General features: G+C 69.4%; 225 protein-coding genes, 1 tRNA gene and 2 pseudogenes (2 of these 228 running past the window's edge). 138 read left to right on the top strand and 90 right to left on the bottom strand.

Annotated elements, in window-relative coordinates; genetic code table 11:
* From ACWPQI_RS23295 to ACWPQI_RS23280, 4 genes are all read left to right on the top strand, one after another.
* Nucleotides 1–816 carry the end of an acyl-CoA dehydrogenase gene (locus ACWPQI_RS23295; RefSeq protein ID WP_474738518.1) on the top strand. It extends 1,386 nt beyond the left edge of the window, so the window shows 816 of its 2,202 coding nt (coding positions 1,387–2,202); its start codon lies beyond the left edge, outside the window; its stop codon occupies nt 814–816.
* 32 nt (nt 817–848) lie between these two features.
* Nucleotides 849–2,057 carry an acyl-CoA dehydrogenase family protein gene (locus ACWPQI_RS23290; RefSeq protein ID WP_003938756.1) on the top strand — a complete coding sequence of 403 codons (1,209 nt, stop codon included), beginning with the start codon at nt 849–851 and terminating at the stop codon, nt 2,055–2,057.
* Nucleotide 2,058: 1 nt separating this feature from the next.
* Entirely contained in the window at nt 2,059–3,186 is a 1,128-nt protein-coding gene (locus ACWPQI_RS23285; protein ID WP_010594067.1) for an acyl-CoA dehydrogenase family protein, read from the top strand.
* A gap of 88 nt (nt 3,187–3,274) precedes the next feature.
* A complete protein-coding gene (locus ACWPQI_RS23280) occupies nt 3,275–3,880 on the top strand; it encodes a PaaI family thioesterase (RefSeq protein WP_040269870.1) in 606 nt (201 codons plus the stop codon).
* Between the two features lie 80 nt (nt 3,881–3,960).
* Here the strand turns inward: ACWPQI_RS23280 and ACWPQI_RS23275 are convergent, their stop codons facing one another.
* A complete protein-coding gene (locus ACWPQI_RS23275) occupies nt 3,961–4,785 on the bottom strand; it encodes an IclR family transcriptional regulator (RefSeq protein WP_458603302.1) in 825 nt (274 codons plus the stop codon).
* Nucleotides 4,786–4,882: 97 nt separating this feature from the next.
* On the bottom strand, nt 4,883–5,806 hold the full coding sequence (locus ACWPQI_RS23270) for an SDR family NAD(P)-dependent oxidoreductase (protein WP_458602958.1): 924 nt from the start codon (nt 5,804–5,806) through the stop codon (nt 4,883–4,885).
* Nucleotides 5,807–6,353: 547 nt separating this feature from the next.
* Here ACWPQI_RS23270 and ACWPQI_RS23265 point away from each other — a divergent pair.
* Nucleotides 6,354–6,947: a TetR family transcriptional regulator gene (locus ACWPQI_RS23265; RefSeq protein WP_099528088.1), complete on the top strand. Its 594-nt coding sequence runs from the start codon at nt 6,354–6,356 to the stop codon at nt 6,945–6,947.
* 60 nt (nt 6,948–7,007) lie between these two features.
* Here ACWPQI_RS23265 and ACWPQI_RS23260 read toward each other — a convergent pair whose 3' ends face one another.
* Complete coding sequence (locus ACWPQI_RS23260; protein WP_010594061.1) at nt 7,008–8,252, bottom strand: MFS transporter; 1,245 nt, start codon at nt 8,250–8,252, stop codon at nt 7,008–7,010.
* Nucleotides 8,253–8,328: 76 nt separating this feature from the next.
* Here ACWPQI_RS23260 and ACWPQI_RS23255 point away from each other — a divergent pair, with 76 nt between their 5' ends.
* Entirely contained in the window at nt 8,329–9,192 is an 864-nt protein-coding gene (locus ACWPQI_RS23255; RefSeq protein WP_140189014.1) for a LysR family transcriptional regulator, read from the top strand.
* An 80-nt stretch (nt 9,193–9,272) separates the two neighbouring features.
* Here ACWPQI_RS23255 and ACWPQI_RS23250 read toward each other — a convergent pair whose 3' ends face one another.
* Entirely contained in the window at nt 9,273–9,593 is a 321-nt protein-coding gene (locus ACWPQI_RS23250) for a GYD domain-containing protein (protein ID WP_010594059.1), read from the bottom strand.
* 155 nt (nt 9,594–9,748) lie between these two features.
* Here ACWPQI_RS23250 and ACWPQI_RS23245 point away from each other — a divergent pair, with 155 nt between their 5' ends.
* Nucleotides 9,749–10,159, top strand: coding sequence for a TIGR03618 family F420-dependent PPOX class oxidoreductase (locus tag ACWPQI_RS23245; RefSeq protein WP_040271105.1), 411 nt, complete (start codon nt 9,749–9,751; stop codon nt 10,157–10,159).
* A gap of 30 nt (nt 10,160–10,189) precedes the next feature.
* Here ACWPQI_RS23245 and ACWPQI_RS23240 read toward each other — a convergent pair whose 3' ends face one another.
* Entirely contained in the window at nt 10,190–10,783 is a 594-nt protein-coding gene (locus ACWPQI_RS23240) for an HdeD family acid-resistance protein (protein ID WP_010594057.1), read from the bottom strand.
* Between the two features lie 108 nt (nt 10,784–10,891).
* Here ACWPQI_RS23240 and ACWPQI_RS23235 point away from each other — a divergent pair, with 108 nt between their 5' ends.
* Both ACWPQI_RS23235 and ACWPQI_RS23230 read left to right on the top strand, forming a co-directional pair.
* Entirely contained in the window at nt 10,892–11,707 is an 816-nt protein-coding gene (locus ACWPQI_RS23235; RefSeq protein WP_119700151.1) for a DUF72 domain-containing protein, read from the top strand.
* A 75-nt stretch (nt 11,708–11,782) separates the two neighbouring features.
* On the top strand, nt 11,783–12,259 hold the full coding sequence (locus ACWPQI_RS23230) for a hypothetical protein (protein ID WP_119700150.1): 477 nt from the start codon (nt 11,783–11,785) through the stop codon (nt 12,257–12,259).
* Between the two features lie 111 nt (nt 12,260–12,370).
* Here the strand turns inward: ACWPQI_RS23230 and ACWPQI_RS23225 are convergent, their stop codons facing one another.
* The gene (locus ACWPQI_RS23225) at nt 12,371–12,883 is read right to left on the bottom strand and encodes a MarR family winged helix-turn-helix transcriptional regulator (protein ID WP_140189013.1); all 513 of its coding nucleotides are present in this window, start codon (nt 12,881–12,883) and stop codon (nt 12,371–12,373) included.
* 72 nt (nt 12,884–12,955) lie between these two features.
* Here ACWPQI_RS23225 and ACWPQI_RS23220 point away from each other — a divergent pair, with 72 nt between their 5' ends.
* Together ACWPQI_RS23220 and ACWPQI_RS23215 are read left to right on the top strand one after the other, a co-directional pair.
* Nucleotides 12,956–14,371: an FUSC family protein gene (locus tag ACWPQI_RS23220; RefSeq protein WP_119700149.1), complete on the top strand. Its 1,416-nt coding sequence runs from the start codon at nt 12,956–12,958 to the stop codon at nt 14,369–14,371.
* A gap of 98 nt (nt 14,372–14,469) precedes the next feature.
* On the top strand, nt 14,470–15,120 hold the full coding sequence (locus tag ACWPQI_RS23215; protein ID WP_102031712.1) for a cyclase family protein: 651 nt from the start codon (nt 14,470–14,472) through the stop codon (nt 15,118–15,120).
* Here the strand turns inward: ACWPQI_RS23215 and ACWPQI_RS23210 are convergent, their stop codons facing one another.
* Nucleotides 15,121–15,879, bottom strand: a complete 759-nt coding sequence (locus ACWPQI_RS23210) for a M50 family metallopeptidase (RefSeq protein ID WP_010594050.1) — start codon at nt 15,877–15,879, stop codon at nt 15,121–15,123.
* A gap of 113 nt (nt 15,880–15,992) precedes the next feature.
* Between ACWPQI_RS23210 and ACWPQI_RS23205 the strand changes: the two genes are divergently transcribed.
* The 9 genes from ACWPQI_RS23205 (at nt 15,993) to ACWPQI_RS23165 (ending at nt 24,797) form a co-directional block, all read left to right on the top strand.
* The gene (locus ACWPQI_RS23205) at nt 15,993–17,201 is read left to right on the top strand and encodes an MFS transporter (protein ID WP_228287127.1); all 1,209 of its coding nucleotides are present in this window, start codon (nt 15,993–15,995) and stop codon (nt 17,199–17,201) included.
* Between the two features lie 66 nt (nt 17,202–17,267).
* Entirely contained in the window at nt 17,268–17,585 is a 318-nt protein-coding gene (gene fdxA / locus ACWPQI_RS23200; protein ID WP_010594048.1) for a ferredoxin, read from the top strand.
* Nucleotides 17,582–18,832, top strand: a complete 1,251-nt coding sequence (locus tag ACWPQI_RS23195; protein ID WP_017680070.1) for an MFS transporter — start codon at nt 17,582–17,584, stop codon at nt 18,830–18,832. Before fdxA ends, ACWPQI_RS23195 begins: the two co-directional genes overlap by 4 nt.
* 105 nt (nt 18,833–18,937) lie before the next feature.
* Complete coding sequence (locus tag ACWPQI_RS23190) at nt 18,938–20,122, top strand: ABC transporter substrate-binding protein (RefSeq protein WP_010594046.1); 1,185 nt, start codon at nt 18,938–18,940, stop codon at nt 20,120–20,122.
* A 96-nt stretch (nt 20,123–20,218) separates the two neighbouring features.
* Nucleotides 20,219–21,109 (top strand): branched-chain amino acid ABC transporter permease, encoded by an 891-nt coding sequence (locus ACWPQI_RS23185; protein WP_010594045.1) that lies wholly within the window; start codon nt 20,219–20,221, stop codon nt 21,107–21,109.
* Nucleotides 21,106–22,092, top strand: coding sequence for a branched-chain amino acid ABC transporter permease (locus ACWPQI_RS23180; protein ID WP_010594044.1), 987 nt, complete (start codon nt 21,106–21,108; stop codon nt 22,090–22,092). The genes ACWPQI_RS23185 and ACWPQI_RS23180 overlap by 4 nt, the downstream gene beginning before the upstream one ends.
* On the top strand, nt 22,089–22,907 hold the full coding sequence (locus tag ACWPQI_RS23175; RefSeq protein ID WP_010594043.1) for an ABC transporter ATP-binding protein: 819 nt from the start codon (nt 22,089–22,091) through the stop codon (nt 22,905–22,907). The genes ACWPQI_RS23180 and ACWPQI_RS23175 overlap by 4 nt, the downstream gene beginning before the upstream one ends.
* Nucleotides 22,891–23,616, top strand: a complete 726-nt coding sequence (locus ACWPQI_RS23170; protein ID WP_017680068.1) for an ABC transporter ATP-binding protein — start codon at nt 22,891–22,893, stop codon at nt 23,614–23,616. The genes ACWPQI_RS23175 and ACWPQI_RS23170 overlap by 17 nt, the downstream gene beginning before the upstream one ends.
* 17 nt (nt 23,617–23,633) lie before the next feature.
* Nucleotides 23,634–24,797 carry an ABC transporter substrate-binding protein gene (locus tag ACWPQI_RS23165; RefSeq protein ID WP_010594041.1) on the top strand — a complete coding sequence of 388 codons (1,164 nt, stop codon included), beginning with the start codon at nt 23,634–23,636 and terminating at the stop codon, nt 24,795–24,797.
* Nucleotides 24,798–24,924: 127 nt separating this feature from the next.
* On the opposite strand, the gene ACWPQI_RS23160 is transcribed toward ACWPQI_RS23165, so the two are convergent.
* The 4 genes from ACWPQI_RS23160 to ACWPQI_RS23145 form a co-directional block, all read right to left on the bottom strand.
* Nucleotides 24,925–25,689: a crotonase/enoyl-CoA hydratase family protein gene (locus ACWPQI_RS23160; protein ID WP_119700148.1), complete on the bottom strand. Its 765-nt coding sequence runs from the start codon at nt 25,687–25,689 to the stop codon at nt 24,925–24,927.
* A gap of 9 nt (nt 25,690–25,698) precedes the next feature.
* Complete coding sequence (locus ACWPQI_RS23155; protein WP_017680065.1) at nt 25,699–26,463, bottom strand: SDR family NAD(P)-dependent oxidoreductase; 765 nt, start codon at nt 26,461–26,463, stop codon at nt 25,699–25,701.
* 25 nt (nt 26,464–26,488) lie between these two features.
* Complete coding sequence (locus ACWPQI_RS23150) at nt 26,489–27,664, bottom strand: thiolase family protein (protein ID WP_040271094.1); 1,176 nt, start codon at nt 27,662–27,664, stop codon at nt 26,489–26,491.
* Between the two features lie 90 nt (nt 27,665–27,754).
* Nucleotides 27,755–28,309, bottom strand: coding sequence for a nuclear transport factor 2 family protein (locus ACWPQI_RS23145; protein ID WP_040271093.1), 555 nt, complete (start codon nt 28,307–28,309; stop codon nt 27,755–27,757).
* Between the two features lie 224 nt (nt 28,310–28,533).
* Between ACWPQI_RS23145 and ACWPQI_RS23140 the strand changes: the two genes are divergently transcribed.
* From ACWPQI_RS23140 to ACWPQI_RS23045, 20 genes are all read left to right on the top strand, one after another.
* On the top strand, nt 28,534–29,697 hold the full coding sequence (locus tag ACWPQI_RS23140) for an acyl-CoA dehydrogenase family protein (protein ID WP_048771423.1): 1,164 nt from the start codon (nt 28,534–28,536) through the stop codon (nt 29,695–29,697).
* Between the two features lie 43 nt (nt 29,698–29,740).
* Nucleotides 29,741–30,514: an SDR family NAD(P)-dependent oxidoreductase gene (locus ACWPQI_RS23135; protein ID WP_228287231.1), complete on the top strand. Its 774-nt coding sequence runs from the start codon at nt 29,741–29,743 to the stop codon at nt 30,512–30,514.
* 28 nt (nt 30,515–30,542) lie between these two features.
* The gene (locus ACWPQI_RS23130; protein ID WP_003938470.1) at nt 30,543–31,568 is read left to right on the top strand and encodes an LLM class flavin-dependent oxidoreductase; all 1,026 of its coding nucleotides are present in this window, start codon (nt 30,543–30,545) and stop codon (nt 31,566–31,568) included.
* Nucleotides 31,568–33,238 carry an AMP-binding protein gene (locus ACWPQI_RS23125; protein WP_010594034.1) on the top strand — a complete coding sequence of 557 codons (1,671 nt, stop codon included), beginning with the start codon at nt 31,568–31,570 and terminating at the stop codon, nt 33,236–33,238. Before ACWPQI_RS23130 ends, ACWPQI_RS23125 begins: the two co-directional genes overlap by 1 nt.
* Before the next feature lie 20 nt (nt 33,239–33,258).
* The gene (locus tag ACWPQI_RS23120; RefSeq protein ID WP_003938468.1) at nt 33,259–34,425 is read left to right on the top strand and encodes an acyl-CoA dehydrogenase family protein; all 1,167 of its coding nucleotides are present in this window, start codon (nt 33,259–33,261) and stop codon (nt 34,423–34,425) included.
* Between the two features lie 9 nt (nt 34,426–34,434).
* Entirely contained in the window at nt 34,435–35,325 is an 891-nt protein-coding gene (locus ACWPQI_RS23115; RefSeq protein ID WP_010594033.1) for an HpcH/HpaI aldolase/citrate lyase family protein, read from the top strand.
* A complete protein-coding gene (locus ACWPQI_RS23110; RefSeq protein WP_003938466.1) occupies nt 35,325–35,792 on the top strand; it encodes a MaoC family dehydratase in 468 nt (155 codons plus the stop codon). Before ACWPQI_RS23115 ends, ACWPQI_RS23110 begins: the two co-directional genes overlap by 1 nt.
* Nucleotide 35,793: 1 nt before the next feature.
* Nucleotides 35,794–37,275, top strand: coding sequence for an aldehyde dehydrogenase family protein (locus ACWPQI_RS23105; RefSeq protein ID WP_010594032.1), 1,482 nt, complete (start codon nt 35,794–35,796; stop codon nt 37,273–37,275).
* A gap of 73 nt (nt 37,276–37,348) precedes the next feature.
* Nucleotides 37,349–38,560 (top strand): CaiB/BaiF CoA transferase family protein, encoded by a 1,212-nt coding sequence (locus ACWPQI_RS23100; protein WP_010594031.1) that lies wholly within the window; start codon nt 37,349–37,351, stop codon nt 38,558–38,560.
* 129 nt (nt 38,561–38,689) lie between these two features.
* On the top strand, nt 38,690–40,012 hold the full coding sequence (locus ACWPQI_RS23095) for an acyclic terpene utilization AtuA family protein (protein WP_248957382.1): 1,323 nt from the start codon (nt 38,690–38,692) through the stop codon (nt 40,010–40,012).
* Nucleotides 40,009–40,326 carry an AtuA-related protein gene (locus tag ACWPQI_RS23090; RefSeq protein ID WP_010594029.1) on the top strand — a complete coding sequence of 106 codons (318 nt, stop codon included), beginning with the start codon at nt 40,009–40,011 and terminating at the stop codon, nt 40,324–40,326. The genes ACWPQI_RS23095 and ACWPQI_RS23090 overlap by 4 nt, the downstream gene beginning before the upstream one ends.
* Nucleotides 40,326–41,807, top strand: coding sequence for an aldehyde dehydrogenase family protein (locus tag ACWPQI_RS23085; protein WP_474738517.1), 1,482 nt, complete (start codon nt 40,326–40,328; stop codon nt 41,805–41,807). The genes ACWPQI_RS23090 and ACWPQI_RS23085 overlap by 1 nt, the downstream gene beginning before the upstream one ends.
* Nucleotides 41,804–43,474: an AMP-binding protein gene (locus ACWPQI_RS23080; protein WP_140189009.1), complete on the top strand. Its 1,671-nt coding sequence runs from the start codon at nt 41,804–41,806 to the stop codon at nt 43,472–43,474. Before ACWPQI_RS23085 ends, ACWPQI_RS23080 begins: the two co-directional genes overlap by 4 nt.
* Complete coding sequence (locus ACWPQI_RS23075; RefSeq protein ID WP_017679803.1) at nt 43,459–44,535, top strand: LLM class flavin-dependent oxidoreductase; 1,077 nt, start codon at nt 43,459–43,461, stop codon at nt 44,533–44,535. The genes ACWPQI_RS23080 and ACWPQI_RS23075 overlap by 16 nt, the downstream gene beginning before the upstream one ends.
* Nucleotides 44,532–45,806 (top strand): cytochrome P450, encoded by a 1,275-nt coding sequence (locus ACWPQI_RS23070; RefSeq protein ID WP_474738516.1) that lies wholly within the window; start codon nt 44,532–44,534, stop codon nt 45,804–45,806. Before ACWPQI_RS23075 ends, ACWPQI_RS23070 begins: the two co-directional genes overlap by 4 nt.
* A gap of 231 nt (nt 45,807–46,037) precedes the next feature.
* Nucleotides 46,038–46,865, top strand: coding sequence for a mycofactocin-coupled SDR family oxidoreductase (locus ACWPQI_RS23065; protein ID WP_017679801.1), 828 nt, complete (start codon nt 46,038–46,040; stop codon nt 46,863–46,865).
* A 41-nt stretch (nt 46,866–46,906) separates the two neighbouring features.
* Complete coding sequence (locus ACWPQI_RS23060; protein ID WP_048771434.1) at nt 46,907–47,434, top strand: nuclear transport factor 2 family protein; 528 nt, start codon at nt 46,907–46,909, stop codon at nt 47,432–47,434.
* 22 nt (nt 47,435–47,456) lie between these two features.
* Nucleotides 47,457–49,133: an FAD-dependent oxidoreductase gene (locus tag ACWPQI_RS23055; RefSeq protein ID WP_304433641.1), complete on the top strand. Its 1,677-nt coding sequence runs from the start codon at nt 47,457–47,459 to the stop codon at nt 49,131–49,133.
* Nucleotides 49,134–49,360: 227 nt separating this feature from the next.
* A complete protein-coding gene (locus ACWPQI_RS23050; protein ID WP_474738515.1) occupies nt 49,361–50,194 on the top strand; it encodes a mycofactocin-coupled SDR family oxidoreductase in 834 nt (277 codons plus the stop codon).
* A gap of 43 nt (nt 50,195–50,237) precedes the next feature.
* Entirely contained in the window at nt 50,238–51,482 is a 1,245-nt protein-coding gene (locus ACWPQI_RS23045) for a cytochrome P450 (RefSeq protein ID WP_010594019.1), read from the top strand.
* Between the two features lie 107 nt (nt 51,483–51,589).
* Here ACWPQI_RS23045 and ACWPQI_RS23040 read toward each other — a convergent pair whose 3' ends face one another.
* The 3 genes from ACWPQI_RS23040 to ACWPQI_RS23030 form a co-directional block, all read right to left on the bottom strand.
* Nucleotides 51,590–52,858, bottom strand: a complete 1,269-nt coding sequence (locus ACWPQI_RS23040; protein ID WP_474738514.1) for a cytochrome P450 — start codon at nt 52,856–52,858, stop codon at nt 51,590–51,592.
* A gap of 241 nt (nt 52,859–53,099) precedes the next feature.
* Nucleotides 53,100–53,531 (bottom strand): acyl-CoA thioesterase, encoded by a 432-nt coding sequence (locus ACWPQI_RS23035; protein WP_248957373.1) that lies wholly within the window; start codon nt 53,529–53,531, stop codon nt 53,100–53,102.
* A gap of 20 nt (nt 53,532–53,551) precedes the next feature.
* Nucleotides 53,552–54,346: an SDR family NAD(P)-dependent oxidoreductase gene (locus ACWPQI_RS23030; RefSeq protein WP_003938443.1), complete on the bottom strand. Its 795-nt coding sequence runs from the start codon at nt 54,344–54,346 to the stop codon at nt 53,552–53,554.
* Nucleotides 54,347–54,508: 162 nt separating this feature from the next.
* Here ACWPQI_RS23030 and ACWPQI_RS23025 point away from each other — a divergent pair, with 162 nt between their 5' ends.
* From ACWPQI_RS23025 to ACWPQI_RS22980, 10 genes are all read left to right on the top strand, one after another.
* Nucleotides 54,509–55,657, top strand: a complete 1,149-nt coding sequence (locus tag ACWPQI_RS23025) for an acyl-CoA dehydrogenase family protein (RefSeq protein WP_082335501.1) — start codon at nt 54,509–54,511, stop codon at nt 55,655–55,657.
* 30 nt (nt 55,658–55,687) lie between these two features.
* Nucleotides 55,688–57,625, top strand: a complete 1,938-nt coding sequence (locus tag ACWPQI_RS23020) for a 2-oxoacid:acceptor oxidoreductase subunit alpha (protein ID WP_010594014.1) — start codon at nt 55,688–55,690, stop codon at nt 57,623–57,625.
* Complete coding sequence (locus ACWPQI_RS23015) at nt 57,622–58,707, top strand: 2-oxoacid:ferredoxin oxidoreductase subunit beta (protein WP_010594013.1); 1,086 nt, start codon at nt 57,622–57,624, stop codon at nt 58,705–58,707. Before ACWPQI_RS23020 ends, ACWPQI_RS23015 begins: the two co-directional genes overlap by 4 nt.
* Nucleotides 58,708–58,822: 115 nt before the next feature.
* A complete protein-coding gene (locus ACWPQI_RS23010; protein ID WP_003938439.1) occupies nt 58,823–59,230 on the top strand; it encodes a nuclear transport factor 2 family protein in 408 nt (135 codons plus the stop codon).
* Nucleotides 59,231–59,245: 15 nt separating this feature from the next.
* The gene (locus ACWPQI_RS23005; protein ID WP_010594011.1) at nt 59,246–60,802 is read left to right on the top strand and encodes an AMP-binding protein; all 1,557 of its coding nucleotides are present in this window, start codon (nt 59,246–59,248) and stop codon (nt 60,800–60,802) included.
* Nucleotides 60,799–61,266: a hypothetical protein gene (locus ACWPQI_RS23000; RefSeq protein WP_010594010.1), complete on the top strand. Its 468-nt coding sequence runs from the start codon at nt 60,799–60,801 to the stop codon at nt 61,264–61,266. The genes ACWPQI_RS23005 and ACWPQI_RS23000 overlap by 4 nt, the downstream gene beginning before the upstream one ends.
* A complete protein-coding gene (locus ACWPQI_RS22995) occupies nt 61,263–61,679 on the top strand; it encodes a MaoC family dehydratase (protein WP_010594009.1) in 417 nt (138 codons plus the stop codon). Before ACWPQI_RS23000 ends, ACWPQI_RS22995 begins: the two co-directional genes overlap by 4 nt.
* 30 nt (nt 61,680–61,709) lie before the next feature.
* Nucleotides 61,710–62,549 (top strand): mycofactocin-coupled SDR family oxidoreductase, encoded by an 840-nt coding sequence (locus ACWPQI_RS22990; RefSeq protein ID WP_040271042.1) that lies wholly within the window; start codon nt 61,710–61,712, stop codon nt 62,547–62,549.
* 6 nt (nt 62,550–62,555) lie between these two features.
* Nucleotides 62,556–63,071: a pyridoxamine 5'-phosphate oxidase family protein gene (locus ACWPQI_RS22985; protein ID WP_010594007.1), complete on the top strand. Its 516-nt coding sequence runs from the start codon at nt 62,556–62,558 to the stop codon at nt 63,069–63,071.
* Between the two features lie 5 nt (nt 63,072–63,076).
* Nucleotides 63,077–65,059: an oxidoreductase gene (locus ACWPQI_RS22980; RefSeq protein WP_432793496.1), complete on the top strand. Its 1,983-nt coding sequence runs from the start codon at nt 63,077–63,079 to the stop codon at nt 65,057–65,059.
* Between the two features lie 227 nt (nt 65,060–65,286).
* Here the strand turns inward: ACWPQI_RS22980 and ACWPQI_RS22975 are convergent, their stop codons facing one another.
* Nucleotides 65,287–66,912: a flavin-containing monooxygenase gene (locus ACWPQI_RS22975; protein WP_048771443.1), complete on the bottom strand. Its 1,626-nt coding sequence runs from the start codon at nt 66,910–66,912 to the stop codon at nt 65,287–65,289.
* A 290-nt stretch (nt 66,913–67,202) separates the two neighbouring features.
* On the opposite strand from ACWPQI_RS22975, the gene ACWPQI_RS22970 reads away from it, so the two are divergent.
* Nucleotides 67,203–67,511 carry an EthD family reductase gene (locus tag ACWPQI_RS22970; RefSeq protein ID WP_003938431.1) on the top strand — a complete coding sequence of 103 codons (309 nt, stop codon included), beginning with the start codon at nt 67,203–67,205 and terminating at the stop codon, nt 67,509–67,511.
* Between the two features lie 80 nt (nt 67,512–67,591).
* Here the strand turns inward: ACWPQI_RS22970 and ACWPQI_RS22965 are convergent, their stop codons facing one another.
* The 7 genes from ACWPQI_RS22965 to ACWPQI_RS22935 all read right to left on the bottom strand — a co-directional run bounded on the left by ACWPQI_RS22965 (nt 67,592) and on the right by ACWPQI_RS22935 (nt 74,505).
* Entirely contained in the window at nt 67,592–68,014 is a 423-nt protein-coding gene (locus ACWPQI_RS22965) for a nuclear transport factor 2 family protein (RefSeq protein WP_010594004.1), read from the bottom strand.
* Nucleotides 68,015–68,045: 31 nt separating this feature from the next.
* The gene (locus tag ACWPQI_RS22960; RefSeq protein ID WP_017679792.1) at nt 68,046–69,842 is read right to left on the bottom strand and encodes a flavin-containing monooxygenase; all 1,797 of its coding nucleotides are present in this window, start codon (nt 69,840–69,842) and stop codon (nt 68,046–68,048) included.
* Nucleotides 69,843–69,867: 25 nt separating this feature from the next.
* A complete protein-coding gene (locus ACWPQI_RS22955; protein ID WP_474738513.1) occupies nt 69,868–70,710 on the bottom strand; it encodes a mycofactocin-coupled SDR family oxidoreductase in 843 nt (280 codons plus the stop codon).
* Nucleotides 70,711–70,749: 39 nt separating this feature from the next.
* Complete coding sequence (locus ACWPQI_RS22950) at nt 70,750–71,295, bottom strand: SgcJ/EcaC family oxidoreductase (RefSeq protein WP_048771447.1); 546 nt, start codon at nt 71,293–71,295, stop codon at nt 70,750–70,752.
* A 106-nt stretch (nt 71,296–71,401) separates the two neighbouring features.
* Nucleotides 71,402–72,523 carry an NDMA-dependent alcohol dehydrogenase gene (locus tag ACWPQI_RS22945; RefSeq protein ID WP_010594001.1) on the bottom strand — a complete coding sequence of 374 codons (1,122 nt, stop codon included), beginning with the start codon at nt 72,521–72,523 and terminating at the stop codon, nt 71,402–71,404.
* Nucleotides 72,524–72,789: 266 nt separating this feature from the next.
* Complete coding sequence (locus ACWPQI_RS22940; RefSeq protein ID WP_010594000.1) at nt 72,790–73,530, bottom strand: FadR/GntR family transcriptional regulator; 741 nt, start codon at nt 73,528–73,530, stop codon at nt 72,790–72,792.
* A gap of 189 nt (nt 73,531–73,719) precedes the next feature.
* A complete protein-coding gene (locus tag ACWPQI_RS22935; RefSeq protein ID WP_010593999.1) occupies nt 73,720–74,505 on the bottom strand; it encodes an enoyl-CoA hydratase/isomerase family protein in 786 nt (261 codons plus the stop codon).
* A gap of 231 nt (nt 74,506–74,736) precedes the next feature.
* Between ACWPQI_RS22935 and ACWPQI_RS22930 the strand changes: the two genes are divergently transcribed.
* A complete protein-coding gene (locus ACWPQI_RS22930) occupies nt 74,737–75,444 on the top strand; it encodes a FadR/GntR family transcriptional regulator (protein WP_010593998.1) in 708 nt (235 codons plus the stop codon).
* A gap of 133 nt (nt 75,445–75,577) precedes the next feature.
* On the opposite strand, the gene ACWPQI_RS22925 is transcribed toward ACWPQI_RS22930, so the two are convergent.
* A complete protein-coding gene (locus ACWPQI_RS22925) occupies nt 75,578–75,775 on the bottom strand; it encodes a ferredoxin (protein ID WP_003938422.1) in 198 nt (65 codons plus the stop codon).
* 151 nt (nt 75,776–75,926) lie between these two features.
* On the opposite strand from ACWPQI_RS22925, the gene ACWPQI_RS22920 reads away from it, so the two are divergent.
* From ACWPQI_RS22920 to ACWPQI_RS22905, 4 genes are all read left to right on the top strand, one after another.
* Nucleotides 75,927–77,171 (top strand): cytochrome P450, encoded by a 1,245-nt coding sequence (locus ACWPQI_RS22920; protein ID WP_010593997.1) that lies wholly within the window; start codon nt 75,927–75,929, stop codon nt 77,169–77,171.
* Between the two features lie 57 nt (nt 77,172–77,228).
* The gene (locus ACWPQI_RS22915) at nt 77,229–78,419 is read left to right on the top strand and encodes an NAD(P)/FAD-dependent oxidoreductase (RefSeq protein WP_268965697.1); all 1,191 of its coding nucleotides are present in this window, start codon (nt 77,229–77,231) and stop codon (nt 78,417–78,419) included.
* A gap of 63 nt (nt 78,420–78,482) precedes the next feature.
* Complete coding sequence (locus ACWPQI_RS22910; protein WP_017679788.1) at nt 78,483–79,937, top strand: aldehyde dehydrogenase; 1,455 nt, start codon at nt 78,483–78,485, stop codon at nt 79,935–79,937.
* Between the two features lie 77 nt (nt 79,938–80,014).
* A complete protein-coding gene (locus tag ACWPQI_RS22905; RefSeq protein ID WP_248957369.1) occupies nt 80,015–80,452 on the top strand; it encodes a nuclear transport factor 2 family protein in 438 nt (145 codons plus the stop codon).
* A 62-nt stretch (nt 80,453–80,514) separates the two neighbouring features.
* Here the strand turns inward: ACWPQI_RS22905 and ACWPQI_RS22900 are convergent, their stop codons facing one another.
* Nucleotides 80,515–81,435, bottom strand: a complete 921-nt coding sequence (locus ACWPQI_RS22900; protein ID WP_010593993.1) for an SMP-30/gluconolactonase/LRE family protein — start codon at nt 81,433–81,435, stop codon at nt 80,515–80,517.
* 239 nt (nt 81,436–81,674) lie between these two features.
* Here ACWPQI_RS22900 and ACWPQI_RS22895 point away from each other — a divergent pair, with 239 nt between their 5' ends.
* From ACWPQI_RS22895 to ACWPQI_RS22870, 6 genes are all read left to right on the top strand, one after another.
* Entirely contained in the window at nt 81,675–82,622 is a 948-nt protein-coding gene (locus ACWPQI_RS22895; protein WP_010593992.1) for an alpha/beta hydrolase, read from the top strand.
* Between the two features lie 14 nt (nt 82,623–82,636).
* The gene (locus tag ACWPQI_RS22890; RefSeq protein WP_010593991.1) at nt 82,637–84,247 is read left to right on the top strand and encodes a flavin-containing monooxygenase; all 1,611 of its coding nucleotides are present in this window, start codon (nt 82,637–82,639) and stop codon (nt 84,245–84,247) included.
* Between the two features lie 93 nt (nt 84,248–84,340).
* Entirely contained in the window at nt 84,341–85,354 is a 1,014-nt protein-coding gene (fgd, locus tag ACWPQI_RS22885) for a glucose-6-phosphate dehydrogenase (coenzyme-F420) (RefSeq protein WP_026137550.1), read from the top strand.
* A gap of 90 nt (nt 85,355–85,444) precedes the next feature.
* Nucleotides 85,445–85,819 carry a WhiB family transcriptional regulator gene (locus tag ACWPQI_RS22880; RefSeq protein ID WP_017679785.1) on the top strand — a complete coding sequence of 125 codons (375 nt, stop codon included), beginning with the start codon at nt 85,445–85,447 and terminating at the stop codon, nt 85,817–85,819.
* The gene (locus tag ACWPQI_RS22875) at nt 85,750–86,442 is read left to right on the top strand and encodes an AzlC family ABC transporter permease (protein WP_010596940.1); all 693 of its coding nucleotides are present in this window, start codon (nt 85,750–85,752) and stop codon (nt 86,440–86,442) included. Before ACWPQI_RS22880 ends, ACWPQI_RS22875 begins: the two co-directional genes overlap by 70 nt.
* A complete protein-coding gene (locus ACWPQI_RS22870) occupies nt 86,435–86,764 on the top strand; it encodes a branched-chain amino acid transporter permease (protein WP_003934551.1) in 330 nt (109 codons plus the stop codon). Before ACWPQI_RS22875 ends, ACWPQI_RS22870 begins: the two co-directional genes overlap by 8 nt.
* On the opposite strand, the gene ACWPQI_RS22865 is transcribed toward ACWPQI_RS22870, so the two are convergent.
* A complete protein-coding gene (locus ACWPQI_RS22865; RefSeq protein WP_064066595.1) occupies nt 86,734–87,960 on the bottom strand; it encodes a glycosyltransferase 87 family protein in 1,227 nt (408 codons plus the stop codon). The two genes, ACWPQI_RS22870 and ACWPQI_RS22865, sit on opposite strands and share 31 nt — an antisense overlap.
* A gap of 237 nt (nt 87,961–88,197) precedes the next feature.
* Between ACWPQI_RS22865 and ACWPQI_RS22860 the strand changes: the two genes are divergently transcribed.
* The 3 genes from ACWPQI_RS22860 (at nt 88,198) to ACWPQI_RS22850 (ending at nt 90,693) form a co-directional block, all read left to right on the top strand.
* Nucleotides 88,198–88,605: a helix-turn-helix transcriptional regulator gene (locus ACWPQI_RS22860; RefSeq protein WP_040271032.1), complete on the top strand. Its 408-nt coding sequence runs from the start codon at nt 88,198–88,200 to the stop codon at nt 88,603–88,605.
* An 83-nt stretch (nt 88,606–88,688) separates the two neighbouring features.
* On the top strand, nt 88,689–89,117 hold the full coding sequence (locus ACWPQI_RS22855) for a VOC family protein (protein WP_017679783.1): 429 nt from the start codon (nt 88,689–88,691) through the stop codon (nt 89,115–89,117).
* Nucleotides 89,118–89,262: 145 nt separating this feature from the next.
* Nucleotides 89,263–90,693 (top strand): DUF4185 domain-containing protein, encoded by a 1,431-nt coding sequence (locus tag ACWPQI_RS22850; protein WP_119700136.1) that lies wholly within the window; start codon nt 89,263–89,265, stop codon nt 90,691–90,693.
* Nucleotides 90,694–90,770: 77 nt separating this feature from the next.
* Here ACWPQI_RS22850 and ACWPQI_RS22845 read toward each other — a convergent pair whose 3' ends face one another.
* Nucleotides 90,771–91,214, bottom strand: coding sequence for a MarR family winged helix-turn-helix transcriptional regulator (locus ACWPQI_RS22845; protein ID WP_017679781.1), 444 nt, complete (start codon nt 91,212–91,214; stop codon nt 90,771–90,773).
* Nucleotides 91,215–91,368: 154 nt separating this feature from the next.
* On the opposite strand from ACWPQI_RS22845, the gene ACWPQI_RS22840 reads away from it, so the two are divergent.
* The 4 genes from ACWPQI_RS22840 (at nt 91,369) to ACWPQI_RS22825 (ending at nt 95,291) form a co-directional block, all read left to right on the top strand.
* Nucleotides 91,369–92,394, top strand: coding sequence for a substrate-binding domain-containing protein (locus ACWPQI_RS22840; protein ID WP_048771466.1), 1,026 nt, complete (start codon nt 91,369–91,371; stop codon nt 92,392–92,394).
* 80 nt (nt 92,395–92,474) lie between these two features.
* Nucleotides 92,475–93,113: an AmiS/UreI family transporter gene (locus tag ACWPQI_RS22835; RefSeq protein WP_010596947.1), complete on the top strand. Its 639-nt coding sequence runs from the start codon at nt 92,475–92,477 to the stop codon at nt 93,111–93,113.
* A gap of 42 nt (nt 93,114–93,155) precedes the next feature.
* A complete protein-coding gene (locus tag ACWPQI_RS22830) occupies nt 93,156–94,193 on the top strand; it encodes an aliphatic amidase (RefSeq protein ID WP_474738512.1) in 1,038 nt (345 codons plus the stop codon).
* Nucleotides 94,194–94,214: 21 nt separating this feature from the next.
* Nucleotides 94,215–95,291, top strand: a complete 1,077-nt coding sequence (locus ACWPQI_RS22825; RefSeq protein WP_064066730.1) for an AAA family ATPase — start codon at nt 94,215–94,217, stop codon at nt 95,289–95,291.
* A 69-nt stretch (nt 95,292–95,360) separates the two neighbouring features.
* On the opposite strand, the gene aztD is transcribed toward ACWPQI_RS22825, so the two are convergent.
* Nucleotides 95,361–96,599, bottom strand: coding sequence for a zinc metallochaperone AztD (aztD, locus tag ACWPQI_RS22820; RefSeq protein WP_102031705.1), 1,239 nt, complete (start codon nt 96,597–96,599; stop codon nt 95,361–95,363).
* Nucleotides 96,600–96,718: 119 nt separating this feature from the next.
* Between aztD and ACWPQI_RS22815 the strand changes: the two genes are divergently transcribed.
* Nucleotides 96,719–97,906 (top strand): AAA family ATPase, encoded by a 1,188-nt coding sequence (locus tag ACWPQI_RS22815; protein ID WP_119700135.1) that lies wholly within the window; start codon nt 96,719–96,721, stop codon nt 97,904–97,906.
* Here the strand turns inward: ACWPQI_RS22815 and ACWPQI_RS22810 are convergent.
* From ACWPQI_RS22810 to ACWPQI_RS22795, 4 genes are all read right to left on the bottom strand, one after another.
* Nucleotides 97,860–98,444, bottom strand: coding sequence for a sigma-70 family RNA polymerase sigma factor (locus ACWPQI_RS22810; RefSeq protein WP_017679776.1), 585 nt, complete (start codon nt 98,442–98,444; stop codon nt 97,860–97,862). The genes ACWPQI_RS22815 and ACWPQI_RS22810 overlap by 47 nt on opposite strands.
* Before the next feature lie 81 nt (nt 98,445–98,525).
* Complete coding sequence (locus ACWPQI_RS22805) at nt 98,526–99,206, bottom strand: nitroreductase (protein WP_010596883.1); 681 nt, start codon at nt 99,204–99,206, stop codon at nt 98,526–98,528.
* A 37-nt stretch (nt 99,207–99,243) separates the two neighbouring features.
* The gene (locus ACWPQI_RS22800) at nt 99,244–100,671 is read right to left on the bottom strand and encodes a flavin-containing monooxygenase (RefSeq protein ID WP_474738511.1); all 1,428 of its coding nucleotides are present in this window, start codon (nt 100,669–100,671) and stop codon (nt 99,244–99,246) included.
* Between the two features lie 90 nt (nt 100,672–100,761).
* Nucleotides 100,762–101,769 carry an NAD(P)H-dependent glycerol-3-phosphate dehydrogenase gene (locus ACWPQI_RS22795; protein ID WP_010596885.1) on the bottom strand — a complete coding sequence of 336 codons (1,008 nt, stop codon included), beginning with the start codon at nt 101,767–101,769 and terminating at the stop codon, nt 100,762–100,764.
* 196 nt (nt 101,770–101,965) lie between these two features.
* Here ACWPQI_RS22795 and ACWPQI_RS22790 point away from each other — a divergent pair, with 196 nt between their 5' ends.
* Nucleotides 101,966–102,136: a hypothetical protein gene (locus ACWPQI_RS22790; protein WP_010596886.1), complete on the top strand. Its 171-nt coding sequence runs from the start codon at nt 101,966–101,968 to the stop codon at nt 102,134–102,136.
* A 33-nt stretch (nt 102,137–102,169) separates the two neighbouring features.
* Here ACWPQI_RS22790 and ACWPQI_RS22785 read toward each other — a convergent pair whose 3' ends face one another.
* The 9 genes from ACWPQI_RS22785 to ACWPQI_RS22745 form a co-directional block, all read right to left on the bottom strand.
* Entirely contained in the window at nt 102,170–103,426 is a 1,257-nt protein-coding gene (locus tag ACWPQI_RS22785; RefSeq protein ID WP_010596887.1) for a benzoate/H(+) symporter BenE family transporter, read from the bottom strand.
* 8 nt (nt 103,427–103,434) lie between these two features.
* Nucleotides 103,435–106,119 (bottom strand): helix-turn-helix transcriptional regulator, encoded by a 2,685-nt coding sequence (locus ACWPQI_RS22780; RefSeq protein ID WP_474738862.1) that lies wholly within the window; start codon nt 106,117–106,119, stop codon nt 103,435–103,437.
* An 11-nt stretch (nt 106,120–106,130) separates the two neighbouring features.
* Nucleotides 106,131–107,477 (bottom strand): MFS transporter, encoded by a 1,347-nt coding sequence (locus tag ACWPQI_RS22775; protein WP_010596889.1) that lies wholly within the window; start codon nt 107,475–107,477, stop codon nt 106,131–106,133.
* Between the two features lie 109 nt (nt 107,478–107,586).
* On the bottom strand, nt 107,587–108,396 hold the full coding sequence (locus tag ACWPQI_RS22770; RefSeq protein WP_040271018.1) for a 1,6-dihydroxycyclohexa-2,4-diene-1-carboxylate dehydrogenase: 810 nt from the start codon (nt 108,394–108,396) through the stop codon (nt 107,587–107,589).
* Complete coding sequence (benC, locus tag ACWPQI_RS22765; RefSeq protein ID WP_017679773.1) at nt 108,393–110,000, bottom strand: benzoate 1,2-dioxygenase electron transfer component BenC; 1,608 nt, start codon at nt 109,998–110,000, stop codon at nt 108,393–108,395. Before benC ends, ACWPQI_RS22770 begins: the two co-directional genes overlap by 4 nt.
* A gap of 33 nt (nt 110,001–110,033) precedes the next feature.
* Nucleotides 110,034–110,537, bottom strand: a complete 504-nt coding sequence (benB, locus tag ACWPQI_RS22760; protein WP_003934529.1) for a benzoate 1,2-dioxygenase small subunit — start codon at nt 110,535–110,537, stop codon at nt 110,034–110,036.
* Nucleotides 110,538–110,550: 13 nt separating this feature from the next.
* Complete coding sequence (gene benA / locus ACWPQI_RS22755; RefSeq protein ID WP_474738510.1) at nt 110,551–111,927, bottom strand: benzoate 1,2-dioxygenase large subunit; 1,377 nt, start codon at nt 111,925–111,927, stop codon at nt 110,551–110,553.
* Between the two features lie 207 nt (nt 111,928–112,134).
* Entirely contained in the window at nt 112,135–113,133 is a 999-nt protein-coding gene (locus ACWPQI_RS22750) for a 2Fe-2S iron-sulfur cluster-binding protein (RefSeq protein WP_010596894.1), read from the bottom strand.
* A gap of 26 nt (nt 113,134–113,159) precedes the next feature.
* Entirely contained in the window at nt 113,160–114,371 is a 1,212-nt protein-coding gene (locus ACWPQI_RS22745; RefSeq protein ID WP_010596895.1) for a cytochrome P450, read from the bottom strand.
* Nucleotides 114,372–114,542: 171 nt separating this feature from the next.
* Between ACWPQI_RS22745 and ACWPQI_RS22740 the strand changes: the two genes are divergently transcribed.
* Entirely contained in the window at nt 114,543–115,475 is a 933-nt protein-coding gene (locus ACWPQI_RS22740; RefSeq protein ID WP_454297260.1) for an AraC family transcriptional regulator, read from the top strand.
* A 69-nt stretch (nt 115,476–115,544) separates the two neighbouring features.
* On the opposite strand, the gene ACWPQI_RS22735 is transcribed toward ACWPQI_RS22740, so the two are convergent.
* The 3 genes from ACWPQI_RS22735 to ACWPQI_RS22725 all read right to left on the bottom strand — a co-directional run bounded on the left by ACWPQI_RS22735 (nt 115,545) and on the right by ACWPQI_RS22725 (nt 118,337).
* Entirely contained in the window at nt 115,545–116,036 is a 492-nt protein-coding gene (locus tag ACWPQI_RS22735) for a hypothetical protein (protein WP_017679770.1), read from the bottom strand.
* Nucleotides 116,037–116,106: 70 nt separating this feature from the next.
* Nucleotides 116,107–117,726, bottom strand: coding sequence for a 4-hydroxyphenylacetate 3-hydroxylase family protein (locus ACWPQI_RS22730; RefSeq protein ID WP_017679769.1), 1,620 nt, complete (start codon nt 117,724–117,726; stop codon nt 116,107–116,109).
* Nucleotides 117,727–117,773: 47 nt separating this feature from the next.
* Nucleotides 117,774–118,337: a flavin reductase family protein gene (locus ACWPQI_RS22725; RefSeq protein WP_010595767.1), complete on the bottom strand. Its 564-nt coding sequence runs from the start codon at nt 118,335–118,337 to the stop codon at nt 117,774–117,776.
* Nucleotides 118,338–118,654: 317 nt separating this feature from the next.
* Here ACWPQI_RS22725 and ACWPQI_RS22720 point away from each other — a divergent pair, with 317 nt between their 5' ends.
* Nucleotides 118,655–119,605 (top strand): AraC family transcriptional regulator, encoded by a 951-nt coding sequence (locus ACWPQI_RS22720; RefSeq protein WP_017679768.1) that lies wholly within the window; start codon nt 118,655–118,657, stop codon nt 119,603–119,605.
* Nucleotides 119,606–119,611: 6 nt separating this feature from the next.
* Here the strand turns inward: ACWPQI_RS22720 and ACWPQI_RS22715 are convergent, their stop codons facing one another.
* Nucleotides 119,612–120,382, bottom strand: coding sequence for an IclR family transcriptional regulator domain-containing protein (locus ACWPQI_RS22715; protein ID WP_010595764.1), 771 nt, complete (start codon nt 120,380–120,382; stop codon nt 119,612–119,614).
* 197 nt (nt 120,383–120,579) lie between these two features.
* Here ACWPQI_RS22715 and catA point away from each other — a divergent pair, with 197 nt between their 5' ends.
* The 5 genes from catA (at nt 120,580) to ACWPQI_RS22690 (ending at nt 125,245) form a co-directional block, all read left to right on the top strand.
* Nucleotides 120,580–121,431 (top strand): catechol 1,2-dioxygenase, encoded by an 852-nt coding sequence (catA, locus tag ACWPQI_RS22710; protein ID WP_010595763.1) that lies wholly within the window; start codon nt 120,580–120,582, stop codon nt 121,429–121,431.
* A 127-nt stretch (nt 121,432–121,558) separates the two neighbouring features.
* Nucleotides 121,559–122,686, top strand: coding sequence for a muconate/chloromuconate family cycloisomerase (locus ACWPQI_RS22705; protein WP_040271007.1), 1,128 nt, complete (start codon nt 121,559–121,561; stop codon nt 122,684–122,686).
* Nucleotides 122,687–122,756: 70 nt separating this feature from the next.
* Nucleotides 122,757–123,044 (top strand): muconolactone Delta-isomerase, encoded by a 288-nt coding sequence (gene catC, locus ACWPQI_RS22700; RefSeq protein WP_010595761.1) that lies wholly within the window; start codon nt 122,757–122,759, stop codon nt 123,042–123,044.
* Between the two features lie 24 nt (nt 123,045–123,068).
* Nucleotides 123,069–124,202 (top strand): alkaline phosphatase family protein, encoded by a 1,134-nt coding sequence (locus ACWPQI_RS22695; RefSeq protein WP_010595760.1) that lies wholly within the window; start codon nt 123,069–123,071, stop codon nt 124,200–124,202.
* Between the two features lie 65 nt (nt 124,203–124,267).
* Nucleotides 124,268–125,245, top strand: a complete 978-nt coding sequence (locus tag ACWPQI_RS22690; protein WP_064065628.1) for an alpha/beta hydrolase — start codon at nt 124,268–124,270, stop codon at nt 125,243–125,245.
* 154 nt (nt 125,246–125,399) lie between these two features.
* Here ACWPQI_RS22690 and ygiD read toward each other — a convergent pair whose 3' ends face one another.
* From ygiD to ACWPQI_RS22675, 3 genes are all read right to left on the bottom strand, one after another.
* Nucleotides 125,400–126,242 carry a 4,5-DOPA-extradiol-dioxygenase gene (ygiD, locus tag ACWPQI_RS22685; RefSeq protein ID WP_010595757.1) on the bottom strand — a complete coding sequence of 281 codons (843 nt, stop codon included), beginning with the start codon at nt 126,240–126,242 and terminating at the stop codon, nt 125,400–125,402.
* A gap of 25 nt (nt 126,243–126,267) precedes the next feature.
* Nucleotides 126,268–127,104 (bottom strand): alpha/beta hydrolase, encoded by an 837-nt coding sequence (locus ACWPQI_RS22680; protein WP_010595756.1) that lies wholly within the window; start codon nt 127,102–127,104, stop codon nt 126,268–126,270.
* A 97-nt stretch (nt 127,105–127,201) separates the two neighbouring features.
* Nucleotides 127,202–128,104: a LysR family transcriptional regulator gene (locus ACWPQI_RS22675; protein ID WP_010595755.1), complete on the bottom strand. Its 903-nt coding sequence runs from the start codon at nt 128,102–128,104 to the stop codon at nt 127,202–127,204.
* Between the two features lie 142 nt (nt 128,105–128,246).
* Between ACWPQI_RS22675 and ACWPQI_RS22670 the strand changes: the two genes are divergently transcribed.
* The 18 genes from ACWPQI_RS22670 (at nt 128,247) to ACWPQI_RS22585 (ending at nt 143,717) form a co-directional block, all read left to right on the top strand.
* Nucleotides 128,247–129,617, top strand: a complete 1,371-nt coding sequence (locus tag ACWPQI_RS22670; protein ID WP_017679765.1) for an NAD(P)/FAD-dependent oxidoreductase — start codon at nt 128,247–128,249, stop codon at nt 129,615–129,617.
* 123 nt (nt 129,618–129,740) lie between these two features.
* On the top strand, nt 129,741–130,493 hold the full coding sequence (locus tag ACWPQI_RS22665; RefSeq protein WP_017679764.1) for an isocitrate lyase/PEP mutase family protein: 753 nt from the start codon (nt 129,741–129,743) through the stop codon (nt 130,491–130,493).
* A gap of 80 nt (nt 130,494–130,573) precedes the next feature.
* The gene (locus ACWPQI_RS22660) at nt 130,574–131,095 is read left to right on the top strand and encodes a MarR family winged helix-turn-helix transcriptional regulator (protein WP_237211364.1); all 522 of its coding nucleotides are present in this window, start codon (nt 130,574–130,576) and stop codon (nt 131,093–131,095) included.
* 241 nt (nt 131,096–131,336) lie between these two features.
* Nucleotides 131,337–132,896 (top strand): aldehyde dehydrogenase, encoded by a 1,560-nt coding sequence (locus tag ACWPQI_RS22655; RefSeq protein WP_237211265.1) that lies wholly within the window; start codon nt 131,337–131,339, stop codon nt 132,894–132,896.
* Nucleotides 132,893–133,264 (top strand): RidA family protein, encoded by a 372-nt coding sequence (locus tag ACWPQI_RS22650; protein ID WP_040271002.1) that lies wholly within the window; start codon nt 132,893–132,895, stop codon nt 133,262–133,264. Before ACWPQI_RS22655 ends, ACWPQI_RS22650 begins: the two co-directional genes overlap by 4 nt.
* Nucleotides 133,265–133,293: 29 nt before the next feature.
* Entirely contained in the window at nt 133,294–133,806 is a 513-nt protein-coding gene (locus tag ACWPQI_RS22645; RefSeq protein ID WP_010595749.1) for a cupin domain-containing protein, read from the top strand.
* 105 nt (nt 133,807–133,911) lie between these two features.
* On the top strand, nt 133,912–134,799 hold the full coding sequence (locus ACWPQI_RS22640) for a PDR/VanB family oxidoreductase (protein ID WP_040271000.1): 888 nt from the start codon (nt 133,912–133,914) through the stop codon (nt 134,797–134,799).
* A 17-nt stretch (nt 134,800–134,816) separates the two neighbouring features.
* Entirely contained in the window at nt 134,817–135,818 is a 1,002-nt protein-coding gene (locus tag ACWPQI_RS22635) for a VOC family protein (protein WP_010595747.1), read from the top strand.
* On the top strand, nt 135,815–136,585 hold the full coding sequence (locus ACWPQI_RS22630) for an alpha/beta fold hydrolase (RefSeq protein ID WP_017679758.1): 771 nt from the start codon (nt 135,815–135,817) through the stop codon (nt 136,583–136,585). The genes ACWPQI_RS22635 and ACWPQI_RS22630 overlap by 4 nt, the downstream gene beginning before the upstream one ends.
* Nucleotides 136,585–137,322, top strand: a complete 738-nt coding sequence (locus tag ACWPQI_RS22625; protein WP_017679757.1) for an SDR family oxidoreductase — start codon at nt 136,585–136,587, stop codon at nt 137,320–137,322. Before ACWPQI_RS22630 ends, ACWPQI_RS22625 begins: the two co-directional genes overlap by 1 nt.
* 39 nt (nt 137,323–137,361) lie before the next feature.
* Entirely contained in the window at nt 137,362–138,147 is a 786-nt protein-coding gene (locus ACWPQI_RS22620) for an SDR family oxidoreductase (RefSeq protein WP_119700126.1), read from the top strand.
* Nucleotides 138,148–138,178: 31 nt separating this feature from the next.
* Nucleotides 138,179–139,864 (top strand): thiamine pyrophosphate-binding protein, encoded by a 1,686-nt coding sequence (locus ACWPQI_RS22615; protein ID WP_010595742.1) that lies wholly within the window; start codon nt 138,179–138,181, stop codon nt 139,862–139,864.
* Nucleotides 139,861–140,325 carry an alpha/beta fold hydrolase gene (locus ACWPQI_RS22610; protein WP_010595741.1) on the top strand — a complete coding sequence of 155 codons (465 nt, stop codon included), beginning with the start codon at nt 139,861–139,863 and terminating at the stop codon, nt 140,323–140,325. The genes ACWPQI_RS22615 and ACWPQI_RS22610 overlap by 4 nt, the downstream gene beginning before the upstream one ends.
* The gene (locus ACWPQI_RS22605) at nt 140,322–140,564 is read left to right on the top strand and encodes a recombinase-like helix-turn-helix domain-containing protein (protein WP_003934497.1); all 243 of its coding nucleotides are present in this window, start codon (nt 140,322–140,324) and stop codon (nt 140,562–140,564) included. The genes ACWPQI_RS22610 and ACWPQI_RS22605 overlap by 4 nt, the downstream gene beginning before the upstream one ends.
* A gap of 1 nt (nt 140,565) precedes the next feature.
* Nucleotides 140,566–141,660: a Rieske 2Fe-2S domain-containing protein gene (locus ACWPQI_RS22600; protein ID WP_237211266.1), complete on the top strand. Its 1,095-nt coding sequence runs from the start codon at nt 140,566–140,568 to the stop codon at nt 141,658–141,660.
* Nucleotides 141,657–141,980, top strand: coding sequence for a hypothetical protein (locus ACWPQI_RS22595; protein ID WP_017679754.1), 324 nt, complete (start codon nt 141,657–141,659; stop codon nt 141,978–141,980). The genes ACWPQI_RS22600 and ACWPQI_RS22595 overlap by 4 nt, the downstream gene beginning before the upstream one ends.
* Nucleotides 141,977–142,381 (top strand): RidA family protein, encoded by a 405-nt coding sequence (locus ACWPQI_RS22590; RefSeq protein WP_048771485.1) that lies wholly within the window; start codon nt 141,977–141,979, stop codon nt 142,379–142,381. The genes ACWPQI_RS22595 and ACWPQI_RS22590 overlap by 4 nt, the downstream gene beginning before the upstream one ends.
* 52 nt (nt 142,382–142,433) lie before the next feature.
* On the top strand, nt 142,434–143,717 hold the full coding sequence (locus ACWPQI_RS22585; RefSeq protein WP_010595736.1) for an MFS transporter: 1,284 nt from the start codon (nt 142,434–142,436) through the stop codon (nt 143,715–143,717).
* A 54-nt stretch (nt 143,718–143,771) separates the two neighbouring features.
* Here ACWPQI_RS22585 and ACWPQI_RS22580 read toward each other — a convergent pair whose 3' ends face one another.
* Genes ACWPQI_RS22580 through pcaH form a run of 6 tightly spaced genes read right to left on the bottom strand, consistent with a single transcriptional unit; the run spans nt 143,772 to nt 149,629 of the window.
* On the bottom strand, nt 143,772–144,983 hold the full coding sequence (locus ACWPQI_RS22580; protein WP_191902676.1) for an acetyl-CoA C-acetyltransferase: 1,212 nt from the start codon (nt 144,981–144,983) through the stop codon (nt 143,772–143,774).
* A 26-nt stretch (nt 144,984–145,009) separates the two neighbouring features.
* The gene (locus ACWPQI_RS22575) at nt 145,010–145,801 is read right to left on the bottom strand and encodes an IclR family transcriptional regulator (protein WP_371851024.1); all 792 of its coding nucleotides are present in this window, start codon (nt 145,799–145,801) and stop codon (nt 145,010–145,012) included.
* A 2-nt stretch (nt 145,802–145,803) separates the two neighbouring features.
* Nucleotides 145,804–146,970, bottom strand: a complete 1,167-nt coding sequence (gene pcaDC, locus ACWPQI_RS22570) for a bifunctional 3-oxoadipate enol-lactonase/4-carboxymuconolactone decarboxylase PcaDC (RefSeq protein WP_040270985.1) — start codon at nt 146,968–146,970, stop codon at nt 145,804–145,806.
* Nucleotides 146,967–148,307: a lyase family protein gene (locus ACWPQI_RS22565; protein WP_040270983.1), complete on the bottom strand. Its 1,341-nt coding sequence runs from the start codon at nt 148,305–148,307 to the stop codon at nt 146,967–146,969. The genes pcaDC and ACWPQI_RS22565 overlap by 4 nt, the downstream gene beginning before the upstream one ends.
* A gap of 13 nt (nt 148,308–148,320) precedes the next feature.
* Nucleotides 148,321–148,917 (bottom strand): protocatechuate 3,4-dioxygenase subunit alpha, encoded by a 597-nt coding sequence (pcaG, locus tag ACWPQI_RS22560; protein ID WP_010595731.1) that lies wholly within the window; start codon nt 148,915–148,917, stop codon nt 148,321–148,323.
* On the bottom strand, nt 148,910–149,629 hold the full coding sequence (pcaH, locus tag ACWPQI_RS22555; protein ID WP_010595730.1) for a protocatechuate 3,4-dioxygenase subunit beta: 720 nt from the start codon (nt 149,627–149,629) through the stop codon (nt 148,910–148,912). The genes pcaG and pcaH overlap by 8 nt, the downstream gene beginning before the upstream one ends.
* Before the next feature lie 169 nt (nt 149,630–149,798).
* Here pcaH and ACWPQI_RS22550 point away from each other — a divergent pair, with 169 nt between their 5' ends.
* Nucleotides 149,799–150,545, top strand: a complete 747-nt coding sequence (locus ACWPQI_RS22550; protein ID WP_010595729.1) for a CoA transferase subunit A — start codon at nt 149,799–149,801, stop codon at nt 150,543–150,545.
* Nucleotides 150,542–151,195 (top strand): CoA transferase subunit B, encoded by a 654-nt coding sequence (locus ACWPQI_RS22545; protein ID WP_010595728.1) that lies wholly within the window; start codon nt 150,542–150,544, stop codon nt 151,193–151,195. The genes ACWPQI_RS22550 and ACWPQI_RS22545 overlap by 4 nt, the downstream gene beginning before the upstream one ends.
* 49 nt (nt 151,196–151,244) lie before the next feature.
* On the opposite strand, the gene ACWPQI_RS22540 is transcribed toward ACWPQI_RS22545, so the two are convergent.
* The gene (locus tag ACWPQI_RS22540) at nt 151,245–151,856 is read right to left on the bottom strand and encodes a carboxymuconolactone decarboxylase family protein (protein ID WP_026137541.1); all 612 of its coding nucleotides are present in this window, start codon (nt 151,854–151,856) and stop codon (nt 151,245–151,247) included.
* 63 nt (nt 151,857–151,919) lie between these two features.
* Here ACWPQI_RS22540 and ACWPQI_RS22535 point away from each other — a divergent pair, with 63 nt between their 5' ends.
* The gene (locus ACWPQI_RS22535; protein WP_010595726.1) at nt 151,920–152,387 is read left to right on the top strand and encodes a MarR family winged helix-turn-helix transcriptional regulator; all 468 of its coding nucleotides are present in this window, start codon (nt 151,920–151,922) and stop codon (nt 152,385–152,387) included.
* Nucleotides 152,388–152,488: 101 nt separating this feature from the next.
* Nucleotides 152,489–153,040 carry a peroxidase-related enzyme gene (locus ACWPQI_RS22530; protein WP_017679747.1) on the top strand — a complete coding sequence of 184 codons (552 nt, stop codon included), beginning with the start codon at nt 152,489–152,491 and terminating at the stop codon, nt 153,038–153,040.
* Nucleotides 153,041–153,044: 4 nt separating this feature from the next.
* On the opposite strand, the gene ACWPQI_RS22525 is transcribed toward ACWPQI_RS22530, so the two are convergent.
* The 4 genes from ACWPQI_RS22525 to ACWPQI_RS22510 form a co-directional block, all read right to left on the bottom strand.
* The gene (locus ACWPQI_RS22525) at nt 153,045–154,184 is read right to left on the bottom strand and encodes an AI-2E family transporter (RefSeq protein ID WP_302070115.1); all 1,140 of its coding nucleotides are present in this window, start codon (nt 154,182–154,184) and stop codon (nt 153,045–153,047) included.
* 263 nt (nt 154,185–154,447) lie between these two features.
* Nucleotides 154,448–154,524 (bottom strand) — tRNA-Met (locus ACWPQI_RS22520).
* A 12-nt stretch (nt 154,525–154,536) separates the two neighbouring features.
* Nucleotides 154,537–155,289, bottom strand: a complete 753-nt coding sequence (locus ACWPQI_RS22515) for a FadR/GntR family transcriptional regulator (protein WP_048771500.1) — start codon at nt 155,287–155,289, stop codon at nt 154,537–154,539.
* A 107-nt stretch (nt 155,290–155,396) separates the two neighbouring features.
* On the bottom strand, nt 155,397–157,064 hold the full coding sequence (locus tag ACWPQI_RS22510) for an L-lactate permease (protein ID WP_010595722.1): 1,668 nt from the start codon (nt 157,062–157,064) through the stop codon (nt 155,397–155,399).
* Nucleotides 157,065–157,251: 187 nt separating this feature from the next.
* On the opposite strand from ACWPQI_RS22510, the gene ACWPQI_RS22505 reads away from it, so the two are divergent.
* From ACWPQI_RS22505 to ACWPQI_RS22490, 4 genes are read left to right on the top strand one after another with little or no spacing between them, the layout of a single operon-like run.
* A complete protein-coding gene (locus ACWPQI_RS22505; RefSeq protein ID WP_010595721.1) occupies nt 157,252–158,016 on the top strand; it encodes a (Fe-S)-binding protein in 765 nt (254 codons plus the stop codon).
* Nucleotides 158,013–159,515, top strand: a complete 1,503-nt coding sequence (locus ACWPQI_RS22500) for a LutB/LldF family L-lactate oxidation iron-sulfur protein (protein WP_040274606.1) — start codon at nt 158,013–158,015, stop codon at nt 159,513–159,515. Before ACWPQI_RS22505 ends, ACWPQI_RS22500 begins: the two co-directional genes overlap by 4 nt.
* Nucleotides 159,512–160,135: a LutC/YkgG family protein gene (locus tag ACWPQI_RS22495; RefSeq protein WP_010595719.1), complete on the top strand. Its 624-nt coding sequence runs from the start codon at nt 159,512–159,514 to the stop codon at nt 160,133–160,135. Before ACWPQI_RS22500 ends, ACWPQI_RS22495 begins: the two co-directional genes overlap by 4 nt.
* Nucleotides 160,132–160,383, top strand: coding sequence for a WhiB family transcriptional regulator (locus ACWPQI_RS22490; protein ID WP_010595718.1), 252 nt, complete (start codon nt 160,132–160,134; stop codon nt 160,381–160,383). Before ACWPQI_RS22495 ends, ACWPQI_RS22490 begins: the two co-directional genes overlap by 4 nt.
* A gap of 202 nt (nt 160,384–160,585) precedes the next feature.
* On the opposite strand, the gene ACWPQI_RS22485 is transcribed toward ACWPQI_RS22490, so the two are convergent.
* From ACWPQI_RS22485 to ACWPQI_RS22440, 10 genes are all read right to left on the bottom strand, one after another.
* Entirely contained in the window at nt 160,586–160,954 is a 369-nt protein-coding gene (locus ACWPQI_RS22485; RefSeq protein WP_010595717.1) for a hypothetical protein, read from the bottom strand.
* Nucleotides 160,951–162,171, bottom strand: coding sequence for a hypothetical protein (locus ACWPQI_RS22480; protein ID WP_010595716.1), 1,221 nt, complete (start codon nt 162,169–162,171; stop codon nt 160,951–160,953). The genes ACWPQI_RS22485 and ACWPQI_RS22480 overlap by 4 nt, the downstream gene beginning before the upstream one ends.
* Nucleotides 162,171–163,007 carry a DUF8017 domain-containing protein gene (locus ACWPQI_RS22475; RefSeq protein ID WP_225222978.1) on the bottom strand — a complete coding sequence of 279 codons (837 nt, stop codon included), beginning with the start codon at nt 163,005–163,007 and terminating at the stop codon, nt 162,171–162,173. Before ACWPQI_RS22475 ends, ACWPQI_RS22480 begins: the two co-directional genes overlap by 1 nt.
* Before the next feature lie 108 nt (nt 163,008–163,115).
* Nucleotides 163,116–163,736 (bottom strand): LON peptidase substrate-binding domain-containing protein, encoded by a 621-nt coding sequence (locus ACWPQI_RS22470; RefSeq protein WP_010595714.1) that lies wholly within the window; start codon nt 163,734–163,736, stop codon nt 163,116–163,118.
* Nucleotides 163,736–164,209 (bottom strand): DUF309 domain-containing protein, encoded by a 474-nt coding sequence (locus tag ACWPQI_RS22465; protein WP_124259077.1) that lies wholly within the window; start codon nt 164,207–164,209, stop codon nt 163,736–163,738. The genes ACWPQI_RS22470 and ACWPQI_RS22465 overlap by 1 nt, the downstream gene beginning before the upstream one ends.
* A complete protein-coding gene (locus ACWPQI_RS22460; protein ID WP_010595712.1) occupies nt 164,202–164,960 on the bottom strand; it encodes an ESX secretion-associated protein EspG in 759 nt (252 codons plus the stop codon). Before ACWPQI_RS22460 ends, ACWPQI_RS22465 begins: the two co-directional genes overlap by 8 nt.
* Complete coding sequence (locus tag ACWPQI_RS22455; protein ID WP_237211308.1) at nt 164,957–166,252, bottom strand: WXG100 family type VII secretion target; 1,296 nt, start codon at nt 166,250–166,252, stop codon at nt 164,957–164,959. The genes ACWPQI_RS22460 and ACWPQI_RS22455 overlap by 4 nt, the downstream gene beginning before the upstream one ends.
* A 283-nt stretch (nt 166,253–166,535) precedes the next feature.
* Complete coding sequence (locus ACWPQI_RS22450; RefSeq protein WP_119700119.1) at nt 166,536–166,862, bottom strand: hypothetical protein; 327 nt, start codon at nt 166,860–166,862, stop codon at nt 166,536–166,538.
* 14 nt (nt 166,863–166,876) lie between these two features.
* Nucleotides 166,877–167,449 carry a DUF3558 domain-containing protein gene (locus ACWPQI_RS22445; protein WP_029540143.1) on the bottom strand — a complete coding sequence of 191 codons (573 nt, stop codon included), beginning with the start codon at nt 167,447–167,449 and terminating at the stop codon, nt 166,877–166,879.
* A gap of 169 nt (nt 167,450–167,618) precedes the next feature.
* Nucleotides 167,619–168,221 carry a TetR/AcrR family transcriptional regulator gene (locus ACWPQI_RS22440; protein ID WP_010595708.1) on the bottom strand — a complete coding sequence of 201 codons (603 nt, stop codon included), beginning with the start codon at nt 168,219–168,221 and terminating at the stop codon, nt 167,619–167,621.
* A gap of 109 nt (nt 168,222–168,330) precedes the next feature.
* Here ACWPQI_RS22440 and ACWPQI_RS22435 point away from each other — a divergent pair, with 109 nt between their 5' ends.
* The 4 genes from ACWPQI_RS22435 (at nt 168,331) to fabG (ending at nt 172,429) form a co-directional block, all read left to right on the top strand.
* Entirely contained in the window at nt 168,331–169,476 is a 1,146-nt protein-coding gene (locus tag ACWPQI_RS22435; protein ID WP_003934461.1) for an acyl-CoA dehydrogenase family protein, read from the top strand.
* Between the two features lie 36 nt (nt 169,477–169,512).
* Entirely contained in the window at nt 169,513–170,730 is a 1,218-nt protein-coding gene (locus ACWPQI_RS22430; protein ID WP_026137538.1) for an acetyl-CoA C-acetyltransferase, read from the top strand.
* A 148-nt stretch (nt 170,731–170,878) separates the two neighbouring features.
* Nucleotides 170,879–171,640 (top strand): SDR family NAD(P)-dependent oxidoreductase, encoded by a 762-nt coding sequence (locus tag ACWPQI_RS22425; RefSeq protein WP_017679736.1) that lies wholly within the window; start codon nt 170,879–170,881, stop codon nt 171,638–171,640.
* Between the two features lie 27 nt (nt 171,641–171,667).
* Nucleotides 171,668–172,429 carry a 3-oxoacyl-ACP reductase FabG gene (gene fabG, locus ACWPQI_RS22420; protein ID WP_017679735.1) on the top strand — a complete coding sequence of 254 codons (762 nt, stop codon included), beginning with the start codon at nt 171,668–171,670 and terminating at the stop codon, nt 172,427–172,429.
* A gap of 81 nt (nt 172,430–172,510) precedes the next feature.
* Here the strand turns inward: fabG and ACWPQI_RS22415 are convergent, their stop codons facing one another.
* From ACWPQI_RS22415 to ACWPQI_RS22405, 3 genes are all read right to left on the bottom strand, one after another.
* Entirely contained in the window at nt 172,511–173,920 is a 1,410-nt protein-coding gene (locus ACWPQI_RS22415) for an amino acid permease (RefSeq protein WP_010595704.1), read from the bottom strand.
* The gene (locus tag ACWPQI_RS22410; protein WP_191902675.1) at nt 173,913–175,178 is read right to left on the bottom strand and encodes a Glu/Leu/Phe/Val dehydrogenase dimerization domain-containing protein; all 1,266 of its coding nucleotides are present in this window, start codon (nt 175,176–175,178) and stop codon (nt 173,913–173,915) included. Before ACWPQI_RS22410 ends, ACWPQI_RS22415 begins: the two co-directional genes overlap by 8 nt.
* A gap of 209 nt (nt 175,179–175,387) precedes the next feature.
* Nucleotides 175,388–175,897, bottom strand: a complete 510-nt coding sequence (locus ACWPQI_RS22405) for an Lrp/AsnC family transcriptional regulator (protein ID WP_017679733.1) — start codon at nt 175,895–175,897, stop codon at nt 175,388–175,390.
* A 184-nt stretch (nt 175,898–176,081) separates the two neighbouring features.
* On the opposite strand from ACWPQI_RS22405, the gene hppD reads away from it, so the two are divergent.
* On the top strand, nt 176,082–177,287 hold the full coding sequence (gene hppD, locus ACWPQI_RS22400; RefSeq protein WP_010595701.1) for a 4-hydroxyphenylpyruvate dioxygenase: 1,206 nt from the start codon (nt 176,082–176,084) through the stop codon (nt 177,285–177,287).
* 33 nt (nt 177,288–177,320) lie between these two features.
* Here the strand turns inward: hppD and ACWPQI_RS22395 are convergent, their stop codons facing one another.
* The gene (locus ACWPQI_RS22395; RefSeq protein WP_017679732.1) at nt 177,321–177,764 is read right to left on the bottom strand and encodes an SRPBCC family protein; all 444 of its coding nucleotides are present in this window, start codon (nt 177,762–177,764) and stop codon (nt 177,321–177,323) included.
* A 139-nt stretch (nt 177,765–177,903) separates the two neighbouring features.
* A complete protein-coding gene (locus ACWPQI_RS22390) occupies nt 177,904–178,347 on the bottom strand; it encodes an SRPBCC family protein (RefSeq protein ID WP_102031690.1) in 444 nt (147 codons plus the stop codon).
* 142 nt (nt 178,348–178,489) lie between these two features.
* Between ACWPQI_RS22390 and ACWPQI_RS22385 the strand changes: the two genes are divergently transcribed.
* A complete protein-coding gene (locus ACWPQI_RS22385) occupies nt 178,490–179,617 on the top strand; it encodes an NDMA-dependent alcohol dehydrogenase (protein WP_026137536.1) in 1,128 nt (375 codons plus the stop codon).
* 250 nt (nt 179,618–179,867) lie between these two features.
* Here ACWPQI_RS22385 and ACWPQI_RS22380 read toward each other — a convergent pair whose 3' ends face one another.
* Nucleotides 179,868–180,932 carry a cation diffusion facilitator family transporter gene (locus ACWPQI_RS22380; RefSeq protein ID WP_010595697.1) on the bottom strand — a complete coding sequence of 355 codons (1,065 nt, stop codon included), beginning with the start codon at nt 180,930–180,932 and terminating at the stop codon, nt 179,868–179,870.
* Nucleotides 180,929–181,339, bottom strand: coding sequence for an ArsR/SmtB family transcription factor (locus ACWPQI_RS22375; RefSeq protein WP_051009397.1), 411 nt, complete (start codon nt 181,337–181,339; stop codon nt 180,929–180,931). The genes ACWPQI_RS22380 and ACWPQI_RS22375 overlap by 4 nt, the downstream gene beginning before the upstream one ends.
* Nucleotides 181,340–181,458: 119 nt before the next feature.
* On the opposite strand from ACWPQI_RS22375, the gene ACWPQI_RS22370 reads away from it, so the two are divergent.
* The 4 genes from ACWPQI_RS22370 to ACWPQI_RS22355 all read left to right on the top strand — a co-directional run bounded on the left by ACWPQI_RS22370 (nt 181,459) and on the right by ACWPQI_RS22355 (nt 185,238).
* Entirely contained in the window at nt 181,459–182,079 is a 621-nt protein-coding gene (locus tag ACWPQI_RS22370) for a TetR/AcrR family transcriptional regulator (RefSeq protein ID WP_010595695.1), read from the top strand.
* A gap of 164 nt (nt 182,080–182,243) precedes the next feature.
* The gene (locus tag ACWPQI_RS22365; RefSeq protein WP_048771520.1) at nt 182,244–183,461 is read left to right on the top strand and encodes an acyl-CoA dehydrogenase family protein; all 1,218 of its coding nucleotides are present in this window, start codon (nt 182,244–182,246) and stop codon (nt 183,459–183,461) included.
* Nucleotides 183,458–184,489 (top strand): phosphotransferase family protein, encoded by a 1,032-nt coding sequence (locus ACWPQI_RS22360; protein WP_017679728.1) that lies wholly within the window; start codon nt 183,458–183,460, stop codon nt 184,487–184,489. The genes ACWPQI_RS22365 and ACWPQI_RS22360 overlap by 4 nt, the downstream gene beginning before the upstream one ends.
* Complete coding sequence (locus ACWPQI_RS22355; RefSeq protein ID WP_010595691.1) at nt 184,486–185,238, top strand: SDR family NAD(P)-dependent oxidoreductase; 753 nt, start codon at nt 184,486–184,488, stop codon at nt 185,236–185,238. Before ACWPQI_RS22360 ends, ACWPQI_RS22355 begins: the two co-directional genes overlap by 4 nt.
* Before the next feature lie 4 nt (nt 185,239–185,242).
* On the opposite strand, the gene ACWPQI_RS22350 is transcribed toward ACWPQI_RS22355, so the two are convergent.
* Nucleotides 185,243–186,508: a GAF domain-containing protein gene (locus ACWPQI_RS22350; protein WP_040274623.1), complete on the bottom strand. Its 1,266-nt coding sequence runs from the start codon at nt 186,506–186,508 to the stop codon at nt 185,243–185,245.
* Nucleotides 186,509–186,728: 220 nt separating this feature from the next.
* Between ACWPQI_RS22350 and ACWPQI_RS22345 the strand changes: the two genes are divergently transcribed.
* Nucleotides 186,729–187,784 carry a 2,3-butanediol dehydrogenase gene (locus ACWPQI_RS22345; protein ID WP_289377436.1) on the top strand — a complete coding sequence of 352 codons (1,056 nt, stop codon included), beginning with the start codon at nt 186,729–186,731 and terminating at the stop codon, nt 187,782–187,784.
* A 3-nt stretch (nt 187,785–187,787) separates the two neighbouring features.
* Here the strand turns inward: ACWPQI_RS22345 and ACWPQI_RS22340 are convergent, their stop codons facing one another.
* On the bottom strand, nt 187,788–188,420 hold the full coding sequence (locus ACWPQI_RS22340; protein ID WP_450120677.1) for a ribulose 1,5-bisphosphate carboxylase large subunit: 633 nt from the start codon (nt 188,418–188,420) through the stop codon (nt 187,788–187,790).
* Nucleotides 188,421–188,732: 312 nt separating this feature from the next.
* Between ACWPQI_RS22340 and ACWPQI_RS22335 the strand changes: the two genes are divergently transcribed.
* Nucleotides 188,733–189,191 carry a hypothetical protein gene (locus tag ACWPQI_RS22335; RefSeq protein WP_474738509.1) on the top strand — a complete coding sequence of 153 codons (459 nt, stop codon included), beginning with the start codon at nt 188,733–188,735 and terminating at the stop codon, nt 189,189–189,191.
* Between the two features lie 48 nt (nt 189,192–189,239).
* Here ACWPQI_RS22335 and ACWPQI_RS22330 read toward each other — a convergent pair whose 3' ends face one another.
* Together ACWPQI_RS22330 and ACWPQI_RS22325 are read right to left on the bottom strand one after the other, a co-directional pair.
* Nucleotides 189,240–189,548 carry a hypothetical protein gene (locus ACWPQI_RS22330; RefSeq protein ID WP_026137535.1) on the bottom strand — a complete coding sequence of 103 codons (309 nt, stop codon included), beginning with the start codon at nt 189,546–189,548 and terminating at the stop codon, nt 189,240–189,242.
* A gap of 134 nt (nt 189,549–189,682) precedes the next feature.
* Nucleotides 189,683–190,528 (bottom strand): ribonuclease H family protein, encoded by an 846-nt coding sequence (locus tag ACWPQI_RS22325; RefSeq protein WP_289377440.1) that lies wholly within the window; start codon nt 190,526–190,528, stop codon nt 189,683–189,685.
* Nucleotides 190,529–190,711: 183 nt separating this feature from the next.
* Between ACWPQI_RS22325 and ACWPQI_RS22320 the strand changes: the two genes are divergently transcribed.
* From ACWPQI_RS22320 to ACWPQI_RS22285, 8 genes and pseudogenes are all read left to right on the top strand, one after another.
* Nucleotides 190,712–192,784: a hypothetical protein gene (locus tag ACWPQI_RS22320; protein WP_474738508.1), complete on the top strand. Its 2,073-nt coding sequence runs from the start codon at nt 190,712–190,714 to the stop codon at nt 192,782–192,784.
* Between the two features lie 2 nt (nt 192,785–192,786).
* The gene (locus tag ACWPQI_RS22315; protein WP_140188984.1) at nt 192,787–194,400 is read left to right on the top strand and encodes a class I SAM-dependent DNA methyltransferase; all 1,614 of its coding nucleotides are present in this window, start codon (nt 192,787–192,789) and stop codon (nt 194,398–194,400) included.
* Entirely contained in the window at nt 194,397–195,575 is a 1,179-nt protein-coding gene (locus ACWPQI_RS22310) for a restriction endonuclease subunit S domain-containing protein (RefSeq protein ID WP_140188983.1), read from the top strand. The genes ACWPQI_RS22315 and ACWPQI_RS22310 overlap by 4 nt, the downstream gene beginning before the upstream one ends.
* A 112-nt stretch (nt 195,576–195,687) precedes the next feature.
* Nucleotides 195,688–196,491, top strand: a complete 804-nt coding sequence (locus ACWPQI_RS22305) for a PASTA domain-containing protein (RefSeq protein ID WP_474738507.1) — start codon at nt 195,688–195,690, stop codon at nt 196,489–196,491.
* 107 nt (nt 196,492–196,598) lie between these two features.
* A pseudogene (locus tag ACWPQI_RS22300) lies at nt 196,599–196,858 on the top strand (type II toxin-antitoxin system Phd/YefM family antitoxin).
* 194 nt (nt 196,859–197,052) lie between these two features.
* A complete protein-coding gene (locus ACWPQI_RS22295; RefSeq protein WP_474738506.1) occupies nt 197,053–198,672 on the top strand; it encodes an alpha/beta fold hydrolase in 1,620 nt (539 codons plus the stop codon).
* A 358-nt stretch (nt 198,673–199,030) separates the two neighbouring features.
* A complete protein-coding gene (locus ACWPQI_RS22290) occupies nt 199,031–199,981 on the top strand; it encodes an alpha/beta fold hydrolase (protein WP_010595676.1) in 951 nt (316 codons plus the stop codon).
* A gap of 157 nt (nt 199,982–200,138) precedes the next feature.
* Nucleotides 200,139–201,506, top strand: coding sequence for an MFS transporter (locus tag ACWPQI_RS22285; protein ID WP_017679719.1), 1,368 nt, complete (start codon nt 200,139–200,141; stop codon nt 201,504–201,506).
* A gap of 20 nt (nt 201,507–201,526) precedes the next feature.
* Here the strand turns inward: ACWPQI_RS22285 and ACWPQI_RS22280 are convergent, their stop codons facing one another.
* Complete coding sequence (locus tag ACWPQI_RS22280) at nt 201,527–202,726, bottom strand: PucR family transcriptional regulator (RefSeq protein WP_244213192.1); 1,200 nt, start codon at nt 202,724–202,726, stop codon at nt 201,527–201,529.
* A gap of 27 nt (nt 202,727–202,753) precedes the next feature.
* Here ACWPQI_RS22280 and ACWPQI_RS22275 point away from each other — a divergent pair, with 27 nt between their 5' ends.
* From ACWPQI_RS22275 to ACWPQI_RS22240, 8 genes are all read left to right on the top strand, one after another.
* The gene (locus ACWPQI_RS22275) at nt 202,754–206,287 is read left to right on the top strand and encodes an indolepyruvate ferredoxin oxidoreductase family protein (protein WP_474738505.1); all 3,534 of its coding nucleotides are present in this window, start codon (nt 202,754–202,756) and stop codon (nt 206,285–206,287) included.
* Between the two features lie 23 nt (nt 206,288–206,310).
* Nucleotides 206,311–207,267, top strand: a complete 957-nt coding sequence (locus tag ACWPQI_RS22270) for a 2-hydroxyacid dehydrogenase (RefSeq protein WP_010595671.1) — start codon at nt 206,311–206,313, stop codon at nt 207,265–207,267.
* 54 nt (nt 207,268–207,321) lie between these two features.
* Entirely contained in the window at nt 207,322–209,031 is a 1,710-nt protein-coding gene (locus ACWPQI_RS22265) for a dihydroxy-acid dehydratase (protein WP_474738504.1), read from the top strand.
* A 233-nt stretch (nt 209,032–209,264) separates the two neighbouring features.
* The gene (locus ACWPQI_RS22260; RefSeq protein ID WP_234420130.1) at nt 209,265–210,425 is read left to right on the top strand and encodes an alpha-hydroxy acid oxidase; all 1,161 of its coding nucleotides are present in this window, start codon (nt 209,265–209,267) and stop codon (nt 210,423–210,425) included.
* Nucleotides 210,426–210,507: 82 nt separating this feature from the next.
* On the top strand, nt 210,508–211,761 hold the full coding sequence (locus ACWPQI_RS22255; protein ID WP_210063099.1) for a hypothetical protein: 1,254 nt from the start codon (nt 210,508–210,510) through the stop codon (nt 211,759–211,761).
* Nucleotides 211,762–211,799: 38 nt separating this feature from the next.
* A complete protein-coding gene (locus ACWPQI_RS22250) occupies nt 211,800–212,606 on the top strand; it encodes an acyl-CoA thioesterase domain-containing protein (RefSeq protein ID WP_017679716.1) in 807 nt (268 codons plus the stop codon).
* A 155-nt stretch (nt 212,607–212,761) separates the two neighbouring features.
* Nucleotides 212,762–213,220, top strand: a complete 459-nt coding sequence (locus ACWPQI_RS22245; protein WP_010595666.1) for an XRE family transcriptional regulator — start codon at nt 212,762–212,764, stop codon at nt 213,218–213,220.
* Between the two features lie 109 nt (nt 213,221–213,329).
* Nucleotides 213,330–213,590, top strand: a complete 261-nt coding sequence (locus ACWPQI_RS22240) for a HepT-like ribonuclease domain-containing protein (protein WP_225223308.1) — start codon at nt 213,330–213,332, stop codon at nt 213,588–213,590.
* A gap of 151 nt (nt 213,591–213,741) precedes the next feature.
* Here the strand turns inward: ACWPQI_RS22240 and ACWPQI_RS22235 are convergent, their stop codons facing one another.
* The 3 genes from ACWPQI_RS22235 to ACWPQI_RS22225 form a co-directional block, all read right to left on the bottom strand.
* Nucleotides 213,742–214,341, bottom strand: a complete 600-nt coding sequence (locus ACWPQI_RS22235; RefSeq protein WP_040274672.1) for a DUF2510 domain-containing protein — start codon at nt 214,339–214,341, stop codon at nt 213,742–213,744.
* A gap of 181 nt (nt 214,342–214,522) precedes the next feature.
* Complete coding sequence (locus ACWPQI_RS22230) at nt 214,523–215,194, bottom strand: DUF4352 domain-containing protein (protein ID WP_040274673.1); 672 nt, start codon at nt 215,192–215,194, stop codon at nt 214,523–214,525.
* Nucleotides 215,195–215,226: 32 nt separating this feature from the next.
* A complete protein-coding gene (locus ACWPQI_RS22225) occupies nt 215,227–215,709 on the bottom strand; it encodes a hypothetical protein (protein ID WP_191902819.1) in 483 nt (160 codons plus the stop codon).
* 187 nt (nt 215,710–215,896) lie between these two features.
* Here ACWPQI_RS22225 and ACWPQI_RS22220 point away from each other — a divergent pair, with 187 nt between their 5' ends.
* On the top strand, nt 215,897–219,097 hold the full coding sequence (locus ACWPQI_RS22220) for a type I restriction endonuclease subunit R (RefSeq protein ID WP_017679715.1): 3,201 nt from the start codon (nt 215,897–215,899) through the stop codon (nt 219,095–219,097).
* A gap of 36 nt (nt 219,098–219,133) precedes the next feature.
* Here the strand turns inward: ACWPQI_RS22220 and ACWPQI_RS22215 are convergent, their stop codons facing one another.
* The 4 genes from ACWPQI_RS22215 to ACWPQI_RS22200 form a co-directional block, all read right to left on the bottom strand.
* Entirely contained in the window at nt 219,134–220,495 is a 1,362-nt protein-coding gene (locus tag ACWPQI_RS22215; protein WP_048771562.1) for a hypothetical protein, read from the bottom strand.
* Nucleotides 220,496–220,588: 93 nt separating this feature from the next.
* Complete coding sequence (locus ACWPQI_RS22210; protein WP_017679713.1) at nt 220,589–220,756, bottom strand: hypothetical protein; 168 nt, start codon at nt 220,754–220,756, stop codon at nt 220,589–220,591.
* Entirely contained in the window at nt 220,753–220,959 is a 207-nt protein-coding gene (locus ACWPQI_RS22205) for a hypothetical protein (RefSeq protein WP_017679712.1), read from the bottom strand. Before ACWPQI_RS22205 ends, ACWPQI_RS22210 begins: the two co-directional genes overlap by 4 nt.
* Nucleotides 220,960–220,990: 31 nt before the next feature.
* Nucleotides 220,991–221,113, bottom strand: a complete 123-nt coding sequence (locus ACWPQI_RS22200) for a hypothetical protein (RefSeq protein WP_255325546.1) — start codon at nt 221,111–221,113, stop codon at nt 220,991–220,993.
* Between the two features lie 147 nt (nt 221,114–221,260).
* Here ACWPQI_RS22200 and ACWPQI_RS22195 point away from each other — a divergent pair.
* Nucleotides 221,261–221,407: pseudogene (locus ACWPQI_RS22195) on the top strand (dienelactone hydrolase family protein); the annotation flags it as partial.
* A gap of 120 nt (nt 221,408–221,527) precedes the next feature.
* Here the strand turns inward: ACWPQI_RS22195 and ACWPQI_RS22190 are convergent.
* Both ACWPQI_RS22190 and ACWPQI_RS22185 read right to left on the bottom strand, forming a co-directional pair.
* On the bottom strand, nt 221,528–222,139 hold the full coding sequence (locus tag ACWPQI_RS22190; RefSeq protein ID WP_010595659.1) for a TMEM175 family protein: 612 nt from the start codon (nt 222,137–222,139) through the stop codon (nt 221,528–221,530).
* A gap of 48 nt (nt 222,140–222,187) precedes the next feature.
* Nucleotides 222,188–222,475 carry a hypothetical protein gene (locus ACWPQI_RS22185; RefSeq protein ID WP_010595658.1) on the bottom strand — a complete coding sequence of 96 codons (288 nt, stop codon included), beginning with the start codon at nt 222,473–222,475 and terminating at the stop codon, nt 222,188–222,190.
* Nucleotides 222,476–222,767: 292 nt separating this feature from the next.
* Between ACWPQI_RS22185 and ACWPQI_RS22180 the strand changes: the two genes are divergently transcribed.
* From ACWPQI_RS22180 to ACWPQI_RS22165, 4 genes are read left to right on the top strand one after another with little or no spacing between them, the layout of a single operon-like run.
* Complete coding sequence (locus ACWPQI_RS22180) at nt 222,768–223,265, top strand: methylated-DNA--[protein]-cysteine S-methyltransferase (RefSeq protein WP_040274687.1); 498 nt, start codon at nt 222,768–222,770, stop codon at nt 223,263–223,265.
* Nucleotides 223,252–223,743, top strand: coding sequence for an RNA polymerase sigma factor (locus ACWPQI_RS22175; RefSeq protein WP_010595656.1), 492 nt, complete (start codon nt 223,252–223,254; stop codon nt 223,741–223,743). The genes ACWPQI_RS22180 and ACWPQI_RS22175 overlap by 14 nt, the downstream gene beginning before the upstream one ends.
* Complete coding sequence (locus tag ACWPQI_RS22170) at nt 223,740–224,321, top strand: methylated-DNA--[protein]-cysteine S-methyltransferase (RefSeq protein WP_040274689.1); 582 nt, start codon at nt 223,740–223,742, stop codon at nt 224,319–224,321. Before ACWPQI_RS22175 ends, ACWPQI_RS22170 begins: the two co-directional genes overlap by 4 nt.
* On the top strand, nt 224,318–225,175 hold the full coding sequence (locus ACWPQI_RS22165; RefSeq protein ID WP_474738503.1) for a DNA-3-methyladenine glycosylase family protein: 858 nt from the start codon (nt 224,318–224,320) through the stop codon (nt 225,173–225,175). Before ACWPQI_RS22170 ends, ACWPQI_RS22165 begins: the two co-directional genes overlap by 4 nt.
* Here ACWPQI_RS22165 and ACWPQI_RS22160 read toward each other — a convergent pair.
* On the bottom strand, nt 225,154–225,776 hold the 3' end of the coding sequence (locus ACWPQI_RS22160; protein WP_029540140.1) for a bifunctional 3'-5' exonuclease/DNA polymerase. 922 nt of this gene lie beyond the right edge of the window; only the last 623 of its 1,545 coding nucleotides appear in the window; its start codon lies off the right edge, out of view; its stop codon occupies nt 225,154–225,156. The two genes, ACWPQI_RS22165 and ACWPQI_RS22160, sit on opposite strands and share 22 nt — an antisense overlap.

Raw genomic sequence — 225,776 nt, 5'->3', positions numbered from 1 at the left:
GAGGACCAGCAGCGGCGTTTCGTCACTCCCACCCTGCGCGGCGAGATCGTCTGGTGCCAGCTGTTCAGCGAGCCGGGCGCCGGCTCGGACCTCGCCGGGCTGTCCACCCGCGCCCGCAAGGTGGACGGCGGCTGGGTCCTCACCGGACAGAAGGTGTGGAATTCGATGGCCCACGAGGCGGACTGGGGAATCTGCCTGGCGCGCACCGATCCCGAGGCGCCCAAGCACGAGGGCATCTCGTACTTCCTCGTCGACATGCGCAGCGAGGGGCTCGACGTGCGGCCACTGCGACAGGCGACCGGGCGGGCGGAGTTCAACGAGGTGTTCTTCGACGACGTCTTCGTCCCCGACGACTGCCTGGTCTCGGAACCGGGGCAGGGCTGGCGCCTCGCGGTGACCACCCTCGCCAACGAACGGCTCAGCATGGGCGCACAGCTCGCGCACGGTGCGGCCGCGCGGGTGCGCGACGTCGTCGAGTCGGGGCGCTACGCCGCCGCCCGCGACGACGCACTGCGCGTCCTCGGCCGCAACACCGGCCGTGAGATGGCCCTGTCGGCGATGAACCTGCGCAGCGTGCTGCGCCGGTTGTCCGGTCTCGACGCCGGGGCGGAGATCAGCGTGCAGAAGGTCTTCAGCGCCCTCGCCCAACGCGACGGCTCGCGCGGACTGGTCTCGCTGCTCGGTCCGCTCGGCGCCGCCGACGACGACGGCCACATGCTCGACCACCTCGGTCTGCCCGCGGTGCTCTTCGGCGGCGGCACCATCGAGATCCAGCTGAACGTGATCGCCCGTCGCGTGCTGGGACTGCCGCGCTGACACCGACCACACCACATCCACCTGGAGGGGCTATGCACCCGGAACTGTCCGACGATTCCCGTCGGCTCCGCACCGAACTACGCAACTACTTCGCCGAGATCATCGACGACGACGACCGGCGCGCCCTCGTCGACCAGACCGAGGGCGGACCCGTGTTCGACCGCATCCTGCGACGGATGGGCCGCGACGGGTGGCTCGGTCTCGGCTGGCCCACCGAATACGGCGGCCGGGGAGAGGATCCCGAGGCCCTGTACGTGTTCTACGACGAGGTGATCCGCGCCGGCGCACCGCTGTCGCTGGTCACCCTCAACACCGTCGCGCCGGCGCTGATGAAGCACGGGACCCAGGCGCAGAAGGACTTCTTCCTGCCGCCGATCCTGGCCGGTGAACTGATCTTCGCCATCGGCTACACCGAACCGAACGCGGGCACCGACCTCGCCTCGCTGCAGACCCGCGCCCGCATCGAGGGCGACGAACTGGTCATCAACGGCAACAAGATCTTCACCAGCGCCGGCGTCTACGCGGACTGGATCTGGCTGGCCGTCCGCACCGATCCGGACGCGCCGCGGCACCAGGGCATCTCGGTGGTGCTGGTACCGACGTCGGCGCCCGGGTTCTCGGTGACCGAGATCCACACCGTCGGTGGCATCAGCACCTCCGCCACCTACTACGACGACGTCCGCGTGCCGCTGACCAACGTCGTGGGCGAGCTGAACCAGGGTTGGGGCCTGATCACCAACCAGCTCAACCACGAGCGGGTCGCGCTCGCGGCCCGCGGCGGCATCGCGAACGAGCTGTACGACGCCGTGCTCGCCTGGGCGCAGTCCGAGCCCCTGGGCGCCGGGACCGTCTACGACCTGCCCTGGGTGCGTACCAATCTGGCGGAGACGTACGCACTGCTCAGTGCCGCCGACCTCGTCAACCTCCGGCTCGTCGCGGACGTCGCCGCGAACACCCTCGGCGGCGGTGACTCCGCGGCCGCCAAGATCTTCGGCACCGAGGCGGTCGTCACCGCCTACGGCAAGATGCAGGAGATCCTCGGTGTCCGTGGCCTGCTGCGGCCCGGTAGCCCCGGAGCCGTCGTCGAGGGACGCGTCGAAACCTTGGCGCGCAGAGCCCAGAACAACACGTTCGGCGGCGGCACCAACGAGGTGATGCGCGAGATCGTCGCCGCCAAGTGCCTCGGCATGACGCTCGCCGCCCGTCGCCGCACCGACGCCCCCACCAGCACGAGGAGCTGACATGGATTTCGAACTCGACGAGGACCTGACGAGTGTGCAGGATCTGGCGTCCCAGCTCTTCCGGCAGCTCGCGCCGGTGGAGCGGGTCGTCGAGGTGGAGCAGAACGAGGGCGGTTTCGACGCGACGCTGTGGGGTGCCCTCGCCGACGCGGGCCTGCTCGGCATCGCGGTGCCGGAGGAGTCCGGGGGCGCCGGGATGGGTCTGCTCGGCCTGATCACCGTGCTCGAGCAGCAGGGCCGGCACGTGGCGCCGGTACCGCTGTGGTCGGTGACGGCGGCCGCCTCGGCGATCGTCCGGTTCGGCACGGCCGAGCAGGTCGAACGCCTGGTCCCCGGCATCGTCGACGGCTCCCGGCCGATCGTCGCGGCATTCGACGCCCCCTACGGTGAACTCACGTCGCTGTCGGCGGTGAGCAAGGGCGACGACCTGGTCGTCAGCGGAACCGTCGCCGGTGTGCCCGCCGCAGCCGTGGCCGCCGCGGCGACCGTTCCGGTCCGGTGCGACGACGGTTCGCTCGCCGTCGTGGTGATACCGACCGGGGCGGACGGCGTCACGGTGGAACCGGTCGCCGCGACCGACCGGGGCAGCTTCGCCAATGTCCGGTTCGACGACGTCGTCGTGCCCGCAGTCGATCGTCTGCCGGGCGACGGCGCGGAGACGGTCGCCTGGGTGCGCCGCCGGATCCAGCTCGCGCTCGCCGCGGTGCAGCTGGGCGTGTGCGAACAGGCGCTGCAGACGACGGCCGAATACACCTCGCAGCGAATTCAATTCGGCCGGCCACTGTCGACCAACCAGGCGGTGGCGGTGCGCGCGGCCGATGCCTACCTCGACACCGAGGCGATCCGGCTCACCACCCGGCGGGCGGCGTGGCTGCTCGACGCCGGACGGGAGCAGGAGGCCGAATCCGCGGTTCTCGTCGCCAAATGGTGGGCGTCGCGAGGCGGTCTGCGGGTGGTCCACGCGACGCAGCACCTGCACGGCGGTATCGGTGCGGACGTGGACTACCCGATCCACCGCTACTTCCTGTGGGGACGGCAGTTGTGCTTCACCCTCGGCGGCGCGGACGCCACGGCGGCCGCGCTGGGCGACGTCCTCGGGTCTGCGCCCCGGATCGGGGCACCCGCGTGACGACCGCCGGGCGCCCGACGCTCGTCACCGGCGCCGGGCGCGGCATCGGCCGGGCGCTCGCGCGCCGGGGCGCCGGAGGAGGCTCCCGATGACCCGTACCGTCGACGTGCCCGCGGACCTGCGGGAGGCGACCGCGGAGCTCGTCGCCGCGACCCGCGCGCTGATGCTGGCCGCGGCGACCACGACGGCGGACGCCGACACCGTCCGCGCCGCCCGCGCAACGATCGCCGAACTGGCCGAGACCCTCGGCAGCCGGCCGCGTCCGCGGGTGCTGCGTCCCCCGTTCGACGGACCGTCGCGGTCCCGGGACACGGGCGGGCGCGAGCCGTGGGCGCTGTTCACCCACAACCCGATGGGCATTCCGCTCGAGATCCACTTCGGCGCGGACGAGGCGCGGGCCCGGCTGGTCGCGAACGCCCTGCACGAGGGCCCACCCGACAGCGTGCACGGCGGGTTCAGCGCCCACCTGCTGGACTGCATGCTCGGCACCCTCATGCAGGCCCGGGGCAGCCGTTCGCTGACGGCGTCGCTCGACCTGCGCTACCTGCGGCGCACGCCGCTCGACGAGCCGCTGGATCTGTACTCGCGGATCGTCGAGACCGAGGGCCGGAAGACCGTCGCCGAGGGCTGGATCGAGTGCCGCGGTGAGCGCACGGTCGAGGCGCGGGGAGTGTTCGTCCGCGTCGAGACGTGAGCAGTGCCCGCCGGCGGAACAGCCTGCGGAAAGAGTGAATTCGCGGCGCGCCGGACGACCTCCGGCGCGCCGCCCCCGTTCTAGTTCACGACACCCACGCGTGTTCGGTGCGACAGGCGGGTGCGCGCGGTGGAACCGGACCGGCCCGGCGTGAGCACCTGTGAGGTGCGGCGAGCGGCGGCCCAGACCATCGGCGCGATGTGGGCGAGTTCGACCGTTCCGCGGCACGCCACCGAGATCGCGCCCACGACGCCGTCGGGGCCGACGACCGGTGCGGCGACGGCGCTGATGGACATCGGGCACGAGTGGCCGGGCACGAACGCGAGACCCTGCCGCTGGCGCACGCGGTTCAGGCGCTCGTGCAGGGCCGACAGGTCGGCCCGGGACCGCACGTGCGGTCCCGCCGTCATGAGTGCGTCGACCCGCTCCGGCTCGAGGCCGGCGAGCAGCGCCCGTCCGCTGACGGTGCTCTCGGCCGGCAGCCGGGTCGCCACCTGGGAGGGGATGCCCGCGCTGGCCGCGCCCCCGATCCGGTCGAGGAAGTAGACGGACGAGCCTTCGAGCACGGTCAGGTGCGCGACACCGCCCGTGCCGATCTGCAGGTCGTTGAGCAGCCCCGCGGCCGCGGCGCGCAGCTGCGAGTAGTCCCGGGGCCGGGCCATCGTCTGCATCCGCAGGCCGGGGCCGTATCCGCGGGAGTCGTGTTCGACCCAGTGCAGGTCGACGAGCTGGGTGAGGAGACGGAAGACGGTCGAGCGGGGCAACCCGGTGGCGGCCGTGATCTCCTCGAGGAACATCCGGTCGGGACCGGACACGAAGACGTCGAGGATCTGGGTGAACCGCTCTGCGACACTGGGGCGCTGCTCGCGCGGCATGTCCGGCAACGGAATCGGGTCACTATGCATCACAGTCAATGTCTGGCCTCCTTCGCCTCACATTACCTAGCACTTGCTTGGTGCGCTATGCGGAACACCGGCATCCCCCCGCCCCGGCGGGATGCCGTCATGCGAGTTTGGTGCGCACGCCGGTGGTGTCCAGGGCTGCGACGCTGCGGGCGGAGAATGTACGGTCGGCGGGACGATCGGCGAAGTATCCGGAGACCTGCGCGTCGAGTTCGTCGACGGTGAAGACCCCGGAGCCGGCGGTGAATCGGTTCTCCACCACCGGCGGCGCCATCAGTGCCACCATGTCGCCGTAGACGACGAAGACCTGCCCGTTCACGCGGCTCGACGCCAGGCACGCCAGGTAGGCGACGAAGGTTGCCACCCGCTCGGGAGCCAGGATGTCCACGGGCGAACCGGACGGGTCTTCGTCGAAGACGTGCGCGGTCATCTCCGTGCGGGCTCTCGGGGCGATGGCGTTGGCGGTGACCCCGTAGCGGGACAACCCCTGTGCCGCGGCCAGGGTGAGGGCGACGATCCCGGACTTGGCGGCGGCGTAGTTCGATTGCCCCGCCCCACCGAAGAGGAACGCCTCCGACGTGGTGTTGATCAGCCGTCCGTACACCGGGGAGTCCGACGACTTCGACTGCGCACGCCAGTATCTCGCCGCCGCGGTGGTCAGTGCCGCATGCCCCTTCAGGTGCACCCGGATCACGTCGTCCCACATCGCTTCGGTCATGGTGACCAGCATCGCGTCACGGATGATGCCGGCGTTGTTCACGACGACGTCGAGGCTGCCGAACTGGTCGACGGCCGCGTCGACGAGACGGTCGCCGATCGACCAGGTTCCGACGTCACCTTCGACGGCGATCGCCCTGCCGCCTCGCTCCTCGATCTCGGCGGCGACGGTGTGTGCAGCGGCTCCGATGTCGTTCACGACGACAGCCGCGCCCCGTTCGGCGAGTGCCAGTGCCTCGGCCCGGCCCAGGCCGGACCCGGCTCCCGTCACCACGGCGGTGCGGCCGGTCAGGTCGGTGTCACTCACGGCGTCTCCTTGCTTCGGTGGATGCCGGCCCCATGGGCCGGGGACGAGTGGCCCGCACGGGCCCGGGCTGTCCTGCAGGGCGGCTCGCACCTCCGGTGGTCGATCCTGTCGACGGGAAGCGCACGACTTCGGGTGCTCGGTGCCGGGAAGGCTGCCGGGTGTCCGCCTCGCAGCGTAGCCGCCCCGGGGGCGCATTCAATAGAATCACGTTCCTCCCTATCCGGGGCTCGCTGGTCATTCGACCCAGGACGGTGCTCGTTCAAGTACCCCACTTCTGGAATACAGGACCTCTAGAAGTAGAACACAATTCTATTTCACTGACCGGGACTGCCGGTCGCGACCGTGCCGGCCCGGGGTGCGACGCGGCGGCGGCGGCGGTCTCGGCGTCACCAGGCTTCCGTATCCCGGAGGAGAGGCGCCGGCGAGGTCATGAAGACAATCGTCGCGACGAACCTCGGGCTGTGACCCCGGCGTCGCTGCCGCGGGGGCACGCTAGTCTGCGCGGGTGAGTTCCGCAGCCGCCGGCGTGCCCATGAGCCCGGACGACATGACGCCCGCGCAGTTGCGGCGACGTGACCGGATCACCGAGGCCGTCGTCGCGATGCTCGAGGAGACGGGCCCGGACAGCATCCAGATGCGGGACGTGGCCGAGCGTTCCGGAGTGGCGCTCGGCACCCTGTACCGGTACTTCCCGGCCAAGCCGCAACTGCTCGCCGCCGCGATGGTGGCGTGGAACGACCGCCTGTCGCAGCGGCTCGCCACCGAGCGCCGGCGCCGATCCGACCGCGACGCCCGCGCGGAGGATGCGGTGGAGCGTGTCGTCCGGTTGTACGTGCGGCAGATGAAGGCGTTCCAGCGGGGCCCGCACTTCGCCCGTCTGGAGGTCGAGTTGCAGACCTCCCGGGATCCGTATGTGGTGGAGACTCTGGTCGAGCGGTCGGCGGTCAACCGTGCGGCCGTCTTCGAGGCGATGGAGGGGATTCCGGCGGAGCGGGCCCGGCTGGCGTCGTTGGCGATCGGCAGCACCATGCTCACTTCGCTGATGCTGTGGACGACGGATCGCATCAGGTTCGCCGAGGCGCTGCGCAACGTCGAGGACGTGTGCCGGCTGGTCCTGAGCGACCGTCCCGTCACGAGCTGACGAATGCCCACAAGGAAGACGAATCCCGTTTTGATGCAAAGACTCACGCGTCCACGGCGGTCACCTCTGCACACCCGTCGAGTGTCCGTCGTCGCGTGACTCCGCTCCGGAAGCACACCGGTTCCGCCGCAGGAACTCCCGGACGAAGAGGACGAAACCCGCGGTGGGGAAGGCCGCTCCGAGGACGCAGACCGCACGCCATCCGCCGGTGAGGTAGGCAGCCGTGGACAGTGCGCTGCCGAGGGAGCCGGCGAGAAAGTAGGAGGTCATATAGGCGGTGTTCAGGCGGCTGCGGGCGTCGGGCCGCAACGGCTGGATCAGGCTCTGGTTGCTGATGTGCGTTCCCTGGATGCCCAGGTCCAGCAGGGCGACGCCCACCGCGAGTGCGAGCACGTGCTGTTCGCCGAAGGCGAGGAACACGAAGCTGACCGCGGTGGCGGCGACGAACAGACCCGTCTGCCGGCGCGCGTAGCCGCGGTCGGCGAAGATGCCGGCCGTCCGTGCTGCCAGCGCGCCGGCGACCCCGACGAGGGTGAAGATCCCGATGCGGGCCTCGGACCACCCGTACCCCGGTCCGGCGAGCAGGAAGCCGACACTGGTCCAGAACACCCCGAACGAGGCGTAGGTCAGGGCACCGTAGGCGATGCGGCTGCGCAGCACGGGTTCGTCGCGGATCAAGCACACCACCGAGGCGAGCACCGTGCGGTAGCCGGCGGTGGTCGCCGGCGGCAGGACCGGAAGGGACTGCACCAGCAGCACAGTGCAGAGCATCAGGACCGCCGCGAGCACGAATACTGCTCGCCACCCGGCGATCTCCGCCACCAGGCCCGCCACGACGCGGGAGAGGAGAATGCCGAGCAGCAGGCCGGTCATCACGTTTCCGATCACACGTCCGCGTTCGTCGTCCCGGGCCAGGCTCGCAGCGAACGGGACGAGGATCTGGCCCACGACCGATCCGGTACTGACGAGCACGGCCGTAGCGGCGAGGATCTGCCAGCTCGGTGCCCAGGCCATGACCAGCAGGCCGGCGGCCGTGAGCACGAGCATGCGTCGCAGCAGCCGTCGCCGCTCGACCATGTCGCCCAGCGGCACCAGCAGGGCCAGGCCGGCGGCGTACCCGATCTGCCCCGCGGTGACTACCCATCCGACCTGCGTGGTGGAGGCGTCGAGGCTGTCGGCGACGGCGCCGACGAGCGGTTGAGCGTAGTAGCTGTTGGCCACCACCAGACCGGAGGCCAGGGCCATCGCGCCGACGAGCCCGCGGGGCATCCGGGCTGTCGGGGCGCCGGTGGACGTGGACTGCATGGCACCGATCCTGCGGGCCCCGGTATTGATGTGTCCAACGGGATGAATCGATGAATCCGAGCGATAAGGTCGATGAATGGAACTACGGCAGCTGCGGCACTTCGTGGCGGTCGCCGACCTCGGGCACTTCACCCGGGCCGCCGAATCGGTGCATCTGTCGCAGTCGGCGCTCAGCGCGTCCGTGCGGGCGCTCGAGAACGAACTCGGGACGTCGCTGTTCGAGCGCACCACCCGGTCGGTGCTCCCGACCGCGGCGGGCCGAACGCTCTACCCCTACGCGCAGCGGTTGCTGCGCGAGGCCGCGGAGGCCCGCGCAGCCGTGGCGAGACTGGAAAGCGGCGAGGCCGGCACCCTCGCGGTGGGCACCGTGCAGACATTCCGGGCCGCGGATCTGCCGTCGCTGCTCGCACAGTTGCACCGCACTCACCCGGGCATCGAGGTGGCGCTGCGGGAGGCGACCACCACCGAACTGTTCGACGCCCTCGCCACCGCAGAACTGGACCTCGCATTCGTCGCCCTCGACGCGCGTCCGCTCCCGGCCGGCCTCGTCACACTCCGCACCTACACCGAAGAACTCACCGCCGTGGTCGCGCCCCGCCATCCGCTCGCCGCGGTCGGGGCGATCGATCCCGCGGAGCTGCAGCCGTACCCGTTCATCGAATTCGAGGCCGGTACCGGCCTGCAGACCACGGTCGAGGCGCTGTTCGTCCGCGCGGGCGTGCACCGCGACGTGACGTTCCGCGTCGGGGACATGGATCGCCTGCTCGATCTCGTCCGCCACGGTCTCGGGGTCGCCGTCATCCCGGAACCGATCGCGCGACGCAGCGGCCTGCACCGCATCGGGCTGCGGCCCGGGCCACCGCACCGCACCCTGGCGCTGGTGTGCCGTGACCCGGCCCCGTCCTCGACGGCCGCGCAGTTGTTCCTCGACCTGCTCTGACCCGGCGGTCCGCCCGACGGGGAGCGGGACGCTCGGCAGTGTGGGGGAGCGGCCCGCTCAGTAGTGAGGGAGCGTCCCGCTCAGTGCCCCGGCGTCCGGTAGGCGGCGTTGCGATGCACCGCGTCGTCCATCTCCTGGGGGGTGAGCAACCGGATCGGTACGGAACGCGCGATGCCCGACGCCCGGGTGCGGAACTCGAGCGTGGCCGCCGCGAGATCGTCGGGCACCTCCCCGATGACGTAGAGATCGTGCCCGCCGAGCGCGAAGTGCACGGACTCGACGCTGCCACCGACGCTCTCGACCATCTCGGTGATGGCGGAACTACGGACGGAACCACCCTCGGAGAGCAGACCCTGCGCGCCCTCGGGGGTGTAGGTGACCTGCCACAGGTACTTCGGCATGTTCTCGACTCCTCGGCTGTCGGGCCATTCCACGGCCGGGCTCGGTGCCCCCTCCATCGTCGACCCGCTCGCTCCGTCGTGGGGCGGTTTCGCGCCGAACCGGCGTAGGTTCGTCACCGGACCGCCCGACCGTTTCCGACGAGAGGACCACTGCCGTGCCCAGACCTCCGCTGCCGCAGGCCGTCGCCGAGATGCTCGCCCAGCCGAACTACGCCACCATCAGTACGGTGCGAGCCGACGGGCATCCGGTGTCGGTGCCCACCTGGTATCTGTTCGAGAACGGCCGGATCCTGGTGAACATGGATGCCGGGCGCAAGCGGCTCGAGCACCTGCGCCGCGATCCCCGGGTCAGCCTGAGCGCGATGGACCCGGCGGACTGGGTGACCCACGTGAGCATCCAGGGGCGGGTCGTCGAGTTCGTCGACGACCCCGAGCTGACCGACATCGACCGCGTGGCGCGGCACTACACCGGCAAGCCCTACGGGGTGCGCAACCGGCCGCGGGTCAGTGCCTGGATCGAGATCGACCGCTGGCATGCCTGGGGCCGGCTGAAGGATGCGGCCTGACACAGCTCCTCCGCCGGCCCGGGGCCGGGCTCACACGAGCCCGGCCTCCTTCGCCACCTTCCGAACCTGGAAGGCCACGACGATCAGCAGCACGCCGAAGAGGATGGCGTAGATTCCCAGCAGCCAGATCAGGCTGATGATGCCGCTGCCGGGGAAGATCAGCAGCACGACACCCAACAGCACCGCGAGGATGCCGGCGACGAGCGACCACCCCCATCCCGAGTTCGGGACCTTCCGGAAGCTCAGCGCACCGATGATGCCCGTGACGCCGAACAGGATCGCGTAGAACGCGATGATGTACAGCACCACGAGTGCGGTGGCCGCGGGCCAGACGAGGGCGACGATGCCCGCGGCGATGGAGACCAGGCCCATCGCGAGCCACCAGCCCCAGCCGTCGAGGCGGGCGCGGTCGCGAATCGCGTGGTAGACGAGTACGACGCCGTCGACGATGGCGTAGATGCCGAACACCACCACCAGGGCCCAGACGGTGATCCCCGGCCACACCAGGGCGACGACACCGAACAACACGGCGAGGATGCCCCGGATCAGCACCAACCACCACATCTGTTTGAACAGGGGACTGAACTGATCGTTTGCGGTGAAAGCTCTCTCGGACACGGCCACTCCTAGGATGCGGTCTCGTAGTTCGGGCACAGCGTAGGCCCGTGCCGCCCCTGCCGCCTGCCGAATGACGATCCGATTCCCAGTCGTGACGAGCGTTACCGTGGAGCGATGGCTCGGGTGCGGATCGGGATCTCCGGCTGGCGGTACGCCGAATGGCGCGGCGACTTCTACCCGGCGGGGCTGGTGCAGCGCCGCGAACTCGAGTACGCCGCGGAGCGATTCGGATCGATCGAGATCAACGGCACCTTCTATGCGCTGCAGCGGCCGTCGAGCTTTCTGCGGTGGCGGGACGAGACACCGGACGGGTTCGTCTTCGCCGTCAAGGGCGGCCGGTACGTCACCCACATGAAGCGCCTCGTCGACGTCGACGACGCTCTCGCCAACTTCTTCGCGTCCGGTGTGCTCGCCCTCGGCCCCAAGCTGGGGCCCGTGCTGTGGCAGCTGCCGCCCTCGTTGGCATTCGAGCCGGAGCTGATCGCCGGGTTCGTCGAGCGGCTACCCGCCTCGACGACCGAAGCCGCGGCACTCGCCGCGCGCCACACCGAGAAGGTTCCCGGCGAGCGGGCGTGGACGGAGACCGAGGCGGACCGGCCCCTCCGGTACGCGCTCGAGGTGCGTCACCCCAGCTTCACGGACCCGGCTGCGGCGGCTCTGCTGGCCCGGCTCGGCGTCGCCCTCGTCGTCGCGGACACAGCCGGGCGGTTCCCGTTCCTGACCGAGGCCACCGCCGATTTCGTCTACGTGCGACTGCACGGAGACACCGAGTTGTATGCGAGCGGGTACGCCCCCGAGACGCTGGACGAGTGGGCGGCGCGGATCCGTGGCTGGCGTTCCGAGGGGCGGGACGTGTACGTGTACTTCGACAACGACATCAAGGGCTACGCGCCCTGGGACGCGCTCGAACTGCAGCGCCGCGTCGGCTGACCGTGTCGGTGCCGCATGGCAGGCTCGTCGTGACGCGCCGGCGCTCGCCGGGAGCATCGGCGACCCGAGGAGGACATGGTGTGGCCCACGCACTTGCCGCAGCTCGCGCGGGAGATCGCGGAGCACACCAGCGCGGCGCTCGCCGCCGCCCGGTCGCGGTCGGCCGCGGCCTGGGAGGACGCGACGACCGAGCTGGTAGCGCTGCCGTACGAGCAGGTCGCGGGCGTGCACGCGACGATGATGCGCGAGCTGCTCGAGGAGCTGCACCCCGACGGGCTGACCGGCGAGGACGTGCAGGCGGTGTTCGAGCGCAGCGCGCGCACGGGGGCCGCGTGGCTGCCGTCGCTGCACCCGGACACGGTGGTGGCCGTGCTCACCGGAACCCTCGGGGTGTCCGACCCCGACGCACCGAAGGCTCGCCCCGACGAATACCTGCGGGCCGGCCTGATCGTGCTGGCCGACCTGCTGGCGGCTCGCCGGGGGGACCCCGGCACGTACCTGCGTCGCGCGCTCGGGGAGATCGAACGCGCCGAGACCGTCGAGATGCCCTGACGGTCGGGTTGCACTGACGGTCGGGTTGCCCTGACGGTCGGGTTGCACTGACGGCCGGGTTGCACTGACGGCCGGGTTGCACTGACGGCCGGGATGTCCCGACGTCCCGTCTCAGTGACGGGTGTGGTCCTCGACCGCGCGGGTGAGCCGTCGCAGCAGCGCGGTGAGGGTGTCGAGTTCGTCGTCGGTGAAGCCGTCGAGCATGCGGCGCTCACGCTCGACGCGGCGGGGGAACTCGGCGTCGACCACGGCGCGGCCCGCTTCGGTGAGGGAGAGCAGGACGACGCGGCCGTCGCGCTCGAAACGCCGGCGTTCGACCAGCCCGAGCCCGACGAGGCGGTCGGCGTGCTTGGTGGTGGAGGCGCCGCTCAACCCGGTGACCGACGTGACCTCGCTGGCGCGCAGTGGCGTGCTGCTGCGCGCCAGCGCGCACAGCACTTCGAACTCGGGGCGTGTGACGCCGCTCGGCACGAGTTCCCGGTCGAGCTGGGAGAGGGCGAGGGAACTGATCCGGGTGATACGGCCGATGACGTCGATCGGGCGGGTGTCGAAGCCGGGGTGCGTCTCGGCCCAGCCGAGCCGAACGTGATCCACGAAGTCCTCGGGCTGGGCGGTGTCCGACATGGGTCCATCCTAGCGAGGAGTCTCACACTCAATTCACATTTAATTTATCTCTGAAATATCTACACTGGAGCGGTGCACCCCTCCCTCCCGATCCCGGACCACGGCCGCCTCAGGCACTCGAGGACCGCGCTCGCGCATTCGCTGTCGCCCGCAGCGTGGCGCGAGGCGCTCGAATTCCGCAGTGCCGATGCCACCGTGGCCCCGGCACTGCGCGTGGGAACAGCGGTGCTCGTCGCCCTCGTCGGAGGCGGCCTGCTGCACCTGCCGCACCTGGCCGGCTTCGCCGCCCTCGGCGCACTCGCCTCGGCCTTCGGACGCTACGAGCCCTATCCGCGGCTGGCCGGCAAGATCGCGATGGTCGGTCTCGGCGTGGTCGGTTACGTCGCGCTCGGCGCTGGGGTCGGCGCGGGCGCGGTGCCGATGTGGGCCCAGATCGCCGTGCTCTCGGTGGCGGCCGGTTTCGCCTTCTGGGTTCTGGGTGCCTTCCGGCTGTCCGGGCCGGGTCCGGTCATCCTGGTCTTCGCGGCCGCCGGCGCGGCCGGGTTCGCGCGCACCGCCACGGACCTGCGGGACGCGGTTGCTGCGGCGACCGTGGGAGTCGTTGTGGGATGGGTTGTCTCGATGGCCCCCGCCCTGTATCACCCGCACGGGCCCGCACGGATCGCCGTCGCCCGCGCTCTCGCGGCGGTCGCGGCGATCGAGCGCGACGGTCACCGTGCGGTGCCGGGCGCCCGCGCGGCGATCGCCCGGGCTCGCGACGTCGTCGCGCTCGGCTCCCGAACCGGCGTCCACACCCACGAACTCCTCGCGCTGCTCGCCGCGGCCGGTGCCGTCGTCGACGAGGCCGAGTCCGACGCCGTGCCCGATCGAGTGGCCGAGTTCGCCCGATTCGAGGCCGAACTTCGGAAAGTCCGCCGCGACATCGCCATTCCCCGTGTCGACGGGACCGGAGCACCCGTCCCCGCCCGGCCCGTCGGATTCGTGCGTGACGGAGCAGCGCGGCTGCGGGACCGCGCGATCCTCGTCGGGGCCGGCCGGGTGCTCCTCGCCGCGCTCCTGGCGGGCTGGTTCGCCGCCGCGGCGGGTCTGCACCACCCGCTGTGGGCGACGATGGGTGCGATGGCCGCGTTGCAGGGCGTCAACTACCGGCAGACCGTGCAGCGGGCGATCCAGCGTCTGCTCGGCAACGTCGCGGGCGCCGTGCTCGCGGCGGCGTTGATCGCGCTGTCCCTGGATTACTGGCCGTACGCGCTGGCGATCGTGGTGCTGCAGGTCGTCGCCGAGCTGTACGTGATGAAGAACTATGCCGCGACGTCCGTTGCGGTGACCGCGATGGCCCTGCTGCTGACCGGGCTCGGCGAGAGCCTGGGCCCGGAGATCGCGATGAGCCGGATCGCCGACACGCTCGTCGGGGTGGTGCTCGGTGTGCTCGTCGCGGCGGTCACCATCGACCGTGCCGACCGGCACCACCTGCGGCCCGCACGATAGCGCCCCTGGTGTGAGAGCCGCGGACCGACGCCCGGGCTGCGACGCATCGGCGGGGCACGATCGCACGGGGGCGATCGCACCGGGTCTAGCATCGGCGCATGCGCGTGCGCCGGATCGTCGACCTGAGCCGGACCGTCTCCGGCGACACCCAGGTCTATCCCGGAGATCCCGTCCCGGTGCTGAGCCCGCACGCGACGCTCGAGCGCGACGGGTACAACCTGCTGCGGATCGAGATGGGTTCGCAGACCGGAACCCACGTCGACGCGCCGCTGCACATGCGCGCCGGGGCCGCCCCGATCGACGAGGTTCCCCTCGACCGCTTCGTCGGCCGGGGAGTCGTCCTGGACGTGCGGGGCCTGCCGCCGCGTACCGCCGTGACCCCGCGGCACCTCGCCGGCGGGCCGGAGCCGGGGCCCGGCGACATCGTCCTCGTGCATACCGGCTGGGCCGAGCACTACGACACCGATACCTACTTCGAGCATCCCTACCTGGCGGCGGACGCGTGCCGGTGGGTGCTCGAACGCGGCGTGCACGCCATCGGCCTCGACGCCCCGAGCATCGACTCCGCTCTGGGCGCCGACTTTTCCGCGCATCGGCTCGTCGCCGCGGCCGGCGGCATCGTGTGCGAGAACCTGTGCAACCTCGAACTCGTCGACTTTCCCGATCCGCTGATCAGTCTCCTTCCGCTGCGGCTGCAGGGCGCGGACGGTGCGCCGGTGCGGGCCGTGGCGATCGAACTCGAACCGTGATCACGGCACCTGCGCCGCGACGATCCGTGCGGTGCCGTATGCCGCGGTGCCGAGCGTGACGACCGCGAACGCCACGATCCACACGGCCGTCGGTACGCGGGTGAGCCAGCGCAGCTGATCGGCGTCGGAACCCTGCCCGCGGCCGCGCCGATGGGTGCGCGCCAGTTCGAGGACCGGCCGGGTGGCGCCGAACAGCAGCACCCAGGTCGTCAGGTACGCGACGGTGTAGCGCACCAGCTCGTCGCCGTAGTACGCGGCGACTCCGATCACCGCACCGACCGCGAGCACCGAGACGAATCCGAAGAAGTTGCGGATCAACAGGATCAGCAGGGCGAGGGCCGCGAGTACCGACCACAGCACCGCCGCGGGCCGGCCGGTGGTGAGGAGCGTCGCGGCGACGAATCCGAGCACGGCCGGGCCGGTGTACCCGGCGAACGCGGTCGCGATCATGCCCGGACCGCGCGGATTGCCGGAGGACACGGTCACTCCCGAGGTGTCGCTGTGCAGGCGGATGCCCGCCAGCCGCCGGCCGACGAGCCGGGCGACGAGCGCATGCGAGCCTTCGTGGGCCTGGGTGATCACGTGCCGGGTCACCAGCCACAGCGGTCGCACCGACACCAGCACCAGCGCGACGGCCGCGGTGAGGACGACGAGCCCGGCCGGTGCGGGTTCGCTCACCGCGCTGACGGCGTGCCAGCCGGCGCGGACGGCGGAGGCGAAGGACTCGAGCGGTGTGGACGGGTCGGCCTCGGGGTCCACAGGCGGCACCTTTCTGTCGGGAGTCCGCCATCGTACGGTCCGGCAATTCGCTCCACGGGCGCCGGTAATGTGCCACTCTCTAGGCCAATCATTCATATCAATAGGGAGGCCGCGTGTCGGTCGGGATTCTGGAAAGGCGCCGGGTGGCCCGGCCGTCGTGGATCGCACTCTCGGTGTTCCTCGTGTTCGCCGCGAGCAACGCCCCGGCCCCGCTGTACGTGGTGTGGCAGCGCGAGATGGGGTTCCCACCCAGCACGGTCAGCCTCATCTTCGTCAGCTACATCGTCGGATCGGTGGTGGCGCTGGTGTTCGGTGGGCGCGCGTCGGACCGGTTCGGGCGGCGAGCCGTCCTGCTGCCGGCCCTGGGCCTCGCGATCGTGGCCTGCCTCGTGTTCGCGACGGCCCGCACGCCGCTGTGGCTCGAGACGGGGCGGTTCTTCATCGGCCTCGCCTCGGGGGCATTCGGCGCGGCGGGATCGGCGGCGATCGCCGACGCGTTCGGCCCCGGTCGCGGCGGGCGCGCGGCGCTGTATGCGAGCGCAGCACCCGTCGCCGGGTCGGCCGTGGGGCCGCTGCTCTCCGGGGTGCTGGCCGACGTGGCGCCGGCGCCCACCCACCTGGTCTTCCTGGTGCTGATCGTTCCCCTGGCGGCAGCCGCGATACCGCTGACCGCCGTCGGCGGTCGCCCGGCCGGGGTGAGCGGGCGCTGGGTGCAGCTGCCGAGTATCCCGCGCGAGATCGCGGGAACCGTCGTGCTGGCCATGGCCGTGGCCGGCAGCCCCTTCGCGCTGGCGGGGCTGTTCATCTCCCTCGGCCCGGCCCTGATCGCCGACCTGCTCGGCAACGACAGCCGCACCCTCGCCGGCGCGGTGTCGTTCGTCGTCTTCGGTGCCGGTGCCGGGGCTCAGTTCCTCGTCCGGCGGATGGGCATCTACCGGGTCGCGGTGGTGGGACTCTCGGTCTCCGCCCTGGCCGCGGTGCTCATCGCCGTGGCGGTCGGCGCCGCCTCGGTGCCCGTGATCGTCGTGGCGGCGGTCGCGGCGGGTCTGGGCCAGAGCCTGGCGCAGCTCGCCGGGCTCACCCTCGCACGCGGGTACGCCCCGGAGGGGCGGACCGCCGAGGTGGTGTCCATGGTGTGGCTCGCCGGATACGCCACCGTCGGGTCGGGAATCCTCGGTCTGGGGTTTCTGGCGGACGGAATCGGCTTGCGTCCCGCGACTTACGCCTTCTGCGGGTTCTTCCTGGCCTGCGTGTGCGGAGCCGGGGTCGCGGTGATGCGCCGCAGGCCGGTCGTCGAGGCACTCGCAGCCGACACCCATTGACACTCCGCAATCAATGAATATGATTATGACTTAAATCACGCGGTGATCGAATCGGAGGAGTGCGCAGTGACCTACACCATCACCGAGCCCTGTGTCGACGTCCTCGACAAGGCCTGCATCGAAGAGTGTCCGGTGGACTGCATCTACGAGGGCGGCCGGATGATGTACATCAACCCGGAGGAATGCGTCGACTGCGGCGCGTGCGAGCCGGTCTGCCCCGTCGAGGCCATCTTCTTCGAGGACGACGTCCCCGAGGACCGCGCCGGCTACACCCAGATCAATGCCGACTTCTTCGTCGAGATCGGCTCGCCGGGCGGCGCTTCCAAGATCGGAAAGACCGAGTACGACCCGCCGTCGGTGAAGAGTCTGCCCGTACGGGCATGATCGCGGTCCGGGCGGACCGACCCGGCCGGGGTTCGGTGCTCCTCGGAGCCGCGGTGGCGGCCGCCTTCACGTTCGCCGTCGTCGGGTCCAACATTCCGGGGCCGATCCTCCCGTTGTACGAGGATCATCTGGGCCTGTCCCCGTTCGTGCTGGCCGCCCTGTTCGTGACGTACTTCGTCGCCCTGGTGTCGATGTTCCTGCTCGTGAGCCGGACCTCGCTCGGGCGGTTCGCGTGGGCCGTTCTGCCCGGGGCGCTCGTCGTCGGGCTGCTCGGCGACGTCGCCCTGTGGTCCGGGGCGGATACGGCCTGGCTGCTCTTCGTCGGTCGCGCGCTGACCGGAACATGTGTCGGGCTCGCAACGGGATCCGCCGCCACGCTGGCCGTGGCGGCGCGCGGTGACGCGGGCCGCACCCTCGCGGCGACCGGCGCGATCGCCGGCTCGTTCCTCGGTCTGGTCGCCGCGGCCACCGTCGCCCAGTTGCTTCCGGAACCCACCGTGCTCATATACCGGCTGCATGCCGTCTCGCTCGTGCTCTCGGGACTGCTGCTCGCCGCCGCGCTGTGGCGCAGCAGGCGCCGGCTCGCCGCCCTCCGGCACGACGAGCCCTCCCGGCCGCCCGGGCCTCTCCCGTCCCACCCGGACGTCGGGTCGTCCCGGAACGCGTTGCCCGCCTACGGATTGGGGGCGGCCGGGTGGACTGTCGGCGGCATCGCCGTCGGCGTGCTGCCGTCCGCGTTGCGGGACGGGATCGGATCCGAGTTGCTGGTGATCGGCGTCCTCGCGGCCATCATCCTGCTCGTCACCGCCTGGCTGGGTCCCTACGTCGCCCGGGCCGCGGGCCGCGCCCCGGGGCCCGGCCTGTGCCTGCTCCTGCTCGCCGGCGGCGGCGTGCTCGTCGCCGCCGGGCTCCTCGCGCACACGTTGTGGCCGGTGCTGGCCGGCAGCTTCCTGTGGGGCATCGGCCAGGGGTTCGCCTACGCGCAGGGCCTCATCCTGCTCACCGCCGGGATGACGCCGGTGGAGCAGGGGAGGAGCACGTCGCTGTATGCATGCTCGTCGTACGGCTTCGCGGCGGTGATGATCCTGGTGGCCGGCGCGCTGTCGTCCGCGTGGGGCTACTCCTACGGATCCGCCGGTGCGGTAACGATTTTTGTGCTGTTCTGCGTGGCCGTCGCGGCAGCAGGGCGGGGGCGGTGGGCGCCGGCCGTCGCCGTGGCTCCCGTAGCCGTCCCCACCCGCCGATAATTCCTGCGCATGTTCGGATCGAACTCTGGACATTTCCCGCACGTGGCTCTACTGTGACGGGCATCACGACTAATGATGCATATCATTCGACCGGAAGGTGCACACATGTCTCGAGTCGACCGGAAAGTCCGGCGCCGCCTGCTCGGTGCCGCGAGCGCGTTCGGCGTCCTCTTCGCGGCCGCCTGCAGTTCCGGGGGGAACAGCACCGTCGCCGACGGTGATCTACCGGCCGAGATCAAGGTCGTCTCCGTGACCGACCAGACCGGCACCACGGCGTACGTCGGGAACAGTCAGCTCAGGGGCATCGAGCTCGCCATCCAGGAGATCAACGACCAGGAATATCTGGGCGATTCGAAGATCGTTCTGCAGAAGCGTGATTCGGCGAGCGACACGCAGACCGCCGTCAGTCAGGCCACGGAGGCGCTGACCGACAAGAGCGTCAGTGCCCTCCTCGGCCCGGTCCTCAGCGCCCACGCCGTCGCGATCGCCCCGCTCGTGGAGCGAGCCGGGCTGCCGACGATCTTCACCCAGTCCGGCAGCGAGGGCGTCGTCATCGGCGACTACACCTACCGCGCGACGGCGCCGATGGAGACCTACTTCGTCAAGGCGCTCGAGCGGCTGCAGCAGCAGGGCGTCGAGACCGTGAGCGTGCTCTACAACGCGGGCAACGTCACCCTCGCGGGACTCGGGGAGAAGACCATCCCCGAGGGCCAGGACAAGTACGGCTACCGGATCCTGTCGAGCACCTCCGTCCAGGCCACCACCCAGGACTTCGGCACCACCGCAACGAAGATCGCCGGCGAGAATCCCGACGCCGTGATCGTCCTGCTCGTCGGTGCCGGCAACTCCACCGCCATGTCGCAGCTGCGTCAGGCGGGCTACACCGGCCCCGTCGTCGGCAACCCGGCCGCCGGCGCGGGCAACCTCGCCCCCGCGGGAGCCGCGGGAGCCGGAATGTACTGGGCCACCGACTTCAGCTTCCACCAGAAGGACGAGACGTCCCAGCAGTTCGTCGAGGCGTACCGCGCCAAGTACAACGGGGAGAACCCGCTGAACTACGCCGCCGAGGGCTACGACGCGACCTGGATGCTCGCCCACGCCGCCAAGAACTCGGGCGGTGCGTCCCGCGACGACCTGCAGCGCGGTCTCGAGCAGGTCGTGGCCGAGGGCTTCGACGGCGCGCTCGGGCCGGTGCGCTTCGAAGGCAACGACATGCGCGTCGACGGCGTGCTCGTCGAATGGAACGGCACGGAAGAAGTGCTGCTCGACGGCCAGGAATCGACGGAATAGTGCGGACCTCACCGCACCCGTGCACCAAGGAGTTCGACGAATGACCGGAACATCGCACAGTCACCGGGGCAACCCGGCCGGAGGAAGGCAGGGGTCATGTCACAGCTGGTGATCGACGCACTCGTGCTCGGCTCCATCTACCTGCTCTTCTGCCTGGGAATGAGCATCTCCTGGGGAACGATCGACATCCTCAACTTCGCCCACGGCGGGATCTTCATGTTCTCCGCGTTCGTGGCCTCCCAGATCGTCTCCAACGTCGGGCTCGGGCTCGTCACCGTCTGCCTGATCTCCGTCGTGGTCGGCGCCGCGCTCTCCGCGGCCATCGACGTCTTCGCGTTCCAGCCGATCCTGCGCCGGGCCAAGAACCAGCGGACGGCCGAGCTGCAGATCCTCATCGGCGGTATCGGAATCGGCACCATCCCGGTGGCGATCGTGCAGTTCCGCACGCTGAGCGAGCCGTTCGGCTTCCTCGGCAGCTCGTACGAGACGTCGGTCTACACCCTCGGCGGCCTGCGACTGACGAGCACGGGACTCATCGTGCTCGGCTGCGCCCTGATCCTCACGCTGGCGATCTCCTTCTGGCTCAAGAACACCAGCCACGGCCTCGCCCTGCGGGCGATCGGCGTGGACTCGGAGACCGCCGAACTGATGGGCGTCAAGCGGCGCCAGCTGTCCCTGCTCACCATGGCGGTGTCGGGCGGCCTCGCCGGTCTCGCCGGTGCCTTGCTCACCTACAACCTCGGCGCCATCACGGCCGAGAGCGGTGAAACCCTGCTCATCAAGGCATTCGCCATCATCATCCTCGGCGGCGTGGGCAGCACCGGCGGCGCCGCCCTCGGCGCCATGGTGCTCGCGTTCTCCGAGGTCCTGGTGCTCCGCTACACCGGGGGCGGCTGGGTCGACGCCGTCGGCTTCGGCCTCATCCTCGTGGTTCTGCTGCTGCGGCCGCAGGGCATCTTCGGAAGGAAGGAGGTGCGACGGGTATGAGCGACTTCTACTTCTCCAACATCGTCCTCATCCAGAGCACGTTCACGGTCCTGCTGCTCGCGCTGAGCATCCAGATCCAGTTCCGGATGGGAGTGTTCTCCTTCGCCGGCGCCGCGTTCTACGGCATGGGCTCCTACGGCACCGCGATCTTCGTGCTGCACTACGGGTTCGACGCGATCTCCGCGACCGCCGCCATCGTCGCGATCTGCGCGGTCACCGGATACCTGCTCTCGCTGATCCTGCAACGTCTCACCGGCTTGTACCTGGCCATGGCCACCGTCGCGTTCGTCATGATCGTCACCGTCGTCGCCCACAACGGCGGTGAACTCACCGGTGGCTCGGTCGGCCTGTTCGGCGTGCTCACCACCCCGGAGATCTCCGTTCCGCACCTGGCCGTCGTCTGCGCCGTCGTCGTCGCAGCGATGATCTTCAGCGAGCGCGGCAGCATGGGCCGGCGCATCGAGGCGGTCCGCGAAGACCCGGAACTCGCCTCGGCCATGGGCATCAACGTCGCCCGCTACCGCCGGATGTCCTTCGTGATCAGCGGTGTGCTCGGCGCGCTCGGTGGCGCCCTGAACATCCTGATGATGACGGCCATCGCCCCGGAGAACATCGGCTTCCCGCTGATCGTGCTCGCGCTGACGATCATCATCGTCGGTGGCTCCCGGTCCTGGCTCGGCGTGCTCATCGGTGCCCTCATCTTCACCTGGCTGCCGGTGATGCTCGAGCAGGTGGGCACCTACCAGAGCATCGTCTACGGCATCATCGTCGCCATCGCCGCGATCTTCATGCCCGGCGGCATCACCGGCGTCGTCACCGACCTGTACCGTCGCCGCGCTGCCCGCCGCGACAGCGCGGCGCTCGAGGACGAGGCCGAAGCGGAACGTCGCGCCGACGCCGCCGACGACGAGGCCGCCGCCGAACTCGGTGCCGAACTCGCGGGCACCGGCGCCCACTCCGCCCCGACAGGAGAATCGCGATGACCACCGAAGCCGTTCCCCACGAGGGCGTTCCCGGCCGGCGGGTTCCGGACCAGGTGCTGCGGGTCGAGGACCTCGCGGTCCACTTCGGCGGCATCAAGGCCGTCGACGGCATCACCCTCGGTCTCGAGCGCGGTCTGATCTCCGGAATCCTCGGGCCCAACGGTTCGGGCAAGAGCACCCTGCTCGGCGCCGTCACCCGGCTCACGCCCCTGACCCGTGGATCGATGTACTTCGAGGACCGCGACTTCTCCGGCGTCCGGCCCGAGCAGGTGGCCCGGCTCGGCATCGGACGCACCTTCCAGACCGTCCGCCTCCTCGACGATCTCACCGTGCACGAGAACGTCCAACTCGGGCACGACCTGATCGCGGGACCGCGACGGTGGTGGCGACGGGTCGACAGCACCGAGCGCGACGCCGCCGAGGCGGCCGTGCACACCGCGCTCGAACGCACCGGACTCGACGGCAAGGAGAAGCTGCGTCCGGGTCAGCTCTCGTACGGCCTGCAGCGCCGGGTCGAGATCGCCCGCGCGATCGTGATGTCGCCGAAGCTGCTGCTGCTCGACGAACCCACCGCCGGCATGAATCGCTTCGAACGCGAGGAGATCGGCCGGTTGATGTCCGACCTGCGTGCGGAAGGACTCACCCAGCTGATCGTCGAACACGACGTGCAGATGATGGTGGACGTCTGCGATCACCTGTTCGCCATGAACTCCGGACAGCTCATCGCCTCCGGTGCCCCCGCCGACGTGGTGCGCGATCCGGCGGTGCGCGAGGCCTACCTCGGAAAGCAGGACAACGATGATCGAGATTCGTGATCTGCACGTCGATTACGGCAAGGTCAGTGCGGTACGCGGGGTGTCCGTCACCGCGCGGCCGGGACGGGTGACGCTCGTCCTCGGTGCCAACGGCGCCGGCAAGACCACCACGCTGCGCACCGTCGCAGGCCTGACCACGCCCACCTCCGGCGACGTCCTCGTCGACGGGGAGTCGATCAAGGGATGGCCCGCCCACCGGATCCTCAAGCGCGGCATCTCGCTGGTGCCCGAGGGACGCAAGGTGTTCGGTTCGCTCACCGTGTACGAGAACCTCAAGATCGGCGGCCTGGTGGCGTCGAAGAAGGCCCGCGAGGAGTCGATGCGGACCGTGTTCGAGATGTTCCCCATCCTGGAGGAACGGCAGTCCGGCCCCGCCGGCCTGCTCAGCGGCGGCGAGCAGCAGATGCTCGCCTTCGGCCGCAGCCTCATGTCGCAGCCCGACTACATCCTCATGGACGAGCCGTCCATGGGGTTGGCCCCCGCCGTGGTCGACCGCGTCATGGCCAGCGTGCGCACCATCGCGGACCGTGGCATCGGCGTCCTCATGGTCGAGCAGAACGCCGAGGCCGGCATGCGGATCGCGGACGACGTCGTCGTCGTCAACCGCGGTGAATCGGTGTACTCCGGGCCGGTCGACGAGGCGCGCAACCACTCGTCGGTGGTGCTGGCCTTCCTCGGTGAAGCCGCGCTGACCGGAACCGACAACTGAACCGAGAACGGAAGAGAATGAAGAACACACGTATTGCCGTCGCCGCGTTCGCCGGTGTCGCCGGTCTCGCCCTGACCACCGCGTGCGGGTCGGGCGGCGGCGGGACCGTCGGGTCCGGCGAGATGCCCGCCGAGATCAAGGTCGTCTCGGTGACCGACAAGACCGGTCTGACCGCCTTCGGTGGCCTGCCCCAGTTCCGGGGCATCGAACTCGCCGTCGAACAGGTCAACAGCAGTGGTTTCCTCGGTGAGTCGAAGCTCGTGCTCGAGAGCCGGGACGCGGCCAGCGACACGCAGACCGCCGTGAGCCAGGCGACGGAGGCGACGGCGGACCGGTCGGTCAGCGCGCTGCTCGGCGGCATCTCCAGCGCTCAGGCCATCGCGATCTCCCCGATCGTGGACCGGGCGAAGCTGCCGACCGTCTACACGCAGTCCGCCAGCGACGGTGTGCTCGGCGGCGACTACACCTTCCGGGCGACGCCGCCGCAGACCACGCACATCGGCACCTCCCTGGCTCACCTCGAGGACCTCGGGGCCGAGCGGGTCAGCGTGCTGTTCAACGCCGCCAACCCGGCGCTGGCGGAGATGGCGGAGAAGAACCTTCCGGAGGGGCAGTCCGAGCACGGTTACGAGATCGTCTCGACCACGTCCGTGCAGAACACCACCCAGGACTTCGCGTCGTCGGCGACGAAGATCGCCGGGGAGCGGCCCGACGCGGTGGCCATGCTGCTCACCGGCGCCCAGAACGCCACGGCCATGCGGCAGTTGCGTCAGGCCGGGTACACGGGACCGGTGCTGGGCCAGACCGGCGCCGGCGCGAAGAACCTCGTCCCGGCGGGGGCGGACGGGGCGGGCATGTTCTGGACCGCCAACTTCACCCTCGACCAGCCGGCAGCGTCGTCCCAGGAGTTCGTCGCGGCGTACCGGGCGAAGTACAACGAGGACCCGCTGAACTACGCGGCCGAGGGGTACGACGCCGCCTGGCTGCTGGCCCGGGCGATCAAGGCGTCCGGCGGCGCGTCCCGCGAGGACATCCAGCGCGGCCTCGAGCAGGTCACCGCGGAGGGCTTCGACGGTGCGCAGGGCGAGATCACGTTCGAGGGCCACGACATGCGGACCCCGGGTGTGCTCGTCGAATGGGACGGCAGCCGTGAGGTGCTCGTGTCGACGCCGTCGGCCTGACTCTTTTCTTGTGGCCGAATGTCACATCGCGTCGATCGGATCGACGCGATGTGACATTCGGTCCGAATGCGGGGCACGAATACGAGACGGGGCCCGGGGAGAGATCCCCGGGCCCCGTCTCGTTCGGTCAGCGTCCCTGCCAGACCGGTTCGCGCTTCTCCTTGAACGCCAGTGCGCCTTCCTTAGCGTCGGCGGAGGAACGCACCGGTTCGTAGATCTCGCGCATGCGCTCGAACTCCTCGTCGTTGGACCAGTCCCGGGCCTGCGCGATGATCTGCTTGGTGGCGCGCACCGCGAGCGGGCCGTTCTTCGCGATCGCCTTCGCCAGCGCGACGGCCTCGGCCAGCGCCTGCCCCTCGGGGACGAGCCGGTTGAGCAGCTTCGCCTCGTACGCGGTGTGCGCCGTGAAGTACTCGCCGGTGAGGCTCCATTCGACGGCGAGCTGATGGGGAACCTTGCGCGGCAACCGCAGCAGACCGCCACCCCCGGCGAGCAGGCCGCGCTTGACCTCCGGCAGGCCGAAGACGGCGGTCTCCGACGCGACGACGAGGTCGCACGCGAGCACGATCTCGAAACCGCCTGCGACGGCGTGCCCTTCGACCGCCGCAACGATCGGCTTGTCGGAGGATTTCTCGGTGACGCCCGCAAAGCCGCGACCTTCGACCGAAGGGCGTTCGCCGGCGAGGAAGGCCTTCAGGTCCATGCCGGTGCAGAAGGTCTTCCCGGCACCGGTGACGACGCCGGCGACGAGATCGTCGCGGGCGTCGAGTTCCTCGAGGGCGGCAGCGATCGCGACGGCGGTCTCGGTGTTGATCGCATTGCGCACCTCGGGCCGGTTGATCGTGATGATCTGCACGCCGTCGGACTGTTCGACGTGTACGGGGGTGTCCATGTCTGTCTCCTATCGGGGCTGCATGCGGATCGCACCGTCGATGCGGATCGTCTCGCCGTTGATCATCGCGTTGTCCACGATCGACAGGGCGAGCTTCGCGTACTCGTCGGGCTGCCCGAGCCGGGCGGGGTGCGGGGTCTGGGCGGCGAGACCGTCGCGGATCTCCTGCGAGAACCGGGACAGGATCGGCGTGTCGAAGGTTCCGGGGGCGATGCTGTTGACCCGCACCAGCTTCCGCGAGAGGTCACGGGCGGCGACGAGCGTCATGCCGACGACTCCGGCCTTGGCGGAGGCGTAGGGGATCTGGCCGATCTGCCCCTCCCAGGCTGCGACCGACGCGGTGAGGACGACGACGCCGCGTTCGCCGTCGACGGGTTCGTTGTTCACCATCCGGGCCGCCGACAGGCGCAGCACGTTGAACGAGCCGATCAGGTTGATCCGGATCAGGTTCTCGTACATGTCGAGCGAGCCGGGGGTGCCGTCCTTCTCGACGACGCGGACGGTGCCGCCGCGGCCGGCGCAGTGCACGACGGCGCGGAGGGGAGCACGTTCCTCGGCCGCGTCGAGCGCGCGGTTCACCGCGTCGGGATCGGTGACGTCGGCCGGGGCGAACACGGCGAGCTCACCGAGTTCCTTGGCGACGACCTCCCCGTCCGAGGTGGGCAGGTCGAGGATCACCGTCGGCACGCCGAGGCCGACGAAGCGCTTGACGGTGGCCAGGCCGAGGCCGGAGGCCCCGCCGGTGACGACCGCCGATCCGTTGGTCATGTCCATGACTTCTCCTGTCTGCAAAAGGAATTCAGAGTCGTTCCACGATCGTCGCGTTGGCCATGCCGCCGGCCTCGCACATGGTCTGCAGGCCGTAGCGGCCGCCGGTGCGTTCGAGGTGGCTGATCAGCGTGGTCGCCAGCCGGGCCCCGGACGCGCCCAGCGGGTGCCCGAGGGCGACGGCGCCGCCCACCGGGTTCAGGACGTCGTCGGACGCACCGATCTCGCGCTGCCAGGCGAGGGGGACGGACGCGAACGCCTCGTTGACCTCGAAGGCGGCGATGTCTGCGACCGACAGGCCGGCCCGCGCGAGGACCTTCTCGGTGGCGGGAATGGGGCCGGTGAGCATGAGGGTGGGATCGTCACCCACGACGGCGGAGGCCACGATCGCGGCCCGGGGGCGCAGACCGAGGGCGGCGGCTTTCGCCTCGGACATGATCAGCAGGGCGGACGCGCCGTCGGAGATCTGCGAGGAGTTGCCTGCGGTGACCTTCCAATCCAGGTCGGGGAAGCGCTCACGCCAGGTGTCGGTGCCGAAGGCCGCGGGCAGTCCGGCGAGGCGCTCGGCGGTGGTGCCCTCACGGATGGTCTCGTCGGCGGTGACCACCCCGGTGGGGGTCGTGACGGGGACGATCTCGCCGTCGAACCATCCGGCGGCACGGGCGTGTGCGGCGCGCTCGTGCGAGCGGGCCGAGTACTCGTCCAGCTCGGCCCGGCTCAGGGCCCACTTCTGCGCGACGAGTTCCGCCGCGATGCCCTGCGGGACGAGATCGGGGAAGCGCCCGCGGACGGCGGGGCCGTGCGGGTCCTTGCCCATCGCCGCCGATCCCATGGGGACCCGGCTCATCGATTCGACGCCGCCGGCGACGACGATGTCGTACGCCCCGGCGGCGATGCCCTGGACCGCGAAGTCGATCGCCTGCTGCCCCGAGCCGCACTTGCGTTCGACGGTCACCGACGGCACGTGGGTGGGAAATCCGGCCGCGAGCAGGGCCTGCCGGCCCGGCGTGGCGGACTGTTCGCCGGACTGGTTGACGCAGCCGATGACGACGTCGTCGATCAGCCCGGGGTCGAGGTCGTTGCGGGCGACCAGTCCGGCCAGGACCTGGCCGAGCAGATCGCTGGGGTGCACGCCGGCCAGAGCGCCCTGCGCTCTGCCCCGGCCGACGGGGGACCGGACGGCATCGACGATGACGGCGCGGGTCATGGGCTCTCCTCCACTCGCGGGACTAATTCATGATGATGGTTACTATAGACCACGACCCTACGCCCGATATGGCGTGCATCACACCGAGGGTCACCGGTAGGTGGACCAGGTGGGCAGGCTTTCGGGGAAGTCGGCGCGCTGGGGGTGGGTGCCGGGCCACTGGATGCGTTCGGTCGTACACAGTCCTGCGTTCATCTTCTCGAACGGCACGGCGTACATGAACCGCAGGCTCCGTCGCCGGAACAGCCATCGGTCACGGTCGCGGACGTACTCGTCGGAGTACCGGTACGCAGCCATCACGAGCGTGCCGTCGAGTGCGAGTTCGGCTCTGCCCGTGAGCAATCCGCGAGCAGTGTCACCGTCGACGCAGATCTGGTCGCTGAGCGGGGAGTGCAGGGTCAGGCTGTACCTGTCCATGGCGGCGACGTAGAACTCGCGGATCTCCTCGTGCCCGTGGGCGACGGAGCCGGCCCGTTCGAATTCGCCGTCCTCGGTGAACAGCGACAGCAGCGTCTCGATGTCGTGATCGTCCACCGCGATGGCGTAGGCGGCGACGAGGTCCTGGATGCGGGCGCGGTCCTCGAGTCGGGTGAGGCGGCGAGCCAGCTCCTCGAGGGTGCCGGGACGCGGATCGACGGTCGTCATGTGACCTCCCTGAATGATGATAACGATTGTGATGTATTACACATCATGACGTGCAGTCGGGGAAGGGTGACGCTCCTGCGGTGCCGCACGACACGAGAGAAGTGCGGGGCAACCCGTTGCCTCTTAATCATTATCATGGTTAGTATGTGAGTCATCGAACTGAGTGACCTTGACCACACCTGGCGGGCGCTTTAGGTTAATGATGAACACAGAAAGGTGGGGACATGGCGAAAGCGCACGTCGACGACGAGCTCCGGGACATCCGTGCGGCCGCGGCGACCGTAGCCCGGGAGCGCTACGCACCGAAGGCTGCGCAGTGGGATCTCGAACGCACCGCCTTCCCGCACGACGAGCGCCGCTTCCTCGGCGAACTGGGGTACCTCGGCATCTCGTTGCCGGAGGAGTACGGAGGCTCCGGCGCCCCGCTGTCCCACGCCCTGGCGGTGATCGAGGAGTTCGCGAAGGTCTGCCGGCCGGCGGCCTTCCAGATCTTCGAATCCAACACCGGGCCGGCTCAGGCCATCGCCCGACTCGGCACGGAACACCAGAAGAAGACGTTCCTGCCGCAGATCGTCGCGGGGGAGAAGACCATGGCGGTCGCGATCTCCGAGCCCGACGCCGGCTCCGCCGCCACCGACATGACGACCAAGGCCGTGCGCACCGACGAGGGTGTCGTGATCAACGGCATGAAGCGGTGGATTTCCAACGGTAGCGAGGCCGACGTCTACCTCACCTACTGCCGCATGGGCGACGCCCCCGGCGCCAAGGGCATCGGAGCAGTCCTCGTCGAGGCCGACCGGCCCGGCATCAGCTACGGCGCGCGCGAGAAGCTCATGGGCTTCCGGGGCATCCCGTCGGCCGACATCTTCTACGACGACGTGGTCGTCCCGGAGGAGAACATCGTCGCGGAGGCCGGTGGCTTCCGGAAGTTGTTCGGGGCATTCACCATCGAGCGCCTGGGCAACACGACCATGAGCCTGGCCATCGGACAGGAGGCGCTCGACCGCACCCTCACCTACGTGCAGGAGCGCCACCAGTTCGGCAAGCCGCTCGTGGAGTTCCAGTCCGTCCAGATGACCCTCGCCGACATGGTCCTGCAGGTCGAGGCCGCTCGCCTGCTCCGCGACCGCGCCGTCGCCAACATCACCGACGGCCTGCCCGACCCGCTCGAGGTCTCCCTCGCCAAGTGCACCGCCAACGAAATGGCCAAGCGCGTCACCGACCTGGCCATCCAGCTGCACGGCGGCAACGGGTACACCGAGGAGTTCGGAATCGAGCGGCTGCACCGCGATTCGCACGGGTGGGCGCTGGCCGGCGGCACACCGACCATGCAGCGCACCCGGATCGTCTCCGAGCTCCTCGGCCGCACGTTCGATCAGCGCGCCTGACACTGCAATCAACGAAGAACTTATCGAGAACGAGGTGAACGAAATGCTGGGTCGTTACGAGGGACGTATCGCCGCGATCATCGGCGGCGGTTCGGGCATGGGCCGCGCGATCAGTCATCGCATCGCCCAGGAGGGCGGTCACGTGTACGTCGCCGACCTGTCCGAGGACGGGGCGGTCGCCGTCGCCGAGGAGATCCGGGCCGAGGGTGGTCAGGCCACTCCGATGCGGGTGGACGCGACGAACACCGCCGATCTCCGCTCGCTGTTCGGCAAGATCGACGCCGACCACGGCGTCCTGCACGCACTGCACGCCCAGGTCGGCATGCCCGGCCCCGGCGGCCTCGACGTGGACGACGCGCAGTGGGAGAAGAACATCGCGGTCAACGTCAAGAGCGCGTACTACTCCACGACGCTCGGGTTCGAGCTGCTGAAGAAGGCCGAAGGCAAGGGGTCGGTGACGCTCACGTCGTCGACGTCGGCGCTCATCGGTTCGCCCTTCAGCCCGATCTACTCGATGACGAAGGGCTCGCTCGTCCCGTTCGGCCGCTCCCTCGCCCTGCTCGGCGCGAAGGACGGCATCCGCGTCAACGTCATCTGCCCGGGACAGGTCGTCACCCCGATGCTCTCGCAGTTCTTCGGCCGCGAGCCCGGCGCCGACGTCTCGGCTCTGACCAAGGACTTCGTCGCCACCATCCCGCTGGGCCGGGGCGCGCAGCCGGAGGAGATCGCCTCGGTGATCGCCTTCCTCAACAGTGACGATGCCAGCTACATCACCGGCGTGACCATTCCGGTCGACGGCGGACTCACCGCTCAGTAACGACCACTTCGACCGGGAGGACAGGACCATGGTTCAGGTCGGCTTGCTGCTCAGCGACGTTCCGAAGTCGGTGAGCCCCGCACAGCAGTTCAAGGATGTACTGCGCATCGTCGATGCGGCGCAGGAGAACGGCTTCACATACATCGCGATCGGTCAGCACTTCCTCTACGGGGAACTGCGGTGGCTGCAGCCCGTGCCGCTGCTCGCCCGCCTCGCCGCGCACGTCGAGCCGAACGTCAAGCTCGTCACCCAGATCATGATCGCGCCGCTGTACCACCCGGTGATGCTGGCCGAGGAGATCGCCACGCTCGACGTGGTCACCGAGGGCCGGTTGATCTTCGGTGCCGGGCTCGGCTACCGGCCCGAGGAATTCGACTACCTCGGCATCCCGTTCAAGCAGCGCGCCGGGCGGTTCGACGAGTCGCTGCAGATCATGAAGAAGCTGTGGACGGAGGAAGAGGTCACCTTCCACGGCAAGTACTTCCAGCTCGAGGGCGTCAAGCCGCACCTGTTCCCGGTGCAGGATCCGCACCCGCCGATCTGGATCGGTGCGCACGCGATGGGCGGTGTCCGCCGTGCCGGCAAGTACGGTGACGCCTACGCGACACCGCCGGAGACCCCGAAAGAGGAAGTGCTCGAACGCTTCCGGGTCGTCCGTGATCTCTTCGCCGAACGCGGCAAGGAATTCGGTCCCCAGCCGCTGCGCCGCAACGTGCTCGTCGCCGACACCCGCGAGCAGGCGATGCAGGAATACGCCCGGGTGGCGCAGGGCCGTTACCTCACCTACGCGAACAAGGGCCTCGACGTCATGAAGGGCACCGACCTCGAGAACGAGTTCGCGAAGGCGGTGTCGAGCCACGCCGTCGTCGGTGACCCCGAGCAGGTCGTCGCGCAGCTGACCGACCTGGTGACCACCATGCCGGTCGACCCGCTGCTGATGCGTCCGCAGTGGCCGACGATGGACGCGGACGAGACCATCGCGGCCATCGCCCGGCTCGGCAAGGAAATCGTTCCGTCGATCACCGCGATCCCCGCGAACCGGGAGTTGTCCTGATGCAGACCTACACCGACCTGAAACCGACCTTCACCGATCCGGAGGACTGGACGCTGAACCACGTGCTGCGCACGTACGCTGCGTCCCAGCCGGATTCGGAGTTCCTCGTCACACCGGAGGAGAATCGGCGCTTCACGTACGCCGAGATGCTCTCCTCCGCCGAGCGGATCGCGAGCACCTGGTACCGCACCGGTGCGCAGCAGGGCGAGCGCGTCGTCATCATGGCGCAGAACTCGTCCGAGCTCGTGCGCTCCTGGTTCGCCACGGCCGTCGGCGCGCTCGTCGAGGTGCCGATCAACACCAACTACGAGGGCGAGTTCCTCCGTCACCAGGTGGTGACCGTCGAGCCGCGGTGGGCGGTGATCGACGACACCTACGCCGAACGCTTCGTGACGATCGCCGAGCATGCGCGCGGCATCGAGAAGTTCTGGGTGATCGACTCGGGCACCGGAAACCGGGACCGCGCAGTCGACCTGCTGCGCGCCCACGGGTGGGACGCCGAAGCGTGGGAGACGCTGGAATCGGGCGAGGTGCAGGAGCTTCCGCAGGCCCGGCCCCAGGATCTCGGGGCGATCTTCTTCACCTCCGGGACCACCGGCCCGTCCAAGGGCGTGGCCATGCCGAACTCGCAGTTGTACTTCTTCGCGCAGGAGGTGGTGTGCTTCACCCGGCTCACCCGGGAGGACACCTACCTCACCACCACCCCGCTGTTCCACGGCAACGCCCAGTTCATGGCGGTCTATCCCGCACTGGTGGCCGGCGCGCGGGCCGTGGTGCGACCGAAGTTCAGCGCGAGCCGCTGGATCGACCACGTGCGCGACGACGACGTCACCGTCACCAACTTCGTCGGGGTCATGATGGACTTCGCGTGGAAGCAGCCGCCGCGCGAGAACGACCTGGACAACCGCCTGCGCTGCGTGTACGCGGCGCCCACGGCGTCCTCGATCGTCGACGAGTTCAAGAAGCGCTACGGCATCGAGGCGTTCGTCGACGCGTTCGGGCTGACGGAGACCTGCGCACCGATCGTCGCGCCCTACGGGGTGCCCCGCCCGCCCGGCGCGGCGGGACTCGCCGCCTCGGAGTGGTTCGACATCCGCCTGGTCGATCCGGAGACGGACCGCGAGGTCGAGGTCGGGCAGGTCGGCGAGCTGGTCGTGCGTCCGGTGCAGCCGTGGACGTGCAGCATGGGGTACTACAACATGCCGGAGAAGACGCTCGAGGCGTGGCGCAACCTGTGGTTCCACACCGGCGACGCCCTCAAGAAGGACGAGGACGGCTGGTTCTACTTCGTCGACCGCTACAAGGACGCGTTGCGCCGGCGGGGCGAGAACATCAGCTCCTACGAGATCGAGCAGGCGGTCCTCGGTCACCCGGCCGTCGTCGAGTGTGCGGTGATCGGTGTCCCCGCCGACGTCGAGGGCGGTGAGGACGAGGTCCTCGCGACGGTGGTGGGCACCGGTGACGTCGGCCCGGAGGAGATCCTGGCCTGGTGCGACGGCCGGATTCCGGCCTTCGCGATCCCGCGCTACCTTCGATTCGTCGGCGAACTGCCGAAGACGCCGTCGGAGAAGGTCCGCAAGGCGGTCCTGCGCGAGGAGGGCATCACCCCCGACACCTACGACCGCACCGCGGTCTCCGACAGCGACCGCACCGCGGTTCCTGCGGTCTGACGGCAGGAAAGGCAACCGAGATGGACTACAGCAAGAACGAGACGCACGAGGAGATCCGGCGGGGGATCCGCGATCTGTGCAAGCGGTTCCCCGACGAGTACTGGGCCGAGCACGACGAGTCCCACGAGTTCCCGTGGGAGTTCTACAACGCCATGGCCGAGGGCGGCTGGATGGGTCTGACCGTCCCGGAGGAGTACGGCGGCGGCGGTCTCGGCGTCACCGAGGCCGCGATCGTCGAGCGGGAGATCGCCGCGTCCGGCGCCGGCATGGGCGGGTGCAGCGCGGTACACATCGGCATCTTCGGGTTCGAGCCGATCATCCACCACGGTTCCGAGGAGATGAAGCGCAAGTACCTGCCGCGCGTCGTCACCGGTGAGCTGCACACGTCGTTCGCCGTCACCGAGCCGGACGCCGGCACGGACACCACCAACATCCGCACCTTCGCCAAGAAGGTCGACGGCGGCTGGCTGGTGTCCGGCAAGAAGGTGTGGATCACCAAGGCGCAGGAGGCCGAGCGCATGCTCCTGCTGTGCCGCACCAGCCCCCGCGACGAGAACGCCAAGCGCACCGCCGGCATGACGCTGATGTTCGCCGAGATGGACCGCAGCAAGGTGCAGATCCGGCCGATCCCCAAGATGGGCCGCAACGCCGTCGACACCAACGAACTGTTCATCGACGAGCTGTTCGTCGCCGACGAGGACGTCGTCGGCGAGGTCGGGCACGGCTTCCGCACGATCCTCGGCGGCCTCAACGCCGAGCGGGTCATCTCCGCGAACGCCGCGCTCGGCATCGGTGAGGCGGCGCTGCGCCGCGGCGTCGACTACGCCAAGCAGCGCGAGGTCTTCGGCCGTCCCATCGGGCAGAATCAGGGCATCGCGTTCCAGCTCGCCGAGGCGCGCATCCGGCTCGACGCCGCCGAGGCGGTCCTGGACAAGGCGACGTGGATGGTCGATCAGGGACTGCCGTGCGGCCGCGAGGCGAACGCGGCGAAGTTCCTGTGCGCCGAGGCCGGCTTCTACGCCGCGGACGTGGCTCTGCAGACCCACGGCGGCTTCGGGTACGGCAAGGAGTTCCACGTCGAGCGGTACTTCCGCGAGGCCCGCCTCATGCGGATCGCGCCGATCAGCCAGGAGATGGTCCTCAACTACACGGCCGAGCACGTGCTGGGCCTGCCGCGAAGCTACTAGGAGGACGACGTGCAGCCGTATCGTTCGATCCTGTTCGTCCCGGGGCACCGCCCGAAGTGGGTGGACAAGGCGATCGCCGCCGGCGCCGACTGCGTGGTGCTCGACCTCGAGGACTCGGTGCCCGCCGCGGAGAAGGCGGCGGCCCGCGCGACCGTGGCCGAATCCATCGCCCGCGTGCGTGAAACGAACCGGGAAGTCGGGTTGTTCGTGCGGGTCAACCCGCTCGCGACCCGGCTGACCGGCGCCGATCTCGAGGCGGTCGTGGTGCCCGGGCTGACCGGAATCTTCGCCCCGAAGATCGAGCAGGCCACCGACGTCCTGCGCTACGACGCCCTGCTCGACCACTTCGAGATGCGAAACGGCGTCGACGGGCTCGAGTACATCGTCCCGGTCGAGACGGTGCGCGCCATCCACAACTGCCTCGAGGTGGCCACCGCATCGCCGCGCGTCGGTGCGATGATCGGTCCGTCCGCCGAGCACGCCGACATCGCCCGCGAGGTCGGCTACGAGTGGACCCCGGAGGGGCAGGAGACGCTCTACCTGCGCAGCCGGGTGCTGCTCGCCTGCCGGGAGGCCGGCATCCACGCCCTGACCGGTCTGTGGGAGGATCTCGAGAACCTGGACGGGCTTCGCGACTTCGCGGTGCGCGGCCGCCGGCTCGGGTTCCGCGGGATGATTGCGATCCACCCCTCCCACGTGGCCACCGTCAACGACGTGTTCAGCCCGTCGGAGCAGGACCTCGAGTTCTACCGCGGGCTCGCCGAGGCCTACGAGAAGGCGGAGGCGGAGGGCGTCGGTGCGCTGCGGTATCGCGGCCTGCACATCGACAAGGCCCACTACGACAAGGCAATTCAATGGCTCGAGCGAGCCGAGGCGATCCTACGGAGAGGTGAACGGTGATGCGCGGTCTGTACTTCGAGGAGTTCGAGGTCGGGAAGCACTACAAGCACTCGATGACCCGCACCGTCACCGAGATGGACAACGTGATGTTCACCTCGCTGACGATGAACATCCAGCCGCTGCACCTCGACGAGGAATTCTGCAAGACGACGATCCACAAGCAGCGGGTGGTGAACAGCCTGTTCACCGTCGCGCTGATCGGTGCGTTCCACGTTCCCGAGCTGACCATGGGGACCACCCTCGGGAACCTCGGCTACGACAAGGTCAAGTTCCCGAATCCGGTCTTCCACGGCGACACCCTGCGTGCGGAGACCACCATCCTGAAGAAGCGTGAATCCGAGAGCCGCACCGACAGCGGCATCGTGTGGTTCGAACACCGCGGCTTCAACCAGCGCGACGAACTGGTCTGCCTGCTCGAGCGCGTCGGCCTGATGGCCAAGCGCCCCACCACCGAGGAAGGTGCCTGAGATGACTGCAGCGCCCGAAACCGAATTCCCCTTGAAGGACTGGGTTCCCGAGACCCGGACCCTGCTGATCGGCGACCGGGAGGTCGAGCCGGCCGGTGACACGTGGGACGTCTACAACCCGGCCACCGAAGAGGTCATCGCCACCGTCGGCGGCGCCTCCACCGACCAGGTCGACGACGCCGTCGCCGCGGCCCGCGCCGCCTTCCCGGCCTGGTCGGCCCTGAGCGGCGAGGAACGCTCCCGCCACATCCACCGCTTCGCCGACGTGCTCGAGAAGGCCGCCGACCGGCTGCTGCCCTCGATCGTCAACGAGGTCGGTACCCCGGTCTCGCTCGCCGAGTACCTGCAGGTCAAGATGGCCGTCGACGAGCACCTCCGGTGGGCGGCCGAAGCGGCGAAGACCGACCGCACCGTCCACCTCGGCGAGTACGACAAGCCGGTGCCGACGATGAGCGACGTCGTGTACGAGCCGGTGGGTGTCGTCGCGGCGATCACCGGCTACAACTACCCGCTGAACCTGGCCATCTTCAAGTTCGGCGCCGCGCTCGCCGCCGGCTGCACCGTGGTGCTGCTGCCGTCCCCGCGCACCCCGCTGACCACCCTCTTCCTGGGCGATCTGATCCGCGAGGCCGGCCTGCCGCCGGGCGTGATGAACGTCGTCATCGGCGGCGCCGACGTCGGGCAGCGGCTGTCCTCGCATCCCGGCGTGGACCGGGTGTCCTTCACCGGATCCGACGGTGTGGGCGCGAAGATCATGGAGCAGGCCGCCGCGAACCTGGCCGGGGTGACCCTCGAGCTCGGCGGCAAGTCGCCGAACATCGTGCTGCCCGGTGTGGACGTGCAGAAGATCGCCGTCGAGATGCACCTGCGCTGGTCCCGCAACGGCGGGCAGGGCTGCGCGGCCCTCGCCCGGCTGCTGGTGCACGACTCGGTCTACGACGAGTTCCTCGAGGCCGGCGCGTCGGCATTCGACCAGATGGTCGTCGGCGACCCCTGGGACCGTGCGACGAACATCGGCCCGATGATCCGGCCCGACCACCAGAACCGCGTGCAGGGCTTCATCGACAGTGCGGCGGCCGAGGGCGGCAGGAAGCTGCTCGAGGTGACCAAGCCGGTGCCGGAGAAGGGCTGGTTCGTCAATCCGGTTCTGCTCGGCAATCTTCCGCACAATGCGCGTGCGGTGCAGGAGGAGATCTTCGGCCCCGTCGCGGTGATCCTGCCGTTCAAGGACACCGAGGAGGCCATCCGCCTCGCCAACGACACCCCCTTCGGTCTCGCCGCGAACGTCTGGTGCGACGACCCGGTCGAGGCGCGCCGCGTGGCCGAGAAGATCCGGGCCGGAACGGTGTGGATCAACGGCGGTGGCGCCATGCGTCCGGACGCGCCGTTCGGCGGCTACGGGCGCTCGGGCGTCGGCCGTGAACTCGGCGAGTGGGGGATGCGCGAGTACCTCGAGGTCAAGCACATCCAGTGGCGGATCTGATTCGCCGGCAAGGGATTCGGCACCATCGCATTCGGCCGGGCCGAATCGGACGACAAAGCTAGGAGAGACGACGATGAACGCATCCGCTGCGGGCCCGCTCGCGGGCGTCAAGGTGCTCGAACTGGGCACCATGTATGCCGCCCCCACCGCGGGGCGCATGCTCCGCGACTTCGGTGCCGAGGTGGTCAAGGTCGAGGATCCGACGACCGGCGACTTCGCGCGCCAGTGGGTTCCGCAGAAGGAGGGGCTGTCGCTGGGCTTCTCCCGGCTCAACGCCGGGAAGAAGTCCCTCGGCATCGACCTGCGTTCGCCGGAGGGGCGTGACCTGGTGCGCCGGCTCGCGGCCGAGGTCGACGTCGTCGTCGAGTCGTTCCGTCCCGGCCGGCTCGAGGAGTGGGGCCTGGGCTACGACGTGCTGAGCGCGGACAACCCGGGATTGGTGCTGGCCCGGGTGTCCGGGTTCGGGCAGACCGGGCCCAATCGGAGCCTGCCGGGCTTCGGCACCGTCGCCGAGACGGCCAGCGGTTTCGCCCACGTCAACGGCTGGCCGGACTCGCCGCCGACCTCCCCGCCGTTCGGGTTCGCCGATTCCATCGCCGGGCTGTCCGCCGCGATGGGCGTGGCGATGTCGCTGTACAAGCGGGAGCGCACCGGGCAGGGCGACGTCGTGGACGTCGCGCTGTACGAGCCGCTGATGTTCATCATCGGCGACATGTTCCTGCGCTACACCGCGCTCGGGGAGATCCAGCAGCGCATCGGCAACGCCACCGGCGCGGCGTCGCCGCGCGGCATCTACGAGGCCCAGGACGGGCGCTTCCTGTCCATCGCGGCGTCCAATCAGGGCATCGCCAAGCGGCTGTTCGCCGCGATGGGACGGCCCGAGATCATCGAGGATCCCCGCTACGCCACCAATGCCGCGCGTCTCGAGCACAACGACGAGGTGCAGGCGATGGTGAAGCAATGGGTCGGCTCGATGCCGCGGGCGAGCGTGCTCGAGACCCTGGAGAAGTTCGAGGTCGTCAGCGCGCCGGTGAACGATGCCGCGGACGTCGTCGCCGACCCGCACTTCCAGGAACGCACCCTCGTCGAGATCACGGGCAACGAGATCATGAAGGGCGTGCTGATGCCGGGACCGGTGCTGCACCTCGGCAGCTACGACGGCCCCGACTACGACGGGGTGCCCACCATCGGCGAGCACACCGCCGAGGTGCTCTCGGACCGGCTGGGGCTCACCGGGGACCAGCTTACGGCGCTCGCCGAGGCGGGCGTGATCGGCAAGTCCTGACAGTCGCACGGGCCGCAGTCCGAGAATCGATGCGGTGAACCGGAATCCGCCCACGACACGACGTGCGCGGATTCCGGTCGTGCGCACATTTCCGTGGTTCGCCGACGCACGCGACGAGACGAGGTAGCAGTGCATCTGAGTATCGGTTCGGGGTCGGCCTACGCCAACGACCGCCTCGAGACGGCGGCCGCCATGGCCGACAGCGGCCGGGTGCAGTACATGGGTTTCGACTGCCTGGCCGAACGCACGATGGCGCTGGCCCAGATCCGCCGCCTGCGCGATCCGTCGACCGGCCAGGACGAGCGCATCTCGGCCCTGGTGCCGATCCTGCGCCGATTCCTCGCATCGGGAGGCCGCGTCGTCGGCAACTTCGGTGCCGCCAATCCCGACGCCGCCGCAGCCGAATTCGCCGCGAACCTCCGCGCCCTGGGGCTCGGGGGAACCCGGATCGGCATCATCCGCGGCGACGACGTGCGGGCGGCCGTCACGGAAGCCGACGTCGCGCTCCCCGAACTCGGCACCACCACCCGGGCCGTCGCCGACCGGATCGTCTCCGCCAACGCCTACATCGGGGCCGACCCCATCGTCGACTGCCTCCAGCAGGACGCCCAGATCGTGCTCGGCGGCCGGATCGCCGACCCGTCCCTGTTCGTCGGGCCGATCTGCCACGAGCTGGGATGGTCGCTCGACGACTGGGACCGCGTCGGCACCGCGACCCTCGCCGGGCACCTGCTCGAGTGCGGCGTCCACAGCACCGGCGGCAACTTCGAGGACCCGCCCTACCGGGTCGTCCCCGACCCCCACAACCTGAGCTTCCCCCTCGCCGAGATCGACGACGACGAGCTGATCGTCACCAAGCTCGACGGCACCGGCGGCGCCGTCGACCTGCGCACCACCCGCACCCAGCTCTACTACGAGATCCACGATCCCGCTCGCTATCTCACGCCCGACGTGACCGCCGACTTCAGCGACGTCCGGATCGAACAGGCCGGGCCCGACCGGGTGCGCCTGTCCGGCGCCCGCGGCTCCGCCCGCCCCGACACCCTCAAGGTGCTCGTCGGCGTCGACCTCGGCTACAAGGCCGTCGCCGAGATCTCCTACGGCGGTCCGGGCTGCGTCGACCGCGCCCGGCGCGCCGAGGAGATCGTGCGCCGGCGCCTCGAACCGATCCGGGCGCAGATCGACGAACTGCGGATCGAACTGCACGGCGTCGACACCCTGTTCGGTGATCGCATCGCCGGCGGCGAGCCGGCCGAGGTCCGGCTGCGGCTCGCGGCCCGTGCGCTCGACCCCGACGTCGCCAAGGCCGCCGCGTACGAGGTCGAATACCTGTACTTCGGTCCCGCGGGCGGGGGTGGTGTGGTCACCTCGGTCGTCCCCGCCGTCGTCGTGACCCCCGCCCTGCTGCCCCGCAGCGATGTCCCCCTCTCCGTGGAGGTGACTACCGCATGAAACTTCGTGACGTCGCGTACAGCCGCTCCGGCGACAAGGGCGACACCAGCAACATCTGTGTGTTCCCGCACGACGACGCCGACTACGAGTGGCTCCGGTCGGTGCTCACCGAGGACGTCGTCGCGAAAGCCTTCGGCGATCTCGTCCAGGGCGAGGTGATCCGCTACGAGATCCCGGTGAACTGCTGCCTGAACTTCGTCCTCACCCGCGCGCTCGCGGGCGGCGTCTCCAAGTCCCTTCGGGTGGATCCGCACGGAAAGTCCTACCAGTCCCTGATTCTCGACATCGACGTACCCGGACGCGAGGAGAAGTGATGATCGACGATCTGTTCGCGCGGGTGGCCCAGGGTCCGTCCGTGCACGTCGGTGGCGGATGGGAGAGCGGGCGGGGTGAGACGTTCGACTCGATCGATCCCGCCACCGAGGAGGCGCTGGCCCGGTGGACCGGCGCCGACCGGGAACAGACCGAACGCGCGGTCACGGCCGCCCGGCACAGCTTCGACGCCGGGGAATGGCGGGCCGCGTCCCCGGACCAGCGCGCCAAGGTCCTGCGGCGGCTGGCCGAGCTGATCGACGAGCACGCCGATCAGCTCACCGGCCTGGTCGTGCGGGAGGTCGGATCACCCGTCGGTCTGGCCCGCACCCTGCAGGTCGCGCAACCGGCGATCAACTTCCGGTGGTTCGCCGACGCGGCGCTGCGCGGTCCCCGCGGCGGTTACCAGGAGCGGCTGCCCGGCATCCGCGGAGCGGTGTCGTCCGAGAGCCTGCTGCTGCGCGAACCGATCGGGGTGGTGTCGGCGATCGTCCCGTACAACTACCCGCTGAACATGATCTCGTGGAAGGTGGCACCCGCGCTCGCCGCCGGCTGCAGCGTCGTGCTGCTGCCCTCGCCGCGGGGCACGCTGTCCGCGCTGGCCTTCATGCATCTCGCCGCCGAGGCCGGCCTGCCGCCGGGTGTGCTGAATCTGGTGCCGGGCGGGGCGGACGTGGGCGAAGTGCTCACCAGGCACCCCGGCGTCGACATGGTGAGCTTCACCGGATCCTCCGCCGTCGGCGCGACCGTGATGGCACAGGCCGCGGCCACGCACAAGAAGGTCGTCCTCGAGCTCGGCGGCAAGTCCCCCAACATCCTGCTCCCGTCGGCGGACCTGTCCGCCGCCGTGGGGCCGTCGATCCTGCGGTTCTGCCGCAACGCGGGCCAGGGCTGCGGTGCCACCACCCGGATCCTCGTACCACACGACCGGATCGACGAATTCCTGGATCTGGCCGCCGGTTTCATCGAGGAGAACGTGCCGACCGGCGACCCGTGGGACGAGCGCACCGAGGTGGGTCCGCTGATCTCCGCCGAGCATCTCGCCCGCGTGCTCGGCTGCCTCGACCGCACCGTCGCCGCCGGCGGCCGCGTCGCGGTCAGTGGCGAGCGACCGGTGGGCAAGGGCTGGTTCCTGCCGCCCACTCTGGTGACGGGCGTGGACAATTCCGCCGAGATCTCCCGGGAGGAATTGTTCGCCCCCGTCGCGGTGGTCCTGCCGTACCGGGACGTCGACGAGGCCGTGGCCATCGCCAACGACTCACCGTACGGGCTCAACGCGAGCGTCTTCGGTGATCACGCGGAGGCGGTGGCCGTGGCTCAGCGCCTCGACACCGGCACCGTCGCGATCAACGGCGGCGGCCCGATGCGGGCCGACGTGCCGTGGGGCGGATCGAAGCGCAGCGGTACCGGCGTCGAGATGGGTGAGGACGGATTCCTCGAGTTCTTCCGCGTCAAGCACCTGAACTGGCAGGTGCCGGCATGACGTCCGAAGCCCCGACGCCCCCGCGGGCTCCCGCATACCCGATCCTCGACCGCCCGGCGACGGATCGCGCGCTCGGTGCGTACACCGGCGACCGCACGGTGCCGTGGCTGCTCGACCGGTGGCGCACCGACCGGCCGGACAAGACCTTCCTCGTCTGGGAGCCGCATACCGGCGCCGGGGCACAGCGCTGGACCTACGCGGAATTCGGCGCCGCAGTCGATCGGCTCGCGGCTGGACTGCAGGCCCGCGGCATCGCACCCGGCGACCGTGTGGTGCTGCTGATGGACAACTGCCCCGACTTCCTCGTCGGATGGGCAGCGATCGTGTCGGCCGGCGCGGTCGCGGTGTGTCTCAACACCCGCAGCAGCGCCGACGAACTCGCCTACTACGACCGGCACTGTGCGCCTCGCGCCGCGCTGGCCGGAACCGGTCTGGCGGAGATCGCTCGGGACGCCATGCCCGGGCTCGAGTGGATCGCCGCGTCCGGCGGCACCGACAGCCTCGTCGTCCCGCCCGTGGCGTCCCCGGCGCCGACCGGAACGACCTGCGCTCTGGGCGAGCTGAGCGGAACCGGCGTGGCGCCGGCACCGGTGTCCGTCGATCCGCTCGCGCCCGCGAGCATCCAGTACACCTCCGGGACGACGGCGCGACCGAAGGCCGTGGTCTGGACGCACGCCAACTGCCTGTGGGCCGCCCAGGTCAATTCCGCGCACGCCGGTCTGCGTGGGACCGACGTCGGGCTGATCACCCTGCCGCTGTTCCACACCAACGCCCTGGGGTACTCCTTCCTGGGACTGCTGTGGGTCGGCGCCACCGCGGTGCTGACGCCGAAGTTCTCCGCGTCCCGCTTCTGGGACGTCTCGCTCCGGCACCGGTGCACGTGGGCGTCGGTGGTGTCGTTCATGCTCCGCGCCCTGGCCGGCGCGCCGGTCCCGCCCGACCACACCTACCGGCACTGGTCGGGCAGCGCGGCCCAGCGGCCGGTGAGCGGCAGGATCCGCACGACGGGCTGGTTCGGCATGACGGAAACCGTCTCGCACCCCGTCGTCAGCGAACTGGCCCATCCCGACCCCGACGGGACGATGGGACGTGCGGCACCCGAGTACGCCGTCGCCGTCGTCGGCGCCGACGGTCGTCCCGTGGAGCCGGGCACGGTGGGGGAGCTGTGGGTGCGGGGTACGCCGGGGGTGTCCCTGTTCGCCGGCTATCTCCACGACGACGACGCCACGCGCGCGGCCTTCACCGCCGACGGATGGTTCCGCACCGGCGACCGGGTGCGCCAGGACCGGTCCGGTCAGTACTGGTTCGTCGAGCGATCCAAGGACATGCTCAAGGTCGGTGGGGAGAACGTCGCCGCCGCCGAGGTCGAACGCGTGGTCGCCACCGTGCCGGGGGTCCGGGAGGTCGCCGTCGTGGCGAAACCCGACCGCATGCTCGGCGACGTCCCGGTCGCGTTCGTGATCGCGGACGGCGCCGCGCCCGGCGACCTGCCCGCCGAGATCGACCGGGTGTGTGCCGAACTGCTGTCCGACTTCAAACGGCCACGTCAGATCCATCTGGTGCCGGAGTTCCCGCGCGCCACCCTGAACAAGGTCGCCAAGGCGAAGCTGCGGCACTGGCTCCTCGAGCCGCCTGCGGAAGCGAGGAAGACATGGACCTGGGTGTGATCCTCGGCGACGTGCACACCACGCTGTCGCCGCGCGAACACCTCGACGGACTGCTGCGACAGGTCGAGGCGGCGCAACGCAACGGTGTGCGCTACATCGTGATGGGCCACCACTACATCTACGGCAATCTGCGCTGGCTGCAGCCGATCCCCACGCTCGCCCGGATCGCGGCCGAACTGGACCCCGGCGTGAAGATCGGGACGATGGTGGTGCAGGTGCCGCTGTTCCATCCGGTCGCACTCGCCGAGGAACTCGCCACCCTCGACATCCTCACCCGCGGCAATCTCATCGTCGGTGCCGGCGCGGGGTACCGGCGTGAGGAGTTCACCGCCTTCGGTGTCGACTTCGATCAGCGGTTCGCGATGATGGACGAGGCGCTGCAGATCGTGCGGATGATGTGGACGCAGGACGAGGTCGACTTCCACGGCAGGTTCTGGCGTCTCGACGGCGTGAAGACCCACATCCGCCCCTGGCAGGACCCGCATCCGCCGATCTGGATCGGTGCGCTGCGGGATTCGGGTGTCCGGCGGTCCGCACGGCTGGGGGACGCGTGGCCGGTGACACCGGAGACACCGACCGAGGACATGCATCGCATGTTCGGCGTGTACGCGGCGGCCCGGCGCAGGCACGGGCGACCGCCGGTCGCGCGGCATCCGCTGCGCCGCGAGATCGTTCCCGGCGCCACCACCGAAGACGCGTTCCGGCGCTTCGAATTCATGGCACGGGACCGCCTCCTGGCCTACGCCCAGCGCGAACTGGCCACGCGCGATGCCACCGCCCTCACCGACAGGTTCCGGCAGGTCGCCGCGAAGGAGGCGATCATCGGTACCGCCGACGACTGCCTCGACCAGTTGCGCACCCTCGCGGCGCAGGTGCCCGTCGACCCGGTGATCGTCCGGGCCCAGTGGCCCGACATGACGGCCGACGACGTCGTCGCGTACCTCGACGATCTCGGCCGGGACATCGTTCCCGGCATGCGGGAGATCGTGCCGGTCGACGCCCGCGCCGTGGTGGACCACTCGGAGATCCCGCACCCCGGCCCGACAGGAGCGCCCCGATGACGGTCGACGACCGAAGCGCCGAACGACATTGTCCCGTAGTCGACTTCGACCACAATTCGGCGTCGCACGCCGAGGACACGGTCGGCTCCTACCGGCGGTTGCGGGAAGCGGGACCGGTGATCCGGTCCACCCGGCACGGGGGCTTCTGGGTACTCACCGACTACGAGGGCGTCTTCGAGGCCGCCCGCGAGGACCAGGTCTTCTCGTCCGCGCGGTGCCCCTACGGTGGCGAGGGCCTGGCCACCGTCATCCCCAAGACGCCGGTGAACCACCACATCCCCGTCGAACTCGACCCTCCGGAACATCGGAAGTACCGCAAGCTGATCAACCCGCTCACCGCCCCGGCAGCGGTCGAGCACCTGCGGCCGGTGATCGAGAAGTACACGACGCGGTTCCTCGACGACGTGATCGAGGACGGCGAGTGCGACTTCGCGACGGTCATCGGTGTTCCCGCGGTGGTGACGATCGACTGGCTCGGTCTGCCTCCCGAGGACTGGGAACGGTACGCGCACGCGCATCACGCCGCGCTGTCCGACCGACCCGGAACGCCGGAGTTCGAGCACGCGATCGCCGTCGAGTTTCCTTGGATGGAGGAACAATTGCGCGCCGCGATCGCCGAGCGGCGTACGTCTCCGCGGGAGGACGTGCTCAGTCGTCTCGTGGGCTCGGAGGTGGACGGCCGGCCGGTCACGGACGACGAGGTCTTCGCCATCGCCGAACTGCTCGTCTCCGGCGGCGTGGGTACCACCGCCTCCCTCGTCAGCCAGACTCTCATGTACCTCGACCGTCATCACGACCTGCGCCGCACCCTGGCCTCGCATCCGGAGAAGCTGCCGCGCGCGATCGAGGAATTCCTGCGGGTCTTCTCGCCCACACAGGCGCTGGCCCGCACCGTCACCCGGGACGTGGAGTTCCGCGGGCACGACTTCCGCACGGGCGACCGCGTGCTCCTCGGCTGGGCGTCGGCGAATCGCGACCCGAAGGCGTTCGAGGACCCGGACACCGTGGACATCGAGCGGTGGCCGAATCGGCACACGGCGTTCGGGATGGGTGTGCACCGATGCGCGGGCGCACACATCGCCCGTGCCCTGTCGCTCGAGCTGCTCGGTCAGATCCTGAGCCGCATGCCGGACTACGAGATCCTGCACGACGAGGTCGTGCCGTTCCCGCATCAGGCGGTCAATCCGGGGTGGAAGCGCATCCCCGCGCGCTTCACGCCGGGCCGGCGCCGCGGAGCCCGTGCTGCGGGCGATCTGCGAAATCCCCACTGAACGACGGCCGTACGGCGCGTGTCCGTCGGCCGGAACGGTCGCTCCGGCCGGCATGCTTCCCGGGTTCTGCCGTTGACTCACCGGGGTGTGATGTGAGCATAATCATATGCACAGATTTCTTCCGCTGTTGTCTTCGCGCAGTTCCCGGCGCGGTGCGCCACCGGCGATCGACGCCGGTACGTCACGACCACCCCGTCCGGGACGCGAACCGAACACCGAAAGGCTTACACCGTGGGATTCGACGGCATGGTTGCATTCGTCACCGGTGCGGCGAGAGGGCAGGGACGCAACCACGCGGTGCGCCTCGCCCGGGAGGGCGCCGACATCATCGCACTCGACCTGTGCGCGCCGGTGCAGGGTGCCCCGTACGACATGGCCACCCGGGCGGACCTCGACGAGACGGTCCGGCTGGTGCAGGCCGAGGGGAGGCAGATCGTCGCCGCCGAAGCGGACGTGCGGGATTCGGCAGCGGTCGCAAAGGCCGTGGCGGCGGGCGTCGAACGGTTCGGCCGCCTCGACGTCGTCGTCGCCAACGCGGGGATCGCCGGCAGCTATCCGGTCGAGGATCTCACCGACGACATCTGGCGCGACATGATCGACATCAACCTCACCGGCGTGTGGAACACGGTGAAGGCCTCCGTCCCGCACCTGCGGGCGGGCGGCCGCGGCGGCAGCATCGTGCTGATCAGTTCCATCGCGGGACTGAAGGGGCTGCCGAACAACGCCCACTATGCCGCTGCCAAGCACGGTGTGCTGGGCGTGATGCGCAGCCTCGCCAACGAACTCGGACCCGAGGGCATTCGGATCAACGCGGTCCTGCCGACCAACGTCGAGACCCGGATGCTGCTCAACGACGCGATCTACAAACTGTTCCTGCCGGACGAGGTGCAGCCCACCCGCGAGCAGGTCGAACCCCTGCTGCACGGCATGCACGCCCTCGACGTCCCGTTCGTGCAGCCCGACGACGTCAGCAACGCCGTCCTGTTCCTCGCCGGATCCCAGTCCCGCTACGTCACCGGCATCACGATGCCGATCGACGCCGGCGCGTTGGTGAAGTAGTGCCGGGCCCCGACATGCCCTCAGCGACGGGAGGATTCGACATGCGCGATACCCGGGACCGCCACCCGCGACGGACGGCGGACGTCCTCGAGATCCGCGAACTGGCCACACGGTACGCCCTGGCCGTCGACGACCACGACATGGCGACGCTGGCCGCCCTGTACACGCCCGAGGCCGCATTCTGCGGCCTGACCGAGACGCTGCGCGGACGGGACGCGATCGTCGCCTACGTGCGGACCGCGCTCGACGGCTACGACGGCGTCAGCGTGCACACCCCGCACCCCGGCACGGTGGATTTCACCGGCGAGGACACGGCACGCGGCATCGTGCCCTGCCATGTCGAGTTCGCCCGGGCGGGCGTGCAGAGCATCCTCGCACTCCGGTACCACGACCGCTACGTCCGGCAGGACGGCCGCTGGTACTTCGGTGAACGCCGGCTCGAGGTCCGGTACGCGACACCGACCACCGACTACGGGACGGTTCTCACCGCTGCGACAGCACCCGAGCCCTCGCGTCCCACCACGCAGGACGGACAGCGTCGACCGAGTCCGTCCGCCGTCGTCGACTGAACCACCCGAGAGAGGGATTGCGATGCAACACAACGAAGAAACGGCCGAGTACGACGTCGTCGTGCTCGGCAGCGGAGCCGCCGGACTGTGCGCCGCGCTGTCGGCTGCCCGGAGCGGCGCCCGGGTGGGCGTGTTCGAGAAGGGCGAACTGCTCGGCGGCACCACGTGCTTGTCGAGCGCCGTGGCGTGGCTGCCGAACAACCGGTACGCGCGGGAGGCGGGAATTGCCGACTCGCGTGAGGGGGCCCTCGCCTACCTCGAGTCGTTGTCGCACGGGATGATCCTGCCCGAACTCGCCGAGGCGTTCGTCGACACGGTTCCCGAACTGCTGGAGTGGCTCGACACCACCCCGCTGAAGATGCGCCTCGTCGCCGGGTACCCCGACTACCACCCCGAGCGGCCGGGTGGCATGCCGCACGGCGGACGCTCGCTCGAACCGGAGTTGTTCAGCTTCATCGACCTCGGGCGGTGGGAGGACAAGCTCGTCGGGGTCCCGCGGCGTATGACGGTCACGGAGACCCCCATCGGCGGTGGCACCGGCCACCTTCCGGCCGACGTGCAGGAGCAGCGCGAGCGCGACCACGTGGAGGGTCTCGGCCGTGGCATGGTCGCGGCCCTGCTCCAGGGCTGTCTCGACGAGGGCGTGGCGGTGCACACCGGCGAGCGCGGCGTGCGGCTGATCCAGGACGAGGCCGGCCGCGTCACGGGTGTGCGGTTCGAGGGGCGGGGCGGCCCGCACGACGTGCTCGCCGAGCACGGCATCGTCCTTGCCACCGGCGGCTTCGAATGGGACGAGCGTTTGCGGCGCGACTTCCTGCGGGGGCCGCTGGCGCACCCGGCCACGGTCCCCACGAGCACGGGGGACGGTCTGCGCATGGCGATGCGTGTCGGCGCGCAGCTCGGCAACATGCGCGAGGCATGGTGGGCGCCGGTCGCGGTGCTGCCCGGGCAGCGGGCGAACGGCGCGCAGGCGGTCCAGCTCGTACACCGGGAACGGACTGCGCCGCATTCGATCATGGTGAACCGGCACGGACGCCGGTTCACCAACGAGGCAACCAACTACAACGCCCTCGGCGGTGCGTTCCATCATCTCGACGCACACGACTTCGACTACCCGAACCAGCCCTGCTGGCTGATCTTCGACGCCGACCATGTCGAGAAGTACGGAGCGTTCGGGGCTGCGCCGGGTACGGAAGCGCCGGAGTGGGTGCTGCGTGCGGACACCCTCGCCGATCTCGCGCGGCAGATCGAGGTCCCCGCGGCCGCGCTCGAGTCGACGGTGGCCCACTGGAACGAGGACGTGCGACGGGGTCACGACAGCGAATACCACCGCGGCGAGAGCGTGTACGACGGCTTCGTCGGTGACAAGACCAAGTACCCGGGCGTGGAATCCACCCTGGGGCCTGTCGCGCGGGCGCCCTTCCACGCGGTGCAGATCCACAGCAGCACGCTCGGCACGAAGGGCGGCCCGCGCACCGACGCCGACGGCGCGGTCCTCGACGTCGACGATCGCGTCATCCCCGGGCTGTTCGCCGCGGGCAACGTCATGGCGGCCCCCACCGGGATGGTCTACGGCGGAGCCGGTGGAACGCTCGGTCCGGCACTGGTGTTCGGCTACCGAGCGGGCCGGGCCGCGGCGCGGGCGGCCGGATCCCCGTCCGAACCCGGCGGTGTCCTGAGGGAGCCGACGACGGTGTGACATTCGGCGGGCGGACCCCGCCGAACACCCGCGCACTTTCCGGTCAGACGCGACAGCAATTGCTGTTGCGTCTGACTGTTGTGCGCGCGGCTCCGGAACCTGTTCCGGCGCGGGACGTAGGTGTCCGACGATGGGGGACCTTCGGACCTTGTGGGCGCGCTAGCTAATAATGATAATAAGCATTAAGGTGCTCTTCGTCACAGTTCGAGCAGAAGAGGAGATCGGAAATGGGTCGAGTAACCGGGAAGGTCGCGCTGGTCACGGGCGCCGCACGGGGACAGGGACGTTCGAATGCCGTCCGCCTCGCGGAGGAGGGCGCCGACGTCGTGATCCTCGACTCCTGCAAGGACATCGACACGGTCGCGTATCCGCTTGCCACCACCGACGACCTCGCCGAGACCCACCGGCTCGTCGAGGCTGCGGGCCGTCGCTGCCTGTCCCGGGTCGTCGACGTGCGCGACCAGGCGGCCCTCGACCTGCTCGTCTCCGACGCCGTCGACGAGTTCGGGCACATCGACATCGTCTGCGCCAACGCCGGCATCGTGAGCTTCACCCCCACCTGGCACCTCAGTGACGAGGAGTGGCAGAACGTCATCGACGTCAACCTCACCGGGGTCTTCCGCACCGTGCGGGCCGTCGTCCCCCGCATGATCGAACAGGGCACCGGCGGCGCGATCGTGCTCACCAGCTCCGTCGCGGCGATCCGGGCGAGCCGCAATCTGGGGCACTACGCCGCCAGCAAGGGCGGGGTGGTCAGCCTCATGCGCACCCTCTCCAACGAACTGGGCGAACACGGTATCCGGGTCAACACCCTCAATCCGGGCACCGTCCGCACGGAGATGATCGAGAACGACGCCATGTACCGGATCTACCGTCCCGACCTCGAATCGCCCACGCAGGCGGACATCGTCGACCACTGCCGTCGGCGCAACGAGCTCGACGTCCCCTGGGTCGAGCCCGTCGACATCAGCAACGCGCTGGTCTGGCTGGCCTCGGACGAGGCCCGCTACGTGACCGGTGTGGTGCTGCCCATCGACGCCGGACTGCTCGCCAAGACCTAGAACCCCGGCTCGCCGCCGAATCCCGACTCGGAAGGAACGCACGATGGAAAGCCCCGCCCGCTGCCCGGTCGTCCACTTCGACCACAACTCGCCCGAACACTCGGCCGACCCGGCCGAGTCGTACCGGAAGATCCGGGAAACCGTCAAGATCGGCTGGACTCCCGCCCACGGCGGCTACTGGGTGCTCTCCGACTACAGCTCGGTCTTCGACGCCGCACGCGACGACGAGACGTTCTCCTCGGCGCGCAGCGAGTACGGCGGCGAGGGACTGTCCGTGGTGATCCCGAAAACCCCGCACCACGATCACATTCCGATCGAGCTCGATCCGCCGGAGTTCCGCAAGTACCGCAGGATCGTCAACCCGGTCAGCGCGCCGGCCGCCGTCGAGAAGATGAAGCCCACGATCGACCGGCACGTCGCGGGCTTCATCGACAGCGTGATCGAGAGCGGCGAGTGCGACCTGACGTCGGTCATCGGGGTGCCCTCCATCGTCACGGTCGAGTGGCTCGGCCTCGACGTCTCGGAGTGGCGCCGCTATTCCAACGCCCACTTCCAGGTGCTCGCCGGGATCCCCGGTACCCCCGAGCACACCCGCGCGGTCGAGGTCGACTTCCCGTACCTCGCCGGCCGCATCGAGCAGACCATCGCCGAACGGCGCGCGGCCCCGAAGGACGACATCATCAGCTACCTCGTCCAGCAGGAGGTCGACGGCAGCCCGATGAACGATCACGACGTGTTCGCGATCGTCGACCTGCTCATCTCCGGTGGCGTCGGCACCACGGCCTCCCTGGTGAGCAACTCGCTGGTCTGGCTCAGCCGCCACAAGGACGTGCGGCAGCGCCTGGCCGACCATCCCGATCTCCTCGATCATGCCATCGAGGAGTTCCTGCGGTACTTCTCGCCGACTCAGGCCCTTGCCCGCACCGTGACACACGACGTCGAGTTCCACGGCTGCCCCATGCGCAAGGGCGACCGGGTGCTGCTGTCCTGGGCTTCCGCCAATCGGGACACGGAGCTGTTCGACAAGCCCGACGAGATCGACATCGAGCGCTGGCCCAACCGGCACACCGCCTTCGGTATCGGTGTGCACCGCTGTGCCGGTTCGCATCTCGGCCGGTACATGTCGCACGCGCTGATCAGCCAGGTGCTCGAACGGATGCCGGACTACGAGGTCGACTACGACGCGCTGCAGCCCTACCCGCGACAGGGCGTGAACACCGGCTACCAGCGCATCCCGGCCACCTTCACGCCGGGCCGGCGGGTACTGACGGATTACACCCTGCAGTAAGGACTTCCGATCCGCGACGGTCCCGGTCGTCCGCGTAAGTATTCGCTTACGCGGACGACCGGCCGTTTCGCGGATCTCGTCGAGGGCTGTGCTCGGGGTGTCCGGTCTCAGCCGAGGGCGCCCGTCGGTTCGAACTTCACGCGGAGCTCCGGGATGCTGCGCGTGTACAGGCCTTCCTCGTGCGGGACGAAGCCGTCCTGGTACTCGATCGAGTCCATCGTGTCGAGCACGAGGTTCAGCGCGATGGTCATCTCCGTCTTCGCGAGCATCGAACCCACGCAGAAGTGCCGGCCGAGAATGAACTGCACGTGGTTGGCCGCGCCGCTGAAGGCCCGATCGACGTTGAGATCGGTGCGGAAGATGTCGAACTCGTCCGGATTCGAGAAGTGGCGCTCGTCGCGGTTGGCGGCCGCGAGCATCATGATGCACGTCGCCCCCGCGGGAATGGTCGAGTCCTCGATCTGCACCTCGTCCTCGGTCTGGCGCATGATCATGTGGACGGGTCCGGAATAGCGCAGTGTCTCGGCGATGACGCGGTCGGCGAGACTGCGGTCCTCGCGGACGGCCCGCATCTGGTCGGGGTGGTCGATGAGATTGCGGATCATGCTGGCGATGGCCTTGTCCGTCGTCTCACCACCGGCGACGAGGAGCAGGCTGACGAAGGCCTTGATCTCCTCGTCGGACATCTGCTCACCGTCGACTTCCGCGCGGCACAGGCGGGAGAGCAGGTCGTCGCCGTCGCCGGAGCGTCGTTCGCGGATGATCGGCAGCATGTACTCGCGCAGCTCGACGTGGGTGCGTTCGGCGGCGGCGTTGATCTCGGGGTCTCCGGCCAGGTTGTTGAGGTAGGCCATGATCGAGAAGTACCAGGTGCGGAACCGCTCGTGATCGCTCTTGGGCAGGCCGAGCATGTCGACCATCACGTTGATGGGGAACCGGCTGGTGAACTGGGAGACGAGTTCGGCCTCGCCCTGTCCGGCCACCTCGCCGAGCAGCTCGCCGGCGTTGCGGGCGACGATGCCGCCGATCAGGTCGGCCGCGTTGTGCGTGATGGCCGGCATGAACTTCTCGAGTCCGTTGCCGCGGAAGAACGGGTTGAGCAGCGCGCGGTGCGTGGAGTGCTCGCGACCTTCCATCTGCAGAATGGTGCGCCCGTGGATGGGCTCGAGCTGCCATTCGTAGTTGCGGCTGGAGAACTTCGGGCTGCGGAAGGCCTCGGCGCAGTCGGCGTACCGGCTGATGAGGTAGCTCTCCGTGGCTTCGTGGCGCAGGGCGGGGTAGTGGTCGCGCAGTACGCGGTGGAACGGGTAGGGATCGGCGAGGAACTCGGGGGAGAGGATGTCGGGGGCGGTGGGGCGGGGTTCGACTGCGGTCACTCTGGAATCTCCTGATCGTCGAATCGAGGGGTCGAGCAGGATCGGTGCCGGCAGGCACCGGTCGGGGTCGTGCCGCTCCGCCGAGGGTCTGGGGCCGGAGGTGGAAGTGATCCGGATCACTAAGTGCTGATAACTATAAATACGATTTGAATGATGTCAATGGATTTCGGTGAAACGGGTTCTCGACGAGAACGGGCGTCCACCCTGAAGGGTGGACGCCCGTTTCCGGAAGCGACGGTGATCAAGCCGATTTCGGTGGCTCCAGCGTGTGGAGGGCGGCGAGCAGTCGTTCGGGAATCTGCGCCTTCTTCCCGTCCGCGCCTCGCACGGCGAACGTGATCTTGCCGTGCGCGACGAGTTCGTCGCCGCGCTGGAAGTCGAATCCGAGCGCATACGACGTGGTGCCGAGGTGGTCGAGGACGACCGTGCAGGTCAGTTCGTCGAACACCTCGCAGCTGGTGAGGTACTGGCACTCCGACTTCAAGCCCACGGTGTAGACGCCGATGGTGTCGAGCATCGTGTGGCTGTCGAGGCCGAACGAGTGCAGCCAGACGCTGTACGTCCGTTCCATCCACGGGTAGTTGATCGCGAAGTACGAGATGCCTACGGCGTCGCAGTCGCCGTAGGCGAGCTGGAAGCGCTGCTGGGTGACGGCGGTGGTGGCGGTGGTCATGTCTTGTCCTTCCGGGCGGATCAGGGGTGGCCGCCGTCGACGGTGACGATGGAACCGGTGGTGAAACTCGAGGCGTCGCTCGCGAGGTACAGGGCCGCGCCGACGATCTCGTCGGGCTGGCCGCCGCGCTTGGCGGCGAAGCTCTGCGCCCGCCGCGAGAATGCCTCCATGTCCCAGGAGTTGCTCACGTCGGTGAGGAAGGTACCGGCCATGATCGCGTTGCTGCGCACCGTGGGACCGAACGCGTGCGCCATGCCGATGGTAACGGCGTTGAGTCCGGCCTTGGCGGCGGCGTAGGGCAGGATGTCGGGCCTCGGGTGGACGGACCCGGCGCTGGAAATGTTGATAATGGATCCGCCGTCACCCTGCGCCATGCGGGTTCCCACGAGTGCCGCGAGCCGGAACGGGCCCTTGAGGTTCACTCCGACCACCTTGTCGAACAGTGTTTCGCTGACGGTGTCGAGGCTGTCGTACAGCGGGGACATGCCCGCATTGTTGATCAGGACGTCGATCTTCCCGAAGTGGTCGTAGGCCGCGTCCACGAGTTCCTCGATCGACTCCCACCTGCCGACGTGGAACGAGTGCGCGAGGGTCTTGCGGCCCGTCTCCTCGGTGATCTCGTCGGCGGTGGCCTGGCACGAGGCCAGGTCACGGCTGGCGATGACGACGTCGCAGCCGGCCCGGGCCAGCCCGAACGCCATGGCGCGGCCGAGGCCCCGGCTGCCGCCGGTGACGATCGCGGTGCGGTCGGTGAGATCGAACGCGCGCGTGGGGTCGAATCCCGGGCGGGTCCGGCCGGTCGTTGAATCGGTCATCGAATTCCTCCGCTGGTCCTGGTTGACGGTACCCAATTCCTTGCTATTGTGATCATAGATTAGCGGATAGTGATCCAGTTCACGACAATGGCCGAGACCGCACCGAGTCACAGCACCGTGGCGCCCCCGGTGAGCGGACGCATCGCCAGAACGGAGTACAAGGTGAGTGACGACCAGCAGGACCTGTTCGCCCTGCCGCAGCGATACCTCGACCTCCAGCGGGAAGCCCGCGACCTCGCGGCCGAGTGCGCCGACATCGCCGCGCGTGCCGACGAGGCGGACAGTTTCGACCCGGACGTCCGCAAGCGGCTGACCGCGTCCCGTCTCACCGAGGTCGTCGTGCCGGCCGCCTACGGTGGCCGCTTCGAGAAGGTCGACTCCCTCGCGGTGACCATTGTGCGCGAGGCCCTCGCCGCCGAGTCCGCTCACCTCGACTCCATGTTCGGTATGCAGGGCATCGGCAGCTACTGCATCAGCGTCGGCGGGTCCGAGGAACTCAAGGCGGAGTGGCTGCCCAAGGTGGCCCGGCTCGAGGCGGTGGCCGCGCTCGGCCTGACCGAGCCGCACGTCGGATCCGATCTCAAGGCCCTCAGCACCACGGTCGTCGAGCGCGACGGCAAGCTCGTCGTCGACGGCCACAAGTCCTTCATCACCAACGGCGGCGACGCGGACTTCTACAGCATCCTCGCCCGCGAGGGCGACGGATACTCCCTCGTACTGGTCCCGGCCGACGCGCCGGGCCTGCGCATCGAGCACCCGCACCAGATCATCGCGCCGCACGTGCTCAGCGACGTCATCCTCGAGAACGTCGAGGTTCCGGTGGGCAACCGCATCGGGGAGCCGGGCAAGGGCTTCGGGCTCGTCCTCGCCACCCTCGCGACATTCCGCGTGTCCGTGGCCGGCGCCGCGGTCGGCGTGGCCCAGGCCGCGCTGGACGAGGCCGTCGCCCATGCCAAGTCCCGGGAGGGCTTCGGGGTCAGCCTCGCGCGCCTGGGGTCGGTGCCCGAGCACCTCGCCTCCTGCTGGACCGACATCGAGATGGCGCGCTCGCTGACCTACCGCGCGGCCGCCGCCTCGGCCCGCGACGCCCGCGCCAACCTGCACCTGTCGTCGATGGCGAAGGTCGGAGCGACCGAGGCGGCGGCCCGCGTCGTCGACCGGTCGGTGCAGATCATGGGCCGTTTCGGGCTCGTGCGCGGCGGCAAGCTCGAACGTCTCTACCGGGAGGCGCGTCCCATGCGGATCTACGAGGGCTCCACCGAGGTGATCTTCGATTCGCTGGCCAAGCAACTCGTGAAGGAAGCCCCGTAGGGGCAGAATGCGGACCAGAGGCAGGAACCCATGACAACGGACGCGAACACCACCAAGCTGGAGCGAGTCGTCATCCGCTTTGCGGGCGACTCGGGCGACGGCATGCAGCTGACCGGTGACCGCTTCACCTCCGAGGCGGCCGCGTTCGGCAACGACCTCGCGACGCAGCCCAACTTCCCCGCCGAGATCCGGGCGCCCCAGGGCACCCTGCCGGGCGTGTCGTCGTTCCAGATCCAGATCGCGGACCACGACATCCTCACCGCGGGTGATCGACCGGACGTCCTCGTCGCGATGAACCCGGCGGCACTGAAGGCGAACATCGACGACCTGCCGCGCGGCGGCACCGTCATCGTCAACACCGACGAGTTCACCAAGCGCAACCTTTCCAAGGTCGGCTACGCCGCCAACCCGCTCGACGACGGCAGTCTCGACGAGTTCGTGATCCATCAGGTTCCGATGTCGAGCCTGTCGGTGGGGGCGGTGGAACCCGCCGGCCTGAGCCGCAAGGACGGCGAGCGCGCGAAGAACATGTTCGCGCTCGGGTTGCTGTCGTGGATGTACAACCGGCCGGTGGAGCGGATCGAGGAGTTCCTGCGCACCAAGTTCGCCAAGAAACCGCAGGTCGCCCAGGGCAACCTGCTCGCGTTCCAGGCCGGGTGGAACTACGGCGAGACCACCGAGACGTTCGCGACGACGTTCGAGGTGGCCAAGGCGGACCTGCCGGCCGGCACGTACCGGCAGATCACCGGCAACACCGCACTGGCCTACGGTCTGGTGACCGCCGGTGAGCTGTCCGGGCTCGAGGTGTTCCTCGGGACGTACCCGATCACCCCCGCCTCCGACATCCTGCACGAGCTGACCAAGCACCGCGGTCTCGGCGTGACCACCTTCCAGGCGGAGGACGAGATCGCCGCGATCGGCGCCGCGGTCGGCGCCTCTCTAGGTGGCGCACTCGGTGTCACCAGCACCTCCGGCCCGGGTCTGGCCCTCAAGAGCGAGGCCATCGGCCTGGCCGTCATGACCGAAATCCCGCTCGTCGTGATCGACGTGCAGCGCGGCGGACCGTCGACGGGCCTGCCGACCAAGACCGAGCAGTCCGATCTGCTGCAGGCACTGTACGGACGCAACGGCGAGTCGCCCGTCGCCGTGCTCGCGCCGCGCTCACCGGCCGACTGCTTCGCCACGGCCGTCGAGGCGGCCCACATCGCCCTGACGTACCGGACGCCGGTCCTGCTGCTGTCCGACGGCGCCATCGCCAACGGCTCGGAGCCCTGGCAGATCCCGCAGGTCGACGAGCTCGCCCCGATCGATCCGAACTACGAGACCGGCCCGGACGCCGCCGGCACACCCCTGCGTCCCTACGCGCGGGACCGCGAGACCCTCGCCCGTGCCGTGGCGATACCCGGGACTCCCGGCCTCGAGCACCGGCTCGGTGGCCTCGAGAAGGCGAACGGCAGCGGCAACATCTCCTACGATCCCGCCAACCACGATCTGATGGTGCGCCTGCGGCAGGCGAAGATCGACGGGATCGCCGTCCCGGACGCCGAGGTCGACGATCCGTCGGGGCAGGCCGAACTGCTGATCGTGGGCTGGGGCAGTTCCTACGGCCCGATCGGCGAGGCGTGCCGCCGCGCCCGGCGCCGCGGCACCGCGGTCGCCCACCTGCACCTGCGGCACCTGAACCCGTTGCCACGCAACCTCGGTGAGGTGCTCGGCCGGTATCGCACGGTGATCGCGCCGGAGATGAATCTGGGGCAGCTGACGAGTGTGCTGCGGGCGCGCTACCTGGTCGACGTCCAGCCGGTGACGAAGGTCGAGGGTCTGGCCTTTCTCGCCGACGAGATCGTCGACGCGATCGATGCCGCGCTCGCCGGCACCCTACGCGAGTTCGAAGACGCCAAGACCACCGCGGCGCTGGCTGCGGCCGAGTACCGGCCGGCGCCGGACCGCGAGGAGGAATCGGCATGACCGAGTTGATCAGCCGGGTGGGCACCGATCTCGGACTCAGCGCGACCGCGCTCGTCCCGACGACCGACACCCCGCAGAAGGCCAAGGACTTCACGAGCGACCAGGAGGTGCGCTGGTGCCCGGGTTGCGGTGACTACGTCATCCTGGCCGCGATCCGCAACTTCCTGCCCGAACTCGGGCTGCGCCGCGAGAACCTGATGTTCGTCTCGGGCATCGGCTGCTCGAGCCGGTTCCCGTACTACCTCGACACCTACGGGCTGCACTCCATCCACGGCCGCGCGCCGGCGATCGCGACCGGCCTGGCCGTCACGCGGCCCGACCTGTCGGTGTGGGTGGTCACCGGTGACGGCGATGCCCTCTCGATCGGGGGAAACCATCTGATCCACGCGCTGCGCCGCAACGTGAACCTCACGATCCTGTTGTTCAACAACCGGATCTACGGGCTGACGAAGGGGCAGTACTCGCCCACGTCCGAGGTCGGGAAGGTCACCAAGTCCACCCCGATGGGTTCGGTGGACCACCCCTTCAACACGCTCTCCCTCGCACTCGGTGCCGAGGCCACCTTCGCGGCCCGGGCGCTCGACTCCGACCGCAAGGGGCTCACCGACGTGCTGCGCCGCGCGGCCGAGCACCGGGGCACCGCGTTCGTCGAGATCTACCAGGACTGCCCGATCTTCAACGACGGATCGTTCGACGTGCTGCGCAAGGAGGACGCGGAGCAGCGGGTGATCCCGCTGCGCCACGGTGAGCCGATCGTCTTCGGTGCGGAGGGGCAGAAGTGCGTCGTCCGTGACGGATTCGGTCTGCGTGTGGTGGACACGGCGTCGGCCGATCCGGGATCGATCGTCGTGCACGATGCGCACGCCGACGACCCGGAGTACGCGTTCGCGTTGTCGCGACTGTCCGATCAGAACCTCGACCACACGGTGTTCGGCGTGTTCCGCAGCGTCGCCCGCCCGACCTACGACGACCTCGTGCGCGAGCAGAACGAGAGCGCCCGCACCGGCGAGTCCCGTCGACGAGACTCCTTGCAGTCCTTGCTGACCGGGCACGACACCTGGACCGTGTCCGAATCACGCTGAGCGTCGTCTCCCGGCGCGGAAACCGGGGTCTTCGTACCCCTAGACAATGCGCATGATTAGTATAAAGTGACTGTCATCACATCTCCCTCCCCTCCCTTCGGCAGGAGTAGTCGTAATGTCGCTCAGGAACGAAATCGAAAACGCCCTCGCCCGCTACGCTCTCGCCTACGACGACGGCGACATGGACGGTGTCGAGCGGGTCTTCGGTGAAACCGCCGTGTTCACCATGAAGATCGGCGACGGCGACCTCATCGGGCCGCTCAACGGACGCGAGGAGATCATGGGCCTGTTCCGCGGAGCCCACGAGTCCCAGACCGACCAGCGGCGTCACATCACCACCAATCTGCTGATCGACGAGATCGACGAGAAGAACGTCCGCACCGTGTCGTACCTGCTCATCACCTCCGCGGAGAACGGTGCCCTCCGGGCCCTGTCCACCGGCAAGTACGAGGACGAATGGACCAGGAGCGGAGGCGACTGGGTGCTCACCAAGCGGCACATCGCCCTCGACCTCCCGTACTGAGCCTCCGGAGCCACCATGACGATGAACCAGGGCCTCATCCCCGCCAAGTGGGCCGCCCTCACCCCGAACCGCATGGCGTTGTACGACGTCCCCAACGACCGGCGCATCACCTTCGCCGCCCTCGACGAGCGCGTCCGGCGCCTGGCGAACGGACTGCGCGGTCTCGGCCTCGAGAAGGGCGACCGGGTCGCCGTCCTGACCAAGAACAGCATCGAGTTCCAGGAGCTGTTCTTCGCCGTCGGTCGCGCGGGACTGATCCTGCAGCCGCTGAACTGGCGGCTCGCGACCCCGTCCCTGCTCGGGCTCGTCGCCGACGCCACCCCGAAGGTGCTCATCACCGCGTCCGAATTCCGTCCCGTGGGCGAGGAACTGAGCCGATCCGCCTCGGTCGGCCACTGGCTCGAGTTCGGTCCGGGGGGTAACGGGACGTACGAGGAGCTGCTCGCGAGTTCCAGCCCGGCCGAACCGATCTGGACGCCGAGCGTCGGGGGAGACGACCCGTTCTTCATCCTCTACACCGGCGGCACCACGGGAGAATCCAAGGGTGCGCTGCACTCGCACACCAGCGCCGCCGCCGGCATGCTCAACCAGACCGTCGCCGAGCGGGTCGTGCCGACCGACGTCTACATGCTCACCGGCCAGATGTACCACATCCCGGTGGTCCTCTCGATGAACTACATGAAGCACGGATGTCCGGTCGTGCTGGTCAATTTCGAGGCCAAGCAGGCGCTCGAGATCATCGAGTCGGAGCGGGTCTCGGCGTTCCTCGGCATCACCACGATGCTGAACTGGATGATGGCCGTGGAGAACTTCGACTCCTACGACCTGTCGAGCCTGCGCAACATCCAGTACGGCGGCGGCCCGATGCCGTCCGCGATCGTCCGCAGCGCGCTCGAGGCGTTCCCCTGCACCCTCATCCAGGGGTACGGCCAGACCGAGGGCACGACCATGTCGTTCCTGTCCCAGGAGGACCACCTCGACGCGGTCAACGGCATCAACGAGCACCGGCTCAAGTCCTGTGGCCGGGAAGGCTTCGGCACCACCATCCGGGTCGTCGACTTCGACGGCAACGAGGTCCCCAAGGACGGCAAGACCCCCGGCGAGATCGTGGTCCGCTCCGAAGCCAACATGCTCGGCTACTGGAACAAGCCGGAACTGACCGCACAGACCCTGCGGGACGGCTGGATGTGGACCGGCGACGTCGCGGTCTGGGACGAAGACCACTACGTCTACATCGTCGACCGGGCCAAGGACATGATCATCTCCGGCGGCGAGAACATCTACAGCATCCAGGTCGAGGAGGCCATCGGCGCCCACCCCGCCGTCCTCGAATGCGCCGTCATCGGCATCCCCGACGACGAGTGGGGCGAGGTCGTCAAGGCCGTCGTGGTCCTCAAGCCCGGGCAGACCGCCACCGAACAGGAGATCATCGACACCGCCAAGCGGAACCTGGCCTCCTACCAGAAGCCCCGTTCGGTGGACTTCGTCGACGCCCTGCCGAAGGCGCCGACCGGAAAGATCATGAAGCGGGACCTGCGGGCCCCGTACCTCGAGACGACGGCGGCCCGATGACCGTGGACACCGGACGCCGGGTGCCGACCGAAGCCGAGCTCGCCGACCTCGTCGGCACCCGCTTCCCGGGCGGGCAGGCCACGCTCGAGCCGTGGTGGGTGCACCTCGTCCTCGACAGCATGCTCGCCGACCCCGCCGACGGCGGCGCGCACCCGGTGCTGGTGTTCCTCGTCGCCACCGGCGCGATGGGCTGGAGCTGGGACGAGTTGTTCGCCGTGTTCGGGGCCACCGAGGCCGACGGACCGATGGCCGGCGAGACCGAGACGGTCGTGCACCGGCCGCTGCGCGTCGGCGGCACCTACCGCGTCTCGGGCGAGATCGTCTCCGCGACGCGCAAGGTGGGCCGGCGCACCGGCGTCTTCGACATCGTCGGCTACCGCCTCGACCTGCACGGTGAGGACGGGGCGCTGTGCGCCTCCACCACCAACTCGATCGTGTTCCCCCGCCGAGGAGAAATCTCATGAAACCGGCTGTCGGGCAGCAGATTCCCGAACGTACCGTCGATGCGGTGGATCCGGCCCGGATGAAGACCCTCTCGGCGCTCATGCGCGACCCGAACCCGATCCATTTCGATCGGAACGCCGCGGCTGCGCTGGGCCTCGGGGAGCGCACGGTCAATCAGGGGCCGAGCAACATCGCCTACGTCGTGTCCATGCTCGGGTCCTGGGCCGGCGGCGTGGACCGGGTCACCGGATACCGGTTCCGATTCCTCGGCAACGTGTTCGAGGGGGACCGGCTGCGGGCCGCAGGGGTGGTGACCGACGTCGAGGACACCGCCGACGGCCTCCTGGTGCGCTGCGATCTCACGCTCGACGTCCTGGGCGGCGCGCGCGTTCTCGAAGGCACCGGGACCGTCCTGGTCCCCGCCGATCACTAGACATCGTTTTCCACGAGAGGAGCGTCAACCATGGCAGGACGAGTAGAAGGCAAGGTCGCGTTCATCACCGGGGCCGCCCGCGGCCAGGGCCGCAGCCACGCGCTGCGGCTCGCCGAGGAGGGCGCCGACATCATCGCGGTCGACATCTGCGAGAACATCGACACGGTGACCCCGTACTACCCGCTGGCCACCGAGGACGAGCTGAAGGAGACCGTCCGGCTCGTCGAGGCCCTCGACCGCCGGATCGTGGCCCACCGCGCCGACGTCCGGGACCGCGCGGCGCTGCAGCGCGCCTTCGACGACGGGGTGGCGCAGCTCGGCGGCGTCGACATCGTGGTCGCCAACGCCGGCATCGCCACCTACGGCCGTTCGTGGGAGCTCACCGCCGAGCAGTGGCGGGACATGATCGACGTCAACCTCACCGGCGTCTACAACACCGCCGTCGTCGCGATCCCCACGATGATCGAGCAGGGCCGCGGGGGTTCGATCATGTTCACCAGTTCGATCGGCGGACTCAAGGGCATCCAGCAGGTCGCCCACTACGTCTCGGCCAAGCACGGCATCGTCGGACTCATGCGCACCATGGCGAACGAGCTGGGCCCCTACAGCATCCGGGTCAACACCATCCACCCGACGAACGTCGACACCATCATGATCCAGAACCCCGGGACGTACGGGATGTTCTCGCCCGGGGATCCGGAGCCGTCGCAGGAGAAGGCGATGCCGGGGTTCATGTCGCTGAACACGCTGCCGGTGCCGTGGGTCGAATCGATCGACATCAGCAACGCGGTGCTGTTCCTCGGCAGCGACGAGGCGCGGTACGTCACCGGAGTCACCTTCCCGGTCGACGCCGGCGCATACGTGAAGTGATGTGAGATGGCCGTCGGCATCGACGACAACGAGGACCTGCGCACGCTACGGGTCGACGAGGACGGCATCGCCGAACTCGTAGCGGCGCAGACCGAATGCACCTTCGCCTTCACCACCGCGGCCGGGTGGCCGGCCGGGGTGGTGATGAGCTACCTGCACCACGGCGACCGGTTCTGGCTCACCGCCGCGAAGGACCGCGCCCACGTCCGGGCAGCGACGCGCGAACCCCGCGTGACGCTGGTGGTCTCGAATGCCGGCACCGGACTGCCCGGCAGGAGGATGCTCGCGGTCCGCGGCCGTGTCACCGTCCACGCCGACGCGGAGACCAAACGCTGGTTCTACCCGGCGTTCGCGGCGCGCCATGCTCCGAACGATCCCGAAGCCTTCCAGCGCCTGCTGGACAGCCCGAACCGAGTCGTCCTGGAAGTCCGTCCCGTCCGAATCGCGGTCAGTCACGACTCGACCAGGATGCCGGGCGACGGACGCGGCGGCTCGCTCGGGCCCCGACCGAACAAGGGGTGAACGAAATGACCGCGGATCCGGACTCCGCCTACGCCCATCTGCTCTCGCCGTTCCAGATCGGCCCGATGAAGCTGCGCAACCGCGTGGTGCTGCCGCCGCACGCGTCGGCGATCGGCAACATCTTCGGGTCCGAGGCCGACGCCGAACGCAACCTCGCCTACTACGTGTCCCGGGCCCGGGGCGGAGCCGCATGGTTCGACAGCCTCAGCGCCTGGGTGCCGAACACCGGCGTGATCCCGGGGTTCGAACCCACCGGCGTGGGTGCCACGGTCGAAGGCCACTACAGCCTGCCGTTCTTCGTCGAACGGGTGCAGGCCTATTCCGATGCCCTGCACGCCGAGGGTGCGGTGGCGACGGGGCAGATGGTGCACCAGGGCGGTATGCCGCACGGCGCGTCGTCGGTCCTGAGCGCCCCGGTGATCAACAACGTTCCGCACAAGCTGAACCGGGACGAGATCGCCTACTTCGTCGGTCAGTACAAGTTCTGTGCAGAGCAGGCCCAGAAGGCACGTCTCGACGGCGTCGAACTCCACATGAACCACGACGATCTGCTGGAGTACTTCCTGTCGCCGCTGACCAACAAGCGTGACGACGAGTACGGGGGCTCGATCGAGAACCGTTGCCGGTTCCCGGTCGAGGTGCTGCGGGCCATCCGCGACGTGATCGGATCGTCCATGGTCATCGGCATCCGCCTGAACCTGCGCGAGGAGGTGCCGGGCGGATACGACATCCACGGCGCCGTCGAGATCGCGCAGTACCTCGAGAGCACCGGACTCGTCGACTACTTCCACGGCGTGGTGGGCAGCCCGTGGGGCAACCCGTCCTACATCCAGCCGCACTTCTACGAGGCCGGTCAGTGGAGCGATCTCGCCGGGCAGCTCAAGCGGGCGGTGTCGCTGCCCGTCGTGCACACGGGCCGGATCAATCACCCCGATGTCGCCGAACGGATCCTCGCGGCCGGCGACGCCGACGTCGTCGGCATGGCTCGTGCGCACATCGCCGAGCCGTCGATCGTCGAGAAGGTCCGCACCGGCCGCGTCGACGAGATCCGGCCCTGCGTCGGCGGCAACGAGTGCATCAGCCGCCGCTACGTCGAGGGGCTGCCGTTCGGCTGCGCGGTCAACCCCGTCACCAGCAACGAGGTCGACGGGCCGTGGCCCACCGTGACCGACCCCAGGCGCGTGCTCGTCGTCGGCGGTGGTCCGGCCGGCATGGAGTTCGCGGCCCTGGCCCGGGAGAAGGGCCACGACGTGGAGCTGTGGGAGGCGTCCGACGTGCTCGGCGGCCAACTGCGCACCGCGATCAACGCCCCCACGTACGACATGTTCGAAAAGTACATAGACTGGCAGCAGCGCCGGCTCGAGCGGGCGGGCGTGAAGGTCGCCTACCGGCACGCGGCGACGAAGGCGGAGATCGAGTCCGCGGGATTCGACGTGGTGGCGGTCGCCACCGGCTCCACCCGCCGGATCCCGGACATCCCGGGTGTCTACGGCGACAATGTCGCCGACATCCGCGACGTCCTCAACGGCGACGCCGTGGTCGGCAAGCGGGTCCTGATCGTCGCGCAGGACGACCACATGCCGCCGCTGTCGCTCGCCGACTTCCTCACCGATCGCGGGCACGACGTCACCGTCGTCTACGCGACCCAGGTCGCGGGGCAGCTGCTCGGCCGCTACATCGTGGGCGCGATCCTCGGGCGCCTCGACGAGAAGGGCGTGCAGTACCGGTTCATGGAGGACGTCGTCGAGATCACCCCGACCGGGGTCGTCACCCGCAACGTCTATTCGGGGCGCACCTACCAGGTGGACGGCTTCGACTCGGTGGTGCTCGCCTGCGGTGGCATCGGGGACGCCGACCTGTACGAGAGCATCAAGGACGGCCCGGCGGCCGAGGGCGAGCGGGAGGTGCACATTCTCGGTGACGCATACGCGCCGCGGCGGCTGGTGTTCGCCACCCGTCAGGCGTACGCGCTCGCGAAGCTGATCTGACGGACACCGAGACGGGGGTGCGGGCTTCGGGCCTGCACCCCCGTTTCGGTGTCCGTCGGCGATGAGCGGGATGTTGCTGCGTCGAGCGGGAGGTTGTCGTCGTCGCGTCTCGCGTTTCGGCGCGAGATCCTCCCGCTCGGTGCGAGATCCACCCGCGCGATACGAGCGACGCAGCGAAAGGCGCCGGGCGATCGCTGGTCGCGATCGCCCGGCGCGAGGCCCCGACATCAGGCCAGGACGAATCCCTTGAAGTCCGCGTCGCGGACCTCGTTCCACGTCTGCTCGTAGAGCACGATGCCGCCGGCGTAGGGCATGAAGATCTGCGGCTTGCCGGGGATGTTCTGCCCGCGGTACCAGGATCCGGACTCACCCTGCGGCCACAGGGTCATGTTCGCGATCTCCTCCACGGTCTCGACCCACTGGTTCTGCGCCTCCTCGGTGGCCTCGATCGTGGTCAGTCCGTGCTCGCGCATGTGATCCATGGTCTCGACCGTCCACTCGACGTGCTGCTCGATGGCGGTCACCATGTTCGACAGCACCGACGGGCTGCCGACGTTGGCGATGATGAACATGTTGGGGAAGCCCGCGGTGCCCAGGCCCAGGTGTGTCTTCGGGCCCTCCTGCCACGCCTCCCGCAACGGCAGACCGCCGCGGCCGCGGATGTCGATCTGCGTGAACGCGCCGGTGAAGGCGTCGAACCCGGTGGCGAGCACGACGGCGTCGAACTCGTACTCGGTGCCGTCGGCGAGATGCATGCCGTGCTCGGTGAAGCTGTCGAGGGGCTTCTTCCGCAGGTCGACCAGTTCGACGTTGTCGCGGTTGAACGTCTCGTACCAGTCCGTGCCGATGACGGGCCGCTTCGCGCCCATCGGGTAGCCGAACGGCTTGAGGCTGTCCGCGACGTCCGGATCGTCGACGATCTCGTCGACCTTGGCCCGGACGAAGTCGCACACCGAGTCGTTGGCCCGCTGATCCACCATCAGGTCCGCGAACGCGCCGAGGAAGGCGATGCCGCCGCCCTGCCAGCGCTTCTCGTACTCGGCCCACCGCTCGTCGTCGCTGACGTCGTACGCGGCCTTCGGGTTGTCGTCGCGGATGCAGCCGGCGGCGGCGGTCCGGCAGGCCTGGCGCCGCGCGCGGTAGTTCGCCTTGACGTTCGCGACGAACTCCGGGTCGAGCTTGTGGTTGCGGGCGGGAATGACGAAGTTGGCGGTGCGCTGGAGGACGGTCAGCGTGCCGGCCTGCTTGGCGATCTCCGGGATGGCCTGCACCCCGGAGGAACCCGTACCGACCGCGGCGACCCGCAGACCGGTGAAGTCCACCCCCTCCTCCGGCCACGCGCTGGTGCGGTAGATCGGTCCCTGGAACTTGTCGAGGCCGGGGACGTCGACGTCCTTCGGTACCGACAGGCAGCCGACGGCCATGAGGCAGAACCGAGCGACGTACTCGTCGCCCCGGTCGGTGCGGACGTGCCACTTCTGCTCGCCCTCGTCGAATCGGGCTTCGGTGACCGTGGTTTCGAGCCGGATGTCGCGGCGCAGGTCGAACCGGTCGGCGACGTGCGAGAGGTACGCCTGCAGTTCGGGCTGCGACGGGTAACGCTCGCTCCACTCCCACTCCTGCTCGAGATCCTCGTCGAACCCGAAGGAGTAGTCGTGGCTGTCCACGTCGCAGCGGGCGCCGGGGTAGCGGTTCCAGTGCCAGGTGCCGCCGACCTCCTTGCCCTTGTCGAGGGCGACGGCGGTGTAACCGTGGCGGCGCAGCTTCCACAGCAGGTACAGGCCTGCGAAGCCCGCGCCGACGACGACGGCATCGACCTCGGTAGCGGCGGTGGGGGTGGGAGTTGCAGTCATCGGATGGCCTCTCTGACTGGGGATTCGATCGGATGTGCCGATGTTGCCGCCGGACTCGCGGATTCGGTGGGTCCGGCGGGAGCGTGATCCGCCCGGCTGATCGGCCGGCGCGGAAAAAAAGTCTGTGACGGGTATCACTCTATCAATGCGAATGGATATAATCAAAGACGGAAAGCGAATATATGTGGCGGGCTTTCCTGCCTTCTTGCTGCGTGCGGGACCACTCCACCATCCCGCGTGCGGGTCCGCCGCCCGGAGAATGTCCGAACCCATCATCGAAAGAGGTCCACATGTACCGACTCGTCGCCGCCTACAACCACCCCGAGGATCCCGAGAAGTTCCTCGACCACTACCGCAACGTGCACTCCAAGCTCGCACTGAAGCAGCAGGGCATCCGGAACTACGAATGGGGTGTGTGCTCCACTCCCGACGGCAGCACCCCGCCGCACTTCCTGGTCGCGGTCTGCGACTGGGACAGCAAGGAAGCCATGCTCGCGGACATGGCGTCGCCGGAAGGACAGCAGGGCGCAGCCGACCTCGAGAACTTCGCGCAGGCCGGCGTCTCGTTCGACTTCTACGAGATCACCAAGGACATCTGATCGGGGATACCCGACCGGGACACGCGACCGGGGTGGGGACTGCGAAGTCCCCACCCCGGCCGCGTATCTCGCCGTCGTGGTCAGGCGTCGAAGCCGTCCATCTGCGGCGTGGTGAGACCCGTGATGATCCGCTCGGCGATCTTCCAGCCGTCGGCGGTGCGGACGTAGCGGTCCTCGTTGAGTGCGATCGCCTTGATGGCGGCGCCGTTCTTCATCTCCGCTTCGGAGAAGACGTAATTCGTACCGGTGGCGTGGTCGTCGTCCTCGAAGTCGATCACGTGATTGGTGATGATGTGGAACTGCTTGTCCACCGCCTGTGCGTCCCGCTCGAAGAAGTCGAGGATCTGCTCGTGGCCCTCGTACCGGGTCAGGCCCACGGCGCTGGCGTCCCACACCCCGTCGGGTGCGAACGCGGACAGGGCTTCCTTGGGGTCGAACCGGTCGAGACCCCGGGCGTAGAGGTGGGTGACGCGGATGATCTCGTTGATGTCGTCGGCGCGCATGTGTCGGTCTCCGTGTACTCGAGGGGATGGGTCAGGGAACGGACGGCAGGTCGATGCCGTCCAGGTCGGCTCTGATCTGCAGTGCGAGGTACTTGTTGTAGATCCGGGCGAACGTGAGATTGCCGCCGCTGAACCAGAACCGGTCGTGGCCGGAACGTCGCCACACCGACCGGATCTCGCCCTCGTCGTCGAGGCCCCAGACCGGTCCGCACCGGTCGGCGACCGCGTCGCCCAGGACGCGGCGGGCAGTGTCGAGAATGCCCCGGAATCCGGTGGCGAACACGACGGTGTCGGCGGGCAGGACGGTGCCGTCCGACATCATGACACCCTCGGGGACGAATCGTTCGACGGTCTTCCCGGCGACCAGCCCGATCGACCCGTCCGCGACGAGCCGCGAGGCGCCGACGTCGATGTAGTAGCCGCCGTTGCGGGTGAGGAAGAGGTTCATCGCTCCGGTCCCGCCGTCGCCCAGGTGATGGCGGAATCCCCGGGCGCTCAGGGCATCGAGCAGATCACGATCGATGTCGGCCATCGCCGCGACCGCGGTACGCAGACCGTCGACGAATCCCTCGTCCCGTCGCGCGAACGACGCCCCGACGAGGTCGGCGATCTCGGTGGGTGCGGTGTCCTCGCCGTAGGCCGGCTTCAGCATGACGTCGACCACGGTGGTGCCGCCGACGACGTAGGTCGGACCCCGCTGGACGAGGGTCACGTTCGCGCCGGTGTTGTAGAGGTCCTGCGCGATGTCGTGGCCGCTGTTCCCGGTGCCGATGACGACGACGTTCCGGCCGCTCCGTCGGGGGTCCGTCGCGTACCGGCCGGAATGGAGCAGTTCGCCCGCGAATTCTCCGGTCCCGGGGATGTCCGGGACGAGCGGCTCGGTGCCGCTCAGTCCGGTGGCCAGGACCACGTGCTGTGGATGCAGTACGCGCCGTTCGCCGCCGCGGTCGAGGAGCACCTCCCAGCGCCTCGTCGCCGGATCGTACGAGGCACTCACCAGTTCCGTGCGCGTCCACACGTTCAGTTCCAGGGCCCGGGCGTAGATGTCGAGCCAGTCACCCATCTTGTCCTTCGGGGTGAACACGGGCCAGGTGGGTGGGAACGGCATCATCGGCAGATGGTTCGACCACACGGGGTCGTGCAGCACCAGCGAGTCGTACCGGTTGCGCCAGTTGTCGCCCACGCGCTCGTTGCGTTCGACGACGAGCGTGTGCACGTTCATCGCGCCCAGGTAGGCGGCGAGTCCGAGGCCGGAATGCCCGGCACCGATCACGAGGACGTCCGGATCCCGGTCGGCGCACTCGTTCGCGAGACGGCGGCGGTCGCCCCAGTGGGCGGTGACGCGTTCCCCGGGTTCCGGGGCGCCGATCGGACGACGTTCTCCGACAGCCGGTTCGGCCCCGGCGAGACTGTCGAGGGCCGTCAGCACGGCGATCGCTCGCCAGCGGTCCGTCTCGTCCGGGGTCAGGCGCGCGACGCCACGGACCTGTCCGAAGCGGACGGTGAGGCGGAAGAGCAGCTGTATCACCGGCGGACCGTCGCCGGTGGGCAGCAGAACCGGCGGGGCGGCGGAATCGAGTGCCTCGTCGCGGACCTCGAGGTCCGCCGCGCCGGTGAGCAGCGGGCGGATCGCCGATTCGCCGTGCAGGCTGCGCAGATCACCGGTGAAGGCGAGCAGGTCGCGCCACCATGCGTCGGTGGCGAGAGCATCCGGATAGTCGCCGGTACCGCCCGACCGGAGTGCATCCGCGAAATCCGCGAGCCAGCGCTCGGCGACCTCGGCGGGGCGGGCGGGATCGAGACGCGGGGTGTCGAGTCTTGCGGTCATGGGGTCTCCCGTTCGTCCGGCCGGATCAGCGCAGGGTGTAGCCGGCGTCGACCTTGAGTTCGGTGCCGGTGACGTACCGGGCCTCGTCGGAGGCGAGGTAGAGCACCGCGTTGGAGATGTCGATCGGTTCGATCCACGGCACGGGCAGGACGTTGGTGGTGGCGAAGACCGGTGCGGCCTGTTCCTGCGTGGGATGTTCCACGTCCGGGAGGAACAGCCGGAAGCAGGATTCGTTCAGGATCATGTCCGTGGCGACGCCGGTGGGATGCACGGTGTTGACGCGGATGCCGTGCGGCCCCAATTCCAGTGCCAGCGTGCGCATCAGGCCGACCACGGCGTGCTTGCTCGCGGTGTAGGGCGCCACGTTCGGCGTGCCCTTCAGGCCTGCGGTGGAGCTGGTGATGACGATCGAGCCACCGGTGCCCTGCTCGATCAGGTGCGGGGTGACGGCCTTGCAGGTGTGCCACACGCCCTTGAGGTTGATGTCGAGGACGTCGTCCCAGTCGCGTTCGGTGACGAGGTGCGTCTCGTCGCCGAAGAGGAAGATCCCCGCGTTGGCGGCGACGATGTCGATCCGGCCGAGTTCGGCGATGCCCTCGTCGACGACGGCCTTCACGGCGTCGAAGTTGCGGACGTCGGCCTTGCGGGCGATGATCCGGCGGTCGAGGGCCTCGACGGCGCGCACCGTCTCGGCCAGGTCCTCCTCGGTGGCGCCGGGGTAGAAGCGGGTGACGCTCTCGATCTCCTCGGCGACATCGAGAGCGATGATGTCGGCGCCCTCCTCGGCGAGGCGGATCGCGTGACTGCGTCCCTGGCCGCGGGCCGCCCCCGTGATGAACGCGACCTTACCTGCTACCCGTCCTGTCATAGCTGCTCCTTCGGGGCCGCCGACGGGCCCGATCCGCCGTCAGCGGTAGGTGTTCCAGGTGGGAGCCGACTCCGGATAGTCGGCTTCGGTGTATCGGGTCTGGGGCCACCGAATCCGTTTGGTGGTACGGAAACTCGAGCCCATCGACTCGAACGGTACCGCGTACATGAACGATACGGTGCGTCTTTCGAAAAGCCATGTGCTGTCCCGCCGCACGTACCGGTCCCGATAGCGGAAGGCGGTCATCATCAGCGTGTCGTGGACGGCCAGTTCGGCGTGGCCGGTCATGATTCCGCTTGCGTGCGAGTCGTCTTCGATCGTGACGAGGTGGATTTCGGGGGTGTGCAGCATGGTGTGGTAACGGTCCATGCTGGAGACGTAGAAGGGGCGGATCTGCTCACGGCCGCACAGTTCGGTGCCGGCGACCGCGAAGACACCGTCCTCGGTGAACATCGACAGGACGGCGTCGATGTCGTGGTCGTCGACGGCCAGGGCGTAACGCCCTGCGAGATCCCGGATCTCGTCCTTGGCGACGAGGCGGCTCAGGGCGGCGGAATCGAGGTCCGCGAGGTTCGAGGCAGTCATCGGCTCTGTTCCTGTCGGAGGTACACGGACGGGCCGGGACGGAGTGTCGATTCCGTCCCGGCCCGGGTGCCGGGCGCGGATCACCCGCGCAGTCGCGCGTGCCGATCTAGTCGTCGTACATGATGACGCCGCGGATGTTCTTGCCGTCGCGGAGATCCTTGAACGCGGTGTTGATGTCCTCGAGCTTGTAGGTCTTGGTGACCAGCTCGTCCAGCTTGAACTCGCCGCGGCGGTACATGTCGGCGATGAGCGGGATGTCGCGGCGCGCCGTCGTGGTGCCGTACAGGGTGCCCTGCAGGCGCTTGCCCGACATCGCGAAGGTGAACAGGTCGAACGGCACGTCGCGCTGGGTGACCGGCGCCGCCGAGGTGAGCACCAGGGTGCCGCCGCGACGGGTCATCTCCTGGGCGGGGTTCAGCAGGTGCCCGTAGGCGATGTCGACCGTGATGATGACGACGTCGGCGCCCTGGCCGTCGGTGAGCTGATCGACGACCTCGCGGCACTGGTCGAAGTTCTCGGTGGTATGGGTGGCACCGAAGATCTTCGCCTGGTCGCGCTTGAACTCGACCGGGTCGATCGTGACGATGTTCTTGGCGCCCTTGTGCCGGGCGCCCTGGACGGCGTTCATGCCCACACCGCCGGTGCCGATGACGACCACGGTGTCACCGAGCTGGATGTCGGCCGCGTAGACGGACGATCCCCAGCCGGTGGGCACGCCGCAGCCGATGAGTGCGGCCTTGTCGAGCGGGATGTCCTTGCCGATCTTCACGCACGAGTCGATGTTGACCACGACGTACGGCGAGAAGGTGCCGAGGTAGGAGAACGGGCCGACGCCCTGGCCGCGGGCGTGGACGCGGTGCGTGCCGTCGGGTGCGTAGCCCGCGAGCACGCCGGCACCCATCTCGCACATGTTGGAACGGCCGATGGTGCACATCTTGCAGTGGCCGCAGGACGGCAGGAAGGACAGGACGACGTGGTCGCCGACCTCGAAACCGGTGACGTCCGGGCCGAGTTCCTCGATCACACCGGCGCCTTCGTGGCCACCGATGATCGGCGCCCAGTCGAGGGGGATGTCGCCGGTGTCGACGTGGTCGTCACTGTGGCAGATGCCGGAGGCGGCGAGCTTGACCCGCACCTCCCGGCTCTTCGGGGGATCGATCTCGATTTCCTCGACGCTCCAACCGGACCGGGTTCCCGGCTCCCACAGCAGCGCTCCGATGGTCTTCATGGCTTCTCCTCGTGACGGGGTGAAGGCGCGAGCGGCGGCCGGGGCAGGGCTCCGGCGCGGGCTCGACGGATGTGATCGCGATGTGTGCATGTGATCGCTATCACCATAACCATACGCATGGATATAAGCAATAGCGCGAGGGAAGCGGGGCGCGGGAGGCCGGGCGGGCGGCGGGACGGCCCGCAACGACGGCGGGCCCGCGCCGAGCCGGTGCTCGGTGCGGGCCCGCTGGGGTCCGTGTCGCCGGACGTCGCCGGCGGTCGTGGTCAGCCGCCGAGCGCCTGGTTCCAGGGCAGGACCTGGCTCAGGAGTTCGGGGAACTTGCGCTCGGCGTAGCGGACGTACTCGTTGATGTGGTCGCGCATCCGGTCCTCGGACAGGTCCGCGTCGTGCGAATTCAGCGCCTCGTAGATCTGCGTGTGCGCCTTGAGCGTCGTCTCCCGCAGCGGGGCGGGATGGTCGACGCCCATCACCGTGCCGCCGGTGATCCGGAGCAGCGCGTCCGTCAGGTAGCCGAAGAGCGCGTTGCCGGTGGACCAGGCGATGACGTCGTGGAACTGCTTGTTCGTCTCGAGGAACGTGTCGATGTCCGCGGTGTCGAACGACTGCTGCATCCGGTCGACGGACTGCTTCAGCTCCTGCAGGTTCTCGTCGCTGATCCGCTCGGCGGCCAGGCGGCAGATGACGGGCTCGAGGGCGGTGCGCGCCTCCACGATGGTGTTGAGGGAGGCGTTCTGGAGCTGCATCAGCAGGATGATGGTGCTCGCCAGGTGGGACGCGTCGGGGTCGAGGAGGACGGGACCGCCCTTGGGTCCCGGCTTGAGGGCGATCATGCCCTGGAACTCGAGCAGCCGCAGTCCCTCGCGCAGGGTCCCGCGGCCGATCTGGTACTCCTCGAGCATCGCCTTCTCCGGGGGCAGCAGGTCCCCGGGCTGCAGACCTTTTCGCGCCGTATCCCGGACGATCTGCTGGGCTACCACCAGCGACGTCTTCGGGCCTCTCGACATTGCAGCCACGAAAGCCTCCTCAGCCTCTCGGCCTCCTGACTTCCGGGAAGCGGAGGCTCTCACGGCGGAGCGGGTGCTCGCCGTGTCGGCGGATCGGCTGGGCGACGTCCCCGGTCGATCCGAAATGTGCACTGTACTCATTGTGCACGCGATTGTGCACATTGATGTGCACCATTATCGAACGTGTGTCTATTCGGCGGGCGGGAACTGCGGCTTGCGCTTCTCCAGGAATGCCTGCGCGCCCTCGACCATGTCGGCGCTGCCGATCGCCTGGACGAGCATGCCGAGGCCGTTGCTGAAGGAGTCCCGGGCGGAGTTCCACCAGATGTTCGAACTGACCTTCGTGATCTCGAGGTACCGCGGGCTCAGTGCCTCGAACTCGCGGCACAGCGAACGGACGGATTCCTCGAGGAGTTCGTCGTCGACCACCTCGTTCACCAGTCCCATCTCGTACGCGCGCTCGGCCGGGTAGCGCCGGCACAGCAGCGACAGTTCCTTGGCGCGCTTCTCGCCGATCTGAACGCCCATCACGTTCGTGGCGCCGCTGACCGGAGAACTACCGACGCGGGGGCCGGTCTGCCCGAAGGTCGCCGAGCGGGCGGCGACGGCGAGGTCGCAGGCCACCACCAGCTCGTTGCCGCCGCCCGCCGCGGCACCGTTGACGGCCGCGACGACCGGACGGGGGCAGGTGCGGATCGCGTCGAACAGTTCGAGCGAGGACCGGTAGAGACCGCGCAGTTCCTTGACGGTCGGCTGACTGAGCTGTCCGAGCGACCCGCCGGCGCAGAAGCTTCCACCGGATCCGGTGATGACCACCGAGCGGTATTCGGTGGCGTTGTGGAGCGCGTCGACCATGACCGCGCACATCTCGGCGTCGAACGCGTTGCGGCGCTCGGGCCGGTTGAGCCGGATCCACAGGCTCGAGTCGACCGAGTCGAGAACGACGCTCGTGGTGGTGGAGGCGGGGCTGCTCATCGGAACTCCTTCGATCGAGGTTCACGGTTCGGCTGGGCTGGGTACCTGGGAGATGCGGCTCGCTCGGCGCATCTTTTCCGGCCCGACACACGAACTGTACGTTATAATCGTTAGCATTATTTTGGCTCGGCGGGAAGTGGGGAGTGTCCGCTCCGGACGGCGTTCCCGAGCCGGCGGGCGCTCCGGGGAGGAGAAGGCGCGATGATCACAGGACGGGCGCCCAAAGCGGCCATGGTGGTGGCGCAGCACATCATCAGGGACGCGACCAGGCAGAATCTGGCGGCGGGCGATCTGCTGCCGTCGGAGCGGATCATGCTCGAGAAGTACGAGATCGGTCGTGGCACACTGCGGGAAGCCCTGCGATTGCTGGAATTCCAGGGGGTCATCGCTCTCAAGCCGGGACCGAGAGGCGGGCCGGTGATGCTGGACCCCGACGCGTCCCATCTTGCGAGTTCGCTCATCCTCCTCATGCAGCTCAAGGACGCCCCGTTCAGCGTCATCATCGAGGCGCGCACCGCCCTCGAGCCGATGATCAGCCGGCTGGCCGCCCAGCGCATCAGCGGCGAGACGCTCGTCGATCTGAAGGAAACCATCGACCGGATGCACGGATCGCTCGGTGACCAGCACGAGTTCCTCGAGGCGAACAAGAGCTTCCACGACCTGATCGCCTGGTCCTCGGGCAATCCGCTGTTCGGGTACATGGTCGATTCCCTGCTCGGCATCATGGACGGCACGGCGGTCGGCATCGACTACCCACCGCACCGGCGCGAGGCGATCATCGTCGCGCACACCCGGATCTACGAGTCGCTCTCCCAGGGGGACGAGATCGGCTCCGAGGAACGCATGCGCGACCACATCAACGCCTACCGGCGGTATGCCCAGCGCAAGTACCCCGACCTGCTCGATCAGGTCATCCAGTGGGACCGCGCACTGGGCTGAGGCCCACCGCGGGCGCAGGGCTGACGCGCACCGCAGGCGCAAGGCTGACGCCCACCGCAGGCGCAGGAAGGGGCCCCGGATACGTATCCGGGGCCCCTTCCTGCGTCGTGTGCCGGCCGATCGAAAGGCGTCGTCACTCGGTGACGACGGAGATCGCACGCTCGGGGCAGGACGCGGCTGCCTCGCGTGCGGCGTGCTCGTTGGCCGGGTCGTCGCCCCCGGGCAGGACGTACGCGTGGCCGTCCTCCTCGCGCAGCGCGAAGACCTGGGGGGAGGTCATGAAGCACAGCCCGTGGCCCTGGCAGTGGTTCTCGTCGACAACAACCTTCATCGGTCGCTCCTTCCGTCATCCGGATATCGAGGATGCCAGCTCGTTGAACATTTGATTTGATGGCCGGGCTGGCGGTGTGATCTACACTACTATATCATCTGTTATAACCATTAGCAGGAGATGCCCGATCCGACGCAGGAGGGTCCACGCGATGGACAGCCGCAATCGTTGCCCCGTCATCAACTTCGACCACAATTCGCAGGAGCACTCTGCCGATCCGGTCGCCTCGTACCGCAAGGTTCGCCAGAACGAGCGAGTCGCCTGGACGGAGGCGCACGGCGGGTACTGGGTGCTCAGCGACTACGACTCGGTCTTCGAGGCCGCCCGTGACGACGAGACGTTCTCGTCGGCGCGTAACGAATATGGGGGAGAAGGCCTTTCGGTTGTCATCCCGAAGACTCCGATGCACTTCCACATCCCCATCGAGCTCGATCCCCCGGAGTTCCGCAAGTACCGCAAGATCGTCAACCCGATCACCGCGCCCGCGGCCGTCGAGCGGATGAAGGCACTCGTCGACCGCCACACCGCCGGGTTCATCGACAGCGTGATCGAGGACGGGCAATGCGACCTCACCTCGGTCATCGCGGTTCCCTCCATCGTGACGGTGGACTGGCTCGGCCTCGACCTGGCCGACTGGAAGCGCTACTCCCATGCGCACCACCAGGCGCTCGCCGGCATCCCGGGAAGCGACGACTACCGCCACGCGATGGAGGTCGAGTTCCCCTACCTGGGTGATCGCATGCGCGAGACCATCCGGGCACGACGCGAGAACCCCACCGACGACATCATCAGCTACCTCGTGCAGCAGGAGGTCGACGGCCGCCCGCTCAACGACTTCGAGATGTACTCGATCGTCGATCTGCTGCTCGCCGGCGGTGTCGGAACCACCGCGTCCCTGGTGAGCCAGGCCCTCGTGTGGCTCGCGGAGCACCCGGCCGTGCGTCAGCGGTTGATCGACGACCCGAGTCTGATGGACCACGCCGTCGAGGAGTTCCTGCGGTACTTCTCGCCCACCCAGGCGCTCGCCCGGACCGTCACCAAGGACACCGACTTCCAGGGCTGCCCCATGAAGAAGGGCGACCGGGTGCTGCTGTCGTGGTCGTCGGCCAACCGCGACGAGAAGCTCTTCGAGAACCCGGACGAGATCGACATCGAACGGTGGCCGAACCGGCACACCGCCTTCGGGATCGGTGTACATCGTTGCGCCGGATCGCATCTCGGTCGCTACATGTCCAAGACGCTCATCAGCCAGATTCTCGAGCGGATGCCCGACTACGAGGTGGACTTCTCCGCGCTCGAGCGGTACCCGCACCAGGGCACCAACATGGGCTGGCAGCGGATCCCGGCCACCTACACGCCGGGCCCGCGGGTGCTGTCGGACTACACCCTGTACTGAGGGGTGCCGAGCACGTCCACCGCATCATCCGATTCATCGACAGGACAGGGGAACGCCGTGTTCAACGGCCGAAGAATCGTCGTCGTCGGCGGCGGCCTCGCCGGGCTCCGCACGTGTGAGGCGCTGCGCGCCGAAGGCTTCGACGGTGAGCTCGAACTGCTCTGCGCCGAGCCCACCCCGCCGTACGACCGGCCGCCGCTGAGCAAGTCCGCACTCGCCGAGCCGCAGGACACCACGTTCGACGTCGACTACGCGGCGCTCGGTGTCGAACTGCGCCTCGGGGTCCGGGCCCGGTCGCTCGACACCGCCGCCCGGGTGGTGCGCACCGATGCCGGCGAGCACTCCTACGATGCGCTGGTCGTCGCGACCGGCGCGGCCCCGGTCACCCTGCCCGGGACCGGCCGGCAACTCGTGCTGCGCACCGCCGCGGACGCCGAGCGTCTTCGCGCCGAGCTACGCCCGGGAGCCCGTGTCGTCCTCGTCGGTGCCGGCTGGATCAACGCCGAGATCGCCACGACCGCACTGGCTCTGGGCTGCTCGGTGACCTGCGTGGAAGCCGGGCCCCGGCCGCTCGCGGGACCGCTGGGCGCGCAGGTGGCCGAGCGGCTGCACGCGTGGTGGGACGGGGTCGATCTGCGCTGCGGCACCGGCGTCGGCGAGATCACGCCCGGCGGACTGACGCTGGACGACGGCACCGCGCTCCCGGCGGACGTCGTCGTCACCGGTATCGGAGTGCGGCCCGACGTGGGCTGGCTGACCGGCTCCGGTCTCGAGATCGATCGCGGGGTCGTCGTCGACGAGTCGCTGCGTACCTCCGACCCGTCGGTGTTCGCCGTCGGCGACGTCGCGATGCGCTGGTCGCCCCGGTTCGGGACACGACTCGGTGGTGAGCACTGGGACGAGGCGCGCACCGGACCGGCGACGGTCGCCGGTGCACTCCTGCGGCCGCAGTCGCCGCCCGTCTTCGACCCGATCCCGTACTTCTGGAGCGACCAGTTCGGGCACAAGATCCAATTCGTCGGACACAGAAGCGAATCCGACGATATGGTGTTCCGGGAGGGTGCGGACGGCAAGTGGGGTGCGGCCTGGTTCGATGCCGCCGGGCAGCTCACCGCGCACCTGAGCGTCGATTCCCCCCGGCACATGGTGCAAGCCCGCATGGCGATCGATCGTCGTGCCGTCGTGGATCCGGACGCGATCCGGGATCTGTCGGCGCCCCTGCAGGCGCCGGCGCCGGCAGTGAAGTAGTACTCCCATCCCATCCAGCGAGTCGCCGTGGCGAGAGTCCGCGGTCGAGTGGAGGAACACAGCATGACCACAGCCACTCCCATCCAGTTGAAGAGCTACGACAAGCTGTTCATCGGCGGATCGTGGGTCGAGCCGTCCAGCGACGCGGTGATCGAGGTGATCTCCCCGATCAACGGTGAGGTCATCGCGACCGTGCCCGAGGCGCGCGAGGCCGACATGGACCGCGCCGTCGCGGCGGCGCGCAAGGCGTTCGACGAAGGCCCCTGGCCGCGGATGACGCCCGCCGAGCGCGCGGAGATCCTCGTGCGGGTCGGGAACGAGGTGAAGAAGCGGATCCCGGAGATGGCCGAGGCCTTCACCCTCGAATTGGGCGCTCCCGCAGCGGTGTCCACGCTGTTCCACCAGAACGCCGTCGACATGTGGGACGACGCGGCCACGTTCCACGAGCGTTTCGCGTTCGAGGAGGAGCGCACCTGGAAGGGCGGGCACGGCAAGATCGTGCGGGAGCCCATCGGCGTCGTCGCGGTCGTGGTCCCGTGGAACGGTCCCGTCGCGACCGGCTCGCTGAAGATCTCGCCTGCGCTCGCCGCGGGCTGCACGGTGGTGCTCAAGCCGGCCCCGGAGGGGCCCGTCACCATGATGATGCTGGCCGAGGCGCTCGACGCGGCGGGCCTGCCCGAGGGCGTCATCAGCGTCGTCCCGGCAGGACGGGAGGTGGGTGACTACCTCGTCAGCCACCCGGACGTCGACAAGATCAGTTTCACCGGCAGCACGGCGGCCGGTCGTGTGGTCATGAGCCGGGCCGCAGAGCGGATCAAGCGGGTCACCCTCGAACTCGGCGGCAAGTCGGCCGCGATCATCGCCGACGACATCGACCTCGATACCTTCCTGCCCGGCATGGTGTTCGGCGGCATCGGTCATTCGGGGCAGGTCTGCGCCGCCCTCACCCGCATCATCGTCCCGCGTGAGCGCCAGGAGGAGGTCGTCGAGGCGATCAAGGCGGTGATGGAGAGCGTGAAGGTCGGTGACCCGCGGGACGAGGACACGGTCCTCGGACCCCTCGCCGCCGAACGTCAGCAGACGCGGGTGCTCGACTACATCGAGGTCGGGAAGAAGGAAGGCGCCCGGCTGGTGACCGGCGGCGGCAAGCCGGCCCACCTCGACCGCGGCTGGTACGTCGAACCGACCCTGTTCGCGGACGTCTCCAACGACATGCGCATCGCGCAGGAGGAGATCTTCGGACCGGTGCTGGTGGTGATCCCGTTCGATTCGATCGACGAGGCCGTCGCCATCGCCAACGACTCGGACTACGGCCTGTCCGGCTCCGTCTACGCGAAGGACGAGGAGCTGGCCCAGAGCATCGCGCGACGGGTGCGCACCGGGCAGATCTCCGTCAACGGCTACGCGATGTGCGTCGTGCAGCCCTTCGGCGGCTACAAGCAGTCCGGTCTCGGCCGTGAGGGCGGCATCGAAGGGTTCGATGCGTTCTTCGAGACCAAGCTGATCCAGCTTCCCTGATCCACGACGGGTGCGGGGTGCGTCCGCGACGAGGGCGCACCCCGGTATCCGGCACCGACGAAAGCGAAGGACCCGACATGACTGCGGTATCCCCCGACCTCGCCCGCCGCGCGGAAGACCTGATGTACGCGTATGCATCCGCCGTGGACGAGGGTGACCTCGACGCCCTGCGCGCCCTGATCACGGACGACGTCTCGATCATCCAGAACGGCAAGGAGGATGTGGGGCCGGAGGAGTTCCTCGGGGTCTACCGCGCCTTCGCCGAGTCCGGCGCGGAGTTCTCCCGCCACGCGATCACCAACGTCCGCGTGTCCGGCGAGGGCGACGGCCGGGTGCGGGTCGACGCGTACTTCGAGGCGACGGTGGCCGGCCCCGAGGGCACGCAGCGGCTGTACGGTCGCTACGCCGACACGTTCGCCGAGCGCAACGGTGCGCTGCTCATCGAGCGCAAGGACATCACGGTGGACCGCGTGCTCGACCAGCCGGCCTCCGCGGCGGCGTACGCGCCCTACTGATCGAACGGGAAAGGGCGGCGATTCGTCGAATCGCCGCCCTTTCCCACGTCCTGAGGGCCGTCCTACGGGCGACCGCCGTGGGTGGCGCCGACGCGGGTGGCGAGCAGGCTCGCGTCGCGCGTGTGACGACGGGCGGCCTCCGAGGAGTTCGGCGCCGCGCAGGCGTAGAGGGTGTTGCCTTCCGGCCCGCCGAGCATGCACGCGAACACCCCGGTCGGGAACACCACCTCGGCGGTGATCGTGCCACCTTCCTCGACGCGGATGACCCGCCGGTGGAGAGCGTCGGCGACCCACACCGCACCGTCGCTGTCGAGGCAGATGCCGTCCGGCGCGACGGCCGCGGCGCTCATCGCGGCCTTGACCGACTCGGTGGGCAGGTCCGGTCCGAACGCGGCCCAGGTGCGCTGCCCATCGAGCCGGCCGTCGGCCCCGATGTCGAAGGCGGTCAGCTTGTTGCCCATGCTCTCCGCGACGACCAGCGTGCCGGCGGGGGTGATCACCATGCCGTTGGGGAAGCGGAGGTCGGAGGCCTCGACGGTGAAGGAGCCGTCCGGCGCGACGCGGATCAGGTTGGCAGGCGCGATCGGGGTGTCGCGTTTGAATTCGAAGCCGAAGCTGCCCACGTAGGCGGTGCCGTCCTCGGCGACCACCATGTCGTTGAGCTTGCCGGTCGCGACCGAGGAGAGATCGGCGTGGACGACGATCTCGCCGTCGTGCTCGCGGCGCATGATCCGCCCGGACTCCATCGCGGTGATGAGCAGGCGCCCGTCGGGCAGCCAGCCGAGCCCGGACGGCTCGTCGCCGGGGAGGGTGGCCTCGACGGTGACCGCACCGTCGGAACCGATCGAGATCACCTCGTGCCGGTAGAGATCCGAGACCCACACCCGTCCGTCGTGCCAGCGCGGGCACTCGAGGAAGGCACGGTCGGAGACGACGGTGTCGATGGGGCTCTGCAGCGCGGTGTCCTGGTTTCCGGCAGTCATGGTCGGTGGCCTTCCGTAGTAGATGCGGGGAGACGGCAGATGCGGGGAGACGCCCCCCGGAACTCTCTTCCAAGCTAGCCCAATCATGCGCATAGATAAAGGGCTCTGCCGCGCGGTATTGCAAATAATCATGCGTATGGTTATGGTGATGTGCATCACTCGCTGGGCGCCGACTCTGCGCATCCGATCGGGAGTTGTCGACGTCTGTCGAAACCCATGCCGCACACGAAGGAGATGCCATGGCCCTCGATTCCGCCACCACCGCGTTCCTCACCCAGATGGCCGAGGCAGGCGGCCCTCCGCTGCACGAGATGAGCCCGCAGGAGGCGCGCACGCTGAGCGACGGCTTCATCGAGCTGTGCGGCCCCGGACCGGAGATGGCCCGAGTCGACGACATCACCGTCCCCGGTGCCGACGGACACGAGGTGCCGGTTCGCGTGCTGGTCCCGACCGGCGACGCCCGCGGCGTGATCGTCTACCTGCACGGCGGCGGCTGGGTGGTCGGCAGCCTCGACGGCTACGACACGCTGGGACGGCAGCTCGCCGAACGCACCGGTTGCGCCGTCGCCCTCGTCGACTACCGCCTGGCCCCCGAGCATCTGTTCCCCGCCGCCGCCGACGACGCCTGGGCCGCGTTGCAGTGGCTCGCGGCGAACCGGGCCACCTACGCGGCCGCGGACGCCCCGCTGATCGTGGGCGGTGACAGCGCCGGCGGCAACCTCGCAGCGGTGGTCGCGCAGCGCGCCGTCCGGGAGAACGGTCCCGAACTCGCCCTGCAGTTCCTCGCCTACCCCGTCATCGACTGCGACTTCGACACACCCAGCTACCTCGATCCCGCGAACGAGCTCATGCTCACCCGCGACGCGATGGTGTGGTTCTGGGACCTGTACGTGCCCGAGGCGGAGGACCGCACCCGCTGGGAGGTCGCCCCGATCAACGCCGAATCGCTGACCGGTGTCGCGCCGGCCGCGGTGCTGCTCGCCGAGCACGACGTTCTGCACGACGAGGGCCGCAAGTACGCCGAGGCGCTCCGCTCGGCGGGGATCCCCGTGCGCGAGAAGGTGTTCACCGGACAGATGCACGGCTTCTTCCAGTTCGTGAACGTCCTGCCGGGCGCCAAGGACGGCATGGACTACGTCGTCGAAGCGGTCGAGGACGTGCTCGCCGGCGCGGACATCGCCCGATGAGGACGGAGGCCGGCATGGGATTCGAGAAGGCGGCAGAGGAATTCGACGCGATCGTGGTGGGTGCCGGATTCTCCGGCATCTACATGGTGCATCGGCTGCGGGAGATGGGACTGACGGTCCGCGCCTTCGAGGCGGCCGAGGGCGTCGGCGGCACCTGGTTCTGGAACCGGTACCCCGGGGCTCGATGCGACTGCATCAGCATGGAATACGCCTACACGTTCTCGCCCGAACTCATCGACGAGTGGGAGTGGACCGAGCGCTATCCCGCGCAGCCGGAGATCCTGCGCTACCTGAACTTCGCCGCGGACCGGCTGGATGTGAAGAAGCACTTCCGGTTCCGGACGCGGGTCGACTCGGCTCGGTTCGACGACCACACCGACCGGTGGACGATCACCACCGACTCCGGAGACGTCGCCGTCGCCAAGTACTTCGTCACCGCGGTCGGCTGTCTGTCCACGTCGCAGACGCCGGATTTCCCGGGCCTGGCGAACTTCCGCGGCGCGACGTACCACACGGCCGACTGGCCCAGTGAGGGCGTCGACTTCACCGGCAAGCGCGTCGGGGTGATCGGCACCGGTTCGTCCGGCGTCCAGGTGATCCCGCTCGTCGCCGAGCAGGCCGAGAAGCTGACCGTGTTCCAGCGGACGCCGGCGTTCAGCCTCGACTGTGGCAACCGTCCCCTCACCGAGGACGAGAAGCGGGAGTTCAAGGAGAACATCGAGACCTTCAAGGCGACCTCGAAGACCACACCGTCGGGCCAGTACACCGACACCCTCGAGGTCAGCGCGCTCGATCACTCCCCGGAGGAGCGGTGGGCGACCTACGAGGAGCGGTGGAACCGGCACCGGGCGATCGACCTCATCGCCGCCTACCCCGACCTGTTCACCAATCGGGAGGCCAACGAGACCATCGCGGAGTTCTTCCGCAGCAAGATCCGTGCTGTGGTGCAGGACCCCGAGCTCGCCGAACGCTTGTCGCCGCGGACCCATCCACTCGGCGCCAAGCGGATCACGCTGGACACCAACTACTTCCAGACCTACAACAGGGACAATGTCGAGCTCGTGTCGCTGCGCGAGGCGCCGCTCGAGGAGTTCACGGACAAGGGAATCCGGACCGGGGGCGTGGAGCACGAGCTCGACGCGGTGGTCCTCGCCACCGGGTTCGACGCGATCACCGGTCCGCTGCTGAAGATGGACATCTCCGGCGTGGGCGGGCAGACGCTGCAGGAGAAGTGGCAGGACGGCCCCGTCACGTACCTCGGAATCGCCGTCGACGGGTTCCCGAACATGTTCATGCTCACCGGCCCCGGCAGTCCGAACGTGCTCACCAACGTGGTGTGCGCGATCGAACAGCACGTGGAGTGGACCGCCGACTGCATCGAACGACTCGAGCAGCGCGGCGCCCGCCGCTTCGAGGCGCTCGAACCGTACACGCACGACTGGACCGACCTGAACAACGAACTGGCGAAGGGCACGCTCTACCCCGAGGGCAACTCGTGGTACACGGGCGCCAACGTGCCGGGCAAGCCGCAGGTGATCATGTCCTACGTCGGTGGGCTCAACACCTACCGTGACATCTGCGACGACGTCGCAGCCGACGGCTATCGCGGTTTCGCCATCAAGTAACGGGAAACGACAACGGCAGGACGTGCATTCGCGGCTGCACGCCGCGGCGCGTCCTGCCGCCGTTTCCGAGGTTCCGACGACGAGGAGTTCGTGGTGTCGCAGGGTCTGAAGTTGGGGTACAAGGCGTCGGCGGAGCAGTTCGGGCCGCGGGAGCTGGTGGAGCTGGCGGTGCTGGCGGAGGAGCGGGGGATGGATTCGGCGACGGTGTCGGATCATTTCCAGCCGTGGCGGCACAGCGGGGGGCATGCGCCGTTCTCGTTGGCGTGGATGACCGCGGTGGGCGAGCGCACGTCGCGGTTGCAGCTGGGGACCTCGGTGTTGACGCCGACGTTCCGGTACAACCCGGCGGTGATCGCGCAGGCGTTCGCGACGATGGGGTGTCTGTATCCGGGGCGGGTCATGCTGGGGGTGGGCACGGGGGAGGCGCTCAACGAGATCGCCACCGGGTACGAAGGCCAGTGGCCGGAGTTCAAGGAACGCTTCGCGCGGTTGCGCGAGTCGGTGCGGCTGATGCGGGCGTTGTGGACGGGGGAGCGGGTCGATTTCGAGGGCGAGTTCTACGCCGCGAAGGGGGCGTCGATCTACGACGTGCCCGAGGGCGGGGTCCCGGTGTACATCGCGGCGGGCGGTCCGGTGGTGGCGCGGTATGCGGGCCGGGCGGGGGACGGGTTCATCTGCACCTCGGGCAAGGGCATGGAGCTCTACACCGAGAAGCTGTTGCCGGCGGTGGCGGAGGGCGCCGCGAAGGCCGACCGGGACGTGGCGGGGATCGACAAGATGATCGAGATCAAGATTTCCTACGACACCGATCCGGAGCGGGCGTTGGAGAACTGCCGGTTCTGGGCGCCGCTCTCGCTCACGCCGGAGCAGAAGCATTCGATCGACGATCCGATCGAGATGGAGGCGGCGGCCGATGCGTTGCCGATCGAGCAGGTGGCCAGGCGGTGGATCGTGGCGTCGGATCCGGACGAGGCGGTCGAGCAGGTCGGGGCGTATGTGAAGGCCGGGCTCAATCATCTGGTGTTCCATGCGCCGGGGCACGATCAGCGGCGGTTTCTGGAGTTGTTCGAGCGTGATCTGGCGCCGCGCCTGCGTGCGTTGGCCTGACGCGGCTGACGCCGCCGGTGTGCCTTTTGGGCTGCCCTGACCGCCCAAAAGGCACACCGGCGGCGGAGCCGCCTGACGAAGGGAGAACCTATGCCCGCGCCCAAGCTGTTGACCCTGCCCCCGGCGATCACGGAGTCCTGGGACTGGCAGCTGCAGGCCGCCTGCCGGGACGCCGACGCCGCGACGTTCTTCCATCCGGAGAACGAGCGCGGGGAGGCACGCACCGACCGCGTCCGCGCCGCGAAGCGAATCTGCCAGTCCTGTCCCGTGCTGACCCAGTGTCTCCGGCACGCCCTCGAGGCCGGGGAGCGGCACGGCATCTGGGGCGGGATGTCGGAAGAGGAGCGCCGCATCCTGCTGCGCCGGGCGAGCAGGTCACCCCATAGCCTGGAGCCATGGCAGATGGCCGTCTCTCCGAGATCCGCACGGGTGTCCGCGACTCCTGGGCAGTCGGTCTCGGCCTGATCCCGCTCGGCCTCGCGTTCGGGGTCGTGCTCACGCAGGCAGGTTTCGACTGGTGGTGGGCGCCCGTCTTTTCGACGGTGATCTACGCGGGCTCGATGGAGTTCCTCGCCGTCGGCCTGATCGGTGCGGTGACCCCGGTGGCGTCGATCGCGGCGGCGACCCTGCTGGTGAACTTCCGGCACGTGTTCTACGGACTGTCCTTTCCGCTGGAGAAGATCCGCAGCCGGCTCGGGCGGGCGTACGGCGTCTACGCCCTCACGGACGAGACCTACGCCATCGTCGCCACCAAGCGTCGCGACGAGCTGACCGGCGCGCGGATGCTCGCGGTCGCGGCGACGTGCCAGTTGCTGTGGGTCGCGTCCGGGACCGCGGGCGCCCTGGTCGGTGCGGCGCTGCCCGCGGGATTGTCGGGTCTGGAGTTCGCCCTCACGGCGTTGTTCGCCGTGCTCGCGCTCGACGCATTCCGTCTCGGGCGCGACCTGCCGGCGTCGGCCGCCGCGCTGGTGTGCGGCCTCGTCGGGGTGACCGTGTCGAAGGACGGCATGCTGGTGATCTCGCTGGGCCTGTTCGTCGCGTATCTGCTGCTGCGGTTCGTCTACCGCAACAAGGTGGCCCGTGCCTGAGTCGGTACCGGGCGCCGGCTACGTCGTCGGTGCCCTGATCGCGATGTTCGTCGTCACCGTGGGTCTGCGGGCGGTCCCGTTCGCCGCGCTCGCCCGGCTGCGGGAGTCGGACGTGGTGGGCTACCTCGGCGGCGCGATGCCGGCCGGGGTGATGGTCATCCTGGTGATGTACACGCTGCGCGACGTCGGTCCGGCGACGTGGCTACCGGCGGTGCTGGGCCTCGCCGGAACCGTCGCGGTGCACCTGTGGCGGCGGAGCGCGGCGCTGAGCACCGTCGCCGGAACCGCGATCTACGTCCTGGCCGGGGCGTTCTGGAGCTGAGCGGCGCGAGCGCCGGCCGGTGCCGGAACCGTGCCGGGACGGCGGGACCGGGCCGCGACGGCCACCGCGACGAGCACCACGAGTCCGGTGACGCACTGGGCGTTGCCGAGAGTCTGCTGGATGGCCGACTCGACCCAGCCGTGCGTGGAGGTGTCCTCGAGCAGGTAGTTGGGCCCGACGAGGAAGACCAGCGCGGCCGGCAGCAGCACGGGCCACCACGAGCGGTACCGCGGAGCCAGCGCGACCGCGACGAGCAGCACGCTGTAGGCCCAGTGATGCGTCACCGCGATGGGCGCCGCGAGCAGGGTCGCGAGCGCGATCACCCCGAGCGCGACGACGTGCTCGCCCGATCGGGTGAAGCGGTGGGCGGCCCACAGCGCCCCGAGGACGACGAGTGCGACGCCCGCGAGCCAGGCGGCGGTGTAGGCGTGCCCCTCGACGCCCAGCCGGGCAAGCAGGCCGCTGAGCGCCTGATTGCGGAAGAAGTCCTGGTCCCCGGCCCGGTCGGTGGCCCAGGCCTCGGTGGTCCAGAAGTACACGGAGGACTCCGGGCGGAGCCAGTACGCGAAGCCCGCCACGGCGAGGAACGCACCGAAGGCGCGCGCCGCCGACGGCATGTCCCGCCGGAGCAGGAACAGCACACCGAACGCGGCCGGGGTCACCTTGATCGCGGCGGCGAGGGCGATCCCGACGCCGCGGAACCGCTGCGGGATCACGCCGAGGACGTCGGCGACGACGAGGGCCATGAGGAGGATGTTGATCTGCCCGAACAGGAAGTTGGAGCGGATGGGCTCGAGCCAGAGCGCCACGCCCAGTCCGGCGGTCGCGACCAGGTTCGCGCGACGGACGTCCATGTGCTCGAGCGAGACCTTCAGCACCCACCACACCAGGCCGATCAGGCCTGCGGTCCACAGCACCTGCATCAATGTCGCGTTCAGCAGGGGCAGCGGGGCGAAGAGGAACGCCGCGAACGGCGGATAGATGAAGCGGAAGCCCGAACTGGTGTGGAAGCCCTCGGTGTAGAGGGGGGTGTGGTGCAGGAACGCCCACCCCGCGTCGCGGAAGACCGACAGGTCCATCAGGTATCCGGTGACAGCGTTCTCGAGGTGGATGCCTGCGACCACGGCCGACACGAGCAGCCCTGCCCCCACGAGCAGCGAGTACCCGGGCCGGGCTCGAACTTCGGACAGCAGCACGGACGATCACCTCCGCTTGTCGGGACAGGAACCTCCCGGATACGTTACACAATCGTTGCCTTCGGGGCCGGATACGCGGGTTGCCCGGTCTCCCAGCACGTTTCCGGCCGCTTTGTCCTGTTCGGGCAGTTTCGGCGTGTGTCGTGTATCACGACGTCGTGACGAAATCGCGGTCTCTACCCCGTCGCCTAGACACGGACAGAAATTCCTGTCGTGGGGCGCTGCGACACTGGCCGCATGCCGCGCCGCGTGCCCGAGGAGCTCCTGCCGCATCTGCGCCGCGCCCGTGATCTCGCGGACCGGGAGTACGCGCGACCTCTCGACCTCACCGGGCTCGCCGCCGCCGCGGGGGTCTCGAAGTACCACTTCCTGCGTTGCTTCACCGCCGTGTACGGCAAGACGCCCGGCGTCCACCTCACCGAACGCCGCATCGAGCGGGCGCAGGACCTGCTGCGCGCGACGAATCTGACCGTGACGGAGATCTGTCACCTCGTCGGGTACAGCAGCCTCGGGTCGTTCAGCACCAGGTTCCGTCGGCTGGTCGGGGTCACCCCCAGCGAGTATCAGGCCGCCTTCGCCGAGTCCGGGGCGCCGCGCATCCCGGGCTGCTGGGTGTTCATGCACGGCCTGAGCGACCTCCGCTGAACTGCGCAATTTCGGAGAAGCTCGCACCGTGCCCGTCGCTCTACGGTCGAGACGTGCCACATCACCGATCCGGAGGACACACCATGATCGCGAACATCTCCCTGGTGACCCTCTATGTCACCGATCAGGACGCGGCGAAGAAGTTCTACCTCGACACGCTGGGGTTCGTGGAAACCGCCGACGTGGCGATGGGTGAGGGCTTCCGCTGGGTGACCGTCGCGCACCCGGACCACCCGGAACTCGAGGTGACGCTGATGGTGCCCGGCCCACCCCTGAACCCGGAGATGGCCGGGGCCGTTCGTCGCGCGCTGGCCGACGGCACCATGGGCGGCTTCGGGCTCCGCACCACGGACTGCCGCGCAGCGTACGAGGAGCTCACGGCCAGGGGCGTCGAGTTCACCCAGCCGCCGTCCGAGCGTCCCTACGGGGTCGAGGCGGTGTTCCGGGACAACTCGGGCAACTGGCTCGTGCTGGTGGAACCCCGTGAGTACACGCCCGGCGACTTCCGTTGATTCGTAATTCTTCGCTTCTCTCGGGATTTTCCGAGACAGGGATATAAAGCCGCAGATCCGCGTGCGACGCCACCGCGCCGCGCCGGCGGTACCCTCCTGTGCGGCGCCGGTCCGTCCGGCGCCGTGACGCACGGGAGGGGAACCCATGAGGTGGCAGGCGTCGGCGATCGCCCTGCTCGTGGCGGTGCTGGCGGCGACGCCGGCCCGCGCCGACGAGCCCGCGACGGACGGGGTACCGGGGAGCGGACCGTGTGCCGGCGACACGTGGCGGCACGAGTCGCTGGTCCCGAAGGATCTCGACATTCCGGTGCCGTATCCGGTGATCACCACCGTGCCGTATCCGGCGCCGGAACCGGACCCGGTACGGATCGATCCACCGCCGTTGCCGGTCGATCCGTGCACCGATCCGTGCCCGGACCTGACCGACGAGCCGGCCCATCCGGATCCGGTCTTCCCCCGGATCGCCCTGAAGCCCAGCCCCTTCCACCTCGGCATTCCGGTGCCCGGGGAGGGTGCCGCGCCGCCGCCACCGCCGGCGCCCGAGACCCCGCCGATCGAGCCCGCCCCGCGGGTCCCCGCCCCTCCGGCTCCGCGCGTCGTCGAGGTCGCCACCGTGGCGAAGCAGACCGGTGCCGGGTCCGTCAACCGGACGGACAAGCGCTGGCAGGTGTACGGCACCGATCTCGGCCTCATGTGGGAGTCGGAGCCAGGCCGGATCGCCGTCGCGTTCGGCGACACCGTCGGCCGGGGCTTCCATCCGCCGGGCGGGCAGGGCGGCGACTGGCGCAGCAACGTGCTGGCCTTCTCCACCGACCGGGACCTGACGGACGGGATGAACTTCGACTCGATGATCCAGGACTCGCGATGCCACGCCGCGGAGATCCTCGGCAGCCGCAAGCTCGACAACGTCGAGATCACCACGATCCCGACGTCGGGATTCGCGATCGGCGGCCGCCAGTACCTGACGTACATGTCCATCCGGACGTGGAACAGCATCCCCGGCACGTGGTGGACCAACCACGGGGGCATCGCGTACTCGGACGACGGTGGTTCCACCTGGGTCGAGGATCCGCATGCGAAGTGGGACAACATCTTCGGCGTCACCAACTTTCAGGTGGCCGCGGCGGTGCCGGCGCACGGCTACGTGTACCTGTTCGGCACCCCCAACACCCGGCTCGGCGCGGTGGCGCTGGCCCGGGTGCCCGAGGACCGGGTGCTCGAGCCGCGCGCCTACCAGTACTGGCGCGACGGGAACTGGACCCCCGTCGGCGGATACACCGCGGCGACGCCCGTCGTGCACGGCCCCGCCGGGGAGTTGTCCGTGCGCTACGACGCCGTCGCGGACCGCTGGCAGATGACGTACCTCGACACCGCCGAGGCCGCGATCGTCGTGCGGGAGGCGGAGTCGCCCCAGGGGGCGTGGTCGGAGAGCGCGCGGCTGGTCGGGGTGGAGCAGCACCCCGAGCTGTACGGCGGGTTCATGCATCCGTGGTCGACGGACGAGGACCTGTACTTCATGCTCTCGACGTGGTCGGACTACAACACCTTCCTGCTGCGGGCGAGACTCGACCGTTGAACCACGCGCACATGCGCCCGGACCGAATGTCACACCGGTTCGATGACATCGAACCCATGTGACATTCGGCCACGAGGTTAGCGGCCGGCGGCCTCCTCCAACGCGGCGAGGACCGGGTGCACGTGATCGGGCAGGCCGTCGGGGAGCGGTCCCGGCCATGCCTGCTCGACGTCGCGAACGGACGCGGAGAGGCGGTCGAAGAGCTTCTTGCCCCGCACGCTCAGATAGACCCGGGTCTTCCGGCGATCGTGGGCATCGACCTCGCGGTATACCGCCGCAACGGAGACCAGGCGGTCGACGACCCGAGTGAGTGTCGGCGCCGGGGTCCGGGTCCGATCGCGCAGTTCGGCCATCGTCAGTCCCGGCCGGACCGCGAGTGCCTCGAGTACGAGGAAGTGGTCCATGTTGAGCTCGTCGGACGAGAGGACGGTCTCGATCGACTGTGCGGCGAGGCGTGCGGCGAGGACGAGCGCGGTCGTCGCAGATGCTTCCATCGAGGTGGCAACACCCTTGTCCGACATGACAGCCCCCGAGCTATTGCATAGTTCGCGCCTCGCCAATAATACTTCCAAGTGAAATGATAGCCTACGTGCGGGTCGTGGCCCGCGGTGCCGTGAGGGCATCGACGTGAGCGCGGTGCTCGATCGTGCACGCGCGTCACAGTGGCGCGTGGCCATGGTCGTGCCGCTGCAGGGGCCGGCCGGTCTGTTCGGCCCGTCCTGCGAAGCGGTGAGCGAGTTGGCGGCGCGCGACCTGAATTCGTCGGGCGGCGTCCTCGGTCGCGAGGTCTGTGTCCAGATCGTGGACGGAGGCGGCGACCCCCGGCGGATCGCCACCGAGATTCGTCGTCTCGTGTCCACTCGTGCGATCGATGCGGTCAGCGGCTGGCACATCTCGTCCGTGCGTCATGCCATCGCCCCGGTGGTGACCGGCCGCGTTCCGTACGCCTACACCTCCCTCTACGAGGGAGGTGAGAGCCGAGGCGGCGTCTACTGCTGCGGCGAAACCCCCGCGCAGCAGATCGCGCCTGCGCTGAAATGGCTGCGGGAGAACGTAGGGACGCGGCGCTGGTTCGTCGTCGGGGACGACTACGTATGGCCCCGCGGTTCCCTCGGCGCGATACGCATGTACGCGCACGAGTTCGACCTGCAGATCGTCGGCGAGTCGTTCGTCGACCTCGGGCGCGCCGACATGAGACATGTCGTGGACGCGGTCGCGGCTTCCCGGTGCGACGGGGTGGTGATGCTCCTCGTCGGCCAGGATGCCGTCGAGTTCAACCGGGCCTTCGCGCGGCGAGGACTCGCCGACCGGGTCGTCCGATTCAGCCCTCTCATGGAAGAGAACATGCTGCTTGCGAGTGGGCCGGCGGCGACGAAGAACCTCTACGTCGCCGCCGCCTACTTCCGTTCCCTGGTCGGCGCCGACTCGATGGATCTGCTCACCGGGTACGTAGCGATGCACGGGCCGCACGCGCCCGCGCTGAACAATGCCGCCGAGTCCTGCTACGAAGGCATGAACACCTTGGCCAGTCTCGTGGCCCGCGCCGGAACGGCGGATACGGCCGATCTCGACGACGTGGTGGACGGGACTGCGTTCGACGGACCGCGAGGCCCGGTCGAGTTCCGAAACGGAGTGGCTCGACAGAGGATTCACCTGTCCATCGCTGACGGCGTCGACTTCGAGATCCTCACGTCGTTCTGACGAACACTCGTTGACATGTGTGGCGCGGGCCACTACTTTCATTCGAAACAGTTTCATTTGGAAGTAAGGCGAGGTGTCCGGTGGGCAATGTCGGTTTGCTGTACGTGGGAGCGGTCCTCCTCGTCAACGGGTTGATGCTCCTCTCCGTCGTACCTGTCAGGTCGGCTGCAGTGTTGAACCTGTTCGTCGGCGCACTGCAGTGCGTCATACCTACCGCCCTGCTGATCCAGGCCCAGGGGGACACGGCGGACGTTCTGGCCGCATCCGGCCTATACCTGTTCGGGTTCACCTATCTGTACGTGGGAATCGTGAACCTGGCCGGACTCGAGCCGCAGGGCATCGGATGGTTCTCCGGCTTCGTCGCGGTCGCCGCCCTCGTCTACTCGGCGTTGTCGTTCACCGTCGTCGGCGACCCCGTCTTCGGGGTCATCTGGCTCTCGTGGGCGTTCCTGTGGGCGTTGTTCTTCCTGGTCCTCGCTCTCGGGTTCGACGGACTCACCCGATTCACGGGATGGGTCGCGATCCTCCTCAGCCAGCCGACATGTACCGTCCCGGCGTTCCTCGCCTTGACCGGCAGCCTCCACGCCACCGCGTTCACCGCGGCCGGGTGGGCGTCGGTCCTCGCCGTCCTCGTGGGGATCGCCGCTGCGCTCGGCTTCCCTGCATCCGCTCGTCCCGACGAAAAGCCTTCCCCCCAATACGGTCCCGTCCACAACTGAGCCCGGCGACCGCGCCGGGCGAACTCGAAGAAGGAGCACGATATGCGACACGGAGACATCTCCTCCAGCAGCGACACCGTCGGCGTGGCGGTGGTCAACTACAAGATGCCGCGCCTGCACGACAAGGCCGGGGTGCTCGACAACGCACGACGCATCGCCGACATGATGATCGGGATGAAGTCGGGTCTGCCCGGACTCGACCTGGTGGTGTTCCCCGAGTACTCGACGCAAGGAATCATGTACGACGAGCAGGAGATGTACGCGACTGCAGCGACCATCCCCGGCGACGAAACGGCGATCTTCTCGGCGGCGTGCCGGGAGGCCGACACGTGGGGCGTCTTCTCGATCACCGGTGAGCAGCACGAAGACCACCCGGCCAAGCCGCCGTACAACACCCTGATCCTGGTGAACAATCGGGGCGACATCGTCCAGAAGTACCGCAAGATCCTGCCCTGGTGCCCGATCGAGGGCTGGTACCCGGGGGACACCACGCACGTCACCGACGGTCCCAAGGGACTGAAGATCTCCCTGATCATCTGCGACGACGGCAACTACCCGGAGATCTGGCGTGACTGCGCGATGAAGGGCGCCGAACTGATCGTGCGTTGCCAGGGCTACATGTACCCCGCGAAAGACCAGCAGGTGCTGATGTCGAAGGCGATGGCGTGGGCGAACAACTGCTACGTCGCCGTCGCGAACGCCGCCGGGTTCGACGGTGTCTACTCCTATTTCGGGCACTCGACGATCATCGGATTCGACGGACGCACCCTCGGGGAGACCGGGGAAGAGGAGTACGGCATCCAGTATGCCCAGCTGTCGGTCTCGGCCATCCGCGACGCTCGCGAGAACGACCAGTCGCAGAACCACCTCTTCAAGCTGCTGCACCGCGGCTACTCCGGTGTCCACGCGGCCGGCGACGGAGACAAGGGGGTCGCGGACTGCCCGTTCGAGTTCTACAAGCTGTGGGTGACCGATGCTCGGAAGGCGCAGGAACGTGTCGAGGCCATCACGAGAGATACAGTGGGAGTGGCCGACTGCCGAGTCGGTTCGCTGCCCGTCGAAGAGACCGCCGAGGCGTAGCCGCGGATGCCGGGAGCCCAGATGCCCTATCTCACCGACATGTTCCACGACCAGAATCGCACCCGGGTGAAGGTCGCGGAACCGGCCGACGCCCCAGCGGACGAGGGGGATCCGACGATGCTGTCGCACAGGCTCAACGCCTGCATCGTCGGGCAACGGCCCGCGATCGACGCGGTCGTCCGCGCCGTGTCGCTGGCACGGGTCGGCGCGCACGACCCGACACGTCCCCTCGCCAACATCCTCCTCGTCGGACCCACCGGCGTCGGCAAGACCGAACTCGTCCGTCGAGTCGCGGCGGAGCTGCGGTCCGGACCCGACGACATGTGCCGGATCGACATGAACACGCTCGCCCAAGAGCACTACGCCGCCTCATTCTCCGGAGCGCCACCCGGGTACGCAGGCAGCAAGGAGTCGTTCACGCTGTTCGACAGGAGCAGGATCGAAGGCGACCCGTACACCCCGGGAATCGTGCTCTTCGACGAGGTGGAGAAGGCGGATACCACCGTTCTGAGGGCGCTCCTGCAGATCCTCGACCACGGGGAACTGCGGCTCGCCAACGGCCAGCAGACGATCTCGTTCCGCAACAGCTACGTGTTCCTCACGTCGAACCTCGGATCCCGCGAGGTGGCACGAAGACGACGCGCCCCGTGGGCGCGGTTGGCTCGCCGCGCCGGATGGGGGCCACGGTCGGAGCGCAGCCGCGTCGTCGTTCGGAACGCGGTGGAACGGTTCTTCGATCCCGAGTTCTTCAACCGCCTCGACGACACGGTGGTGCTGAACGAGTTCGACGACCGGACGGCTGAGGAACTGACGCGCCGGGAGATCGAGATCGTCACACGCCGGCTCGCCCGCCGAGCGATCGCGGTCGACATCGGATCCGACGTCGTCGCCCTCGTCTGCGCCCGTGGATTCGACCCGGTCTACGGAGCACGAGGACTTCGGCGCACCATCCGAAACCTGGTGACCGAACCGATAGCAGCGGCGGTGCTCGAGCATCGGCCGCACGGTTCCACCCGACTGACCTTGTCGGTCACCGCCGGCGACGGCGGGATCCGGGTGACCCGCCGAGCCGCGCCCGGTCACCCTGAACCCTCCTGATTCCCGGACCGAATGTCACACCGGTTCGATGTCATCGAACCGGTGTGACATTCGGCCAGAGCCGCGAGGCTAGGTGCCGGTGATCTCGTCGGGGGTCTGCGGCAGGGACGCGGTCCGCACCTGGGCGGAGTCGAGATCGACCGCGTGCAGCGCGTTGCTCGCCGGGTCCGTGACGTAGGCGGTGTGACCCTGCACGTACAGGGCCGGGCGCGGCGACTGCCACTCGTCGGGTTCGGTCCACGGGGCGAGGACGTCGATGCGCCGGACCGCCGCGCCGCTGTTCTGGTCGATCACGTGCAGCGCGCCGTCGGTGCCCAGGACGAGTGCCTCATCGTGGGGGCCGCGCCCGAGCGAGCGGAACGTGTAGCTGGTGCCGAGATCGACGAGCCGCAGCTCGCCGGTGCGGGTATCGGTGAGCGAAATACGCTGGGGTCGTTCGAGTTCTGCGTCCGAATCGCTCTTGTAGTCGCCGAGAACGACGGGGGATTCCTCGGATCCGGCCTGGTTGCCGATCCGGCCGTACGGGTCCGGCGAGGTGACCTTGGTGATCGTGCCGTCACGGTAGACGAGCAGGCCGTCCTCGCAGCCCAGCACGACGGTCTCGTCGGCGGCGACGGCCTCGCCGTGCACGCCGGGGCACTGCTCGTTGCGGGTGACCTCCCGGCGTTCGGCGTCGAGCACGGCGATGCCGGTGCGGGACTCGCTGTCGCCGAGGGTGACGATCAGGCTGCCGTCGGCCAGCGCGACCGCCACGCCGTGGTGCGCTTCCGGAGTGGTGTACGTGTCGGTCCGGGGCTTGCCGTCGGCGAGCCCCGCGGGGTCGAGGATGTCGATGCGGCCGGTGCCGTCGTCGAAGAGCACGGTCCGGCCCGCGTGCCGGACGACGTGCCCGGGCTTGGTGGCGGCGAACTCGACGTCGGTGAGTGCCGGAGTGCCCGCGTAGTGGTGCGCGTGGTCGCCGTGGGGTTCGGACCAGCTGCCGGTGTCGAGGACGCGGAAGCCGCCGGCGGTGGAGACGAACACGTGCCGGCCGTCGCCGGCGGGATTGAGTCGGTTGAATCCGTCGAGCGGCAGATCGGCGACGACGTCGAGGTCGTTCGCGTCGAGGACGAGGACGCCCCCGTCGTAGGTGAGGGCGAGCCGGGGCTCGGCGGCGGCGACTTCGGCGGGCGCGGCCGAGGTGGTGGCGGGCGCGGCGGTGTCGTCGGCGGTGGAGGTGGCGCAGCCGGCCAGGAGCGCGGTGGCGCAGCCGGCCAGGAGCACGGTGGCCAGCCCTGCGGTGAGCGCGAGGCTTCGGGAGGACGTCATGCCGGAACATCTACGCCTTATTGCAAACGAATGTCAAAGTCTATTATGCGAATGCCTGCATCCGCGACACGCGGCGGCAGGAGGGAGGCGTCCGTACGCGACGCCGTTACCATCGACCGATGGACCCGGTCCGCAACCCGTACGCTCCCGGCGCGGGGCAGCGTCCGCCCGAGCTCGCCGGCCGGGCGAAGCAGCTCGACGCCTTCGACGTGGTGCTCGAACGGATCGCCCGCGGCCGACCCGAACGCAGCGTCGTGCTCACCGGGCTGCGCGGCGTCGGCAAGACGGTCCTGCTCAATCAGCTTCGCTCCGCGGCGATCTCGCGGAGCTGGGGCACCGGCAAGATCGAGGCCCGGCCCGATCAGGACCTGCGCAGGCCGCTGTCGTCGGCGCTGCACATGGCCGTGCGTGAGATCGCTCCGGCCCACCCGCACCCCGAATCGGTCGAGTACTTCCTCGGCGTGCTGAAGTCGTTCGCGTTGCGGGCGACCGCGGACAAGGGCATGCGCGAACGGTGGCAGCCCGGCATCGACGCCCCCGCCGTCAAGGGGCGCGCCGACACCGGGGACCTCGAGATCGATCTCGTCGAGCTGCTGATCGACGCCTCCGGGCTCGCCCGCGACGTGGGGGTGGGCATCGCGCTGTTCGTCGACGAGATGCAGGACCTCGGCGCGGGGGACATCTCCGCGATCTGCGGGGCGTGTCACGAACTGAGCCAGGACGCCGCGCCCCTCATCGTGGTCGGCGCCGGCCTGCCCCACCTCCCGGCGGTGCTGTCCGCGTCGAAGAGCTACTCGGAGCGGCTGTTCAGCTACCACCGGATCGACCGGCTCGACCGCGGCTCCGCCGACGTCGCGCTCCTCGCGCCGGCCGAGCGCGAGGGCGTGACCTTCACGGCCGAAGCGCTCGACGCGCTCTACGAGACCGCCGACGGATACCCCTACTTCGTCCAGGCCTACGGCAAGGCGACGTGGGACGTCGCGGCGACGAGCCCCATCACCGCCGACGACGTGCGGGTCGGCGCGCCCGCCGCCGAAGAGGAACTGGCCGTCGGGTTCTTCGGCTCCCGGTACGAACGCGCCACGCCCGCCGAGCGCGAGTACATGCGCGCGATGGCCGACCTCTCCGGCGACGACGGTCCCGTCGCGACGTCCAAGATCGCAGCCGAACTCGGTCGCAAGCCGGCGTCGCTGTCGCCCGCGCGCGACGGACTCATCAAGAAGGGGCTCATCTATTCCGCCGAGCGGGGCTTCATCGGATTCACCGTGCCGCACTTCGGACGGTATCTGCGCGCTCAGCACGACTGAGCTGCAGTCGGATTCGCTGCAGGGCCCGGTGCTGGGCGATGCGGACCGCGCCGACCGACGTGCCGAGCAGCGCGGCGGTGCGTTCGGCGCTGTAGCCCTGCAGGATCCGCAGCTGCACCACGCGGCGCTGCTGCTCCGGCAGCAGTGCGAGTTGCCGGCGGACCGCGGACCGCAGTTCCTCGTCGAGGACGCCCTCCTCCGGTCCGGGGCCGGCGACGTCGTGCAGCGGTGTCACGGTGCGCGCGGCCTTGCGCCGGACGTCCGCGACCTTGTGCGTGGCGATGCCGAAGGCGAAGCGCAGCAGCGACGCACCGCGATCCTGGTAGCGCGGGAGCGCCCGGGTCAGGGCGAGGCACACCTCCTGGGCGACGTCCTCGGCGGGGGTGTGCGCGCGGGTCCCCTCGTCCATGCGTGCGGCGCAGAAGTTCAGCACATGGGGGCGAACGGAACTCACCACCACGCCGACGGCGTGCGGTTCACCGGCGACGGCGCGCGGTACCCATCGGCGGAGCAGTTCCTCGGTTTCGATGCGGTGCACGGGGTGTCCTCTCGGGCGGTGGAAGGTGGGGAGTTCCACCATCCGTCGCCCGGGCGCCCCGGGCCAGGACCCCTGGGGTGGTTACTCCTCCACCCACCGCACGGTGTCGTCCAGGCTCGCCCGGTCGGTGCGGCAGGTGTTGGCGGGGTGGCTCTCGTCGGCGTATCCGAAGGAGATCGCGCACACGATGTCGCGCTCGGTGGAAATGCCGAGTTCGCGGCGGACGGCGCCGGCGGTCATCGCGACGGCGGCCTGCGGGACGGCGGCGATGCCGAGGGCCTGCGCGGCGAGGAGCAGGGTGGCGACGTACCCACCGCAGTCGACCGCGCCGTAGGTGCCGAGGGCCTTGTCGGTCGTGACGATCGCGACGTGCGGGGCTCCGAAGAAGCGGTAGTTCTCGAGCATCTGCTCGGTGCGGCGGGCGTAGTCGTCGCGGGCGATGCCGAGGCTGTTGTAGAGGGCGTAACCGGCGCCGCGGCGACGCTCGGCGTACACCCCGCGGTACTCGGCGGGGCCGGGGATGTCCGGGTCGAGCCGACCGGAGGCCGCCTGCTCGTACACCGCGCTCCGTAGCCGCTCGACGGCGTCCCCGCCGACCAGGACGACCTCCCACGGCTGGGAGTTGCACCAGGACGGGGTGCGCTGCGCCATGCGCAGCATCGTCTCGATGTCCTCGCGGGGTACCGGTTTGGACAGGAACGCCCGGCAGGAATAGCGGGTGTCGAGCAGTGCCGAGAGCGAGGCGCCGTGGTCGATCGTCATGTGACCAGGGTCGCACAGGCACCTGTATAGCGCTCGTTCAGGCCCGTCGTGCGGGACCGGCGGTGAGGTAGTTCTCCCGGTCGAACCGCCGGGTCCGGAGCCGGTATCCCCAGGACGAGGCCGGCCACAGCGACCGGTTGACCTCGCCGCGGTCCAGGTACCAGCTCCGGCACCCGCTGGTCCACACGGTGCCCGACGAGCGTCGGCGCATCTCGTCGGCGAACTCCCGCTGCGCGGCGGCCCGCACCTCGAGAGCGGCGCCCTCCCGGTCGGCGGCGTCCATCGCGGCGGCGACGTAGCGGAGCTGGCTCTCGATCATGAACAGCAGCGAGGTGTGGCCGATCCCGGTGTTGGGACCGCCGAGCAGGAACGCGTTGGGGAACCCGGCCACGGTCGTGCCCAGGTGCGCCGACGCGCCGTCGCGGCCCCACCGCTCGAGCAGGGTGCGGCCGTCGCGACCGACCACCGGCAGGCCCGCGAGGGCGGCGGAGACCCGGAATCCGGTCGCGTACACCAGGACGTCGACCGCGTGGTCCCGGCCGTCGGCGGTGCGCACGCCGTGCGGGCGCAGTTCCGCGATCGGGCTGGTGACCACCGTGCTGGAGTCCCGGGCGAGTGCGGGATAGTAGCTGTCGGAGAACAGGATTCGCTTGCAGCCGATCCGGTGCCGCGGGGTCAGGACGCGACGCAGGTCCGGGTCGGGCACCTGCCGGTGCAGGTGCCGCAGCGCCCGGGACTCGAGGCGGGTGAGCCGACGGCCGGACCCGGTGAGCGCGGGGACGAGCGCTTCGCCGCGCCAGTACTCGACCGTCCGGCGCGCCCGGTGCGGCAGCGGCAGGCGCTGTTCGCGGCGCGGCAGCACCCAGGCGGGCGTGCGCTGGAACAGGGTGAGGTGGTCGGCGACGTCCGCGAGATGCGGAATCACCTGGGCGGCGCTCGCGCCGGTCCCGATCACGCCCACGCGCCGCCCGGGGAGGTGGGCGTCGTGGTCCCACCGGGCGGTGTGGAAGGCGGGGCCGCCGAAGGAGCCGTCGAGGCGGGGGACCTGCGGGACGTTCAGGGCGCCGGTGGCCAGGACGAGGAATCGGGCCGCGTAGTCCGGGCCGCGGTCGGTGCGCACGTGCCAGCGGCCCGTCGTCTCGTCCCACCGGCATCCGACGGCGGTCGTGCGGTACACGATCCGGTCGTCGAGTCCGTTCTCTGCGGCGAACGCGTGCAGGTGCGCGAGGATCTCGGGCTGGGTCGCGCGGCCGCGGGCCCAGGCGGCCTGGGGTGCGGACGAGTACGAGTACAGGGCGGGATGGATGTCGCACTCGCACCCCGGGTAGGTGTTGTCGCGCCACGTCCCGCCGAGGGCGCCGCCGCGTTCGAGGACGAGGACGTCGCGTCCGCGTTGCCGCAGGTGTACGGCGGCACCGAGCCCGGCGAAGCCGGCTCCGACCACGAGTGCTTCGACTTCGATCACTTGAACAGTGTGCAAGTTGCGGGTTCACCAGGCAAATCGGGAAGTATTCTGCTTTCTGGGCTGTGTCCGAGAGTGCCGGATACTTCCCGATCAGACCACGTCCTCCTCGTTGCCCGGGGTGACGCGGCGCAGTCCCCGGTACGCGTCGGCGGGGGAGCGGCGGCCGGCTACGACGGCCTCGACCTCGGCGGCGATGGGCATCTCCACGTCGTACTCGCGCGCGAGTTCCATCACCGTCGGGGCGGTCTTCACGCCCTCCGCGACCTGGCCCAGCCGGGCCACCGCCTCGTCGAGGGTGAGTCCGCTCGCGAGGGCCTCGCCGATCCGGCGGTTGCGCGACGCGGGGCTCGTGCACGTCGCGATCAGGTCGCCCATCCCGGTCAGGCCTGCGAACGTCCGCGGGTTGGCTCCCATCACCTCGCCGAGCCGGGTCATCTCGGCGAGCCCCCGGGTGAGCACCATCGCCCGGGTGTTGTCGCCGACCCGCAGCCCCTCGGCCATGCCTGCCGCGATCGCGACGATGTTCTTGAGGACCCCGCCCAGTTCGCAGCCGAGGACGTCGGTGTTGCGGTACACGCGGAAGACCTTCGAGGCGAACAGCGGTTGCAGGGCCGCCGCGACGCGTTCGTCCGCGGTGGCCACCACGGCGGCCGCCGCCATCCCGTCGGCAACCTCTCCGGCGATGTTCGGCCCGGCCAGCAGTCCCACCGGGTGACCGGGCAGGCATTCGCCGATCACCTCGGTCGGTCGCAGGCGGGTGCCCGGTTCGAGTCCCTTCGCCAGCGAGAGGATCGGCACCCAGGCCCGCACCTCGTTCGAGATCTCGGCGAGGGTGGTGCGGACGGCGTGGGACGGCACCCCGACCACCAGCACGTCGGCCTCGTGCGCGGCCTCGAGGAGGTCCGAGGTGGCGCGAAGGTTGGCCGGCAGGGTTCGCTCGCCGAGGTACCGGGTGTTGCGGTGCTCCTCGTCGATCTCCCGGGCGGTGTCCGGGTTGCGGGACCAGAGCAGGGTCGGGGTGTTGCGAGCCGACAGTCCTGCGACGGTGGTACCCCACGAACCGGAACCGAGGACGACGACGCGAACCGGACGTGCCATGGGTTGTGGATCCTGTCTGCGCGGAGGGACGGTACGGCCTCAGGGTGTCAGTTCGCCCGTCCCGGCGCCGGATTTTCGCGGTTTGCCCGTCCTCTGTCGCCGTCGTCCCGCATGTGCGCATGCGCACACTGGCACGATTCATACCCCAGGGGGTATATTGACGGCAGATTCCGATCATCCCCCGAGGAGGACGCCCATGTGTTACCCCGTCACCTGCTCCAAGTGCGGAAAGACCGGCTGGGGCGGCTGCGGCCAGCACGTCGACAGCGTGATGAAGTCCGTACCGGTCACCGAGCGGTGCACCTGCGACCAGGACTCCGCTCCCGAGGCGAAGTCCGGCTTCTTCTCCTCGCTGTTCGGTCGCTGACGGCCGGCGGGTGCGTTCGCGCACCCGCCGGTGTCACCGGGTCCAGTCGTCCCGCTCGAGCAGCCGCGACACGAGCACCCCGGCCACCAGCCCCCAGAACGCCGCACCGATGTTCCAGAACGTCACGTTCGCGGCCGTGACGACGAACGCCACCAGCGCCCCCATCGTGTACCTCGAGGCGAACGCCGTCACGAACGCGCCCTGCAACGCCCGCAGCATCGCCAGACCCCCGAGGGTCGCGACGAACGCTGCCGGCGCGGCCGTCATCCACCGCACGAACAGCGGCGCGAACAACCCGAACACGATCGAGTACAGCCCGAAGCACACGGCCGCCGTGTACTGGCGGCTCCGCTCCCCGGACGCGGTGAGCAGCGCGTTCGTCGGGCCGGTCAGGCACGTCGACACCGCACCCACGCAGGCCGCGCCCAGCGACCACACCCCGCACGCGATCGTGGTGACGTTGATCGGAGGCCGGTGCCCGGCCGCCGTGAGCACGGCGATGCCCTGCCCGTTCTGCACCACCAGCACGGTGATCGCCAGGGGAATCACCAACTCCAGCAACGCCGTCCAGGTGAACACCGGTGCGGTGAAGACTGGCGACGCGAAGATGCCCGATCCGCCCGGGGCGGGCGAGAAGCGCCCCGACGCGGACACCGCCACCGCCCCGGCGATCAGCGCCCCCAGGATCGGTGGCAACCACCGGCCGATCCGCCCGAACGCGCTCAACGCCAGGAACGTCAGCACCATGGGCGCCGCGATCGCGACGTCCGCGCCGAGCGCGGCCACCAGGTCCACGCCGAACTTCAGGAAGACGCCCGCCACCATCGCCATGACGATCGGCATCGGCAGCGCCTCCATCACCCGTCGCACCAGTCCGGACGCCCCCAGCACCAGCACCAGCAGGCCGGTGACCAGGAACGCGCCGATCACCTCCGGCCAGGACAGGTGCCCCAGCGATCCGCCGACGAGGATCGTGCCCGGAATCGTCCAGGCGAAGCCGAGAGGCTGCCGGTAGGCGACGCTCATTGCGATCGTCAGCACCCCGTTGAGAACGAAGATCCCGAAGATCCACGACGCGAGTTCGGCCGCGCCGAGCCCACCGGCCGCTCCCGCCGCGAGGACGACCGCGACCGGGCCCGTCGACGAGAACACCAGGCCGATCACGCCGTTCGCCGCGTACTCGACGCCGAGATCCCGCAGCACCCGGCGCGGCCGGGTGAGGGGCCGGGCAGGCCGCTCGAGCAGATCGGTATCGCCGGGGGCAGTGGTCTTCTCGTCGACTGCTGTCATTCGCTTCCTCACTCCTCCTCACGGAACCGGGCGGCGAGCTCGCTGCGCGAACGGATGCCGAGCTTCGCGTAGACCCGGGTCAGGTGGTACTGCACCGTCTTCACCGACAGGAACAGCTCACCCGCCACGTCTTTGTTGGTGTTGCCCGCGGCCACCAGCGCGGCGACCGCCTTCTCCTGCGGCGTCAACGCCGCCAGATCCATGTGCGACCGGCGCGTACCGTCGCCGCTCGCCTTCAACCCACCGGCCTTGAGCTCGCGGTCGCAGCGCTGCACGTACGACGTCGCGCCGAGCGTCGCATACAGTTCCCGGGCGGTGCGCATCACCGCGTCCGCCTCCCGTCGCCGCCCGGCCCGCCGCAGCGTCTGGCCGTACGCGAAGTTCACCCGTGCCCGGTCGTACGGCAACGACAACGTCGCCAGGTTCTCGAGCGCCGCTTCGAAGGTCTTGCGTGCGGCGTCGATGTCCCCGCGCGCCCCGTGGATCCGTCCGCGCACGTATCCGAGCCGCGCCCGGGCGGACAGGTGCCCCCGCGAGCCGGCCAGGTCCTCGAACGGACGGAGGAATTCGTGGGCCTCGTCGACGCGTCCGGTCATCACGAGGGCATTCGCATACAGGTCCGGCCACGGCCAGAAACCCGGCTCCACCAACGCCTGTCGTCGATGCGCGGTGAGCGGCGCGAGGTGCCGCAGGACGCCGTCGTAGTCGGCGGCGACCTCGGCGCACTGGGCGGCCGCGAGGCAGGCCGGGACTACCATGACGGCGTAGTCGGTGGCGCCCGCGCGGCCACGTCGCAGGTGCTCGCGGGCCAGAGTCCAGTCGCCCCGCAGGGCATGCACCTGGGCACCCGTCCAATGCACCAGTGGCCGAAGCAGATCCAGGCCCGCGGTGTCGAGCTGTGCGGCGGCGCGGTCGACCGTGCGGACGGCGTCGTCCCAGGCGCCGAGCGCGAACTCGGTGCGGGCCAGCCACGCCTGCGCCCACAGCGAGATCCGGATCGATCCCCCGCGGAAGACCGTCGGTTCCGCACTCTCCAGTTCCGCTCGGGCCCGCTCCGGCTCGTCGAGCGCCAGCGCCAGCCAGCCCTCCGCCATGCGGATGCGCTGGCCCTGGGCGCCCAGCCGCACGCTCTCCGGCAGCGCGGCGTACGAGGCGCGGGCCTCGTCGACGTGGCCGGTCATGGCCAGGCCGAGCCCCCGGATCGCGGCCGACTCGACGGCGGCGGGCGTGTCCGCGGCGACGAGGGACGACGCACGGTCGGCCCATTCGACGAGGCCTGCCCCGTCGAGCCGGGCCAGCGAGTGCAGCACCATGCGCTGGCAGATCATCGCCCCCAGGTCCGGGTCCCGGGCCGGGTCCGGGAGCAGTTGCCATGCGCGGCCGAGGAGTTGGGCGGCCTCGTCCTGCCGCCCACGCTGAATGGCGAGATAGCCGAGCACCACGTCGCGCATGGAACCGTCGGGCGCGGTCTCGACGGCCGGAACGAACGTCAGCGCCTGGGGCAGGTCCGCCGCGCCGGTGAGCGCGTCGACACCGCGGATCAGCCGCTGCGCGCGCTGGTCGCGGTCGGGGCTGATGCCGCTCGCGACGATCAGCGCCTCGGCGGCATCCGACCAGGCGCCGACGGCGGCGCGGCGCCGGCCGTACCGGTCGAGGCGGTCTGCCAGGTCCGCGTCGGCGGTGGCGGTGGCGGACACCAGGTGGGTGAGCGCGGCCCCCTCGTCGTCGACCAGTTCGGCGGCGCGGGCGTTGAGGTCGCGCCAGCGGGCGGGGCCGATGTCGTCGGCGACGGCGGCGCGGGTCATCGGATCCGGGAAGACGAGGGTGACCGTGCCGCGCTGTTCGCGCCGGCGCAGCACTCCGGCGGTGTGTGCGGCGTCGAGCGCCGCGGTCGGGTCCGCCAGCCCGGCCAGTGCCGCCGCCTGGGTCAGGGTGCATTCCGGGCCGAGGACGGCCGCCGCCTCCACGAGGGCCCGGGTCTCGGCGGGGCAGCGGTCCAGCGTGCGGCGCACGGCACCCGCTCGTTCCTGCGGGGCCGGGAACCGGGCCTGCCAGTGCTGCCACTGGTCGCGGGGGATCTCGTCGAGCAACTGCAGAACCGGACGGGGGGTGCCGTGGGTGTGCTCGAACAGCCGCCGCGCGGTCCACGGCGACAGGTCCACCCCGATGCGGGTGAGGGCGAGCTGGGCGATGTCCTGCGGCCCGAGCGGTCCCACGTGCACGGAGACGGCACGGTGATGGTCGAGCACCTGCCGGGTGCTGTCCGGGATCGTGTCCGGCAACGGGTCCACGATCACCAGCAGGACGAGCAACTGCCTGCCGTGCGCCCGGCGGACGGCCGACGACAGGGCTTGCAGGGACTCGGAATCGGACCAGTGGGCGTCGTCGACGACGAGGACGGTGGGATCGTCCACCAGGGACAACAACTCGTGCGCCACCTCCACCGGATCACGTCCGGTGGCGGGGGCCTGCAGCAGTTGCTCGACGGTGCTCCACGCGCGCCGCGCCTCCCACGGGACACCCGCGGACGTGCGCAACTGCCAGTCGTCGAGCAGCTCGGTGAATCGTTGCACCAGAGCGGACTTGCCGATACCCGGCGGACCCTCGACGAGGGCGAGCACGGGTGAACCGGCTCGCGCCTCGCCGAGGTGACGGTCGAGCTCGGAGAGCTCCCGGGTACGTCCGACCAACATGGTGGGTTGAGTCACACTTCCACGGTAGTGGGGCTCGCCGCCGCGGCCTCCGGGGTTCGGGCAACGTACTGCGCACCCTGCCGGACGGGGACGAACACCGTCACCAGGGCGCCGGCCACGGCGATGCCGGCGAAGATGTAGAAGCTCACGTCGTTGCTCAGCCCGGCGCCGATGAGCAGGCCGCCGATGATGGGACCGAAGATGCCGCCGAGCCGGCCGAATCCGGCACACCAGGCGACGCCGGCACCGCGCGCGGCCGTCTCGTAGTAGTTGGAGACGAACCCGTAGATGAGCACCTGGGTGCCGATCGTGCCGACCCCGGCGATCGCCACCGCGGTCAGCAGGACCGGCAGCGGGAACCCGAAGGTGAGCAGGATCAGTGCCAGTCCGGCGAGACCGAACGTGGTGGCGATGACCGGCTGGGGGCCGCGGCCGTCGGCGATCCGGGAGGCCAGGAGGCCACCGATGATCGCGCCGCCGTTGAGGACCAGCAGGAATGCGAGCGAACCCTTCGCGTCGTAGCCGGCGTCGGCCATGATCTTCGGCAGCCACGTGTTCAGCCCGTAGGTCAGCAGCAGCCCGGCGAAGCTCATCAGTCCGAGCAGGGTCGTGCCCCACGCGTAGCGGCGGGTGGCCAGGGCGGCGAAGCCGACCTTCTCGGCCGGGGCCGGAGCGGCCGTGGGCCGCGGGAGGCCGAACTTGTCGCAGACCGCGGCGGCCTCGTCCGTCCGTCCGCGCGCCTGCAGCCACATCGGGGATTCGGGCAGCTTGACCAGGGCCAGGGGCAGCAGGATCACCAGGGGCAGTGCACCGATCCAGAACAGGCCCCGCCAGCCGATGGCGTCGCGCAGCACGATGGCGAGCAGGGAGGCGAGGACGCCACCGGCGGGGACGCCGCTGTAGACGATCGCGTTGAACAGGTTCCGCTTTCCGGGCGGGGCGAACTCGGCCACCACGGCGCCCGCGGTGGCGACGAGACCGCCGACGCCGATGCCGGTGAAGAAGCGCAGGATGCCGAAGGAGGTGATGCTGGTGGCCATCGCGGTAGCGCCCATGCCGACGGAGAACCAGACGATGTTGATCAGCATCATCTTCCGCCGCCCGATCCGGTCGCCGAACGCGCCGCTGAGCAGGGCGCCGACCATGACGCCGATGAGGGCGTACGAGCCGAGCGCGCCGCCCTGCTGCGCGGAGATCGCGCCGATCTGGGTGGGGTCGGCCATCAGTGTGGGCAGGATCGTCCCGTAGACGACGAGGTCGTAGCCGTCGAAGATGATCGCCAGCGTGGCGAGGGCGACGACCCAGATGACGCTGTTGCGGTGCCGGGGACTCGCCCAGGCGGTTGTGTTGTCGGCCATGTCGGCTCCGGTCTGTGAGTGCGGTCACAAGGAAAACGGGGCAGAAAGAGGGCCTCACCAGCAGGGGATCCCTGGCCTGCCGGTGAGGCCTGTGGCGGAGCTGGGGTGGCTACCCCGGATCGCCGCCGGCGACGGGAAGGACCGTGCCGGTGATGTAGGAGGCCTCGTCCGAGGCCAGGAAGGTGATCGCGGCGGCCTGCTCGTCGAGCGTGCCGTACCGCTTGAGCAGTGACGAGTCGACGGTCTGGTCCACGATCTGCTGGTACCAGACCTTCTCCTGCTCGCTCTGCGCGGCGGGGCCGCGCGCCACCCGGCGGGCGGGGGCGTCGGTGCCGCCGGGGGCGGTGGCGACGACCCGGATCCCGTGCGGGGCGGCCTCGAGGGCGAGCGCGGAGGTGATCGCGTTGACCCCGCCCTTGGCCGCGGCGTACGGGACACGGTTGACGCCGCGGGTCGCGACGGAGGACACGTTGACGATCGTGCCCGACCGTTGCTCGATCAGATGCGGCAGCACCGCGCGGCACGTCCACAGCGTCGGGAACAGCGACCGCTGCACCTCCGCCTGGATCTGCTCCGGCGTGTACTGCTCGTACGGCTTCGCCCAGATCGTCCCGCCGACGTTGTTGACGAGCACGTCGATGCGGCCGTGCTGCTGCCGGGCCTCGTCGATCGCGGACTGCGCTCCCTCGAACACCTCGAGGTCGGCGGTGACGGAGTGCGCCTGGAAACCCTTCTCGCGCAGTTCCTTCGCCACGTCGTGCACCAGCTCGGAGCGGTCGACGAGGATCACGGATCCCCCTTCGGCCGCGATGCGGGTCGCGACCACGAGGCCGATGCCCTGCGCGGCGCCGGTGACGGTGACGACCCGGCCGTCGAAGCGGCCCGGATACACGGTGCCCACGGGCAGGAGGACGCTCACGCGATCTCCGCCTTCGCGGAGTCCTCGATGGCGCGACGCATCGTCGCCTTGGCGTGCTCGGCATGGCTGACGATGAGATCGCGGGCCGCCGCGCGGTCCTTGCGTTCGAACGCCCGCACGATCTGCAGGTGGTCGTGCGGAACCTGCTCGTCCACCCACTGCGCGGTGCGCAGCACCTTGCGCATCAGCTGCGTCACCTCGAGCCGGTTGTACGCCTCGAGCAGCACCGGGTTGCCGCAGCAGCGGAACAGGAACTCGTGGAAGGCGGCGTTGGTGTCGGTGAACGCGCCCGCATCGGTGAAGCGGTCGTGGTCGATCGACGCGGTCGACGCCTCGGCGAGAATCCGGAACTCCACGAGCTGCGCGTCGGTGAGCCGGCCGATGGTCAGCTCCAGCGCGCCGAGCTCGAGCGCCATGCGCGCGTCGAACTGGGCGTCGGACTCGGTGACGGGCGGGTGCTCCTCGCCGATCTCGTAGTTGTCCTGTGCCACGGGGTTCGCGGGCCCGAGCGAGACCGGCAGTCCGGTTTCGGCGGCGGCCTTCTCGGCCGCGATGCGCTCCGCCTCGGTGGGCTCGGGTGCCTGCCCGGCGGCGCCCGTCGCGGAGTTGTTGAACTTCTCGAAGAAGAAGTTGGCGGGCGTGAGACCCTCGCTGTCGAAGTGCGTGCGCACCGCCTCGACCATCGGCGGCGGCCCGCACAGGTACACGTCGACATCGCCGTCGTTCAGGTGCTTCGGCTCGAACAGCGACGTGACGTAACCCTTGTTCGCGGCCGAAGTGGCCGGGTCGGAGACGCAGTACTCGAACGTGAAGTTCGGCAGCGACCGCGTGTACTCCTCGAGCTTGTCGAGTTCGACGACGTCCTGATCGAACGAGGCGCCGTAGATCAGATGCACCGGCAGGCCGCTGTCCTGCTCCTGCATCCTGGCGAGGATGGCCAGGATCGGGGCGAGCCCGGTGCCGCCGGCGAGCAGCAGCGCGGGCCGCGTGCGCTCGCGCAGGAAGAAGCTGCCGAACGGACCGGTGAACTCCAGCGTGTCGCCGACCTGGGCGCGGTCGCGCAGGTACTCCGACATCAGGCCACCCTCGGTGATCTTCACCAGGAACGACAGGTGCGGATCGTTGGGGCCGGTGCTGAACGAGTACGACCGGGTCTGCCCGGTGCCGGGCACCGTGATGTTGACGTACTGGCCCGGCAGGAACACCAGCTCGTCGCGGTTCGGGATCTCGACGGTGAACCCGACGGTGCTGTCGGAGAAGCGGCGGATGTCGGTGATCGTCGCCGTGTAGGTCGCCGCCGCGGTCTTCGCGACGTCGGAAGTCGTGGCGATCTGCAGCACGAGGTCCGACTCGGGCGTCATCTGGCACGGCAGGCAGTAACCCTGCTCGGCCTCGTCGTCGGTCAGCGCCTCCTCGATGTAGTCGCCGCCGTCGTAGGTGCCGGACTCGCACAGCGCCTTGCAGGTACCGCACGCGCCGTCACGGCAGTCGAGAGGAATGTTGATGCGCGCCTTGTACGACGCGTCGGCGACCGTCTCGTTCGGTCCGCACTTGACGAAGCGGGTCACCCCGTCCTCGAAGCTCAATGCCACCTGGAAACTCACGGCACGGGCCTCCTTTCGTGAATCGGGGGTGGATCAGACGACGTAGACGTCCACGATGTGGTGGATGTAGTCGTTCTTGAGCACGATCTTCTTCTTCTTGATCACCGGCTGGGCGCCCGAGACGTCGAGCGTGACGAACGTCGTGCCGAAATAGGTGTCGGTGGTGTTGTACCGGTAGTACAGCGAGAACCAGTTGTGGCGCAGGTCGATCTCCGTGCCGCGGCGCTCGAGGATCTCGACGTTGGTGATGTTGTGGCCGGTGCGCGGTTCGGGCAGCGACGTCGCGGACGAGCGGTCGGTGCGGATGCGGAACACCCGGTCCTCGAGGCCGCCCCGGTTGGGGTAGTAGATGAGCGAGATCTCGCGCTGCGGGTCCGTGGTGAGCTCACCGTTGTCGTCCCACGCCGGCATCCAGTACTCGGCCTGCGGGTGGTAGCACTCGAGCCACTTCTCGAACTCGCGGTCGTCGAGGAGACGGGCCTCGCGGTAGAGGAACTGCTCGATGTCGTTCTGGGTCAATTCCATTGCGGTGGTCATGTTCTCGTCTTCCTCAGCGCTCGTTCGCGGCGGTGGACTCGGCGGCCTCGGCCGCGACGGCCTTGCGCATACTGTCGAGCCAGAAGCCGTGCTGGATCGGGTACAGGCCCTCGTCCTCGGTCTTCACCCCGCTCGACAGCACGTTCTTCATGCCGAGGTCGAGCGCGACCTGGTCCGGTCCGTTCAGCTGGTGGGTCGCGCCGCGGCTCAGGTCGTTCCACGGTGCGGCGGTGGCCAGGTAGGTCTTCTGGCAGGACCGGAACTCCTCGAGATCGTCCGGGGTGGCCATACCGGTGGCGTTGAAGAAGTCCTCGTACTGCCGGATGCGGTTGGCGCGGGACTCGGCGCTCTCCCCCTTCGGGGCGATGCAGTAGATGGTGACCTCGGTCTTGTCCACCGAGATCGGCCGGAAATGCCGGATCTGCGACGAGAACTGGTCCATCAGGTACACGTTCGGGTACAGGCACAGGTTGCGCGACGCCCCGACCATGAACTCGGCCTTCTTCTCGCCGAACTCGGCGGCGAGTTCCGCCCGGCGCGGGTAGAGCGGACGGTCCTGCGGGTTGCCCCACCACATCCACAGCAGCAGGTGGCCGTTGTCGAACGAGTGGTAGCCGCCGCCCTGCTTGCCCCAGGTGCCGGCGTCCATCGCCTTGGTCTCGTTGGCCGACTCGCCGGCGGTGCGGCGCGCGGTGGTGGCCGCGTAGTTCCAGTGCGTGGCCGACACGTGGTAGCCGTCGGCGCCGTTCTCGGCCTGCAGCTTCCAGTTCCCGTCGTAGGTGTAGGTCGAGGAGCCGCGCAGCACCTCGAGGCCCTCGGGAGACTGGTCGACGATCATGTCGATGATCTTGGTGGTGTCGCCGAGGTGTTCCTCGAGCGACTTGACGTCGGCGTTCAGGCTGCCGAAGAGGAACCCGCGGTAGCTTTCGAAGCGGGCGACCTTGGTCAGGTCGTGGCTGCCGTCCTTGTTGAACTGTTCCGGGTAGCCGGCGTCGCGCGGGTCCTTGACCTTGAGCAGCTTGCCGTTGTTGCGGAAGGTCCAGCCGTGGAAGGGGCACGTGAACGTCGTGCGGTTGTCGGTCTTGCGGCGGCACAGCATGGCGCCGCGGTGGCTGCACGCGTTGATCAGGCAGTGCAGCTCGCCCTCCTTGTCGCGGCTGATCACGATGGGCTGGCGGCCGATGTAGGTGGTGAAGTAGTCCCCGTTGTTCGGGATCTGGCTCTCGTGCGCGAGGTAGACCCAGTTGCCTTCGAAGATGTGCTTCATCTCCAGCTCGAAGATCTCTTCGTCGGTGAAGATGTTGCGGCGCACCTGGTATCGGCCGGTCTCCGCGTCTTCGACGAGGGCGCCGTCGAGTTCGGCGCGCACGTGGTCCAGGGTCTCGGTCATGGGGATCCTCCAGAAAGGGTGTCGGTCGGCCCCGGATGGCGAGCGGGGCTGTCTCCGCGTTGCCATTCAGACTGCCAGCATGTGGCCGTAGTCACACCAGGCAAATACCTAGGCCTACCTAGGACCCTCGGCAGGAGGGTAAGAGGTCCTCAATCGCCCGGTGCGTCCTTTGGGCTGCCGGGGCAGCCCAAAGGACGCACCGGGCGACTACGCCGCCGAGACGAACTTCTCCCGGTGGATCCGCCGCGGCGACATCCGTCGCCGCTTGAACGCCTTGACGGCGCTGTCGACGAACGCCTCGGAGCCGCAGATGTAGCCGGTGTACTCCTTCGCCGACGCCACATCCTCGACGAACGCGTCGGTCGCGTAGCCCTCACGGTCGCCGCCGGTCTCGCGACTCAGGCACGTGACCAGCCGGAAGCCCGGGTACTGGCCTTCCCATTCCCGCAGCAGTGCGACGTCGTACAGGTCCTCGGCCGTACGCACCCCGTGGTAGACGGTGATCTCCCGGTGCGGTTCGAGCGCCAGTGCGTGCCGCACGATGCTCTTCATCGGTGCGAGTCCAGTCCCGCCCGCGAGCAGAACCATCGGTCCCGTCGACTCGGCGTCGAAGGTGAAGTCGCCGAACGGTCCCGTGACGTCGACCCGGTCCCCGACCGAGACGGTCCCGAAGATCCATCCGTCGCTGGCCACCCCGCCCGGCCGGCGCCGGATGTGCAGTTCGAGCAGCTTCGGCTCGCTCGGCGGGTTCGCGAGGGAGTACTGCCGCCGGACATCCGTGCCGGGCACCGTCACCTCGACGTACTGCCCCGCCGAGAACTCGAGCGGTGTGTCCAGGGTGAGCAGGACGCGCCGGGTGTCGCGTGCGATGTCGCGGACCTCGGTCACCGTGGCGACGAGATCCCGCAGCACGTGCGTGGCCGCGGTCTGCTCGCCCGCGGGAGGTTCGACGACGGTGTCCGCACCGACGGTCGCCTGGCAGGCCAGGGCGAATCCGTCGGCCCGCTCGGTCGGCGGCAGGGTGTCCTCGGGCGAGGCGTTGTGCTCGACCGAGCCGGAACGGACGCGGATCTTGCACGTGCCGCACGTGCCCTGGTTGCAGGAGTTGGGCATCCACACGCCGCCGCGGAGGAGGGCGTCGAGGACGGTCTGATCGGGTCCGCACGGCACGGTGGTGGTGCCGACGGTGACGGTGTGCTGGGTCATGGCAGTTTCCTGATCGCTCGACGAGGTCAGATTTCCCACGTGACGTGCAGCGCGGTGGGGCCGCGGAAACCCCAGCCCCAGAACTCGACGTCGGCGTCGGTGTCCCGCTCCAGGTTGGGGATGGTCTCGAGCAGCTCCTCGAGCCCGATGCGGCACACGTGGTTGGCGAAGTAGATGCCTGCGCACGCGTGCTTGCCGGCGCCGAACGCCAGGTGCGGCAGCGGGGGACGGGTCAGGTCGTACGCGGTGGGGGCGTCGTACTTGCCGGTGTCGTGGTTGGCCGAGCCGTACGACAGGATCACCACGGTGCCCTCGGCGATGTCGATTCCGGCCACCGTCGTGTCGCGGGTCGCGATGCGCGCGGTCGCGGACCAGATCGGCGACGTCCAGCGCATGCCCTCGGCGATCGCGCGGGGAATCAGATCCGGGTCGTCGACGACGGCCTCGAACTGCTCGGGCCGGGTGAACAGGCCGGCGAGGGTCGAGCCCATCGCGTGGCCCGGCTCCTGCATGGCGCCGAGCAGGAACACGTACAGCGTCGGGTAGATGTAGTCCCGGCCGCGGGTCTGTCCTTCCGGCATGCCGTCGTGCAGCCAGTGCGAGATCGCACTGTCGTCCGGGTGCTCGATCCAATGGTCGATCAGCGGGTCCACGACGGCCTGGATCTCGGCCTTCGCACGGTCGCCGTCCGCGAACCGCTCCTGGTTGGTGAACTCGCCGTTCTCGTCGACCGCGGCATTGGTGAACGACAGCGACAGCCGGTGGAACCAGTCGCGCAGCGTGTCGGAGGAGACGTCCTTCAGGCCGAGCAGGTCGCCGAGCGCGCGGACGCTGACCGGCTCGCAGAACTGGGCCATGAGGTCGGCCCTGCCGTCGGACTCGAAGGCCTCGACGTACCGGCGGGCGATCGGCCGGACCAGGTCGTCGATCCACCGGTCCACCTCGGCCGGCTGCAGCGCCGGCTCGACCATCGAGCGCAGATCCTCGTGGATGTCGCCGTTGACGCCGATGATCGCGGGATGCCCGAAGGTGCGGCCACCGGCGGGCGTGATGACGGCCTCGAAGTCGCCGCTGGTCGCAATGGCGTGGCAGGCCTCGGTGGTCGAGGCGACGTAGGCGCCGAGCACCGGCACGTAGGCGACGGGTGCCTCGGCGCGCAGCCGCTCGTACACGGGGTACGGGTTGCGTTCGAGCTGGGTCATGGTGATCTCGTCGATCCACGAAAGGGTGCTCGTCATGGGTTCTGCTCCTGGATGTGTCGTCGGCCGCGACGCACGCCCGGGTGGGTCGTCGTCGTGTGACCGGGAACATATGACGGGGGTCACGCCGGCGCCGAGACGATGTGCGCGGCGGCTGGACACATCGCGCGACTTTGTGTGATCGGGGTCTCCGATCCGTACTCTCGGGGTGTGAGCACGGCCGAGATCGGAGACTGGGACGCCGCGTCCCGGGCGGTGGCGGACGCGTACTTCCCGCACGAGCTGACCGATCTGTCGGGTACGGACCGGCCCGCGCTGTCGTTGCGGACCGTCGACCTGGGTGGGGTGACCCTCGGACGCCTGCACTGGGGTGCCGACGTCGCGATCGCGTGCGACTATCCCGGCGCGTACGAGGTGAACATCCCGCTCACCGGCCGGCTCGAGTCGCGCGGCAGCCACGGCGAGGTCGTGTCGGCGCCCGGTCAGGCCACCGTGTTCCGGGCCGACACGCCGAGCATGATCACCCGATGGGGCGCAACGTGTTCCGTTCTCGGTGTCAAGTTCGACCGGGACCACCTGGAGCGGGAGGCCGACCGGATCCTCGGTTCGCCGGTGCGCACGAAGCTGGTGCTGCCCGACCAGCTGGACCTGACCGGCCCGGCGAGCGAATGGCACGGGCTGGTACGGGCGCTGTCCGAACAGCTCGACGGCGGCCTGGAGATGGTGAGCAACCCGATCGTCGGTGCCCAGCTCGCCGGGGCGGTCACCGCGGCGTTCGTCCTCGCCGTCTCCCCGCAGGACGGGCCGGCCGCTCCGCCGCGGCCGGGCATGGTCCGCCGCGTCCTCGACGCCCTGAACGACGATCCCGCCCGGGCGTGGACCGCGGCCGACATGGCCGAGCTGGCCGGGACCAGCGTCCGGCGCCTGCAGGAGGCGTTCGCCGACTACGTCGGGGCCAGTCCGTCGGCGTGCCTGCTCGACATCCGGCTCAGCCGCGCGCACGACGACCTGGTTGCCGGCGCCGGGGCGGTCACGGTCGCCGACGTGGCCTACCGGTGGGGTTTCGGTCACCCCGGACGGTTCGCCACGGCGTTCAAGCGGCGCTACGGGACGACGCCGGCGCAGGTGCTGCGCGGCCGGTGACACAGCAGTCCCGGATGTCGACAACCGTCGCGAAGGCTGTCGATGTCCGGGACCGGTGTCGCTGTGGGCCTACCCGACCCAGAACTGCGGGGTGGGCCGGTCGAACGACAACTCCGGGAAGTCGTCGTCGCAGATCGGTACCCGGGCGCGGCGCTCGACGTAGTCGTGGCCGTAGTCGCGCATGTGACCGAGGCACGCGACGGTGTATCCCACGGGATCGGGGTGGGCGGTGGTGGCCGGCCGGAAGAGATTGGGAAAACCATTCTCCGTCAACGTGGTTGCCGTGCACCGCGCACCGTCGCGGCCGTGCAGTGGGAGGGTGCCGTCCCCGTCGACGACGAACTTGGCGCGCGCGACGACGGTCGCTCCGTCGACGATCTCCCAGCGGTGGTCGACCTCGTCGTAGCGGGCGGCGGTGGCCTCGTCGGCCTCCAGCACGGCCAAGCGCACCTCGTCGCGCAGGCGGGTGGCCGCCCGCCGGGAGGCGAAGGAGTGCCCGAGGACCACGGCGTCGAACTCCGGGACCGGGGCGGGGACGACGAACGTCGATGCGGTGGTCATCGCGGCACTCCTTCGCGGGTGGAACGCCGCGCGCGGGCGGCAGGGGATCGCCCGCGCGCGGCAGCTGGGGTTACTTGCGGTAGTAGGCGCTGACGTCGTCGTTGCCGATCAGGTCGGGCACGGTCCAGCCGTCGAGGTCGTACTCGCTCATGAACTGCTCGGCCAGGCCCTTCATGCCGGAGACGATGCCGCGGTTCTCGGCGGCGAACAGCAGCTCGGCCTTGACGTTCTCGTGGTTGCCGGAGTAGTTGCGCTCGTAGAGTTCGTGGCGGCCGCCGAATTCGGAGCCGATCGAGTCCCACAGCGCCTTCATCACCTTGACCCGGTCCACCGCGGTGATGCCGTCCGAGCCGCGGACGTACTTGTCCAGGTACGGGCGCACCTCGGGGCTCTTGAAGTCCGCGGCCGACGAGGGCAGGTAGATCAGGCCCGACGCGACGTCCTGCTCGATGATCTCCTTGATGCGCGGGTAGCCCTGGATCATGAACATCCGGTAGGTCAGGCCGTATTCGAGCTTCGGGATGACGGTGTCCCCGATCCAGGGCTCGGGGTCGCGGGCCATCGACTCGGTCAGCGACCAGAACAGGTTGCGCCAGCCGATGACCTCGCCGACGCGGGTCTGCACGCCGCGGAACCCGCCGGCGCCGGTCGCGTCGAGGGCCTTCATCAGCAGGCCGGCGATGAAGTCGAGCTTGACCGCCAGACGGGTGCAGCCCTGGAAGGTGAACCGGGGCAGGAAGCCGGACTGCGGGAAGAACGCGTTGATCTTCTCCACGTCGCCGTACATGAAGACGTTCTCCCACGGCACCAGCACCTTGTCGAAGATGAAGATGGCGTCGTTCTCGTCCATGCGCGAGGAGAGCGGGTAGTCGAACGGCGAGCCGACGACGGCGGCGTTCTGGCTGTAGGAGGCCCGGGAGATGAGCTTGATGCCCGGCGCGTCCATCGGCACCGTGCAGATCAGGGCGAATTCCTTCTTCTTGATCGGCAGGCCGTAGTGGGCGATGAAGTTGTAGTTGGTGATCGCCGAGCCGGTGGCGACGACCTTGGCGCCGGAGACGATCAGGCCCGCGTCGGTCTCCTTCTCGACCTTCATGAACACGTCCCCGACCTGGTCGGGCGGGAGCTGACGGTCCACCGGGGGGTTGATGATGGCGTGGTTCCAGTACAGGACCTTCTCCTGCGATTCGCGGTACCAGCGCTCGGCGTTGTCCTGGAACGGGGCGTAGAGCTCGCTGTTGGCGTTGAGCGTGCCGAGGAAGGAGGCCTTGTAGTCGGGGGACCGGCCCATCCAGCCGTAGGTCATCCGCGCCCAGGTGGCGATGGCGTCGCGCTCTTTCAGCAGGTCGTCGGAGGTCTTCGGGGTGCGGAAGAACGGCATGGTCACCCCGCCGTTGCCGGTGTCGGTGGGGCAGGTGAGGGTGCCGACGTGCTCACCGGTGTGCAGCGCGTCGTACAGCCGGGCGGTCATGCGGATGGAGTTGCGGAACGCCGGGTGGTTGGTGAAGTCCTTGACGCGCTCGCCGTGCAGCCAGATCTCGCGGCCGTCCTTGATCGACTCGATGTACTCGTCGCCGGTCATCGGTCGCGTGGCGAAGTTCTGCTGCCGGTTCGCCGGGGCGTCGGCGGCGACGTTGACCTCGGAACGGTCGATCGCGTTCTCGTCGGGACGGGACTCGAGGGTGGTCATGGCTGTCTCCTTGCGAATGGGACGTGACTGGGATGGAAGATGCGGGGTCAGCGGACGGCGGTGTCGACGTGCAGCGGGGTGAACCGGGTCCGGGCGTCGAACCAGCCGCTGTGCGGGTCGTCCATCGACCCGTTCCACGCCGCGGAGGCGCTCGGTGCGCCGAGTTCGTGGAAGGTGCTGCGGTAGAACAGCAGCGGCTCGGTGTCGCGGCACTGCGCGTCGACGATCTCGCCGATGTAGATGACGTGGTCGCCGCCGTCGTACTCGCGCCACGGAACGCAGGACAGGGTTGCCGCTGCTCCGGTGAGCACCGGTGCGGTGGGGCCGTCCTCGAACACCGGGCCGGGGGTCTGCGGCCGGCCGGCGAAGTGCAGGGCGGTGTCGACCTGGTCGGCGGCGAGGATGTTCACCGCGAACGGCGCGCCGGAGAGGAAGGCGCACGCCTTGGACGTCCGGGTCAGGGTGACCTGGCACAGGCGGGGCTCGAGGGAGACCGCGGTGAACGCGGTGACCGTTGCGCCGTGCGGGGTGCCCTCGTGGTTGGCGCAGGTGATCACGGTGACGCCACTTGCGAACTGTCCGAAGATGTTTCGGAGCCGACGCTGATCCATTTCGGCGCTCCTTGCCGGTCGTTCCGTCGTGATGTGATGTAGACCATAGGAGCGGTCGGACGGCCTTCGCGATCCGCTGAGCGCGGTCGCTATCCGTTCGACGCGGTCGTCATGACGAACGACGCTGTTTGCCCGGGGACGTGTTGCTCATCACACTGGGTAGTAGTGTTCGCGGACACGGGCTGAAAGCCCTCGGACGACACGGGCTGAAAGCCCTCGGACGACACGGGCTGAAAGCCCTCGGACGACACGGGCTGAAAGCCCTCGGACGACACGGGCTGAAATGCCCCGAGGATGCAGGGCCGAAGGTCCCGAGAATGCACACGGGAGGTGCACACGTGGTGTCGACGCCGGAGCCGGTCGACTGGGACGAGGCCGAGCATGTGGTGTCCGACGCGTATTTCCCGCACACCCTGACCCCGCTCGCACGAGGTTCGGAACCCCATGTCAACGTGCGGTCGCTGCAGCTCGGTCCGCTGCGGCTCGCGCGTATCGGCTGGGGGGCCGAGGTCGCGGTGGATTCGGATCATCCGGGTGCGTACGCGGTCAACATCCCGCTGTCCGGCCACATCGAGTCGGTGGCGGCGGGACAGGAAGTGAGTTCCGCCCAGGGGCAGGCCTCGGTGTTCCGGCCCGACACGGCGGCGCGGATCACCCGGTGGACCGAGGACTGCGAGATCGTCGGAGTCAAGCTCGACCGTGACTACCTCGACCGCGAGATGCACCGGATCCTCGGTCGTCCCGACCTCGGGCTGCCCGACCAGGTGGACCTGACGAGCGAGGCGGGGCGGAGCTGGATGGCCCTGCTGCAGTCGGTGGTCGAGCAGCTGCGGGCGGACGAGGGGCTGTGGCGCAACCCCCTCGTCGCCGACCAGCTTTCCGGGGCGCTGACCTCGGCATTCGTGCTCGCCGTGATGCCGAACGCGGGTGCCGGCACGGCGGCGCGGCCACGGATCGTCAAGCGCGTTCTCGACCGCATCCACGAGGACCCGGCGCAGCCGTGGACCACCGCGGACATGGCCGAGCTGGCGGGTGTGAGTGTGCGCCGGCTGCAGGAGGGCTTCCGCGAGTACCTCGGTGTCTGTCCCCGCGACTACCTGCTCGATCTGCGGCTCGAGCGGATCCACGAGGAACTCGCGGCCGGCGACCCGGCGACGACGTCGGTCACGGACGTGGCCCTGCGCTGGGGGATGACCCACACCGGCCGATTCGCGGCCGCCTACCGCCGCAAGTACGGGGTGGCGCCGTCGGCGACCCTGCGGGGTTGACGCGCCCTATCCGCGGTATCCGAGGTCGGCGCCGAGGGCGTGCGCGGACTTCATCAGGCATTCCGCGGCGAGCTCGCGGAACTCCCCGGGTGTGTGCCGGGCCGTCGATGTCGAGCAGGCGAGCACGCCGACCACGGTGCCGGTCGCGTCCCGGACCGGCGCCGCGGCCGAGATCAGCCCCTCCTCGAGCTCGGCGGAGGTGAGCGCGTAGCCCTGGGCACGCACGCGCGCGAGCTCGGCGCGCAATTCGTCGGCGTTGCGCACGGTGGCGGTGGCGAGCTTCTCGAAGCGGGTCGCGGCGACGACCTGCTCGACGAGTTCCTCGGGTGCCCACGCCAGCAGCGCCCGGCCCATCGACGTGGCGTACGCCGGGACCCGGGTGCCGACCGAGACGTTGATGCTCATGATGCGGCGCACGGGGACGCGGGCGGCGTAGACGACCTCCGCGCCGTCGAGCACCCCGAGGGAGGCGGATTCGCCGGTGTACTCGGCGATCTCCACCAGTCGCGGCATGGCCGCCTCGACCAGGGCGTGGGAGGCGGAGTAGTGCTGGCCGATGCTGAGCACGCGCGGGGTCAGCGACCAGCGGCTGCCGGTGCTGGTCACGTAGCCGAGCTTCTGCAGGGTGAGCAGGATGCGGCGCACCGCAGGGCGGGACAGGTCGGTCTTCGCTGCCAGTTCGGCGAGGGACGGGGTGGGATGCCGCTCGTCGAACGCGAGCAGCACCGCGAAGCCCCGTTCGATGCTCTGGACGAAATCCCGGTCCTGACTAGGCATTGTGGTCTCCTACCTGCGGTTTCGGGCAATCCGGGCGCCCGGGTGTTGACAATCACCTGTGACTGGACGCACAGTGTGTGTACGCACTGCGATACGGAAGTACGCACAGCGTACAACCCGAGTGGCGAGAGCGCCAGCCCCGCGATCACCACCCACAGCTTTCGCGACCACCGTTCGAGCCTCGCCGAGGAGGACACATGACCACCACCGAAAACCCCACCGCCCACGCCTCGGGCAACGCCGCCACCGACAAGTTCAAGAGCGAGCGGGTCTCGTCGGACACGTCGGTCGAGCGCGCCGCTGCCATCTACAAGGACGTGCTCGGTGCGTTCGCCGAGATCATCCACAAGCACCAGGTCACCTACGACGAGTACCGGGTGCTCAAGCAGTGGATGATCGACGTCGGCGAGTACGGCGAGTGGCCGCTGTGGCTGGACGTCTTCGTCGAGCACGAGATCGAGGAAGTGCACTACAACCGCAAGCACTTCTCCGGCACCAAGGGCAGCATCGAGGGCCCCTACTACGTGCCGGACTCGCCGAAGCTGCCGGCCAAGTGCACCATGCCGATGCGCGAGCAGGACAAGGCCGCCGAGGCGCTGATCTTCAAGGGCCAGGTCACCGACCTCGAGGGCAAGGGCCTGCAGGGCGCCACCGTCGAGCTGTGGCACGCCGACGAGGAGGGCTACTACTCGCAGTTCGCCCCCGGCATCCCCGAGTGGAACCTGCGCGGCACCATCGAGTGCGACGACGAGGGCAACTTCGAGATCACCACGCTCAAGCCCGCGCCCTACAAGATCCCGGCCGACGGCCCGACCGGCTGGTTCATCGACTCCTACGGCGGCCACCCGTGGCGTCCCGCCCACCTGCACCTCATGGTGAAGGCGCCGGGCAAGCGCGCCATCACCACCCAGCTCTACTTCCAGGGCGGCGAGTGGGTCGAGGACGACGTCGCGACCGCGACCAAGCCCGAGCTGATCCTGGACCCGCAGCCGAACGCCGACGGCGTCGACGAGGTGACCTACAACTTCGCGCTCGACCCCGAGGCCTGAGCACTCCTGTGAACCGGGTCCACGAGTGGTGACGAATGCCGGTGTCCGCCAAGGGCACCGGCATTCGTCGTCGCGGAGGCCCGGCTGTTGCCCGCATCACCGCCGAAATCCGATTGTGAGCTGTTCGATGTCCGACCCCGACCTGAAGATCGTCTCGATCGATACGACGATCGTCGACGTACCGCTCGTGCGTCCCCACAAGTTCGCCACCACCACCGCCGAGAAGCAACCCATCCTGCTCGTGGCGATCACCACCGCGGGCGGGGTCACCGGCCACGGAGAGGGCGTCGTCCCCGGCGGTCCGTGGTGGGGCGGCGAATCCGTCGAGACCATGAAGGCGATCGTCGACCGCTACATCGCCCCCTACATCACCGGCCGCGGCGTCGACGAGATCAGCGGCATCATGGTCGACATCGAACGCGTCGTCTCCGGCGCCCGTTTCGCCAAGGCGGCCGTCGATGTCGCCCTGCACGACGCGTGGGCCCGCGCCCTCGGCGTCGGGGTGCACACCCTGCTCGGTGGCGCCTTCCGCACCGGCGTCGACGTGCGGTGGGCGCTCGGTGCGGCACCGGTCGAAGAAATCCTCGAGGAGGTCGAGGAGAAGATGGCGGCACGGCTGAACTTCGCGTTCAAGCTCAAGATGGGCGCGCTCGACCCGAAGGTCGACACCGAACGCGTCGTCACGATCGCTCAGGCCCTCGAGGGCAAGGCCGGCGTGAGCATCGACGTCAACGCCCGCTGGGACCGGTTCACCGCGCTGCGATACGTTCCGCAACTCGTCGACGGCGGTGTCGAGCTCATCGAGCAGCCCACCCCCGGCGAGCAGCGTGAAGTGCTCGCCGAGATCAACCGGCTCGTGTCCGCCCCGGTGATGGCCGACGAGTCCGTGCAGACCCCGCACGACGCCCTCGAGATCGCCAAGCTCGGGGCCGCCGACGTCATCGCCCTCAAGACCACCAAGTGCGGTGGTCTGCAGCGCAGCAAGGAGGTCGTGGCGGTCGCGAAGGCTGCCGGAATCCGCTGCCACGGCGCCACTTCGATCGAAGGACCCATCGGCACCGCGGCATCCGTCCACTTCGCCTGCGCCGAGCCGGGAATCAACTACGGCACCGAACTGTTCGGGCCGCAGCTGTTCGCCGTCGAACTCCTGCAGACCCCGCTGGACTACTCCGAGGGTCAGGTGCACCTGCCCCAGGGACCCGGCCTCGGCGTCGAACTCGACATGGACGTCGTCAAGCACCTCGCCCGCGACTGACCACCCCCCGTGCGCGGTTCCGGTAGCACCCGCTACCGGAACCGCGCACGGCCCGAAAGGAGTACCGACCATGGCACTGTTCCACGTTCGCATGGACGTCGACATCCCCCGCGACCTCGACCCCGAGGTGCGCGCCGAGACCGTCGCGCGGGAGAAGGCGTACAGCCAGGAACTGCAGCGCGAGGGCAAGTGGCGGGAGATCTGGCGCATCGTCGGCAAGTACAGCAACATCAGCATCTTCGACGTCGACTCCGCCGACGAACTCCACGAGATCCTGTGGAACCTGCCGCTGTTCCCGTACATGAACATCGAGATCATGCCGCTGACCAAGCACGGGTCCGACATCAAGGACCAGTGACGCCCGGCAGGCCATACTCGGGTAATGGACCTGCCGCTGCACGACGTCTACGCCGAACCCACCCTCGCGGATCTGATGCCGTCCGTCCTCGCGTCCGCGGGGGTGCCCGGTGAGGCCAACCGTCTCGCCCTCCCCGAGCAGTCCCGCACCGTCGTGCTGCTCGTCGACGGCATGGGGTGGAACCTCCTGCGACGAAATGCGGCCGCCGCCCCCTTTCTCACCGGCCTCGACGGCCGGCCGATCCGCGCCGGATTTCCCACCACCACCGCGGTGAGCATCGCCTCGCTCGGCACCGGCCTGGCCTCCGGCGCCCACGCCGTGACCGGCTACCAGTCCTACGTCGAGGAGATCGACGCCCCGTTCAACTGGCTGCGCTGGACCCTCGCGGGGACCGCCGTCGATCAGCGCGAGCGATTCGTCCCCGAATGGATACAGCCCCACCCGACGGTGTTCGAACGCGCCGACGCGGCCGGGCTGACGGTGACCACCGTCGTGCCCCGCAGTTTCGACGGCAGCGGCCTCACCCGGGCCGTGCTGCGCGGCGGCAACTTCGTCGGTGTCTCCGCCTACGGTGACCTGCTCGCCCACGTCGTCGCCGCCGTCACCGCCGACGACCGCACCCTCGTCTACTGCTACCTCGGCGAGGTCGACACGGTCGGGCACCTGTACGGACCCGAGTCCCCCTCCTGGACCGCGCAGCTGACCGTCGTCGACCGGTTCGTCGAGCAGCTCGTCGCCGCCCTGCCCGCCGGGACGCGGCTGCTGATCACCGCCGATCACGGCATGATCGACGCCTCCCGGGGCCGGCGCGTCGACTTCGACCATCTCCCCGCTCTCGCGGAGGACGTCGACGTGATCGCGGGCGAACCCCGCTGCCGGCACGTGCACACCCGGCGACCCGGCGCGGTGCTCGAGCGGTGGCGCAACGAACTCGGGGACGACCTGTGGGTCGGCACCCGCGACGACGTGATCGCCGGCGGACTGTTCGGCCCGGACCCCTCGCCCGCCGCGTGCCGGCGCATCGGTGACGTCGTCGCGATCGGGCTCGGCGAGTCCACGGTGATCCGTACCGACGGCGAGCTGGTCATGTCGCAGCTGCCCGGACAGCACGGTGCGCTGACCGACGAGGAGCTCCTGGTGCCGTTGCTGCAGGTCTGAGGCGGCGGATACGTGTGACGGAGAGTACCTCGACCGGGTGCCGGACCCGTCCTATCGTGGCGTACATGCGCACCCACGGATCGACGATCTGGCACTGGACGGTGAGCCTGCGGGCCATCCTCGTCTTCTGGTTCGTGCGGATCTTCGTCAAGCCGCTGTTCGCCTACTGGCCGGCCACCGACCGCGGGATCGAGGCCCTCAGCCGGCTCGACCGTCGCGTGGACAAGATGCTGCCCCGCCCGCGCAACGTCGACATCGATCCCCTCACCCTCGGCGGGGTGCCCAGTGAACGCATCGAACCGCCGCGTCCCGCCGCGGACTCCCTCGCCGGCGCGACGATCCTCTACTTCCACGGTGGCGCTTTCGTCTTCTGCGGGCTCGCCACGCACCGCACGGTGTGTTCGCTGCTCGCCACCGAATCGGGGGTGCCGGTGTACTCCGTCGCCTACCGGCAGCTACCTGTCGGTTCGATCGGGACGTCCGTCATCGACGCGATGGCCGCGTACACCGGGCTGCTCGAGACGGCCGAGGACCCCACGCGCATCGTCGTCGCCGGCGACTCGGCCGGAGGTTACCTGGCGATGAAGGTCGCCGAGATCGCCGCGCTGCGCGGCATGATCCGCCCGGCCGCGGTGATCGGCTACTCGCCGCTGCTCAACCTCGATCTCGAGGAGCACGATCCCGACTTCATGAAGCGCGACGCGTACCTGCCGATGCGGCAGGTGGAGAAGCTGCGCGACCGCTGGCTCGCCGGCCCCGATCACATCGAAGGCGCCCAGTCCCCGGTCCGCGCCGATCCGGCACTGTTCCCGCCCGCGTTCTTCTCCGTCGCCGAATACGAGATCACCCGCCCCGACGTCGAGATCATGACCGAGGCGTTCGACGAGGTGGGCACGACGGTCGAGACGCACCTGTGGGCCGGTCAGGTGCACGCCTTCCCCGTCATCGGGCAGGTGCTGCCCGAGGCGCGGACACTGCTGCAGCACAGCATCGACTTCGCGCGGCGCACCGTCGTCGCGGAGGAGCGTCGCCACACGGCGTGATCCTGGGTGGCCGAACCCCGGGTGGCCGACCCCCTCGGGCCGACCCCCTGGGTGGCTGACCCCCTGGGTGGCCGAATGTCACATTCGGTCGACTGCATCGACGCGATGTGACATTCGGCCACAATCACAATCACAATCACAATCACAACCACAATCACGCATTGGTGTTCACCGGGTCCGGGGTTGTGGGGAACCCAGCGGACGGGGGACCGTCGTCACCGGCCGCGCACGTGAGACCGAGGGTGTAGGCGCTCATCGACAGCGACCCGTACGCGAAGCCGTCGATCAGCGGTTCGACGAGGTCCTCGCCCACGCCCGCCAGGCCCGCGAAGTACAGCAGCGGCAGGAAGTGGTCCGGGGTGGGAACCGCGTGGTCGAAGTCCGCGTGCCCGTCGAGGGCTGCGACTCCCTCGGGGCGGTCCATGACCATGACCCGCGCGGCGGCGTCGAACCGGTGCGCCCAGTCGAACCCCTCGTCCGGGCGGCGACGATCCATGCCGGCCAGGTTGTGCACGATGTTCCCGCTGCCGACGATCAGCACGCCGCGGTCGCGCAGTGGGGCGAGCTTCGCGCCGAGCTCGAGGTGGTAGTCGAAGTCGCGGTAGGCGTTCAGGCTCAACTGCACCACCGGCACGTCCGCCTCGGGGAAGGCGTGGGTGAGCACCGACCAGGTACCGTGGTCGACACCCCACGAGTCGACGTCCGCACCCACCCACGTCGGATGGACGACGTCGGCGATCTCCTCGGCCAGCTCCGGCAGCCCGGCCGCGGGGTAGTCGACGTCGAACAGCTCCTGCGGGAATCCGTAGAAGTCGTGGATGGTGCGCGGGTTCGGCATCGCGGTCACCGCGGTGGCGTTGATGTACCAGTGCGCCGAGATCGCGAGTATCGCCCGGGGCGTCGGCACCGCGGAACCGAACGCCCGCCACGCCCTGGTGTAGCGATTCGACTCGAGCGCGTTCATCGGGCTGCCGTGGCCGACGAACGCGGCCGGCATGCGCGCGGACGGAGCGGCTGTCACCTCAGCCGAGCCTCGGTCGGAGCCATTCCACCAGGTCGTCGAGTACCTGCTTCTTCTCCGGCTCGTTGAACACCTCGTGGTAGAGGCCCTCGTACAACTTGAGCGTCACGTCCTGCGACCCGACCAGGTCGGCGACGAGCCGGCTGCCGGACGGCGCGGTGAGCCGGTCCTCGGTGCCGTGCTGCAGCAGGATCGGCAGATCCAGCGCGGGGAGCCGGGCCGGCAGGCTCTCTCCCGTGGTGACCAGTGCGCGGGCGATGCCGGCGGGTACGAGACCGTGGTGCACGAGCGGATCGGCTTCGTACGCGGCGACGACGTCGGGGTCGCGCGAGATGCCCGCCGAGTCGAGCTTCTGCACCGGCAGCTGCGGTAGGACGCGCCCGATCACCTTGCCGAGTGCGACGACGGGCCGCGGCGTGCCGGAGGTGACGTCGACGGCGGGACCGGACAGTGCGAGGGCCGTGAGCTCGTCGGGGTGCTCGAGCGCATAGGCCAGGGCGATGGCTCCGCCCATCGAATGGCCCAGCAGGACCCGCGGCAGGCCGGGCTGATCGAACGCGGCGATGCCGACCAGGCGATGCACGTCGCCGGTGAACTGGTCCATGTCCCGCACGAACACTCGTCGGCCGCCCGAGCGGCCGTGCCCGCGGTGGTCGAGGGCGTAGACGACGAGACCCAGCTCGCCGAGGCGCTCGACCACGTGGTCGTACCGGCGGGCGTGCTCACCGAAGCCGTGGCAGAGCACCAGCACGCCCGCGGGGTCGCCGTCGGGCGACCACACGTCGTACACGACGCGGGTGCCGTCGGCACTGGTGAACGAGGTCTCGGTTCGCTGCATGATCGCTCCTCACCGCGTGGGTCCGCCGCCGGCTCGGGCCATCCTTCCACGAAACGGCACCGGATCGGTACGCATTGCGACGACCGCGCGGCGGTGTTCAGCTCTCCGGTCCCGGTGGTGTCCGGCTGGTCATCGACTGGTGCAGCGCGAGGATCAGGCTCGACATGGCCGCCGATCGGGGCGCGTCGTTGCGGAGTACCCCGCACACGGGGATGCTGAGCCGGTTGCGCGCCTCGCGCATGTAGGCCAGGCCGGTCCGGGGGGTCTCCGCGGCGGTGCTCGGGTACAGAACCGTCCACGCCCGCGGATTGGTGATGACGTCGAGGGTGGCGGTGTGGTCGCTCGCGATCGACGGCCCGAGCTGCACCCGGCGTCCCACCGCCCGGAAGGCGTCCTCGATCACCGTGTGGATGAGCACCTGGCTGTGCCGGGGCGGCAGGAGCAGCGGGTAGGGCGCGAGATCGCCGAGGTCGACGGTGGAGAACGCGGAGAGCGGGTGCCGGCTCGACGTGACGATGACCAGATCCTCGATGCCCAGGTCCACGGTCTCGAGTCCGGGGCGGTCGACGCCGCCCCGGATCAGGGCGATGTCGGCGTCGCCGCCGGCGACGGCGTCGATCCGGTCGGCGAAGCTCTTGATGACGAACTCGATGTCGACCGCCGGGTACTGCTCCCGGACATGCGCGATGGCGTCGAGGCTCTGGGATGCGAAGGTCATGTTCGCGGCGATCCGGATGCGGTTGCGCGGCTCGCGCGCCACCGAGAACGCCTGCGCTTCGAGGCTCAGCACCTGCTGGGCGATGGGGACCAGGCGCGAGCCGGCCGGGGTCAGCCGCACCATCCGCGTCGACCGCTCGAACAGCGACGCACCGAGTTCCTTCTCGAGCCGAGTGATCTGATGGCTGATCGCGGACTGGGAGATGAAGCACTTCTGGGCGGCCTTGCTGAAGCTCAGCTCCTCGCTGACGGCGAGGAAGTACCGCAGCTGCCGGAAATCCATACCCCCATCCTACTTATGAGCGATCGAGATAAGAGCTCCCCGAATTCGGCAGGTTGGTGGCCTCGACGGCCCCCCGTCCATACGGTGGGTGTCATACATCGACTTCAGTGTGGAGGTAGAGGTAATCGTGAGTAGCACAGCAGTGACCGACCGGACCGAGGTCGTCGTCGTCGGTTCGGGCTTCGGCGCGCTGGCGACGGCGAAGAAGCTCGCCAAGGCCGGGACGCCGTTCGTCCTGATCTCCGAGACCACCGAACATCTCTTCCAGCCCCTGCTGTACCAGGTCGCCACCGGTGTCCTCTCGGCCGGGGAGATCGCTCCGTCGATCCGCTCCATTCTCGCGAAGTACCCGAACGCGGACGTGCGGCTCGGCCGCGTCGTCGACGTACGGCCCGACGAGCACGAGGTCGACTACGTCGCCGGTGGCACCGTGCACACGGTCGGCTACCGGTCGCTCGTCGCAGCGACGGGCGCCCGGCAGGCGTACTTCGGCCGCGACGAGTTCGAGAAGGTCACCTACGCCCTCAAGACCGTGGAGGACGCCGAGCGGCTCCGCCGGCAGATCCTGCGGTGCTTCGAGGAGGCGCACACCACCACCGACCCGGAGCGCCGCCGCAACCTGCTGAGCTTCGTGGTCATCGGTGCCGGCGCGACGGGCGTCGAGCTCGCCGGCCAGATCAAGGAACTCGCGGGCCGCTACTTCGAGCAGTCGTTCCACGACATCAGCGCCGACGACGTGTCCGTCACCCTCGTCGAGGGCGCGGGCGAGGCCCTCCCGGCCTTCGGTGGCAAGCTCAGCGAGTACACCAAGCAGTCGCTGCAGAAGTCGGGCGTCGACGTCGTGCTCGACACGTTCGTCACCGACATCGACGAGCACGGTGCCACCCTGAAGGCGAAGAACGACGAGGAGCGCCGGATCACCGCCGAGACCATCATCTGGTCGGCCGGGGTGCGTGCCAACGACTTCGCCGGCGTCCTCGCCGAGCGCACCGGCTGCGCCACCGACCGCGCGGGCCGGCTGCTGGTCAACCCGGATCTCACCGTGGGCGGCTACGCCGACGTGTACGCCATCGGCGACATGACGTCGCTGAACAATCTGCCGGGGCAGTCGCCCGTCGCGATGCAGGGCGGCCGCCACGTCGCCCGCACGATCCTCGGCAAGCAGGGCAAGGGCACCCCGTTCAAGTACCGGGACAAGGGCAGCATGGCCATCATCAACCGCTTCCGCGCGATCACCCGCGTCGGAAAGATCGAGCTGAGCGGCTTCGTCGCCTGGGTGCTGTGGCTGGCCGTGCACCTGGTCTACATGGTGGGCTTCCGCAACCGCTACGTCGCAGTGATGTCGTGGTTCGGATCCTTCCTCGGTCACCGTCGCCCCCACTTCCACTACGCGCAGGAAGCGGTGAGGCTCGACGCGGACGTCCCCGACGACATGACCGTCTCCGCTGTACCGCCCCGGGCGGACCGCGCTGCCGAGAAGAAGCCGGAACCCGAGAAGGTCAGCGTCCGGTAGGACGACTCGACGAGACACCGGGCCCCGTGCCGTTCACCACGAACGGCACGGGGCCCGGTCGTCTCGCGCCCGGGAGTGGTCCGTTCGCCGGAACGGCGGCGGACGGGTGTGGTTGGATGCGGCATGACGACTCTCGCCGAGCAGGCCGTAGCGCTGAAGTCCCTGCACGTCCCGGGTGACCCGGTGGTGCTGCCGACCGTGTGGGACGCCTGGTCGGCGAATCTGGCCGTGCAGGCCGGTTTTTCCGCGTTGACGATGGGCAGTCATCCGGTCGCCGACTCGGTCGGCAAGCCGGACAACGAGGGGATGACGTTCGAGGAGCTGCTGACCCGGGTCCGGCAGGTCACTGCGGCGGTCGACGTCCCGATCTCGGTGGACGTGGAGGCCGGCTACGGTGAGGTCCCTGCTCGCATCGTCGAGGGGCTGCTGGGTGCGGGTGCTGTCGGGTTGAACATCGAGGACACCGTGCACAGTGAGGGCGGCCGGCTGCGCGAGCCGGCCGAGCACGCCGAGTACGTGGCCGGGTTGCGTGCCGCCGCCGACGCCGCGGGGGTGCACCTGGTGGTCAATGCCCGCACCGATCTGTTCGTCAAGAAGGTCGGGGCCGAGTCGGACCGGGTGGACCGGGCGATCGACCGTCTGAAGCTGGCCGCCGACGCAGGCGCCGATGTGCTCTATCCGGTCGGCTTCCACAGCGACGAGACACAGCGGCGCCTGACGTCGGAACTGCCGTTGCCGGTCAATGCGATCGCCCACCCGGCGAAGAACGAGCTCGCGTCGTTCGCTGCTCTCGGCGTCGGCCGGATCAGCTTCGGGCCGTTGCTGCAGGCCACCCTGGCCGAGCGGGCGGGCGAGCTGCTGGGGCGGTGGCGCTGACCGGTTCCGCAGCGCGCGTTCACCGGCCGCGCCGCGGGTAGACTCCCGGCATTGTGGGAGAGCCTGGAGAACGCGACGCCGTGGACGCCATCGTCGCGCACTGGGCGGTGGCCCGTCCCGAACTCGACGTCTCGGGGCTGAAGGTCTTCGGGCGTCTGCATCGGAGCTTCCTCGTCTACAAGTCCCGGATCGCGCCCACTTTCGAGGAGCACGGGATCAACGATTCGGGATTCGACGTCCTCGCCTGCCTGCGCCGCGCAGTGCCCCATCATCGGCTCACCGCGGGGGAGCTCGCCGAGCAGACGCTGGTCACCACCGGAGGGCTGTCGCTGCGGGTGAACCGGCTCGAGGAGGCGGGCCTGGTGACCCGATCGAAGGACAGCCAGGACGCCCGCGTCGTGTACGTCGAGCTCACCTCTGCCGGCGCCGCGCTCGTCGACTCGGTCGCCGACGCGCACTTCGCCAAACTGCGCGCGATGCTCGGCGACCTCGACGCGGGCGAGCGCGAGACGCTGGCGCGTCTGCTCGCCCGTCTGGAGCGCTCTGCCCGCGCGGCCGAGTTCGATGCTGCTGCCGATTCGGGTGCCGATCGTCGGGTCTGACGGTCCGGCCGACAAAAAATTTCGAGAAGGGCTATGACGCCCGCCACACCGCTGTGACCTGCGTCTCCTTCGTTTCGAGGCCGTGAATGCGGCGTAACAACCGGCTGATCTGGGCGTTCGAGCCTTGACCTCTTTGCGCTAAGACGCTACAAATCTCTTAGTGCAAAGATATCGATTCGGCGCGCACCACCCACCGCGAGCACCGTGGTCCGCGTCCCTCCCCACCGAACGGACCTCCCTCATGCCCCTTGCGTACGCGTCCCCCCTCCAGGCGGGAACCGCCGAGCACGCCGAGTCCGTCGACACGGTCGACGAGATCCTCGTCGCCGGCCGCTGGCGACGCGGCCTCGGAGAGCGCCTCGAGTCCGTCGACCCCGCGACGGGCCGGGTCTTCGCCGGCTTGCACACGGCGACCGTCGACGACGTCGACCGGGCTGTCACCGAGGGACTGCGGGCCGCGCACGGCGGATGGTCGTCGCTGCTCCCGCACGAACGGGCCCGGGTGCTGCACCGCATCGGCAACGCCCTCGACGACGAGGCCGATCGCGTCGCCCGGTTGCAGACCCTCGACACGGGCAAGACCCTGGCCGAGACCCGGGCACTGGTTGCCAGCGCCGCCAACACCTTTCGCTACACGGCGGCCGCTCTCGAGACGATGGACTCGGCCGTGACCACGCCCCGGGGGCCGTGGCTGACCATGTCGACGTACCAGCCGATGGGTGTCGTCGCCGCGATCACGCCGTGGAACTCCCCGATCGCGTCCGACGCACAGAAGATCGCCCCCGCGCTCGCCGCCGGCAACGCCGTCGTGAGCAAGCCGCCGGTGTGGGCCCCGTGGGTGACCCTGCTCCTCGCCCGCATCTGCGAGGCGGCCGGTCTGCCCGCCGGCGTCCTCTCGGTCCTGCCGGGTTCGGGGCGCACGGTCGGCGAGGCGCTGGTCCGGCATCCCGACGTCGCCAAGGTCAGTTTCACCGGCGGCACCGACACCGGTCGCCACCTCGCGCACCTGGCCGCCGACAAGCTCATGCCGATCACGCTCGAACTCGGCGGCAAGTCCCCGACGATCGTGTTCGAGGACGCCGTCCCCGAACAGGCCCTCGCCGGCGTGCTCTACGGCATCTTCTCCTCGGCCGGGCAGAGCTGCATCGCCGGCTCACGGATCTTCGTGCACCGCAGCATCGCCGAGACCTTCACCGCCGAACTCGTCCGGCGCGCAGGGGCGCTGCGCCTCGGACCCGGCACCGACCCGCGCACCCGGGTGGCCCCGCTGGTCACCTTCGCCCACCGGGACCGGGTGGCCGCCATGGTCGACGACGCCGTCGCCGACGGGGCCCGGGTGCTGTGCGGGGGCGCGATCCCGACCGACGAACGGCTCACCTGCGGTGCGTACTACCCGCCCACGGTGCTCGCCGGGGTCGACAACGCCGCGACGATCTGCCGCGAGGAGGTCTTCGGCCCGGTGGCCGTCGTGCTGCCCTTCGACGACGAGGAGGACCTGATCGCGCAGGCGAACGACTCGGTGTACGGGCTGGCCTGCGGCATCTGGACCGCGGACTACCGACGGGCGTGGCGCGTGGCCGGCGCGGTGAAGGCGGGCACCGTCTGGATCAACACCTACAAGCAGTTCAGCATCTCGACCCCCTTCACCGGTCTCGGCGACAGCGGTCTCGGCACCGAGAAGGGACGCGAGGGCATCCGCCAGTACTGCGACCAGAAGAGTATCTACCTCGACCTGTCCGGCGACCCGATCGCCTGGGCCACCCCCGACCCGACAGAAACCCGAAAGGACCCCTCCCGGTGACCGATTCGACGACCGCGACCCACGACCGCACCGCTCACCCGTACAGTCCCGCCTACGCCGCCGCCGGCTTCGGGTTCGTCTCCGGCGCCCTGTCGGTCGACGAACACGGCATCGCCGTCGACGGCACGACCGCCGCCCTCGACGCCGCGATCGCCCGCCTCGGCGAGCGCCTGGCGACCATCGGCATGACCCTGTCCGACGTCGTCAAGACGACGTACTTCGTGACCGACGTGACGCTCCGCGACCAGGCGAACCGCCACTACGAGAAGGTCTTCGCCGCTCCCCGCCCAGCCCGCTCGTTCGTCGAGGTCGCCGCCCTGCCCTACGGCGCCACCGTCGAGATCGAAGCCGTGGCATACCGCGCCTGAACCACCCACCGCACGAAAGGACCACCGACATGGCCGCACCCGAGAAGACCGATCTCGAAACCCTCATCGACTCCTGCATCGCCAGCCGTGACAGCCGCTACGAGGACTGGGACACCCTCGGCTTCCAGGCCGCCAAGGGCGGAGACCGCTTCAAGCGCGCCCAGATCCGCTACATCGGGTCCGGTGCCACCGGCAACCACGAGGGCGACGCCCGCACGCTGCCCGCCGAGCACTTCACCCTGTCCAACATGCGGCTGCCCGCCGGCGCGGTCGGGCCCGAGCACACCCACCACGACGTCGAAGAGGTGTTCTTCGTGCTCGAGGGCGAGCTCGAGGTCGCGGTCCACGACGTCGAGGACGGCACCCGCAAGGCCGTCCGCCGGCTCGGTTACCGCGACATGATCCGCGTGCCCGCCGGAGTGCCGCGCAGCCTCGCGAACGTCGGCGACACCGACGCGCTGTTCTGCGTGATCATCGGCGCCGCCAAGCCACAGCTGCCCACCTACCCGCCGAGCTCGGAGATGTACGGCGTCACCCGCTGACGCCACCGAGAAGACCCGCCGACAGGGAGATCCCCGATGGAGCAGTCCGTCCGACGTCGCCTCCGCGTCCACCAGAAAACCTGGGAGGCAGACGGAGTCACCAGCGTGACGTTCGTCGATCCGGCCGGTGCCGCGTTGCCGCAGTGGCAGCCGGGTGCGCATCTCGCCCTGCACCTGCCGAACGGGGTGGTGCGCGAGTACTCGCTGTGCTCGGATCCGCAGGACACCACGCGCTGGACGGTCGCGGTGCTGCGCGCCGAGCGTTCCCGCGGCGGCAGCGCCTACGTGCACGAATCGTTGCAGATCGGCGCGGAGATCGACGTCGACGGACCGCGCAGCGCCTTCGCCCTCGACGACGCCGCGACCGAACACGTCCTCGTGGCCGGCGGTATCGGCATCACCCCGATCGTCGCGATGATGCGGCGGCTGCGCGCCGAGGGACGACCGTGGCGCCTGCTCTACGCCGGACGCTCCCGGGCGGCGATGGCGTTCGTCGACGAGATCGCCGCCGGACCCGCCGGGCAGGTGACCGTCCACGCCGACGACGAGGCCGGTGGTCTGCCGGACCTCGCGGGGACCCTGTCGGGCCTCGCCCCGACCGCCGTCGTCTACTGCTGCGGACCGGCACCGCTCATCGATGCGGTCACCGCCGCGGTCCCGGACCCCGGCCAGGTCCGCACCGAGCGGTTCGCGGCCCCGGAACCGGCGCCGCGCTCGGGGGAGGACACCGCCTTCGACGTGATCGTCGAGAGCACCGGCCGGCGCATCCCGGTGCCGCCGACCGTGTCGGTGCTCGACGCCCTCACCGCCGCCGGTGTGCCCGTGCCGAACTCGTGCACCGAAGGTATCTGCGGGACGTGCGAAGTCGGGGTGATCAAAGGCGACGTGGACCACCGCGACTTCCTGCTCACCGAGTCCGAGCACGCCGCCGGATCGACGATGTTTCCGTGCGTGTCCCGGTGCCGCTCTGCCGAACTCGTGCTGGATCTGTGAGAAGGGAACCGGAACGCATGTATCACCACCAACTTCCGCGCTACAGCGACTCGCCCGTCTGCCGGCTGCGCGCCCTGCGCTCGGTCACCCTGTCGGTGCCGGATCCGGCCGCCTCGCGGGACTTCTACCACGAGGCCTGGGGGCTGACGACCGTCGAGGCCGACGGGGATCGATTCTGGTTGCGCGCCACCGGCCCCGAGCACCACGTGCTGACGGTCGAACGGGGGGAGACCAACGCCCTCGGGCGCATCAGCCTCGCCGTCGCCACCCCGCGTGAGATCGACGACGCCGCACTGGCCCTCGACCGGCTCGGCATCCCGATGCTGCGCACACCGGGCCCCCTCGACGACGCCGGCGGCGGCTACGGGCTGCAACTGGTCGATCCGGAGGGACGCTGCCTCGAGCTGTCGGCCGATACCCACGCCGTCACCGAGCAGGAACCGGCGGGACGCCGCGCCGTTCCCCGCAAGATCGCCCACGTCGTGCTCAACACGACCGACATCGAACGCACCACCGCCTTCTACACCCAGGTGCTCGGCATGCGGGTCTCCGACTGGTCGGAGCGGCAGATGTCCTTCCTCCGCTGCAACTCCGACCACCACGTCATCGCGCTCAACCGGGCGCCGTGGCCCTCACTCAACCACGTGGCGTACGAGATGCAGAGCCTCGATCACTTCATGCGTGGCATCGGCAGCCTGAAGGCCCACGGCATCGCGCCGCAGTGGGGCCCGGGCCGGCACGGTCCCGGCGACAACACCTTCTCCTACTTCACCGACCCGGCAGGCCTGGTGTGCGAGTACACCTCCGAGGTCGCCCAGATCGACGAGGACGCCTGGCTGTGCCGCACCTGGAAGCGCACCCCGGAACTGTCCGACCAGTGGGGGACGGCCGGACCGCCCACCACGACCGTGCGTTCCGCCATGGCGGGCAGCCCCGACCCGGGGCACCGCGACCGTGTCGAGGCCCGCGACGCCGGCTACTTCTACGGGGCCGCCGTCGCGGCCGGGGCGCTGTCGTGACCCCCGCGCACCTGCACGTCGAGCGTCTCGGGACGGGAGATCCGGTGCTGATGCTGCACGGCATCGGCGGGAACGCGAACTCCTGTGCACCGCTCGCGGCGGAACTCGCGGCCCGCGGACATGCGACCTACCGGCTCGATGCCGCGGGGTACGGTCGCTCCGCCGACCCGGCCGGCGTCCACCACGACCACGCGGGGGACGTCCTGACCGTCCTCGACGACATCGACCCGGACCGGCCCGTTCACCTCGTCGGAACGTCCTGGGGTGGTGTCGTCGCGCTCGAGGTCGCGCGCCGCCGGCCCGGCCGGGTCCGCACGCTCGTCCTCGCCGACAGCACCCGGGGTTCGGGCACGTCACCCGCCCGCGCCGCCGCCATGCGCGACCGCGTCCCGGCGCTGCGCGCCGCCGGCCCCGAGCGCTTCGCGGCCGAACGCGCACCGAAACTGACCGCACCGGACGCGGCCGAGCACGTGCGGGCTCGCGTCGCCGCCGACATGGCGGCCGTCCGCCCCGCCGGGTACGCGGCCGCCGCCGAATGCATGGCGTCGACCGACCACGGGCCGATCCTGCACACGCTGGCCGTCCCCACCCTCGTGGTGGTCGGCGAGCACGACCGCGTCACCGGCGTCGCCGAGTCGCAACTCCTGGCGGACGCCATTCCCGGGGCGCGGCTCACCGTCGTCACCGGTGCGGGTCACGCCGCGATCCAGGAGCAGCCCCGTTTGGTCGCCGGCGCACTCGTCCGATTCTGGGAAGAGGTGGCGTGATGAGCGGAACCGTCGTGGTGACCGGTGCCGGGCGCGGACTCGGCTACTGCATCGCCGAACGGCTGTGCGCCGAGGGACGGCGCGTGGTGATCGCCGAGCGCAACGCGGCGAACGCCGAAGCCGCCGCAACCGCCCTGCGCGACCGCGGCGGCGAGGCGATCGCGGTGGTCACGGACATCGCGGACGCCGCGTCCGTGCGCGCTCTGGCGGTGCGCGTCGCCGAGGAGGGGCCGCTGGTGGGCCTGGTCAACAACGCCGCCGTCGCCGACGGTGTCGGCGGGGACGCCTTCTGGGAACTGCCCGAACCCGAGTTCGACCGGATCACCTCGGTCAACGTGCGCGGCACCTGGCTCGTGACCAAACACCTGTGGCCGCTGCTCGCCGCCGCCGGCGGCGCGATCGTGAACATGGCATCCGACGTGGCGTTCTACGGATCACCACGGCTCGTCCACTACGTCGCCTCCAAGGGCGCAGTCGTCGCGATGACCCGTTCGATGGCCCGGGACGCCGGCCCCCACGGGGTGCGGGTCAACGCCGTCGCCCCCGGGCTCGTCCGGGTCGAGGCCACCGAGTCCGTTCCCGCCGCCCGCTACGCCACCTACGCGCAGGGCCGCGCCCTCCCGCGCGACCAGACCCCCGAGGACGTCGCCGGGGTCGTCCGGTTCCTCCTCTCGGAGGACGCCGCCTTCGTCACCGGCCAGACCGTCGTCGTCGACGGCGGATTCGTCCTGAACTGACCTGCTCGCCCGGCGAGCACCCGAACCCACGGAGAACCCATGGACCTGCACCTCACCGGACGCACGGTGATCGTCACCGGCGCGAGTTCCGGGGTCGGCCTCGCCACCGCCCGGATGCTCGCCGCCGAAGGCGCCCGCGTCGCACTCTGCGCCCGCGACCTCGCACGCCTGCGCCGCGCCGCCGCCACCCTGGCGGCCGACCCGGCCGACGTCCTGACCGCCGCGTGCGATGTCACCGACCGGAACTCCGTGCAGGCCTTCGCCGATGCGGTCGTCGACCGGTTCGGCGGCATCGACGGAGTGGTGTGCAACGCCGGGCGTTCACTGATGTCGACACTCACCGACACCACCGACGAGCAGATCCGGGACGAGTTCGAGCTCAAGATCTTCGGCGCGCTGCATCTGATCCGCGCGGCCCGGCCGGCGCTCGCGAAGTCCGATGCGGCCTCCGTGGTGGTCGTCAACGCGATCCTCGCGCGGCAACCCGAACTGCGGCTCGCCGTCACCTCGGCCGCCCGTGCCGGACTGCTCAACCTGGCGCAGTCCCTCTCCGGGGAACTCGCCCCCGACGGCATCCGCGTCAACTCGGTGCTGCTCGGCCTCGTCGACACCGGCCAGTGGCAGCGCCGGCACGCCGAATCCGGCGCCGGCCGCGACTTCGACGAGTGGAGCGCCGAGATCGCCGCCGCCCGCGGAATCGGACTGGGCCGCTTCGGAACTGCGGACGAGGTCGCCTTCCCCGTCACCACCCTGCTCTCACCCCGCAACAGCTACGTGACCGGCGCGACCGTCGACGTCGGCGGCGGAGTCGGACGCTACGTCTGACCCGCCAGTGGTCATCTGCATCGGAGGAAACATGGACACCCCCTCATCCGCGCCGGGTCGGCGCGCCACCGGCGGCGACGTCCTCGTGTCGGTCATGCGCCGGCACGGCATCGACACCGCGTTCGGCGTCGTCAGCATCCACAACCTGCCCCTCGTCGAGGCCGTCGCCCGCGACCTGAACTTCGTCGAGGTGCGGCACGAGGCCGCGGCGGTCAACGCCGCGGACGGGTACGCCCGCGCCTCGGGCCGCATCGGCGTGGCACTGACGAGCACCGGAACCGGCGCCGGCAACGCCGCCGGATCGATGATAGAGGCGCTCACCGCCGGCAGCCGCGTCCTGCACGTGACCGGCCAGATCGAAAGCGAATTCCTCACGCCCGAACCGGCCTCGTCGAGCCGCGGCGTGATCCACGAATTCCCCCGGCAACGGCAGATGCTCGACGCCGTGTCCGCCTACGCGGCGACGATCACCGACGCCAAGGACGCCGAGGCGGAACTCGAGGCCGCGATCGGCCGCATCCTGTCGGCACCGCAGGGGCCCGCCAGCATCGAATGGCCCACCGACCTGCAGTATCTGGCGTCACCGGACGAGCAGCGGGCGGCCGATACCCGGATCGCACGGCCACCGGCCCCCAACGCTGCTGCGCTGGACCGCGCCGCCGCGGTGCTCGCCTCCGCCGAGCGGCCGCTGCTGTGGCTCGGTGGGGGTGCCGCCGGCGCCGGCGACGAACTGCGTGCCCTCGCGCACCGGCTCGGGGCCGGGATTCTCACCAGCAACTCCGGACGGGGCATCGTGTCCGAGGACGACGACCTCGTCGTCGGGAACTTCGCGGCCTCCCCCGAGGTCGCCGGGCTCCTCGCCGACGCCGACGTCCTGCTCGCCGTCGGAACCCACTTCCGGTCCAACGAGACCAAGAGCTACCACCTCGCACTGCCGGCGACCCAGGTGCAGATCGACGTCGATCCCGCCGCGATCGGCCGGGTGTATCCGGCCACGGTCGGCATCGTCGCCGACGCCCGCACGGCACTGCGCGGCATCCTCGACGCGCTCGACGGCGCCGGCCGGCGCGACGACTGGGCGGCCCGGGTCCGAACGGTGCGCGAGCGCAGCCGGGCCGCACTCACCGAGTACATCGGCGGCTACGCCGAGATCTGCGAGGGCATGCGCCGCGTGCTGCCCCGTCGGTCCGTGGTCGCCCGCGACGTGACGATCCCGTCCAGCCAGTGGGGCAACCGCCTGCTGCCGTTCTACGAGCGGGAGACCAACATCTTCCCGCTCGGCGGCGGCATCGGGCAGGGCCTGGCCATGGGACTCGGTGCGGCCCAGGCCCGCCGGGACGTGCCGACGGTCGTGATGGCCGGGGACGGCGGTCTGGCCGTGCACCTCGGCGAGCTCGCCTCGCTCGCCGGCACCGACGCGTGGTGCGTCGTGCTGGTGTTCAACGACGGCGGCTACGGCGTTCTCCGGAACATGCAGGAGGCCAACGGTTTCTGTCGGTCCGGGGTGGACCTGCACACGCCGCGGTTCGATCTGCTCGCCGCGTCGATGGGCATGCCGTACACCCTCGTGCAGCGGCCCGGCGTCTTCGAGGCCGCATTGGCCGAGGCGGTCGCGGCGCGCCGGCCCGCCCTCGTCGAGGTCGACGTGACCGCCCTCGACCCCCCGCCCGGACCGTTCGTCCCACCGGTGCACGTGCCGACGGGAGGTGCGCGATGAACTCGCCGGCCGAGGCGCTCTGGTGGGCCGGCGGGCAGGCCGAGACGGCGTTGCGCGACGGCCGCGCGGTGCACCTGTGCGCCGCGGGTGCCGATGCCGAACCCGCCCTGCGCGCGGCGGGCCGTCACGAATCCCTGCTGCGCAGCCTGATCCTCGCCGATCCCGTGCTCGACGTCGACACCGTCGCCGGCGTCCTCGGCCGGATCACCGTCCCCACCCTGGTGGTGGCCTCCGCGCTCGGCGACGACACCGATCTGTCCGTACCGCAGCGCCTCGCCGGCGAGATCGACAACGGAGTCTTCGTCGTCGTCGACGGATGTCCGGCGCCCGTCCACCTCACGCGGCCCGAGTCGTTCGCCGAATGGGCGAGCGCCTTCGCCGCCATCGCCGAGGGACTCGCCGCCCGCTACCGCTCCGGGCTCGCCGCCCCCACCCCCCACATCGAAGGAGTTCTCGCGTGAACCGCACCGCGACGGCACGATCCGCCGAACCGTACCTGGAACCCCGACAGACCCATCCCGATCCGCTGACCCCCTACGAGGACAAGCTCGCCGGTTCCCTGATGGAGATCTTCGGGACCGGCACCCACGACCTGCCCGGTGTCGTCGAGGGACTCAACGGCCTGGGGCTGCACGGCCCCGACGGCCGGCCCTGGACCGAGGACACCTTCCGCGCCGAGATGCGACGACTGGGGAGATGACATGACCACCTTCGAGACCACACAGACCACCACCGGGGGCTCGCGCCCGACCGGACCCCGATTCGCCGTCGGCACCCGCCGGCCGATGGACGCCGACGAGATCGCCGCGACCGGCCTGCGCGACCGCTGGTACCCGATCCTCCCGTCGCGCATGGTCGAACCGGGCGCCATGATCAAGGTCACCCGCCTGGGCGTGGACTGGCTGCTGTTCCGCGACGCGCGGGGCGCAGTCCACATGCTCGAGGACCGGTGCCCGCACCGCAGCGCGCCGCTGTCCGTCGGCCAGCACCTCGGTGACCGCGTCGCCTGCCTGTACCACGGCGTGCAGGTCGACGGCACCGGCACCGTCGTCTCCGTGCCCGGCATGCCCGGATGCGCGCTCGAGGGCAAACGCGCGACCGCGTCGCTGTCGGTGGTCGAAGCCGCCGACACGATCTTCGCGTTCGTGCCCCTGACCCACGACTCCGTGCCCACCCCGTTCGTGCTGCCGGACCGGCTCGCGGACGACGAGGTGTCGTGGTTCCCGAACTACGCGGAGTGGGCCGGGCCGTGGCGGTTCTACATGGACAACGTGCTCGATCCGATGCACGGGGCGTTCCTGCACCGCAATTCGCACTCGATGTTCGGCGGCGACACGTCGGCGCGGTTCCGGATCCGCGAGACCGGCCACGGGTTCTTCTTCGAGAAGACCGACCAGCGCGGCGTGAACTTCGACTGGGTGGAATTCGTGCGCGGATCGATGGACTACGTGGACCTCGAGATCCCGTACGCCCCCAACGCCGGTCCCGGCGGGGTCTTCGGCATCGTCGGGATGTGCACCCCGATCGACCGGGACCACTCCGCCATCTTCCACTGGCGCACCCGGCGGGTGTCGGGCTGGGAACGGGAGGCGTGGCGCTTCCTGTACCGGACCCGGCTCGAGGAACGGCACTGGGAGGTCCTCGAACAGGACCGCGCCGTCCTCGAGGCGCTGGCCGCGGACGCCGACGTCGAGGAACACCTCTACCAGCACGACCTCGGTGTCTCCCGGATCCGCCGGATCTACCGGGCCGACGCGAAGCAGCAGGCGGCCGTGCTCGCGGGTGTGCCGGCATGAGCGGCGGGACCCTGATGCTCACCGTCGTCCTGCGGCACGACCAGAGCCGGAACCTCGAACAGTTGCAGGGCCGGCTCGACGACGCGGACTGGTGGCACGGGTTCCCGCCCGAGGGGTGCGAGGTCGTCTCGTGGGTCGTCGCGATGGGGATCGGCCAGATCGTGACCCTGCGGCTGCCCGCCGAGCGGCTGGCCGCCGTCAACGTCGAACTCGAGCGTCGCGCGTGGGGCGTGTTCCGCACCGAGTGCTACCCGACCTACGACTTCGTGCCGGTACGCGAGCGGTTGACCCGCGAATCCGACGCACGGGTGGTCCGATGAGCCGCGTCGGCCACCCGTCCGTCCCGGAACCCCCGCGGCCGGGCATGTTCAGCAACGCCCGCGTCTTCGGCCGGCACTTCTTCGTCTCCGGTATGCACGCCGGCACCCCCGACGGTCCCGTCGGCGGCGGCGACGTCTACCGGCAGGCGCGGGAGGCGTTCCGGCGCACCCGCGTCCTGGTCGAAGCCTGCGGGGCGCAGGTCGACGACATCCTCGCCCTGCGCATCTACGTCACGGACATCGCGGACAAGGCCGCCGTCGGGCGGGCCCGGGCGGAGGTGTTCCACGGCGACTTCCCGTGCTCGACCCTGGTCGAGGTGTCGGCCCTGGTCGAGGCCGGCCTCGGCGTCGAGGTCGAGGCACAGGGCATCATCTCAGCGACCGCGACGGCGGACGCGTAATCTTCCGTTTCGACGCCCGTGGCAGGGCATCGACCGACCCGAGGACGCCATCATGCGCGGAACCGACAGCACACCGTCCCTCACCCGAACCGATGAGGACTCGCCCAACTGGCTGGTCCTCGTCCTGACCTTCGTCGCCGTCGTCCTCGACGGCTACGACACGATCGCCCTGGGCCTGTCGGTCCCGGCACTCGCGAGGGACTGGGGCGTCGCCCCGTCCCACTTCACTCCCGCGCTGTCGCTGACCAGCGCCGGCGTCGCGCTCGGCTACCTCGCCTGCGGCCGGCTCGTCGCCCGGTTCGGTGCCCGCCGCGTCGTGCTGGCGGCCGTGGTGGTGTTCACCGTCGGTTCGCTGCTGACCGCGTTCGCGTCGACGATCACCGAACTGACGGCCCTGCGGGTGCTGACCGGACTCGGTCTCGGCGCGGTGCTGCCCGCCGCCGTGTCGCATGCGACGGTGCTCAATCCGCCCCGGCTGCGGCAGTCCATCGCGGTGTTCGTCACGATGGGCATCTCGCTCGGTGCGCTGCTCGCCGGCCTGGTCGGCACGCGCCTGATCGCCGCGTTCGGCTGGGAGTCGGTGTTCCTCGCCGGCGCCGCCGCATCCGCCGTCCTGCTGCCGCTGCTGTGGATCGGACTGCCCGACGGCCGCGCCGCCGCCGGTGGGCCCGCACCGGAGGCCACGACGTCGGCGGTGCGGCAGGCCTCCGTCGCGCGCCTGTTCGACCCCGGTCTGCGCAGCCGCACGCTGCTGCTGTGGGGCTTCTCGTTCCTGATGTTCACCGTGTACTACGTCTTCTCGTCGTGGCTGCCGACGCTGCTGACGAGCTACGGGTTCTCGGCGAGCCTCGCGCCGCTGGGGTCGGCGGCGCTCGGTATCGGCAGCATCGTCGGCGCGGCGGTCCTGATGATCGGCGCGCTGCGGTTCCGGATGTCGTCGGTGCTCGTGGTCACGACGTCGCTGGCGATCGTCTTCCTCGTCGTGTCCGCGTTCCTCGGCGCCGACAAGGTGCTGCTGCTGATCGTCTTCGGTGGAGTGGGGCTCGGCGTCCAGGCGGGCATGATCGGCCAGACCGCACTGTCGGTCTCGATGTATCCGCAGGCCACCGCGACGACGGCGGTGGGCTGGTCGGCGTCGATGGGCCGGCTCGGCTCCGTGGTCGGGCCCGTCCTGGGCGGCGCACTGATCGGCCTCGGCGTCCCCACCGGCACCATCGTCCTCGTCGCCTGCGTCCCGGTCCTGGCCGCCCTGGTCCTCATCGCGGTGCTCGGCCGGATCACCGCGCCGAACGCGCTCTCGAAGACGGAACCCGCCGTCGTGCCCGCCCGCCGCTGACGCGGCCGGTGTGTCCTTTGGGCTGCCCTGGCAGCCCAAAGGACACACCGGCGGCTACGCCGCCTTCTCGAACACCGCGGCCAGGCCCTGGCCGCCGCCGATGCACATCGTCTCGAGGCCGTAGCGCCCCCCGCGACGGTCCAGTTCGCGCAGCAGGGTCGCGAGGATGCGGCCGCCGGTCGCGCCGACCGGATGGCCGAGGGAGATGCCGGAGCCGTTGGGGTTCAGGCGGGTGTCGTCGGGCTCGAGGCCCCAGCTGCGGGTCACGGCGAGGGTCTGCGCGGCGAACGCCTCGTTGAGCTCGATCACGTCCATGTCGGCCAGGGTCAGGCCGAGCCGGCCGAGGGCCTTCTCGGTGGCCGGCACCGGGCCGATGCCCATGGTGCGCGGCGGCACTCCCGCCACCGCCCAGCTCGCGAGCCGGGCCAGCGGGCGCAGTCCCAGCTGGGCCGCCTTCTCGGCGGTGGTGACGATCGCGACGGCCGCACCGTCGTTCTGGCCGCTGGCGTTGCCGGCGGTGACGGTCGACTCCGGGTCGATCCTGGCCCGGATCGGGCGCAGCGTGGCGAGCGATTCGATGCTGGTGTCGGCGCGGGGGTGCTCGTCGGTGTCGACGACGAGCGGTTCACCTTTGCGCTGCGGCACCGCCACGGGAACGATCTCCTGCGCGAAGACGCCGTTCTTCTGCGCGGCGACGGCCCGCTGGTGCGACTGCACCGCCAGGGCGTCCTGGTCCGCCCGGCTGAGGGAGAACTCGGCGCGCAGGTTCTCCGCCGTCTCGATCATGCCGCCGGGCACCGGGAAGTCGCGGCCGCCGGCGGTGACCCGCGCGCGGGCCAGCCGGTCGGACAGGGCCACGGCCTCGCCCTTGACGCCCCACCGCATGCCGGTGGCGTAGAACTCGGCCTGGCTCATCGACTCGGCGCCACCGGCGAGGATCAGGTCGCTGCCGCCGGACTGGACCTGCATGACGGCCTGCAGGATCGCCTGCAGCCCGGAGCCGCAGCGCCGGTCGACCTGCAGTCCCGGAACCTCGACGCCCAGACCGGCGTTCAATGCGGCGACGCGGCCCAGCGCGGGAGCTTCGCCGTTGGGCGAGGCCTGACCGAGGATCACGTCGTCGACGTCCGTGCCGGCGAGGCCGGTGCGGGCGACGAGCTCGCGGATCACGGTGGCGGCCAAGTCTTCCGGCGCGACGTCCTTCAGGACGCCGCCGAAGCGACCGACGGGGGTACGGAGGGGTTCGCAGATCACGACGTCGCGCATGGCACTTCCTTGTCGGGGAATCGGGGTCAGTGGTTCTGGGTCCGGGCGAGGTCGGACGAGATCGCCGCCGCGGTGTCGACCACAGCGGGCACGAGGTCGCTGTGGACGGCGTCGAGGCTGTAGCGGGCGGCCTGGGTGGAGATGTTCACGGCCGCGACGACGGCACCCGAGGCGTCGCGGATGGGTGCGGCCAGCGACCGCAGGCCCTCCTCGAGCTCCTGGTCGACGATGCAGTAGCCGTCCCGCCGGATCCGGTCGAGCTCGGCGCGCAGGTCGGCGGGAGTGACGAGGGTCCGCGACGTGAGGGGCTCGAGCGTCGCGGTGGCGAGGTAGGCGTCGAGGTCGGCGGGGGACAGGCCGGCCAGCAGCACCCGGCCCATCGACGTGGCGTGCGCCGGGAAGCGGGTGCCGATGGTGATGGAGACGGTCATGATGCGGCTGACCGGCACCCGCGCGACGTACACGACGTCGCCGCCGTCGAGCACGGACACCGACGTCGACTCGTGCACCTTCTGGGCGAGCGCCTCGAGGTGCGGGCGGGCGACGTCCGGCAGCGTCAGACTCGACAGGTAGCTGTAGCCGAGTTCGAGCACGCGCGGCGTCAGCCAGAACTGGGAGCCGTCCGTACGTACGTATCCGAGCTCGACCAGGGTGAGCAGGAACCGTCGCGCGGTGGCCCGGGTCAGGTCGGTGGCCTTGGCGACCTCGCTGAGGGTACGGCGCGGATGCTCGGCGTCGAATGCCTTGATGACGGACAGTCCGCGGGCGAGGGACTGCACGTAGTCCGGCGACGCCGCGATCGGTTCGCCGTGGGTCATCGTCATGTGGTGCTCCCTTCGCCGTCTGCGAGTGCCTGCCGGCCGAGCGCGAAGGCCCGGTTGCTGTTCGGCACTCCCGCGTAGATCGCGGTGTGCAGGAATACTTCCACGAGCTCGTCGGGGTCGGCTCCGGCGCGCAGCGCGGCCCGGATGTGCATGTCGAGTTCGTGTTCGTTGCCGACGGCGGTGAGGATCGCCAGGGTCAGCAGCCGGCGGGTGTGGTGGTCCAGGCCCGGCCGCGACCACACATCGCCCCACGCGGTGCGGGTGATGAATTCCTGGAACGGCCGGGTGAACTCGGTGGCCGACGCCACGGCCCGGTCGACGTGGGCGTCGCCGAGGACCGTGCGCCGCACCCGCATGCCCTGCTCGAATGCGGCGGTGCGCTGCGCACCGGCGGGCGTCGCGCGGGTGATGTGCTCGCGGATGAGGGCGGTGATCCGGCCGGCCTGCTCGACGTTGGCCAGGTGCGCGCCCGGGCCGACGACGTGGAAGTCGGCGCCGGCGATGCCGTCGGCGATGAGCTGCATGGTGGCCGGCGGGGTGGCCGGATCCTGCTCGCCGGCGACGACGAGGGTGGGCGCGACGATGCGGGCCAGGTCGGGGCGCCCGTCCCACGTCGCGAGCGCCTCGCAGCAGGCGGCGTATCCCTCGTCGCTCGTGCCGGAGACCATCTGCACGTGCCGTGCGACGAGTTCGGGGTCGCGTTCGGCGAGTTCGGGGGTGAACCAGCGGCCGACGATCGACTCGGCGATCGATGCCAGCCCGTCGGTGCGGACGGTGGCGGCGCGGTCGAGCCACGGCTGGGCCGGGGCGAACGCGGCGGACGTGCACAGCAGCGTCAGGGTGCGGATGCGCTCGGGACGGTGCGCGGCGAGCCACTGGCCGACGGCGCCGCCGAGCGACAGGCCCACGAAGTGCACCGAGTCGAGGCCGAGGGAATCGAGGAGCGCGACGACGTCGCCGCCGAGATCGGCCACCGTGTAGGGCCCGTCGACGACGGGTGACTTGCCGTGCCCGCGGTGGTCGACGGCGACGACGTTCGCGATCGGGGACAGCGCGGTGATCTGCGGCGTCCACATCGACCGGTCGGAGCCGAGGGAGCCGAGCAGCACGACCGGCGGGGCCGCGGGGTCGCCGTACTGTTCGTAGTCGAGCGTGACTGTCATGCTTGTCCTCCGAGGAGCCGGTCGTGGTGGGCGAGGGCACGGTCGACGAGATCGCCGGCGTGGCCGAGGTAGCGGGTGGGGTCCAGCAGGGCGCGGACCCGGTCGGCACCGAGGTGTCCGGTGATCGCCGGGTCGCGGTCGAGGGGGGTGCCGGTCTGCGCGGCGGCGGTGACGATGTCGCGGGCCTCGTCGGTGTGCTGGGCCAGGGCGGCGGTGACCTTCTCGGCGAGGATCGCGCCGCCCGTGCGGTCGAGGTTGCGGGCGAGTGCGTCCGGGTGGACGTGCAGTCCGCCGAGGCTGGTCGAAAGCTGATGTGCCGCACCGCCGGTCAGGCGCAACAGGTCGGTGAGCGGCTCCCATTCGGCGTGCCACGCGCCCGCGGCGCGGGCGAATTCGTGGTCGGTCGATGCGAGCACGGTCGCGACCAGGCCGGGTACCCGGCGGGCGGCGGCACGGGCGGTGATCGCGGCGACCGGGTTGCGCTTGTGCGGCATCGCCGACGAACCGCCGGGCGCGTCCTCGCTCACCTCGCCGACTTCGGTGGCGGCCATGAGCACGACGTCGGTGGCGGGTTTGGCGACAGCACCGGCGGCGACGCCGAGCGCCGTCGCGAGCCGGGTGACCGGGGTGCGGGCGGTGTGCCACGGCACGAGGGGCCGGGCGAGGCCGAGCAGGTCGGCGAGGGTGTCCGCGAACGCGAGTCCGTCGGGGTGCACGGCCGCGAGAGTTCCTGCTGCTCCGCCGTATTGGGCCGGCAGATCGCCGAGGGTGCGGTCCAGTTCGGAGGTGGCGTCGTCGAGTGCGACGAGCCACGTCGCGGCGAGGGCGCCGAACGTGGTGGGCAGCGCCTGCTGGCCGAGCGTGCGGGCGACCGTCGGGGTGTCACGGTGCCGCCGGGCCAGGTGCGCCGCGGCGTCGGCGGCGTCGCGCAGCTCGGCGACGACGCGCCGGCCGGCCTCGCGGGCGAGCAGCATCAGCGCGGAGTCGAGGACGTCCTGGCTGGTGGCCCCGACGTGCACCGCGGCGGCGGGGGCGTCCGCGCGCGCCCGCAGGATCTTCACCAGCGGGATCACCGGATTGCCCCCGGCCGCCGAGAGCCGGCCCAGTTCGGCCGGGTCCAGGTCGCGGCCGAGGTCGTCGGCCGCGGCGGCGACGGCGACGACATCGGCGGGGGTCGCCCGACCGTGCTTCTCGGCGGCGCGGGTGATCGCCACCTCCACCTCGAGCAGGGCGGTGATCCACGCGCGGTCGGACAGCAGCGGCGCGAGGTCGGCGGCGCCGAACACGGGGTCGAAGAGGGCACCGCGGGTGGGGTCGGACTGCGCCGGCACGGTCAAGACACGCTCCCGTCTAGATCGCGAAGAACGGCGTCTCCACACCGTTCGGATCGAGGTCCTGAACGTACACGGTCCAGACGTACCCGTCGTCGGACTTCTCGGCGATCAGCTTGCGCCGCTGCGTTTCCGGCAGCGCGGCGAGCACCGGGTCGGTCGCGTGCGCGGCGAGATCCTCCGGGAAGTACAGGCGGGTGCAGAGACGATCGAGCATGCCGCGGGCGAAGATCCCGACGTTCAGGTGCGGCGCCTCGTCGGCGTCCGTGTCGGACTCGTGGGCGCCGGGCTTGATCGTGTAGACGGTGGCGGTGCCGGTCTCGTCGGCGGCGCTGCGGGCGAAGCCGCGGAAACCGTCGGTGCCGAACCGGCCGTCGGCGTCGGCCTGCCAGGTCTCGACCATCGCGTCGGCGATCGGCGTACGGTCACCGTCGATCACGGTGATCCGCACGGTGATCCGGCCGGGCGTGTCGGCGGGGACGACGTTCTCACCGTCGGCGCCCCAGTCGAGGCCGATCTTCCAGTACGGGCCGACGGTCTGCGACGGCGTGGGGCCGAAGGTGGCCGTGCTCTGGTCGCCGGGGGTGACGGGGTAACGAGGAGCGAACTCACTCATCGTCGTCCTCCTCGTTCTCGAAGGGGGTGGCCTCGCGGCCGCGCAGGACGATGTCGAAACGGAATCCGAGGGCCCAGTTGTCGACGGTGGCGTCGTAGTCGAAGACGCTGACCATGCGGTGCCGTGCCTCGGCGGGCACCGAGTTGTAGATCGGGTCCTGGAAGAACATCGGGTCGTCGGGGAAGTACATCTGGGTGACGAGCCGCTGGGTGAACGCCGTGCCGAACAGCGAGAAGTGGATGTGGGCGGGGCGCCACGCGTTGTGGTGGTTGCGCCACGGGTAGGCGCCGGGCTTGATCGTGGTGAACCGGTAGTTGCCCTGGGCGTCGGTGACGCACCGGCCGACGCCGTCGAAGTGCGGGTCGAGCGGGGCGGGCCAGTTGTCGTTCACGTGCCGGTACCGGCCGGCGGCGTTGGCCTGCCACACCTCGAGCAGCGTGTGCGGGACGGGCTTGCCGTCGCTGTCGAGCACCCGGCCGTGCACGATGATGCGCTGCCCGGCGGCCTCGCCGCCGTGGGCGAGGGTCAGGTCGGCGTCGCCCTCCTGCACGCGGTCCTCGCCGAAGACGGGTCCGGTGAGTTCGCCGAGGCGCTGCGGGATCAGCGTCAGCGGCTGGGCCGGGCGGCGCAGCGCGGTGGTCCGGTAGTCGGGGAAGTCCAGCGGCGGGTGTGCGCCGTCGGGGCGCGCAAAGCGGGGCGGCAGATGAAGCATGAGACCTCGGTGTTCGGCGCGTGTTCGCGATATGGACGGAGGGACGCTATGCGTACAAGGCTAGTGGGTCACCCGGCACGAATCAATATTCGAAACTGAAACAGTATCGAAATGGTTCGCATGACGGACGAGGGTTCACATTACGTACGACTGGCGCTATCGTAAGGGCATGGACAAAGTCGTTGCCACCGCCGCCGAGGCCGTAGCCGACATCCCGAACGGCGTCACCATCGCCGTGGGCGGATTCGGCCTGGTCGGCGTCCCGGAAATCCTCATCAACGCGCTGCTCGACCAGGGCGCCACCGACCTCGAGACGGTCAGCAACAACTGCGGCACCGACGGCTTCGGCCTCGGCGTACTGCTGGAGAAGGGGCGCATCCGACGCACCATCTCCTCCTACGTCGGCTCCAACAAGGAGTTCGCCCGCCAGTACCTCTCCGGCGAGCTCGAGGTGGAACTGACCCCGCAGGGCACCCTCGCCGAGCGGCTGCGCGCCGGCGGCGCGGGCATCCCCGCGTTCTTCACCCCGGCCGGCGTCGGCACCCAGGTCGAGGAGGGCGGGCTTCCGCTGCGCTACGACGGCAACGGCGGCATCGCGGTCGCGTCGCCCCCGAAGGAGGTCCGCGAGTTCGACGGCGAGACCTACGTCATGGAGCGCGGAATCGTCGCCGACTACGCCCTGGTGCACGCCTGGAAGGGCGACCGGCACGGCAACCTCGTCTATCGCGCGAGCGCCCGCAACTTCAACCCGCCCGCCGCCACGTCGGGCCGCATCACCATCGCGCAGGTCGAGCACCTCGTCGAACCGGGCGAGCTCGACCCCAACGAGATCCACACCCCCGGCATCCACGTCCAGCGCGTCGTGCCCGTCGGACCTGTCACTGTCGGCATCGAGAATCGGACGGTTCGTTCATGACCCAGACCGCCACCACCGTGAAGAAGCTGACCCGCGAGCAGATGGCCGCGCGTGTGGCCCGGGAACTCTCGGACGGGCAGTACGTCAACCTCGGCATCGGCATGCCGACCCTGGTGCCCAACTACCTCGATCCGGGCGTCGAGGTCATCCTGCACTCGGAGAACGGCGTGCTCGGCGTCGGCCCGTACCCGACCGAGGACGAACTCGATCCCGAACTGATCAACGCCGGTAAGGAAACCATCACCACCATTGCGGGTGCGTCGTTCTTCGATTCGGCGCAGTCGTTCGGGATGATCCGCGGCGGCCAGATCGACGTCGCCGTCCTGGGCGCGATGCAGGTCTCCGCGAAGGGCGACATCGCCAACTGGATGATCCCCGGCGCGATGGTCAAGGGCATGGGCGGCGCGATGGACCTCGTCCACGGTGCCAAGCGCGTCATCGTGATGATGGAACACGTCACGAAGAAGGGTGAACCGAAGATCTTCGACGAGTGCACCCTGCCGCTGACCGGCAAGCGCTGCGTCCAGCGGATCATCACCGACATGGCCGTCATCGACGTCACCGACGAGGGCCTGAAGCTCGTCGAGACCGCGCCCGGCGTGAGCGTCGACGACGTCGTCGCCGCGACGGCCGCGACCCTTCTCGTCTGATCTCACCGTCTCCGAAAGGCTCACGGGCCGAACACTTACGGGCCGAATGTCACACCGCGTCGATCTGACCGACCGAATGTGACATTCGGCCCGTCGGCGTCGGAGCCGGTGCGGGGTGCCACGCGAACGAAGCGAGCGGCGGGTCCAGTTCGGCACCGGTGAGGCGGTTGGCGAGCGTCGAGAGGGTGAAGGTGCCGACGCCGAGGACGACGTCGAGTGCATGGCGGGTGGTGAAGCCGGCGGCGGTGAACGCGGCCCACCGGTCGGCCGGGACCGCGCCCGCCGAGTCGAGCACGGCGACGGTGAATGTCCGCAGGGCCTCGAGTCGGGGATCGGTGAGCGGTCGGCCGGCCCGCAGGGCGTCGACGAGGTTGCCCGGCGCACCCATCCGCGTCAGCACGGCGGTGTGCAGTGCGACGCAGACGTGGCATTCGTTGCGCGTGGCGATCGTCAGCACGAGCACCTCGCGTTCGAGTTCGTCGAGGCTGCTGCGCTCGAACAGCGCACCGGCGCGGGTGAAGGCGGACAACAGTTCGGGGGATTCCGCCATGAGCGCCACGGCTGCCGGCACGTAGCCGAACTTCTGCCGGATCGCTTCCATGGTGGCCCGCGACGCCGGGGGTGCAGTCTCGGGTCGATGGTGGAGGAATGCTGTGGACACGGGACGGCCTCCGATAAGATAGACAATGTGGTTGACGAAATAGTAAACCGAGTTGTCGAAAATGTGCAAGACCCGACCCCGGGCTACGAGCTGCCCCTGCTCCTGTTCGCCGGATTCCGCTCGCTCGTCGACGCGCTGCATCGCCGGCTGGCCGAGGAGGGTCACCCGGACGTGCGTCCGGCCCACGGGTTCGCGATGCAGGCCGTCGGAGCGACCGGCGCGTCGGCGAGCGAGATCGGACGCCGCCTCGGCGTCTCCAAGCAGGCCGCCGGCAAGACCGTCGACCGGCTCGAGCGTCTCGGTTACGTTCGGCGCGAGCCGGATCCGTCGGACGCGCGGGCGCGGATCGTCGTGCTCACCGACCGGGGCCTCGACTGCCTGCGGCGGTCGGCGGTGATCTTCGACGACCTGCGGGCGGAGTGGGGGCGGACGCTCGGTGCGGACCGGCTCGAGCGCCTCGAGGTCGACCTGCGCGCCGTCACGCACGGTCAGGACGTCCGGCTCGACGCGCAGGCGTGGTTCGACCGGTAGCCGGGGCGGCTGGGGGATCTGGACAACTCGGTTAACAACGATTAACTTCGAGACTCGTTGCCGACGGACCAGGAGCCCCCGTGAGTACGCGCTTTCCCGCCATGGAACTGAAGGATCTGCCCGAGGACATCGCCGCGCGCGTGCTCGAGGTGCAGGAGAAGTCGGGCTTCGTGCCCAACGTGTTCCTCACCTTCGCGCGACGTCCCGCCGAGTGGCGGGCCTTCTTCGCCTACCACGACGCGATCATGCTGCGCGAGGACTCCGGCCTCACCAAGGGCGACCGCGAGATGATCGTGACGACGATCTCCGCCGCCAACAACTGCCTGTACTGCGTCGTCGCGCACGGGGCGATCCTGCGGATCTACGAGAAGAAGCCGACGGTGGCCGATCAGGTCGCGATCAACTACCGCACCGCCGACATCACCGCGCGCCAGCGCGCGATGCTCGACTTCGCCACCAAGGTCAACGAGCGGGCATACGAGATCGACGACGCGGACTTCGAGGCTCTGCACGCACACGGCTTCACGGACGAGGACGCCTGGGACATCGCCTCCGTCACCGCCTTCTTCGGTCTGAGCAACAGGATGGCCGGCGTCGCCGGCATGATGCCCAATCCGGAGTTCTACCTGATGGGCCGGATCCCCCGCGCGTAGCCGCTCAGCCGTCGCCCGGTTCGGGGCCGGGCACGGCGGCGGCGTCCGTGTCGCCGGTGTCGATGACGAGCTCGTAGCGCCGGCCGTACGTTTCCACGAGAGCCTGGAGGACGGCGACGACCGGGACCGACACCAGCGCGCCGATCGCACCGAACAGCGACGCCCCGACGATCACCGACCCGAACGCGACGGCCGGATGGATCGACACGGTCTTCGACGTGATGCGCGGGTGCAGGACGTAGTTCTCGACCTGCTGGTAGGCCGTGCCGAACAGCACCACCCACAACCCGTCGATCGGCTGGTTGGCCGCGGCGATGATCGCGGGCAGCGCGATCGCCAGGTACGTCCCGAGGGTGGGCACGAACTGCGAGACGATTCCGGTCCACAACGCGAGCGGCAGCCAGTACGGCACGCCGATGATCATGAGGAAGATGCCGGTGCCCACGGCGCTGACCGCACCGAGGATGAGGCGGGAGACGACGTAGCCACCGGCCTTCTCGACGGAAATCTCCCACACGGTCGAGATGACTCGTTGCTGCCGGGCCGGGAACCAGCTCGAGATCGTGCGGCGCATCGCCGGGCCCTCGGCCGACATGTAGAACACGAACAGCAGCATGGTCATGGCCTGGAAGACCACGCCCACCACCGACGACACCACGCCGAGCACGCCGGGGGTGAACCGCTGAACCAGATCGCGCACCGTCTCGGGGGTCAGTCGCAGCAGTTCCGGACCCGTGGTGAAGTTCGTGTCGAAGACACGATTGGCCCATTCGGTGACTGCGGTCAGCGCGTCCGGTAAGGCTTTCAGCAACTGGCCCAACTGTTCGGCGAGCAACGTCCCGAACAGAGCGACGAATCCGACGGCGAACGCCAGCAGTCCGAACAGCACCAACCCGGTGGCCGCTCCCCGGCGCAGCCCGTGACGCTCGAGCCAGTCGACGACGGGCTCGAGCGTGATGCTCAGCAACCATGCGAGAAACAGCAATCCGAGGAAGCCGCGCAGGTTGTGGAACAGCCAACCGGACAGCTGGTAGGCGGCGACGGCAAGGAGGACGTACAGGATCGCCGGGCGCAGCCACCGCGGAGCCCGGGGTCCGTTGCGGGCGCGGTGTGCCGGCAGCGGGGCCGGCCCCTCCTCGCTCATGGCACTCTCCGCGGTCGCCGGACAGATCCGTTCACAGCCGGAATCTACCCGTCCGCGCCGCCCGGTCGGAGCGAATGTGCCGGTCGTCGCGCCTGGGCCGTCGAGTGATCCGGGCGGTGGGGCGGCGGGGCGGACGTATCGATCGCCACCACTGTCGAGACGGACGAGGCATTCGCTCGACGAGGGCGGGTGAGAGCGCGGGCGAGCCGAACGACGCGGATACGACGAAACCGGCCCGGACTCGTGAGAGTCCGGGCCGGCGGTGGTAGCGGGGACAGGATTTGAACCTGCGACCTCTGGGTTATGAGCCCAGCGAGCTACCGAGCTGCTCCACCCCGCGTTGCATCACCGACTATACACGAGGTGGAGAGTGCTCCGTTCCAGGGTCGTCCGGGCGGTCCTGGAGACGCCCGAGGCTCTCCGCGTAGTAGCCACGAATGTGGTCGACGATGCGGGAGCGGGCGAGGTCGGCGTCGCCGGCGCGGACCGCCTCGAGCAGTCCCCGGTGCTCGCACCGCAGCCGGGCACACGTCGTGGGCCAGGTGGCGAGCGGAGCGCCGGCGAGCACGTAGCTCTCGATGGAGTCGCGCAGTCCGGTCATCATCGCCGCGATCACCTGGTTCCCGGCAGCGTCCGCCATCGCGATGTGGAACCGGGCGTCGAGCACCAGGAACTCGTGGGCCACGAGTTCGGCGTCGTCCATCGCGTCGAGCAGTTGTTCCGCGTGGGCGAGGTCGGGGGCCGGATCGCTCTCGGCCAGGGCGCGCATCACCTCCGTCTCGAGGACGAGCCGGGTCCGGACCACGTCCGCCACCGGGAAACTCTGCGCCGCCACCTGCATGCGCATGAGCATCGACATGCCCCCGGTGGGGCGCGAGACGATCATCGCGCCCGCCGTCGGCCCGGATCCGGTCTGTGCGCTGAGCAACCCGAGCGCCTCCATGACGCGCAGGGCCTCCCGCACCGACGAGCGGCCCACGCCGAGATCGGCCGCCAGGACGCGCTCCCCGGGCAACCGCTGGCCGGGCGCGAGTTGTCCCGAGACCAGTTGCTGCTCGAGGTGGTTCAACACGGTCTCCCATGCGCGGGGCTCGGAGTGCGGCATGGTGTGAGCCTATGCCGGTCGCCGGACGGGCCGGACGCTCGGCGGCCGGGCGCGACGTTCCGGGTGCGGCAGAGGAGATCCCGTGCCGCGTCCGCCCGGGGGACGACTCACGGCAGCATCCACGACAGCACCGGCGTCGACTGGAGGTAGACCAGCACGCACAGCAGGGCCAGCATGCCGACGCTGTAGCCGACGACCTTGCGCAGCAGCAGCGGCTCGCTGCCCGGCCGGCCGACAGCGGTCGCCGCGATGGTGAGGTTCTGCGGGCTGATGAGCTTGCCCACGACACCGCCCGAGGTGTTCGCCGCGACCAGCAGCGTCGGATCGATGCCCGCGGCCTGCCCCGCGGTCTGCTGCAGCCGCGCGAACAACGCGTTCGCCGAGGTGTCCGAGCCGGTCACCGCGGTGCCCAGCCAGCCCAGGATCGGCGACAGCAACGCGAAGATCGCGCCGGTTCCGGCGAGCCACGTGCCGATGGCGACGGTCTGCCCGGAATGGTTCATCACGTAGGCCAGGCCGAGCACCGTGGCCACGGTGGCGACGGAAAGCCGCATCTTCCACAGTGTCCCGGGGAAGGTGCTGAGGGTCAGGCGCACGGTCATCGGGAACCGGCCGCCGCCGCTGAACACCGTGTACACGAGGCCGACGACGATGCCCGAGAACAGCAGGAGGGTACCGGGATTCGACAGCCACGGCAGCGTGTAGATCGCGCCCGTCGAAGGATCTCCGCTCGCGGTGAGCAGATTCCCGTACAGGCCCGGCCATTCGACCTTGATATCGGTGCCCGCCAGCCACTTCGGCACGTCCACGCCGAGCGTCCACAGCTTGGCGATGCCGAACACGACGATGACGAGCAGGTACGGGAACAGCGCCATCGCCGTGCGTGCGGCACCGATCGGTTCCGCGGTGACGTGCGAGTGCTGGTCGTCGGGGGTGCTCGGACGCCAGAACCGCAGCATGACCACGGCCGCGGCGAGGCCGACGAGGGAGGCGACGACGTCCGTGAGCTCGTACGAGAAGTGGCTCGAGCACCAGTACTGCGCGATCGCGAACGCGAAGCCGGTGACCAGCGCGATCGGCCACACCTGGCGGACGCCGCGCCGGCCGTCGACCAGCAGCAGCAACAGGATCGGCACGAACCAGGCGAGCACCGGTGTCTGCCGGCCGACGACGGCGGCGATCTCGGTCGCCGGGATACCGGTGAGGTTTCCGGCGGTGGTGATCGGAATTGCCATGGCGCCGAACGCGACCGGTGCGGTGTTCGCGACGAGTACGGTGACGGCGGCGCGGATCGGGGGCATGCCGATCGCGATGAGCATCGCGCCGGTGATCGCGACCGGTGCCCCGAAACCGGCGAGCGCCTCGAGCATTCCGCCGAAGCAGAAGGCGATGAGCATCGCCTGGATGCGCATGTCGCCGTGACCGACGGAGTTGAACACGTGCCGCAGGTCTTCGAAACGTCCACTGACGACGGTGAGTTCGTAGAACCAGATCGCGGTGACGACGATCCACATGACCGGGAACAGGCCGAACGTGAAGCCCTGCAGGGCGGACAGTCCGGCCAGCGGCGCCGGCATCCCGAAGCCGACGACGGCGACGACGAGGGCCACGGCGAGCGCGCCGAGCCCGGAGTACCAGGCCTTGAGTTTGAGGCCGGCGAGGAGCACGAAGAAGGTCAGGAGGGGGACCAGGCCCAGCAGGGCCGTCGCGGTGAGGTTGCCGGCGACGGCGGTGGTCGACGGTGTGTACGTCACCGCGAGCAGTTCGGTTTCCACATGAAACTCCAGGTTTGCGTCGCGGACCGCGACGGGATCTGTGGTCAGACCACAGGACCGTACACCATGACCTCGGTCACAATCCAGAACCGGAGGGAATTCGCAGAAAATCCGGACAGGGGGTGACGCAGGGCACCGACCATGGGTTACTGTGGTCTGACCACATAGACCCGATGCGGAGATCCACATGCGAATCGCCCTGTTCGCGACGTGCCTCGGGGACACGATGTTCCCCGGCGCCGTCTCGGCCACCGCCCTCCTCCTCGCGCGGCTCGGCCACGACGTCGTCTTCCCCGACGGCCAGACCTGCTGCGGCCAGATGCACGTCAACACCGGCTACCAGCCCGACGCGTTGCCACTCGTCGAGAACTACGCCGACGCCTTCGGCGACAACGGCATCGACGCGGTCGTCGCACCCTCCGGATCCTGCGTCGGGTCCGTGCGGCACCAGCACGAGATCGTCGCCGGTCGCTACGGTTCGCCGGCGCTGTGCAGCCGCGTCGACGAGGTGAAGGCCAAGACGTACGAGCTGTCCGAGTTCCTCGTCGACGTCCTCGGGGTCACCGACGTCGGGGCCTACTTCCCGCACCGCGTGACCTACCATCCCACCTGCCATTCGCTGCGCATGCTGCGCGTGGGGGACAAGCCGCTGCAGCTGCTGCGCGCCGTCCGCGAGATCGACCTCGTGGAGCTGCCGGAGGCCGACTCCTGCTGCGGATTCGGCGGCACCTTCGCGCTCAAGAACGCCGAGACCTCCACCGCGATGCTCGCGGACAAACTGTGCAACATCACCGCAACCGGTGCCGAATACTGCAGCGCCGGCGACTCGTCGTGCCTCATGCACATCGGCGGCGGACTGTCACGTCTGCGCACCGGAACCCGCACCATCCACCTCGCCGAGATCCTCGCCTCGGTAGAACCGGCCGTCTCTCCCAAGGGGGTGCCCGCGTGACCGCTCTCGGCATGCCGCCCGTCCCACCGCGCGGCTCCGGAAATCTGCGGGGTGTCGCGGCGTTTCCCGCCGCGGCGCACCAGGAACTGGCAAACACCCAGCTGCGCCGCAACATCGGCAAGGCCACCCACACCATCCGGGCCAAGCGCCTGAGCGTGACCGGCGAGCTGCCCGACTGGGAGCAGTTGCGCGACGCCGGTGCCGCCGTCAAGGCCGACGTGCTGAACCGGCTGCCGGAGCTGCTCACCCAGTTCGAGGCCGCGGTGACCGCCCGTGGCGGCGTCGTGCACTGGGCGGCCGACGCCGCCGAGGCCGATGCCATCGTCACCGACCTGATCCGCGCGACGGGCTCCGACGAGGTCATCAAGGTCAAATCGATGGCCACCCAGGAGATCGGGCTCAACGAGCACCTCGAGGAGCAGGGCATCACGGCCTACGAGACCGACCTCGCCGAGCTGATCGTCCAACTGGGCCACGACAAGCCCTCGCACATCCTCGTTCCCGCCATCCACCGCAACCGGGCCGAGATCCGTGAGATCTTCCTGCGCGAGATGCCGGGCGTCGACCCCGATCTGGACGACAATCCCCGGCATCTCGCGGCTGCGGCGCGGAAGTTCCTGCGCCACAAGTTCATGACCGTGCCGGTCGCGGTGTCGGGCGCGAACTTCGGAATTGCCGACACCGGCACGCTCGCGGTCGTCGAATCCGAGGGCAACGGTCGCATGTGCCTGACGCTGCCGCAGACCCTGATCACCGTGATGGGCATCGAGAAGCTGCTGCCCACCTACCGGGATCTCGAGGTGTTCCTGCAGTTGCTGCCGCGCTCGTCCACGGGCGAGCGGATGAACCCGTACACGTCGATGTGGACCGGCGTCACCCCCGGCGACGGTCCGCAGGAGTTCCATCTCGTGCTGCTCGACAACGGACGCACCGCGGCGCTCGCCGACGAAATGGGACGCGAAGCGCTGCACTGCATCCGATGTTCGGCGTGCCTGAATGTGTGCCCGGTGTACGAGCGCACCGGCGGCCACGCCTACGGCTCGACGTACCCCGGCCCGATCGGCGCCGTGCTCAGCCCGCAACTCGCCGGCATGGATGCCCCGGGGGATCCGAACGCGACCCTGCCCTTCGCCTCGAGCCTGTGCGGGGCGTGCTACGACGCATGCCCCGTCAAGATCGACATCCCCTCGCTGCTCGTCGAACTGCGGCACCAGAAGGTCGAGCACGCGTCGTTCGGGATCGAGGCGGCCGCGATGAAGGCGGCATCACTGGCGATGTCGTCGTCGCGTCGCTGGACGACCGCGCAGAAGGCGGCCGGACTCGGCCGGCTCCTCGCCGGGAAGAAGGGGAAGATCACCTCGCTGCCGGGTCCGCTCGCCGGCTGGACGGAAGCCCGCGACATCCCGGCGCCGCCGAGACAGACCTTCCGGCAATGGTGGAACTCCGACGAGGGACGTGCCGCGCTGGCACAGGCGCGCGAGAAGGGACGGCAGCAGTGAGCACCCGCGACGTGATCCTCGGCCGGATCCGCGACGCCCGGACACTTGCCCCACCGGTACCGGTGCAGGTACCCCGCGAGTACCGCACCGGGCGCACCCTGCCGGACGCACAGCGGCGGGAACTGCTCGTGGACCGGCTCGTCGACTACAAGGCGCACGTGCACGAGTGCGCGCCGGCCGACCTTCCCGACGTGCTCGCACGGGTGCTGACCGAGCACGGCGTGCGCCGCGTGGGGGTCCCCGCGGGATTGGACCGGTCGTGGCTCGCACGGTTCGACGGCGACGTGGTGGTGGACTCGTCCGAGATCCCCGCCCCGGACCTCGGCGACCTCGACGGCGTCGTCACCGCCTCCGCGGTCACGTGTGCCGAGACGGGCACCATCTTCCTCGACGGCGGCCCCGACCAGGGCCGGCGCGCGCTGACCCTCGTGCCGGACCTGCACGTGTGCGTCGTGCCCCTCGCCGACGTCGAAGTCGGGGTGCCCGAGGCGCTGATGCGGCTGGTGCCGGAACGCCCCACCACCATGATCAGCGGCCCCTCCGCGACGTCCGACATCGAACTCGAGCGGGTCGAGGGCGTGCACGGGCCACGAACCCTGATCGTGGTGATCGTCGGATGACCGCCACCCGCACCCGGTCCGGGTTCGGGTGGCAGTTCCGCGGCAGTTGCCGCTCCCTCGGCGAGTTCTACTTCTTCGCCCCGGACGGCGAGGAACCGGTCGTGCGGCGACGGCGGGAGGCAGCTGCGAAACGGATCTGCGCGAGCTGCCCGGTGCTGACGGAGTGCCGGACCCACGCGATGCTCGGCCGCGAGCGGCACGGGGTGTGGGGCGGGCTGTCGGAGCGGGAGCGCCGCGCCCGGTGCTGACGGCGAGGCGCTCCCGGTCCGCTCGGACGAGGAGCGCCCCGCAGCAGCTTCACCCCACGGCCGCGAGCGGTGTCGCAGTCCGGCCGGTGGCGGCCGGCACCGACTTCAGCGAAATCGAGCGCCTGGCCCTCATCGGCCGCTGACGCGGCCGGTGTGTCCTTTGGGTTGTCCTGGCAGCCCAAAGGGCACACCGCTGGGGGCGTTACGACTGCCAGGGGATCCGGTACGGCTCCTGGTCCTGCCCGGCCGCAGGCGTGGTACGCGGCGAGGCCGGGAACCACCGGAACCGCGGATTCGCCTTCAGTTCGGCGACCTCCGGTGGAACCGGATGTGCCACCGCCTCGATCTCGGACCAGCGGCACTGTCCGGCAGCAACTCTCGACGCGTACTGCCGCAGTGCGGGAGAGGCGTCGCTGCTCGCCGCGAGTTGTTCCATCACCGCATCGTCGACCTGAATGCACCGGTTCGCGCCGGCGAACCGCTGTGCGCGGATCACGGCGGTGTCGAGGTCGGTCACGGCTCGGTGGATGCGGTCCAGTGGACCGTCGAGGTGCGAGGGCACGTCCCTCACGGCGCGTCCGCCCAGGGGTTCTCGCCGACCGAGTACGGTTCGGAGGGCTTGTTCACGGGGCCGCGGACGTCTGCGACGCCGGCGAGATCGACGGCCACCGCCGCCCGGTGCTCGGTGCGCTCGTACGCCTCGGTCAACGGCGCCAGCGTGTGATCGACCTGCTCCTGCAGGGCGTTCGCCGGCGACGCCAGAGCATCGAGGAACGCCCTCAGTGCGTCCGTGAGCGCGCGGATCCGCGTCACGACGTCGTCGACGAATGCGATCGTGTCCCGAACGATCCTGGCGAGGGTGAGGATCTGTACGGCCGTGCCGGCGAACGGGACCTTCTTCAGCGCGAACTTCAGCGTCTGCATCCCGTCGTCGAACGCCACCTCTTCCTCGAGCATCTCCTTCAGCGACCGAACCGCGGTGACGATCGCTTCCCGGATCTTCTCCGCAACCAGGTTGCACGTCTCCTCGACCACGCGTCCGACCGGTCCCTCCCACCGGAGCGCGTCGACGATCCGGCCGGCGTAGTCCGTGAACGCCCGGGCAGCCTGCCCGTTCCAGTGGGGATCCAGAGCTCGCACCACGGCGTCGAGATTCTCCCCGCCGGCCTCCACCGCCTCCCCGGCGATGCGGTACGCGTTGCCGAGTCGCCGCAGTTCGTTCCAGTTTCCGTCCAGCGGTTCGATCACCTGGGCGATCGGGCTCCACTCGGTCAGCATCTCGATTGTCTTGTCGACGTCGCCGAGCCAGCCGGCCGCCTCCGCGACGATCTCACGGACGTCCTCGTCGGGGGCTTCGGGGTGAGGGAGTTCGGTCCTGCCCGCAACCCCGGTCCGGACGGGATCGGGGTACGGTCGCGCCGGGCCGGCGGCCGGTGTCTCCGGATCGTATGCGTCGATCGACTCCGGAAAGAGGAGGTTGGCATTGAGCCGTTCGTAGTTGCGTTCCTCCGTGTCGTAGTAGATCCACGCGCAGCGGTTCAATTCGATGCCGGTCTTCAGGCAGAGATCGGCAAGGACGAAGTATCGAGACTGTGCCGACGGCAGAACTGCCCGGAACCCGTCCTGGATCGTCCGCAACAGTGCACCGTCCAGTGTGCCGGCCGGCTCACCGTGGACGGCGAGGTACCGGTTGGCCCACAACACATCGTTGCCGATCTCCTGCGCAGCGACGGCAGCGCCGGCGATCTGATTCGCGGTGGCGCTGAACCTCTCGTATGTCTCGGACATCACGACCTCCTCAGCGACTCGACGAGGCCGTCGATGGAATCGTCGTCGAGCTGGCCGGCCACACCGCGATCCGCCTGCACGACGAAGACCGCGACCTCCGCTGAGGCCAGGCCGGTGGTGGCCACGAAGTCCCACCGTGCTGCCGGCGGGGCACATTCGTGGATGTGCGGGATGTCGGCTACACGCGCCGTGATCCGGACCGCCGGATTTCCGTCGATGTCGAAATGGACCGGGGCCGAATACTCGACCGTCGGCGACTGTTCCCGGCCGGAGTACATCCACTCGACTGCTCGAACCTCGTGAGCAGCCACGGTCAGCAGGTCACCGGCGGGCCGCCCCGTGATACCCACGGACGCCAGCGTGGACGTGTCTTCCGCGGCGCAGTACCCATTCCCGAAGGAGGATGCCGAACCGATCACCATCATTTCACCGCCACGGCCGTTCCACCCCATAATGGACTCTCCCCCGAACCAGCCGGGTGGCGTGGTGTACGTGAGCCCGAACTTCGTCGGTACCGGTTGCGGTGCGCCCTCGGGAACGTCGGGCAGTTTCGGAGCCCGCTCCATCGTTGGGAATCCCGGTGGCAGTTCACGTCGTGGTGTTGTGGCAGTAGGTGACTCGGCACGTGACGTCGTGACCGGTGGGGCCCACTCCGGCGCCGCATCCGGAACATCCGGCGCCAGCAGGCTCCCTGCTGCCGATATCCCGCCGATGGCGAGCGCGCCCCCCACGCACCACAACACCACTTTGCCCAGCTCGAAGACGACGACGCCCCACTTCGACATTTCTCGACCCCCCTTGTCGACAGCGGAACCATACCAGTTGATCTGGTCCACAGGGTTTTCCGCGCCCCGAGGGTGTGGAGAACCGGGACCGCCGAACGAGCAACGGCCGCCGGGACGTGGGAGAACGGGGTTCTGCGCGGTCCGCGGGATCGGTCGATCTCACATGCTGTCGAGGCGCCACTGGGCGAGCTGGACTGCGTTCGAGACGCATTCGGTCACCACCGCCGATCGTTCGGCGGGTCCGGGCGCCGTGAGCACCTGCAATCGGTCCGCCTCGCCGATCGGAACGAACCGCGCCAGTGCGAACAGCCGCGCGCCCGGCTCGTCGGGCAGTTCGGTGATGCTCGGCGGTTCGATCCGACCGTTCGACAGCCGGTCGAGCAGACCGTAGAGCCGGCCGAGCCCCACGCTCAGTTCGGCGAAATCCACCGGGCCGGAAACCGTGTCCGGCCACGGCTCGACCTCCGCGCGTGGGTACGGGTCGTCCGGAAGCCAGTTCTTCACCCGGATCCGCTCTTCCCCGATGCACTCCAGGACGTATCGACCGTCGTCGAGTTCGGTGTCCATCACGATCCGCGCGATCGTGCCGACGTCGTGGCGGGTCTCCCCGCCCCCCACCTCGTGCCCTCGCTCGATGAGCACGACGCCGAACCGTGGCCCGTCCGGATCTGCGAGGCAGTCCCGGACCAGGCGGCGGTAGCGCGGCTCGAACACATGGAGCGGAAGCGCGTCGCCCGGCAGCAGCACGGTTCCCAGCGGGAACATCGGGAGCACGGGCATCAGGGCAGCCGCAGCCGGGGAATCGGCGGTTCCGGAATCGGCTCGCCGCGTTCGATCTCGGTCAGCAGGTGCTCGGCCCACGCCGCCAGACCGTCGATGTCCAGCCCGTGCGGCGGCTCGTCCTCGTAGTGCCGGATCCGCGCCTCCCCCTGCCGCAACAACGACGCCGCACCCGCCGGATTGCCCCGCAGCAGATGCGTCAGCCCCACGGCGAGCTGCGCCAGCCCCTGCCACAGGGGCCGCTCCTCGGCCGGCGCCGATTTCCACGTGCTCTCCAGCACCTCGTGCGCATGAAACGGATGGCCGTGGTCGAGCAGTCGCTGGGCCTCGGTGATCGCCTCGTCGGGCTCGAGGTCCAGGTCCTCCGGGACCCGTTCGACACCCTCCTCGCCGTAGGGGAGGGGACGCCCCAGCGCGTCGCGCGGACGGGCATTCTGCGGCCTACCGTCGACGGTTCGATCCCGTTCAACCATGAACCCAGCGTAAACCGGTATCGCCGACCCGACCGCGCTTCTCGCGAGCCCCGTCGACGGCGCGGGCCAGCTCGTCGCGCAGCAGCTCCGGCGACGCGGGACAGACGTGGGTGTGGCGGCCCGTCCGGAACAGGTACCGGCCGTCCCCGACGACGTCGAACCAACCGAGATCGGTGACCGGCGTGAAGGTCAGACCGTCCGGTGAGGACAGTACCCGCAGGTTGCCCGTCCCGGACCGGGGATCGGTCAGCAGCCGTCGCAATCGGACTGCGGGCGGCGCCTGCGCGGTCCGCAGTACCTGCGTCGGGGTCGAGAACTCCGCCACCTCCGCGGTGGGCGCGGACAGCGCCGGCGCCGTGCCTGCGGGTGCGTCGGGCAGACACTGCACGACGGCGTCCGCCAAGGTGTACGCCGACGTGGTCGTGACGACGAAGTCGCCGGCACGCCCCGGTTCCTGTCGCACCAGGACCGCGGAGTCGTGCCTGATGCAGCCCCGCAGCCGCAGCTCGGAGTCGGCCGAGGTCTGCCCGTACGCCTCGACGGTGACCTCCGCGTGCCGCATCGTCGCCATCGCCGCCGCGAGCTGCTCGTCGGGATTCATGCGCCGCCACCGGTGGGCCGCCTCCACGTTCGCGGCGTGTTCGTCCTCCCACAGCGCGGTCGAGCGGTAGCGCAGGGGAAACGGGACCTCGTCGAGTCCTGTCGCGGTCCACAGCGCGAGGAACCGGTCGGGTGTGAGCCGCCACGTCATGCCGGATCGACCCCCAGTACCGGCGGCGCGGTGAGCGGCATCGGACCGATCAGCTCGTTCCCGTTGTCGATGCCCACGAGGTAGCTGGGCACCGTGCGGGCGGCGTCGTCGTCCCGTGCCGGGCGTGCGGGGGCGCCCAGCATGCCCGGGTACATGCCGCCCGCGCGGCCGGAGCCGGCGCGCGCGCCGGGACCCGACGTCGCCGAACCGGTCGTTCCGTTCGCCATCGGCACGCCGCCGACGGGACCGGGTCCGCCGAGTCCCGGAGCGCCGGCGCCGGTCCCCGCGCCGGCGCCTCCCGCGCCACCGCCCCCCGACGTCGCTCCGCCGGTTCCGCCCGGGAATCCCCCAGGGGAGCGCTCCGGGGTCGTGGTCGCGCCGGCCGCCGTCGTCGCGGCCGGGACGGTCGTCGAGGGCTCGGCAGCACCCGTCGTCGGGTCGCCCGGTGCCGCGTGACGGTCTGGGGCAGGGGCGTCTGGGGCTGGGGCGTCGGGGGCTGGGGCGTCGGGGGACGCGGTGTCCGTGACCGGTCGGCCGTCGCTGCCGGCTCCCGCGGGCCCGGAACCGCCACCTCGGCCGTTCGCACTATCCGCGGGGCGCTCCGCTGGGCTCGGTCCGAGCGGTCCCGATCCTGCCGTCGCCTCGTGCGGGGACGGCAGGATCGGGACCGCCGTGCCGGATTCGCGGTAGTGCGGGACGTAGAGCGACTCCATGACGCGCACGGCCTCGGTGCGTGCAGCCTCCGCCGCCCGCGCGAACTCCGCCGTGTCCTGTGGCACCACCACACCCGACGGCATCGGGATCCGTATCGGCGGTGGTTGCACATTGGTTCGGACGGCGGTGGCGATCTCCGATGCCGCAGCCAGCTTCGTCGACACCGCCAGCAGGGCGGCGACCAGTTGTTCGGCCGACGTCGCGAAGGAGCGGGTCGCCGCCACGGCCTGCTGTGCCGCCTCGCCGTCCCATCCCTCGGCAATCTTGTTGCAGATCATCTGGGTTCCGAAGATGAAGCCGATGCTCATGTCGGTCGCGATCGCGCGCCAGCTCTCCGCCAGGCTCCTCATCGCACCCGGGTCCATTCTCTGGACGTCCCGGTAGATGGCGTCGTGCTCCATGCTGTGGAAGTTCTCGAACACGGTGGCATAGTCCGGATCGAAGCTGCCGTCGAGCCGTGCAACCAGGCTGGTGTGCCAGTTCGTCAGGGCGTCGACCCGCTCCGGCACCGCGGGATCGAGCAGCGGATCGAGCATCGACCGGATCGGATTCTCGTTGTACGACAATTTATTCGGCACTTCCGCTCACGACCGCGACGTGTCGCGCCGCGCGTCTTCCGGTGCCGTGTGAAGCCTCGACTGACATGCCCATGGAGTCCCCCCGATTCCGTGGTAGTGCGCAGGATCGTAGCGGACCGGACAGTCCTGTGGCGAGTCGTGCCGGGCCGTGCAGGTGGTGCCGCGATCGCCCTCGTCGCATCCGCGCGGTCCCCAGTCGTCCGCGCCCTCGATTGAGTTCGCGGATGACTGCCGCCCGCGCGGATATCGCGCGACTCGTCGACCGGCGCAAAAGTGCTGGCGTTCAGGCAGAGTCGGTCGTGCCGAGGTGCCGGGCCCAGTCGTACTCGGCGTCGAGGAATCCCTGCCCGCCCGCGGCGAAGGTCTCGCGCATGCGGGCGAGGACCTCGTGGAACTGGGTGAGCCGCTCGTAGGCGGACTCCGGGGTGCCCCTGGCCTTGATGAGGAAGCCTCGGCGAAGTTGTTCCGCGGACTCGAATCCGCCGAAGCTCACGGCTCGGGTCAGGTCCTCGGATCGGTCGATCGCGTGGGACAGTGTCGCGAGCATGGTGTCGCATAGTGCGACGATCTCGTCGATCGTGTGGGGGTCGAGTCGCAGCGGTCTGCTCACCTTGTTCCTTCCGATCAGTTGCCGATGAGTACGGAGATCCGCGCGGCGGTGTCCTCGAGTCCGGCGCACCATTCCCCTTGCGGGACGCCGTTGCCGTGGTCGGGGTGGTAGACGCGCGAGATGATGAGGACCCCGAACGACGTCTCCACGTTGACGGCACACGCGTGGCGCAGGCTCGGGTCGACCTCGAGGAGGGCGCGTCGGCCGTCGACTTCGATGGGGGTCGCGTACCCGCCGACCTTCTCCTGCACTTCGGCGAAGGTGATGTTGCCGGAATTGAGATTGAGTCCGTAACGGCGGAGAACTCCGGGGATGCGTAACGTGCCCTGATAGCTGCACCCGAGGAATGTGTAGTGCGTCGCGGCGAAGTCGCTGACCTCCTCCGACTTCGGGTCGTAGCCGGCGTCGCGGAGTACCTGGTCGGGGATGTCGAGGCAGGGGTCGAACGTGACCGGGGGCCGGTCGGATTCGTCGACGATGCGCGGCACACGGGTGGTCGACGTGGCCGGCGGCTCCGCGGGTGCTGTGGGTTCCGGGGGTGCGACGGAGGTGCACGCGCCGGCCGTCGCCGCCGCGACGGCGACGATCCACCCACGCGTGCGTACCCGTCGTCGTTCTCGGTAGGTCGCGGCGCGAGCGTGTGGCCGACGCGCTCTCCGGTCACCCGCGACATCCGTTGCGTGCGCAGTCGGCCGATCGCCGCGCGAAGACGTCCCCCCGATCATGGACCCCCCGATCCGTCGTGTGGGGCAGATCCTAACGGACGGCGCCGACGAGGCGCAGGGCCAGATCGGAGTAGAGGTTCGCGATGGCGTGGGGCTCGTTGTAGCGGCCGGAGGGGTACCAACGGCAGATGTCGACGCACAGCGACATCAGGGCCAGGGTGACGCCCTCGGTGTCGGGGACGGTGAACTCGCCGGAGGCGACCCCGGCGTCGACGATGGTGCGGACGACCTGGGTGGTGCGTCGGCGCAGGCCGGTGATGACGCGGTAGTGCTCCGGGGTGAGGGCGGTCAGTTCGTACTGGACGACGCGGGCGCGGCGATGGTGCTCGGCCTGCCACTCGGCGAACCGGGCGATGACGGTGGACAGACGCGTGGTGGCGTCCTCGTCGGGCAGGTCGGCGGTGCGCACCACCTCGAGGGCGAGATCGTGGCCCTCGTAGCTGATCGCGTAGAGCAGTTCTTCCTTGGACTTGTAGTGCGGGTACATCGCGGCCGGGCTCATGTCGAGGCGGGCGGCGATCTGGCGGGTGGTGGTGCCGCCGTAGCCGTTCTCGGCGAACACCTCGACGGCTGCCTCGCGTAGCCGGGCCGCGGCCTTCGATCCGCTGATCACCGCGTCCCTGGATGTGCTCACGTCGTGCTCCCGTTCCTGCTGCGGCCTGGTTGACAAGATAGCGGCCGCGGTTCACTATAAGCGCACGCTTAGAAAATAAGCAGATGCTTACAGATTTGAGGAGCGGTTGATGCGACGCACCCTGTACGGCCCCGATCACGAGGCGTTCCGCGAGTCGGCGCGCGAGTTCGTGAACCGGTTCGTCATGCCCCGTGCGGAGGAGCTCATCGAACGTCACGAGATCCCGCGTGACATCTGGATCGAGGCCGGTAAGGCCGGCTTCCTGGGGCTCGAGATCCCGGAGCGCTTCGGTGGCATGGAGGCGAACGACTACCGCTTCAACGCCATCCTCGGCGAGGAGTTCGCCCGGGCCAACATGGCGCTGTCCTCGTCGATGGGTATCCATTCGGACATCACCGTCCCCTACATCGTCCACCTGGGCAACGAGGAACAGCGCGAGCGCTGGCTGCCGCGCTGCGCCACCGGCGAGCTCATCTGCGCCATCGGCATGACCGAGCCGTCCGGCGGCTCCGACCTCGCCAACCTGAAGACCACCGCCGTGCGCGACGGTGACGACTGGATCCTCAACGGCGCCAAGACGTTCATCACCAACGGCTACAACTGCGACCTCGTCGTCGTCGCGGCCCGCACCGACCCGTCGAAGGGCGCGAAGGGCATCTCCCTGTTCGCCGTCGAGCGCGGGATGGAGGGCTTCGAGAACGGCCGCAAGCTGGACAAGGTCGGTCAGCCCGAGGCCGACACCGCAGAGCTGTTCTTCAAGGACGTTCGCGTCCCGCACGCCAACCTCATCGGCGAGGAGGGCATGGGCTTCATCTCGATGATGAAGATGCTGCCGCAGGAGCGACTCGGCTCCGCGGTCAACAATGTGCACCACGCCAAGCACATCCTGCTCGAGACCATCGAGTACGCGAAGGAGCGCAAGGCGTTCGGCCAGGCCATCGGCGCCATGCAGTACAACAAGTTCCTGCTGGCCGAGCTGGTCACCAAGATCGAGGTCGCCGAGGCGTACGTCGACCAGGCCGTCGAGGCGCATGCCGACGGCAAGCTCACCGCCGTGGACGCGGCCAAGGCGAAGTGGTGGAGCGCGCAGACGCAGTCCGAGGTCCTGGACGCGTGCGTGCAGATCCACGGTGGCTACGGGTTCATGAACGAGTACCGTGTGGCTCGTGCATGGAAGGACGCCCGCGTCACCAAGATCTGGGCCGGCACCAACGAGATCATGAAAGAACTCATCGGCCGCGATCTGGGCCTGTAGAGACTCGAAGCGTCAACACCGAACAAGGAGCGCGTGATGCCCGAAGCTGTGATTGTCTCCGCCGCCCGTTCTCCCATCGGGCGGGCAATGAAGGGGTCGCTCAAGACCGTGCGCCCGGACGATCTGGCCACCCAGATGGTCGCCGCCGCCCTGGCGAAGGTGCCGGAGCTGGACCCGACCCAGATCGACGACCTGTTGCTCGGCTGCGGCCAGCCCGCCGGCCAGTCCGGGTTCAACATCGCCCGCGTCGTCGCGGTGCAGTTGGGCTACGACTTCCTGCCCGGCGTGACCGTCAACCGCTACTGCTCGTCGTCGCTGCAGACCACCCGCATGGCACTGCACGCGATCAAGGCCGGTGAGGGCGACGTGTTCGTCTCCGCCGGTGTCGAGTCCGTCTCGAGCTTCGTCACCGGCAACGCCGACGGCCTGCCGAACACCAAGAACCCGCTCTTCGCCGACGCCGAGGCCCGCACCGCCACGCTCGCCGAGGGTGGCACGGCGTGGACCGATCCGCGCAGCGAGGGTCTGCTGCCTGACGTGTACATCGCGATGGGCCAGACCGCGGAGAACGTCGCGTCGATGACCGGCATCTCCCGCGAAGACCAGGACCGGTGGGGCGTGCGGTCGCAGAACCGGGCCGAGGAAGCCATCAAGTCCGGCTTCTTCGAGCGCGAGATCAGCCCCGTCACCCTGGCCGACGGCACCGTCGTGACCACCGACGACGGCCCCCGGCCCGGCACCACGTACGAGGCCGTGAGCCAGCTCAAGCCGGTGTTCCGCCCCGACGGCACCATCACCGCGGGCAACGCCTGCCCGCTCAACGACGGCGCCGCGGCCCTGGTGATCATGTCCGACACCAAGGCCGAGGAGCTGGGCCTGACCCCGCTGGCACGGATCGTCTCGACCGGCGTGTCCGGCCTGTCGCCGGAGATCATGGGCCTGGGCCCGATCGAGGCGGTCAAGAAGGCCCTCGCGAACGCCGGCAAGACCATCTCCGACATCGACCTGTTCGAGATCAACGAGGCGTTCGCCGTGCAGGTGCTCGGCTCCGCCCGTGAGCTCGGCATCGACGAGGACAAGCTGAACGTCTCCGGTGGTGCGATCGCCCTCGGCCACCCGTTCGGCATGACCGGGGCGCGGATCACCGCCACGCTGCTCAACAACCTGCAGACCCACGACAAGCAGTTCGGCGTGGAGACGATGTGCGTCGGCGGTGGTCAGGGCATGGCGATGGTGCTCGAGCGCCTGAGCTGACCCCTCTCGACCGGAACGCGAACGAGGCGCGGTCGCGGGCCCGAAAGGGCTTGTGACCGCGCCTTTTTCGAAAAAACAATCTTGAACTCGAGCGCGAATTCAACTATACAAGTCGCGTAGGTACCAATTTTCGGAGGAGACTACCCCCATGTCCGTACTCGACAAGTTCCGACTCGACGACCGCGTCGCGATCGTCACCGGCGCGTCCTCCGGCCTCGGCGTCGCCTTCGCTCAGGCCCTCGCCGAGGCCGGAGCCGACGTCGTGCTCGCGGCCCGTCGCGCGGACCGGCTCGAACAGACCGCCGAACTCGTCCGTGCGGCAGGTCGCCGCGCGCTGAGTGTCGAGACCGACATCGCCGAGCCCGAGCAGGCGCAGCGGATGGTCGACGCCGCGGTCGAGCACTTCGGCAAGGTCGACATCCTCGTCAACAACGCCGGTATCGGCACGGCCGTCCCGGCCACCAAGGAGACTCCGGAGCAGTTCCGGCGCGTCATCGACATCAACCTGAACGGTTCGTACTGGGCAGCGCAGGCCGCCGGGCGCGTCATGCAGCCGGGCAGCGCCATCGTCAACATCTCCTCCGTCCTGGGCCTCACCACCGCGGGACTGCCGCAAGCCGCCTACGCCGCGAGCAAGGCCGGCGTGATCGGTCTGACCCGCGACCTGGCCCAGCAGTGGGGGGCTCGCAAGGGCATCCGCGTCAATGCCATCGCGCCGGGATTCTTCGAGACGGAGATGACCGACGAATACCAGCCCGGCTATCTCGACAGCATGAAGCCGCGAATCGTCCTGGGCCGCACCGGTGATCCCGCCGAGATCGCCGCCACCGCCGTGTGGCTCACCTCGGCGGCCGCCGGTTACGTCACCGGACAGACGATCGCGGTCGACGGCGGCCTCACCATCAACTGAAGTTTCCAACCACACCGGAGGTAAGCAGTGAGCGAAGCAAGCACCCGTACCGCCATCGTCACCGGCGCCGCGCGCGGTATCGGCGCCGCAGTGGCCAAGCGTCTCGCCGAGGACGGATTCCAGGTCGCGGTTCTGGACCTCGACGAGTCCGCATGCGCCGACACCGTCTCGGCCATCGAGTCGGCCGGCGGCAAGGCCCTCGCCGTCGGTGCGAACGTCGCCGACGAGCAGTCCGTCGCCGCGGCCGTGGAGAAGGTCTCGAGCGAACTGGGCGATCCCACGGTGCTGATCAACAACGCCGGCATCACCCGCGACAACCTGCTGTTCAAGATGACCGTCGACGACTGGGACGCCGTGATGAACGTGCACCTGCGGGGCGCGTTCCTCATGTCCCGTGCGACGCAGAAGTACATGGTGGAGGCCAAGTTCGGTCGCATCGTCAACCTGTCGAGCACCTCCGCGCTGGGCAACCGCGGCCAGGTCAACTACTCCGCTGCCAAGGCCGGCATGCAGGGCTTCACCAAGACCCTCGCGATCGAGCTCGGCAAGTACGGCGTGACCGCCAACGCGATCGCCCCCGGTTTCATCGAGACCGAGATGACCGCGGCGACGGCCGAGCGGGTCGGGATGTCGTTCGAGGACTTCAAGGCCGCCGCGGCGTCGCAGATCCCCGTCGCCCGCACCGGAAAGCCCGAGGACATCGCGCACACCGCGTCGTTCCTCGCGAGCGAGGGCGCGGGCTTCGTCTCCGGCCAGGTCATCTACGTCGCCGGTGGTCCGAAGGACTGACGGCGGAGACCGAACCACGACGACGCCGTGCGTCCTTCCCCCCTGCGGGAGGACGCACGGCGTCGTCGTCTGTACGGTCGGTTACGGCTGCCGGACCGCCTGCCGGCGGTGCAGGAGCCAGCACGCGCCCGCGATCGTCGCGGTGAGGGCACCCGTCGCGACGAGCTGGGTGCGCGCGGCCGAGTCGAACAGTGCGAGCACGGCGATGCCGGCGAGCAGGCCGAGCGTCGCGTACGACAGGTACGGGAAGCCCCACATCTTCAGCGGCAGAGCGTCTTCGGTGCCTTCGCGGCGTGCCCGCTTACGCAGCACGAGGTGCGAGACCGCCACGAACGTCCACAGCACGAGGATGGTCGAGCCGACCGCGTTGAGAAGCAGCGGCAGGACCTTGTCGGGACGCACGTAGTTGAGTGCGACGGTGACGAATCCGAACGCCACCGAGGCCAGGACCGCGTTGCGGGGCACGCCGTTGGCGGCCACCCGGCCGAACACCGGGTACGCCGAACCGCGTTGCGAGAGCGAGTAGATCATCCGTGAGGCGCTGAAGAGCATCGCGTTGAGCGAGGACAGCAACGCCACCACGACGATCACGGTCATCACGGCGGCGGCCCCCGGCACCGAGCCGGCGTTCAGCACCGCGACGAACGGTCCCGTGACGAGATCCTCGGAGGTCCACGGCAGCACCGTCACCATGATCAGCACCGAGCCGATGTAGAAGACCAGGATGCGCCAGATCAGCGTGCGCACCGCGCGGCCGACGTTGCGGCGCGGATCCGAGGTCTCGGCGGCTGCGATCGCGATGATCTCGGTGCCGCCGAACGCGAACACCACGATGAGCAGTCCGGCGGCGATGCCGGCGATACCGGTGGGGGCGAAGCCTCCGTGTGCGGTCAGGTTCGCGAACCCGGTGCTGTCGAAGGCCGGCACCCAGCCGGCGATCATCGCGACGCCGATCGCGAGGAAGGCGACGATGGCGACGATCTTCAGTGCCGCGAACCAGAATTCGACCTCACCGAACCGGCGCACGCCGACGAGGTTCACGCCGGTGAGGACGACCATGAAGAACAGGGCCGCGGCCCACTGCGGGATCCCGGGGATCGAGGCGGCGGTGATGGCGGCGGCGCCGGTGGCCTCCGCCGCGATCACGATGACCACCTGGATCCAGTACAGCCAGCCGATGGTGCGACCGGCGACGGAACCGAGGGCGTTCTCCGCGTGCACCGAGAACGCACCGCTGGCGGGGTTCGCGGCCGCCATTTCGCCCATCATCCGCATGATGAGGACCACGAGGGCTGCAGCGGCGAGGAACGAGACGAGGATGGCCGGGCCGGCGACCGCGATGCCGGCGCCGGAGCCGACGAACAGGCCCGCGCCGATCGCGCCGCCGAGGCTCATCATCACCAGTTGCCGCGGTCGCATCGCCTGATGCAGCATCGCCCGTGGGGCGGGCGCGGCCGTGGTGGCCGGTGGGGTGGCCAAGGTGTCAGTCATCGATGCGCTCCCCCGCCGGCACCAGCTGGTCGAGGGCGATCTCGAACGCCGTGGCCGCGACGCCCGTATGGTCGGCGCTGCGCTCGTGGCAGCGCTGCAGCGCCCCGGCAACCGTGTCCGAGACGTCACCGAAGATCGCGGCGTCGGAGACCTCGACGTCGCCCTCCATGAGCTGCGCGAAGGCGCGGGCCATGCCGCTGTTGGCGATGAAGTCGGGGATCACCGAGACGGACTTGTCGGCGTGCTCGTAGGTGGGACCGTAGAAGATCTCGTCGTCGGCGAAGGGGACGTTCGCGCCGCTGGCGATCACCTCGAGGCCCGCCGCGACCATACGGTCGACCTGCTCGCGGGTGACCAGCCGGGACGCGGCGCACGGGAGGAAGACCTCGGCGCCGAGGTCCCAGATCGCGTCGTGCACCTCGGTGAAGGGACGCATCCGGTCGCTGCGGAGCGCGTTGCCGTTCTTGGTCAGCAGCAGGGTGCGCACCTCGTCGAAGTCGAGTCCGTCCGTGTCGAGGATGCCGCCGTCGCGGTCGATGATGCCGACGACGCGGGCGCCGGCCTGCGCCAGGTAGTAGGCCGCGGCCGCCCCGACGTTGCCCCAGCCCTGGACGAGCACGCGCTTGCCGGTGAGCTCGCGGTTGCCGGCCGCGTCCCCGTAGATGCGGTAGTGGTGCCGCACCGACTCGGCGACGCCCCAGCCGGTGATGAGATCGGCCACCGTGTACTTCGCGTCCGGGGCGGGGGTGAAGCGGGTGTCCTCGACGACCTTGGCCACACCGAGCCGCAGCTGCCCGACCCGCTGGATGCGCTCGCGCTCGTCCGCGGCGAAGTGCCCGTTGACGACGCCCTCCTGGGGATGCCACAGACCGTTGCTCTCGGTGAGCGGCACGACCTCGCTCATCTCGTCGACGTTGAGGTCGCCGCCGGTGCCGTAGTAGGCGCGCAGCAGCGGCGCGACGGCCGCGAACCAGCGGCGCAGCACCCCGTCCTTGCGCGGGTCGGACGGATCGAAGTCGATGCCGGACTTGGCGCCGCCGATGGCCGGACCGGAGACGGTGAACTTGACCTCCATGGTCTTGGCCAGGGACTCGACCTCGCGGCGGTCGAGGCCGCGGCGCATGCGGGTGCCGCCGCCGGCCGCTCCACCGCGCAGGGAGTTGATGACGACCCAGCCGCGGGCAGTGGTCTCGGTGTCGTGCCACTCGAAGACGATCTCGGGGGCCTTGTCCTCGAAACGGGTCAGCAGGTTCTTCATGTCTTCTCTCGGGAGTCGGGACGGTGCGGTGCCCGGGTGCGGGCGAATGAAGAAGACTGTGACCGTGGTTACAAACGTCGCGCAAGTGCGGCCTGCGCTACTGATCAGCCTGAAGAGCTGTAGCGCAGCGGGCTGCCGATTTTCTGTGCAGTGTGCAGAGCTGTGCCGCCGTTTTCTGCGGGGGAGGGCCGGTGGGCCGGTCGTCAGCTCTACCGGCGGTAGGCGGGCGCTTTGGCGGTTCTGCCCGGCTGGAGGGTGCGCAGCAGGGGCATGGCCCGGTAGCGGACCACCTCCGACAACACCATGACGCTGGTCGACCGGGCGACGATCGACGAGCGGTTCAGTTCGATCAGCGTCTGTTGCAGCCCGAGGTGGGAGTCCGCGGCGATCCGGCACAGGATGTCGCCGGCGCCGGTCGTCGCGAACGCCTCGAGCACCCCGGGAATCGCTTCGAGGACATCGGTGATGGCTTCGAGCGCACCCTGGACGATCTCCATCGTCACGAAGGCCTGGACCTCGAATCCGGCCGCCGCCAGGTTCAGGCGCGGTTCGTAGCCGGCGATGACGCCGGACTCCTCGAGCCGGCGCACCCGTGCCGAGACCGTCGCGCGCGCCACCCGCAACCGCCGGGACAACTCCAGCGCACCGATCTTCGGATCCGTGTGCAGCGTTTCCAGGAGCGCGAAATCCAACTCGTCCAGCTGCACGGCGTCACGCATGGCCGTTCCTTCCGAAGAGGCGGCGGAAACTGTACCGATTGTATAGCGGTGCGCCCGGCATCCCTCGTATTCCAGTCAGGTGGGCCAGCTGAAAAGGGGGAGATTGCGCCGTCCTTGCGACAGGTTTTTCCTGGTGACACACGACACACCGATGGCGCCGCGTCCGGCGGCAGGAGGAATCGCCATGACTCTCGAGTTCACCCTTACCGACAGCGAGAAGCTCGCCCAGCTGAACGCCGAGGAACTGCGGCAGCTCGTCGGCCTCGTCGAGTACGACGCCGATCGGGACCCGTTCCCCGTCAGCGGCTGGGACGCGGTGGTGTGGGTGGTGGGTAACGCCACGCAGGCCGCGCACTACTACCAGTCCGCGTTCGGAATGGAACTGATCGCCTACTCCGGTCCCACCACCGGCAACCGCGACCACCACGCCTACGTCCTGCGGAGCGGTGCGGTGCGGTTCGTCGTCAAGGGTGCGGTGGATCCGGACAGCCCGCTCGTCGACCACCACCGCCGGCACGGCGACGGCGTCGTCGACATCGCGCTGCAGGTGCCCGACGTCGACAAGTGCGTCGCGCACGCCCGGGCCCAGGGCGCGACGGTGCTCGAGGAGCCGTACGAGATCAGCGACGAGCACGGCACGGTGCGTCTCGCCGCGATCGCCACCTACGGCGAGACCCGGCACACCCTCGTCGACCGCTCGCGGTACTCCGGCACGTATCTGCCCGGCTACGTGGACAAGTCGTCGACCTACCGCAAGCGCGACGGCGCTCCCAAGCGGATCTTCCAGGCGCTCGACCACGTGGTCGGCAACGTCGAGCTCGGCCACATGGACGAGTGGGTCGACTTCTACAACCGCGTCATGGGATTCACCAACATGGCCGAGTTCATCGGCGACGACATCGCCACCGACTACTCGGCCCTGATGAGCAAGGTGGTCTGCAACGGCAACCACCGCGTCAAGTTCCCGCTCAACGAGCCGGCCGTGGCGAAGAAGCGCTCGCAGATCGACGAGTACCTCGACTTCTACCGCGGTCCCGGCGCACAGCACCTGGCGCTGGCCACCAACGACATCCTCACCGCCGTCGACCGGCTCCGTGAGGAGGGCGTGGAGTTCCTCGCCACCCCGGACGCCTACTACGAGGACCCCGAGCTGCGGGCCCGGATCGGCGAGGTGCGGGTGCCGATCGAGGAGCTGCAGAAGCGCGGCATCCTCGTCGACCGCGACGAGGACGGCTACCTGCTGCAGATCTTCACCAAGCCGATCACCGACCGGCCGACCGTCTTCTTCGAACTGATCGAACGGCACGGTTCGCTCGGCTTCGGCAAGGGCAACTTCAAGGCCCTGTTCGAGGCGATCGAGCGGGAGCAGGAAGCGCGCGGCAACTTCTGATCTCTTCCGCGCTGCGGGATCAGGGCTGCGGGATCAGGCGTTCCGGACGACCTGGTCCCGCAGCGCGTTCTCGGTCCGCCGCACGATCGTGCCCACCAGGGGCTCGATGAGCAGCCCGGCCGCACGCCCGGCCGGGCCGCCGGGCAGCTGGTAGCCGAAGTCGACGGCGAGCCGCATGTCGCCGTCGCCCAGGTCGTCGAACTGCCACGCCGAGCGGGTGCGGAAGCCGGAGATCGAGCTCAGCACGATCCGGTGGTTGTCCTCCCACTCGACGATCTCGAGCCGGGAGGTGAAGGCGGCCGGACCGATCCGCATGCACGCGTCGAACACCGCGCCCACGCCGCGGACCTGCTCGCCCACGGGCTCGAAGCGGGTCACGCCGTACATCCACTCCGGGACCGTGCGGTGGTCGGCGACGTATGCGAAGGCGGTGTCGAGTTCGACGTGGGCCACCCCGTCGTGGCGCACGTGGATCATGCGGCGATCGTCAGTCATACGGCGGAACCTCCGCCGGGAACCTAGCGGACTTGCTCGCACCTTCGGAATCCGCCCAGGCAGCAGTGCGGGCGGATTCCGGACGAGCGCGCGAATTGCCCCGCCCGGGGCCGGCGCGCGCTCAGGCGACGTGGCCGAGATTCGAGCGCAGCGCCTGTTCCGTCTGGCGGATCGCGGTACTCACCATCGGTTCGATGAGCTTGCCCAGTGCCCGCCCGGCCAGCCCGCCGGGGAGCTGGTAGGCGAAGTCGACGTCGAGACGGACCCGGCCGTCGCCGAGGTCGGCGAGTTCCCACCACGAGGAGGTGCGGAATCCGGCGATGGAGTCGAGGACGATCCTGCGGTCGAGTTCCCAGTCGACGATCGCCAGGCGCGAATCGAGGCCCTTCGGCCCGATCTGCATGGTGGCGTCGAAGATCGCGCCGATGCCGTTGACCTGTGACCCCACCGGTTCGAAGCGGTGGACGCCGTACATCCATTCGGGGACCGTGCGGTGGTCGTCGAGGTAGGCGAACGCCACGTCGAGGGGGACCTCCGCGACGGCGCTGTGGCGGATGTGGATCATCTGTACCTCCGTGGGGACATTTCTGTTACCCAAGGTATCAGGTAACTCGCGTCCTGGGGAGATCCTCAAAGTCGTCCGTTCGGACGCTCGTCCTGCTCTACTCATGGTGACACAGTTCACAGTGGATCCGGTGGGAGGGTTCGTGAAGACCAAGGCTGCGGTGATCAAAGGGCTCAATCAACCGTGGGAGATCGAGGAGATCGACCTGGGCGATCCGGTCGCCGGCGAAGTGCAGGTACGTCTGGCTGCGTCCGGGCTGTGCCATTCCGACGAACATCTGCGCACCGGCGCGACGCCGATGCCGTCCTTCCCCGTCCTCGGCGGGCACGAGGGCGCCGGCGTGGTCACCAAGGTCGGGCCCGGAGTCACCAACATCCGGGAGGGCGACCACGTGGTGCTCGCCTTCATCCCGGCCTGCGGGCGGTGCCGCGCGTGCGCGAAGGGCCTGCAGAACATCTGCGACGAGGGGGCGAACCTCCTCACCGGGCAGGCGATCGCCGACAAGACCCACCGGGTGACGCTCAACGGTGACCCGGTGATCCAGATGTGCCTGCTCGGCACGTTCGCGCCGTACGTCACCGTGCACGAAGCGTCGGTCATCAAGATCGAGGACGACATCCCGCTCGACAAGGCCGCCCTGCTCGGCTGCGGCGTCGCCACGGGCTGGGGCTCCGCGACGGCGATCGGCGGCACCAAGGTGGGTGACTCCGTCGTCGTGATCGGCATCGGCGGCGTGGGCATCAACGCGGTACAGGGTGCCGCACACGCGGGTGCCCGGCACGTCGTGGCCGTCGACCCGGTGGAGTTCAAGCGCGATCAGGCCAAGAAGTTCGGGGCGACCCATACCTTCGCCTCGATCGAGGAGGCGCTGCCGGTGATCGGCGAGATCACCTGGGGGGCGATGGCCGACGTCACGATCATCACCGTCGGCGAGATCCACGGCGACATCATCGCCCCGTCCATGGCGCTGACGGGCAAGGGCGGTCAGGTGGTCGTGGTGGGGATGGGCAGCGCCGCCGACACCCAGGTGACGCTGAGCCTGTTCGAGCTGACCCTGCTGCAGAAGCGGCTGCAGGGTGCGATCTTCGGTGGCGTCGGACCGCGCTCGCAGATCCCGAAGCTGCTCGACCTCTACCGCAGCGGGCAGCTCGAACTCGACAAGCTGGTCACCAAGACGTACCGGCTCGAGGACATCAACGACGGCTACGCCGACATGCACGAGGGCCGGAACCTGCGTGGCATGGTGCTCTACGGCGACGACGACTACTGAGTGAGCGGGCGAACGAGCGGCGGATCCCACGACGGATCCGCCGCTCGTTCGGTCTTCCGGCGTCGTCGCATGCCACCGGTCCGGACTGTCGAGCGGACGTCGCCGACGCGCGGCCGGAACGTCCCGGAGGGGCCGCACGCGAACCGCACCCTCGACCTGTGCGACCCCCTGCGTCCACGGGCAACCCGGAACCGGCGTGTCCTGACCGGGGTTCGGTCCGTACTGCACGACGCAGGTCGAGCAACGGGCCTCAGGTGGCGTGCAGTTCCGTTTCGTGAGGAGGATAGGCGTGCACCAGTGCCGTGGTGAGGTGCGGGACCGCGGAGATCAGTGCCTGCTCGGCTTCGTGAGCGACGGAGTGCGCAGCGCTCAGACTGAGCCCCGGATCGACGTCGAGCTCGACATCGGCGTGCAGACGGTGACCGATCCAGCGCATCTGGAGGCTGCGAACGCGGTCGACGCCGACCCGGCCCGACAGGACGCGTTCGGCTGTGGTGACGAGCTCCGGATCGACGCCGTCCATCAACCGGCGGAAGACGTCCCGGGCGGCGGTGCGCAGAACCAGCACGATGGCGACGGTGATGAGGATTCCGATCACGGGATCGGCGACAGGGTGACCCAGTGCGACCCCGCCGGCGCTGAAAAGAACTGCCAGAGAAGTGAATCCGTCCGTCCTGGCATGTAGGCCGTCCGCGACGAGGGCCGCCGAGCCGATGTGCCGGCCCACCCGGATCCGATAGACCGCGACGAGTTCGTTGCCGATGAACCCGACAAGCCCGGCCAGTGCGACCCAGCCGAGGTGTTCGATGGGGACGGGATCGATCAGGCGCCGAATCGATTCGGTGCCGGCGATCACCGCGGACAGGGCGATCATTGCCAGCACGAACAGCCCGGCGAGGTCTTCGGCCCGGCCGTACCCGTAGGTGAATCGCCTGGTGGCGGCCCGACGTCCGAGCACGAACGCGATCCACAGGGGCACGGCGGTCAGTGCGTCGGAGAAGTTGTGCACGGTGTCTGCGGCGAGCGCGACGGAACCGGACGCGGCGACGATGACGACCTGTAGTGCCGCCGTCACGGCCAGGGCGACCAGGCTGATCTTCACGGCACGGATGCCGATGTTGCTTGATTCCAGGGCGGAATCGACCCTGTCGGCCGAGTCGTGGCTGTGCGGCGCGAACACATCCCTCAGGGCGCCGACGAGCCCCGAACGCCTGTGGCTGCTGTGCTCGTGGCTGCTGTGCTCGTGGCTGCCGTGCCCGGGGTCGCCGTGGCCGTGCCCGTGGTCGCCGTGGCCGTGGCCGCGCCGGGAGGTCATGTGGCCTCCTGCTGCAGGCCGGCTCGACCGGAGCCTTCGTGCAGGGTGCGCAGTCCGGCGTCGGCGCGGTGGTGCCCCGGCACACCCGGGCCGGCGTGTTCCGCGTTGAACACGGCATCGGTCACCAACTGCTTGATGTGCTCGTTCTCGAGGCTGTAGTAGATGGTCGTGCCCTCGCGCCTGGTCCGCACCAGTCGCGCCATCCGCAGCTTGGCCAGATGCTGCGACACCGACGGGGCGGCCTTACCGACATGCTCGGCCAGTTCGGTCACCGACAACTCCCGGTCGACGAGGGCCCACAACAGTCGAACCCGGGTCCCGTCGGCAAGCATGCGGAACACCTCGACGACCAACCCGACCTGGTCGTCGTCGAGTCTCCGCCGACATGGTCCATTGTCTGCATGCATACGCAGATAATAGACCTTCTCCTGTGGTCGGCGGGAGGGGTGGGAAGTTCGGACCGGCAGCGGAAGTGCGAGAGCACGACTGGTGACGACGGCGCCGGGGGGTCGCTTACGGTGATGCCATGGAAACGCGTGAGGAAGCCGTCGAACCGGGGACGTGGCGGCAGTACGGGCCGTCGACCCTGCCGAAGCCCCTCGAGGCCGCCCTCGAGGCGTTCGCCGAGCGGGGGTACGACGGCACCTCGATACGGGAGGTCGCCGCCCGGGCCGGGCTGTCGGTTCCGGGTCTGTACCACCACTACCCGTCCAAGCAGGCACTGCTGGTGTCGTTGACGACGCTGGTGATGCGCGACCTGCTCGACCGGAGCAAGCAGGCCCTGGCGGAGGCCGGACCGACACCGTCCGAGCGGTTCGACGCCGTTGTCGAGTCGCTGCTGCGGTTCCACATGTTCCGGCGCAACCAGGCGTTCGTCGCCTCCACCGAGATGCGCAGCATGGAACCGGGTAACCGGAAGGCGTACATCGCGTTGCGTGACGAGCAGCAGCGGATGCTGGACGAGATCGTCCGGGACGGGGTGGCGAAGGGGGAGTTCGGCACCGCGTTCCCGGAGGATGCGAGCCGGGCGGTGACCACCATGTGCGTGGCCGTCGCCTCGTGGTACCGGCCGGACGGACCGCTGTCCCCCGACGAGGTCGTCCGCCGCTACCTCGCGATCGCACGCTGCGCGGTAGGCGCTCGGTAGGCCCGGCGCCGCAGACGCCCGGTAGGCACGGCGCGGCAGACGCCCGGTAGGCCCGGCGCGGCAGACGCCCGGTAGGGCGCCCTGGGTTGACCCGGCGGGGTGGGGTATGTCACGGTTGAAGCAACCGAGCGATCGATCGGTCGGGGTGAGGAGGAGGAATCGCGATGGCTGTCGATCTGTCGTACCCGGAACACGTCCAGGCGCTGGTGGCGAAGACCGAGGAGTTCGTCCGGGAGCACGTGCTGCCCGTCGAGGACGCCCACAACGGTGACATCACTGCCGCGGGCGGCGACGACCTGCGGGTGAAGCTGCAGCAGGCGGCCAAGGAAGCCGGGGTCTTCGCGCCGCACGCGCCCGTCGAGTACGGCGGCCACGGTCTCGGCATGGTCGACCGCGCCCCGGTGTTCGAGGCGGCCGGGTACTCGCTGTTCGGACCGATCGCGCTCAACATCGCCGCGCCCGACGAGGGCAACGTGCACATGCTCGCGCACATCGCCAGCGCGGAGCAGAAGGAGCAGTTCCTCGCGCCGCTCGCCCACGGCGACGTGCGGTCCGGCTTCGCGATGACCGAACCGGCCCCCGGTGCCGGATCCGATCCCAACGCCCTGACCACCCGCGCCGAGAAGGCCCCCGGCGGTTGGAAGATCAACGGCCGCAAGTACTTCATCACCGGTGCCGACGGCGCGGGCTTCTTCATCATCATGGCCCGCACCTCCGGTGAGCCCGGGCAGCGCGGCGGGGCGACGATGTTCCTCGCGCCCGCCGACGCCCCCGGGCTGACCGTCGGCCGGCACATCGACACCATCGACCGCGCCATGATCGGTGGCCACTGCGAGGTCTTCTTCGAGGACCTGTTCGTGCCCGACTCCGCCGTCCTCGGCGAGGTCGACCAGGGCTTCGCCTACGCGCAGGTACGGCTCGGGCCCGCCCGCATGACGCACGTGATGCGCTGGCTCGGCGCCGCCCGCCGCGGCCACGACATCGCCGTCGCCCGCGTCGCCGAACGCGAAGGATTCGGGAGCAAGCTCGGCGACCTCGGCATGATCCAGAAGATGGTCGCCGACAACGAGATCGACATCGCCGCCACCCGCGCCCTGCTGATGCAGGCGTGCTGGGAACTCGACCAGGGCTCCCACGCGTCCAACTCCACGTCCATCGCCAAGACCTTCGCCGCCGAGGCGGTGTTCCGGATCGTCGACCGCTCGATGCAGATGTGCGGCGGACTCGGCGTCTCCGCCGACCTGCCCGTCGCGCGCCTGGCCCGCGAGGTCCGCCCGTTCCGCATCTACGACGGGCCGTCCGAAGTGCACCGCTGGGCCATCGCCAAGCGAGCCGTCGGCGCCGCGAAGAAGGCCGCCGCCGCGAAGGAGAGCCGGGCATGAAGACCGCACAGCACGAGGGGCTCGACCTGACCGCCCTGCAGCGCTACCTGGAGGACTCGGGCATCGCCCTCGACGGCGAACTGCGCGCCGATCTCATCTCCGGTGGCAAGTCGAACCTGACGTACGCGATCTCCGACGGCACGTCGCGGTGGGTGCTGCGCCGGCCGCCGACGGCGGGACTCACCCCGTCCGCCCACGACGTCGCCCGCGAATTCCGCATCACCTCGGCACTTCAGGGGTGCGGTGTGCCGGTCGCCCACACGGTCGCCCTGTGCGAGGACGAGTCCGTGATGGGCGCCCCGTTCACCGTCGTCGAGCACGTCACCGGACGGGTGATCCGCACGACCGACGACCTCGCCACCCTGAGCGACACCGAGATCGAAGCGTGCACCGGCGAACTCGTCCGTGTGCTCGCCGCCCTGCACTCGGTGGACTACGAGGCCGTCGGCCTCGGGAAGCTCGGCCGCCCCGACGGGTACGTCGCGCGTCAGGTCAAGCTGTGGGCCGGCCAGTGGGGCCGGGTCAAGACCCGCGACCTCGACGACCTCGACCGCCTGCACGCCGCCCTCGCCGACGCGATTCCGGAATCGTCCGCGGCGTCGATCGTGCACGGCGACTACCGCATCGACAACACGATCCTCGATCCCGGCGACGCCGGAAAGATTGCGGCGGTGGTGGATTGGGAGCTGTCGACGCTCGGCGACCCGCTCACCGACGTCGCCCTGATGTGCGTGTACCGCAACCCCGCGCTCGACCAGGTGCTCGGCGAGTCCGCCGCGTGGACCAGCCCGCGCCTGCCGTCGGCCGACGACCTCGCCCAGCGCTACGCGGTCGCGACGGGCCGCGAGCTCGCCCACTGGGACTTCTACATGGGACTGGCGAACTTCAAGCTCGCCGTCATCGCCGAGGGCATCAACCACCGCTGGCGCGTCGGCGCGACCGTCGGCGACGGTTTCGACAAGGCGGGGGAGGCCGTGCCGGTCTTCGCGGCCGCCGGACTCGACGCGCTGCGGGGAGGTGGCGCATGACAACCGATCTCGCCAACCCCAGTGCGCTCGTCACGGGTGCGTCCCGCGGCATCGGGCTCGGTGTCGCCACCCGCCTCGCGCAGCAGGGCTACGGTCTGACCCTCACCGCGCGCGACGAGGCGCGGCTCGGCGCGGTCGCCGCCGACCTGCGCGACGCGGGTGCGCCCGAGGTGCGCGTCGTCGCCGCCGACCTCGGCGATCCCGAGACCGCGAGCCGCGTCGTCGCGGCACACGAGGAGACGTTCGGCAGCATGCGGGCGCTCGTCCTCAACGCGGGCGTCGGCACCGCCGGCACCATCGCCGAGTTCCCGATGCGGCGGTTCGGCAAGACCGTGTCGGTGAACTTCGAGACCCCGTTCGCGTTCGCCCAGTCGGCGCTGCCGCTGCTGCGCAAGGCCGCGGCCGCTGTTCCGCGCCGCGGGGCGAAAGTTGTTGCGCTGTCGTCGATCACCGGTGTCTATGCCGAGGCGGGCTTGGCCGTGTACGGGGCGACGAAGGCGGCGCTGATCTCGCTCGTGGAGACGCTCAACGCCGAGGAGTCCGGCAACGGCATCAGCGCGTCCGCGATCGCGCCCGCCTACGTCGACACCGACATGTCCGACTGGATCAAGGACCGCATCCCCGCCGAGGAGATGCTCGAGGTGAACGACGTCGTCGAACTCGTCGACGCGGTGCTGCGGCTGTCGTCGCGCGCGGTGCTGCCGCGCCTGGTGCTCAGCCGCGCCGGGACGGACGCCTACCGGGCGTGAGCACTCACCGGCCGTCCGCCAGCGCGCGGACGGCCGGGCTCGCGCTGTGCCGGACGAACGCACAGTCCGAGAGCCGCTCGGCCGCACCGAGGGTGAGCGTCAGATCGACCGAGTCGGCGAGCCGGTAGGGGCGGCTCTCGACGACGGAGCCGAGCGCGCGGCGCAGCCGGGACACCTCCGCCCGCACCGCGACGGCGTGGTCCGGGTCGCCGTAGATGCCGTTGCTGAGCTCGGTGACCGTCATCCCCTCGCGGCCCCGCAGGTGCAGTATCAGCAGGATCTCCGCGTGCCGCGCGGACAGCGCGCTGCGCCACGTCGAGTCCGCGCCGCTGACGACCACCGTCGGCGCGCCGGACAGGTCGAGCTCCATCGTGATCCGCGCCGGGCCGCCGGCGGGCCGGATCAACCAGCCGTGCGCGAGCTGCTCCGGGACGCACATCCCCAGGCCCGGGACGCTCAGGGTGCGGTCGGCGGTCGGTGCCGCGACCCGCTTGGTGGCCGCGACGCCCGACGCGTGCGCCACCCACCCGTGTTCGTCGACGAGCAGCAGCGGACCGCTCATCGAGGCGAGCACCGGCGCCGCGACCGTGCGCAGCCGCTCGAGCCGGTTCTCGTGCAGCCGCCACAGCTGCGCCTCGGCCAGCCGCACCGCCGTCTCCACCAGCGCGCTGATCGTGGGGTGGATCGTCAGCGCCGGGCCGCTGACGTCGACCACGCCGAGCAACTCCCCGGTGCGGGGATCGTGGATCGGGGCGGCCGTGCAGTACCAGGGGTGCTGGGACTGCTCGAAGTGTTCGGCGGAGAACAGCTGCACCGGGGCGGCCTCGGCGAGCGCCGTGCCGATCGCGTTGGTGCCCACGGTCGACTCCGTCCACCGGGCGCCCTCGCTGAACCCCAGGCTGTCCGCCCGGCTGCGAACCTTCGCCGACCCGGCCCGCCACAGCACGATCCCGTCCGCGTCGGTCACCACCATCAGCATGTGCGACGCCTCGGCCACCGAGCACACCACCTGCTCGAGGTCGCCGATCACCCCCGACAGGGGCGAGGCGCGGCGCCGGCGTTCGACCTCGGCGAGCGGCAGCAGGGCGCGGGCGTTGCTGCCGTCGGGGGCGAGACCGGCGCCGAGCACCCGCGTCCACGACCGCGCGACCACCGACCGCGGCCGCAGCGGCGAGCGGCCGCCACCGATCACCGCGTCGTGCATACGCGCCAGCTCGCGCGCGTATCGGTGCAGGTCGGTGCCCGGTTCGATGGCGCTGAAGTTGCCCACGGTCTCCGTCTCTCGTCGGTCGAGTTGTCGCGAGCATATGCCCTCGGGTGTGTCCGGCACCACACCCGGCGGTACGCGCAACGCGCTGCAACGTTTGCCGCGGCGGCGCGCTCGATGTGTGCTGGATCACGCGCCGACCTCGGCAGCGGCGCACCCGGATGATCCCGCGTCGGACTCGGCCGACCAAGATCCGACGCCCGTACAGCGAGGAGATCGACCCATGAAGGCAGCCCGCTTCCACGGCCCCGGGGACATCCGGGTCGAGGACATTCCCGAACCGGCCACCCGCCCCGGCACCGTCAAGGTCGAGGTGGAGTGGTGCGGCATCTGCGGCACCGACCTGCACGAGTACCTCGAGGGCCCGATCTTCGCCCCGCCCGCCGACGCACCGCACCCCATCACCGGCGAGACCGTGCCGATCACCCTCGGGCACGAGTTCGCCGGCGTCGTGGCGGAAGTCGGGGACGGCGTCGACGATCTGCGCGTCGGCGACCGGGTCGCGGTCGAGCCGTACATCATCTGCGGTCGCTGCGACGCCTGCCGCAACGGACGCTACAACGTCTGCGGCACATTGGGATTCGTGGGTCTGTCGGGCTACGGGGGCGGGTTCTCCCAGTACGTCGTCGCCGAGCGGCGCTGGATCCACCCGCTCGGCGAACTCGGCACCGACGTCGGCGCCCTCGTCGAACCCCTCGCCGTGGCGTACCACGCGGTGCGCCTGTCCGGAGCGCGACCGAGCCACTCGGCGCTCGTGTTCGGCGCCGGGCCGATCGGCCTCGTCACCACGTCGGCGCTGCGCGCCGCCGGTGTCGACCAGATCATCGTCGTCGAACCCGCCGACGTGCGGAAGAAGAAGGCCGAGCCGGCCGGCGCGGACCACATCATCGACCCGCGCGACGGCGACGTCACCGAGCAGGTCCTCGAGCTGACCGGCGGCCGCGGCGCCGACGTCTCCTTCGAATGCGCCGGCATCGACGCGGTGCTGAAGTCCGCGATCCTGTCCACCCGGGCGGGCGGCACGTGCGTCAACGTCGCGATCTGGGGCCACGAGGCGTCCGTCGCGATGAACGACCTGGTCTTCCGCGAGGTCAACCTGCTCGGCAGCCTCGCCTACGCGAACGACCATCCCGCGACGATCGAGATGATCGCCTCCGGCAAGGTCGACCCCTACCAGTTCATCACCGGCCGCATCGACCTCGACGACATCGTCGCCCACGGGTTCGAGGAACTGATCTCCAACAAGGAGGAGAACGTCAAGATCCTCGTCCGGCCGTGACGGTCAGTCGTCGTCGCCGTTCTCCTTGTCCTCGCCGCGGCGGCGCAGGAAGTTGAACCCTGGCACGCCGACGATCGCCTGCCGCACGTCCTTCGCCACCCCGAGCAGCTCGTGGATCTCCGGGGCGACGGTCTCGAGCGTGCCGAGGATCGGCATCAGAGCCGTCATCCGGTCCGCGAGCTCGGGCAGCTGATCGAGCAGCACGACCGCCGCGTGCACCTCCTCGGCGCTGAGCTCGTCGATGAACTGGCCGGCGAGTGGCGCGGCCCGCGTCGCCATCGGGGCATACGTGTCGAGCAGCTCACCCGCCGAGTCGGACGTGCGGCCGGCCGAGGCCACCACGTCCTGCGCGCGGCGGGCGACGGTCGCCGCGTCGCCGACCACCGCCGAACTGCTGTCGACGACCTCGCCGACCCGCCCGACGGTCGCGCGGGCGTCGGTGACCACGTCGTCGATCCGCGCGACGATCTCGCGGGCGTCGGTGACGACGCCGTCGATGCGCCCCACCAGGGCCTCGGTCGTCTCGAGCAGGTTGACGACGCGGCCGGGGACGGACACCGCGAACTCGGCGACCTCCACGGTCCGGTCCAGGACGAGGCGGGCGGCTCCGACGGGCGCGGCGAGAAGCGACATCATGTGCTCATCCTGCCGGACGGAGACGCCCGGGCCGCGTGGGGACCGGCGAGAGTTCAGAGCGCGGCCGAGCCTCGCCGACATCCTGGGGTGAGCGCCGATCGTCGGGGTGTGACATCGCATTGGCGGACGCCGTATCGTTTTCGTCACCAGGTCTTCGGGCGAGCATCGGCCGTGTCGACCGGAGATCCGGGAGCGCGTCTCCGTAAGTGGCATTCGAACCTGCCGATTCCGAGCCCGGGCCGCTGCGGTCGCGTGACACTGCGGTCGGGGGCAACCCGCGACGCATTTCGCTCGGATCGGGAGGTAGCAGTGATGAATGTCCTCGACAAGACCACGCAGGCGATCGTCGGCGTGGCAGACGCCACCACCCGCGCTGCCGGTGCCGTCGGCGGCGCCGCTGTGGGCGCACTGACAGGCAGCGTGCGCGGCGCCGCCGAAGGGGTTCGCTCCGGTCTCGGCAGTGGAGCCGAGTCGACGCCGACGGCAGCGGCAACGATCGTCGTGCTGGGCGCTACCGGCCTGGCAACCGGCATCGCCGCCGCGCCCGTGCTGGCCGGACTCGGCGCCACGGCCCTGGCCATCCGGCTGCTCACGCCTCGTCCCACCCCCACGCCCGGCGCTCCCGCGACCGAGCGTGCGCCGGCGCCGACCCCGGACACCGCACCCACGAGTCCCGGTGCGCCCCCGATCGCGGCAGCGGCGAAGCCGTCGGCGGGGAAGTCGACGACGGGGGAGCCGCCGACAAAGAAGGCCCCGGCACGGAAGCGGTGATCGGAGGCTCGAGTGCACCGCCGCGAGGCCGGCGTCCGGTGCGCTCGACTACGTCGCAGGGACGACCGCGGCGCCCGCGTTGCCGTTCGTCGCCGCTCCCGGCGAGCCAGGACGTTCGGCGGCGGACTTGGCATGCTCGGTGACCAGGACCTGGCCCACGCCGATCGCCACCGCCACGGGCCACTCGATCAGGTCCAACGCCACGAGCAGGCCGAGGCCGGCGAAGTAGGCGAGCTGCTCGGGCCGCGGGATATCGAGCCGGCCCACGAGGGGCAGGCGCACCGCGAAGCGTTCGGCGTCGCGGGCCACACCAGCAAGGGTGCGGTGGGACTGCCAGAAGGACTGTTCGTCGGCCATGGCCATCTCTTTCGTGAGCTGTGCGCCATCGGACGCACTCCAGGCTTCCACCATCGATCCTAAGGCGATCCCGTTCCGGCCGGCCTCGACCATTTCCCGGTTCGGCCGATTTCGCGCGGATAGGCGAGGGCGGCTCAGGCTGCTGCGGACGTAGGGGTGAGCAGCGAGGCGACGATGTTCGTGGCAATCGTGTGCCGGGCTGCGGAAGGGACCTGGGCCTCGTGAGCGCGCCGGGCGGCCACGGCGAGCCGATCGGCGACCTCGTTGAGCGGGTGTCCGCTGTGGCCGCGCACCCACGAGTAACGGATCGGCAGGCCGCGGGTGCGGTGCCGGATGCGGTCGGCGATCACCGTCGCCTCGGTGGTGAGCGGGGCTTCGCCGCGCAATCCCGCGAGCGCGTGCCGACTGTCACTGAGGATGTGCAGAGGCCGGTTCCGGTAGGTGGTGACGGCCAGTTCGATGGCGAGGAGCTCACCGGCCAGGATCGAGCGCGTGTCGGGGAAGATCTTCTGCCGGAAGTTGCCGTCGGCCCGCACACACGCCACTCCCACGCCGCGACGGGAACCCTTCGACGCGTCGGTAGCCACCGTCTGTTCGACCGGAGGGTTGGTCTCTGCCTCGCGGGCGGCGTCCTCGGTGGCCAGCCGCTCGGCGACGTGGTGGCCGATCGCGTCGGCGGCGGCGCGGGCCAGCTCGCCCAAGGGGCCGTAACCGATGTCGATCAGGGTGATCGAGGGGAAGGAGCCCGCGACGGCGTGCAGTTCCCGGCGCAGGTCCGCGTCGGTCAGGTGCAGCCGCACGGACGTGTCGGCGGTGCGGGCGCACAGTTCGGCGAAGGCGTCGAGGCCGACGGCGAAGCGGGCCTCGGCGCTGTGCTCCGGGCGGACGAACAGGGCGATGCCCGTGCCGGTGGCCAGGGCCGCGCAGCTGAGCGGGCCGGCGGTTGTGGTGGTCTGCCTGATGTGGATCGCTGCGAGCATGACGTCCTCCTCGTCCGTATCGGGTACGAACGAGAATGCCGCGACTGAGCCTGTATTCGCTCGATGCATATCGATAACCCGGGTTATCAACCTTCCTGAAGCTCTTGTCGGCGGTGTCGTCTAGGTTGGGGAAACCGCGCCGATCGCGGACGCCGAGGCGAGAGTAGAGGGGAGGGCCGACACGTGAGTACCGGTTCTGCGCTCCTGCTGTCCAAGGCGGACATCGCGGCCCTCGCCCGCGTGCAGCGGCCCGTCGTCACCATGTGGGCGAAGCGGTATCGGGGCCCGGATCGGCCGTTTCCCGACCCGGTGCGCGCCGACGGCCGGCAGCACCGTTACCGGGCGGACGACGTCGTCGCCTGGCTGTCGAGCCGCGGACTCGGCAACAATACGTCCGTCGCCGAGGACCTCGCTGCGCATGCGGCGTTCGAGGATCCCGCCGGTGCGGACGCGGCCACGGTGTTCGCGGCACTGACCGCCCTGCTGTGCGTCAAGGCCCGCACCGGGGAGCAACTCGCGGACCTCGACGCCGACGACCTGCTCGACGAGGCCGACGACCTCGACCCCGACGACGCGTACCTCTACCGCGAGATCGAGGCGCTCGGCGGGCGGCTACCCACGTACGCCGCGCACGCCGACCGCATGGCCGACGCCGCCTACACCGTCGAGCACGCCTTCGAGACCCTCATGGCGCAGCGGTTCCGCCTGCCCCTCGACGCGCTGGCCGATACGGCACTCAGCCCTGCCGCGCTCGAGATGTGCGCGCAGGTCGTCGGAGCGCTGGCGCCCGACGACCGGGCCGTCTTCGTCGATCCGTCGCCGGACGGCAGCGACCTGTTCGTTGCGCTGCGGCAGCGCCTGCCGGAGTTCGTCGAGCCGATCGCGATGACCGGCCACGCCGACACCCCGACGGCGCGCCTGGCGCGGCGCCGGCTCGCTGTGCACCGATGGCGTCGCCGCCCCACGCCTGCAACGGGATTCGACGAGGACTTCTCGATCGACGGGCCCGCCGTGTTCCTCACGCAGTACCCGTCGCCGTCCACCCTCGGCTACTCCGACGCCCGAATCCTCGCGGAGATCGACAACATCACCGTGCAGATGGGCTCCGAGCATCTCGCGGTGATCGTCGGGCCGGCATCCGCGCTGACCGATCCCCTGCGAGACCGGGAGGCTGCCGCCGTCCGGGCGGACCTGCTGCGGTCGGACCGGTTGCGCGCCGTATTCCGCCTCCCGGAGGGACTGCTCGTCACCAAACCGGGGTCGTCGATGGCATTGTGGGTGCTCGGAGCGCCCGACGACTCCGTCGCACCCACGGACCGGTGGACGGTGCTGGCTGACCTGCGGACCAGGGCGCTCGACGAAGCGGTGACCGACGGGATCGTCGCCGACGTGACCGCCGCGATGGGGTCGCGCGAGCACCTGCGAGCCCACGCATTCGAGTTCGCCTCGGTGCACCGCACCTCCACGCTGCTCGCCGAGGACCGTCGCGGCCTGATGCCACCCGCGCCCCGGCGCCGGCGTCGCCGCGTCGCGGGCAACGAGACCGCGGCCGAGGCGGCCGAACTGGTGGGCGCGGCGAACCGGGCGGCGCGTGCGGTGCGGGACGACCTGCACCTGGGCGTCGAATACCGGCAGGCCCCGCGCCCTGCGCCGACCGCCGGCCGGCTCGCCGATGCCGGAGTGCTGAAGGTGATGCCCGGCAACCGCATCGACGACGACGATGTCGAAGCCGGTGGCAACGTACGCGTCATCGGCACCGACGAGCTGCTCGGCCGCGCGCGCATCGGCGACCGCGGCATCGACCGCCTCATCCTGGCGACTCGCTACCCGAGCGGGCGCTACACCGAGCCGGGCGACATCGTCTTCTGCACGGCACCGGAATTCGGCGTCGTCGTCGACCACGAGGGCGCCGCGGTCGTGCTGTCACCGGCGCGCGTGCTGCGGGTCGCCGACCCGCACGCCTCGGGGGTGCTGCCGGAACTCGTGGCGCGCACGCTGCGTCGCATGCCCGTCGCACCCAAGCCCGCCGGGGCCATCCGGTCCGGGCAGGTGTGGCGGGACTGGCCGATCCCGGTCGTGGAGGCCGGCCGGGTCACCGCGGTGAGCACCGCACTGGAGGAGCTGCGCGCGCGACGCGAGGCCGCACGGCGGCTGCTCGACACGCTCGACCGACTCACCGATACCTTGACCGACGGTGTGGGCCACGGCGTTCTCACCGTCACCGCAGGAACCCGGCCCGGCCGGGAGGAAGGTTGACCATGCCACCGAGGAAGAAGGCGGCGCCCACCGCGCCGTCGACGATGAAGGAACTGAAGGACACGCTGTGGAAGGCCGCGGACAAGCTGCGCGGCTCCATGGACGCCTCCCAGTACAAGGACGTGATCCTCGGTCTGGTGTTCCTCAAGTACGTCTCCGACGCGTTCGACGAGCGCCGTGAGCAGATCCGTGCCGAGCTCGTCGCCGACGGTCTCGACGAGGACGGTATCGCTTCGCTCATCGACGACCAGGACGAGTACCTGGGGTCGGGTGTGTTCTGGGTGCCGGAGCCGGCGCGGTGGTCGTACCTGGCGCAGAACGCCAAGGGCATCCAGGAGGCGGCCGGTGTCGAGGCCCGCACCATCGGCCAGCTGGTCGACGCGGCGATGCGGGAGCTGATGAACGCCAACGAGACCCTCGTGGGCACCCTGCCGGTGATCTTCAACCGCGACAGCGTGGACCAGCGGCGCCTCGGCGAGCTGATGGACCTGCTCGGCGACACCCGCTTCACCGGTGAGGGCGCCCGCAAGGCGCGCGACCTGCTGGGGGAGGTGTACGAGTACTTCCTGGAGAAGTTCGCTCGCGCCGAGGGTAAGCGCGGCGGCGAGTTCTACACCCCGGCCGGTGTGGTGCGGGTGCTGGTGGAGGTGCTCGAGCCGTACAACGGGCGGGTGTACGACCCGTGCTGCGGGTCGGGCGGCATGTTCGTGCAGACCGAGAAGTTCATCGAGCACCACGGCGGCAACCCGACCGACGTCGCGGTGTACGGGCAGGAACTCAACGAGCGTACGTGGCGGATGGCGAAGATGAACCTCGCCATCCACGGCATCACCGCGAATCTCGCCGACCGCTGGGAAGATACGTTCGCCCAGGACAAGCACCCGGATCTGCTCGCCGACTACGTGATGGCGAATCCGCCGTTCAACATCAAGGACTGGACGCGTAAGGAAGACGACAAGCGCTGGAAGTACGGCGTTCCGCCGGCCGGCAACGCGAACTATGCGTGGATCCAGCACATCATCTCCAAGCTCGCCGAGAAGGGCAGCGCGGGTGTGGTGATGGCGAACGGGTCGATGTCGTCCAACTCCGGTGGCGAGGGCGAGATCCGCGCGCGGCTTGTCGAGGCCGACCTGGTCTCGTGCATGGTGGCGTTGCCGACACAGTTGTTCCGCAGCACCGGTATTCCCGTGTGCGTGTGGTTCTTCGCGAAGGACAAGTCGGCCGGTGTGAAGGGCAAGATCGATCGCCGCGGACAGGTGCTCTTCATCGACGCCCGCAACCTCGGCTACATGGTTGACCGCGCCGAGCGCGCGCTGTCGGACGACGACATCGCCAAGATCGCCGGCACCTATCACGCTTGGCGCGGAACGGAATCCGCATCCGGTGAGGAGTACGCGGACGAGCCGGGCTTCTGCTACTCGGCGACGCTCGCGGAGATCAAGGAAGCCGATTACGCACTCACGCCGGGTCGGTACGTCGGTGCGGCCCCGATCGAGGACGACGGCGAGCCGATCGCGGAGAAGATCGCGCGGCTGACGAAGGAACTGTACGAGCAGTTCGACGAGTCGGCACGGTTGGCGGCTGTGGTGCGGGAGCAGTTGGGGAGGGTGGAGTGAGCGAAATTCCCGAGGGATGGCGCCAAGTCAAGTTGGGTGACATGGCTCAGGAAGTGACTGTAGGGCATGTCGGTTCAATGGCCCGCGAGTATAGTGAAGGCGGCGTGATCTTCCTTAGATCGCAGAACGTCGTACCTCATGGATTCGACCTGACGGATGTTCGTTACATCCCAGTGGAGTTTCACGAGACGTTGAGAAAGTCCTCCTTGCGCCCGGGTGACGTCGTTACCGTCCGCACTGGAAAACCGGGCGCAACTGCTGTAGTCCCGCAAGAATGGACCCTCGCGAACTGCGCAGATTTGGTCATTACCCGTCCCGGTCCAAGTATTAACGCACATTGGCTGAGCTACTTCATCAACAGCGTCGTGGAAGGATTCGTAAGTTCCCGTCTCGTCGGAGCCGTGCAACAGCACTTCAACGTTGGCGCAGCACGAGATATGGACCTCTTGCTTCCCTCACTCGACGAGCAGCGCGCCATCGCTGATGTCCTAGGCGCCCTCGACGGCAAGATCGTTGCAGATCGTAAGCTCATTGAGACTGCGCGGAAACTTGCTGTTCTGTGGTTGCACGGCGCCGCATCGGCTCCTTTGGCAGACCTGGTCGAACATCGGCGAACCTCTCAGGATCCTGCTGAGTGCGATGCCGGATCAGTTGCGCACTTCAGTCTTCCCGCATTCGATGAGCGACAGCGCCCCGAGCGTGTGAGTCCCGGCGAGATCAAGAGTGCCAAGTTCCGGATTACGGCACCGTCGGTTCTCATCTCCAAACTGAATCCGCGGTTTCCGCGTGTGTGGGACGTGATGGACCTACCGAATGTGCCGTCGTTCGCGTCGACGGAGTTCCTCGTCCTGGAGCCGAAGTATTCGTCCACGTCCGTCCTGTGGGCTGCGTTGAACCAACCCGTCGTCGGACACCAACTGGAGTCGATGGTCGCAGGCACGTCCGGGAGTCACCAGCGAGTGAAGCCGGCAGACATCCTCAAAGTGCAAGTTGCAGATCCTCGTCGGCTCGACTCAGCAATAGCCGAGCGGATCACGAATCTGGCAAGGGTCGTCCACAACGCCCGCGAGGAGTCGGAGACTCTCGCCGCGCTCCGCGACACCCTCCTCCCGCGCCTCATGTCCGGGAAACTCCGCATCAGGGACGCCGAAGCAGTCGTCGCCGACGCCGTCTGACCGAAGCTGCCACAGTCGAGTCCCATCGCGCGGATAACGCGCACACCCATTCGTGCGATGGGACTCGTGCAGCATGCACATGGACACCGGTGCGATCCGAGAGAGGTCACCCATGAAACGCATCGCGCCCTACCTGCGCGTCGTCGCAGGCATGTTCGCCGCCATCTTCGTGTGGATGGCGTTTCTGTACGTCATCCACGGCGACGTCGCCGGCTTCCTCCTCGTGCTCGGCATCGGGTTGGGGCTCGGCTACTTGGCTGTCGGGAAGTTGATCCGCGACCGTCGCGCCCGGCTCGAGGCCGAACGGTCCGCCTTGGCGGCCAGGGCCGAGGCCGGCCACCAGGCCTACCTTGCCGGGGATCCGGCAGCCTTCGCGCCGCCGCCCGAGCCGACGCCCCGACCGCCGGTCCGCAGGGGAGTGGTCATCGCGGCCGCGGTCGCCGCGCTGTTCGTGGTCTTCGGAATCATCACCGACATACAGAACGGACTCGAAGACCCCAGCGAGCCGGACGTCACGAACTCGGCGACACCGCCTGCCGCTGCGCCGGCGTCGCGAACCACGCCGACGACCCCGGCTGCCCCGTCGACCACCGTCGCGGCGCCGGCCACCACAACGACGCCCGTGCCGTCTCCGACCACGTCAGCGTCGGCACCGACGACGAACGTCGCCGACACCGCGCCGACCGCCGTCATGCCGGACGTGACGTGCATGGACCTGCAAGCCGCGCAGGACACCATCCAAGCCGCCGGGATCTTCTATTCCCGCAGCGTCGACGCAACCGGACGGGGACGGGCACAGGTCCTCGACCGGAACTGGGTGGTGGTATCCCAAGCGCCGGCTCCGGGCCTGGTCATCGGTGAAGGCGACGCGGTGCTGTCCGTCGTCAAGGACGGCGAGCCGGGCGACTGCTCCTGACGACGGATTCGTGGCGCCGCTGGGAGCAAAGTGGATTCGTCGATCGCTTCGGACAGGCCACCCATCTCGGCTGGACGTACGATTTCTGTACAGGGGTGGAGGTCGTCATGCGAACCATGAGTCACAGCGAGTCGCGCGCCCGGTACGCCGAGGTCTTGGCCTCAGTCGTCAACGACCGGGAGGAGATCGTGATTACCGCTCGGGCCACGAACCGGTCGTGATCGTCTCCCGGGCGGACTTCGAGTCGCTGCGTGAAACGGCCTAGCTGACGCGTTCACCGGCGAACGCTCGACGTCTGCTCGATGCGATGGAACGGCTCGAAGCAGGCGAGGGGCAGGTGCACGAACCGATCGACGGTGATGACTGACCGTGCGGCTGGTGTGGGACCTCGATGCCTGCGTCGCCGCGTGCCGGTACCGCTACGGCCGGTGCGAGGCCTCGGCGAGATCGTCGAGCCGGGCCTTCGAGATGTGAGGCGGCCGCGTGATCGGGGGCTGAGTTGCCGCGACGAGGGCCGGTGGTCCCTTGTGCAGCACCAGGGACCCGGCGCACGCTGGACACATGGCAGTCGCACCGAAAGTGGCGGTAGCGGGCGCGGCGGCAGCCGTGGTCTACGGACGCTTCGTGCGCCCGCGGCTCGTGCGGTGGGGTGCCACCGACGAGGAGGTCAGCGGGCCGTTCCCAGGAGGGGATCTGGTGCCCGGCGGGGAGAGATCGGGCGCGATGGCCGTCACCATCGACGCGCCGCCCGAGCAAGTGTGGCCGTGGCTGGTGCAGATGGGCTGGGATCGCGGCGGCTGGTACTCCTGGGATCACCTGGACAACGCCGGTCGTCCGAGCGCCCGGGAAGTGCACCCGGAATGGCAGGACATCCGGCCCGGCGACCAACTGAAGTACTGGGCGCCCGGCGCGGGACCGATGGACGCGTACAAGGTCGCGCGGATCGAGCCGAACCGATTCCTCGGGCTGTACGGGCTGATCGATCTGCGGGGCGGCACCCTCGACCCCGGCCAGCCGCGCCCGTCCGCCTATCTGGAAGGACTGTGGGGCTTCCAGCTGAAGGAGCTGCCCGGCGGGCGCACCCGCCTCGTCGTCAGCGGATATCAGGCAGGCCGACCGCGATGGATTACCCGCCTTGTCTACTCCGGGATCTTCCCGCCGGTCGTGTGGATCATGCAGGCGCGCATGCTGGCAGTCCTCAAACGCAACATTGAAAATGACTCGCGGGCAACGGGTTCGAAAACGGCAGCAGGCGAGGTGCGAGGACGCGACTCTCGTGGTCTTTCGTCGGCGGTGGTGAAATGGCGCGGCAGCCTGCACCGCGTCCGGCCCGGCCGGGTCCCGATCCGGGACGCCTCCCTCTACGTCGACGTCGTCGGGCAAGGACCGCCGCTCGTGCTCATGCACGGCGGACCGTCGGCGGACCTGTGGACGATGCAGTCCTTCCGGCAGTGCGCGGACCGGTTCACCCTGGTGTTCTACGACCACCGCTGCAACGGGCGCTCGATCGGTGCGCCCGTCGAATCGATGACGTGGGAGAACCTCACCGCGGATGCCGATGCCCTGCGCGAGCGGCTCGGGTTCGAGCGGTGGGCGGTGCTCGGCCATTCGTTCGGCGGGCAGGTCGCGCTCGAGTACGCCCTGCGCTACCCCGAGCGGGTCTCACACCTCGTGCTGCTCGACACGGGCGCCGACAGTCACTGGGAGCGGCAGAACGCGTCCGAGGTACTGCTCGCACGCGGCTACGGCCGGGAGAAGGCGGAGCTGGCGCGGCGGTGGTTCAACGGAGAATTCACGCCCCGCGAGTACTTTTCGATCTTCGCGCAGATCGGGGACGCGTACTTCTACCGCTCCGGCCTTGCCATGCTGGCGCGCGAACTGAGCAGCGGGGCGTGGCGCTCGAGGCCGCGGGCGGAGCCCCTGATCTTCGCGGGCCGGCACCTGATGAAGGACTGGACGGTCGTGGATCGGCTCGGCGAGATCACCGCCCCCACGCTCGTCGTGGCCGGGCGCGACGACTTCGTGTTCCCGCCGCAGTGCCAACTGGAGCTGGCCGCCGGCATTCCCCATGCGCGACTTCGGATCGTGGACCGGGCCGGGCACAGTCCCCAGGACGAGCAGACTGCCGAGGTCGTACAGGCGATCGAGGACTTCCTTGGTGCCGATGTTCCCACCCGATAGAGCGTGCGCATCGGTTCTGATGCTGCGTAAATATCGGGCGCGCAGGACAACTCGATGAGGTGACGACGTCCGGGCGGATGTCTCGATCCGACCGGGATCCTTCGGATTGCTGCCGCCGGCGGATGAGCACATTCGACGGAACGTATGCCGTACCTCGAGCGGTGTTTCTGCGTCATGGGCCGGGCATGGAGAAGTCCACGCGCAGGATCGGAGGTCCCGAGCCCTTCTGGGAAACCGCAGAGTTTCTGTGCCGACTCTTCGTATTTCTCAAACTGCTCCGGAGGGGCGGCATGGCAGGCTCGTGGTGCAGATCACGCTCAGGAAGTCGGAGCGTGGGACAGAGGAGATGCAAGTGAGCATGGTGACACTGGAACTCTTTCCGGGTTTCGAGTCTTTCGATGTGGTGACCGGCGACGGCATCAGCATCCACGGGGTGAAGGCAGGAACCGGAGCGCCGATTCTGCTGTTGCACGGGTTCCCGCAGTCGCATGTCATGTGGCACCGGGTCGCACCCGTTCTTGCGGAGCGGTTTACCGTCGTGGCGACGGATCTGCGGGGGTACGGTGACTCGACCCTTCCCGACCCCGACGACAGCCACGCGCCGCACTCCTTCCGTGCCATGGCGTCAGATCAGGTCGCGGTGATGCAGGCCCTCGGGTTCGACGCGTTCACCGTCGTCGGGCACGACCGGGGTGCTCGCACCGCGCATCGGATGGCTGTCGACTACAGCGATGTGGTGTCCGGGATCGTCTTGCTGGACATCATGCCGACCGAATGGGTGTATGCGAACGTCGACTTCGAGCTCGCTCTCGCCTACTACCACTGGTTCATGTTCCCGCAGCTCAACGGACTGCCGGAGAGTTTCCTCGCTCATGATCCCACCGCCTATCTGCATTCGGTGCTGGGGGTCTCCGGATCGAGCGCGGTCGGGGCCAAGGGGGACGTGTATCACCCGGCAGCGCTGGCCGAGTACGAGAGGCTGTTCGGTGACCCTGCGCGCCGTCTCGGCACGATCGAGGACTATCGAGCAGCAGCCACGATCGATCTGCAGCACGACGCACAGAGTCGCGAAGCCGGCCACCTCATCGACTGTCCGTGCTACGTCATGTGGGGGGCGAAGGGCATGGTCGCCCGGTCCGGACGCTCGCCGCTCGAGGTCTGGCGTGAACGTTCCCGCCGTCCGGAACTGGTGGTGGGCCGTGAGCTCGCCGACGCCGGTCATTTCCTCGTCGACGAGTTCCCCGAGCAGGTAGTGGAACTGGTCGCGGATTTCGCAGCGTCCGTGGCACCTGCCTCTCCGCGCGACTGAACCGGCCCGGCCGAGCCGGATCGTAAAACCCAACACACACCGGACGCTGCGATCTCGAGGCGTGCGGTGCGGTGCGCGGCGCCCGCGAACAGCCGGTCGGGCGCCTGTCTGCTTTTCGTAAGGCTTCAGTGCCGTCCACACAACAGGAGGGTGGGTAGTGACCCATCACATCGACGCCGCTCAGGGTGAGGCAATCGAGAAAGCGACCATCGGGCGTATCACCCGGCGTCTGCTTCCGTTCCTGATCCTGCTCTACTTCCTCAACTTCCTCGATCGAGTGAACGTCAGTTTCGCTGCCTTGCAGATGAACTCGGACCTCGGCATGAGTCAGGCCGCTTTCGGTTTCGGGGCAGGCCTGTTCTTCGTAGGGTACTTCGTGTTCGAAGTGCCCAGCAACATGATCCTCCACAAGGTCGGAGCGCGGATCTGGATTGCTCGCATCGCCGTCTCGTGGGGACTGGTCTCTGCTGCAACGGCGTTCGTTCAGAACGAGATTCAGTTCTTCGTTGCGCGGTTTCTGCTCGGCTTCGCCGAAGCGGGCCTACTGCCCGGACTCATCCTGTACCTGACCTACTGGTATCCGGAGCGCCACAGGGCACGGATCGTTGCCCTGCTGTACGTGGCCGTTCCCTTGTCGTCCGTGATCGGCGGACCCCTGTCGACCGCGATCATGCAACATTTCGACGGATTCCTCGGGCTCGCGGGTTGGCGAGCCATGTTCCTGATCGAAGGGTTGCCGACGGTCGTACTCGGTGTCGTCACCTTCTTCTACCTGACCAGCCGGCCCTCACAAGCCGAGTGGCTGACCGAAGACCAACGACGTTGGTTGGAAAACGAACTGGCTGCCGACGGTCCGGAGAGGGTCGAGGGGCACCAGGGGAGTCTGCGCTCGCTCAAGGACGTTCGTGTGGTGAGCATGAGTGTGGTGCTCTTCGGCATCTTCTACGGGTTCTACGGCGTGTCGTTCTTCCTGCCGCAGATGATCTCGGGAATGTCCGAGAGTTGGGGACTGGAATTCTCCCTCGTCCAAGTGGGGCTGATCACGGCGTTGCCGTTCGTTGTGGGCACTGTCGCGATGATCCTCATGAGCCGGCACTCCGACCGCACCGGCGAGCGCATCTGGCACACCGGGATCTCCATGCTCGTCGCCGCGGCCGGCATCACGATCGCGGTAGTGGGTAACTGGTCGCCGTACATCATGCTGGTGGGGATTGCGCTGCTGCTTTCGGGTGTGCTCAGCGCAACATCGACAGCGTGGTCCATTCCCCCACGATTCCTCACCGGCATGGCCCTCGCCGCGGGGATCGGATTGATGAACTCGTTCGCGAACCTGAGCGGATTCATCGGACCGTATGTCGCCGGTTACATGAAGGATGTGACCGGAAGCTTCGACACTCCGATGTACATCATCGGTGCCGTCCTCGTCGGGGCCGCGATCGTTCTGCTCGCGATGCGCCGTGGGCTCGACGACGCGCCTGCGGTCGCCGAAGCGGCGAAACCGGACGAGGTCGTGTCAGGACGATGAGTGTGTGGTGCCCGCAGTCCTCAGCCTTCGAGGCAGCGCAGCGACGCCACGAGACCTTCGACGTCGTGCACGTCCCATCCGGTCAGCTCCCGCCACCGGTCGAGTCGATACTTCACCGTGTTCGGATGCACGCGTAGTTCCCGCGCGCACGCCGACAGGGAGAATCCGCTGGTGGCGAATGCCCGCAACGTTTCGGCGAGCCGATCGTTGCGGGCCGCCACCTCGGTGCCGTGTCGCAGGAGCGGACGCAGGTGAGCAGCCGAGTTGTCGAGAATCGCCATGAGCCAATCCTCGGCCAGCGTGATGCTGCGGCCGAGCTTGCAGGCCCGGGTCAGGACAAGCTGCGCGTCCTTCACGCTGTCCGTCGCCCCCGACAGTCCGGTACGGGTATGACCGACTCCGGCGATCGCGGTGGAGGCGAGCGCGTGCAACCGCTCCAGGAACTCCGGTGCCGCAACATTCTGCAGGACCACCACCATGCGTTCGTCGTCGAACAGTACCGCGCCACCATTGCCGGCGAGTTCCTCGTCGAGGCGAGCAGACAGGTGCCGGGGGAAACCTTCGATACAGGCGACTTGAAAGGGTCCGTCCGGGTCGAATCCGAGGGAGGTGGCGAGCGCGCGATGCTGCAACGCTGTTCCCGAAATCAGGGCATGGAGAAATTCCCGCTGAATCACCGCGCGGGTTGTCGAGTTCGAGCGCAGTTCGTCGGAATGACCCTCCGCCACAGCAGCACTCAAGCGGTGGAACCAGTTCCACAGCAGTGCCACGACGGACAGCAGCGGTTCGCTGGTGCCGGCATTCTCCGCGCGCGACAGCTCGAGCAGTTCGTTCCAGATCTCCCGGTAGGCAATGTGATACGCTTCGATCACATTGCCGAGCGCGATACCCTGTGCGGCACGTCGGCGTCCCAGTTCTCGGGCCCCGGAAATTTGGGACGGACTCGGGGTCCTCTGCTCCTGCAATCCGGCAAGGATTCCTGCCACCTGACCTGCCACCACTTCGCGGTGAGAAGCCGGTGGCACCACCGAGTATTGCGGTACCTCGGATCGGATGCGGTTCACCACGAGGTCGGAGAGCTGCGAGCCTTTGTCGGTGATCTGCGCGAGCAGCGCAACGAGGTGCACCTGGCTCTTCTGCGTTTTGCCCAAATCCGAGGTCTCCTTCTGCGGGATTTCGTCATGGAATTCCGGATCAGACCACTTTAACTTCGTGTTCACGTCCAGTCTTAGGAGAGTGCTACACCGATGTCGTCGATGCCCGCCGCCGAGGCTCTTGCCCGCCGAGTCGATCTCGCCGATCGATTCGCGGCCGCCAACGGCCCAATTCTGCTGACCGGGGTGCAGGCAGTGTGTCGGGTGCCGCTCGACATGCGCCGGATCGACGCGCGCAACGAACTGCGCACCCGAGCCTTCGTCAGCGGCTACCAGGGATCGCCACTGGGGACGCTCGATTTCACCATGCGACCCATTTCGGGGCTGCTGGCGGAGCACGGCGTCGACTTCGTGCCGGGGATGAACGAGTTTCTCGCTGCGACTGCGGTGCAGGGAACTCAGTCGGTGGGGCAGTTGGGTTCGCCGTATGCCGGAGTCTCGGGCTACTGGTACGGCAAGGCACCTGGGGTCGACCAGGCGCTCGACGCGATCCGGCACGGAAACCTGATGGGGACGAGTGCGGACGGCGGGGTCCTGGCCTTCTGCGGTGACGATGCGACGGCGAAATCCTCGACGGTACCGTGCGGTTCGGAAACGGTTCTGCGGTCGGCTCTCGTTCCGACCTTGATGCCGGCCGATGCGCAGGAGGTGCTGCACTGGGGCCTGCACGGTGTGTCGATGTCGCGGGCGAGTGGTGCGTGGGTGGCCATGAAAGTCGCCACCCACGTCGCAGATTCGTTGGCGTGTGTCGAGGCGGACACGGACGGATTCGACCCTGTGTTTCCCCTCGTCGACGGTCGTCGCTACGTCCACGAGGTGATGACCAAGCCGGTGGCAGCGGCCGCGGTGGCCGCGGAACGTAACCTTCTGGAAGTTCGACTGCCCCTCGCCCTCGAATACGCACGACTCAACGGCTTGAACCGGATCGTGGCCTCTGGACGCGATGACGTACTGGGCATCGTCGTTGCGGGGCAGCCGTACCTCGAAGTACGGCAGGCGTTGTCCGACATGGGTCTCGGCGACGACGAAGCGTTGGCCGCGGCCGGGATCCGCCTCCTCAAGATCGGTATGATCTGGCCTCTGGACGAGCAGATCGTGCGTCAGTTCGCCGATGGGTTGAACAAGATCCTGGTGGTCGAAGACAAAGGTCCGTTCCTCGAGACTCTGGTCAAGGAGGCGCTGTACGGTGCCGGGGCCGGCCCGATCGTGATCGGCAAGACCGACCAGCACGGGCATGCCGTGCTGCCGAGCCACGGCGGTGTCGACGCGGACGCGATCACCGGGGCGCTCGCCCCGATGATCCTTGCGAACAAGGATGTCGCTTCGGTGCGCGATCGGCTTCGTCGGCTGGCTCCGCCGTCGAAGCTTCTTCTTCCTCTCACGATCGCCTCCCGCACCCCGTACTTCTGCTCGGGATGCCCGCACAACAGTTCGACGAAGGCGCCCGAAGGGTCGCTGATGGGCGCCGGGATCGGTTGCCACGGTATGACGACGTTCATGGACCCCGAACAAGTCGGCAATGTCACCGGGCTCACACAGATGGGAGGCGAAGGTGCCCAGTGGATCGGACAGCAGGCGTACGTCCACGCAGATCACATCTTCCAGAACCTCGGTGACGGGACGTTGTCGCACTCGGGATTGATGGCGGTCCGGGCCTCGGTCGCCGCCGGGACCAACATCACGTACAAGGTGTTGTACAACTCGACGGTGGCGATGACCGGCGGCCAGGACGCTGTCGGGGAGTACACCGTGCCGAAGCTCGCCGGCACCTTGGCGTCGGAGGGGGTCGAGCGGATCTGCATCACGACCGATCATCCGGAGAACTACAAGGGTGTGCGGCTTCCGGCCAGGACCACCGTCCACGACCGAACCGAACTGCTGACCCTGCAGGAAGAACTGCGAACAGTCCCCGGTACCACCGTGCTCATCCATGACCAGCCCTGTGCTGCAGAACTGCGCCGGCATCGCAAACGCGGCAAGGCGCCGCAACCGGCGGTGCGGGTGGTGATCAACGAGCGGATCTGCGAAGGATGCGGTGACTGCGGCCGCAAATCGAACTGCCTGTCCGTCGTCCCGGTCGACACCGAGTTCGGCCGCAAGACACAGATTCACCAGGCCTCGTGCAATTCCGACCTCACCTGCATGACCGGTGACTGCCCGTCGTTCATGGAGATCGTGCCCGACAAGGACTATGCGGGGCCGCAACGCCCGGCCGCCGCGCCCCTGAGCCACGATGCGCTGCCCGACCCGGCCGGTTCCACCGACGCGCCGGAGGAGTTCAACATCCGCATCACGGGGATCGGCGGTACCGGCATCGTGACGGTCGCGCAGACGCTGGCTGTCGCCGGATACATGGACGGGTTGATGCCGCGCAGCCTCGACCAGGTAGGGCTGTCGCAGAAGGCCGGTCCGGTGGTCAGCGACGTGAAGTTCACACGCGCCGCGCATTCGCTCTCGCCCAAGGTCTCGACCGCGACATGCGACCTGTATCTGGGCTGCGACATCCTGGTCACGGGCCACCCGGACAATCTGGCCGTCGCGGATTCGCAGCGCACCGTTGCGGTGGTGTCCACAGCCGAGGTGCCGAGCGGCGCGATGATTCGTAACCCGGAGACAGCATTCGTCGATCAGGGTCCTCTCACCGGGCGGATCGATGCCCGCACCCGCGCCGACCGCAACACCTACGTCGACGTTCAGCGGTTGTCGCTCGAGCTGTTCGGCAGTGACCAGTACGCGAACATGATGCTCGTCGGAGTGGCGTACCAGGCGGGCGCCTTACCGCTGTCGGCTGCAGCGATCGAACGAGCGATCGAAATCAACGGTGTCTCGGTCGAGACGAATCTGCAAGCGTTCCGGCGGGGGCGTCAGTCGGTCAGCGATCCGGCCGGACTCGACGACGCCCTCGTGCAGCTGGACCCCGCCACCGAGAATCGGAAGACGCCGAGCGCTACCGCGGTGCGACTGGCGGACTCGACCGGTGTGGAGCGCGACACCGAACTGTGGCACACCATCGCGCGCTTCTCCGAGGATCTCATCGACTACCAGAACGCCGAATACGCGCGTCGCTACGTCGACGTGGTGGCCCGAGCCCATACCGCGGAGCGCGACGCCACTCCGGGCGTGAACGACTTCACCGCGGCCGTCGCAGCGAACCTGTATCGGCTGATGGCATACAAGGACGAGTACGAGGTGGCGCGCCTTGCGCTCGATGCAGTCGAACGCAGCAGGATCACGCGAGACTACGGCCCCAAGGCGAAGATCACCTGGAAGCTGCATCCGCCGATCCTGCGGGCGATGGGCATGAAGAACAAGATTTCTCTCGGACCGTGGTTCTCGGTCGTGTACGTCGCGCTTCGCGCGGCGAGAAAGGTGCGCGGTACACGCCTCGACCTGTTCGGCTACACCCGGATGCGACGGCTGGAACGTGAACTGGTCGACGACTACATTCGCGTGATCGACGAACTCGGCAATGCACTCCGCACCGACAACCACGCAGCGGCCGTGGAGGTCGCTTCTGCACCGGACGTGGTGCGCGGCTACGAACACGTCAAGCTCGCCAACGTCGACGAGTACAACGCCCGGCTCACCTCGTTGCGCAGCGGGTTCTTCGAGGGGGTCGCATCGTGACACCCGTTGCACGCCCGGTTCGGGTGCTGGTGGTCGAGCCCTTCCCGGCAGAAGTCGCGGCCGCACTGTCCGCGCGGTTCGACGTGGCCGTACTGTCCGACGGTGCCGCACGCGTCGACGACGCCGACATCGTCGCGTGCTCCTCGCTCGGAACGGTCGACGCGCCTCTGATGGACCGGCTGCCACGTTTGCAGGCCGTGGTGAACCTCGGTGTCGGCATCGACAACATCGACGTCGACCACGCGGCGCAGCGGGGTATCGGGGTGAGCAATACCCCGGGCGTGCTCGACGAATGCGTCGCAGACACCGCGGTCGGACTGCTGATCAACGTTGTGCGCCGATTCCCCGCGGCGGACCGGTACGTTCGGGCCGGGCGGTGGGCAGAAGGCCTGTTCCCGACAACCCGCAACGTCAGCGGAATGCACATCGGCATCGTGGGACTCGGCCGCATCGGTCGTGCCGTCGCCACACGACTGTCGGCGTTCGGGTGTCCGGTCGCCTACCACAATCGTCGTCCCGATCCCGACGTGGCGTACCCGTACGTCGACGATCCGATCGAGCTGGCGTCCCGGTCGGATGCGTTGATCGTCGCCGCGTCCGGCAGCCCCGACAACACCGGGATGATCGACCGCGCAGTGCTGCAGGCCCTCGGCCCGAACGGATACCTGATCAACATAGCCCGAGGACATCTCGTCGACGAGCAAGCTCTCGTCGACCTACTCGGCACCGGCGGGTTGGCAGGTGCCGGCCTCGACGTGTACGTCGACGAACCGAACGTGCCGGAACCGCTGCGCCGGCTCGACAACACCGTGTTGCTGCCGCACGTCGGAAGCGCAACGGAGCGAACCCGCGCCGCGATGGGCGAACTGTTCCTCGACAACCTTCGGCAGTTCCTCACCGACGGCACGTTCGTCACACCTGTCGTCGCGCCCCGCGGCGGTGCGACCGCACAGTTCGAACCGTCGCCGATCGACCGGTGAACGGTGGGCTGCACAGCCCGTCGAATCACATCTTCGTCACTGGATTGGAAAAACATGCCTGACTACAGATCTCGGATCGTCACTCGCGGTGTGGAGCGGACCCTGCACCGTTATCAGTTGCGGGCGACCGGCCTCGACGACCGGGCCATCGATCAGCCGTTCATCGGTGTCGCTCATACGTCGGGCGAGGTCAGCCCGTGCTCACAGTCACTGAAGTCCCAGGTCGACGCCGCCAAGCTAGGTGTCGAGGTCGGTGGAGGCACCGCGCGGGAGTTCTCCACGATCTCGGTGTCCGATGTGCTCACGCAGAATCACGAGGGCATGCGATATTCACTGATGTCGCGGGAAGCCATCGCCGACTCCGTGGAGATCGTGATGCGCGCCCAGCAGTACGACGCGCTGGTCGGCGTGGGGGCGTGTGACAAGACCATCCCCGGCATGCTGATGGCGATGGTGCGGTTGAACGTGCCGAGTCTGTTCCTGCACGGCGGCACGATGCTGCTCGGATTCGTCGACGGTAAGCCGACCAATCCTCTGTCGGTCCTCGAAGGCATCGGAAAGGTACAGGCGGGCCTGATGGCTGCCGACGAGTTGGAGCGCATGGCGCACGACGTCCAGTCGACCGTCGGCTCGTGCCCCGGTCAATTCTCGTCCGGAACAGGTGGTGCCTATGCGGAGACCCTGGGTCTGGCACCGCTGGGAACCACGACCATTCCCGCGGCATACACCGAACGTCAGGCGGTGGCCCGCCGTGCCGGTGAGCAGCTGATGGAAAACCTGCGCCGGGGCGGCCCGCTGCCCCGTGAAGTGGTGACCCGGCGGAGCCTCGAGAACGCGGCAGCGGTGGTGGCTGCGACCGGCGGCACGACGAACGCGGCACTGCACCTGCCGGCGATCGCCCACGAAGCCGGAATCGACTTCCGGATGAAGGATCTCGCGGAGGTCTTCCGACGCACGCCGCACATCGCGGCACTCACGCCCGGTGGCCCGTACGTGCCGCACGACCTGCACCGGATCGGGGGAGTCCCCGTGGTGCTCAAGGCGCTGCTGGACGGGGGGTACCTCCACGGTGACGCACTGACGTTCGACGGCCGGTCGCTTGCCACCGCGCTCGCCGACGTCGCCGAGCCCGACGGTGATGTGGTGCGGAGCACCGACGATCCGATCCGCGCTTCCGGCGGTCTGGTCGTTCTGACCGGAAGTCTGGCCCCGGACGGAGCCGTGATCAAGGTGTCGGCGGCACCGAAACTCTCGTTCGAGGGAACAGCACGTGTCTTCGAATCCGAGCAGGACGCGTACCGAGCCGTCCGGCGGCGCGAGTACACCGAGGGAGATGTCGTCGTCATCCGTAACGAAGGTCCCAAGGGCGGTCCTGGCATGCGGGAGATGCTGAGCGTGACATCCGCGATCGTCGGTCAGGGTATGGCGGAGAAGACGGCGCTGGTGACCGACGGGCGGTTCTCCGGTGGCACCCGTGGGCTGTGTGTGGGCCACGTGTGCCCGGAGGCTGCGGACGGCGGACCGATCGCACTCGTGGAGAACGGTGACCGAATTCGTATCGACGCAGTGGCAGGAACGATCGAGTTGCTGGTCGCCCACAGCGAACTCGAACGCCGGCGCCGCGAGCTGACGCCCCGGCACCGGGAAACACCGTTGGCCGGAGCCTCCGAGAAGTACGCTCGTCTGGTGGGGTCTGCGGACAGGGGAGCAGTCACTCACAGCGGAAACCTGAAGTGGGAGATCGAAACACCCGAAAACGAGTGACCCGTCGCAATCGAGACGCATCACGCGGGCCGCTTCGGCGACTCGGCATCGGCTTCGCATCATCGGCGAGAAAGAAGTTCACTTCGGACATGGTGACGACACGGGTACGCACTGCACTTCGAAACCTTCCCTACTTGTGGAGCATGCTCGACCTCCGCTTTCCCAAGTCCGATCCCGCCGAACGCGTACTCGACCGGTGTCCGACCATCGAAGACCTCAGGGAAGCGGCACGCGTGCGCACCCCTCGTCCGGTGTTCGACTTCGTCGACGGTGCTGCCGGTACCGAGAGCGGTAAGGTGCGGGCGCTGGAAGCATTCGATCGCGTGTACAACCATCCCGGCCCGGTCGGCGCCACAGCCGGTATCGATATCGATCTCTCGGTCGAGGTGTTCGGAAAGCGCCAGGCCGTGCCGCTCGTGCTCGGACCGACCGGGTTCACCAGGCTCGCGCACACGGCGGGGGAATCGGCTGTGGCCAAGGCCGCAGGAGCCGCCGGCATCCCGTACACGCTGTCGACTCCGGCCACGTGTTCCATCGAAGACATCGCTCGAATCGATCCGCGGCCCGATCTGTGGTTCCAGCTCTATGTGTTGCGGGATCGAGTCTTGACGCTCGACCTGGTGCGTCGAGCCGAAACTGAGGGATACCGCGTTCTCGTACTGACCGTCGATACGCCGGTCGCCGGGGACCGACGCCGCGACAGCCGAAACGGATTCTCCATCCCGGCGAAGGTCGGATTCGGGAGCATGGTGCGGATGGCACGGCACCCGGGGTGGCTCACAGGAGCAGCGACGTCGGAACCGCTCGACTTGGCGTCGTTCCCGCTGGCAGGGAAGGGCGACATGTGGTCGCGGCTCCAGGCTGTCACGGACTCGAACTTCGGTTTCGACGAAATCTCGTGGGTACGTGCAGCATGGGACGGACCGCTTGTCGTCAAGGGAATACTCGACCCGCAGTTGGCCCGTCGGGCCGTCGACCTCGGTGCCGACGGCGTCGTCGTTTCGAACCACGGCGGCCGCCAACTCGATCGGACCGTCGCCCCGCTGGACGCGCTCGAGCCGATCGTGGACGCCGTAGGCGCCGACGCATCGGTTTTTCTCGACGGCGGCGTACGCGAGGGCGCGGACATCGCCGCAGCCGTTGCTCTCGGCGCGACCGCAGTTTTCGTCGGCCGCCCCTACCTCTACGGCCTCATGGCGGCCGGGGAGCGCGGGGTCGGGCACGCGATCGAGATCTTCCGTCACGGCCTCGACCACCACCTTCGGCTTCTCGGCGTCGACGCGGTGGCGAAGTTGGATCGACGTCACGTCACCCTGGCGCCGAGCCCCCTCGGGGATTCGATGTCGACCCGCTTCGATCCGGCCGCACCGGGGACTGTGCCGGTGATCGGATAGTTTTCGATGCGCGACGGGGGCATTTCGAAGGCACCGGTGCGTCGAACCCATCCGGAGCGGACCTCCCTGGGAAGGTGACACAGTGGCGTCTTCGGTCCGGTATGTCCTTCTCGTCGTCGGCGGCTTCACCGCGGGGCTGGTGCTGGCCGCCCCGAGCGTCGACACCTATCCCTTGGCCGACGGGTTTCTGCCCGGCCCGGTGTTCACCTCCGACGTCGCCGCCGCCGCAGCCGGGGGGCTCGCGGCGCTGGCGGTGGCGGCATCGATTCGTCGGCGCGCGCTTGCGCCCGCCCTGGTCGGGGCGATGGTCGTGGCCGTCGTCGCGCTGCCGGGAGGGTGGCGGTTCGACATGTACGCCGCGACGATCGGCGCGGGCCTGCTGCTCGGCGCGCTCGTCGTGCTGGGCACCGGAAAGCTGCACGCCGCCCTCGTCGGAGCGGTGGTGGCCGGGCTGCTGACGGCCGAGCCGCTCGCACAGTTCCGTGAGCTGGACTCGGCGCCTCAGCGGTACGCGTCCTACCTGGCAGCGAGCGTGCAACCGGTCAATGCCGTGTGGCTGCCGCTGGCGATCGTGACTGCCGTCGCGGCGGGGGTGCTGGCGCTGACCGCCCGAAACGACACGGTGCCGGTCGACGCGCCCCGGGCCCGCGGGCGGGAGGTGGCCGTCGGTATCGGTGTGCCGATCCTCGGGGTGGGGCTGTACTGGTCGTTCCACCACGCGCTGTTCTCTCTGGACGATGCCGGGGAAGGGCGATGGTTGCTGGGCCTGGTGGCGGTGCCGGTGCTCATCGCCGCGGCGCTGTGGCTGCGGGGACGGACGGGGGCGGTGCTCCTGGCGGCGACGGCGGTGGTCGTCGCCGTGGGCGGTACCGTCTCGTGGTCGCCGGCGGCGTGGCCGGCGCTGCTGATCGCGCCGGCTCTTGTGGCCGTCGGTGTGTGGCTGGGTCGCCGCAGGCCGATCCCGCTGATCGGTGTCGGTCTGCTCGCGCTCGCCGCGGCTGCCGGGATCTTCGATCGTCCCCCGTGGGACAACGCGAATTTTGTGGCGACGATCCTTGTGGTGCCGTTCGCCGCCGCGTACTCGATCGTCGCGTCACTGCCGTCGACGGCGCCCGTGACCGCCACCTCGCTGACCCTGCTGGCGGTGCTGGCGCTGCCGCTGCTCGCGCAGTTCGGGTGGACGGCCTACACCCCGCTCACCGACGACCCGGCCGGGTGGAGCCCGAGTGCGTGGACGTGGACGTCGGTGGGTGCGACGACCGCCGCCGTCCTGGCCTGCGGTGCGGCGATGGCATGGCTTCGATACCGCAGCGCGAGCGAGGACGTCGGAACCTGACCGGGAGCCGCGGAAACGGACACTGCGAGAATCCGAGCATGCCTGACTCCACGCGCGGATACTTCACCGAATCCGACGGCACGTACCTTCCCACGAAGTACGCCGTCAGCCCCTGGTCGTCGACCATGCTGGCCGGGCCGTGCGTGACCGGCCTGCTCGCCCGGGAGCTCGACAAGGACCACGGTCCCGACGGGTTCGTCCCCGCCCGGCTCACCGTCGACCTGTTCCGGCCGGTGCAGAACGCGCCCGTGCGGTTCGAGACGACCCGCGTGCGCGACGGCAACCGCATCCGCGTCGCCGACGCCTACCTCATCCAGGGCGACGACGTCACCGCCCGCGGAACCGTCGTCTACCTGCGCCCGTCCGAGCAGCCGCCGGGCACGGTGTGGACCCGGGACGAGCACCCGACGCCGCCCGCCGAGGCGTTCGACGGCCCGGAGACCGGATTCGCGCGCACCTGGTTCGGCAGCGACGCGCACCCCGAGGGCTGGTCGCAGGTGCGGGCCGAGCACCAGAACGCGAGCCGGAAACGCATGTGGTCCCGGCAGATTCCGGTGCTCGTGGGGGAGGAGATGTCGCCGTTCGTGCGGACCGCGGTCGTCGGCGAGGGCACCAGTTTCATGGCCAACTGGAGCGACGAGGGCGTCGGCTTCATCAACGGCGATCTCACCCTGACCCTCTCGCGGCTGCCCGTCGGCACCGAGGTCGGCGTCGAAGCCGACCACCACCTCAGCGCCGACGGCGTCGCGGTGGGCACCTCGGTGCTGTTCGACCGGCTCGGCCCGTTCGGGACGGGCGCCGTCACGTGCCTGGCGAACGCTCGTCGTCAGGTGAACTTCGGTTGAGCGGCACTGTGCCGAGCGTGCAGTTCTCGTGGTGGTTGCCCGGCGAGTCGTCACGAGAACTGCACATTCGAGCGAACCCGTGACTCCCCGGGGGGCATGGGCCGCATCCGGCCCACATCGCTTCAAGCGATAACAACACCTGTTATCGTGATGTCGTGGCTGTCGGCTTCGGTGACTTCGTTCGCATCCGGCGGGGGATTCTGGGTCTCTCGCAGCGGGAGCTCGCCGAGCGCTCCGGCATCAAGCAACCCCTGATCGCCGCGATCGAGACAGGACGACGGCAGCCGTCCGAGCCGGCTCGTTCGGCGCTGACGGCAGCCCTGCCCGTTCGTCCCTCCGAGGCTCTGGCAGCCCGACGTGGAGAAGTGTGCGAGCTCTTCGCCGAGGCAGGGCTGCCGAACCCGAGGGTGTTCGGATCTGTGGCGCGCGGCGACGACGACTTCGCCTCGGATATCGACCTCATCGTGGATTTCAGCGATCGCCACGACATCGTCGATCTGCTCGAGTTGCAGCAAGCTTTGGAAGACCTGCTCACCGTGCGGGTCGAGATCGTCGACGGGCGAGCCGGGGGGCGCGTGGGGGACCGCGCCCGAAAGGAAGCCGTGGCGCTGTGACGTCGGAGAACTTGTGACGCCGGAGAAATATGCGGATGAGCGCGTTCGCCGTCGTTTGCAGGACCTCGCCGATTTCGCGGCAGACGCGTCCTACACGGTGGGACTCGGCTTGGAGGCCTACCTGGAGGACAGTCCCCACGGGCGCGTGCTGCGGAACAACGGTCGGCACATCCTGATCCAGGTGGCCACGGTCGTCGAGAAGTTGCCGGAGACGTTCAAGTCCGAGTTCCCCGGCGTCGACTGGGTTGCGATCGGACGGATGCGAAACCTGATCGCACACCACTACGACAAGGTGAACGACCGTCTCGTGTACTCGGCCCTGGCGACGCGGATTCCCGAGCTGAGCGCCACGCTGGGACTGCGCCACTGAGCTCGGCCCTCTGCCGCTCGCCTCGCAGTCTGGACGGCGCCGTACATCGACAACCGTCGCTTTCGTTGTCGATGTACGGCGCAGGTGTGGAGGGACGGGCGTAACGTCCTGAGGTGCGACAGGACGCCGAAGCGTGCGGCTGTCGTCGTCGCTACGGCGCCCCGAACCCGTAGGTGAAGCTGCCCGTCGTCCAGTTCATCGTCGCGTGGTACTTGTACCCGCTCATCGTGCCGTCGCCGTTGTCCTCGGTCGCCACGAAGCACTCGAACACCGTCGTCGTCTCGGTGAGGTTGTCGGTGGACCCGCCGTTGACGGGTGAGCAGGTCACCTCGATCACCGGCCCGTCGAACATTCCGTTGTCGATGTGCTTGTTCGCCATCTGCTCCACACTCGACTCGATCTCCGAGACGGAGCGCGCGCGGGAGGCGCGCTCGGCGTTGTCGCGCTGCTGCTGCGCCGCCTTCTCTGCGGCCTGACGTTCCGCTTCGCGCTGTGCAGCTTCCTCTGCCGCCGCGACCTGTGCCGCAACCTGGGCGTCGTGATTCAGCTTCCAGGTGAGCGCCCCACCACCCACGGCGAGCAGCAGGACTGCCAGCATGATCAGGAGCGGCTTCTTCCTGATTCGGCGCTTCTTGCCGTCGACGGCACCGGAGCCGGGGAAGTCCAGCCACCGGGTGCCGTCCCAGTAACGCTGTCCCCCGTTCGGATCGGGGTACCAGCCGGCGGGTGCGGGCGTCTTGTCGTCCGACATCGTCTTGCCCTTCGTCTGAGAATCGACCGCAGGAGCGAGTGAGTGTGCCGCTCCTGAGGTGGTGAGCGATGCATTCGCTCGGGATGGGAGGGGGCCGGACGAGCGATACATTCGCTCGCTCCCCGAGCCGGGGAAGTGCCGGTGCGCCCGACCCCTCGCGGGCGCACCGGCCCCGGGGACGTCACCGCAGGGAGACGGTGACTCCGCCGGAGAACATGGAGTCGTGCAGTTCGATCGAGGCGGGAACCGCATCGACCGGCATGTCGAACACGACCGGCATCGTGACGGTGTTGCCGGGGTTGATCTCGTCCCAGAACGCGACGTCGGTCTCCAGGTTCAGCGCGGCGGACGTGTCCGGGCTGAACGTGCGGCCCTGGGAGTCGATCAACTTCTGATCGCTCGGGCTCAGACCCTTCGGCTGATCGGAGATGTTGGAGACCGTCATCGTCACGATGACGAACTGGCCCTGGGCTTCCTCGGCCAGGAACTGGTTGTCGCCCAACGTGGTCAGCCCGGTCTGCACCTCGGTGACGACGAACTCGAACTTGCCGTCGCGCACCGGGGTGTCGAGCCCCGCGGCCGGCTGCTCGGCCTGGGTGGGGCGGGACGGTGCCGACTCCCGATCTTCCCGGGTCTGCCCGGCCGACGGCGCGGTCGCCGCGGAGGAGTCCTCTTCGTCACCGCCGGACACGCCGGCAATCACGAACAGCGCGACGACGGCTCCGACGACCCACGGCCACTTCTTGCGCTTCTTCTGCGGCGGCTGCGGCTGGGCAGCCGAGTTCTGCCAGCCCGGGTACTGCGGGGCCTGGAAGCCCTGCGGCGGCTGGATACGCGGATCGTTCTGGTTCACGACAAACCTGCTTTCGAATGGAAGATGGGTGATCAGTCGCCGAGGCTGAGGGAGATGCCGTCCTCGGCTTCGGACGCGGTGAACGAGATGCCTCCGCGGTGGGAGATCTCCACCTCGTAGAAGGCGGCCCCACGCGGGACGTCCGCGACGGCAAACGTGAAGATGCAGCTGTCGCCCATGTCGATGCTGCCGTCGAGCCGGTCTTTGGCGAGGAGGGTGCCGGACTGGTCCGAGACAGTCACCGCCGCCGCGGGGGACATGTCGGAGCAGCCACCCTCGCCCTCGCAGTCGAACTGCGTCGCGGAACTGGGGGTGAATCCGTCCTGCAGCGTCATCGTGCCGCCCACCGTGAACGAGTCCGGGCCGGCGATGTTCCGCACCACGAGCACGACCCCCGTCACCAGCGCACCGACGGCGAGGGCGGCGGCGACGCCGACGGTGAAACCCCGACGGAAGGCGCGCCGGGACGAATCGACCTCGGCCGCAGGGGCGGGATGAAGGCTCGGGTACGTCACAAGATCTCCTCGATCGAGCGGTGCGGGACGCTCCCAGCTTCGACCCGAGTAGCTCAATCGCAGTACCTTGAACGCGATAACGCGGGTTATCAATCGACTGATAGCGCCCCGTGCAATCGACGACAAGTCTCGACAGATCACCGCCCGCCTGCTCGCTCGACGCGAGCCGACCTCTTAAGTTGGTGCCATGGCAGACATCCTGGATTTCACGGGCCACAGCCTGAACGAGTCGGTGTGGGAGCAGCTCGCGCTCGACACCCTCGGCGAACTGGGCTGGCGTCCCGTGTCCGGAGTGGACATCGCCCCTGGCAGCGGGGAACGCTCGTCGTGGGACGACTTGGTGATCGAGCCGCGCCTGCGCACGGCGCTCGCCCGGCTGAACCCCGACCTGCCGCCCCAGGTGATCGAGCAGGCCGTGGACGTGGTCACCACCGCCGGATCCACCGACGCGATCTCGGAGAATCGCGCCGTGCACGCATACCTCACCGAAGGCTTGCGCAAGATCAACTATGTCGACGACAGCGGCGTGGAGGTCACACCCACGATCCGCCTGATTTCCGTGGACCCGGACGACAACGACTGGCTCGCCGCGCGTCAGGTGACCGTAATCCGCGGCGACCATGAGCGCCGCTTCGACGTGGTTCTGTACCTCAACGGGATGCCCGTCGCGGTGATCGAACTGAAGAACGCCGGCAGCGAGCATGCCGGGCTCAACGGTGCCCACGCCCAGCTGCACACCTACCTACGAGAGTTCCCGCTCGCGTTCCGCTTTGTCGTCGTCGCGCTCGTCTCCGACGGCATCACCGCCAAGTACGGGACGCCCTTCACCCCGTACGAACACTTCTCCCCCTGGAACGTCGATGACGACGGCCGCCCGATCGAACCCACCGGCGACCACACAGCCCTAGACGTCGCCCTGTACGGGCTGTTCAACCTCGAACGGTTCCTGCAGCTCGTACGCGACTTCACGGCGTTCGATCAGAGCGAGGGCGGGCTGATCAAGCGCATCGCCAAGCCGCACCAGTACTTCGCCGTCACCAAAGCCGTCGCGTCGACCGTGCACGCCGTCGACTCCGAGGGCAAGGCCGGCGTCGTCTGGCATACCCAGGGCTCCGGTAAGTCGATGGAAATGGAGCTGTACGCGAACCAGGTGATCCGCCACCCCCGGCTCGCCAACCCGACCGTCGTCGTCATCACCGACCGCAACGAACTCGACGGCCAACTCTACGAGACGTTTCTGCGCTCCCAGCTGCTCCCCGAGAAGCCGCGGCAGATTCGGCGCCGTGACGAACTCCGACAGGAACTGTCCGGCCGGACAACCGGCGGGATCTACTTCACGACCCTGCAGAAATTCGGGCGCAGCCGTGACGAACGCGAATCCGGCCACAGCCACCCCCTCCTCTCGGCCCGGCGCAACGTCATCGTCATCGTCGACGAGGCGCACCGCAGCCACTACGACAACCTCGACGGCTACGCGCGCCACCTGCGCGACGCGCTGCCGCACGCGACCCTCATCGCCTTCACCGGCACGCCCGTCTCGTTCGAGGACCGGGACACCCGGGCGGTGTTCGGCGACTACATCGACGTCTACGACCTCACCCGTGCGGTCGAGGACGGCGCCACCGTCCCGGTCCACTTCGAAAGCCGGCTGGTCAAGGTCGCGTTCGCCGGCGACGTGACCGAGGAGCAGATCGACGCGTCCGCCGACGAACTCACCGTCGGACTCGACGACACCGACCGCGACCGCATCGAGAAGTCCGTCGCGGTCGTCAACGCCGTCTACGGCGCGCCGGCCCGGCTGCACAAGCTCGCCGCCGACCTCGTCGAGCACTGGGAGAGTCGCCGCGAGCAGATGGCCAAATTCGTCGGGTCCGACGACAACCCCACCGCGCCCGGCAAGGCCCTGATCGTGTGCGCGACCCGCGAGATCTGCGCCAATCTCTACGACGAGATCGTCGCGCTGCGCCCGGATTGGCATTCGGACGAGATCTCCAGCGGGCGAATCAAAGTCGTCTACTCGGGAACCGCGGCCGATCAGCCGCCGATCGACAGACATGTGCGCCGCGACTCGGCGAACGCCGCGATCAAGAAGCGACTCAAGGACATCGATGACGAGCTCGAAATCGTCATCGTCAAGGACATGCTCCTCACCGGCTTCGATGCGCCGCCGCTGCACACCCTCTACCTCGACCGGCCGTTGAAGGGTGCGCTGCTCATGCAGGCCCTCGCCCGGGTCAACCGCACCTTCCGCGGCAAGCGCGACGGGCTGCTCGTGGCCTACGCGCCCGTCGCCGACAACCTCGCCGAGGCGCTGGCCGAGTACACGGCGACCGATCAGGAGACCAAACCGCTGGGCCGGCCGATCGAGGAGTCCGTCGACGCCGTCAAGAACCTGCTCACGGTGCTCGCGAACATGCTGCACGGTTTCGACTGGCGGTCGCGCCTCCGGTCCGCCACCGGACCGCGTAGCTATATCGAAGCCGTGCTCGCCACCGTGAACTACCTGCGCGACCCGAAGCTTCCGGAGAACCGGGTGCCGGAAGGGGACGAGACTCTTGCGGCCCGCTTCCGGAAATTCTCCTCCCAACTGTCCCGTTCCTGGGCGATCTGCGGCACCCATCCCGATCTGGGAGGGCTGGCCGCCGACGCGAAGTTCTTCGAGGAAGTCCGCGTCTACATGGCGAAGTTCGACGCCGAGGATCGGCAGGCGCGGGGGCTCGCTGTTCCGGAGGACGTGCGGCGCGCCTTGCGTCAGCTCATGGCCGCCTCGGTCGAATCGGGCGAGGTACTCGACATCTACGACGCCGCCGGCATTCCGCGGCCCTCGCTCACCGAACTCAATGCGGAGTTCCTGGCACGGGCCGAACACGCGAAGAACCCGAACCTCGCGATCGAGGCGCTTCGCAAGCTCATCAACGAGGAGGCGCGAAAGGTCGCACGGCACAATCTGGTACGTCAGCGAGCGTTCTCACAACGCCTGCAGGAGCTGATGAACAAGTACACCAATTCGCAGCTCACCTCGGCGGAGGTGATCGCCGCGCTGGTCGAGGTCGCGCAGGAGGTGCAGGCCGAGGGCGACCGCGGCCGCCGCTTCGATCCGCCGCTGGACTGGCACGAACTCGCCTTCTACGACGCCGTGGCCCAGAACGAATCCGCCGTCACCGAGCAGGGCGACGATGTGCTCGCCCAGATCGCCCGGGAACTCGTCGCCGTCATGCGTCGCGACGTCAGGACCGACTGGCGCGTGCGGGCCGACGTCAAGGCCAAGTTGCGCTCGCAGATCAAGCGGCTGCTCACGCGGTACAAATACCCGCCGGATCGGCAGGCAGGCGCGATCAAGCTGGTACTCGAACAGATGGAGGCGATCGCTCCGACGATGGCGGCGTGAGGGTGCGTTCTGCGCGCGCGTACTGGAGGGTGGCACTCACCGGCGGTCGCGACGTCGTCGCTTCGGCGCCCGTCGGCGTTCGAGGGACTCGACGAACCCCATGGCCGCACCGGCGGCCACGGCGACGATCGCCGCACCGGCCAGCACCTGCGTCGACGCCGCGAACGCGGTGACCGCCACGACGAACACCACCCAGGTCGCGGCGGCCGCCATCGCCTTCGGGTCGGCCCACCACGACCGGCGAGTCGAGCGCAGGTGCAGGCGCTGCCACAGCACCCGCTCGGCGGCGGCGCACAACTCCTCCACCGCCGCCCGCGCCGCGGTGACCTCCCCGGCGCCGGACGCCACGAGCAGGGTGCGTACCCACTTCGGGTCGTCGTGCGCCGGCCGAGCCTCGGCGGACAGCACGGCGAGTTCGACGAGTCGCACCCGTGCCCGCGCGACATCGCCGAGGGCGGTGCGGATCTCGTCGGGGTCGAGCGTCTCGTGCCGCCGCAGCGCGGTCAGCAGGCGACGGTGGTCGGCGTGGAGCCGTGCGCGCAGGCCCGTCCAGCCGATCAGGTGGTACAGCGTCTCCCGGCTGTCCGCGCCGACATATCCGCCCCCGAGGTCGAGCAGCAACGCCCGGCCGTCCTTGCGCACGGCCACGTCCGTCGCGGCCGGCCGGTGCCAGGCCTGCAACCGTCCGCACGAGCGCGCCGCTGCCTCGGCCAGTACGCCGGCGGGTGGGCCGTCCACCAGACGGCGCGCCGCCTCGCGTGCGTCGCCGGCGACCTCGACCACCAGTCCCTCGATCGACGGTTCGTCGGTAAGGGGAGGCGCGGTGCGGACGGCGACCTGCGCGAGGGGGCGGTACACCTCCGTGTCGGGCAGCCGGGTGTCCAGTCGCGGGAACAGGTCGACCAGGCTGGCGTCGGCGGTGATCCCGAACGGGGCGAGGAAGGTGTCGAGGGTCCGCCGGAAGCCCGTCTCGGCGCCGTCGAACAGGGGGTCGCTGTGCCAGGTGAGCACGGCACCCGGTGGATCGGCGGACAGGATCTCGCAGACCAGTACCGGTCCGGCCCCCGGCACCTCCCACAGTGACGCACATGCCCCCGCCGGTCCGTCGTACGGGCGTGGGTGCGCGGCGGGGGTCGGCGCCCCGAAGGTCAGCCGGGTGCCGGGTTCGGTGCGGTGCCGGAAGGCCAGCAGGGCAGCGGGGCGTTCGAGGTAGCCGGTGCGGCCGGCGATCCGGGCCGGCAGGAACGGCTCGGCGTAGGGCACGGCGGGTACCGGGGGTGGTACGGGCCGTTCGCCGATGTCCAGGGGTAGGAACATCACCTTCAGCACGGCGGCCCGCACGGGTGTGCTGCCCGACTCGAGCCGGGCGCCGGGCGCGCTCACAGGGATGCGCATCATGGTTCGGTCATCGCTTTCGACACCGGCCACACCGGGCCGAGACGACGCTCCGTCCCGGGTGCATCGGCCGGGACGGAGCGAGGGGAGAGGTTTTCAGTGCGGTGTGCGCGCGTCGGTGGTGTCCTGCAGGGCGACCACGTGCGCCAGGGCGTCGTGGAGCCCGCGGCGGTAGCCCCGGGTGTGGGTGGACGATCCGACGGTCGCCAGTTCGTTTTCCAGATTGCTGCGAATATTCTGCAGCGCATGCCTGGTGATTTTCATGCGGCTCGTGCCTTCTTCTCTGCGCTGTCCTTTCTCGCCATCGAAAAAGCGGAGTATCGGGCCAGTTCGTCGAGTACGTACAGCCGGGCGGTTTCCAGCCCTTGGCGGTATCCCGGAAAGTCGATTTCGAGATTCCGGTCTCGCGTCATCATTTCGCCGATGTTCCGGTAGAGGGTCTCCAGAGTCGTTGTCGTGGAGTGCATTCGAGTGTGTGTCCCGGCTTTGATCGAGTGGTCAGCTCTTGCGCTTGCGGATGAGCTGACCCGCATCCTGAGCCTTGGCTCGTTTTTCCGCGCGGCGCTCCTTCAAAGCGCGGGCGGACTGTTTGGAACTTTTGACGGCGGACTTGGCAGCCATTGTCAATCCTTTCCGAATCGGCAATCGCGAACTCGGCTCGACCATACCCAAAAGAAAAAATAAGTCCACTTCGGAGGGGTTGCGTTCCCACATCCGCGTGTCGCCCGGTCGTCTGCGTCGACAATCGTCGCCGCGGATGACTGGCCGGCGCGCGGCTGTTGCCGGTGGACAGGCGACTGCACCGGCAAGGTGGGCGTGATCGGATTCTGCACGGGCGGAGGGTTTGCGGTGCTCGCCGCGGCACCGAACTACGGGATGCTGCCGAGGAACGCGACCGAGGTACTGCGGGGCGCGGCCGGGAAGCTCGAGCGGGTGCTGTCCGAGCGGGTACCCGCTCTCCGGCCGGTCATCCGCTCTGACGATCGTCGTCGCGGATGACCGGGCGGCGAGCGGTTCCTGTCGGAGGACGGGCGCTCACGCGCCGGACGGGTGACGGCCGCGCCGCACGAGCCCGGTCAACGGACCCGACAGCAGCAACAACAGCAGGGGGTAGTACGACAGCGGCGGGACGGTCACGCTCAGGACCAGTGCCACCACCATGAGCGCCGTCAGCACGACAGTCCCCGCCAGATCCGGTGGCTCGGCGCCCGCCGTGACGGCCGGGTGCCGGCCGGCGGCCCACGCCGACAACATCAGCGCCGCCCCGCTGGCCGCCATGGTGCCGATGTACAGCGCACGTGTCGCGGTCTCGTCGGAGTTCGTCGCCACCAGCGCGGAGGGGAAGGGCAGGAAGACGATGGTGAGTGCCCACAGGAACAGCGCCCGATCGACCCAGGGATCGTCGGCGACGATGTCGCGGACCAGCCGGTGCTGCCCCCACCAGAACCGGAAGATGACGACGAAGCTCAGGGCGAACGCCCCGATCGCTCCGGTGGCGTCGTGCAGCAATTCGATCGTCGTCCCCTCGTGGTCGGAGGCTCGATCGACGAGCGGCAGCACCAGCAGGGTGATCGCGATGGCCACGATCGCGTCGAGGAACGTCAGATACCGTTCGAAGCTCCGGTCCCGCTCTCTCGGTTCCGCCATGGCTTCACAGCATGGCATCGCGCGTCCCGGCGCGGAGCCGAACGGCGGTCACGGCCGGGGGTCCGTGCGGGTCCACCGGGGCCGATCGTGGCGCGTGGCCGCGGTGCAGCGGCGGCACGGTACGACACCGTGTTCGCCGGTGTCCGCCAGGTACAGCGCCTCGCTCCACGGCACGTGCGGGAAGCGGGCGAGGCGGGCGCGGGAGAGCGGGAGTCCGCACAGGGTCTGATTGGTGCCGGGCGTCCAGGCGTGCGTATCGCCGCGCGGGTATCGGATTCCGTCGTCGTCGATCCACTGGCTCGACGCCGCGACCGCGGGTTCGGTTCGCCTGGCCATGAGTCCGGGTTCCCCGGCCGGGGCGGGGCCACGCCCCCCGACGAAAGATGAAGGACCGGCACGCTCGGTCGCCTCACGGCGAAAGGCGCAATGCAGCTCCAGCCGGACGGAACTCTGCAAAGGCAGAAATATTGAGCCCGGGGGACACGGAGCGTACCGATCCGAACTCTTCAACACCGACCCGTTCCCGGGTATTCCGGCCACGGTCCGGTGAACTGCGTCACGGACCGATCTCACGTTTCCGCCCGTGGAGGCGTCTACCCCGTATACACCGGATGGAAGGATCGAACCCGTGAACGCGACGCGAACCCACACGGTCGTCGACTCACCGATCGGACCGCTGACTCTGGTGCGGACCGACGGGGCCCTCAGCGGCCTGTACCTCGCCGAACATCGGCACCGACCCGGCCCGCACGTCTTCGGAGATCTCGCGGCGACCGGTTTCGAGGAGATCACCGAGCAGCTCGACGAGTACTTCGCGGGCCGGCGCACCGAGTTCACCCTGCCGCTCGGGCTGCACGGAACCCCGTTCCAGCGCCGGGTGTGGCAGGCGCTGCAGGCCGTCCCGTACGGCACGGTGTGCACGTACACCGAGCTCGCCGCCGCGGTCGGGCAGCCCACCGCCGTGCGCGCGGTGGCCGCCGCGAACGGCCGCAACCCGGTGAGCATCGTGGTGCCGTGCCACCGCGTGATCGGCCGCGACGGCACCCTCACCGGGTACGCCGGGGGTCTCGACCGCAAGCGTTACCTGCTCGACCGGGAGGCGCAGGTGACCCGTGCCGTCCCGTGACCCGCTGCCCCCGTTCGAGCGGGTCGTCGCCGAGCACGGCGGCACCGTCCTGCGGGTGTGCCGCGCGCTGCTCGGTCCCGTCGACGCCGACGACGCCTGGTCCGAGACGTTCCTCGCCGCGCTGCGCGCCTACCCGGCGCTGCGTCCGGGCAGCAACGTCGAGGCGTGGCTCGTGACGATCGCCCATCGCAAGGCCGTCGACGTCCACCGGTCCCGGGCTCGCACGCCGGTACCCGTCGCCGTCCTCCCGGAGCGCCCGGCCGACGCGGGCATCCCCGCACCCGACGACGACCTGTGGTCCGCGGTCGCCGCGCTGCCGTTCACCCAACGCGCCGCCGTCGTCTACCACCACGTGGTGGGCCTGCCCTACGCCGAGATCGCCACGATCCTCGGCAACTCCACCGACGCCGCGCGCCGCGCCGCCGCCGACGGCCGGGCCGCGCTGCGTCGCCGCTATCCGACGGAGGAACCGTCATGACGCTCGAACCGTCCCCTGTCGCCACCGCCGATCTGACCCGCCTGCACGCCCGGCTGACCGCCGCTGCCGACGCCGCCGACCTGCTCGACGTCGCCTACCGCATCGTGGACACCCCGGTCGGGCCGCTGCTGCTCGCCGCCACCCCCGCCGGCCTCGTGCGGGTCGCGTACGCCGTCGAGAACCACGACGCGGTCCTCGATCGGCTCGCCGCCGACCTCAGCCCCCGCATCCTTGCCGCACCCGCCCGGCTCGACACCGCCGCCCGCCAGCTCGACGAGTACTTCCGCGGCACCCGCATCACCTTCGACCTGCCGCTCGACCTGAGCCTGGCGCGGGGTTTCCGGCGAGAGGTGATCACGCACCTGCCCGGCTACGGCCGGACCGCGAGCTACGCCGAGGTGGCGGCCGTGGCGGGCAGCCCCCGCGCCGTCCGAGCGGTGGGCACGGCGTGCGCGAGGAATCCGTTGCCCGTCGTCCTGCCGTGCCATCGGGTGGTGCGCGGCGACGGCGACCTCGGCCGGTACGTGGGCGGGGTGGAAGCCAAGCGTGCCCTGCTCCGGCTCGAGACCGCGGCGTGAGCGTCGTCCTGCGGCCGACCGTGACGCCGCCGCTGGCCGCGGCGCCGATGCTCGCCGCGCTGCGCAGCCACACCGTCGCCGGTCTCGAACGGCACGATGCGGACACCGGCACGCACGTCCGGTCGGTGCGGGGGCGGTACGGTCCCGCGGTGGTCGCGATCCGTCCCGGCTCCGAGCACGTGTCCGTCCGGATCGCCGCGGATCGTCGCGACCTACCCGAGGTGGAGCAGACGGTCCGGCGGTGGCTGGACCTCGATGCCGACCCAGCCGTGATCGACGCGGCGCTCGGCGCCGATCCGTACCTCGCGCCGATGGTGGCGGCCCGGCCGGGACTGCGCGTGCTCGGGACGACGGACTGGTTCGACACCGCCGTCCAGACGGTGCTGGGACAGCAGGTCAGCGTCGCGGCGGCCGCCACGTTCGCCGGCCGCCTCGTCGCCCGCTACGGCGATCCGGGACGCGACGGCCTGCTCTGCTTCCCGTTGCCGACCGGGCTCGTCGGTGCGGACCCGCACGAACTGCAGGCGGCCGTGGGGCTGACCGGCGCCCGGGTGCGTACCGTGCTCGCGCTCGCCCGCGCCGCGGCCGACGGTCTCGATCCGTCCGACCCCGTGCGGTTCCGCCGGGACCTTCTCGGACTGCCGGGAATCGGGCCGTGGACCGTGGACTACCTCGCCGTGCGCGTGCTCGGGGACCGCGACGCGTGTCCCGTCGGAGATCTGGTGCTGCGCAGGGCCCTCGGCGTGGATACCGCCCGCGAGGTGACGGTCCGGACGCGGCGGTGGAGTCCGTGGCGGGCCTACGCCTCATTCCACCTGTGGACGCACGCCGCCTACGACTCGTCCGCGCCGTAGCAGTCGCGCACCGAGACCTGCATGGGGAAACGCACTTCGGTGGCTCCGAACAGCAACCGGGTGGCCGACTCCACCGCGGCGGACAGGTGTGCCGTCGCGGTCTCCGGCGTGCGGGTGTGCACCACGATCTCGTCGTGCTGGAAGAAGACGAGCTCACCGGCGTCGCCGGCGGCCAGGCGCAGACGCAGGTCGGCCAGCACGCACAGCGCCCACTCGGCGGCCGTCGCCTGGACGACGAAGTTGCGGGTGAACCGTCCCCGGGCCCGCGCGTCGCCGTGCACGAAGAAGCCGGCGTCGGGCGGCGGGCACGCGCGGCCCAGCCACGAATGCACCACCTCGCCGCGTTCCCCGGCCCGCGCGGCGTGCTCGACGAACTCCACCGCCTCGGGAAAACTACGCCTCAGCATCGTGAGCAACGCCCGCGACTCACCGGACGTCGCACCGTAGAGCACGCCGAGCACGGCCACCTTCGCCTTCGCGCGGTCGCCGCCGAACGTCGCCGCCGCCACCGGCGCGTACAGGTCCTCGGCCCCCGCCGCCGTCGTCATCCGCGGGTCGCCGGACATCGCGGCGAGGATGCGCGGTTCGAGCTGGCCGGCAT

The sequence above is a fragment of the Rhodococcus sp. LMD genome (genome assembly GCF_056108245.1).
This window is presented reverse-complemented; position numbering and strand designations above follow the sequence as displayed.

Coding starts and splice junctions, on each gene's coding strand:
- ACWPQI_RS23290 (WP_003938756.1), top strand. CDS start 849: ATGCACCCGGAACTGTCCGACGATTCCCGTCGGCTCCGCACCGAACTA.
- ACWPQI_RS23285 (WP_010594067.1), top strand. CDS start 2,059: ATGGATTTCGAACTCGACGAGGACCTGACGAGTGTGCAGGATCTGGCG.
- ACWPQI_RS23280 (WP_040269870.1), top strand. CDS start 3,275: ATGACCCGTACCGTCGACGTGCCCGCGGACCTGCGGGAGGCGACCGCG.
- ACWPQI_RS23275 (WP_458603302.1), bottom strand. CDS start 4,785: ATGCATAGTGACCCGATTCCGTTGCCGGACATGCCGCGCGAGCAGCGC.
- ACWPQI_RS23265 (WP_099528088.1), top strand. CDS start 6,354: ATGACGCCCGCGCAGTTGCGGCGACGTGACCGGATCACCGAGGCCGTC.
- ACWPQI_RS23260 (WP_010594061.1), bottom strand. CDS start 8,252: ATGCAGTCCACGTCCACCGGCGCCCCGACAGCCCGGATGCCCCGCGGG.
- ACWPQI_RS23255 (WP_140189014.1), top strand. CDS start 8,329: ATGGAACTACGGCAGCTGCGGCACTTCGTGGCGGTCGCCGACCTCGGG.
- ACWPQI_RS23250 (WP_010594059.1), bottom strand. CDS start 9,593: ATGCCGAAGTACCTGTGGCAGGTCACCTACACCCCCGAGGGCGCGCAG.
- ACWPQI_RS23235 (WP_119700151.1), top strand. CDS start 10,892: ATGGCTCGGGTGCGGATCGGGATCTCCGGCTGGCGGTACGCCGAATGG.
- ACWPQI_RS23230 (WP_119700150.1), top strand. CDS start 11,783: ATGGTGTGGCCCACGCACTTGCCGCAGCTCGCGCGGGAGATCGCGGAG.
- ACWPQI_RS23225 (WP_140189013.1), bottom strand. CDS start 12,883: ATGTCGGACACCGCCCAGCCCGAGGACTTCGTGGATCACGTTCGGCTC.
- ACWPQI_RS23215 (WP_102031712.1), top strand. CDS start 14,470: ATGCGCGTGCGCCGGATCGTCGACCTGAGCCGGACCGTCTCCGGCGAC.
- ACWPQI_RS23195 (WP_017680070.1), top strand. CDS start 17,582: ATGATCGCGGTCCGGGCGGACCGACCCGGCCGGGGTTCGGTGCTCCTC.
- ACWPQI_RS23190 (WP_010594046.1), top strand. CDS start 18,938: ATGTCTCGAGTCGACCGGAAAGTCCGGCGCCGCCTGCTCGGTGCCGCG.
- ACWPQI_RS23185 (WP_010594045.1), top strand. CDS start 20,219: ATGTCACAGCTGGTGATCGACGCACTCGTGCTCGGCTCCATCTACCTG.
- ACWPQI_RS23180 (WP_010594044.1), top strand. CDS start 21,106: ATGAGCGACTTCTACTTCTCCAACATCGTCCTCATCCAGAGCACGTTC.
- ACWPQI_RS23175 (WP_010594043.1), top strand. CDS start 22,089: ATGACCACCGAAGCCGTTCCCCACGAGGGCGTTCCCGGCCGGCGGGTT.
- ACWPQI_RS23170 (WP_017680068.1), top strand. CDS start 22,891: ATGATCGAGATTCGTGATCTGCACGTCGATTACGGCAAGGTCAGTGCG.
- ACWPQI_RS23165 (WP_010594041.1), top strand. CDS start 23,634: ATGAAGAACACACGTATTGCCGTCGCCGCGTTCGCCGGTGTCGCCGGT.
- ACWPQI_RS23160 (WP_119700148.1), bottom strand. CDS start 25,689: ATGGACACCCCCGTACACGTCGAACAGTCCGACGGCGTGCAGATCATC.
- ACWPQI_RS23155 (WP_017680065.1), bottom strand. CDS start 26,463: ATGGACATGACCAACGGATCGGCGGTCGTCACCGGCGGGGCCTCCGGC.
- ACWPQI_RS23150 (WP_040271094.1), bottom strand. CDS start 27,664: ATGACCCGCGCCGTCATCGTCGATGCCGTCCGGTCCCCCGTCGGCCGG.
- ACWPQI_RS23145 (WP_040271093.1), bottom strand. CDS start 28,309: ATGACGACCGTCGATCCGCGTCCCGGCACCCTCGAGGAGCTGGCTCGC.
- ACWPQI_RS23140 (WP_048771423.1), top strand. CDS start 28,534: ATGGCGAAAGCGCACGTCGACGACGAGCTCCGGGACATCCGTGCGGCC.
- ACWPQI_RS23135 (WP_228287231.1), top strand. CDS start 29,741: ATGCTGGGTCGTTACGAGGGACGTATCGCCGCGATCATCGGCGGCGGT.
- ACWPQI_RS23130 (WP_003938470.1), top strand. CDS start 30,543: ATGGTTCAGGTCGGCTTGCTGCTCAGCGACGTTCCGAAGTCGGTGAGC.
- ACWPQI_RS23125 (WP_010594034.1), top strand. CDS start 31,568: ATGCAGACCTACACCGACCTGAAACCGACCTTCACCGATCCGGAGGAC.
- ACWPQI_RS23120 (WP_003938468.1), top strand. CDS start 33,259: ATGGACTACAGCAAGAACGAGACGCACGAGGAGATCCGGCGGGGGATC.
- ACWPQI_RS23110 (WP_003938466.1), top strand. CDS start 35,325: ATGCGCGGTCTGTACTTCGAGGAGTTCGAGGTCGGGAAGCACTACAAG.
- ACWPQI_RS23105 (WP_010594032.1), top strand. CDS start 35,794: ATGACTGCAGCGCCCGAAACCGAATTCCCCTTGAAGGACTGGGTTCCC.
- ACWPQI_RS23100 (WP_010594031.1), top strand. CDS start 37,349: ATGAACGCATCCGCTGCGGGCCCGCTCGCGGGCGTCAAGGTGCTCGAA.
- ACWPQI_RS23090 (WP_010594029.1), top strand. CDS start 40,009: ATGAAACTTCGTGACGTCGCGTACAGCCGCTCCGGCGACAAGGGCGAC.
- ACWPQI_RS23085 (WP_474738517.1), top strand. CDS start 40,326: ATGATCGACGATCTGTTCGCGCGGGTGGCCCAGGGTCCGTCCGTGCAC.
- ACWPQI_RS23080 (WP_140189009.1), top strand. CDS start 41,804: ATGACGTCCGAAGCCCCGACGCCCCCGCGGGCTCCCGCATACCCGATC.
- ACWPQI_RS23075 (WP_017679803.1), top strand. CDS start 43,459: ATGGACCTGGGTGTGATCCTCGGCGACGTGCACACCACGCTGTCGCCG.
- ACWPQI_RS23070 (WP_474738516.1), top strand. CDS start 44,532: ATGACGGTCGACGACCGAAGCGCCGAACGACATTGTCCCGTAGTCGAC.
- ACWPQI_RS23060 (WP_048771434.1), top strand. CDS start 46,907: ATGCGCGATACCCGGGACCGCCACCCGCGACGGACGGCGGACGTCCTC.
- ACWPQI_RS23055 (WP_304433641.1), top strand. CDS start 47,457: ATGCAACACAACGAAGAAACGGCCGAGTACGACGTCGTCGTGCTCGGC.
- ACWPQI_RS23050 (WP_474738515.1), top strand. CDS start 49,361: ATGGGTCGAGTAACCGGGAAGGTCGCGCTGGTCACGGGCGCCGCACGG.
- ACWPQI_RS23045 (WP_010594019.1), top strand. CDS start 50,238: ATGGAAAGCCCCGCCCGCTGCCCGGTCGTCCACTTCGACCACAACTCG.
- ACWPQI_RS23035 (WP_248957373.1), bottom strand. CDS start 53,531: ATGACCACCGCCACCACCGCCGTCACCCAGCAGCGCTTCCAGCTCGCC.
- ACWPQI_RS23030 (WP_003938443.1), bottom strand. CDS start 54,346: ATGACCGATTCAACGACCGGCCGGACCCGCCCGGGATTCGACCCCACG.
- ACWPQI_RS23020 (WP_010594014.1), top strand. CDS start 55,688: ATGACAACGGACGCGAACACCACCAAGCTGGAGCGAGTCGTCATCCGC.
- ACWPQI_RS23015 (WP_010594013.1), top strand. CDS start 57,622: ATGACCGAGTTGATCAGCCGGGTGGGCACCGATCTCGGACTCAGCGCG.
- ACWPQI_RS23010 (WP_003938439.1), top strand. CDS start 58,823: ATGTCGCTCAGGAACGAAATCGAAAACGCCCTCGCCCGCTACGCTCTC.
- ACWPQI_RS23005 (WP_010594011.1), top strand. CDS start 59,246: ATGACGATGAACCAGGGCCTCATCCCCGCCAAGTGGGCCGCCCTCACC.
- ACWPQI_RS23000 (WP_010594010.1), top strand. CDS start 60,799: ATGACCGTGGACACCGGACGCCGGGTGCCGACCGAAGCCGAGCTCGCC.
- ACWPQI_RS22995 (WP_010594009.1), top strand. CDS start 61,263: ATGAAACCGGCTGTCGGGCAGCAGATTCCCGAACGTACCGTCGATGCG.
- ACWPQI_RS22990 (WP_040271042.1), top strand. CDS start 61,710: ATGGCAGGACGAGTAGAAGGCAAGGTCGCGTTCATCACCGGGGCCGCC.
- ACWPQI_RS22985 (WP_010594007.1), top strand. CDS start 62,556: ATGGCCGTCGGCATCGACGACAACGAGGACCTGCGCACGCTACGGGTC.
- ACWPQI_RS22980 (WP_432793496.1), top strand. CDS start 63,077: ATGACCGCGGATCCGGACTCCGCCTACGCCCATCTGCTCTCGCCGTTC.
- ACWPQI_RS22975 (WP_048771443.1), bottom strand. CDS start 66,912: ATGACTGCAACTCCCACCCCCACCGCCGCTACCGAGGTCGATGCCGTC.
- ACWPQI_RS22970 (WP_003938431.1), top strand. CDS start 67,203: ATGTACCGACTCGTCGCCGCCTACAACCACCCCGAGGATCCCGAGAAG.
- ACWPQI_RS22965 (WP_010594004.1), bottom strand. CDS start 68,014: ATGCGCGCCGACGACATCAACGAGATCATCCGCGTCACCCACCTCTAC.
- ACWPQI_RS22960 (WP_017679792.1), bottom strand. CDS start 69,842: ATGACCGCAAGACTCGACACCCCGCGTCTCGATCCCGCCCGCCCCGCC.
- ACWPQI_RS22955 (WP_474738513.1), bottom strand. CDS start 70,710: ATGACAGGACGGGTAGCAGGTAAGGTCGCGTTCATCACGGGGGCGGCC.
- ACWPQI_RS22950 (WP_048771447.1), bottom strand. CDS start 71,295: ATGACTGCCTCGAACCTCGCGGACCTCGATTCCGCCGCCCTGAGCCGC.
- ACWPQI_RS22945 (WP_010594001.1), bottom strand. CDS start 72,523: ATGAAGACCATCGGAGCGCTGCTGTGGGAGCCGGGAACCCGGTCCGGT.
- ACWPQI_RS22940 (WP_010594000.1), bottom strand. CDS start 73,530: ATGTCGAGAGGCCCGAAGACGTCGCTGGTGGTAGCCCAGCAGATCGTC.
- ACWPQI_RS22935 (WP_010593999.1), bottom strand. CDS start 74,505: ATGAGCAGCCCCGCCTCCACCACCACGAGCGTCGTTCTCGACTCGGTC.
- ACWPQI_RS22930 (WP_010593998.1), top strand. CDS start 74,737: ATGGTGGTGGCGCAGCACATCATCAGGGACGCGACCAGGCAGAATCTG.
- ACWPQI_RS22925 (WP_003938422.1), bottom strand. CDS start 75,775: ATGAAGGTTGTTGTCGACGAGAACCACTGCCAGGGCCACGGGCTGTGC.
- ACWPQI_RS22920 (WP_010593997.1), top strand. CDS start 75,927: ATGGACAGCCGCAATCGTTGCCCCGTCATCAACTTCGACCACAATTCG.
- ACWPQI_RS22910 (WP_017679788.1), top strand. CDS start 78,483: ATGACCACAGCCACTCCCATCCAGTTGAAGAGCTACGACAAGCTGTTC.
- ACWPQI_RS22905 (WP_248957369.1), top strand. CDS start 80,015: ATGACTGCGGTATCCCCCGACCTCGCCCGCCGCGCGGAAGACCTGATG.
- ACWPQI_RS22900 (WP_010593993.1), bottom strand. CDS start 81,435: ATGACTGCCGGAAACCAGGACACCGCGCTGCAGAGCCCCATCGACACC.
- ACWPQI_RS22895 (WP_010593992.1), top strand. CDS start 81,675: ATGGCCCTCGATTCCGCCACCACCGCGTTCCTCACCCAGATGGCCGAG.
- ACWPQI_RS22890 (WP_010593991.1), top strand. CDS start 82,637: ATGGGATTCGAGAAGGCGGCAGAGGAATTCGACGCGATCGTGGTGGGT.
- ACWPQI_RS22880 (WP_017679785.1), top strand. CDS start 85,445: ATGCCCGCGCCCAAGCTGTTGACCCTGCCCCCGGCGATCACGGAGTCC.
- ACWPQI_RS22875 (WP_010596940.1), top strand. CDS start 85,750: ATGGCAGATGGCCGTCTCTCCGAGATCCGCACGGGTGTCCGCGACTCC.
- ACWPQI_RS22860 (WP_040271032.1), top strand. CDS start 88,198: ATGCCGCGCCGCGTGCCCGAGGAGCTCCTGCCGCATCTGCGCCGCGCC.
- ACWPQI_RS22855 (WP_017679783.1), top strand. CDS start 88,689: ATGATCGCGAACATCTCCCTGGTGACCCTCTATGTCACCGATCAGGAC.
- ACWPQI_RS22850 (WP_119700136.1), top strand. CDS start 89,263: ATGAGGTGGCAGGCGTCGGCGATCGCCCTGCTCGTGGCGGTGCTGGCG.
- ACWPQI_RS22845 (WP_017679781.1), bottom strand. CDS start 91,214: ATGTCGGACAAGGGTGTTGCCACCTCGATGGAAGCATCTGCGACGACC.
- ACWPQI_RS22840 (WP_048771466.1), top strand. CDS start 91,369: ATGGTCGTGCCGCTGCAGGGGCCGGCCGGTCTGTTCGGCCCGTCCTGC.
- ACWPQI_RS22830 (WP_474738512.1), top strand. CDS start 93,156: ATGCGACACGGAGACATCTCCTCCAGCAGCGACACCGTCGGCGTGGCG.
- ACWPQI_RS22825 (WP_064066730.1), top strand. CDS start 94,215: ATGCCCTATCTCACCGACATGTTCCACGACCAGAATCGCACCCGGGTG.
- aztD (WP_102031705.1), bottom strand. CDS start 96,599: ATGACGTCCTCCCGAAGCCTCGCGCTCACCGCAGGGCTGGCCACCGTG.
- ACWPQI_RS22815 (WP_119700135.1), top strand. CDS start 96,719: ATGGACCCGGTCCGCAACCCGTACGCTCCCGGCGCGGGGCAGCGTCCG.
- ACWPQI_RS22805 (WP_010596883.1), bottom strand. CDS start 99,206: ATGACGATCGACCACGGCGCCTCGCTCTCGGCACTGCTCGACACCCGC.
- ACWPQI_RS22795 (WP_010596885.1), bottom strand. CDS start 101,769: ATGGCACGTCCGGTTCGCGTCGTCGTCCTCGGTTCCGGTTCGTGGGGT.
- ACWPQI_RS22790 (WP_010596886.1), top strand. CDS start 101,966: ATGTGTTACCCCGTCACCTGCTCCAAGTGCGGAAAGACCGGCTGGGGC.
- ACWPQI_RS22785 (WP_010596887.1), bottom strand. CDS start 103,426: ATGACAGCAGTCGACGAGAAGACCACTGCCCCCGGCGATACCGATCTG.
- ACWPQI_RS22780 (WP_474738862.1), bottom strand. CDS start 106,119: ATGTTGGTCGGACGTACCCGGGAGCTCTCCGAGCTCGACCGTCACCTC.
- ACWPQI_RS22775 (WP_010596889.1), bottom strand. CDS start 107,477: ATGGCCGACAACACAACCGCCTGGGCGAGTCCCCGGCACCGCAACAGC.
- benB (WP_003934529.1), bottom strand. CDS start 110,537: ATGACCACCGCAATGGAATTGACCCAGAACGACATCGAGCAGTTCCTC.
- benA (WP_474738510.1), bottom strand. CDS start 111,927: ATGACCGAGACCCTGGACCACGTGCGCGCCGAACTCGACGGCGCCCTC.
- ACWPQI_RS22750 (WP_010596894.1), bottom strand. CDS start 113,133: ATGACCCAGCACACCGTCACCGTCGGCACCACCACCGTGCCGTGCGGA.
- ACWPQI_RS22745 (WP_010596895.1), bottom strand. CDS start 114,371: ATGACGAGCACCCTTTCGTGGATCGACGAGATCACCATGACCCAGCTC.
- ACWPQI_RS22735 (WP_017679770.1), bottom strand. CDS start 116,036: ATGACCACCGCATCGACGTTCGTCGTCCCCGCCCCGGTCCCGGAGTTC.
- ACWPQI_RS22730 (WP_017679769.1), bottom strand. CDS start 117,726: ATGACCACCCTCGAGTCCCGTCCCGACGAGAACGCGATCGACCGTTCC.
- ACWPQI_RS22725 (WP_010595767.1), bottom strand. CDS start 118,337: ATGGATCAGCGTCGGCTCCGAAACATCTTCGGACAGTTCGCAAGTGGC.
- ACWPQI_RS22720 (WP_017679768.1), top strand. CDS start 118,655: ATGCACACGGGAGGTGCACACGTGGTGTCGACGCCGGAGCCGGTCGAC.
- ACWPQI_RS22715 (WP_010595764.1), bottom strand. CDS start 120,382: ATGCCTAGTCAGGACCGGGATTTCGTCCAGAGCATCGAACGGGGCTTC.
- catA (WP_010595763.1), top strand. CDS start 120,580: ATGACCACCACCGAAAACCCCACCGCCCACGCCTCGGGCAACGCCGCC.
- ACWPQI_RS22705 (WP_040271007.1), top strand. CDS start 121,559: ATGTCCGACCCCGACCTGAAGATCGTCTCGATCGATACGACGATCGTC.
- catC (WP_010595761.1), top strand. CDS start 122,757: ATGGCACTGTTCCACGTTCGCATGGACGTCGACATCCCCCGCGACCTC.
- ACWPQI_RS22695 (WP_010595760.1), top strand. CDS start 123,069: ATGGACCTGCCGCTGCACGACGTCTACGCCGAACCCACCCTCGCGGAT.
- ACWPQI_RS22690 (WP_064065628.1), top strand. CDS start 124,268: ATGCGCACCCACGGATCGACGATCTGGCACTGGACGGTGAGCCTGCGG.
- ygiD (WP_010595757.1), bottom strand. CDS start 126,242: ATGCCGGCCGCGTTCGTCGGCCACGGCAGCCCGATGAACGCGCTCGAG.
- ACWPQI_RS22680 (WP_010595756.1), bottom strand. CDS start 127,104: ATGCAGCGAACCGAGACCTCGTTCACCAGTGCCGACGGCACCCGCGTC.
- ACWPQI_RS22675 (WP_010595755.1), bottom strand. CDS start 128,104: ATGGATTTCCGGCAGCTGCGGTACTTCCTCGCCGTCAGCGAGGAGCTG.
- ACWPQI_RS22665 (WP_017679764.1), top strand. CDS start 129,741: ATGACGACTCTCGCCGAGCAGGCCGTAGCGCTGAAGTCCCTGCACGTC.
- ACWPQI_RS22655 (WP_237211265.1), top strand. CDS start 131,337: ATGCCCCTTGCGTACGCGTCCCCCCTCCAGGCGGGAACCGCCGAGCAC.
- ACWPQI_RS22645 (WP_010595749.1), top strand. CDS start 133,294: ATGGCCGCACCCGAGAAGACCGATCTCGAAACCCTCATCGACTCCTGC.
- ACWPQI_RS22635 (WP_010595747.1), top strand. CDS start 134,817: ATGTATCACCACCAACTTCCGCGCTACAGCGACTCGCCCGTCTGCCGG.
- ACWPQI_RS22625 (WP_017679757.1), top strand. CDS start 136,585: ATGAGCGGAACCGTCGTGGTGACCGGTGCCGGGCGCGGACTCGGCTAC.
- ACWPQI_RS22620 (WP_119700126.1), top strand. CDS start 137,362: ATGGACCTGCACCTCACCGGACGCACGGTGATCGTCACCGGCGCGAGT.
- ACWPQI_RS22615 (WP_010595742.1), top strand. CDS start 138,179: ATGGACACCCCCTCATCCGCGCCGGGTCGGCGCGCCACCGGCGGCGAC.
- ACWPQI_RS22610 (WP_010595741.1), top strand. CDS start 139,861: ATGAACTCGCCGGCCGAGGCGCTCTGGTGGGCCGGCGGGCAGGCCGAG.
- ACWPQI_RS22600 (WP_237211266.1), top strand. CDS start 140,566: ATGACCACCTTCGAGACCACACAGACCACCACCGGGGGCTCGCGCCCG.
- ACWPQI_RS22595 (WP_017679754.1), top strand. CDS start 141,657: ATGAGCGGCGGGACCCTGATGCTCACCGTCGTCCTGCGGCACGACCAG.
- ACWPQI_RS22590 (WP_048771485.1), top strand. CDS start 141,977: ATGAGCCGCGTCGGCCACCCGTCCGTCCCGGAACCCCCGCGGCCGGGC.
- ACWPQI_RS22585 (WP_010595736.1), top strand. CDS start 142,434: ATGCGCGGAACCGACAGCACACCGTCCCTCACCCGAACCGATGAGGAC.
- ACWPQI_RS22580 (WP_191902676.1), bottom strand. CDS start 144,983: ATGCGCGACGTCGTGATCTGCGAACCCCTCCGTACCCCCGTCGGTCGC.
- ACWPQI_RS22575 (WP_371851024.1), bottom strand. CDS start 145,801: ATGACCCACGGCGAACCGATCGCGGCGTCGCCGGACTACGTGCAGTCC.
- pcaDC (WP_040270985.1), bottom strand. CDS start 146,970: ATGACAGTCACGCTCGACTACGAACAGTACGGCGACCCCGCGGCCCCG.
- pcaG (WP_010595731.1), bottom strand. CDS start 148,917: ATGAGTGAGTTCGCTCCTCGTTACCCCGTCACCCCCGGCGACCAGAGC.
- pcaH (WP_010595730.1), bottom strand. CDS start 149,629: ATGCTTCATCTGCCGCCCCGCTTTGCGCGCCCCGACGGCGCACACCCG.
- ACWPQI_RS22550 (WP_010595729.1), top strand. CDS start 149,799: ATGGACAAAGTCGTTGCCACCGCCGCCGAGGCCGTAGCCGACATCCCG.
- ACWPQI_RS22545 (WP_010595728.1), top strand. CDS start 150,542: ATGACCCAGACCGCCACCACCGTGAAGAAGCTGACCCGCGAGCAGATG.
- ACWPQI_RS22530 (WP_017679747.1), top strand. CDS start 152,489: ATGGAACTGAAGGATCTGCCCGAGGACATCGCCGCGCGCGTGCTCGAG.
- ACWPQI_RS22525 (WP_302070115.1), bottom strand. CDS start 154,184: ATGAGCGAGGAGGGGCCGGCCCCGCTGCCGGCACACCGCGCCCGCAAC.
- ACWPQI_RS22515 (WP_048771500.1), bottom strand. CDS start 155,289: ATGCCGCACTCCGAGCCCCGCGCATGGGAGACCGTGTTGAACCACCTC.
- ACWPQI_RS22505 (WP_010595721.1), top strand. CDS start 157,252: ATGCGAATCGCCCTGTTCGCGACGTGCCTCGGGGACACGATGTTCCCC.
- ACWPQI_RS22490 (WP_010595718.1), top strand. CDS start 160,132: ATGACCGCCACCCGCACCCGGTCCGGGTTCGGGTGGCAGTTCCGCGGC.
- ACWPQI_RS22480 (WP_010595716.1), bottom strand. CDS start 162,171: ATGTCCGAGACATACGAGAGGTTCAGCGCCACCGCGAATCAGATCGCC.
- ACWPQI_RS22470 (WP_010595714.1), bottom strand. CDS start 163,736: ATGCCCGTGCTCCCGATGTTCCCGCTGGGAACCGTGCTGCTGCCGGGC.
- ACWPQI_RS22465 (WP_124259077.1), bottom strand. CDS start 164,209: ATGGTTGAACGGGATCGAACCGTCGACGGTAGGCCGCAGAATGCCCGT.
- ACWPQI_RS22460 (WP_010595712.1), bottom strand. CDS start 164,960: ATGACGTGGCGGCTCACACCCGACCGGTTCCTCGCGCTGTGGACCGCG.
- ACWPQI_RS22435 (WP_003934461.1), top strand. CDS start 168,331: ATGCGACGCACCCTGTACGGCCCCGATCACGAGGCGTTCCGCGAGTCG.
- ACWPQI_RS22430 (WP_026137538.1), top strand. CDS start 169,513: ATGCCCGAAGCTGTGATTGTCTCCGCCGCCCGTTCTCCCATCGGGCGG.
- ACWPQI_RS22425 (WP_017679736.1), top strand. CDS start 170,879: ATGTCCGTACTCGACAAGTTCCGACTCGACGACCGCGTCGCGATCGTC.
- ACWPQI_RS22415 (WP_010595704.1), bottom strand. CDS start 173,920: ATGACTGACACCTTGGCCACCCCACCGGCCACCACGGCCGCGCCCGCC.
- ACWPQI_RS22410 (WP_191902675.1), bottom strand. CDS start 175,178: ATGAAGAACCTGCTGACCCGTTTCGAGGACAAGGCCCCCGAGATCGTC.
- ACWPQI_RS22405 (WP_017679733.1), bottom strand. CDS start 175,897: ATGCGTGACGCCGTGCAGCTGGACGAGTTGGATTTCGCGCTCCTGGAA.
- hppD (WP_010595701.1), top strand. CDS start 176,082: ATGACTCTCGAGTTCACCCTTACCGACAGCGAGAAGCTCGCCCAGCTG.
- ACWPQI_RS22395 (WP_017679732.1), bottom strand. CDS start 177,764: ATGATCCACGTGCGCCACGACGGGGTGGCCCACGTCGAACTCGACACC.
- ACWPQI_RS22390 (WP_102031690.1), bottom strand. CDS start 178,347: ATGATCCACATCCGCCACAGCGCCGTCGCGGAGGTCCCCCTCGACGTG.
- ACWPQI_RS22380 (WP_010595697.1), bottom strand. CDS start 180,932: ATGACCTCCCGGCGCGGCCACGGCCACGGCGACCACGGGCACGGCCAC.
- ACWPQI_RS22375 (WP_051009397.1), bottom strand. CDS start 181,339: ATGCATGCAGACAATGGACCATGTCGGCGGAGACTCGACGACGACCAG.
- ACWPQI_RS22370 (WP_010595695.1), top strand. CDS start 181,459: ATGGAAACGCGTGAGGAAGCCGTCGAACCGGGGACGTGGCGGCAGTAC.
- ACWPQI_RS22365 (WP_048771520.1), top strand. CDS start 182,244: ATGGCTGTCGATCTGTCGTACCCGGAACACGTCCAGGCGCTGGTGGCG.
- ACWPQI_RS22360 (WP_017679728.1), top strand. CDS start 183,458: ATGAAGACCGCACAGCACGAGGGGCTCGACCTGACCGCCCTGCAGCGC.
- ACWPQI_RS22355 (WP_010595691.1), top strand. CDS start 184,486: ATGACAACCGATCTCGCCAACCCCAGTGCGCTCGTCACGGGTGCGTCC.
- ACWPQI_RS22345 (WP_289377436.1), top strand. CDS start 186,729: ATGAAGGCAGCCCGCTTCCACGGCCCCGGGGACATCCGGGTCGAGGAC.
- ACWPQI_RS22340 (WP_450120677.1), bottom strand. CDS start 188,420: ATGATGTCGCTTCTCGCCGCGCCCGTCGGAGCCGCCCGCCTCGTCCTG.
- ACWPQI_RS22335 (WP_474738509.1), top strand. CDS start 188,733: ATGAATGTCCTCGACAAGACCACGCAGGCGATCGTCGGCGTGGCAGAC.
- ACWPQI_RS22330 (WP_026137535.1), bottom strand. CDS start 189,548: ATGGCCGACGAACAGTCCTTCTGGCAGTCCCACCGCACCCTTGCTGGT.
- ACWPQI_RS22325 (WP_289377440.1), bottom strand. CDS start 190,528: ATGCTCGCAGCGATCCACATCAGGCAGACCACCACAACCGCCGGCCCG.
- ACWPQI_RS22315 (WP_140188984.1), top strand. CDS start 192,787: ATGCCACCGAGGAAGAAGGCGGCGCCCACCGCGCCGTCGACGATGAAG.
- ACWPQI_RS22305 (WP_474738507.1), top strand. CDS start 195,688: ATGAAACGCATCGCGCCCTACCTGCGCGTCGTCGCAGGCATGTTCGCC.
- ACWPQI_RS22295 (WP_474738506.1), top strand. CDS start 197,053: ATGGCAGTCGCACCGAAAGTGGCGGTAGCGGGCGCGGCGGCAGCCGTG.
- ACWPQI_RS22290 (WP_010595676.1), top strand. CDS start 199,031: ATGGTGACACTGGAACTCTTTCCGGGTTTCGAGTCTTTCGATGTGGTG.
- ACWPQI_RS22275 (WP_474738505.1), top strand. CDS start 202,754: ATGTCGTCGATGCCCGCCGCCGAGGCTCTTGCCCGCCGAGTCGATCTC.
- ACWPQI_RS22265 (WP_474738504.1), top strand. CDS start 207,322: ATGCCTGACTACAGATCTCGGATCGTCACTCGCGGTGTGGAGCGGACC.
- ACWPQI_RS22250 (WP_017679716.1), top strand. CDS start 211,800: ATGCCTGACTCCACGCGCGGATACTTCACCGAATCCGACGGCACGTAC.
- ACWPQI_RS22235 (WP_040274672.1), bottom strand. CDS start 214,341: ATGTCGGACGACAAGACGCCCGCACCCGCCGGCTGGTACCCCGATCCG.
- ACWPQI_RS22220 (WP_017679715.1), top strand. CDS start 215,897: ATGGCAGACATCCTGGATTTCACGGGCCACAGCCTGAACGAGTCGGTG.
- ACWPQI_RS22215 (WP_048771562.1), bottom strand. CDS start 220,495: ATGATGCGCATCCCTGTGAGCGCGCCCGGCGCCCGGCTCGAGTCGGGC.
- ACWPQI_RS22210 (WP_017679713.1), bottom strand. CDS start 220,756: ATGAAAATCACCAGGCATGCGCTGCAGAATATTCGCAGCAATCTGGAA.
- ACWPQI_RS22205 (WP_017679712.1), bottom strand. CDS start 220,959: ATGCACTCCACGACAACGACTCTGGAGACCCTCTACCGGAACATCGGC.
- ACWPQI_RS22200 (WP_255325546.1), bottom strand. CDS start 221,113: ATGGCTGCCAAGTCCGCCGTCAAAAGTTCCAAACAGTCCGCCCGCGCT.
- ACWPQI_RS22190 (WP_010595659.1), bottom strand. CDS start 222,139: ATGGCGGAACCGAGAGAGCGGGACCGGAGCTTCGAACGGTATCTGACG.
- ACWPQI_RS22185 (WP_010595658.1), bottom strand. CDS start 222,475: ATGGCCAGGCGAACCGAACCCGCGGTCGCGGCGTCGAGCCAGTGGATC.
- ACWPQI_RS22170 (WP_040274689.1), top strand. CDS start 223,740: ATGACGCTCGAACCGTCCCCTGTCGCCACCGCCGATCTGACCCGCCTG.